Source organism: Streptomyces sp. 184 (assembly GCF_045781775.1).
Classification (GTDB): domain Bacteria; phylum Actinomycetota; class Actinomycetes; order Streptomycetales; family Streptomycetaceae; genus Streptomyces.
This window is the reverse complement of record NZ_CP123230.1, coordinates 481,754-662,500: the sequence shown is the minus strand read 5'-3', so window position 1 is coordinate 662,500 and position 180,747 is coordinate 481,754. Positions and strand designations below refer to the sequence as shown.

Annotated in this window: 146 protein-coding genes, 8 tRNA genes, 2 pseudogenes and 1 riboswitch (1 of these 157 running past the window's edge); of the genes and pseudogenes, 70 read left to right on the top strand and 86 right to left on the bottom strand. The window is 73.2% G+C overall.

Annotated features, from left to right (window positions below; all coding sequences use genetic code 11):
- Positions 1 to 289: 289 nt before the first annotated feature.
- On the bottom strand, positions 290 to 814 hold the full coding sequence (locus QBL21_RS02785; RefSeq protein WP_407566282.1) for a MarR family winged helix-turn-helix transcriptional regulator: 525 nt from the start codon (positions 812 to 814) through the stop codon (positions 290 to 292).
- A gap of 190 nt (positions 815 to 1,004) precedes the next feature.
- Between QBL21_RS02785 and QBL21_RS02780 the strand changes: the two genes are divergently transcribed.
- Positions 1,005 to 2,312: an MFS transporter gene (locus tag QBL21_RS02780; protein ID WP_407560362.1), complete on the top strand. Its 1,308-nt coding sequence runs from the start codon at positions 1,005 to 1,007 to the stop codon at positions 2,310 to 2,312.
- Positions 2,313 to 2,383: 71 nt separating this feature from the next.
- On the opposite strand, the gene QBL21_RS02775 is transcribed toward QBL21_RS02780, so the two are convergent.
- Positions 2,384 to 4,123, bottom strand: coding sequence for a SpoIIE family protein phosphatase (locus tag QBL21_RS02775; RefSeq protein WP_407560361.1), 1,740 nt, complete (start codon positions 4,121 to 4,123; stop codon positions 2,384 to 2,386).
- Positions 4,124 to 4,205: 82 nt separating this feature from the next.
- Positions 4,206 to 5,561 carry an NAD(P)/FAD-dependent oxidoreductase gene (locus tag QBL21_RS02770; RefSeq protein ID WP_407560360.1) on the bottom strand — a complete coding sequence of 452 codons (1,356 nt, stop codon included), beginning with the start codon at positions 5,559 to 5,561 and terminating at the stop codon, positions 4,206 to 4,208.
- Positions 5,562 to 5,879: 318 nt separating this feature from the next.
- Here QBL21_RS02770 and QBL21_RS02765 point away from each other — a divergent pair, with 318 nt between their 5' ends.
- Together QBL21_RS02765 and QBL21_RS02760 are read left to right on the top strand one after the other, a co-directional pair.
- Entirely contained in the window at positions 5,880 to 6,638 is a 759-nt protein-coding gene (locus QBL21_RS02765) for a TetR/AcrR family transcriptional regulator (protein WP_407560359.1), read from the top strand.
- 409 nt (positions 6,639 to 7,047) lie between these two features.
- Positions 7,048 to 8,946 (top strand): sigma-70 family RNA polymerase sigma factor, encoded by a 1,899-nt coding sequence (locus QBL21_RS02760; protein ID WP_407560358.1) that lies wholly within the window; start codon positions 7,048 to 7,050, stop codon positions 8,944 to 8,946.
- A gap of 168 nt (positions 8,947 to 9,114) precedes the next feature.
- On the opposite strand, the gene QBL21_RS02755 is transcribed toward QBL21_RS02760, so the two are convergent.
- Positions 9,115 to 10,563, bottom strand: coding sequence for an MFS transporter (locus tag QBL21_RS02755; RefSeq protein WP_407560357.1), 1,449 nt, complete (start codon positions 10,561 to 10,563; stop codon positions 9,115 to 9,117).
- Between the two features lie 810 nt (positions 10,564 to 11,373).
- Here QBL21_RS02755 and QBL21_RS02750 point away from each other — a divergent pair.
- The 6 genes from QBL21_RS02750 to QBL21_RS02725 all read left to right on the top strand — a co-directional run bounded on the left by QBL21_RS02750 (position 11,374) and on the right by QBL21_RS02725 (position 19,770).
- Positions 11,374 to 13,476: an asparagine synthase-related protein gene (locus QBL21_RS02750; RefSeq protein WP_407560356.1), complete on the top strand. Its 2,103-nt coding sequence runs from the start codon at positions 11,374 to 11,376 to the stop codon at positions 13,474 to 13,476.
- A gap of 84 nt (positions 13,477 to 13,560) precedes the next feature.
- Positions 13,561 to 14,982, top strand: a complete 1,422-nt coding sequence (gene lhgO, locus QBL21_RS02745; RefSeq protein WP_407560355.1) for an L-2-hydroxyglutarate oxidase — start codon at positions 13,561 to 13,563, stop codon at positions 14,980 to 14,982.
- A gap of 55 nt (positions 14,983 to 15,037) precedes the next feature.
- On the top strand, positions 15,038 to 15,802 hold the full coding sequence (gene trmB / locus QBL21_RS02740) for a tRNA (guanosine(46)-N7)-methyltransferase TrmB (protein WP_407560354.1): 765 nt from the start codon (positions 15,038 to 15,040) through the stop codon (positions 15,800 to 15,802).
- A 64-nt stretch (positions 15,803 to 15,866) separates the two neighbouring features.
- Positions 15,867 to 17,228, top strand: a complete 1,362-nt coding sequence (locus tag QBL21_RS02735; protein ID WP_407560353.1) for a PrsW family intramembrane metalloprotease — start codon at positions 15,867 to 15,869, stop codon at positions 17,226 to 17,228.
- A 128-nt stretch (positions 17,229 to 17,356) separates the two neighbouring features.
- The gene (locus QBL21_RS02730; protein WP_407560352.1) at positions 17,357 to 19,048 is read left to right on the top strand and encodes a YDG/SRA domain-containing protein; all 1,692 of its coding nucleotides are present in this window, start codon (positions 17,357 to 17,359) and stop codon (positions 19,046 to 19,048) included.
- 29 nt (positions 19,049 to 19,077) lie between these two features.
- A complete protein-coding gene (locus QBL21_RS02725; protein WP_407560351.1) occupies positions 19,078 to 19,770 on the top strand; it encodes a hypothetical protein in 693 nt (230 codons plus the stop codon).
- Between the two features lie 110 nt (positions 19,771 to 19,880).
- Here the strand turns inward: QBL21_RS02725 and QBL21_RS02720 are convergent, their stop codons facing one another.
- Positions 19,881 to 20,282, bottom strand: a complete 402-nt coding sequence (locus tag QBL21_RS02720; RefSeq protein WP_407560350.1) for a hypothetical protein — start codon at positions 20,280 to 20,282, stop codon at positions 19,881 to 19,883.
- Between the two features lie 17 nt (positions 20,283 to 20,299).
- A complete protein-coding gene (locus QBL21_RS02715; RefSeq protein WP_407560349.1) occupies positions 20,300 to 20,467 on the bottom strand; it encodes a hypothetical protein in 168 nt (55 codons plus the stop codon).
- A 114-nt stretch (positions 20,468 to 20,581) separates the two neighbouring features.
- Here QBL21_RS02715 and QBL21_RS02710 point away from each other — a divergent pair, with 114 nt between their 5' ends.
- The 4 genes from QBL21_RS02710 (at position 20,582) to QBL21_RS02695 (ending at position 23,085) form a co-directional block, all read left to right on the top strand.
- Complete coding sequence (locus QBL21_RS02710) at positions 20,582 to 21,412, top strand: Scr1 family TA system antitoxin-like transcriptional regulator (RefSeq protein ID WP_407560348.1); 831 nt, start codon at positions 20,582 to 20,584, stop codon at positions 21,410 to 21,412.
- Positions 21,409 to 21,615, top strand: coding sequence for a DUF397 domain-containing protein (locus QBL21_RS02705; RefSeq protein WP_407560347.1), 207 nt, complete (start codon positions 21,409 to 21,411; stop codon positions 21,613 to 21,615). Before QBL21_RS02710 ends, QBL21_RS02705 begins: the two co-directional genes overlap by 4 nt.
- 472 nt (positions 21,616 to 22,087) lie before the next feature.
- The gene (locus QBL21_RS02700; protein WP_407560346.1) at positions 22,088 to 22,681 is read left to right on the top strand and encodes a hypothetical protein; all 594 of its coding nucleotides are present in this window, start codon (positions 22,088 to 22,090) and stop codon (positions 22,679 to 22,681) included.
- A 38-nt stretch (positions 22,682 to 22,719) separates the two neighbouring features.
- A complete protein-coding gene (locus QBL21_RS02695; protein ID WP_407560345.1) occupies positions 22,720 to 23,085 on the top strand; it encodes a VOC family protein in 366 nt (121 codons plus the stop codon).
- A 223-nt stretch (positions 23,086 to 23,308) separates the two neighbouring features.
- Here the strand turns inward: QBL21_RS02695 and QBL21_RS02690 are convergent, their stop codons facing one another.
- The 8 genes from QBL21_RS02690 to QBL21_RS02655 all read right to left on the bottom strand — a co-directional run bounded on the left by QBL21_RS02690 (position 23,309) and on the right by QBL21_RS02655 (position 32,595).
- Positions 23,309 to 24,436, bottom strand: a complete 1,128-nt coding sequence (locus QBL21_RS02690) for a M23 family metallopeptidase (RefSeq protein ID WP_407560344.1) — start codon at positions 24,434 to 24,436, stop codon at positions 23,309 to 23,311.
- Between the two features lie 11 nt (positions 24,437 to 24,447).
- A riboswitch (cyclic di-AMP (ydaO/yuaA leader) is annotated at positions 24,448 to 24,622 on the bottom strand.
- A 223-nt stretch (positions 24,623 to 24,845) separates the two neighbouring features.
- Positions 24,846 to 26,189, bottom strand: coding sequence for a PP2C family protein-serine/threonine phosphatase (locus QBL21_RS02685; protein ID WP_407560343.1), 1,344 nt, complete (start codon positions 26,187 to 26,189; stop codon positions 24,846 to 24,848).
- A 238-nt stretch (positions 26,190 to 26,427) separates the two neighbouring features.
- A complete protein-coding gene (locus tag QBL21_RS02680) occupies positions 26,428 to 27,699 on the bottom strand; it encodes a cytochrome P450 (RefSeq protein ID WP_407560342.1) in 1,272 nt (423 codons plus the stop codon).
- The gene (locus QBL21_RS02675) at positions 27,696 to 28,916 is read right to left on the bottom strand and encodes a cytochrome P450 (protein ID WP_407566281.1); all 1,221 of its coding nucleotides are present in this window, start codon (positions 28,914 to 28,916) and stop codon (positions 27,696 to 27,698) included. Before QBL21_RS02675 ends, QBL21_RS02680 begins: the two co-directional genes overlap by 4 nt.
- Positions 28,917 to 29,380: 464 nt before the next feature.
- Positions 29,381 to 30,067 (bottom strand): GTP-binding protein, encoded by a 687-nt coding sequence (locus tag QBL21_RS02670; RefSeq protein ID WP_407560341.1) that lies wholly within the window; start codon positions 30,065 to 30,067, stop codon positions 29,381 to 29,383.
- Positions 30,048 to 30,416 (bottom strand): DUF742 domain-containing protein, encoded by a 369-nt coding sequence (locus tag QBL21_RS02665; RefSeq protein WP_407560340.1) that lies wholly within the window; start codon positions 30,414 to 30,416, stop codon positions 30,048 to 30,050. The genes QBL21_RS02670 and QBL21_RS02665 overlap by 20 nt, the downstream gene beginning before the upstream one ends.
- The gene (locus tag QBL21_RS02660) at positions 30,413 to 30,850 is read right to left on the bottom strand and encodes a roadblock/LC7 domain-containing protein (RefSeq protein ID WP_407560339.1); all 438 of its coding nucleotides are present in this window, start codon (positions 30,848 to 30,850) and stop codon (positions 30,413 to 30,415) included. The genes QBL21_RS02665 and QBL21_RS02660 overlap by 4 nt, the downstream gene beginning before the upstream one ends.
- Complete coding sequence (locus tag QBL21_RS02655) at positions 30,847 to 32,595, bottom strand: ATP-binding protein (RefSeq protein WP_407560338.1); 1,749 nt, start codon at positions 32,593 to 32,595, stop codon at positions 30,847 to 30,849. The genes QBL21_RS02660 and QBL21_RS02655 overlap by 4 nt, the downstream gene beginning before the upstream one ends.
- Positions 32,596 to 33,114: 519 nt before the next feature.
- Here QBL21_RS02655 and QBL21_RS02650 point away from each other — a divergent pair.
- The 3 genes from QBL21_RS02650 to QBL21_RS02640 all read left to right on the top strand — a co-directional run bounded on the left by QBL21_RS02650 (position 33,115) and on the right by QBL21_RS02640 (position 36,471).
- The gene (locus QBL21_RS02650; RefSeq protein WP_407560337.1) at positions 33,115 to 34,605 is read left to right on the top strand and encodes an arylsulfotransferase family protein; all 1,491 of its coding nucleotides are present in this window, start codon (positions 33,115 to 33,117) and stop codon (positions 34,603 to 34,605) included.
- Positions 34,606 to 34,645: 40 nt separating this feature from the next.
- On the top strand, positions 34,646 to 35,704 hold the full coding sequence (locus QBL21_RS02645; RefSeq protein ID WP_407560336.1) for a type III polyketide synthase: 1,059 nt from the start codon (positions 34,646 to 34,648) through the stop codon (positions 35,702 to 35,704).
- A gap of 113 nt (positions 35,705 to 35,817) precedes the next feature.
- Positions 35,818 to 36,471, top strand: a complete 654-nt coding sequence (locus QBL21_RS02640; protein WP_407560335.1) for a sulfotransferase family protein — start codon at positions 35,818 to 35,820, stop codon at positions 36,469 to 36,471.
- A gap of 162 nt (positions 36,472 to 36,633) precedes the next feature.
- Here the strand turns inward: QBL21_RS02640 and QBL21_RS02635 are convergent, their stop codons facing one another.
- A complete protein-coding gene (locus QBL21_RS02635) occupies positions 36,634 to 38,931 on the bottom strand; it encodes a SpoIIE family protein phosphatase (protein WP_407560333.1) in 2,298 nt (765 codons plus the stop codon).
- Between the two features lie 332 nt (positions 38,932 to 39,263).
- On the opposite strand from QBL21_RS02635, the gene QBL21_RS02630 reads away from it, so the two are divergent.
- The gene (locus QBL21_RS02630) at positions 39,264 to 39,473 is read left to right on the top strand and encodes a DUF397 domain-containing protein (RefSeq protein ID WP_407560332.1); all 210 of its coding nucleotides are present in this window, start codon (positions 39,264 to 39,266) and stop codon (positions 39,471 to 39,473) included.
- Positions 39,474 to 39,535: 62 nt separating this feature from the next.
- Here the strand turns inward: QBL21_RS02630 and QBL21_RS02625 are convergent, their stop codons facing one another.
- Positions 39,536 to 40,033: a GNAT family N-acetyltransferase gene (locus tag QBL21_RS02625; RefSeq protein ID WP_407560331.1), complete on the bottom strand. Its 498-nt coding sequence runs from the start codon at positions 40,031 to 40,033 to the stop codon at positions 39,536 to 39,538.
- 10 nt (positions 40,034 to 40,043) lie between these two features.
- Positions 40,044 to 40,802 carry a class I SAM-dependent methyltransferase gene (locus QBL21_RS02620; RefSeq protein ID WP_407566280.1) on the bottom strand — a complete coding sequence of 253 codons (759 nt, stop codon included), beginning with the start codon at positions 40,800 to 40,802 and terminating at the stop codon, positions 40,044 to 40,046.
- Positions 40,803 to 41,030: 228 nt separating this feature from the next.
- On the opposite strand from QBL21_RS02620, the gene QBL21_RS02615 reads away from it, so the two are divergent.
- Both QBL21_RS02615 and QBL21_RS02610 read left to right on the top strand, forming a co-directional pair.
- Positions 41,031 to 41,651, top strand: coding sequence for a TetR/AcrR family transcriptional regulator (locus QBL21_RS02615; protein WP_407560330.1), 621 nt, complete (start codon positions 41,031 to 41,033; stop codon positions 41,649 to 41,651).
- A 201-nt stretch (positions 41,652 to 41,852) separates the two neighbouring features.
- A complete protein-coding gene (locus QBL21_RS02610; protein ID WP_407560329.1) occupies positions 41,853 to 42,398 on the top strand; it encodes a GNAT family N-acetyltransferase in 546 nt (181 codons plus the stop codon).
- Between the two features lie 79 nt (positions 42,399 to 42,477).
- Here the strand turns inward: QBL21_RS02610 and QBL21_RS02605 are convergent, their stop codons facing one another.
- Positions 42,478 to 43,269 carry a class I SAM-dependent methyltransferase gene (locus QBL21_RS02605; RefSeq protein ID WP_407560328.1) on the bottom strand — a complete coding sequence of 264 codons (792 nt, stop codon included), beginning with the start codon at positions 43,267 to 43,269 and terminating at the stop codon, positions 42,478 to 42,480.
- Between the two features lie 465 nt (positions 43,270 to 43,734).
- On the opposite strand from QBL21_RS02605, the gene QBL21_RS02600 reads away from it, so the two are divergent.
- The gene (locus QBL21_RS02600) at positions 43,735 to 44,619 is read left to right on the top strand and encodes a hypothetical protein (RefSeq protein WP_407560327.1); all 885 of its coding nucleotides are present in this window, start codon (positions 43,735 to 43,737) and stop codon (positions 44,617 to 44,619) included.
- Positions 44,620 to 44,625: 6 nt separating this feature from the next.
- Here QBL21_RS02600 and QBL21_RS02595 read toward each other — a convergent pair whose 3' ends face one another.
- Both QBL21_RS02595 and QBL21_RS02590 read right to left on the bottom strand, forming a co-directional pair.
- Positions 44,626 to 44,874, bottom strand: coding sequence for a hypothetical protein (locus QBL21_RS02595; protein WP_407560326.1), 249 nt, complete (start codon positions 44,872 to 44,874; stop codon positions 44,626 to 44,628).
- Positions 44,871 to 46,286, bottom strand: coding sequence for an amidohydrolase (locus tag QBL21_RS02590; RefSeq protein ID WP_407560325.1), 1,416 nt, complete (start codon positions 46,284 to 46,286; stop codon positions 44,871 to 44,873). The genes QBL21_RS02595 and QBL21_RS02590 overlap by 4 nt, the downstream gene beginning before the upstream one ends.
- A 210-nt stretch (positions 46,287 to 46,496) precedes the next feature.
- On the opposite strand from QBL21_RS02590, the gene QBL21_RS02585 reads away from it, so the two are divergent.
- A complete protein-coding gene (locus QBL21_RS02585; RefSeq protein WP_018840305.1) occupies positions 46,497 to 46,670 on the top strand; it encodes a thiazolylpeptide-type bacteriocin in 174 nt (57 codons plus the stop codon).
- Between the two features lie 114 nt (positions 46,671 to 46,784).
- Here QBL21_RS02585 and QBL21_RS02580 read toward each other — a convergent pair whose 3' ends face one another.
- The 10 genes from QBL21_RS02580 to QBL21_RS02535 all read right to left on the bottom strand — a co-directional run bounded on the left by QBL21_RS02580 (position 46,785) and on the right by QBL21_RS02535 (position 63,724).
- Positions 46,785 to 48,905: a TOMM precursor leader peptide-binding protein gene (locus QBL21_RS02580; RefSeq protein WP_407560324.1), complete on the bottom strand. Its 2,121-nt coding sequence runs from the start codon at positions 48,903 to 48,905 to the stop codon at positions 46,785 to 46,787.
- Complete coding sequence (locus QBL21_RS02575) at positions 48,902 to 49,657, bottom strand: ABC transporter permease (protein ID WP_407560322.1); 756 nt, start codon at positions 49,655 to 49,657, stop codon at positions 48,902 to 48,904. The genes QBL21_RS02580 and QBL21_RS02575 overlap by 4 nt, the downstream gene beginning before the upstream one ends.
- Positions 49,658 to 49,731: 74 nt before the next feature.
- A complete protein-coding gene (locus QBL21_RS02570) occupies positions 49,732 to 50,655 on the bottom strand; it encodes an ABC transporter ATP-binding protein (protein WP_407560321.1) in 924 nt (307 codons plus the stop codon).
- A 55-nt stretch (positions 50,656 to 50,710) separates the two neighbouring features.
- Positions 50,711 to 51,820: a metalloprotease gene (locus QBL21_RS02565; protein ID WP_407560319.1), complete on the bottom strand. Its 1,110-nt coding sequence runs from the start codon at positions 51,818 to 51,820 to the stop codon at positions 50,711 to 50,713.
- Positions 51,817 to 52,896, bottom strand: coding sequence for a lantibiotic dehydratase C-terminal domain-containing protein (locus tag QBL21_RS02560; protein WP_407560318.1), 1,080 nt, complete (start codon positions 52,894 to 52,896; stop codon positions 51,817 to 51,819). Before QBL21_RS02560 ends, QBL21_RS02565 begins: the two co-directional genes overlap by 4 nt.
- The gene (locus tag QBL21_RS02555) at positions 52,893 to 55,745 is read right to left on the bottom strand and encodes a lantibiotic dehydratase (RefSeq protein WP_407560317.1); all 2,853 of its coding nucleotides are present in this window, start codon (positions 55,743 to 55,745) and stop codon (positions 52,893 to 52,895) included. Before QBL21_RS02555 ends, QBL21_RS02560 begins: the two co-directional genes overlap by 4 nt.
- A 10-nt stretch (positions 55,746 to 55,755) precedes the next feature.
- Positions 55,756 to 57,477, bottom strand: coding sequence for a nitroreductase family protein (locus tag QBL21_RS02550; RefSeq protein ID WP_407560316.1), 1,722 nt, complete (start codon positions 57,475 to 57,477; stop codon positions 55,756 to 55,758).
- A 52-nt stretch (positions 57,478 to 57,529) separates the two neighbouring features.
- The gene (locus QBL21_RS02545; protein ID WP_407560315.1) at positions 57,530 to 59,584 is read right to left on the bottom strand and encodes a TOMM precursor leader peptide-binding protein; all 2,055 of its coding nucleotides are present in this window, start codon (positions 59,582 to 59,584) and stop codon (positions 57,530 to 57,532) included.
- On the bottom strand, positions 59,571 to 61,742 hold the full coding sequence (locus QBL21_RS02540) for a TOMM precursor leader peptide-binding protein (RefSeq protein ID WP_407560314.1): 2,172 nt from the start codon (positions 61,740 to 61,742) through the stop codon (positions 59,571 to 59,573). The genes QBL21_RS02545 and QBL21_RS02540 overlap by 14 nt, the downstream gene beginning before the upstream one ends.
- A gap of 5 nt (positions 61,743 to 61,747) precedes the next feature.
- Complete coding sequence (locus tag QBL21_RS02535; protein ID WP_407566279.1) at positions 61,748 to 63,724, bottom strand: BTAD domain-containing putative transcriptional regulator; 1,977 nt, start codon at positions 63,722 to 63,724, stop codon at positions 61,748 to 61,750.
- A 496-nt stretch (positions 63,725 to 64,220) separates the two neighbouring features.
- On the opposite strand from QBL21_RS02535, the gene QBL21_RS02530 reads away from it, so the two are divergent.
- The 6 genes and pseudogenes from QBL21_RS02530 to QBL21_RS02505 form a co-directional block, all read left to right on the top strand.
- On the top strand, positions 64,221 to 65,309 hold the full coding sequence (locus tag QBL21_RS02530) for a serine/threonine-protein kinase (protein ID WP_407560313.1): 1,089 nt from the start codon (positions 64,221 to 64,223) through the stop codon (positions 65,307 to 65,309).
- Positions 65,306 to 66,499 carry a hypothetical protein gene (locus tag QBL21_RS02525; RefSeq protein ID WP_407560312.1) on the top strand — a complete coding sequence of 398 codons (1,194 nt, stop codon included), beginning with the start codon at positions 65,306 to 65,308 and terminating at the stop codon, positions 66,497 to 66,499. The genes QBL21_RS02530 and QBL21_RS02525 overlap by 4 nt, the downstream gene beginning before the upstream one ends.
- Before the next feature lie 29 nt (positions 66,500 to 66,528).
- Complete coding sequence (locus tag QBL21_RS02520) at positions 66,529 to 67,131, top strand: hypothetical protein (RefSeq protein ID WP_407560311.1); 603 nt, start codon at positions 66,529 to 66,531, stop codon at positions 67,129 to 67,131.
- The gene (locus QBL21_RS02515; protein ID WP_407560310.1) at positions 67,128 to 69,623 is read left to right on the top strand and encodes an Hsp70 family protein; all 2,496 of its coding nucleotides are present in this window, start codon (positions 67,128 to 67,130) and stop codon (positions 69,621 to 69,623) included. The genes QBL21_RS02520 and QBL21_RS02515 overlap by 4 nt, the downstream gene beginning before the upstream one ends.
- Positions 69,620 to 70,720, top strand: a complete 1,101-nt coding sequence (locus tag QBL21_RS02510) for a tetratricopeptide repeat protein (RefSeq protein ID WP_407560309.1) — start codon at positions 69,620 to 69,622, stop codon at positions 70,718 to 70,720. The genes QBL21_RS02515 and QBL21_RS02510 overlap by 4 nt, the downstream gene beginning before the upstream one ends.
- A 193-nt stretch (positions 70,721 to 70,913) precedes the next feature.
- Positions 70,914 to 71,246 (top strand): annotated as a pseudogene (locus QBL21_RS02505) (SAM-dependent methyltransferase); the annotation flags it as partial.
- A 114-nt stretch (positions 71,247 to 71,360) separates the two neighbouring features.
- Here the strand turns inward: QBL21_RS02505 and QBL21_RS02500 are convergent.
- From QBL21_RS02500 to QBL21_RS02485, 4 genes are all read right to left on the bottom strand, one after another.
- On the bottom strand, positions 71,361 to 71,768 hold the full coding sequence (locus QBL21_RS02500) for a hypothetical protein (RefSeq protein ID WP_407560308.1): 408 nt from the start codon (positions 71,766 to 71,768) through the stop codon (positions 71,361 to 71,363).
- Between the two features lie 324 nt (positions 71,769 to 72,092).
- Positions 72,093 to 72,165: transfer RNA gene (locus QBL21_RS02495), tRNA-Lys, on the bottom strand.
- A 108-nt stretch (positions 72,166 to 72,273) separates the two neighbouring features.
- Positions 72,274 to 73,974 carry a LamG-like jellyroll fold domain-containing protein gene (locus QBL21_RS02490; protein ID WP_407560307.1) on the bottom strand — a complete coding sequence of 567 codons (1,701 nt, stop codon included), beginning with the start codon at positions 73,972 to 73,974 and terminating at the stop codon, positions 72,274 to 72,276.
- 236 nt (positions 73,975 to 74,210) lie between these two features.
- Complete coding sequence (locus tag QBL21_RS02485) at positions 74,211 to 76,283, bottom strand: DEAD/DEAH box helicase (RefSeq protein WP_407560306.1); 2,073 nt, start codon at positions 76,281 to 76,283, stop codon at positions 74,211 to 74,213.
- A 332-nt stretch (positions 76,284 to 76,615) separates the two neighbouring features.
- Between QBL21_RS02485 and QBL21_RS02480 the strand changes: the two genes are divergently transcribed.
- A complete protein-coding gene (locus tag QBL21_RS02480) occupies positions 76,616 to 77,161 on the top strand; it encodes a hypothetical protein (RefSeq protein WP_407560305.1) in 546 nt (181 codons plus the stop codon).
- Between the two features lie 96 nt (positions 77,162 to 77,257).
- Here QBL21_RS02480 and QBL21_RS02475 read toward each other — a convergent pair whose 3' ends face one another.
- The gene (locus QBL21_RS02475) at positions 77,258 to 77,608 is read right to left on the bottom strand and encodes a metallopeptidase family protein (protein ID WP_407560304.1); all 351 of its coding nucleotides are present in this window, start codon (positions 77,606 to 77,608) and stop codon (positions 77,258 to 77,260) included.
- A 60-nt stretch (positions 77,609 to 77,668) separates the two neighbouring features.
- On the opposite strand from QBL21_RS02475, the gene QBL21_RS02470 reads away from it, so the two are divergent.
- Positions 77,669 to 79,297, top strand: coding sequence for a metallophosphoesterase (locus tag QBL21_RS02470; protein WP_407560303.1), 1,629 nt, complete (start codon positions 77,669 to 77,671; stop codon positions 79,295 to 79,297).
- A gap of 103 nt (positions 79,298 to 79,400) precedes the next feature.
- Positions 79,401 to 82,196, top strand: a complete 2,796-nt coding sequence (locus QBL21_RS02465) for a glycoside hydrolase family 97 catalytic domain-containing protein (RefSeq protein ID WP_407560302.1) — start codon at positions 79,401 to 79,403, stop codon at positions 82,194 to 82,196.
- Positions 82,197 to 82,432: 236 nt separating this feature from the next.
- Here QBL21_RS02465 and QBL21_RS02460 read toward each other — a convergent pair whose 3' ends face one another.
- The gene (locus QBL21_RS02460; protein WP_407560301.1) at positions 82,433 to 82,774 is read right to left on the bottom strand and encodes a branched-chain amino acid transporter permease; all 342 of its coding nucleotides are present in this window, start codon (positions 82,772 to 82,774) and stop codon (positions 82,433 to 82,435) included.
- Positions 82,767 to 83,492: an AzlC family ABC transporter permease gene (locus QBL21_RS02455; protein ID WP_407560300.1), complete on the bottom strand. Its 726-nt coding sequence runs from the start codon at positions 83,490 to 83,492 to the stop codon at positions 82,767 to 82,769. The genes QBL21_RS02460 and QBL21_RS02455 overlap by 8 nt, the downstream gene beginning before the upstream one ends.
- A 62-nt stretch (positions 83,493 to 83,554) precedes the next feature.
- On the opposite strand from QBL21_RS02455, the gene QBL21_RS02450 reads away from it, so the two are divergent.
- The 5 genes from QBL21_RS02450 (at position 83,555) to QBL21_RS02430 (ending at position 93,342) form a co-directional block, all read left to right on the top strand.
- Positions 83,555 to 84,013 (top strand): Lrp/AsnC family transcriptional regulator, encoded by a 459-nt coding sequence (locus tag QBL21_RS02450; protein ID WP_407560299.1) that lies wholly within the window; start codon positions 83,555 to 83,557, stop codon positions 84,011 to 84,013.
- 229 nt (positions 84,014 to 84,242) lie between these two features.
- Positions 84,243 to 85,523 (top strand): glycoside hydrolase family 71/99-like protein, encoded by a 1,281-nt coding sequence (locus QBL21_RS02445; RefSeq protein WP_407560298.1) that lies wholly within the window; start codon positions 84,243 to 84,245, stop codon positions 85,521 to 85,523.
- Positions 85,524 to 85,678: 155 nt separating this feature from the next.
- Complete coding sequence (locus QBL21_RS02440) at positions 85,679 to 88,027, top strand: glycosyl hydrolase family 95 catalytic domain-containing protein (protein ID WP_407560297.1); 2,349 nt, start codon at positions 85,679 to 85,681, stop codon at positions 88,025 to 88,027.
- Positions 88,028 to 88,325: 298 nt separating this feature from the next.
- Entirely contained in the window at positions 88,326 to 90,824 is a 2,499-nt protein-coding gene (locus tag QBL21_RS02435; protein WP_407560296.1) for an ROK family protein, read from the top strand.
- A gap of 46 nt (positions 90,825 to 90,870) precedes the next feature.
- Positions 90,871 to 93,342: a PQQ-dependent sugar dehydrogenase gene (locus QBL21_RS02430; protein ID WP_407560295.1), complete on the top strand. Its 2,472-nt coding sequence runs from the start codon at positions 90,871 to 90,873 to the stop codon at positions 93,340 to 93,342.
- A gap of 186 nt (positions 93,343 to 93,528) precedes the next feature.
- On the opposite strand, the gene QBL21_RS02425 is transcribed toward QBL21_RS02430, so the two are convergent.
- From QBL21_RS02425 to QBL21_RS02415, 3 genes are all read right to left on the bottom strand, one after another.
- Positions 93,529 to 94,536 (bottom strand): NAD-dependent epimerase/dehydratase family protein, encoded by a 1,008-nt coding sequence (locus QBL21_RS02425; protein ID WP_407560294.1) that lies wholly within the window; start codon positions 94,534 to 94,536, stop codon positions 93,529 to 93,531.
- Between the two features lie 77 nt (positions 94,537 to 94,613).
- Entirely contained in the window at positions 94,614 to 95,201 is a 588-nt protein-coding gene (locus QBL21_RS02420; RefSeq protein ID WP_407560293.1) for a hypothetical protein, read from the bottom strand.
- Between the two features lie 9 nt (positions 95,202 to 95,210).
- Positions 95,211 to 95,975 carry a TetR/AcrR family transcriptional regulator C-terminal domain-containing protein gene (locus QBL21_RS02415; RefSeq protein WP_407560292.1) on the bottom strand — a complete coding sequence of 255 codons (765 nt, stop codon included), beginning with the start codon at positions 95,973 to 95,975 and terminating at the stop codon, positions 95,211 to 95,213.
- A 79-nt stretch (positions 95,976 to 96,054) separates the two neighbouring features.
- Here QBL21_RS02415 and QBL21_RS02410 point away from each other — a divergent pair, with 79 nt between their 5' ends.
- On the top strand, positions 96,055 to 97,554 hold the full coding sequence (locus tag QBL21_RS02410; RefSeq protein WP_407560291.1) for an MFS transporter: 1,500 nt from the start codon (positions 96,055 to 96,057) through the stop codon (positions 97,552 to 97,554).
- Here QBL21_RS02410 and QBL21_RS02405 read toward each other — a convergent pair.
- Together QBL21_RS02405 and QBL21_RS02400 are read right to left on the bottom strand one after the other, a co-directional pair.
- The gene (locus QBL21_RS02405; protein ID WP_407560290.1) at positions 97,533 to 98,387 is read right to left on the bottom strand and encodes an endo alpha-1,4 polygalactosaminidase; all 855 of its coding nucleotides are present in this window, start codon (positions 98,385 to 98,387) and stop codon (positions 97,533 to 97,535) included. The genes QBL21_RS02410 and QBL21_RS02405 overlap by 22 nt on opposite strands.
- Positions 98,388 to 98,394: 7 nt before the next feature.
- Positions 98,395 to 99,315, bottom strand: coding sequence for a class I SAM-dependent methyltransferase (locus tag QBL21_RS02400; RefSeq protein ID WP_407560289.1), 921 nt, complete (start codon positions 99,313 to 99,315; stop codon positions 98,395 to 98,397).
- Between the two features lie 231 nt (positions 99,316 to 99,546).
- Here QBL21_RS02400 and QBL21_RS02395 point away from each other — a divergent pair, with 231 nt between their 5' ends.
- Positions 99,547 to 100,602 (top strand): LacI family DNA-binding transcriptional regulator, encoded by a 1,056-nt coding sequence (locus tag QBL21_RS02395; RefSeq protein ID WP_407560288.1) that lies wholly within the window; start codon positions 99,547 to 99,549, stop codon positions 100,600 to 100,602.
- A 13-nt stretch (positions 100,603 to 100,615) separates the two neighbouring features.
- On the opposite strand, the gene QBL21_RS02390 is transcribed toward QBL21_RS02395, so the two are convergent.
- From QBL21_RS02390 to QBL21_RS02380, 3 genes are all read right to left on the bottom strand, one after another.
- Entirely contained in the window at positions 100,616 to 101,356 is a 741-nt protein-coding gene (locus QBL21_RS02390) for a hypothetical protein (RefSeq protein WP_407560287.1), read from the bottom strand.
- 65 nt (positions 101,357 to 101,421) lie between these two features.
- On the bottom strand, positions 101,422 to 101,805 hold the full coding sequence (locus QBL21_RS02385; RefSeq protein ID WP_407560286.1) for a peptidase inhibitor family I36 protein: 384 nt from the start codon (positions 101,803 to 101,805) through the stop codon (positions 101,422 to 101,424).
- 104 nt (positions 101,806 to 101,909) lie between these two features.
- Positions 101,910 to 102,824, bottom strand: a complete 915-nt coding sequence (locus QBL21_RS02380; RefSeq protein WP_407560285.1) for an aromatic prenyltransferase — start codon at positions 102,822 to 102,824, stop codon at positions 101,910 to 101,912.
- Positions 102,825 to 103,236: 412 nt separating this feature from the next.
- Here QBL21_RS02380 and QBL21_RS02375 point away from each other — a divergent pair, with 412 nt between their 5' ends.
- Together QBL21_RS02375 and QBL21_RS02370 are read left to right on the top strand one after the other, a co-directional pair.
- On the top strand, positions 103,237 to 105,318 hold the full coding sequence (locus tag QBL21_RS02375) for a 4-hydroxy-3-methylbut-2-enyl diphosphate reductase (protein WP_407560284.1): 2,082 nt from the start codon (positions 103,237 to 103,239) through the stop codon (positions 105,316 to 105,318).
- Between the two features lie 62 nt (positions 105,319 to 105,380).
- Positions 105,381 to 105,689 carry a hypothetical protein gene (locus tag QBL21_RS02370; protein ID WP_407560283.1) on the top strand — a complete coding sequence of 103 codons (309 nt, stop codon included), beginning with the start codon at positions 105,381 to 105,383 and terminating at the stop codon, positions 105,687 to 105,689.
- 184 nt (positions 105,690 to 105,873) lie between these two features.
- Here the strand turns inward: QBL21_RS02370 and QBL21_RS02365 are convergent, their stop codons facing one another.
- The 3 genes from QBL21_RS02365 to QBL21_RS02355 form a co-directional block, all read right to left on the bottom strand.
- Complete coding sequence (locus QBL21_RS02365) at positions 105,874 to 106,551, bottom strand: class I SAM-dependent methyltransferase (RefSeq protein ID WP_407560282.1); 678 nt, start codon at positions 106,549 to 106,551, stop codon at positions 105,874 to 105,876.
- Between the two features lie 69 nt (positions 106,552 to 106,620).
- Positions 106,621 to 107,415 (bottom strand): SAM-dependent methyltransferase, encoded by a 795-nt coding sequence (locus tag QBL21_RS02360; protein ID WP_407560281.1) that lies wholly within the window; start codon positions 107,413 to 107,415, stop codon positions 106,621 to 106,623.
- A gap of 59 nt (positions 107,416 to 107,474) precedes the next feature.
- Positions 107,475 to 108,347, bottom strand: coding sequence for an SAM-dependent methyltransferase (locus tag QBL21_RS02355; RefSeq protein ID WP_407560280.1), 873 nt, complete (start codon positions 108,345 to 108,347; stop codon positions 107,475 to 107,477).
- Positions 108,348 to 108,484: 137 nt separating this feature from the next.
- Between QBL21_RS02355 and QBL21_RS02350 the strand changes: the two genes are divergently transcribed.
- Positions 108,485 to 109,831, top strand: coding sequence for a cytochrome P450 (locus QBL21_RS02350; protein WP_407560279.1), 1,347 nt, complete (start codon positions 108,485 to 108,487; stop codon positions 109,829 to 109,831).
- A gap of 833 nt (positions 109,832 to 110,664) precedes the next feature.
- Here QBL21_RS02350 and QBL21_RS02345 read toward each other — a convergent pair.
- From QBL21_RS02345 to QBL21_RS02330, 4 genes are all read right to left on the bottom strand, one after another.
- Positions 110,665 to 111,198: a HEPN domain-containing protein gene (locus QBL21_RS02345; RefSeq protein WP_407560278.1), complete on the bottom strand. Its 534-nt coding sequence runs from the start codon at positions 111,196 to 111,198 to the stop codon at positions 110,665 to 110,667.
- Positions 111,095 to 112,132, bottom strand: coding sequence for a hypothetical protein (locus tag QBL21_RS02340; protein ID WP_407560277.1), 1,038 nt, complete (start codon positions 112,130 to 112,132; stop codon positions 111,095 to 111,097). Before QBL21_RS02340 ends, QBL21_RS02345 begins: the two co-directional genes overlap by 104 nt.
- 183 nt (positions 112,133 to 112,315) lie before the next feature.
- Entirely contained in the window at positions 112,316 to 113,251 is a 936-nt protein-coding gene (locus QBL21_RS02335) for a BsuBI/PstI family type II restriction endonuclease (protein WP_407560276.1), read from the bottom strand.
- Positions 113,248 to 114,699 carry an Eco57I restriction-modification methylase domain-containing protein gene (locus QBL21_RS02330; RefSeq protein WP_407560275.1) on the bottom strand — a complete coding sequence of 484 codons (1,452 nt, stop codon included), beginning with the start codon at positions 114,697 to 114,699 and terminating at the stop codon, positions 113,248 to 113,250. The genes QBL21_RS02335 and QBL21_RS02330 overlap by 4 nt, the downstream gene beginning before the upstream one ends.
- 415 nt (positions 114,700 to 115,114) lie before the next feature.
- Here QBL21_RS02330 and QBL21_RS02325 point away from each other — a divergent pair.
- A pseudogene (locus QBL21_RS02325) lies at positions 115,115 to 115,342 on the top strand (cytochrome P450); the annotation flags it as partial.
- A 124-nt stretch (positions 115,343 to 115,466) separates the two neighbouring features.
- Here QBL21_RS02325 and QBL21_RS02320 read toward each other — a convergent pair.
- The 3 genes from QBL21_RS02320 to QBL21_RS02310 all read right to left on the bottom strand — a co-directional run bounded on the left by QBL21_RS02320 (position 115,467) and on the right by QBL21_RS02310 (position 117,780).
- Positions 115,467 to 115,539: transfer RNA gene (locus QBL21_RS02320), tRNA-Glu, on the bottom strand.
- 140 nt (positions 115,540 to 115,679) lie between these two features.
- Positions 115,680 to 117,086, bottom strand: coding sequence for a GntP family permease (locus QBL21_RS02315; RefSeq protein ID WP_407560274.1), 1,407 nt, complete (start codon positions 117,084 to 117,086; stop codon positions 115,680 to 115,682).
- A 145-nt stretch (positions 117,087 to 117,231) separates the two neighbouring features.
- On the bottom strand, positions 117,232 to 117,780 hold the full coding sequence (locus QBL21_RS02310) for a gluconokinase (protein ID WP_407560273.1): 549 nt from the start codon (positions 117,778 to 117,780) through the stop codon (positions 117,232 to 117,234).
- Between the two features lie 94 nt (positions 117,781 to 117,874).
- On the opposite strand from QBL21_RS02310, the gene QBL21_RS02305 reads away from it, so the two are divergent.
- Positions 117,875 to 118,606, top strand: a complete 732-nt coding sequence (locus tag QBL21_RS02305; RefSeq protein ID WP_407560272.1) for a FadR/GntR family transcriptional regulator — start codon at positions 117,875 to 117,877, stop codon at positions 118,604 to 118,606.
- Between the two features lie 144 nt (positions 118,607 to 118,750).
- Here the strand turns inward: QBL21_RS02305 and QBL21_RS02300 are convergent, their stop codons facing one another.
- Complete coding sequence (locus QBL21_RS02300) at positions 118,751 to 120,925, bottom strand: MMPL family transporter (protein WP_407560271.1); 2,175 nt, start codon at positions 120,923 to 120,925, stop codon at positions 118,751 to 118,753.
- Positions 120,926 to 121,079: 154 nt separating this feature from the next.
- On the opposite strand from QBL21_RS02300, the gene sigJ reads away from it, so the two are divergent.
- Positions 121,080 to 122,051 (top strand): RNA polymerase sigma factor SigJ, encoded by a 972-nt coding sequence (gene sigJ / locus QBL21_RS02295; RefSeq protein ID WP_407560270.1) that lies wholly within the window; start codon positions 121,080 to 121,082, stop codon positions 122,049 to 122,051.
- 75 nt (positions 122,052 to 122,126) lie between these two features.
- Here sigJ and QBL21_RS02290 read toward each other — a convergent pair whose 3' ends face one another.
- A complete protein-coding gene (locus QBL21_RS02290; protein ID WP_407560269.1) occupies positions 122,127 to 123,593 on the bottom strand; it encodes a M20/M25/M40 family metallo-hydrolase in 1,467 nt (488 codons plus the stop codon).
- A gap of 432 nt (positions 123,594 to 124,025) precedes the next feature.
- On the bottom strand, positions 124,026 to 126,101 hold the full coding sequence (locus QBL21_RS02285; protein WP_407566278.1) for a glycoside hydrolase family 6 protein: 2,076 nt from the start codon (positions 126,099 to 126,101) through the stop codon (positions 124,026 to 124,028).
- Positions 126,102 to 126,590: 489 nt separating this feature from the next.
- Here QBL21_RS02285 and QBL21_RS02280 point away from each other — a divergent pair, with 489 nt between their 5' ends.
- On the top strand, positions 126,591 to 128,087 hold the full coding sequence (locus tag QBL21_RS02280) for a sulfotransferase (RefSeq protein ID WP_407566277.1): 1,497 nt from the start codon (positions 126,591 to 126,593) through the stop codon (positions 128,085 to 128,087).
- Positions 128,084 to 129,280, top strand: a complete 1,197-nt coding sequence (locus QBL21_RS02275; RefSeq protein WP_407560268.1) for a glycosyltransferase family 4 protein — start codon at positions 128,084 to 128,086, stop codon at positions 129,278 to 129,280. The genes QBL21_RS02280 and QBL21_RS02275 overlap by 4 nt, the downstream gene beginning before the upstream one ends.
- A 115-nt stretch (positions 129,281 to 129,395) precedes the next feature.
- On the opposite strand, the gene QBL21_RS02270 is transcribed toward QBL21_RS02275, so the two are convergent.
- Complete coding sequence (locus QBL21_RS02270) at positions 129,396 to 132,743, bottom strand: S8 family peptidase (RefSeq protein WP_407560267.1); 3,348 nt, start codon at positions 132,741 to 132,743, stop codon at positions 129,396 to 129,398.
- A gap of 260 nt (positions 132,744 to 133,003) precedes the next feature.
- The gene (locus tag QBL21_RS02265; RefSeq protein WP_407560266.1) at positions 133,004 to 135,106 is read right to left on the bottom strand and encodes a SpoIIE family protein phosphatase; all 2,103 of its coding nucleotides are present in this window, start codon (positions 135,104 to 135,106) and stop codon (positions 133,004 to 133,006) included.
- A 172-nt stretch (positions 135,107 to 135,278) separates the two neighbouring features.
- Here QBL21_RS02265 and QBL21_RS02260 point away from each other — a divergent pair, with 172 nt between their 5' ends.
- The 5 genes from QBL21_RS02260 to QBL21_RS02240 all read left to right on the top strand — a co-directional run bounded on the left by QBL21_RS02260 (position 135,279) and on the right by QBL21_RS02240 (position 138,720).
- Complete coding sequence (locus tag QBL21_RS02260) at positions 135,279 to 136,163, top strand: amidohydrolase family protein (protein WP_407560265.1); 885 nt, start codon at positions 135,279 to 135,281, stop codon at positions 136,161 to 136,163.
- A gap of 140 nt (positions 136,164 to 136,303) precedes the next feature.
- Positions 136,304 to 136,381: transfer RNA gene (locus tag QBL21_RS02255), tRNA-Asp, on the top strand.
- Positions 136,382 to 136,435: 54 nt separating this feature from the next.
- A tRNA-Phe gene (locus tag QBL21_RS02250) sits at positions 136,436 to 136,509 on the top strand.
- A 154-nt stretch (positions 136,510 to 136,663) separates the two neighbouring features.
- Entirely contained in the window at positions 136,664 to 137,785 is a 1,122-nt protein-coding gene (locus tag QBL21_RS02245) for an IS630 family transposase (RefSeq protein ID WP_407560264.1), read from the top strand.
- A gap of 47 nt (positions 137,786 to 137,832) precedes the next feature.
- A complete protein-coding gene (locus QBL21_RS02240) occupies positions 137,833 to 138,720 on the top strand; it encodes an aminoglycoside phosphotransferase family protein (protein WP_407560263.1) in 888 nt (295 codons plus the stop codon).
- Between the two features lie 57 nt (positions 138,721 to 138,777).
- Here the strand turns inward: QBL21_RS02240 and QBL21_RS02235 are convergent, their stop codons facing one another.
- Positions 138,778 to 140,046, bottom strand: coding sequence for a M20 family metallopeptidase (locus QBL21_RS02235; protein ID WP_407560262.1), 1,269 nt, complete (start codon positions 140,044 to 140,046; stop codon positions 138,778 to 138,780).
- Between the two features lie 236 nt (positions 140,047 to 140,282).
- Positions 140,283 to 141,002 (bottom strand): GNAT family N-acetyltransferase, encoded by a 720-nt coding sequence (locus tag QBL21_RS02230; RefSeq protein WP_407560261.1) that lies wholly within the window; start codon positions 141,000 to 141,002, stop codon positions 140,283 to 140,285.
- Between the two features lie 138 nt (positions 141,003 to 141,140).
- On the opposite strand from QBL21_RS02230, the gene hrpA reads away from it, so the two are divergent.
- The 3 genes from hrpA (at position 141,141) to QBL21_RS02215 (ending at position 145,828) form a co-directional block, all read left to right on the top strand.
- A complete protein-coding gene (gene hrpA / locus QBL21_RS02225; protein WP_407560260.1) occupies positions 141,141 to 145,187 on the top strand; it encodes an ATP-dependent RNA helicase HrpA in 4,047 nt (1,348 codons plus the stop codon).
- Positions 145,188 to 145,257: 70 nt separating this feature from the next.
- Positions 145,258 to 145,332, top strand: a tRNA-Asp gene (locus tag QBL21_RS02220).
- 301 nt (positions 145,333 to 145,633) lie between these two features.
- Entirely contained in the window at positions 145,634 to 145,828 is a 195-nt protein-coding gene (locus QBL21_RS02215) for a DUF6274 family protein (protein ID WP_407560259.1), read from the top strand.
- Between the two features lie 357 nt (positions 145,829 to 146,185).
- Here the strand turns inward: QBL21_RS02215 and bldC are convergent, their stop codons facing one another.
- Positions 146,186 to 146,392 carry a developmental transcriptional regulator BldC gene (gene bldC / locus QBL21_RS02210; protein WP_003949541.1) on the bottom strand — a complete coding sequence of 69 codons (207 nt, stop codon included), beginning with the start codon at positions 146,390 to 146,392 and terminating at the stop codon, positions 146,186 to 146,188.
- Positions 146,393 to 147,081: 689 nt separating this feature from the next.
- Positions 147,082 to 147,915 carry a hypothetical protein gene (locus tag QBL21_RS02205; protein WP_407560258.1) on the bottom strand — a complete coding sequence of 278 codons (834 nt, stop codon included), beginning with the start codon at positions 147,913 to 147,915 and terminating at the stop codon, positions 147,082 to 147,084.
- 194 nt (positions 147,916 to 148,109) lie between these two features.
- Here QBL21_RS02205 and QBL21_RS02200 point away from each other — a divergent pair, with 194 nt between their 5' ends.
- Both QBL21_RS02200 and QBL21_RS02195 read left to right on the top strand, forming a co-directional pair.
- On the top strand, positions 148,110 to 149,192 hold the full coding sequence (locus tag QBL21_RS02200) for a Leu/Phe/Val dehydrogenase (RefSeq protein WP_407560257.1): 1,083 nt from the start codon (positions 148,110 to 148,112) through the stop codon (positions 149,190 to 149,192).
- 418 nt (positions 149,193 to 149,610) lie between these two features.
- Complete coding sequence (locus tag QBL21_RS02195) at positions 149,611 to 149,898, top strand: DUF3073 domain-containing protein (protein ID WP_407560256.1); 288 nt, start codon at positions 149,611 to 149,613, stop codon at positions 149,896 to 149,898.
- A 191-nt stretch (positions 149,899 to 150,089) separates the two neighbouring features.
- On the opposite strand, the gene purM is transcribed toward QBL21_RS02195, so the two are convergent.
- The 3 genes from purM to QBL21_RS02180 form a co-directional block, all read right to left on the bottom strand.
- A complete protein-coding gene (gene purM, locus QBL21_RS02190) occupies positions 150,090 to 151,178 on the bottom strand; it encodes a phosphoribosylformylglycinamidine cyclo-ligase (protein WP_407560255.1) in 1,089 nt (362 codons plus the stop codon).
- A 68-nt stretch (positions 151,179 to 151,246) separates the two neighbouring features.
- Positions 151,247 to 152,767 (bottom strand): amidophosphoribosyltransferase, encoded by a 1,521-nt coding sequence (gene purF, locus QBL21_RS02185; protein ID WP_407560254.1) that lies wholly within the window; start codon positions 152,765 to 152,767, stop codon positions 151,247 to 151,249.
- 212 nt (positions 152,768 to 152,979) lie between these two features.
- Complete coding sequence (locus QBL21_RS02180; protein WP_407560253.1) at positions 152,980 to 154,146, bottom strand: helix-turn-helix domain-containing protein; 1,167 nt, start codon at positions 154,144 to 154,146, stop codon at positions 152,980 to 152,982.
- 225 nt (positions 154,147 to 154,371) lie between these two features.
- Here QBL21_RS02180 and QBL21_RS02175 point away from each other — a divergent pair, with 225 nt between their 5' ends.
- Complete coding sequence (locus tag QBL21_RS02175; protein WP_407566276.1) at positions 154,372 to 154,800, top strand: ATP-binding protein; 429 nt, start codon at positions 154,372 to 154,374, stop codon at positions 154,798 to 154,800.
- A gap of 22 nt (positions 154,801 to 154,822) precedes the next feature.
- Here QBL21_RS02175 and QBL21_RS02170 read toward each other — a convergent pair whose 3' ends face one another.
- Positions 154,823 to 155,182 (bottom strand): MerR family transcriptional regulator, encoded by a 360-nt coding sequence (locus QBL21_RS02170; protein WP_407560252.1) that lies wholly within the window; start codon positions 155,180 to 155,182, stop codon positions 154,823 to 154,825.
- Positions 155,183 to 155,262: 80 nt separating this feature from the next.
- On the opposite strand from QBL21_RS02170, the gene QBL21_RS02165 reads away from it, so the two are divergent.
- The gene (locus QBL21_RS02165; protein WP_347574963.1) at positions 155,263 to 155,583 is read left to right on the top strand and encodes a multidrug efflux SMR transporter; all 321 of its coding nucleotides are present in this window, start codon (positions 155,263 to 155,265) and stop codon (positions 155,581 to 155,583) included.
- 47 nt (positions 155,584 to 155,630) lie between these two features.
- Positions 155,631 to 156,077: a DMT family transporter gene (locus QBL21_RS02160; protein ID WP_407560251.1), complete on the top strand. Its 447-nt coding sequence runs from the start codon at positions 155,631 to 155,633 to the stop codon at positions 156,075 to 156,077.
- Between the two features lie 35 nt (positions 156,078 to 156,112).
- Here the strand turns inward: QBL21_RS02160 and QBL21_RS02155 are convergent, their stop codons facing one another.
- Positions 156,113 to 156,664, bottom strand: coding sequence for a YciI family protein (locus QBL21_RS02155; protein WP_407560250.1), 552 nt, complete (start codon positions 156,662 to 156,664; stop codon positions 156,113 to 156,115).
- Between the two features lie 419 nt (positions 156,665 to 157,083).
- Here QBL21_RS02155 and QBL21_RS02150 point away from each other — a divergent pair, with 419 nt between their 5' ends.
- Positions 157,084 to 157,467, top strand: coding sequence for a hypothetical protein (locus QBL21_RS02150; protein ID WP_407560249.1), 384 nt, complete (start codon positions 157,084 to 157,086; stop codon positions 157,465 to 157,467).
- A gap of 21 nt (positions 157,468 to 157,488) precedes the next feature.
- Here QBL21_RS02150 and QBL21_RS02145 read toward each other — a convergent pair whose 3' ends face one another.
- Positions 157,489 to 158,337 carry a sterol carrier family protein gene (locus tag QBL21_RS02145; protein ID WP_407560248.1) on the bottom strand — a complete coding sequence of 283 codons (849 nt, stop codon included), beginning with the start codon at positions 158,335 to 158,337 and terminating at the stop codon, positions 157,489 to 157,491.
- 54 nt (positions 158,338 to 158,391) lie between these two features.
- Here QBL21_RS02145 and QBL21_RS02140 point away from each other — a divergent pair, with 54 nt between their 5' ends.
- The gene (locus QBL21_RS02140; protein WP_407560247.1) at positions 158,392 to 158,910 is read left to right on the top strand and encodes a PH domain-containing protein; all 519 of its coding nucleotides are present in this window, start codon (positions 158,392 to 158,394) and stop codon (positions 158,908 to 158,910) included.
- Between the two features lie 43 nt (positions 158,911 to 158,953).
- Here QBL21_RS02140 and purL read toward each other — a convergent pair whose 3' ends face one another.
- The 3 genes from purL to purS form a co-directional block, all read right to left on the bottom strand.
- Positions 158,954 to 161,221 (bottom strand): phosphoribosylformylglycinamidine synthase subunit PurL, encoded by a 2,268-nt coding sequence (gene purL / locus QBL21_RS02135; protein WP_407560246.1) that lies wholly within the window; start codon positions 161,219 to 161,221, stop codon positions 158,954 to 158,956.
- Positions 161,222 to 161,315: 94 nt separating this feature from the next.
- Positions 161,316 to 161,996, bottom strand: coding sequence for a phosphoribosylformylglycinamidine synthase subunit PurQ (purQ, locus tag QBL21_RS02130; RefSeq protein WP_407560245.1), 681 nt, complete (start codon positions 161,994 to 161,996; stop codon positions 161,316 to 161,318).
- On the bottom strand, positions 161,993 to 162,262 hold the full coding sequence (gene purS / locus QBL21_RS02125) for a phosphoribosylformylglycinamidine synthase subunit PurS (protein WP_407560244.1): 270 nt from the start codon (positions 162,260 to 162,262) through the stop codon (positions 161,993 to 161,995). Before purS ends, purQ begins: the two co-directional genes overlap by 4 nt.
- Positions 162,263 to 162,585: 323 nt before the next feature.
- Here purS and QBL21_RS02120 point away from each other — a divergent pair, with 323 nt between their 5' ends.
- The 9 genes from QBL21_RS02120 to QBL21_RS02080 all read left to right on the top strand — a co-directional run bounded on the left by QBL21_RS02120 (position 162,586) and on the right by QBL21_RS02080 (position 168,546).
- A complete protein-coding gene (locus QBL21_RS02120) occupies positions 162,586 to 162,903 on the top strand; it encodes an Lsr2 family protein (RefSeq protein ID WP_407560243.1) in 318 nt (105 codons plus the stop codon).
- A 141-nt stretch (positions 162,904 to 163,044) separates the two neighbouring features.
- Positions 163,045 to 163,116, top strand: a tRNA-Gly gene (locus QBL21_RS02115).
- Between the two features lie 73 nt (positions 163,117 to 163,189).
- Positions 163,190 to 163,262, top strand: a tRNA-Gly gene (locus QBL21_RS02110).
- A gap of 177 nt (positions 163,263 to 163,439) precedes the next feature.
- Complete coding sequence (locus tag QBL21_RS02105) at positions 163,440 to 164,468, top strand: ABC transporter ATP-binding protein (RefSeq protein WP_407560242.1); 1,029 nt, start codon at positions 163,440 to 163,442, stop codon at positions 164,466 to 164,468.
- Positions 164,465 to 165,289: an ABC transporter permease gene (locus QBL21_RS02100; protein ID WP_407560241.1), complete on the top strand. Its 825-nt coding sequence runs from the start codon at positions 164,465 to 164,467 to the stop codon at positions 165,287 to 165,289. Before QBL21_RS02105 ends, QBL21_RS02100 begins: the two co-directional genes overlap by 4 nt.
- Positions 165,286 to 166,710, top strand: coding sequence for a sensor histidine kinase (locus QBL21_RS02095; RefSeq protein WP_407560240.1), 1,425 nt, complete (start codon positions 165,286 to 165,288; stop codon positions 166,708 to 166,710). The genes QBL21_RS02100 and QBL21_RS02095 overlap by 4 nt, the downstream gene beginning before the upstream one ends.
- Positions 166,707 to 167,312: a response regulator gene (locus QBL21_RS02090; RefSeq protein WP_407560239.1), complete on the top strand. Its 606-nt coding sequence runs from the start codon at positions 166,707 to 166,709 to the stop codon at positions 167,310 to 167,312. The genes QBL21_RS02095 and QBL21_RS02090 overlap by 4 nt, the downstream gene beginning before the upstream one ends.
- 109 nt (positions 167,313 to 167,421) lie before the next feature.
- Positions 167,422 to 167,497, top strand: a tRNA-Gly gene (locus QBL21_RS02085).
- A 104-nt stretch (positions 167,498 to 167,601) separates the two neighbouring features.
- Positions 167,602 to 168,546 (top strand): A/G-specific adenine glycosylase, encoded by a 945-nt coding sequence (locus tag QBL21_RS02080; protein ID WP_407560238.1) that lies wholly within the window; start codon positions 167,602 to 167,604, stop codon positions 168,544 to 168,546.
- 80 nt (positions 168,547 to 168,626) lie between these two features.
- Here QBL21_RS02080 and QBL21_RS02075 read toward each other — a convergent pair whose 3' ends face one another.
- From QBL21_RS02075 to QBL21_RS02065, 3 genes are all read right to left on the bottom strand, one after another.
- Positions 168,627 to 169,067, bottom strand: a complete 441-nt coding sequence (locus tag QBL21_RS02075) for a VOC family protein (protein ID WP_407560237.1) — start codon at positions 169,065 to 169,067, stop codon at positions 168,627 to 168,629.
- A 58-nt stretch (positions 169,068 to 169,125) separates the two neighbouring features.
- The gene (locus QBL21_RS02070; RefSeq protein WP_407560236.1) at positions 169,126 to 169,557 is read right to left on the bottom strand and encodes a helix-turn-helix transcriptional regulator; all 432 of its coding nucleotides are present in this window, start codon (positions 169,555 to 169,557) and stop codon (positions 169,126 to 169,128) included.
- A gap of 195 nt (positions 169,558 to 169,752) precedes the next feature.
- Positions 169,753 to 171,345, bottom strand: a complete 1,593-nt coding sequence (locus QBL21_RS02065) for an MDR family MFS transporter (protein ID WP_407560235.1) — start codon at positions 171,343 to 171,345, stop codon at positions 169,753 to 169,755.
- Between the two features lie 102 nt (positions 171,346 to 171,447).
- Between QBL21_RS02065 and QBL21_RS02060 the strand changes: the two genes are divergently transcribed.
- A complete protein-coding gene (locus tag QBL21_RS02060) occupies positions 171,448 to 172,008 on the top strand; it encodes a TetR/AcrR family transcriptional regulator (RefSeq protein WP_407560234.1) in 561 nt (186 codons plus the stop codon).
- 150 nt (positions 172,009 to 172,158) lie between these two features.
- On the opposite strand, the gene QBL21_RS02055 is transcribed toward QBL21_RS02060, so the two are convergent.
- From QBL21_RS02055 to QBL21_RS02010, 10 genes are all read right to left on the bottom strand, one after another.
- The gene (locus tag QBL21_RS02055; RefSeq protein ID WP_407560233.1) at positions 172,159 to 174,687 is read right to left on the bottom strand and encodes an ATP-dependent Clp protease ATP-binding subunit; all 2,529 of its coding nucleotides are present in this window, start codon (positions 174,685 to 174,687) and stop codon (positions 172,159 to 172,161) included.
- Between the two features lie 453 nt (positions 174,688 to 175,140).
- The gene (locus QBL21_RS02050; RefSeq protein ID WP_407560232.1) at positions 175,141 to 175,596 is read right to left on the bottom strand and encodes a hypothetical protein; all 456 of its coding nucleotides are present in this window, start codon (positions 175,594 to 175,596) and stop codon (positions 175,141 to 175,143) included.
- A gap of 218 nt (positions 175,597 to 175,814) precedes the next feature.
- On the bottom strand, positions 175,815 to 176,141 hold the full coding sequence (locus QBL21_RS02045; protein ID WP_018839280.1) for an Lsr2 family protein: 327 nt from the start codon (positions 176,139 to 176,141) through the stop codon (positions 175,815 to 175,817).
- A gap of 119 nt (positions 176,142 to 176,260) precedes the next feature.
- The gene (locus QBL21_RS02040; protein ID WP_407560231.1) at positions 176,261 to 176,779 is read right to left on the bottom strand and encodes an amino-acid N-acetyltransferase; all 519 of its coding nucleotides are present in this window, start codon (positions 176,777 to 176,779) and stop codon (positions 176,261 to 176,263) included.
- A 15-nt stretch (positions 176,780 to 176,794) separates the two neighbouring features.
- Positions 176,795 to 177,199 (bottom strand): BlaI/MecI/CopY family transcriptional regulator, encoded by a 405-nt coding sequence (locus tag QBL21_RS02035; protein ID WP_407560230.1) that lies wholly within the window; start codon positions 177,197 to 177,199, stop codon positions 176,795 to 176,797.
- A 130-nt stretch (positions 177,200 to 177,329) separates the two neighbouring features.
- Positions 177,330 to 177,500 (bottom strand): hypothetical protein, encoded by a 171-nt coding sequence (locus QBL21_RS02030; protein WP_407560229.1) that lies wholly within the window; start codon positions 177,498 to 177,500, stop codon positions 177,330 to 177,332.
- Positions 177,501 to 177,612: 112 nt separating this feature from the next.
- Positions 177,613 to 178,401 carry a hypothetical protein gene (locus tag QBL21_RS02025; RefSeq protein ID WP_407560228.1) on the bottom strand — a complete coding sequence of 263 codons (789 nt, stop codon included), beginning with the start codon at positions 178,399 to 178,401 and terminating at the stop codon, positions 177,613 to 177,615.
- An 85-nt stretch (positions 178,402 to 178,486) separates the two neighbouring features.
- Entirely contained in the window at positions 178,487 to 179,284 is a 798-nt protein-coding gene (locus QBL21_RS02020) for a type III pantothenate kinase (RefSeq protein ID WP_407560227.1), read from the bottom strand.
- Complete coding sequence (gene nadC, locus QBL21_RS02015) at positions 179,285 to 180,298, bottom strand: carboxylating nicotinate-nucleotide diphosphorylase (RefSeq protein ID WP_407566275.1); 1,014 nt, start codon at positions 180,296 to 180,298, stop codon at positions 179,285 to 179,287.
- A 32-nt stretch (positions 180,299 to 180,330) separates the two neighbouring features.
- Positions 180,331 to 180,747, bottom strand: partial view of an L-aspartate oxidase gene (locus QBL21_RS02010; RefSeq protein WP_407560226.1) — the final stretch only. 1,395 nt of this gene lie beyond the right edge of the window; the window shows 417 of its 1,812 coding nt (coding positions 1,396–1,812); the start codon falls outside the window, past its right edge — the gene reads right to left on this strand; the stop codon is at positions 180,331 to 180,333.

Below are 180,747 nucleotides of genomic sequence, written 5' to 3'. Positions count from 1 at the left end.
TCTCAAAGAACGGACACTTCCTTCAAAACCCTTCCGGGCCTCTCCGGGCGTTTCCCTTCGGTGTGCCATAACCGTAGCGGATTGTCCCGGCGGCGCAAAATCCGGCCGCCCGCCGAATAGAACCGGGCATGCCGATTCAACCCCGACGAAAGGGAGTCGATCACGATACGAGAGATGGCAGGAGCCGCCCACCAAGGACGGCCACCGTCGCGCTCCAGGACCTGAACGGCCCCGTGGCAACCCGAAGAACCTTACGGAGCGGCCTGCCCCGTGTCAAGCGGGTCAAGGGCTAGTCCAGATCGGACAGTCGGCCGCTCGCGTCGGGCTGGGCGTCCTCCACACGGCGGAGGAGGCGGGTCAGCAGCTCGCCGAGGAGTGTGCGCTCGGTGGGGGTGAGGTCCTGGAGCAGGTCCTCCTCCCAGTCCGTGCCCATGCGCATGACCGCGAGCCACTTCTCGCGGCCGAGCGGGGTGATGCCGACGATGACGCGGACGCGGTTGGTCTCGTCGCGTTCGCGAGTGACCAGGTCTTCGGCGACCATGCGGTCGATGCGGTGGGTCATCGCGGCGGGGGTGAGACCGAGGCGCTTGGCGAGTTCGCCGGGGCCGAGCTGGTACGGGGCGCCGGCGAGGACGAGGGCCTTGAGCACCTCCCACTCGGCGCCGTTGACGCCGATGTCGGAGAGGTGGCGGCCGTAGGCGACGGTCATGCGGCGGTTGAGGCGGCTGAGGGCCGAGACGATCTGCTCGACCTGGGGGTCCAGCTCCTGGAACTCCCGCTGGTAGAGGGCGATCTGCTCGGCGAGCGGGCGCATCTCCTGCGTGGGCGGCCGGTCGGCGTTGGCGGCCGGGGCGTCGCTGTCGGACATGGCGCGCAGTATTCCACCTCTCCCGTTCGCGTCGAAGTTCTCAGTCATGTACTCTTTAGCTCTGAACTTTAGTATCGAAGTCTTCGACCCGGTAGCTCGCGGGCACCGGGTCGCACGTGTGCAGGGGTGGTGAGTAGTGACACGCGAGACCGGCACCGCGGCCCTCCGCCGGGTCCAGGTGGGCAACGCGCTGAGTGCCTTCGGCAACGGCTTCACGGTGCCGTACACGTTCTTGTACGTCTCGCAGGTGCGGGATCTCGGGTCGACCACGGCGGGTGTCGCACTCGCCGGGTTCGCCATGGCCGCGCTGCTGGTGCTGCCCTTCACCGGGCGGGTCATCGACCAGCGCGGGCCGCTGCCGGTGGCGCTGGCCGGTGCGGTCGCCGCGGCGGCCGGGGCCCTGTCGCTGGGGCTGGCCTCGACGGCTCCGATGGTGCTCGCGTCGACGCTGGTCATGGGTGCCGGGATAGCGGTCATCCAACCGGCGCTGGCCACGATGATCGTGTGGTGCTCGACGGCGGCGACACGGTCGCGGGCGTTCGCGACGCAGTTCTTCCTGAACAACCTCGGGCTCGGCGTCGGCGGTCTGCTGGGCGGGCTGCTCGTGGACGAGGAGCACGCGGGCTCGTTCGTGCGGCTCTTCGCCATCGAGGCGGTCATGTTCCTGGTGCTCGGCGCCGTGGTCGCCACGGCGCGGATGCCGCGCGGGCCGCGGACCGCGGACGCCGTGCCGGCGGGCGAGGGTGCCCCGGGGCGGTGGCGGGTGCTGCTCGCGGACCGGGCGATGGTGTCGCTCTGCGTGCTCGGCTTCGTGATGTTCTTCGCCTGCTACGGGCAGTTCGAGTCGGGGCTGTCGGCGTTCGCGGTCGAGGTCTCGGGGATATCCCCGTCGACGCTCGGCGTGGCGCTGGCGGCGAACACCGCGGTGATCGTCGTGGCGCAGTTCGCCGTGCTGCGGCTCGTGGAGCGGCGCCGGCGCAGCCGGGTCATCGCCGCGGTCGGGCTGATCTGGACGCTCGCCTGGCTGGTGGCCGGTGCCTCCGGGTGGGTCGCCGGCGGGCAGGCGATGGCGACGGCGGCGATCATCTCCACGTACGCGCTGTTCGGGCTCGGCGAGGCGATGCTGTCGCCGACCGTGGCGCCGCTGGTGGCCGATCTGGCGCCCAGTTCGCTCATCGGGCAGTACAACTCGGTGTTTGCGCTGGTCAAGCAGTTGGCGCTGGCCATCGGGCCGGCGGTCGGCGGGCTGCTCGCGGGGGCCGGGGCGTACGGGGCCTACATCTCGACGCTCGTCGTGTGCTCGCTGGGCATCACGGTGATGGGGCTGCGGCTGGGCCGGCGGCTGACGCCGGTGCAGGACTGCCCGCGGCTCGCGGGCACCGTGCAGGTGGCGTCCCACAAGCCGGCGGCCGGGGCGGAGACGGCGCCCGTACGGGCGGCCTAGCGGGCGCGCGTGCGCGGGGCGGCTCCCGGCCGCCCCGCGCGGGGGCGCGTCGTCGTCCTCAGTTTCTGCCGCTAGTTACTGCCGCTGCCCGGCAGGGCGAACTCGCACCACACCGCCTTGCCGCCGCCGGGCGTGCGGCGTGAGCCCCAGCCGGAGGCGATCGTGGCGACGATGGAGATGCCGCGGCCGTTCTCGTCGCCCGGCTCCGCCCGGCGGCGGCGCGGCAGCCGGTCGTCGCCGTCGGTGACCTCGACGATCAGCCTCCGGTCCGTACGCCGCAGGCGCAGCCGCATGGGCGGGGAGCCGTGCTGGAGGGAGTTGGCGACCAGTTCGCTGGCCGCCAGCACGCCCAGCTCGCGCAGCTCCGCCGGGAAGCGCCAGCTCGCCAGGACGCCGTCCGCGAAGGCGCGGGCACGCGGGGCCGCCTCGACGCCGCCGAGGAGGTCCAGGGCCGCGCCGCGGAACAGCTCGGCCTCGCCGTCGTCGCGCAGCGGGTGCTCCAGCACCAGCACGGCCACGTCGTCGTCGTGCTCCGCGGTGACGCCGAGGGAGCGGATGAGGCGGTCGCAGACGACGCCGGGTGCGCCGGTGGCGCCGGCGAACGCGCTCGCGAGTGCGTTGACGCCCTCTTCGATGTCCTGTCCGCGGCGTTCGATGAGGCCGTCGGTGTAGAGGACGGCGGTCGAGCCGGGCGGGAAGGGCAGCTCGGCGGAGCTGTGCACCCAGCCGCCGGTGCCGAGCGGCGGGCCGGTGGGCTCGTCGACGCGGCGTACGGTGCCGTCCGCGTCGCGGATGAGGATCGGCAGGTGCCCGGCGGAGGCGTGCACCAGGCGGCCTTCGTGCGGGTCGTGGACGGCGTACGCGCACGTGGCGATCTGGTTGGGGTCGATCTCCGCGGCGAGGCCGTCGAGGAGCTGGAGCACCTCGTGCGGCGGCAGGTCCAGGCGCGCGTACGCCCGGACGGCGGTGCGCAACTGGCCCATGACGGCGGCGGCGCGGACGCCGCGGCCCATGACGTCGCCGATGACCATCGCGGTGCGGCCGGCGCCGAGGGTGATGACGTCGTACCAGTCGCCGCCGACGGCGGCGTCGATGCCGCCGGGCTGGTACTTGGCCGCGACCCGCAGGTCGTCCGGGTGCTCCAGCTTCTCCGGCAGCAGGCTGCGCTGGAGCGCCACCGCGGCCTCGCGCTGCATGCGCTCGCCGGCGCGCAGCCGCTCCGCGGCCTCCACCTGGTCGGTGACGTCGGCGGCGGAGACGAGCACGCCACCGCTCTCGCCGACGTCGATGGGGCTGCACGTGAAGGTGTACGAGCGGGCGTCGGGGGCGCGGCGGGCCTTGACGGTGCGCGGGGTGCCGCTGCGGAGCACCTGGTCCATCAGCGGCAGCAGCCCCAGCTCGGCGAGTTCGGGGAGGGCGTCGCGGGCGGGCCCGCCCGGGGAGCGGGCGCCGAAGACGGCGGCGTAGGCGTCGTTGACGTACGCGATGCGGTGCTCGGGGCCGTGGACGACCGCGACGGGCGCCGGCAGCCGGCCGAGGGTGGCGCTGACAGGCAGCTCGACCCCGGGGTCGACGCCCGGGTCGGCGTCGCGTTCCTTGTCGGGTTCCGGGCCCGTGTCGTCGCCGCCCGCCGGGCCGCTCACCGGTCCGCCCGGGTCGGCGTCCGGCTCGACGCCGGGTGGCGGTTCCGCCGCGGCGCGGCGGCCCTGCCGCCCGGCGCGGGCGGAGGGGACGGCACCGCGGAACCCCCGCGCGGCGGCGGTGCGGCGCGGGGATCCGGGGAGCCGGGGGCTCCAGCGCGTGAAGTTCAAGCGTGCCAGTCCCAGGTCCACTCGTTGGTCGTTCGTTTCGCTCCGTGCCGTTTCGTGCCCGTCCATGGTCACATGCCCCGGCTCAGTCGCCGTCAGGGCCGCGACCCGACCGGGTGGCGAGTTCGAATTCCGCCCGGGGGTGTTCCAGCGAGCCGAGGGCGACGATCTCCCGCTTGAACAGTCCGGCGAGCGTCCACTCGGCGAGCACATGGGCCTTGCGGCCCACGGTGGGGAGCTTGCCAAGGTGGTACGCACGGTGCATGAGCCAGGCAGGGTAGCCCTTCAGCCGGTGGCCGTACACATAGGCAATGCCTTTGTGGAGGCCGAGGGAGGCGACGGAGCCGGCGTAGCGGTGCCGGTAGTCGCGCAGGGGTGCGCCGCGCAGGGCGGCGGCCAGGTTGTCGGCGAGGACGCGGGCCTGGCGCACCGCGTGCTGGGCGTTGGGGGCGCAGACGGCGCCGGGCTCGTCGGAGGTGAGGTCCGGTACGGCGGCGGCGTCGCCGGCGGACCAGACGGCGTCCTCGCCCTCGACGCGCAGGGTGGCGGTGCACAGCAGGCGCCCGCGTTCGTTGCGGGGCAGGCCGGTGTCGGCAAGGACGGGGTTGGGGCGGACGCCGGCGGTCCACACGAGGGTGCGGGTGGGGAAGCGGGCGCCGTCGTCGAGTTCGGCGACACGCTCCGTACAGCTCGACAGGCGGGTCTCCAGCCGGACGTCGATGCCGCGTTCACGCAGGCTGCGTACGGCGTACTCGCCGAGCCGGCCGCCGACCTCCGGCAGGATGCGGTCGGTGGCTTCGACGAGGATCCAGCGCATGTCCGCGGGGCGTACGCCGGTGTAGTAGCGGGTGGCGTAACGCGCCATGTCTTCGAGCTCGGCGAGTGCTTCCACGCCGGCGTAGCCGCCCCCTACGAAGACGAACGTCAGAGCGGCCTCGCGGAGGGCGGCGTCGCGGGTGGAGGACGCGATGTCCAGTTGCTCCAGGACGTGGTTGCGCAGCCCGATGGCCTCCTCGACGGAGGTGAAGCCGATGCCGTACTCGGCGAGCCCGGGCACCGGCAGAACCCGGGTGACGGAGCCGGGCACCAGCACGAGCTGGTCGTACGCCAGCTCCAGCGGCGGTTCGCCGGTCTCCGCGGTGGCGAGCGTCGCGACGCAGGCGGTGCGCGCGGGGTGGTCGACCGAGGTCACGCGGCCTGCGAGCACCCGGCAGCGGGGCAGCATGCGGCGCAGCGGCACCACGACGTGGCGCGGCTGGACGGAGCCGGCGGCGGCCTCGGCGAGGAAGGGCTGGTAGGTCATGTACGGGTCGGGGGCGACCACGGTGATCTGCACCGCACCGCGTCTGAGCTGCTTGTCGAGGTGTTTCTGAAGCCGCAGTGCCACGGCCATCCCGACGTTGCCACCGCCGACGACGAGCACGCGCGTCGGATCCGTCATGGGCAACCTCCTGCCTGGTGTCCCGCACGGGACCCGGCCTCGCCGCACGCCGGCGGCGGTGCGAGCCCGGGGGGAGGCCGCCGTCGGCGACCTCGGAACACCCATGACGCACCGCGTTCGGACTTTTGTCCACAGGCGGGGGAAGGATTTCCGGCGCCCGAGGTGTCGGCCCCGCGGCCGATCCTCATCCACAGCCCCTTCTCTCTTGACTTCTGCTGAACTATGTTCGTACGAGCCGGAGTGGCCCGACCAGATGCACTCCGGTAAGCAGGGTGGGGAGTCTCCGGGGGGAGACTGTCATAACCGGGGGAAATAGAGATGCAGGTTCAGAGCAGTCGTCTGTCAGCAAACGCGACGGGATCGGACAGTTCGGGCGAACTGTCCGCGAATGGCCGGTCGGCACTGCGGGTCGACGCGCAGCGCAATCTTGAGCACGTCCTGCGTGCCGCGCGCGAGGTCTTCGGCGAGCTGGGCTACGGCGCCCCGATGGAGGACGTCGCCCGCCGCGCCAGGGTCGGCGTAGGCACCGTGTACCGCCGCTTCCCGAGTAAAGAGGTGCTGGTCAAGCGCATCGCCGAGGCGGAGACCGCCCGGCTGACCGAGCAGGCGCGCGCCGCGCTCCAGCAGGAGGACGAGCCGTGGGCCGCGCTGGCCCGCTTCCTCCGCGCCTCCGTCGACTCCGGCGCCGGGCGGCTGCTGCCGCCGCAGGTGCTCGGCGTGACGGCGAAGGCGCCGGAGGACGAGCCGCGGGTGCCGCAGCAGCGGCCCTCGCCGGACGGCACTGCGGCGCAGGTCAGCGGGCACGGCGGGCCGGGCACGGGGGCGCCGGAGGGCGCGGGCGCGGAGAGCGCGAGCGTCGGCGGTACGGACGCCGCGGCGCTGCTCGACGTGGTCGGGCAGTTGGTCGCGCGCGCCCGGGACGCGGGGTCGCTGCGCGCGGACGTGTCGGTGTCGGACGTGCTGCTGGTGATAGCCACCGCGGCGCCGTCCCTGCCGGACCCGGAGCAGCAGGCGGTCGCGTCGGCGCGACTGCTGGACATCCTGCTGGACGGGCTGCGGCCGCACGCGGAGAGCTGAGCCGGCCGGTCGCCTTACGGGCCGGACGCCATACGGGCCGGACGCCATACGGGCCGGTCTCACGGGCCGGTCGCCTTACGGGGTGTGCCGCGGCGTGCCGCGGTGCCCCTCCGGGTGCCCTGGCGGGCCCGGCGGTGATTCCCCTTGACGGGTGGCCTCGCCGGCAGTGCTTCGTGTTGACGGGGTCCCTCGTCAGGGTGCGTCCCGGCTCCTTACCGGCACCCGGCCCGGCCGTCGGCGGCGTCGTCAAGCGATGCGGACGCGTACCCCGAAAGCGGGGTCCCTAGTGCGTCGAGCCGGGGAAAACCCCCCAACGGGTGGTTGGCCGTCAACGCGGACGGCAGGCAGGGCCCGCTGTGGCACGCTCACCCGATGACGGGCGGGACGAGCGTCTACGGGAGCTTGCGGCATGGCAGTTGACGATCGGGACGATCGCGGGCGGGCCATGGACAGCGGGGCCTCCGGCGCTTCGCCGTCGCCCTCGGGCGGGTCGCCCGGCGGTGGCGCCGACGAGGCCGTGGGCGCCATCCCGAAGCAGCGCGAGCGGCGGGACGAGGGTGTCACCAGCTCCCTGCCCTCCGACACGGAGCTGGTCGCCCGGATGCGTACGGGCGACGACAGCGCGTACGAGGAGCTGTACCAGCGGCACGCCCCGGCGGTCCGCAGGTACGCGCGTACCTGCTGCCGCGACTCGCACACCGCAGACGACCTCACCGCCGAGGTCTTCGCGCGCACGCTCCAGGCGGTCCGCGGCGGGGCGGGGCCGGAGACCGCGGTCCGGGCGTATCTGCTGACGACCGTGCGGCGGGTCGCCGCCGCCTGGACGAAGACCGCCAAGCGCGAGCAACTCGTCGACGACTTCGCCGTCTTCGCCACCCGGGCCGCGCGGCCGGGCTCCGACGACGACACCCTCGACCTCGGCGCCGACGTACAGGCCATGCACGAGGCCGAGCAGTCGATGGCGGTGCAGGCGTTCCGCAGCCTGCCCGAGCGCTGGCAGACCGTGCTGTGGCACACGACGGTGGAGGAAGAGTCGCCCAGCGAGGTCGCGCCGCTGCTCGGGCTCACCGCAAACGCCACCGCCGTGCTCGCGCACCGCGCCCGCGAGGGGCTCAAGCAGGCGTACCTCCAGGCGCACGTCTCCACCGCGCTCACCGCGGGCGGCGACTGCGCCCGCTACGCGGACCGGCTCGGCGCGTACGCCCGCGGCGGGCTGCGGATGCGCGCCGAGCGGGGGCTGCGCAAGCACCTGGACGACTGCGTGCGGTGCCGCATGGCGGCGCTGGAGGTCGCCGACGTCAACTCCCGGCTCAGCGCGCTGCTTCCGGTCGCGGTGGTCGGCTGGTTCGCCTCGGCCGCGGTGGCGAAGGCCGCGGGGTTCGCGGGCGTCGGCGCGGGTGCGGGGGCGGCGGGTGGCGCCGGTGCGGGGGCCGCGGCGGCGGGCGGGGTCGGCGTCGGGGGCGGTGCGGGCTCGGGGGCTGCCGGTGGTGCGGCCGGCGGGGCGGCGGCGGGCGAGGGGATCGGTGCGCCGGTCAAGGTCGCGGCGGCGGCCGGCATCGTCGTAGCCGCGGCGGCAGCGGCGCTGGCGCTGATGCTGTCCGGCGACGACCCCGAGAAGGAGCCGGTCGCCAACCCGCCCGCCACGTCGGCCCCGGCGCCGCCCCCCGCGCCCCCGCCCGCGACGGAGCCGGAGCCCGCTCCCCCGCCGCCCTCCCCGGAGCCGGCGGAGCCCACGCCGACGCCGACCCCCACCCCGGCGCCGCGGGAGCCCTCCCCCCGCCCCACCCCGACGCCCGAGCCCACGCCGACACCGACCCCGACGCCCACCCCGCCGCCCCGTACGCCGCCCCCGGCGCCACCACCGCCCCCCGCCGAGCCGTACCGCGTGGCCGGCCTGGCGACCGACGCCTTCGGCGACGGCACGGAGCCGGAGATCGTGGCCGACCGCAGCGGCTGGTGGTGGCAGCGCGAGGACCTGGACATCGGCGGCCGGACGTACGCCCATGGCGTGACGGTCCACGCGAAGTCGTCGCTGGAGATCGAGCTGAACCGCGCCTGCACGCGCTACCGGGCGGCGGCCGGGATCGACGACATGATGTACCGCCTGGGCGCGGCCAGGTTCAGCGTCTACGGGGACGGCGCCCGGCTGTGGCGCTCGGACTGGGTCCGGGCGGGCGAGCAGGCGGCCGAGGTCGACGTGGGACTGCCGGAAGGCACGGAGTCGATCCGGCTGGAGGCGGAGCCGCAGCACCCCATCCACACCGCGCTGCTGACGGACTGGGCGGCCTCGGTCATCGACTGCCGCTGAGCGGCTTCGCGTCGGCCGGCTTCGCTGCGAGGGGTTTCACGGTGGCGGGCTTCCCTGTGGCGGCTCTCCGGTGGCCGGTGCGACCCGTGCCACGCCCGGCGCGCAGCCCACGTGCAGCACGCGGCGCCCACGCCCGGCGCGTAGCGGCCTACGCCCCGCGCGTACCGCCTACGCCGGCGCGACCAGCAGCGGGCGCGCCCGCTCCCGCAACTCCGCGACCATCGGCTCGTCTCCGTACGGCTCCAGCCGCGCCAGCAGGTCCTTCACGTACTCCGTCGTCCGCGCCGACGAGATCCGCCCCGCGACCTCCACCGCCCGCGTCCCCTGCGCGCACGCCGCGTCCAGGTTCCCCGACTCCAGCTCCGCGACCGCCGCCACGATCAGCCGCAGCCCGTGCGAGCGTACGAACGCCTCCGTCGGCCGCGCCAGCGCCTGTTCCGTGAACCGCCGCACCTGGCGCGGCACCCGCAGGTCGCGGTAGCACTCGGCGGCGTCGGCGGCCAGCCGGTCGTAGGCGTAGAAGTCGAGCCAGGCCGGGTCAGGGTCGCCCTCGCGGGCCCGCTCCAGCCAGCTCTCCGCCGCCGCCAGGGCCGTCCCGCACGACGGCTCGTCCTGTGCGCGGGCGTGCGCCCGCGCCTCGACGAGGTGGAAGAAGCTCATGGCACGCGCGGTCGCCAACCCCCTGTTGCGCTCGATCGCGGCCTGGGCGAGGTCCACGCCCTCGTCGGCGAAGCCGCGGTACGTCGCCTGAAGCGACATCGACGCCAGGACGTACCCCCCGAGCGGCACATCCGCCGCCGCCCGCGCGAGCCGCAGCGCCTGGATGTAGTACCGCTGCGCCGCCTCCTGCTGCCCCGTGTCGAAGGCCATCCACCCGGCGAGCCGCGTCAGTTCCGCGGTCGCGCCGAAGAGCGAGCGCCCGACCTCGTCGGTGTACGCGCCGAGCAGCAGCGGCGTCGCGTCCACCCGCAGGCACTCCGGCACCATCGACGCCCGCCAGTCGCCGCCCCCGTACTTGGAGTCCCAGCGCCGCGCCTCGTCCGCCGCGTCGCGCAGCTTGGCGACGTCGCTGTGCCCCACGCGCCGCGGCCCGGAGCCTTCGCCGGCGGCGGGCGCGTGCTGCGCGTCGACGCCGTCGAGGCCGCGGGCGACCGAGCCGTCGGCCGGCGTGATCAGCCAGCGGGAGGCGGGCGTCGCGTACGCGCTGACGGCGAAGGAGCCGGCGAGGCTCTGCCATATGCCGCCGCTGCCGGCGCGCCGCCCGGCGAGGTCGAGCCGGTACAGCTCGGTGGCCGAGCGCACCGCCTCGCCGACGTCGCGCGGGAAGGCGAGGCCGACTTCGGGGGCGGGGTCGGTGTCGGCCAGCCCTATCTCGTGCAGCGGCACGGGGCGGCCGAGCTTGCCGGCGATCGCCGTGGCGATCAGGTGGGGCGCGGCGCCCTGCGGCACCATCCCCTTCGTCACCCACCGGGCGACTGACGTCTTGTCGTACCGCAGCGTCATGCCGCGCTGCGCGCCGAGGTCATTGACCCGGCGGGCGAGTCCGGCGTTGCTGATCCCGGCGAGCGCGAGCATGTGGCCCAGCTTCTCGTTCGGCCCGCGTGGCGTCCTGGACATGCACACCCCTCGACCACCGACGGCTCCCGTCCGGCAGGTGGGGATCCGGCCGGGTCGCATATGCACCCAGCGTAGTTCGCCGGATCCCGACCGTTAAGAGGAATGTTTCCGGATGGCGGGATTGCAGCGCGCGTGCTCCGGGGTCATGTGGCGGTGCGCCGTACGTGCGCTCTGGCTGCAAAGGGCCGCGCACGCTTGGCTGGTTGCCCGTGGGTCGGCTCGCCGCGCCTGGGAAAGCGGCGGGCCTGGGGAACTCCGCCGTCATTCATCCCCGCGGGCGGCGGCTCACGGTCCGGGGAGCGCGGGACGCTTCCCGGACCGCACAAGCATGCGTGCGGGCCCGTGGTTGGATGGAATTGCGCCGCGTGCAGAATGGCTGAATGACGCCCCTCGCGGCGGGTGTAGATCGGGCGTACGGGACGGCCGTACCGGAGTCCGGGCGCCGTCCGGGCACCCGTACCGCGTTCCGGACGCGCCCCGGCGGCCCCTTCTTCAGGGCCCGTTGATCCTTTTCCCGGTGGATTGCCGGTGGATTGCCGACGGGTGCCCGGCGCGTTCCCGGCGGACTGATCCTTTTCCCGGCGGGACCGCGGGTTCGGCCCGTAGCGCGCCCCCCGAGGGCGCTTCCGGCCGGGACCGGCAGACTCCCGCGCGACGGCATCCACTCACATGCGCCCCTCTCGTGGCAGCATTGGTCCTGACGAAGCGGCAGTACGCCCTGAGGGCGGCGGAGTTGATGCCGATCGCCCGGCTCGCCTGGCTTGCTTGGCATATGCCGATACGTCCCCGGTTGCCCACGAGGAGGCGCGCATGCGGTGGTTGGTGGGGTGGAGCAGTTCCGCCGCCGCGCCCTCGTTCCTCGACGGCGCGCAGACCGCCGAGGACTACGACCTCCACCCCGTCGGCGCCCAACTCGTCTGGGGCGGCCCCGATCCGCTCTGGGCGGTCGGCGACTGGCGGCCCGACGAGATCCGGGTCGTCGACGTCGCGCCGCTGATCCGGCTCGCGATCTTCGGCACCTGCGGGGCGACCGACGACCAGTTGCGGGTGGGCCTGCTGTCCGCCCGCGGCGGCGCCGTACGGCACCTGACCGCCTGGCCCGGCGGGTACACCGCCGTCGCGCAGGTCGGCCGCCGCACCACCGTGCTCGGCGACCTCGCCGGCGCCCGCCCCGTCTTCCACACCGCCTGGGACGGCGGCACCGCGTACGCGACCGCGGCCCTGCCGCTCGCCGACCTCATCGAAGCCGAGCTGGACGTCTCCCACCTCGCCGCCCAACTCGCCTGCCCCGACGTGCCGGAGGCCCTCGGCGACGGCACCCCGTACTCCGGCGTGCACCGCGTGCCGCCCGGCCACGCGCTCATCCTCCGCGAGGGCGCCAAGGAGATCACCGGCTACGAGCCGCGCGCCTCCCTCGCCGTCGCCGCGCCGTCGCTGGACACCGAACCGGCGGTCGCGGGCGTACGCGACGCGCTGGTGGAGTCCGTACGCGCCCGCCTGGCCGCCCCGCGCCACGCGCCCGAACCCGGCTACGGCGGCCTCGACCCCGGCCCCGTACCCGGCATGGGCCCCGCCGACCGCCGCGCCGCCCGCGGCCCCGCGCCGGGCATCGGCGCCGACCTCTCCGGAGGCATCGCCTCCGGCACTCTCGCGCTGCTGGCCGCCGGGCTGCCGGGAGCACCCGGCACACCGCCCGGGCTGGGCCCCGGACAGGGCGAGCGGCTGGTGGCCGTGACGTTCAACGACCTGACGGCGCGCGCCGACGAAGCCGAGCTGGAGCGGGCCCGCACCATCGCCGCCAACCCGCGGCTGCACCACGTCGTGGTGGCCGCCGGCGAGGCGGCGCTGCCGTACGCGGACCTGGAGAGCATGCCGCTGACGGACGAGCCCGGCCCCTCGCTCGTCGCCGCCGCCCGGCACCGCCGCCGGCTGACCGCGGGCAGCGCCGACCACCTCGTGGGCGTCGGCGCCCGCGAAGTCCTCGACGCCCACCCGGCGCGGCTCGCGGACCTGCTGCTGGACCGCCGGCGGCGCTCCCTCTTCCGGCCCGTCACGGCGCTGGCGCGCGCGGAGGGGTCGGTGCTGGCGCCGCTGACCGTCTACCGCGCGGCCCGCAGGCTGGCCCGTACGCCGTACTGGCAGGGCATCTCCGAAGGCGCAGAAGCGCTCCTCGACGACCCCGCTGGCGTGCTCGGCGCGGCGCCCGGGCGCGACCGGGGCGCGGTCGACGCGTCGCTCGCCGCGCTGAGCTGGTGCCGGCCGGGACCGGCGGCGCGGTGGCTGACCGGAGAGGCCCTGGCCGAGGTGTCGGTGCGGCTCCGGGGCTCCGCGGGCACGGCGAACGGCGACGGCACCGGCCGCCCCGGCGAGCGCCGCGCCGCCGCCGCGCTGACGCAGGCCGGCGCCGACTACCGCGTCTTCGAGCAGGCCGCGGAGGTCCGCTTCCAGCGGCTGCACGCCCCCTTCCTCGACAACCAGGTCGTACGGGCCTGCCGCGCCCTGCCCGAGGCGCTGCGCGTCCAGCCCGGGGCCCGGGCGGCGGTGCTCGGCGCCGTGCTCGACGGCGCGGGCATCCGCGGCCTGCCGCCGGGCTGGGGCGAGACCACCGGCCCCGCGGCGGCAGCCGCCTCGGCGGAGCGCATCGGCCTGCGCCGCGCCGCGACGGAGCTGGCCGACCTCTTCCACCGGCCGCTGCTGGCGGACGCGGGTCTGGTGGAGGGCCGGGTCGTACGCAAGGCGCTGCGCGCGGCGGCGGACGGCGAGGCGCTGCCGCTGGGCGGGCTGGCGGAGCTGGTCTCCACCGAGCTGTGGCTCCAGCGGCTGCTGTTGCGGCGTGGGTCGTGCTGGACGGGAGATGCGGCGCCGCGGCAGCGCGCGGTGGCGGGCGGGGTGCCGCCGAGGCTGCCGCTGTAGGAGGCTGGGGGTCTGCACGGCCCCGGGTTTGGCGGCGACCCGCCCGGCCGGGGGATGATGGGGCCGACCCCTGCCGGAGGTGCCATGGCCGACGACTGCGACGTACTCGTGATCGGAGCCGGCATCGTCGGCCTCTCCACGGCGTACGCGCTCACACGTGCCGCCCCCGGCATCCGCGTCCTCGTCCTGGAGAAGGAGCCGGGCCCGGCCCAGCACCAGACCGGGCGCAACAGCGGTGTGCTGCACAGCGGGCTGTACTACCGGCCGGGCTCGCTCAAGGCGCGGTACGCGGTGCAGGGCGCCGCCGAGTTGGTCGAGTTCTGCGCCGAGCACGGGCTGCCGCACGCGGTGACCGGCAAGATCGTCGTCGCCACGGAGCGGGACGAGCTGCCGCGCCTGCACGCGCTCGCGCAGCGCGGGCGCGAGAACGGCATCCCGGTGCGCGAGCTGGGTCCTGCGCAGATCACGGAGTACGAGCCGCATGTGCGGGGGCTGGCGGCGCTGCACGTGGCGACGACGGGGGTGTGCGACTTCCGGGCGGTGGCGCGGACGCTGGCGGAGCTGGCGCGGGAGGCGGGGGCGGAGGTGCGGTACGGGGCGGAGGTACGGACGATCGCGCGACGGCCGGAGGGGGGCAGGTCCCGTACGGCGGACGCCGCGAAGGCCGCGGACGCCACGGGCCCGGTGGGCGCCGCGGGCCTCGTGGGCGCCGCAGACCCGGGAGACGCGGTAACCGCCGCGGACACCGCAGGCACCACCCGCACGGACAACCCCACCGAGACCCCCACCGAGACCCCCATCGAGACCCCCACCGACGCCCCCGCCCGCCTCGGTGTCGCCGCGCGCGCCGGTGTCGCCGTCCGCACCGCCGCCGGGCAGGTCGTCCGCGCCCGCGCCCTGGTCAACTGCGCCGGCCTGCACTCCGACCGCGTCGCCCGCCTCGCCGGCGACCGCCCCGGGCTGCGCATCGTCCCGTTCCGCGGCGAGTACTACGAGCTGGCCCCGCACGCCGCCGACCTCGTCCGCGGCCTCGTCTACCCCGTGCCCGACCCCGCGTTCCCGTTCCTCGGCGTCCACCTCACCCGCGGCATCGACGGCGCCGTCCACCTCGGCCCCAACGCCGTCCCCGCGCTGGCCCGGGAGGGCTACTCCCGTACGAGCCTCAGCCCCCGCGACGCCGCGGCCACGCTCGCGTACCCCGGAAGCTGGCGCATAGCCCGCCGCCACTGGCGCTACGGCGCCGGCGAGCTGCACCGCTCCGTCTCCCGCCGGGCCTTCACGGCGGCGGTACGGCGGCTGCTGCCGGCGGTCGACGAGGGGGACCTGCGCCCGGCGCAGGCGGGCGTGCGGGCGCAGGCGGTGCTGCCGGACGGGGAACTGGTGGACGACTTCCGGTTCGCGGAGGGCCCGCGGACGATCCACGTACTGAACGCCCCGTCCCCCGCGGCGACGGCGTCCCTGCCGATCGGCAGGGAGATCGCCCGCAGAGTGCTCGCCTTACTGTGACCAGCGGGGACCACCGCGCAGCCGCCCCGGGTCCCCTCCGTAAAATGTGGGCACTGTGTCCGAGAATTCCGATCAGCACGATCGTCCCCAGCCCAGGTTCCCCGACGGCCCCGCGCCCGCGCCGGCCGGGCCGCAGTACAACGAGCGCCGCATCCGCTCCTTCGTCCCGCGCCGCAGCCGCGTGACCCTCGCGCAGGGCGAGGCCCTGACGCGGCTCTGGCCGAAGTGGGGCTTCGACATCGACGGCGCGTACGTCCTCGACCTGGACGACCTCTTCGACGGCCGCCCGGTCGTCCTGGAGATCGGCTTCGGCATGGGCGAGGCGACCGCCGAGATGGCCGCCGCCGACCCCGCCACCGGCATCCTCGCCGTCGACGTCCACACCCCCGGCCAGGGCAACCTGCTGCGGCTCATCGAGCAGCGGAGCCTGACGAACGTACGCATCGGCAACGGCGACGCCGTCATCCTGCTCCGCGAGATGCTGCCCCCGGCCGCGCTCGCGGGGATGCGGATCTACTTCCCGGACCCGTGGCCCAAGAAGCGGCACAACAAGCGCCGGCTCATCCAGCCGGAGTTCCTGGCGCTGGCGGCTTCGCGGCTGGCGCCGGGCGCGGTGCTGCACTGCGCGACGGACTGGGAGCCGTACGCGGAGTGGATGCTGGAGACGCTGGAGGCGTCGCGGTACTTCGAGAACGCCCACCCCGGCGGCGGCTACGCGCCCCGCCCGGACTTCCGCCCGCGGACCCGCTTCGAGGGACACGGGCTCGGAAAGGGGCACATCGTGAACGATCTGCTCTTCCGCCGCATCGACGATGAATAGCCCGTCGCGCGCGACGGCAGGGACTGGCTAGGGTCGAGGGGTGCGGTACGGAGGCGCTCAGCTCATGGCCCGGCCGCGGGAGCCCGAGGAATTCGGCCCGCGCCCGGAGTACGGGGACGCGTGCCCGAAATCCGCGGAGCCCGCCGGACCCGCCGGACCCGCGGAACCCGCGGAGCCCGCCGCGCCCCCACCCGCCCGCCGACGGTTCTGGCGCAGGCGCGGCGTACGAATAGCCGCGGTCTCGACCGTGCTGACGCTGGCGGGCCTGGCCATCCTGGTGCTGGTGTGGCTGGAGACCGGCACGCGCGGAATGCTGGTGGGCAGCGGGCTGGCACTGCTGCCGGTGCCGCTGCTGATCGCGGGCTTCCTGTGGCTGGACCGGGTGGCGCCCGGCGCCTGGCGCTACCGCATCTTCGCGTTCGCCTGGGGCGCCTTCGCGGCGACCCTCGTCGCGATGCTGGCGAACACCTTCGCCGCCCGCTGGATCGCCACCGGCCTGCCCACGGCGTCCTCGCGGGAGGAGGACCTGTGGGGGATGGCGGTCGTGGCGCCGGTGGTGGAGGAGACGGCGAAGGCGGCGGCGATCCTGCTGCTGTTCCTGTGGCGCCGGTACTACTTCTCCAGCCTGGTCGACGGCCTGGTGCTGGCGGGGATCATCGGCACGGGCTTCGCTTTCACCGAGAACATCCTGTACCTGGGCAGGGCGTACGACGAGGACCAGACCTTCGGCGACTCCGGCCCCCTGGCCACGGTCACCGTGACGTTCATCGCCCGCATCGTCTTCTCCCCGTTCGCGCACCCGCTGTTCACGGCGATGGCGGGCATAGGCTTCGGCCTGGCGGCACTGACGCACACCCGCCGGCGACTACGCCGCATCCTGCTCCCGGTGGCCGGCCTGCTCCTGGCGATCGCGATGCACGCGCTGTGGAACGGCTCGGCGGTGATGAACGGCTACGCCTTCCTCGGCGCGTACGCCTTCGTGATGGCACCGGTGTTCGGCCTGCTGGTGTGGCTGGCGATCTGGTCCCGCGGCGGCAAGCTCCGCACGATACGGGACCAACTCCCCGCCTACGCCCACGCCGGCTGGCTGGTCCCCGCGGAACCGGTGGCCCTCTCGTCCCTACGCGCCCGCAAGATAGCCCGCTCCCTCGCCCGCCACGCCCACGGCGACGAGGCCCGCCGCGCGGTGACCGACTACGAACGCGCGGCCACCACCCTGGCCATCCTCCGCGCCCAGGCCACCCAAGGCCGCCCGCCCCCGAACTACGCGGACCGCGAACGAGCGCTGCTGGCCACGATGTGGACCAACAAGTCGATAGCCCAACCCGCCCTGACCAGAGCCGCCTACACCACCAACCCCCCACCCCGACCCCTCTGGCCCCCACCCCCAGGCCCGCCCCACCCAGACAACACCCCCCGCGGCTGACCGCCTCCGCAACCACCCACGGCGCCGCCGGGGTCGAAGTCTCCGGCATGTCTGTGCCTGCCATTAGCATCAGCGTCAGCACTTCGCGTACCGCTAGTGCATCGAACGATGCCTTGGCAGGAGAAAGCATGTCTCGACCCTCGAAGCGACCGCAGTTCGGCCACCCCCAAGGAGTTCGAGAGAATGATCATTTCGATGGTCATCGCGAGCTCTACGACCACAACGTGCATCGAAGCTACGGTCAGGGGATCTCGGGCACCGAGGCATCAGGTGCGGACTCCATAGTCCTGTCCGGCGGTTACGAGGACGACACCTTTGATGGTCGGGAGATCATCTATACGGGCAAGGGTGGGCGCAACGAGGCAACTGGCAAGGAGGTTGCCGATCAGTCCATGAGCACCTCTGCGAATGCCGCGCTCGTCACCTCACAGGAGACCGGTCTCCCGGTGCGTGTGATCGAAGGGCTGGACATCAGAGGCGGGAAGGCGCGCGGGGGCTACGCCTATCGAGGGCTCTGGCGTGTGGTGGAAAGCTGGACAGAACCCGGCAAGGAGAATTACCTTATATGCCGGTTCAAGCTGGTCAAATTCACCGAAGAGGAGAGTGCCACCGCCGGGGTCGTTGACGCGGCCAGCGACGAGGAGCAGCCGATGCAGCCTTTGCAGTGGGAAGAGGAGCCACAGGAGGACGAGCTTCGGGAGTCGACGAAGAAGTACCTTCCTGACACGGTCGTATGGACCACCGACTGGACCACGGGCGCCCTCAAGGAGCAGTTGGAGCGCGGCGTCTTCGACGTCGAGCCTCCCTTTCAACGCAGGGCCGTCTGGGACAACCGGAAGGCGTCGCTGTACATCGAGTCCCTCCTGCTTGGCTGCCCCGTCCCTCCTATCACCTTGGCCGAGGTTCCGCGCAACCAGAAGAACAACTTCCAGTACATCGTGATCGATGGGAAGCAGCGCCTCAGCACACTCAAGCGCTTCGCCGTTGACCACGACTTGAAGCTGACCGGCTTGCAGATCTTGCAGGAACTCAACGGGAAATCCTACCCGGAAGTGGCCGACTCCCCGGAGTTCGAGCGCTTCGAGAACCTCCCGATCCGCACGGTCGTCATGCGCAACTGGAAGAGGGATGAGGTACTACAGTTCGTCTTCCATCGCCTCAACAGCCAGGTGACCCCCCTCTCCACCCATGAACTCCGTCGGTCGCTCATGGCGGGCCACTTCACCCGGTACCTGGACGAGCGCTCCGCTAACTCCCGGCAGATCCGCCTGATTCTCGGGATCAACAAACCAGACTATCGGCTTCGTGACGCCGAGCTGCTGCTGCGCAGTATCTCTTTCTGCGCCTACCTCCCGCGCTACAAGGGAAACCTCAAGAAGTTCCTGGACTCCACGACACGCACACTGAACACGTCATGGAATCCCCATCTGGCGCAGGAGTTGGACAAGATCGTGGACGGTATCGAGTCTGCGATAACGACCACGTACGCCGTATTCGGCAATGACTCGTTTCAGAGGTTTGACGAAGGCTTCGCCACCCGCCGATTCAACCGCGCGGTCTACGACGTGATGGTCACTACCCTTCGCTTCCCTGACGTCAGCGAACGGGTGTTGGAGCTTCGTGAAGATGCCCGCGAGGCGTTCGTCCAACTCTTCAAACACGATCGAGAGTTCGACAGGTGGACCGAAGCGACGACCAAGGGCCGCGAGGCGGTGCTGGGCCGCATTCACCGGTGGGGTAGCACACTCCAGGAGGTCACCGGGATCACCGACCTCACATCCCGAGTGGAAGCCGGGGCACTCCAACGCATCACTGACTGACGCGGGCGGGGGCTAACGTGAAGTCTCGTGTGCTGATCCGTCGCGGAGATTCGCTTCTCTTTCGCGAGAGTTGCTTGAAGGACAGATTTCTCACCCCGGTGCTCGGGGCAACCGGATGGGATCCCCATACCCTCGACGCGGTATGCGCGTACGTGGGCTTGCTCCACGCTGAATCAGAAGCAGCCTTGGAGTTCGTCGTCAAGAACACCCTGGACCACTCTGTTGATGTGTCCAAGAGGTACGAGACGCACAGAGTTTTGACGAACGCTCTTATCTACTACAAGCGCCATCTCCAGTCGCGAATACCCGAGTTGGATCTGATACCTAGGCGTAGATTCCTTCAGGAAAATCCTGAGGTGGCAGTGACACTCTGGAAAGATCACGCGGGTGGTCACTACGATCGGCTCATCAAGAACAACCACGGCGCGGGAATCAAGTACGTGGAGAAGCTTCTGCACCCTCTCGGCGTAGTCGTTGATCGAGAACGCTTCACGACGCTTGAACGCAACTGTGGACTAGTCGAGATAGCCGATGTCGCGACCATCGGGTCCACTACCCTCCAGGAGTTCGTGGGGCTCCGCGGCGTGGCCATGCACGCGGACCTAGCCGCTGTCGCGACGCGGCTCGCAGCGTCAAACCCTGTAGAGATCGGCAGACGCGGCAGAGCGGCGGCGGAATTCACCGCAAGGCTAGCTGCGACGATCGCAAGATCGGCCTGGTGAGGTGAACCGCGGCAGCGGCAGTAGCGCTAGCGGCGTGGTCCTGCGTGATTCGGATCCCGAGGCCACCTCCCCACACGTTCCGATACCGCCTCTGGCGGCGGGAATGCCAATCAGGAGCTCGGCCCGGGCCCGCAGCCGCGAGGGTCCAGCCAGCGGAGGATGTCGGTGATCCGTGGCTTTCCAGGGTCGTCGAGCGTGGCGACGCTGAGGGAAGCGTCGGCACGGAGGGTGCGGTCAGGGTGTTGGCGGTACATGACCACGAGGGCTTCGGCGGCGCCACCGGCGTAGGCGATTGGAGAGTCGAGGCCCGTGGGCAGATCCACCCAGGCATCGTGGAGATCCACGCCCCAGTCTGCCGCCGTGGCGGCGACGACGAGACCGCGACCGGTTTCGTTGTCGGGGGTGGGCTTGGCCGGGTTCGGGACCGAGTCCGTGCCGGGGTCGTGGAGTTCGAGGCGAAGGTGGGTGTCTCGCATCGAGGTCGTGAGCGCGGCTGGGACGCTGATGCCCACGTGGCAGATGATGTTGGTCACGAGCTAGGTCGCGCAGAGGTGGGCAGCGTGAGCCGCAGGTGGCGTTGGAGAACGCGGCGTAGTCCGGCGACCTCCTCGGGGTTGGCGGGGAAGTCCAGTTCCCAGCGCTTGCGCACCAGGCACTTGCCCCACACCGTTTGATCGAGGTGGTCGGTGTTGTACATCTCCGGTCACGGTCCTTCGTTTGTCGCTCTCCGTGTCTCCACTGTCGCCCAACGTGCGTACGATCTGAAGGGGACGGGTGTCCCAGGACCACCGTTGAGAGATGAGAACCTCCCATGCCGCAGCGACCACGCGAGTTGACCCCCGACCGTTCGGCGCGGCACCTCTTCGGTGCCGAGGTCCGCCGCTACCGAGAACAGGCCGGCATGAGCCTCGAAGGACTCGCCGACGTGGTGAAGTACAGCCGAAGCCACTTAGCGCGGATCGAACTTGCGGAGTGTGTGCCGCCCCCCGACCTTGCTGCGGCGCTTGACGCGGCCTTCGGGACGGATGGGATCTTCCAACGGCTTTACGCGCTGGCCAGGCACGAGGTGCACCCGGACAAGTACCGGCGAAGGATGGAGCTTGAAGCTCAGGCACGCGCCATCGGGGAGTATGCGGGAGTCCTCGTGCCCGGGATCGTGCAGACCGAGGAGTATGCGCGCGCTGTTTTCCGGGCACAGAGGCCCCGGGCCACCAAGGACCAGGTCGAAGAGATGGTCACCGCCCGCATGGGACGGCAGGCGTTGTTGGCATCCGATCGGCCTCCCGAGTTCTCGGCCGTCCTGGACGAAGCGGTGCTGTGTCGTCCCGTTGGTGGCCCCGGAGTGATGGGCGCACAACTGGACCGGCTGCGCGAGTTGACGCACACGGAGAACACGGTGATTCAGGTGCTTCCCTCGGCGCACGGCGAACACGCCTTGTTGGGTGGGTCGTTGGCACTCTTCACGTTGGAACGTGGGACCTACGTCGCGTATGAGGAGAGCATCGGGACGGGGCAACTGCTGGAGGATCCGGAACTGGTCGACACGCGACGGCGCGCCTACGATCTGCTCAGGGCGTACGCGCTGTCACCCAAGGACTCCGCGGCGCTCATCCAGTCGATAAGGGAGGCGCTCCCCACATGAGCACGATCCACTGGGTCAAATCCAGCTACAGCAATGGTGATGGCGGCGGCTGCGTCGAGTGGGCGCCTGCCGTTGCCGCCTCCGGCGTGGTTCCCGTGCGGGACAGCAAGGATCCCGGTGGTCCTGCGCTCGCGTTTTCTGCCGCGGGGTGGCGGGCCTTTGTTGCGGGTGTTCGGGCCGGGGAGTTCTCCGACCGCTTCTGAGCTGCGGGAAGTCCGCGGGGGCGGGAGTTATCCACAGGGGGAAGCGGAGGGTGGGGATCCGGGGGAGGGTAGGGGCATGACGGGGGAACGACGGGCGCTGGGGGAACTGGCGGCGGCTCATGGTGGCGTGTTGGTTTGTGCTGAGGCTTTGGCGGCCGGGTGGTCGGCCGGGGTGTTGGTGCGGAGGTTGCGGCGGGAGGGGTGGCGGAGGGTTCGGGCCGGGGTGTGGGTGGAGCCCGGGCGGGGGGAGGATCTGCGGCTGCGGTTGCGGGTGGCGCAGGCCGGGCGGGCGGACTTGGTCGTCAGTCACAGTGCGGCTGCCCATCTGCTCGGGATCGAAGTGCTGGCCGTGCGGGCCGAGTTCACTCACGTGCGGGGGCGGGGGCGGGCGCCTGCGGGGTGTCTTCTGCATCGGTCCGTGGTGAGGGCGGAGGAGATCAGCGCCGTTGCCGGGTTGCGGGTGACCGGGGCCGTGCGGACTCTGGTCGACCTGCTACGTACGGCGGAGCGGGACGCGGCGCTGGTGGCCGTGGAGTCGGCGTTGACCCGGCGGCCCATGGGGCCCGGCGGGGCGTGGCCGCGGCGGTGGCGGGAGCGGGTGACGGATCTGCATGCGGTTTCCGAGGCCGTCGCCGGGGCCGGGCGGCGGCGGGGGGTGGTCGCCGCGCGGGAGCGGCTGGCGCTGGTCGATCCGCGGTCCGGGTCGCCCGCGGAGACGGTGGCGCGGCTGCGGATGCACGACGCCGGGTTGCGGCCGCTCAGCCAGGTGCCGTTCACCGCGCCCAACGGCCGGCGGATACGTGTCGACTTCTTCTTCCCCGCGGCGGGGCTCGTCGTGGAGATCGAGGGGTACGGCTACCACGGCGGCCGGGCGGCTCATCTCGCCGACGTCGAGCGCTTCAACGACCTGGGGCGCTGTCGCGAGGTCCGGCGCATGCTGCGGTTCACCGCCAACGACGTCTTCGAGCGGCCCCAGCGGATGCTCCACACGATCCGCGCCGCCCTGGGGGAGATCGCCGTCGAGGACTGCCCTGCCGCCGCTGGTGCTGCCGGCGCGGTTGCCTGAGCGGCGTCTCGCCGCTCGCTGCGTGGCAGGGTGGTCCGATGGACGCCTATGTCAGGAACATCGTGCTCGACTGTGCCGACGCCCGCGAGCTTGCCGACTTCTATACGCGGTTGCTCGGCATGCGGGTCATCCGTGAGGACTGGATGGTGATCGCCAAGGACGAAGACAGCTTTCCGCGGCTGGCCTTCGAGGTAGTGGCCGGCTACCGGCCGCCGCTCTGGCCCGACTTCGATCGCACCTACCCCCAGCAGATGCACATCTGCTTCGGCGTAGACGATTCCGTCGCCGCGGGCGAGCTGGCCCTGCGGCTGGGGGCCACGCGGCTTTCCGATGCGGGCGGGACCTGTCCGGTGTTCGCGGATCCGGCCGGGCATCCGTTCTGTCTCTGCGGGCCCGGGGAGTAGGTCCCGGGAAAAGGCCGACGGCCCTGGTGTCGGGGGGTCGGCCACCAGGGCCGCCGGCGGTCTCGGTGCGCGCCCGGACGCCACGGGGGAAGGTGCGTACGGGCACGCCGGAGACGTGGGAGAAGGGTTTATGGGGGCGTGTGCGGTCGTCGGGCGGGCGGGGGCGGTGTGTCTTCGAGGTCCCGGCCCGGGCAGAGCCGGGGCCCGGGCCCCGCCGCGTCGGTCAGACCGGTGCGCCCATGTTGCGCAGCCAGGCGAGGGGGTCCACTGCGTCCCCGCCGCCGGGTCGTACTTCCAGGTGCAGGTGCGGGCCGGTGACGTTGCCCGTGGCGCCTACGCGCCCGATGACGTCGGCGGTGGTGACCTCACCGGAGGACTGGATGATGGAGGACAGGTGGCAGTACCAGATCTCGGTGCCGTCATCGAGCGTGAGGACGATGCGGTAGCCGTACGAGCCGGCCCAGCCGGCCTCGGTGATCGTGCCGCCGTGTACGGCCTTGACCGGGGTGCCGGTGGAGGCGGCGAAGTCCTGGCCGGTGTGGCCGGCGGCCCACATGTCGCCGGACTCGCCGAACGTCGAGGTGAGCGTGTAGTTGGCGACCGGGGCGACGTAGCTGGCGGCGAGCTTGGCGAGGCGCTCGGCCTCCGCCTTCCGGCGGGCCTCCTCCTCGGCCTTGCGCTTGCGCTCCTCCTCCAGGCGGCGCTGGCGCTCCTCTTCCTCCGCCTTCGCGTCGGCGGCCTCCTCGGCCGCCTGCTTGGCGGCTTCGGCCTCGGCCTCGGCGCGCGCGGAGGCGTCGGCCTCCGCCTGCTGCTGCTCGGCCTGCTCAAGGATGCGCGCCCGCAGGGCCTCGCCGGAGTCGGCGGTCGGGGTCGCGGTGCCGGAGCCGGCGTCGCTCGCGTAGCTGACCTGGGTGAGCGGGGCCGTGGTGACGACGGTGTCGGAGGCGGGCTCCTCGTCCGTCGGTATCAGCTCGCCGACGCCCGGAAGGCTCTCCGCGTCCGGGAGTTGGGCGCTGATCTGGCTGGTGACGGAGTCGACCTGGTCGGGCATGGATATCGCGACCGGGGGCTTTTCCTGCGCCGTGGCCATGCTGCCGGCGCCGACGGCGGCGAAGACGCCGACGCCGAGTACGGCGCCGCTGCGGGCCATGCTGCCACCGCGCTGCTTCGGGAGGCGCCGGCGGCCGCGGGAGGGAAAGTCGTCCTCGGGGAGGACTTCGTCGACCGGCTCTTCGACGGCGTAACCGGTCTGCGCATACCCCTCGGGGGCGGTGCCGCCGGACGCATAGCCGTCGCAGCCGTAATCGTCATAGCCATGGCCGTAGCCAGGCCCAGGCCTGTAGGACGCCACGAAGGCGTACTCCTTTCCTTCCTTCTCGCCTACCGGGTTAGCTGACGGGTTCGGAGCAGGAAGGTCTCCTACGGGCCGCCTCCTGGCGGAGGTTGGCCCGATTCACCCCAAGGTGGTGGTTCCCCGGTTCCCTAGGTGGTGCGTTACTGAAGTTGTGATGCGTGCGGGATTCGGCGACGGCGCACGGTGCCGCCTCTTGCGGCGGCGGTGACGACCGCGCTGCGTTACCGCACGCTAGCGGACGACGGCGTTCGATTCCAAGTCGTTCCCGTTATTCAGTTGTGCTTTACCGCGGACGATCCGGGCATGTACCAGCGGAAACGGACAAGTTGGCGCGTCGGCTACCCGGGGTGAGGTCCGGTCGTTAGCTGATCGTGCATCAGTTGTTATGCGGAGGGGCGCTATTCCACTACGGAGCGTGTGCACGCGAGGGCTCGGCCGGCGGCTGTCCGGAGGGCTTACGGGAGCGGGAGAGCGCGAACAGCGCCATGTCGTCCGCGACCCGTCCGCCCGTGTAGCGGGTGACATCGTCCAGGAGGGTGTCCAGCAGCTCGTGCGGACCGTCGAAGACGCGGCCGTCCAGGTGCTCCAGCGGGTCGTAGAAGACGCCCTCCTGGTTCCGCGCCTCCGTCACGCCGTCGGTGAACAGGACGAGCGACGCCCCCGGCGGGAACGCCACCTCGGTCAGCTCGTCCGGCCACGTGCCCAGGTCGCCCATGCCCAGCGGCAGCGCGTGCTCGTACGGCTGGAGCATCCGCGCCGCGCCGTCCGACCCCAGCAGCACGGGCGCCGGATGGCCGCGGTTGAGCAGCCGCAGCGCGCCGCCGTCGCGGTCGACCTCCGCCAGCACCGCCGTGGTGAACCCCTCCACCCGGTCGAGGCCGCTGCGCCCCGTCTCCTCGCGCTGGAGCGCGCGTTCCAGTCGCCGCGCCACCCCGTCGAGCCCCGGCTCCTCCTCGGCCGCCTCCCGGAAGGCGCCGATGACGACGGCCACGGACTCCACCGCCTCCAGCCCTTTGCCGCGTACGTCGCCGACGATGCAGCGCACGCCATACGGGCCCTCCTGCACGGCGTAGAGGTCGCCGCCGATCCGGGCGTCGGCGTCGGCGGCCTGGTAGCGCGCGGCGACCCGCAGGGCGCCGAAGCCGGCCGGCGGGTTCGGCAGCACCGCGCGCTGCGCGGCGACGGCGACGTGGCGGACGGAGGCCAGCCTGCGGTAGTTGCGCCGGATGAGGACGTTCATGCCGATCGCCAGCGCGCCGATCACGCACTGCGAGATCATCTCGATGATGGATTCGCTGTAGTCGGCGGTGCCGTTGAAGACCTCCAGCAGTACGTCGACGACGACCGCGGCGACCGCGGTGACGACCGTCGCGCGCAGCGACAGCAGCCCGGCCGCGACCAGCGGCGCGGACTCGAAGAACGGGGACGAGGTGACGCCCTGCGGCGTGGCCCAGTAGAACACCGCCCCGACGAGGATCAGCGTCGCCGGCAGCCACCGCAGCGCCCACCCGACGCGCCGCTCGCCGGCGCTGGCCACGTCGGAGCGCCGGGAGCGGGTCGCCGGGTCCAGCGCGCCGCTGCCCGCGCGGTAGGCGCGGCCGTTGCCGTACGGGCCGCGCCGGTACCGATAGGGGCCGGGGCCGTCCCCGTTCCCGTATGGGCCGCCGCCGTCCTGTCCCGCGCCCTGTCCCGCGTGCCGCCCTGCGCCCTGCCCTTCGCCCTGCTCGCCGTCCTCCCGCACCGGCTGCACCTGCCCTCTCCTGCGCTGCCCTCCGTGCGCTGCCCTTCCTGTGCGGCCGACATGCGGGCCCCTGCCGTCGTCCCCCAGGTTTCCCCGTCCCGGGCAGGACGGCGAGCGGGCCGGGCCAGGCGGGTTACCCAGGCACTTCACCCAGGCGGGCGCCCGGGCCGGAAGGTCGCCGGCGGGCGGACCGCGGGCAGGGGGTCGCCCAAGGACAGGGCGCGCGAGAGGCAGGCGGGCTCCGGCGTCAGGTGAGGCGTACCGGGAAGGACTCCAGGTCGTTCTGCGTCAGCACCGGCAGGTTGCGGATCTCCGCCACCGGCACCGCCGCCCGCAGGTCCGGGAACCGGGCGAAGAGCGCCGGCAGCGCCACCGCCGCCTCCAGCCGCGACAGCGCCGCGCCGGGGCAGATGTGCGGCCCGTGCCCGAAGGTCATGTGCCGGATCGGCGTCGGCCGCGCCACGTCGAAGGCGTCCACGTCCGCCCCGTGGTGCCCGGCGTCGCGCCCGATCGCGCGGTACGAGATGACGACGCCCTCGCCCTTCTCGATCACCGTGCCGGCGATCTCGATGTCCTCCGTCGCGAACCGCATCAGCAGGTGGGTGACGGGCGGGTCGTAGCGCAGCGCCTCCTCGATCGCCGTCTCCCACGGCACCTTGCCCTCGCGGACCATGCCGAGCTGCTCGGGGTGGGCCAGCAGTCCGCGCACGGTGGTGAGCAGGAGCGTGATCGTGGTCTCGTGCCCGGCCGCGATCATCGACTTCAGGTTGCCGACGACCTCTTCCTCGGTCAGCGGCTCACCGCCCTCGTCGGCGAGGATCAGCGCGCTGGTGAGGTCGTCGCCCGGCTCCGCGGTCTTCTGCCGCACCATGTCCGTAAACACCCGGTCCAGCTCCGCCATCACGGCAAGCCGCTCGTCCTGCGGGGTGAGCATGGAGAAGAAGGCTTTCCACAGCCGCATCTGCCGGGGGATCTCCGACTCCGCGACGCCCATCAGCGCACACACCACCCGCATCGGCAGCGGCTGCGCGAAGACCTCCTTGAGGTCGACGACCCCGTCGCCGCCGGCCGCCGCGGACTCCAGCGCGTCCAGCAGCTCGGCCGTCACCCGCTCGACCACCGGCCGCAGCGCGTCGAGCCGCCGCGGCGTGATGGCCTGCGCGGTCTTGGTACGCAGCCGCCGGTGCTCGGCGCCGTCGACGGTGAACATCGACCGGCCCGGGTTGACCATCCCGATCAGCGGCCACTCCGCCGTGACCTCGCCCGTCTGCCACAGCCGCCAGGCGCCGATGTCCTTGACCAGCCGCGCGTCGGTGAGCAGTTGCCGCGCCTCCGCGTGCCGTGTGACGGTCCACGCGGGCGCGCCCAGCAGCTCGATCCGGGTGAGCGGGTCGGCGGCGCACAGGTGCGCGGTCTCGCCCGCGAGGTCGCGTACGAGGGGGTCGATGGCCAGCGGCTCGGGGAGGGCTCCGGAGCCGGTCGGGGCGGCGGCGGGGCCGGCGGCGTGCGGGCAGTTCACGGATGACCTCCGGCAGCGCGTACGGGGGTGAAGGTGACCGGCAGCGCGGTCATCCCGCGCAGGAACGCGGACGGCCGCCGCACCAGCGTCCGGGCCGGCACGGACAGGTCGAGGTCGGGCAGCCGGTCGAGGAGCACCTCGATGCCCGTCCGGGCGATGATCTCAGCGATCTCCTGGGCCGGGAAGGGGCAGCGGAAGTCGCCGTAACTGAAGGCGAAGTGGGCGCTGTTGCCCGCCTGCGCGGGTACGCCCCCGTACCCCCCGCCCCCGTACCCGCCGCCGTACCCGCTGCCGTACCCGCCGCCCGTGCCGCCCAGCGCCTGCTGGATCTGCGGGTCGTCGTTGGCGGCGGCGAGGCCGAGGAGCAGCATGTCGCCCGCGCCGACGGGGCGTCCGCCGAGCTGGGTGTCGCGGGCGGCCCAGCGGCCGACGAGGATCTGCGTCGGGGTGTCCTCCCACAGCACCTCGTTCATCGCCTGGCCGACGCTGTGCCGCCCGCCGCCGAGGGCGGCGGCGAAGCGGTCGTCGGTGAGCATGAGCCGGATGGAGTTGCCGATCCAGTCGGCGGTGGGCAGGAAGCCGGCGGCGGTGGTGTCCTTGAGGTCGAGCATGACCTCTTCGTCGGTGAAGTGCATGGGGTCGGCCAGCATCCGGGAGGCGACGTCCTGGCCGGGCGCGAGCCGCTTGTCGGCGACCAGCCGCGTCATGTGCTCGATGAACGTCTCGTACGCCTTGAGCGCCCCGGGCCCGCCGTCCGCCAGCTCGTTGAGCACCTGCGCGAGCTGCCGCCCCTGGGCGTCGGGGAAGCCGATGAGCCGGGCGAGTACGAGCACGGGCAGCGGCACGGCGTAGTCGCCGACGAGTTCGGCGTTGCCGCGGGAGCAGAAGGAGTCGATGAGCCGGTCGGCGAGCTGCTCGCAGTGCCGCCGCAGGTCGAACGGGTCGACGCTCTCCAGCGCGGCGCCGACCATGACGGCGTGCCGGCGGTGGTCGGCGGCGGTGGCGGTGAAGTGGATGGACGGCATGACCTGGCCGACCATCGGCAGCAGCGGCCAGTCGGGCGGGATCTTCTCCCACTGGTTCCACAGCCCGCGATCCCGTGGGAACAGGTCGGGGTCGGAGGTGACCTGGTGCAGCTCGCGGTAGCCGATGACGAGCCAGGCGGGGATGTCGCCGGGCAGCTCGACGGGGACGACGGGGCCGTGGTCGCGGCGCATCTCGCGGTAGAGGTCGCGCGGGTCGGTGTGGAAGCGGGAGCCGCCGAGGGGTACGGCGCCGGCGGCGCCGGAGTGCGCGGGGCAGCCGGCGGGAGGGTCCGAGCCGGGCCCGGGGGCGTCGGCGTACCCGGCGGGCTCGACGCGCCCAGCGGGCTCGACGCGCCCAGCGGGCTCGGCCCGCCCGGCGGAATCGACCCGCCCGGCGGGCGCGTCCCCGTCGGTGGGATCCGCCGGATCGGCGGGCTCGGGCGCGCCCGGCAGTGCGGGCGCGCCCGGCAGGTCCGGCGGGCCCGGCAGGTCTGGCGGAGCGGGCACGTCCGGCGGAGCAGGTACGTCCGGCGGAGCGGGCACGTCCGGCGGGGCCGGCACGTCCGGTGCGTCGGGCGCGTCCGGCGTCTTCGGCGCGTGCGGTATCGCCGCCGCGCCGCTCCCCTCATGTACGGCCTGGTCCTCGGGAGTCGGGCTCATGTCGCGGTCTCCGGTGCGGTGGGGACGGTGGCTGCGGCGAGGCGCTGGAGGTGCTCGACCAGGGCGATCAGCACGCCCTTGCTGGACTCGCGGGAACGCGCGTCGCAGTCGACCAGGGGGACGTGCGGGTCGAGGTCGAGCGCGTCGCGCACCTCGGCGCCGGTGTACGGCGGGCCGCCGAAGTCGTTGCGGGCGACGATGAACGGCGTGCCGTGGTGCTCCAGCCGGTCGATGGCGTACCAGGAGTCGGCGAGCCTGCGGTGGTCGACCAGGACGATGGCGCCGAGCGTCCCGGAGAACAGCCGGTCCCACAGGAACCAGAAGCGCTCCTGGCCCGGCGCCCCGAAGAGGTACAGCACGGTGCGCTCGTCCAGGCTGATGCGCCCGAAGTCGAAGGCGACGGTCGTGGCGGTCTTGCCGGGCACGGCGCTGCGGTCGTCGATGCCGCGGCCGGCCAGGGTCATCGTCTCCTCGGTGTTCAGCGGCCTGATGTCGCTGACGGAGCGGACCATGGTGGTCTTGCCGACGCCGAAGCCGCCGACGACGACGATCTTCAGCCCGTTGTCCGTCGTACGGGCCAGCGGGACGCGCTCGGTCGCGCCGCCCGGCGCGGACGGTCCGGCCGACCCGGCCGTCCCGCCCGTGGCGGACGTCGCGCGGGTGTCAGAGGTGGCGGAGTCCAACGAGCACCTTCTCCAGGGTTTCGGGATCGGCGAACCGGACGCCGCCCGGTGTGCGCGGCGGCGCGTACCGCGGGTGGCGCGCGGTGATCCGGCCGGCGGCCAGCAGGTCGGACAGCAGGATCTTGGTGATGCCGACGGGCAGTCCGAGGTCGGCGGACAGCTCCACCACGGCGGTCGGGGTGCGGCAGATACGCAGGATGGCCGCGTGCTCCGACTGCATGCCCGGCGTCGGCTCGTACTCGGCGACCACCAGGGTGACGAGGTCGAACTCGTCGCTGGCGGGCCGGCTGCGCCCCCCTGTCAGGGTGTACAGCCGGTCCGGATCGTCGTCCCGGCCGGCGCGGGTCATTCCGCCGCGACCCCCTCGGCCGCGGGCACGGGCCCGCGGGGCGGCGCGCTCAGGTGCTCGCCGAGCTGCTCGACCAGCTCCAGCATGTTGTGCCCGACGAGCCCGGGGTCGGCGGCCTCCGCGGCGACGACCGCGACGTGGCTGCCGGAGCCGGCCTCGGCGATGAAGAGGATGCCGCCGTAGAACTCGGTCATCGACTGCCGTACGCCGCCGCTGCCGTCGCCGAACTCGACGGAGGCGCCGTGCGACAGGCTCTGGATGCCGGCCGAGATGGCGGCGAGCTGGTCGGCGCGGTCCTCGGACAGCTCGGGCGTGTGGCAGAGCTTCAGCCCGTCGCGGGAGAGGACCAGGGCGTGCCTGGTGCCGGGCGTGCGCTCCAGCAACCCCTCCAGCAGCCAGGTCAGCCCGGTGGCCTCGGCGGGAGATTGGGTCATCGGTCGTCCTCCGAAGGTGAAGCGGCGTTGCGTGCGGGGGGTGCGGCGGAGGAGTCGGGGCCGTCGTCGGGCGGTGCGGATTCCTCGCGTTCCTCGGGTTCCTCTTCTGGTACGGATGCACCGGGCGCTACGGATACGCCGGGCTCCTCGCGTACGCCGTCTGCGTCGCGTACGTCGCCTGCCCGGCCGGCGTCGCGCTTGCGGCCGTTGACGGCGGCCACCGTGGCGCCCGCCGCACCAGCCGCACCCGCGCCGTCCGCACCGCGCTCCTGCCCGGTCACCGCGCGCCGGAAGGCGCCGAACCGGGCGGCGGAGCCGGCGGGTTCGCGCCGGCGGTGCGCCCCGGTGTCGCCGGCCGCGCCCTCGCCTTCGCCCGGGTCCGTACCGGAAGCCGCGCCGGTAGCGCCGTCGCCGGCGCCCTCCGGCACCCCGCCCGGGTGGGCGCCCGCCAGGGTGCGCCCGCGGCGCCGGCGCGGCAGTGCGGCGAGCCCGAACGGGTCGTGCCCGCCGTCCCCGGCCCCTGCGCCCCCGGCTTTCGCGTCCGCGGTCTCGCCGTCCGCCACGTCCCGCTGCCGCGGCAGCGGGAGCGGCGTGCTGCCGGTGTCCTCCTCGGGCATGGGCAGGGCCGGCGTACGCACCGGCTGGCCGGGCCGGGCCCGGGAGATCAGCTCCTGCGGGATCATCAGCACCACGCCCGTACCGCCGATGGCGGAGGGCCGGAACGAGACCGTCAGCCCGTGCTTCTGCGCCAGGTGCCCGACGACGGGCAGGCCGAGCCGGGTGCCGGTGAGCGTGGACAGGTCGGTGGCGGTGCCCGAGACGGCGCGCTCCGCGCGCCGCTGCGCGGCCTCGCTCATCATCAGCCCGCTGTCCTCGATGGTGACGACGGCGCCGGCCGGCACCTCCGAGACGTAGACGTGCACCTCGGTGGTGGGCGGCGAGAAGTTGCAGGCGTTGTCGAGGAGTTCGGCGAGGGCGTGCATGACGCCCTCGGCGGCGTGTCCGGCGACGGCCACCTCGGAGACGGCCCGCAGCCGCACCCGCTGGTAGCCGGCGATGCGGCCCATGGCGCCGCGCAGGATGGACTCCATCGCGATCGGCTTCGCCCAGCGGCGGCCGGAACGGGCGCCGCTCAGCACCGCGATGCTGTCGGCGACGCGGCCGGCCTGCGCGGTGCGGTGGTCGAGGTGGAGGAGGTCGCCGAGGACGTCGGCGTCGCCGTGCCGGTGCTCCATCTCGCGCAGGTCGGCGAGCATGCTCGTGGTGATCGCCTGCATCCGGCCCGCGGCGTTGGCGCAGGAGGCCATGGCGGCGGCCCGGCGGTTCTCGCTGCGCCGCGCCTCCTCGGCGACCTGCTGCATGGCCCGCCGGTACGCCTGGTTGTCGAGCCGGGGGGCGGCGCTGAGCGCTTCGTCCACGGGCGCCCCGGCGGCGATCTTCCGCAGCACCTCGGGTACGACGCGGTCGGCGAAGACGGCGGCGGCGCCGGCCGCGGCGGCGGCGCGCTCGTCGGCGCGGGCGGCCTTGGCCCGGTAGCCGGCCGCGGCGGCGACGGCTATGCAGAGCAGGAGGGCGGCGGCGCCACCGGCGTAGACGATCTGCTTGGTGTGGTCGTCGGGTCCCGCGACCGCCGCCGCCAGCACCGCGACGGCGGTCGCGGGCGCGGTGACGAAGAGGGCCGACAGGGGGGCGGGCAGTCGGGAACGCGAGGCCCGGGGTGGGGCTGCATCCTGGTGCGCGGTCATCGACGGGCTCCTCCGGGCAGGTGGCCTGTCCCAGGTCGGGTATGTGCGCCGGGTTGAGCGACGTGCTCCCGGGTTGAGCAACATGCTCTCGGGTGCTCAAGTCGCCGACACTATAGGGAGTTTCCTCACCACACCAGCACACCCAGAAGACCGTTTGCAGCACACCTGTGACAAGAGTCGGCCGCCCGGATCAGGGCGATTCCGAAGGCCAGCCGCGTCGATCGTGACGGCCCTGTCACCGCCCGTCGGATAGAACGAAGGACGCGCCCAAGATCGTCCGTACGCCCTCGCGGCAACGGCGTCCAACTGCTCAACGGCCCTGGTCAGCAAGCCCTTCCGGCGTCACCACGCTGTAACCGCGCGCTTGTTACAACGTTTGAGCAAGATCGCTGATCAAGCAGCCCCACGGCCCACGACGTTGCCGTACGACGGCCGCCCAGCGCTCAGGACCCTCCACCGACGGGAGACCTCCGGATGACCCGTTTACCGCTACCGCAACCGCGTACGTACGCCGCCCTCGTGCTCTGCGGAGTCACGGCGGCCACGCTCACGGCGGCACCCCCGGCCACCGCCGGCCAGACCGCCGCCATTCCAGGCACCACGGCCGACCGGGCCGCCGCCGTCGACGGCGAGGCACCGCCCGGGCTCGACGTGCTCAAGCGCAGCCGCGGCATGGCCCCCGGCCTGCTCTTCCTCACCCCCCAGGGCCGCCACGAGACGCCCCGCGGCCCGCAGATCGTCGACGACCACGGCCGCCCGGTCTGGTACCACCGGATCCCCCGGGGTTTCGTCGCCGCCGACTTCCAGGTCCAGGAGTACCGCGGCGAGAAGGTGCTCACCTGGTGGGAGGGCGAAAGCTCCCCCACGGGCACCGGCTCCGGCACGGGCTACATCGCCGACGAGAACTACAACGTCATCGCCACCGTCAGAACGCCCGACGCCGGCGAGCGCACCGACTTCCACGAGTTCCGCCTCACCGACGACGGCACGGCCCTGATCCTCAGCTACCGCGACGAGCCGTACGACCTCACCCCCGTCGGCGGCCCCAAGGACGGCCAGGTCCTCGACTACGTCGTGCAGGAGATCGACATCGCCACCGGCGAGAAGGTCATGGACTGGCACAGCCTCGACCACATCCCGATCACCGACTCCGACCGCCGGTCCGAGCCCGGCGCCACCACCCCGTTCCCCTACATGCACCTCAACGCCGTCAGCGTCGACCACGACGGCGACCTCCTCTTCTCCGGCCGCGAGACCAGCACCATCTACAAGGTCGACCGCGAGACCGGCGAGGTGATCTGGCGGCTCGGCGGCAAGCGCAGCGACTTCCGGCTCGGCGCCGGGGCCCGCACCATCGGGCAGCACAGCATCGAGCCGGCCGGCGAGAACACGTACCGCGTCTTCGACAACCAGAACATGGGCAGCCCCGGTTACGAGTCCCGGGTCGCGTGGCTGCGTATCGACGAGAAGCGGAAGACCGCCGAGCTGGTGCGCCAGCAGGTCCACCCGGACCGCCTCACCACCGGCCTGGAGGGCAACAGCCAGGCCCTGCCCAACGGCAACACCTTCGTGAGCTGGGGCTCGCCCTCCGGCCGCATCTCGGAGTTCGCCCCCTCCGGCCGGCTCGTCTTCGACGCCACGCTGCCGCAGGGCATCAGCAGTTACCGCGGCTACCGCTCCCCCTGGAAGAGCACGCCGGACACCGCGCCCGACGTGGAGGTGAACGACGCCGTCACCGCGGTGGAGGCCGTCTGGAACGGCGCCACCGAGGTCGAGGACTGGCGCGTGCTCGGCGGCGAGACGCGGTCGGGTCTGCGGCCCGTCGCGCGCGCCGGGTGGAACGGGCTCGACACCGAGGTGCAACTGCCGCCCGAGGCCCGGGACATCGACTACGTCAGGGTCCAGGCGCTCGACGCCCGCGGCCGGGTCATCGGCTCCTCCCCGGTCGAAGCCGTCCGGGCCGAGGGGGCCGACGAGGCCGGCGGCACCGAAGAGCCCGCCCGGCGCTGACGCCGCAGGTCTGCCGACACCGCAGAGTCAGGAGAACACCATGTCCGATGCGCGGATCGTGGCCGTCACGTTCCGGTCCCCACCGCTCGTCAAGATGGAAGAGTTCGCCAACCTCGTCGCCGCCGACCCCGGAGGCGACACCGTCGCCCAGGTCATCCGGAACTCGGCGATCACCACCAAGGGCATGGCCGTCAACGCCCTGCTGGAAGACCCCCGCCGCTGGACCACGCGCCGGCGGATGGACCGCAGCCTCGCCGAGGCCCGCCGCCTCGGCCGCGACGCCGTCACCGCGGCGCTCGCCGAGGCCGGCCTGCGCCCCGCGGACGTGGGGCTCTTCGCCACCGTCACCACCACCACCCACTCCGCCCCCGGCCTCGACGCCCTCGCCCCCGGGCTGGGGCTGCGCCCCGACGTCGAGATGCTGTCGCTCGGCCCGATGGGCTGCTACGCCGCCGTGCCGGCGGTCTCCGCCTGCGCGAACTGGGTCGCGGTCAAGCGGCGCCCGGCGGTGCTGCTCGCCGTCGACCTCTTCTCGCCGCACGTGCAGCCGCCGCCGTACGACATGGAACAGGCCGTCGTGCTCACGCTCTTCGGCGACGGCGCCGCGGCGGTGGTGCTGCTGCCGGGCGAGGCGGACGTACCGGGCGTCCCGGGCGTCCCGGGCGTCGAGGTGGTCGACGCCGAACAGCTCACGGCGCCGGCGCACGTGGACGACCTCCAGGTCCACATGGGCGACAGCGGGCTGCGCATCCGGCTCAAGCCGTCCATGCCGGACGTCGTCGCCTCGTCCATCGCGATCCCCGCGCGGGCGCTGCTCGCCCGGCACCGGGTGCGCTGGGCGGATGTCGCCTGGTGGGCCGTTCACCCGGGCGGGCGGCGCATTCTCGACCGGGTGGACGAGGCGCTGGGGCTGCCGGAGCAGTCCATGGCCGCGGCGCGGGAAGTGATGCGGGAGTACGGCAACACCGCGGCCCCGGCGGTGCTGGGCGTGCTGCGGCGGCTGTGGGCGGAGCGTCCGCTGGCGGCCGGGGAGCACGGGGTGGTGCTGGCGTGCGGCCCGGGCGCGACGGTCTGGGCGCTGCTGTTGCGCGGTACGTAGCGGGAGGGAGAGGGACACGGAGAAGAAGGACGAGGAAGCAGATGAATCAGAGGAAGGGGAGGAACGGAAAGAAGAGGGGCAAGGCAGAAGAAGCGGAGCGGAAGGAGAAGGCAATGCTGGAGGTCATCGGCGCGGGAGTCGGCCGCACCGGAACGCTGTCGCTCAAGACGGCGCTGGAACGGCTCGGCTTCGGCCCGTGCCACCACATGCTGGGCCTTTTCGAGGACCCCGGGCAGATCCCGGTGTGGCAGGCGGCGTCCCGCGGCGAGCCCGTGGACTGGACGCAGGTGTACGCGAAGTACCGCTCGACGGTGGACTGGCCGGGCGCCCGCTTCTGGCGGGAGATCGCCGGGGCGTTCCCCGAGGCGAAGGTGGTGCTGACGGTACGGGACCCGGAGAGCTGGTACGCGAGCGCGGCGAGCAGCATCCACGCCGCCGCGGTGGCCCCGCCCCCGCCGGACGCCGACGAGGGGTTCCTGCGGCTGCGCGACATGTCGCTGGAGGTCGTCTGGGACGGCGTCTTCGACGGCCGGTTCACCGAGAAGGAGCACGCGCTGAAGGTCGTCGCCGAGCACGACGCGGCGGTGCGGGAGGGGATCGACCCGGACCGGCTGCTGGTGTTCCGGGTGAGCGAGGGCTGGGAGCCGCTGTGCGGGTTCCTGGGCGTCCCGGTCCCGGACGAGCCGTTCCCGCGGAGCAACGAGCGGGGCAGGTTCATGGACGAGGTCAAGGAGCGCAGCGCCGCGGCGGGAGACGCCGCGGGGTGAGGACGGAGCTGCGGGCGCGGCGGGGGTGATACTCCTCCGGTCATCGGCGCCGGCCCGCAGCCGTACGGGGTCCGGGGGCTCATCGGCCTCCGGGCCCCGAACGCGTCGCCGGCGCCGGGCCCGTACCACTCGTCGCCGGCGCGGGGCTCGTCTCACCCGTCGCTAGCGCAGGGCCCGTATCAGCAGCAGCGCGATGTCGTCGTGCCGCGTGCTCATCTTCTCCGCCCGCCCCACCAGCGTGTCCGCCAGGTCGTTCATCGACACCTCCCCCGCCTGCGCGAGCTTCTCCGCGAGCCGCACGGTCGCGGCGCCGATGTCCTCGCCCGGCGTCTCGACGAGCCCGTCGGTGTACAGCACCAGGACGGCGCCGGGCCGGAAGGGCACCTCGGTGGTGGGGTAGTCGCCGTCCGGGTCGATGCCCAGGAGCAGGCCGGGGGGCAGCGGAAGCGCTTCGGCGCGGCCGTCGGGGTGGCGCAGCAGCGGCGGCGGGTGGCCGGCGGTGGCGAGGCGGGCGCAGTGCCGGCGCAGGTCGAGGTGGGCGTAGAGGCAGCTCGTGAAGAGGCCGGGGTCGAGGTCGGCGAGGAGCCGGTTGGTGCGGGTGAGCACGTCGCCGGGCGGGGTACCGACCGCGGCGTGGGCGTGGACGGCGGTACGGACCTGGCCCATGAGCGCGGCGGCGCTCACGTTGTGGCCCTGTACGTCGCCGATCGCCGCGGCGGCCGTCGTCTCGTCGTAGCGGATGAGGTCGTAGAAGTCGCCGCCGACGTCCATGCCGCGGCCCGCGGGCAGGTAGCGGGCGGCGACCTCCAGTCCGTCGATGGGCGGCAGGCTGCGCGGCAGCAGCCCGGCCTGGAGGCTGCGGACCATCTCCAGCTTCGTGTCGTACAGCCGCGCCCGGTCCAGCGCCTGCGCGATGAGCCCGGACAGCGAGGTCAGCACGGCGCGCTCGGTGGGCGGGAAGGCGCGCGGGCGGCGGTACGACAGGGCGAGGGTGCCGACCATCCGGCCGGAGGCGATCAGCGGCAGAAAGGCGCAGGCGTCCATGTCCCCCTGGCAGGGAACGGCGGGGTAGGCGTGGTGCAGTTCGTCCACAGTGCCGAAGAAGCGGGGCAGGCCGGTGGCCAGGGCGTGCGCCGCGGGGTCGTCGGCACCCAGGTCGAGGGTGTCGGCTCCGGTGAGGAACCCGGGGCTGTGGCCGCGGTGGCCGATGGTCCGCAGCCTGCCCTCCTCCGCGGCCATCAGCAGCATCGCCTGCGGCCCGAACGCGGGCACGACGAGGTCGGTGACCAGGTCCACCACCTCCCGCATGCCGAGCGCCTCGGTCAGCGCCGCCGCCACGTCCATCAGGTGGTAGAGCGCGGACGCGCCGACGGGCTCGGGGTCGGCGGCCCCCGGCCGCCCGGGGGCGGCGGAGGTGGTCGGGCCGGTGGGGACGGGGGTGATGTGGACGCTGATGCCGCCGGCGTCGGGGTACAGCTCGAAGTACAGGCGGCGGTCCGGTGGTCGCACGACGGTGAAGGACGTGGGCCGCCGGGAGATCACCGCCGCCCGGTAGCGCTCCTCGCAGACCGGGTCGCGCAGCCACAGGGCCGTCTCCCAGGGGCGGGCGCCGAGCAGGTCCGCGGTCTCGACGCCGAGCAGTTCGGAGCCGGCCGCGTTGCAGAACGTGATCCGCCCTTCCAGGTCCAGCCCGCAGCACCCGATCGGCAGCCGCTCCACGAACTCCACCACCGCCAGCGCCTCGGCGCGCTGCGGCGACCGCGGCCGTACGGGCGGCATGATCCGCGGCTCGTCCGCGGGCCGCACGGGTGTGCCGCGCTCGGCGGCGCGCTGGAGCCACAGCCCGCAGCGGCGGCTGAAGGTGGCGAGGGCGGCGCGCTCGGGCGTGCTCAGGCGGTCGGGGTGCCAGATGGGCCAGAGCATGACAAGGCCGCCCCAGACGGCGGGGGCGATGTCGGGGTCGGCGGTGTCGGGGTGGGGGGCGTCGGGGCGCGGGGCGTCGGGGTGCCCGTTGGTGCCCGGGGCGTCGGAGGCGGGCATGGCGCGGAGGGAGTTCGTGGTGCCCGGGGCGTTGGTGACGATGGGGCGGGCGGCGAGGGTGAAGTCGTACGGCAGGACGTACCCGACGCGCGGAAAGCGGCGGGCCATCTCCTCCTGCCCGACGAGCCACACGAGCCGCCGCTCGCGCACGGCGTGCGCGACGGGGATGGGGGCGTCGAGGGGGATCCGCGTCCAGGGCGCGACGAGCGTCCGCGACGCCCCGGAGACCAGCGCAAGCCGCAGCACCCGCTCACCCTGCGGCAGCACGTACACCAACCCGAGCGACGCGCCGGTGGACCGCATGAGCCGCCCGAAGGCGGCCTCCAGCCATCCGAGACCGCCCACGTCGTCGGGGTTGCCGGGGTCGTCAGGGTCCTCGGAGGACCGCGGACCGTCGGCAGGACGCGGGGGGTGGCCCATACAGGGACGATACGCCCGTACGGGGCAGGCGGCAGCCGGGGCGGATTCCGGTTTGATCACTTGGAGACCCTGTTGGACACCCCCGGACGCTCACTACTCTCCGTGTCGTATCGACTACAGAAGCGACAAGGGGCATGCATGCCACCACGACGAGCCGTCTCCGGACGCAGTCAGCAAGCACGGGAGCGATTCGCGGAGGAACTGCGGTTACTACTTCAGGACACGGAGGTGGACCAGCGGGTGGAAACCCGCATGAACCGTCGCGCACCGCTGGAAGGCGTAGGTGCGCCCCGCTTCCGCAGCATCGCCTCCGAAACGTTGGAGGACGTACCTTGCGACGCATCGACCTGAGTACGGCGAACTGGCGCAAGTCCAGCTACAGCAACGGCGACGGCGGCATGTGCATCGAGGTCTCCGACGACCACCCCGCCCTCGTGCCCGTACGCGACAGCAAGGACCCCGACGGCCCGGCCCTCGTCTTCGAGGCCGCCGCCTGGACCGCCTTCGTCGCCGCCGTCAAGACGGGCGAACTCTCCGCCTGACCGCACCGGACGCATGGCCGCACCCCGCTTCCGCTCTGTACGCGGGAGCGGGGTCGCCCGCCTCAGGCCGGTTGCGGCCGGTTGCGGGCGTACACCGTGACCGGGTTCCCCGCGAACGTGTCCTCGCGCAGCGGCGCGAAGCCCAGCCGTTCCGCCACCCGCACCGAGGCGGTGTTCCCGTGGCGGATGAGGGCGATGAAGTACTCCTCGGCCAGGGTCGCGAAGCCCCAGTCCAGACAGGCGCGGGCGGCTTCGGTCGCGTAGCCGTGGCCCCAGGCTTCGGCCTTCAGGGTCCAGCCGAGTTCCACCTCGTCCAGGTCGGACCAGTAGTTCAGCCCGACCCGGCCGACGAACTCGCCCGTGGACTTCAACTCGACTGCGCACAGCCCGTGGCCGCGTTCCGCCCACTGCCGCTCGATGGCGGCCAGCCGCTCCCGCGCCTGTTCGTGCGAGTACGTGCCGACGAACCGGTTCACCCGCTCGTCGGCGTGGAGCGCGACGAACGCGTCCGCGTCCGTGACCCGCAGGGGGCGCAGCAACAGCCGTTCGGTTTCGATCACTCGGCCCAGCCTAGCCGCGCCGCCTCAGCGCCGCGGTGACCGCCAGCGCCGTGTACCCCATCCTGAGCTGCCCGCCCAGCCCGTCGACCGCCGCCGCGGTGGCGTCGATCAGGGCCGTCCGCTGGGCGGGGGTGAGGACCGCCATGCCGCCGCCGGTGGGGAGTTGGTCCAGCCACTCGTCCCGCGTGTACGTGCACTCCCAGCCGTACCGCCACTCCTCCGGCTCGCCGAAGGCCCCCGCGCCGCGGATGCCGTCCGCCGTCTTGTCGACGATCGCCGAGTAGCCGTCGAGGGCCGTGCGGCTCCAGGGGTTGAGGGGTGCGCCGGGCAGGGCGTCGCGGTAGGCGGCGGCGAGGGCTTCGGCGACGTCGGGGGCGGGTTGCGAGACGTTCCAGAACACGGCGAGCCGGCCGCCGGGGCGTAGCACCTCGGCCGCCTTGGCGGGGCCCGCGACCGGGTCGATCCAGTGCCACGTCTGGCCCGCGACCACGATGTGGAAGCGGCGGCCGGCCGCGTCCCACTCCTCGAACGGGGCCACTTCGACGTCGAGGCCGCCCTCGCGCGCGTACGCGGCCATGCGGGCATCGACGTCCAGGCCGAGCACGCGGCAGCCGGCGGCGCGGAGTTGGCGGGCGACGATGCCGGTGCCGGTGCCGACGTCGAGGACCGTACGGCCCCCGTCCCCCGCGATGCGGACGATCAGCTCGTCCGGGTAGCGGGGGCGGGTGCGGTCGTAGCGGGCGGGGTCGGCGCCGAAGGACTCCGCCATGGTGCGGGCCCGGTGCGGCTCCGGCCCGGGGTCGGGGCCGGGGCCGGGGTCCGGCGCGGCGTTCGGCTCCTGCTCCTGCTGCGGCGTCGCGGGCTGCGGTACGGGCCGCTGGCCCCGCGCGCCTTCGCCGTCGCGGGTCCGGTCGTCGTCCGACGGTAGAGTGGGCATGCGCCCACCTTAGTGGGCACCCGCCCACTCCACCACCCCCGCCCACCGAAGGAACGCCCCATGCCCACAGGCGTCGCCCTCCGCGACCCCCGCCGGCAGCTCTTCGCCGCCGCCGAGCGCGTCCTCCTGCGCGCCGGGCCCAACGCGCTGACCAGCCGCGCCGTCACCGACGAGGCCGGCTGCGCCAAGGGCGTCCTGCACCGGCACTTCGCCGACTTCGACGACTTCCTCGCCGCGCTCGTCCTCGACCGCGTAGCCCGCCTCGACGGCCAGGCCACCGCCCTGCGCGCCGCCGCCGACACGGGCCGCGGCACCGTCGTCGGCAACCTCGCCGACGCGCTGACCGACCTCTTCGAGTCCGTCGCCGTCGCCGTCGTCGGCCTCGTCGTCTCCCGCGACGGCCTGCGCGCCCGCCTGCGCCGCACCCGCCCGACCGGGGTGCCGCTGCTCACCGACGCCGCCGACATGCTCGCCGCGTACCTCACCGCGGAACGCGACCGCGGCCGGCTCGGCCCGGACGCCGACATCCCCACCCTGGCCCCCACCCTCGTCGGCGCCGCCCATCTCCTCTTCGCCGACCGCGAGTCGGCCCCGCCGGCGCCCGCGGAGGTACGGAAGGTCATCGCGGCGGTCGTCGCGCCCGTCCTGACCCCCGTCGCCAGGGACGACTTCCCCGTGTAAGGTGGCGCTCGCCGTGTTCGAACGGGAGAGATGAGAGAGGGAGGTGAGGTTGATGACCGCGCTCAAGGCCACCGTGCGCAGCGTCCGGGTCTCCCTCACGCCCCGGGCCGTGGCCTGACCTCTCCCCGTCTCCGCCCACGCCGGGAGCGTGACCCGCGGGGCATCCACGAACACGACCATCGAAACGGATCCATATCCATCATGGGCAACACCTGGATCACGCGCGCCGAGACGCGCGCCGACATCCCCGTCATCCGCGACATCACCCTCGCCGCCTTCGGCAGGGACCGGGAAGCCGACATCGTCGACGAGCTGCGCGCCGACGCGACCGCGTGGATCGAGGGCCTGTCCCTCGTCGTCGCGGACGCCGACGCCGCGGACGCCGAAGACGGCACGGCCGGCGGCGGTCGGGTCCTCGGGCACATCCTGCTGACCCGCGGCCACATCGGCGACACCCCGGCCCTCTGCCTGGGCCCCGTCTCCGTACGGCCGGAGCGGCAGCGCGACGGGGTGGGTTCCGCGGCGGTACGGGCCGCGCTCGCGGTCGCCGCAGAGCAGGGCGAGCGGTACGTCGTCCTGGTCGGGCACCCGGAGTACTACCCGCGGTTCGGCTTCACCCGGGCGTCCGCGTACGGCATCAGCCTCAGCGTCGAGGCGCCGGACGACGCGGTGATGGCCCTCGCGCTGGACGAGGACCACCCGCTGCCCGGCGGCATGATCCGCTGGCCGGCGGCGTTCGGGATCTGATCCCCGCCGGAATTCGGGTCAAGGGGTACGGGGTACGGGGCACGCGGTGCCCCGTACCCCCACCGGAACTCCCCCGTGCTCAGGCCGGCTTGCGCGCCTCGACGAGCGTGCGCGAGCTGTGCGCGACGAACGGGCCCTTCGCCGCGATCAGTTCGTGCAGCTCGCGCAGCCGCGGCCGGTACGCCGCCACCGTGAAGCCCGGCACCATCCAGATCACCTTCCGCAGGAAGTACGCGACCGCGCCCACGTCGTGGAACTCCATCCGCAGCCGCTCCGTCCGCAGCTCCACGACCTCCAGCCCGGCCGCCTCCGCCGCGGCCCGCTCCCGCTCGGGGTGGCGGTTGTCGCGGGTCTCCTCGGGCTGCGGCCCGAGGAAGTACTCGACCAGCTCGAAGACGCTCGCCGGGCCGACGTGCTGCGCGAAGTACGTCCCGCCGGGCGTCAGGACGCGGGCGATCTCCGCGAAGTGCGGCGTCACCGGGTGCCGGCTGACCACCAGGTCGAACGCCCCGTCCGCGAACGGCAGCGGCGGGTCCTCCGGAGCGGCGACCACGACGGTGCCGAGGGGGTGCAGCAGGGCCGTCGCCTTGGCGACGTTCGGCGGCCACGCCTCGGTGGCGACGGACAGCGCCGGCCGCACCGGCACCCCGGCGAGGACTTCGCCGCCGCCGGTCTGGATGTCCAGCGACGCGACGGCGTCGGCCATCCGCGCACCCATGGCCCGCTGGTAGCCCCAGGAGGGCCGCGCCTCGGTGGCGCGGCCGTCGAACCAGGAGAAGTCCCAGCCGTCGGTGGGGGTGGCGGCGGCTTCGTCGAGAAGGCGGTCGAAGGCGGCGGCGGAGGAGGCGTCGGAGTGGGCGTCGGAGGTCATGCGGGTGATCGTCGCAAAGGGGCGGGGCGGAGGGCGACCGGTTAAGGGCGGCGGCGGGCCGGGGTCTCTGCATGCGCATCGGGCGTCCGCCCGTGAAACCACCGCGCAACCAACTGCCAACTTTCCCGCTACCGAAGGCGGTTCGGGAGCGGGCGGAACCCCCTGGCTTTCCACGGTTTGCCTGGGGTATGCATCCCGGAGCGCACTCCGGCGTGACAAATTGTCGTTACGCCGAAGTTCACCCTGCCGTGGCGACGGCGCGGAACCATGGGGCCAGCGACCGAGGCCCCTCGTGGCACATCCGCTCAAAGCAGGAGGCTCGCCGTGCACACCAATGAGATGGGCGTTTTCGGGGTCTCCCCTGCGGAAGAGCAGCTTTACCGGCATTTCCTCCGGCACCCCGATTCCTCTTCCGAAGGCGTCCACGTAACGCTCGGCATCGCCCGGCACGAAATGGAACAGGCCATGACCCGACTGGTCCGGCTGCGGCTGCTCAGACCCGGGGATCGGCCGGGGTGGTTTCTTCCCGTCGATCCGGAGCAAGTGGTGGCGCGGCTGACCGAGTTGCGGCTCCGCGAGATGTACCAGGAGATCCAGCGGCTCACCCAGAGCCGGCACGTACTGACGACGCTGCGCGCGGAGGGTACGGCGGCCTCGGCGGACGGCGCCCCGGCGGGCGGCGCCTACGTCGGGGAGCACGGGGTGGAGGAGATAGACGACCGCAAGGACCTGAGCAACCGGATGGAGGAGCTGGTCTTCTTCGCACGGGAGGAGATCGCCTCGGTCGAGCCGGGCTTCCACCTGATGAGCGAAGCCGTGCTGAAGCGGCGCACGGTGGAGTGGCGGGCGCTGAAGCGCGGGGTGCGGCGGCGGCTCGTGCTGCCCGCGGACACGCTGCGGCATCCGCGGGTCGCCGGGCACGTACGGGAGTTGCTCGCCCGCGGCGGCGAGGTGCGCGTGGTGGACGAGATATCGGACCAGCTCGCCGTCTACGACGGGCGGGTGGCCCTGATGCCGAAGGACCCGAAGAACCTCGACGAGGGCGCGCTGCTGGTACGGGGCCGGGGGCTGGTCAGCACGCTGTCCGGGCTCTTCGAGAAGGTCTGGGAGCAGGCCGAGGACGTCTCGGTCGAGCTGCGCGAGCCCGAGGAGCCGGAGCCGGAGCTGTCCGAGGCGGAGCTGCGGGTGCTGCGGATGATGTGCGAGGTGGGCAAGGACGAGACCGGCGCCCGGGACCTGGGTGTCTCCGTACGTACGTACCGCCGGCACATCGCCGACGTGCTGCGCCTCCTCGGCGCCTCCACCCGGGCGCAGGCCGCGCTGCTCGCCCGGGAGCGCGGGTGGGTCTGACGCGCCTCACGCCGGCGGGCCGCCGTCCACCGACCAGCCCGCGCACGCCCCGTGGGCCAGCGCATCCCCCGCCACGGTCGTCGCCCCGACCTCCGGCACCGCCAGCCGCAGCCTGATCCGCTCCGACTCCACCCGCAGCCCGTGCGGCAGATGGGCCCGCAGCAGCCACAGCAGGCGCACGGCGGTCGTCTCGGCCGGCGGGGCGTCGAAGTCCTGACGTACGAACGCCACCTCGACCGACCCGCCCGCGCTCATCGGCCCGCCCCGCCGCCGGCGACCCCGTCGGCACCGACCCGCTCGGCTCCGGCCCGGTCCGCATCGGGCCTGTCCGCATCGGGCCTCCGAGCACCGGCCCGGTCCGCATCGGGCCCGTCCGCACCGGCCCGTTCGCCGCCGGCTCCCCCGGGCCTGCCCGCCCCGCCGGCCCCGTCGTCGTCCGGTTCTCGCGCCCCCAGCGCCCGCCTCGCCGCCGCCGTCAGCGCCTCGATGCCCGTCACCACCGCCGCCCGCAGGTCCGGCGCGAACCGCGGCGAGTGGTTGCCCGGCACCGGCCGCCCCGTGCGCGCCGCTTCGCGGCGGGCCGCCGCCGAGACGGTGCCCAGCATCCAGTAGCCGAGGCGGACGCCGGGGGCCCCGTGCACCTCCGCGCCGGCGGGGCCGTACCAGGCGAAGTCCTCCGCCGCGGTGGCCGGCTGCCAGCGCAGCACCCGGCCCGGGGACAGCGCGGCGACGTGGGCCGCCCGCAGCTCCGCCGTCAGCGCGGCGTCGGGCAGCAGGGTCCGCGACCGGGCCCGTACCGCCACCTCCGGCGCCCGCGGCGCCCCCGCCGCCTCCGCCTCGCCGGCCAGCACCCGGCGTACGCCCGCGAGCAGCCGGTCGAGGGTGCCCTCGTCGAACGCCCGCAGGCTGATGCCCAGTTCCGCACGGTCCGGGATGACGTTCGCCTCGGTGCCCGCCGCGAGCCGGCCCACGGTCAGCACGGCCTGCTCCGCGGGGGCCCGTTCGCGGGCGACGAGCGCCTGGAGCCGCAGCACCGCCGCCGCCGCGGAGACCACCGGGTCCACCGTCAGGTGCGGCGCCCCGGCGTGGCCGCCGGTGCCGTGCAGCACCGCGTCGACGGCGACCGTGCCGGCCAGCAGCGGGGCGCCGTCGGAGTGCGCGACGGTGCCGGCGGGCAGCGGCGCGGTGTGCTGGGCGAGGACCGCGTCGGGCGGTCCGGTGAGGTCGTAGAGCCCGGCGCGCAGCATCGCCAGCGCGCCGTCGAGCGTCTCCTCGGCCGGCTGTCCGACGACGGCCACGGTGCCGCGCCAGCCGCCGGTGTCGCGCGCGAGGAGCCGGGCGGTGCCGGCGAGCGCGGCGAGGTGGACGTCGTGGCCGCAGGCGTGGGAGACGCCGGGGACGGTGCTGGCGTAGCGCAGTCCGGTGTCCTCCGGCACGGGCAGCGCGTCGAGTTCGGCGCGCAGCAGCACGGTCGGGCCCGCCCCGCGGCGCAGCACGCCGACGACGCCGTGGCCGCCGACGCCCCGGGTGACGGCGTAGCCGTCGGCGTCGAGCAGGCCGGCCAGCACGCCGGCGGTGCGCTCCTCGGCGCCGGACGGCTCGGGGTTGAGATGGACGTCGAGACAGCATTCGACGGCGGAACGCAGGACGTCCGCGGGTACGGGCATGCGCGCCACGCTCCTCTCCCGGGCGGCTCCAGCCTGCCCGATGCGGTGATCAGTACGGACTCAGCCCCCTGTCGCCCGGTGACAGCGAAGTGACAGCGAAACGCGGGCGGGGGTGGCAGCGGGCGTCGTTTCAATGGCCGGGACAAGCATCGGACCCACCGGCCGTTCGGACGGCGGGCCCGCCCTCCGGATACGGAAGAAGGAGTTCCCATGGCTGACAAGGCGCTCTCCACCCTCGCTGACGAGATCCTGGAGCTGGAGTCGGAGACCTTCGAGATCTCGGACTACTCGGACCAGGCCGAGGTCGTCCTCGCCGGTTCGACCTCCTGCTCCTCCACGTCGACCTGTTCCAGCACCACCAGCACCACCTCGTGCAGCGCCTGACGTTCCGTCGGTAACGCCGCGCCCAAGGCAGCCCTCACGGGACGGAGTCGGTCCTCCCGTGAGGGCTGCGGTGTGCGCCGCGCGGACTGGGGTGCGCGGGCCGCCCGGCATCCGCTACGGGAACGGGTGCGGCACCGTGCGCAGCCCGCCCCCGTCCCCGCGCCCTGTCCCACGTCCGTCCCCGCGGCCGCCCGCCGCGAGCAGCCGCGGCATCCGCAGCGCCCGCTGCCGGTGCCAGCCGAAGTCCAGCGGCAGCAGCCCCGGCGCCAGCGTCGCGACGGTCCGCAGCCCCAGCACCCGCTGCTCGGGCGTCGTCTGGTCGACGGCCACGGCGTCGTACCCGTGCACCGCGAGCGCGTCGACGAGCAGCCGCAGGTCGTCCCGCAGGTCCAGCGTCGCCGGCCGCACCAGGGTCCAGTCGGCGAAGGCGTCGGCCAGCGGCAGCGCCGGGTCGTCCGCCAGGAAGTCCTGAGCGTGCGCGGCCATCCGCGGCAGCCCGTAGAGCTGCGCGTGGTCCTTCAGTTGGCGTACGCGCCCGAAGTCCTCGGCCATCGCCTCCAGTTCGGTGCGGCGCTCGGCCACCTGGTACGGCAGGTGCGGGATGTACGTGAGCACCTCGCTCAGCGCGCCGGTCAGCGCGCCCGCCGGGTCCAGCGCCGCCGCGGCGCCGAAGGACAGCAGCCCGGGGCCGCCGTCCTCGCGCACGGCCACCGCGGTGATCACCGGGATGCCCAGGTCGCTGCGGGTGTCGAAGGCCCGTACCTCGTAGCCGAGGAGCGCTGCGCGGTCCAGCATGCCGCGCACCCGCGGGTCCCCGGTCGAGCGGGGGTCGACGCGGGTGAGGGGGCCGCGCCCGTACCAGGTGAGGAGGAAGGCGTCGCGCTCGATCAGCTCCAGCAGCCCGTACAGCGCGGCCTCGGCCAGCGAACCGCCGGTGGCGCAGCCGTTGGAGCACTCGAAGACGAAGTTGTCGGACGGCAGCCCGGCGCTGTAGTGCACCAGCCGCGCCGGTACGAGCACGGGGTGGTCGTCGCGCAGGCAGTGGCCCCAGATCCAGGGGATCGGGCGGGCCGGGTCGAAGGGGGCGACCATCGGGTCGTCGCGGTACGTCTCCGGGGCGTACAGCCCGGTGCGCCGCGGGTCGACGACGGTGTTCTCGCCCCACTCGGCGGCCAGTTCGTCCAGGGAGGCGGTCACCGGGCGCAGACCGCGGCGGGCGTGGGTGCCGGCGTAGCGCTCCAGGCCCTCCAGGTAGGCGAGGGTGCGGCTGGTGGCGTACGCGTCCGCCTGGCCGGAGAACGTGACGTCGTTGAGGCCGGCGTAGCCGCGGACGAAGGCGCTGCCGGAGATCGGCGCGGTGGTGGTGGAGGCGGGGTTGAGGTGGGTGGTGGAGCCGAGGGCGCCGCAGACGGGGTTGGCGAGCGCCGCCTCGGGCAGGTCGAGCGCGGCGAGCGGCATGACGCGGTACACGTCGGTCGCCGGCTTCGGGGTGGGCGCGAGATACATCCGGCCGTGCTCGGGCGCGTCGTCGGCGGGCGTCACGCAGGCGGGGCACAGCGGCTCGGGGAGCAGCGGGAACGTGGCCAGCGCCAGCGTGCCGAGGTCGACGCGCGTGACGCGGGCGAGGCCGTCGGGCGAGCGGCGGCCGGCGACCGCGCGGCACACGGCCCACACGGCGTCGGCGACGTGGTCCGTCAGCACCGGCCACGCCGCGCCCCCGGCGGGCGCGAACCCGCCCTCCAGCGCCTCCCGTTCGGAGCGCGTACGCAGCCGCTGCCAGCGCATCGCCAGGCACCGGCCGCAGGCGGGCCGCGGTGCGGGCGGTCCGCCTGCGGCCGGATTCCCTCCGGCGCCCCAGGGTCCGACGAGCACCGCGCGCGAGCTGAGGTGCACGGTGGCGCCGGGGCGCTCGTCCGGCCACGGGTCGCGGCCGGGGTGCAGGGTGTCGGCGGCGCCAAGGGGCACGACGACGGGGAGTGGGGGGTTTGGATCACGGGTGGCACAGAAGCCGCCCGCGCCCGCGGCGGCGCGCACGCCGCCTGAGCCGCCCGCGCCGCCGAAGCCGCCTGAGCCGCCGTCGTCGTCGTCGTGGCCGCCGCCGTCGTCGTCGTGGCCGCCGCCGGTCGTCCAGCGGCTCCGCAGCGCCTCCGCCAGCCAGGCGCGGGCCGCCTCCAGCGGCGCCGGCGCCCCGTCCCGTACCGCCCGGGTCTGCTCTTCCTCCGTCGTCGCCGTCATGTGCGGTCGCTCCAGCGGAAGACGCGGAAGGCCACGGCCCCGAACACCACCGCGAACGCGGCCAGACCACCGCACGCCACCGCGATGTCCGAGCCCCCGCCCGCGTCGGTGAGAGCCGCCGACACCCCGTCGTTGAGGTGCCGCAGCGGCAGTACCCAGCTCATCGCCTGCATCCACGACGGCATGGCGTCCAGCGGGTAGAACGAGCCGGACAGGAACGCCATCGGCACCATCATGAAGTTGGCGACGGCGGCCACCGCCTCGGGCGTCCGGGCGAAGGAGCCGACGATCGCGCCCAGCGCCAGGAACGCCGTGATCCCCAGCACCAGCACCGGTATCGCCAGCGGCCAGCCCGCCGCGAGTTCGAGTCCCATCACCGGCAGCAGCGCCACCGCCACGAACAGCACCGCCTGCACCAGCCCGATGCCCACGGCCAGCACGTACCGCGAGCCCAGCACGGAGGCCAGCGGCGTCGGCGTCATCCGGATCACCCGCAGGATGTCGTCCCGGCGCCACTGCATCAGCACGAAGCCGACGCCGAAGACGGCCGCGTTGCCCACGCCCCAGGACAGCACCCCGGGGGCGATGTACGCGATGTAGGGCCGGCCGCTCTCCTCCACCTCCTGGCCGTGGAAGATCAGCCCGAAGACGACGAGGAAGAGCAGCGGGAAGGCGAAGGTGAAGAAGAGCGTGGTCTTGTCCCGGGTGTACGCCCGGTAGCCGGCCTCCGCCAGCGCGGAATAGGCACTCATGGCATGTCTCTCCGATGGCTGCGAGGGCTCCGAGGGCTGCGAGAACGGCAGGGGAGGGCGGCGGCGGTCATCTGTCAGTCCTGGCCGGTGAGCTGGAGGTAGACGTCCTCCAGGCTGGCGGTGCGGGTACGTACCCCGTGGAGCCCGGCGGCCTTCTCCACGGCGGCCAGCACCGGCCCGGCGTCCTCGGTGCGCAGCACCAGGGCGTCGGACTCGCGGGTGACCTCGGTGACGCCGGGCAGCACCCGGGCGTCCTCCTCGCTCAGCCGCTCCGCGGGCACCAGCAGCCACACCGACGTACCGCCGCGGGCGACCAGCTTGCCGGGGGTGTCCAGGGCGGTGACCCGGCCGCGGTTGACGATCGCGACGCGGTCGCACAACGCCTCGGCCTCGTCCAGGTGGTGGGTGGTGTAGACGATGGTGCGGCCCGCCCGCTTGAGGTCGCGGAGCAGCTCCCACAGCGCGCGCCGGGCCTGCGGGTCGAGCGCGGCGGTCGGCTCGTCGAGGAAGATCAGCTCGGGCGCGTGCACGAGCGCGGAGGCGATCGCGAGGCGCTGGCGCTGCCCGCCGGACAGGTTCTCCACCCGCACGTCCGCCTGCTCGGTGAGGCCGACGAGGGCCAGCGTGCGGTCGGCGGCGGCGCGTTCGGTCCCGTAGAGCGCGGCCATCGTCTTCAGGTGCTCGTACGCGGTGAGCCGGACGAAGAACGCCGACGCCTGCGTCTGCACGCCCAGCCGCGGCAGCAGCGCGGTGTCCCGGGGCCAGGGCCGCCGGCCCAGCACCTCGACCGTGCCGCCGTCGGCCTCCCGCAGGCCCTCCATGATCTCGATCAGCGTGGTCTTGCCGGCGCCGTTGGGGCCGAGGAGGCCGAAGAACTCGCCGCGGCGGACCGTGAACGACACCTCGTCCACCGCCCGCACGTCGCCGTAGCTCTTGCGCACCGCCTCCAGGCGGACGGCCGGGGGCTGCCCGGCGGGGTCGTCGGTGTCGGTCGTCACAGGGTTCTCCTTCGGAGGTTCTGCGCGGGCTGCGGGGGGTTTCGGGGTCATCGGCCTACGCCGCCAGCACCACGGCGCGCACCAGCAGCACCAGCACCGCCGCCAGCGCCGCGACCGTCGCCGCCGTGCCGGCGGCGTAGCCGGTGTAGACGGCGCGGGCGCGGCGCGGGTAGGCGGCGGCGTCCGGGGAGCGGCGCAGCGCCAGGGAGAGGTACGTACGGCTGGACTCGGCGAGCCGCAGCCCGCCCAGGAGCTGGCCGGCGATGGTGTAGCCGTCGAGCGGCGGGAGCGGCACGAGCATCGCCGCGGCCTGGAGCACGCCGAGGAAGAGCAGCCCCGCCAGGCCGTCGCGGGTCGCGCCGTCGGGGGCGAGCACCCACCAGCAGAAGAACGGCAGCAGGAACAGCAGGTTGGCCACGGCCCCGGCGCCCGCGACGACGATGCGGGCCCGGCGGCCGGCGAGGTACAGGTAGTCGTCGACCGTGCAGTACATGATCACCACGGGCAGCCGCCAGCGCAGCCCGATCTCCCCGACCCGGCCGCCGTAGTGGCGCGCGGCGACGCCGTGCGCCAGCTCGTGCAGCGCGGTGGACAGCCACAGCGCGGTGGCGACGGCCACGAGCAGCACGGGTTCGGTGAACACGGCGGCGGCGCCGTCGACCAGCTCGCCCGGGTGCAGGGCGAGCACCAGCAGCATCGCGCCGAGCGCCGCCAGCAGCACGGTGCCCCAGACGCGGCCGAGGAGGAAGCCGGTGGCGCGGTGCAGCCGTCCCGCGGTGGTGTGGGCGTCGGCGACGAGCCGTACGCTGCCGGCCAGCAGGCCGCGGGCGGACGGCTGTTCGGGCTCGGCCGCGCGCTCGGGGCGCGGGGCGCCGTCGAGCAGGCCGCGCCCGCCGAGGAGCTGGAAGAGCCGGCTCCAGTGGGCGTCGCCGAGCCGCTTGCCGAAGGCCGCCGCGTACGCGCCGCCCAGCTCCGCGACCGTACGGGAGCCGTCCATCCGTACCATCAGGAACCGTTCGCGCGGCCCGACCTCGAAGGACTGCCCGGTGGCGGTGTCCTTGACCAGGTGCACGGTACGGGGCCCGTGCAGCAGCGCGTCGCTGACCAGCACCTCCGGGCGCAGCCGGGGCTGGTGGGCGGCGAGCGACTCCCGGGTGCTGCTCACCGCGCGCTCCCGGTGACCGGCCGCCGCTCCGCCGCCCGCGCGTGCAGCGCGCGGGCCAGGACGTGGGAGAGGTACGCCTCGTCCTGGATGGTCACGTGCAGCCGGTTGTTGGTCATGTGCATGTACGGGGACAGCAGTCGCTCCAGCGCCTCGTCCGGGTCGTCGACCGGCTCGTCCTTCGTGCCGTCCCAGGACCGGAAGACCAGCTCGCCCCGCTCGGCCAGCGCCACCACCCGGGCCCGCAGCTCGCGGCAGTGCTCCGCCCAGCGGCCCAGCAGCGCGGGCAGCGTGCCCTCGCCCGCGGCGGCGGCGCGGATCCGGCCGTGCCAGGTGAGCAGCCCGGGGGCGACCTCGTCCGCCTTGCGCTCGTACTCGGCGCTGCCGATGAAGCCGGTGTCGGGGAACGCGCGGTGCCAGAAGGTGTAGTAGCGGTCGAGGAAGTCCGCGAGCCGGTCGTCCGCGGGCAGGAACGCGGTGGACATGATCAGCATGAGCTGCGCGGACGTGCCGAGCAGCACGGTGCGCAGGTGCAGGTTCTTGCCGCGCAGCGCGTCGCACACCAGCTCGCTGGAGCGGGCGAAGTGCCACTCGGCGAGCGCCACCCCGGCCGGGCCGCCGTACTTGCCGTACTCGGGCTCGTACGGCAGCCAGGCGCGGGAGTTGTTGGGCCGCAGGTTCATGCGGCCCTCGGCGTCGGTGTAGCCGGCGCGGTCCTCGGGGCGGAACTCGATGTCGAAGAGCTGGTTGTAGAACTCGTTGAGGAAGCCGGAGTCGACCTGGTAGAGCGCGGGGCGCTCGGTGAGGAAGGCGTCCACGGCGCGCTCGGCGCGGGCCCGTACCTCCGCCTCGCGCCCCGGGGAGGAGGGGCGCAGGCGGAGGCGGACATGGGGGCCTTCGAGCCAGTAGTTGATGAAGAACCAGCCGTCGAGGAGGCCGTCGTCGTGCAGCTCGCGGACGAGCGGGCGGACGCACTGGAGCAGCAGCGGGACGGGGTTGGCGGCGTAGTAGACGTGCAGGGCCTGCCAGTCGCCGGGGGGTGTCCCGGGCGCGGCGGCGGGCGCGGTCTTGTCGGTCACGGGGTCTCCCCTTCCGAAGCGGCCGGCGCGGGGGCCGTCTCCACGGCCAGCTCCACGACGTGGCCGCCGTGCTCTGTCGTCAGGTACGGGCCGTCCTCGTCGGGCAGCGCCTCGCGGAACGTCACACGCGCGGCGTCGCTGCGCAGCAGGCCCTCGAAGGCCAGCAGCGACAGCGGGCTCTCGAAGTCGACGTACTGCGGCTTGGCGCCGGTCGCGCCGCGCGCCGCGTCGTCACGGACCATCGCGTACGCCCGCGGGGGCAGCCCGTGCCGGCGGCGCCAGCGGTGCCAGGCCAGCAGCCACCCGCCGTCCCCGGTGCCGGCGGCGCGCGGCGGGAGCGCGGTCGCGGGGGCGCGCCAGGAGCGGCGGGCGAGGACGAGGCGGCCGTGGCGTACGCGGGGGCGGTGGGTGACGCCGTCGTCCGGCTCGCCCTCGGGGACGCCGGCCCAGACGTCGACCGGGGACATGGAGGTCGGGGAGAGCAGGAGCAGGGTGCGCGGGATCTCGGGGAGCGCCAGCGGTACGAGGTAGCCGAGGTAGACCGGCACCACCTCGCGGCCCAGCCGCGCCGAGCGCAGCACCAGCCGGTCCGTCGCGGGGTCGTGCTCCAGGCTCAGGTCGTCCAGGGCGATGCGCTGCTCCGGCGGCACGGAGCTGGTCTCGCCGGGGCAGACGATCTCGTAGTCGGTGAGGCGGCCGTGCAGGTTGAGGTTGCTGGTCACGGGGCCGCCGGTGACCTCGGCGAAGACGGCGCCGGGCGGCTGGAGTTCGCGGGCCCGGGTGCGCAGCTCCGCGGAGAGGTCGCCGGGCGTGCCGGGGGCGCCGTCGAAGCAGTGGGTGAAGCGGCTGAACGGGAAGTGCAGCCCGCCGTAGCTGCGGTTGAGCACCACCAGCGGCTCGGGCCCGGCGAGCTGGACGTGGTGGCTGTGCAGCGCCGGCTCCGCGGGCAGCGCGGCCAGCTCGGCGGCGACGGCGTCGAACAGGTCGTCGCCGAGGACGAGTTCGGCGCCGGCGTCCGCGCCCGCGTGGGCCGCCCAGCGGTCCCGTACCCCGGTGTGGAACGCGCGGCGGGCGGCGTCCAGCGCCCGGAGCTGCGGCAGCCCGAGCCAGTTCTCCTCGGGTACGTACTCACCCTTCGCGTCGAACGGCGTGCGGCGCGAGGTGAACGACAGGTACTGGTCGAAGAAGTCCTCGTGGAAGTCGTGGATCAGCTTCAGCAGGTCCGTGCAGCGCCCGCCGGTGCCGTAGCGGGCGAGGAAGAACCCGCGCAGCGTCAGCCGCTGCGGCAGCGTCAGGTCGAACGCGGGCAGCACCCGCTCCACCGCCGCCAGCGGCCCGGCGAGCGCGTCCGCGAGCCCGGGGGCGGCGTCCGGCCCGCCGTCGGCGCCCGGCGCGGTGCGGCGGGCCGTCACCTCCGGCGCCGTCGTGTCCTCGTACAGCACGGTGCGCGGCACGCGGGGCTGCGCCACGCCCAGCTCCCGCTGCACGTCGGCCAGCCGCCGCCGCAGCTCGCCCAGCAGCTCGCGCCGCTCGGCGGGCGGGGCGGCGGGGTAGCGGGCCAGCAGGTCCGCGGGGCCCTCCAGCGCGGCGGCGACGTCGTCGGCCCAGGGCCGCGCGAGGGCGCGAAGCGCCCGCTGGAAGGCGCCCAGCGGGTCGGTGTCGTGGGCGCGCAGGTCGAGGCAGGGCACGCGGATCATGCCGACGTCGAGGAGCGCGGCCAGGTACTTCTCGACCGCCTCGCGGTCGGCGTCCAAGTCGGCGCCGAGCCAGTCGGCCAACTCCCCGTAGCGGACGGTCTCCCGCTTCTCCAGCAGCCCGAGCATGCGCTCCAGCACGCCGCTGCGGCGCAGGAAGAAGAGCTGGTCCTTGACGGTGTCGAAGGTGACGGCAGTGTCGTCGTCGCCGGCGGTCACCCAGCGGCGCACGTAGCGCACGCGGTCCTCGTCGCGGCCCCAGCCGGGCGCGGGCGCGACGGGGAGGTCGGCGCGGCGGCGGGGGTCGGCGAGGACGGCGGCGGCGAGGCGGCCGACGGCGAGGACGTTGAGGCGGGGGTGGCTGCGGGGGGTGTACGGGCCGGAGAGGCGCAGGGCGGCGGGGGTGCCGGCGTCATCGGTGGCGGTGCCGTCGGTGGCGGTGCCGGTGAGCCGGCCCAGGGCGACGGACGTGAAGGCCGCGAACGGGCTCGTCTTGCACGCCGTGCGGTAGAGGTAGGCGAGCAGCGAACGCTCCACCTTCCGTGTCCGCTTGTCCGCGCGCGCCGGGTCGGAGGCGGCGAAGGCGTCGAGCTGCGCGTCGAGTACGGGCGAGGCCAGCAGCACGCCGCCGCGCAGCCGGTCCTCGCCCAGGGTGGCGCGCAACGCGCCGCGGGCGCGCAGGAGTTCGCCGGCCAGCAGCTCCTCGCCGGCCGCCAGGTCGGCGTCCAGCCCGGCCCGCAGCTCCAGCCAGCCGCGCAGCGGCTCGGCGACCTGCGGCGCGAGTTCCGCGACGAGCGCGAGCGCCGCGGCGGGGTCGGCGGGGCGGCGCCCGTTGAACACCTCGCGGCGCAGCCGCAGCAGGTCGCGCCGCACCCGCTCGTCGTCGCGGCCGGCGACGAGGTCGTGCAGCCGGTCGCCCAGCGGCCCGGCGTTCTTCGCGAGCCGGGCCTCGGCGGCGAGCACGCCGTCGGCCCAGTCGCGGACGGCGGGCGAGCGCAGGGCCCGTACGGCGTCGGCGGGCAGGCCGGCGATCCGGGCGAGGAAGCGCGGCCCGAGGCCGGGCGCCGCCGCGGGCGCGTCGTCCTGCCCGGCCTCGCGGGGCCGGGCGCCGTCCGCGCGTACGCCTGCGTCGGCAGGAGCGGTTTCCGTGGTCATCCCCGCCCCCTCAGGCGATCTCGAAGCGGAAGTCGGAGGCGCCGCGCCGCTCGTGGCCCAGCATCATGATCAGCAGCGGCATCTCGTCGGTCTCCAGCAGTTCGAACCGCTCGCGGTAGGCGATGTTGTCGAAGCCCAGCGCCACCCCGCAGCCGACGCCGAGCGCCGCCGCGGCGGTGTACGTGGCCTGGGCGACGCCGCCGATCAGCGCGTTGACCAGGCGGTAGCCGCGGTCGCCGACCGCGTCGAGCACGCTGTGCGTGCGGACGGTGGGCACGAGGACGGCGCCGGCCTGCTCCAGGTTGTAGTTGGCGAGGAAGTAGTTCTCCTGGAGGAACGCGCCCGGCGGCTCGTCCGAGACGCACCGCAGCGCGCCCGGCTCGTCCCCCGGCACGTACTCGTACGTGCCGGGCGCCACCCCGGACACGTGGTTGACCAGCGCGTACAGCTTCACCAGCCCGTCCGCGCCGGCCGCCGCCGCGTCCCCGCCGAGCCGCGAGCCGCCCGCGGCGGCGGCCAGACAGGCCGTCAGATGGCCGCCGTCCAGCGGCCGTTCGGCCGCGAACCGGCCGAAGCTGCTCCGCCGCGCGCGCAGCGCCGCGCGTACGTCCCGGGCCAGCGGCGCCCGCCCGGGCAGCGGCGTCTCGGGCCGCCGCGGGGCGGGGGCGGCGGCCTCGGCGGCGGCGAGCGCGCCGGGGGCAGGGCGGGCGGCGGCGTCGGCTGCGGTGGCCCGGTGCATGGAGGTGAGGGAGTCGAAGGTGAGGACGGTGCGGGAGCGTTCGACGTCGCGGTGGCGGACGGAGACCTCGGGCGGCACGACGGGCACGGGGACCGCGGGTGCCGCGGGTGCCGCGGGTGCCGCGGGTGCCGCGGCGGGGGCGCCGGCCGCGACCCCGTTCCCGGTACCGGTCTGCCCGGACCCCGTCCCACCCCCGTCCCCGGGCCCCGCTGCGGCCCCGTACCCCGCCCAGGGCAGCGGGACGACGGCGAAGATGCCCTCCGCCCCGCCCGCGACCCCCAGCAGCCGCGCCAGCCGCTCCTCGTCGAACCACAGCGCCGGCTCCAGCGCGGTCCCCCGCGCCCCGGCCCACGTCCGCCACGTGCCGAGCAGCGCGCCCACGTCCATGCTCACCGCGTGGAAGGAGAAGCTGTTGTACTTGAAGGAGTTCTGCCAGTACTTCACGCCCAGCACCAGGTACTGGTCCGTCTCCGCCCCCGGCGCCCCCTCCCCCAGCGCCTCCCGTACGACACCCGTGACATCGCCGGTGAGCAGCCGGCGCAGGGCGTGGTGGCGGGCGGAGTAGTAGTGCACGCCGGGCGGTACGGGCGCGGAGGCGCCGCTGACCCAGTAGACGGAGACGGGGTAGAGGCCGCCGCCGGAGGCGGTGCCGCGCGACCAGTTGGCCAGCGGGTAGAACGGCAGGGCGTTCAGGTCCGTGTTGGCCTGCACGCCGAGGCGCCGGCCCACCAGCCCGTACGAGTCCCGCAGCAGCCCGCCGAGCAGCCCGAGGTCGAACGCGGGCCCGCCGCCGCCCGCCGGGGACAGCAGCCCCCGCTCGACGGTGGCCGACGCCGGGTAAGCGGGGCCGTCGGTCAGCGGCAGCCGGTCCGTGCCCGGGTAGTGCTTGGTCTTGCGGGGACCGTCCGCCCAGTCGGGCACGAAGTCCACCGGCTCCATGGGCACCCGGCCGCGATGCATGATCGCGGTCGCGTATCCGTGGGCGTATCCCATCGTCTGCTCCTTCTGCGGGTGGTGGCCTCGTCAGCGGACTCGTGTGTCGTCGTCAGGGAAAGGGGTGCGGCGCGGGGTTCAGCTCGGCGTCGGTGAGGTCGTGGTCGCGCAGCCCGGCCTCGCGCAGTCCGGTGCGCAGCCGGGGCATCCCCAGCGCCCGCTGCCGGGTCCAGCCGAAGTCGATGGGCAGCAGCCCCGGTACGAGCACGCTGACCGTCCACAGCCCCAGCTCCCGCTGCTCGGGCAGGGTCTGGTCGACGACGACGACCTCGAACCCGGCCTCGGCGACCGCCGCCACGCACGTCGCGGCGTCCTCGGCGAGGTCGTCGGAGACGGGCAGGGTGCGCCCGGCGCCGTACCGCTCCCGCAGGGGCACCGGGCGCCGACGCGGCTTGAGCAGGAAGTCGGCGTACCGCGCCATCTCCGGCAGGCCGTAGACGAGCGGGTGGTCGTGGAGGGCGGCGACCTTGTCGAAGTCGGCGGCCATCGCCCGCAGCCGGGTCTCCTCGCGCTCCGTACGGCCGGCGAGGTTGACGGCGTCGGTGGCGATCTCGTCCAGCGCGGAGGCGAGCGCCGCCTCGGGGTCGAGCCCGGCGCCGGCGCCGAAGCACATCCGGCCGGGCCCGCCGTCGTGGCGCTCGGCGACGCCGGTGACGACGGGGATGGGGAAGGTCAGCGCGGCGTCGAAGAACCGGGCGCGGTAGCCGTACATCTCCAGCCGCGCGACCATCTGCCGGGTGGCGGGGCGGGTCGCGGAGGCCGGGTCCAGCTCGGTGAGCGGCTGCTGCCCGTACCAGGCGAGGAGGAAGGCGTCGCGCTCGACGACCTCCATGAGGCCGTAGTAGACGGCCTCGGCGGCGGAGCCGCCGGAGGCGCAGCCGTTGCTGCTCTCCTGGACGAACCGGTCGGCGAGGCCGGGGGTGTGGTAGTACGTCAGCACCTCGGGCACGAGCAGCGGGCGGCTCTCGGTGAGGGAGTGGCCCCAGACCCAGGAGATCTCGCGCTCGGGCGTGAACGGGGCGATGCCCGTGGCCCGGTGGAACCCGGGGGCGTAGAGCCCGCAGCGGCGCGGGTCGAGGGCGGGGCGGCCGTCGGCGGTGAGCTGGTCGAGGCTGGCGCGCACGGTGGTCGCGCGGGCGCGGGGGCGCATGCCGGCGTAGCGCTCCAGGCCCTCCAGGACGCCGATGCGCAGGCTGTCGCGGAAGGTGTCGGCGTGGCCGCCCCAGAAGGTCTCGCGGAGGTAGTCGCCGGAGCGGAGCGAGAAGCAGCCGATGGTGGCGGAGGTGGAGGTGGAGGAGACGTCGAGGACGACGGTGGGGCCGAGGGCACCGCAGACGGGGTTGGCGAACGCCTCGGTCGGCAGGTCGTAGTCCGCGAGCGACCGGGTGCGGAACGCGCCGGGGCGGTACTTGGGCGACGGGTCGAGGGCGAGGACGGCGGCGTCGGCGGAGTCGCGCTCGCGGGGGCCGCAGTCGGGGCACTCGGGGTCGGGGACGAGGGGGTAGCGGCGGACGGTGAGGTCGGCGAGGTCGAGCTGGTGGACGTCGCGGAAGCCGCCGGCCCGCCGGGCACCGACCGCACCGGTGCCGGTGCCGGTGCCGGAGTCCGCACCGGCGACCGCGGCGGCGACGACACCGGCGAGCGCCGCGACCGCGAACGGCGTCCACTGCGGCGGCACCCCCGCGGCGGCGGTCCCCGACCCCAGCTCGACCGCCTCCCGCAACTGCCGCGACCGCGCGGCCTGCCACCGCCGCTCCAGGCACCGCGCGCAACCGCGCGCACCGGTCCCGCGCCCGGTCCCGGGGAGCGGTCCGACGACGGCGTGGCGTCCGTAGATCCGTACGGGCACGGCTGAGCGGTCCGTACGACCCGGCTGACCCGGCTGACCCGGCTGACCTGGCTGACCTGACTGCCCGGCGAAGGCGTTCGACAGGCCCAGCGGCGCCACGTCCACCGGCGGCGGCGCCGCGAGCAGCGTCGCCAGGTGGGCCCGCAGCTCCGCCGCCAGCGCGGCGCTCGCCGTGTGCCACGGGCTTGTGGCCGGTGGCGCCTCGGGGGCTGCGGTCGCTGCGGGCGCCTCGGGGGCCTCGGGGTCAGCGGTCGGCACCGGGGCCCTCCGTGGTGAGCAGGACCCGGGCGGTGTGCAGGCCGGCCGACCGGAGGTCGACCGGCGTGGTGTCGCGCCACAGCACGTCGCGGCCCGCCGCGCGCAGCCGCTCCAGCACCACCGGGAACGTCACCGCCGCGCCGCCCGCGGCGTCCGGCGACTCCGAGAGCCGTATCGCGCCCGGCGCCAGGTCCGGCAGCAACTCGCCGCCCGTGTCCGGCGCCTCCCCCGTCTCCGCGCACGACTGCACCTGCCCCAGCAGGTCCCGCAGCGCCGCCACCGCGGCCCCCGTCGGCGTCAGCGCCGCCCCCGCCGCCCACCGGGCGGCCACGCCCGGCTCCCGGGCCAGCGCCACCGACACCCCGCTGCGTTCGGACTCCCCCAGGTCCAGCAGCTCCACCGCCACGCCCAGCGTCTCCGCCGAGCGCTCCAGGAAGACCCACTCCGGGTCATCGGCCGTTGTCTGCGCGCGGACCGGGGTAGCCCCGTGACCATCCCGAACCGCGCGCAGCAACGCCTCGTGCGCCAGCGCCGACAGCAGGGCGTGCCCCGCCGCCTCGCCCGCGCACTCCCCCGCCCCCGTACCCCAGGCCCCCCGCAACACAAGCCCGTCGCGGTTGGCCGCCCCCGTGGGGCACAACGCCGCCGCAGGCACGGCGACCTCGTCCTTCGTCAGCAGCGACGTCACCCGGGCCCAGGACGTCACCCCGTCCGCCGTGACCCCCGTACCGCCGTCGGCGACCAGCGCCTCGGGGCCCAGCCGCCGCATCCGCGCCGGGAGTCCGGGCAGCGGCCGTACGGGCGCGGCGTGCTCCGCGTACAGCGTGGCCGCCGTGCGCAGCCCGCGCAGCCGGGCGCCCGCCAGGTGGTGCACGTCGTACGCCGCCACCAGCCGCGGGCCCGCGGCGAGCGGCACCTCGACGCGGGAGACCTTCAGCGGGGTCTGGGTCAGCTCCTCGTCGCGGTAGCGGGTGAAGACGCCGACGTGCGGGCGGATCAGCGCGTCGCCGAGCCGGTTGAGGCCGGCGACCAGTTCCTCCGCGTCGCGGGCCGTCTCCACCGTCACCGTCGGCGCGACCGTCAGCTCCTCCGGCCGCAGCCCCGAGGCGCCAGCCCCGGCCCCCGCGGCCGGGCCGGCGCAGCGCGGGCAGCGCGGGTGCGGTCGCAGCGGCTCGGCGACGACGTCGAGGGAGTCCAGGTCCTGGATGAGCACCTGGCCCTCGGTCTCGGCGGGCAGCGCGCCGGTGGCGGTGCGGAAGACCTCGTACGCGAGCAGGTTGCCGATCATCGCCGCGACCGGCCCGGCCAGCGCCCCGCCCGCGGGCGCGGCGGCCGGCTCCGCCACCCCGGCCAGCTCCGCGAGCAGCGCGGCGGCGCCCGCCGGGTCGGTGGTGTCGCCGAGCCGCAGCAGGGCGCAGCCGAGGCAGCCGGCGGTCAGCCCGCCGGAGCGGGGGCCGACGACGACGCGGTCCCCGAACGTCCAGGCGGGGATGAGGAGCTGGCCTTCGGCGAGGCCGTCGCGCAGCAGGGCGTGGGTGCGGGCGGCGGCGTCGGCGCCGGTCACGACGAGCACCTGGTACGAGGAGAGCGCCCCGGCGTCCACCGGGCTGAGCGCGGCCGGGGAACCGGCGGCGGTCAGCTCGTCGGCCTCGGCGAGCGCCGCCTTCGTCCGCTCCTCCGCGGCGACTTCGGCGAGCCCGTTGCGGAGCAGGCCCAGCACGCACCAGCGGGCCGCCTCGCCCGTACCCAGCACCGCCACCCGCGTCTGCCGGAAGCGCACGAAGCGGGCCGCGGCCTCGTCCACGTAGTGGTCGACGTAAGCGATCTGCGCGGCGAACCGCTCCGCGACCGCGGCCGGCGGGCCCGGCTCCACGGCGGGCGCGGCGTCGCGGGCGAAGTCCCGCTCGACCAGCGAGCCGACCAGCTCCGCGACCATCGCCCGCTGCGGGGCGCCGAGTCCGGCGCAGATGTCGGTGAGCGGGCGGCTGCCGTCGAGGTGCGGCACGATCAGGGACGCGAAGCGGTACGCCGTGCGGCCGGCCAGGTGGAAGCCGCCGTCCGCGTTGTGGAAGAGCACGCCTCCGGGGGTCTGGGTGAACAGCACGTCCCGGCGCAGCCTGGGCCGCATCCCGGCGAGGTCGTCGAACGCTCGTGGCATCCCTCTCACACCTTCTGTCTCGGCTGACTGGTCCGGTTCGACTGGGTCGACCGACTGGGCTGAGCGGCGGGGCCGGTCTGGCCGGCGGGGCCGGCAAGGCTGGTCGTGGCGGCCGGGCCCGCCATGGCGGCGGGGCCGGCCCGGGCGGACCGGTCCGGCCGAGCGGCCCGCCCCGGCCCGGCGCCGCCGCCCGGCCCGGCGCCCTCGTCCGGCCCGCCGCCGCGGCCCGCCACCAGCCGCGTGTGCAGCCGCAGCAGCGGATGCGGGTGGTACGGGCCCGGCGGTCCGTCCTCCAGCAGGCCCGCGTCCGCGAGCCGTTCGAGGACCGCCTCGCACTCCGCGGCCGGCCGCCCGAGCACGGCGGCGCAGTCCGCCGCGTCCCAGCCGGGCTCCTCGATCGCGCCGAGCGCGACGTACGCCCCGGCGAGTTCGGGGCCGAGCCGGTCCAGAGCGGCGTCGAACAGGTCGACCACCGACATCCGCGGGTGGCCGCTGAGCGACAGCCGGCCCAGCGGGTCGTCGGCCAGCCAGCGGGCGCAGTCGCCGAGCCGCAGCGCCGGCCGGGTGCCGAGCCGGGCGGCGGCGATCACCAGGGCCAGCGGGTGGTGGCCGCACACCTCGGCCAGCTCCTCCGCGCCGCCCGGCTCCTCGGCCACCCGCTCCGCGCCCAGCACCTCCGTCAGCAACTCCCGCGCCTCCGCGGCGGGGAGCGCGCCGAGGCGGTGGACCCGTACGCCGTGGGTGGCGACCAGCCCGGCGAGGCCCAGCCGGCTGGTGATCAGCACCCCGTGCCCGGGCACGGCGGCCAGTACGTCGCGCGCCTGCGCGGCGTCGACCACGTCGTCCAGGACCAGCAGCGCCCGTTCCCCCGCGCCGGCGTCCGCCGTCCCCAGCCGCCCGGCGAGTTCGCCGACGACCTCCGCGGCGCCGCGCGGCGAGCCGTCCGGCGCCGCCATGGGGACCAGGGTCTGCCCGCCGGGGAAGTGGTCGCGTACGAGGTGCGCCATCTGCTGGGCGAGGGCGGTCTTGCCGATCCCGGGCCCGCCGCAGACCAGTTCCGCCGCCGGCGCGCCCGAGCCGTCGGGCTCCGCGGTCAGCCGCCGCCGCAGCGTCGCCACCGCCTCGGCCCGCCCGGTGAACCACGGCACCGGCGGCAGCGCGGGCGGGGCGGGAGCCGGTGCGGGCGCGGCCGGTGCGGCGGCCGGGAGGGCCGTACGGGCGGGCGGCTCGGCCGCCGGGCCCAGGTCCTCGCCGCGCAGGATCGACAGCTCCAGCCGCTGGAGCGCGGCCGAGGGCCCGACGCCGAGGCCGTCCGCGAGGTACGCCTTGAACCTGCGGTACTCCGCCAGCGCCTCCGTCTGCCGCCCCGTGCGGTACAGCGCCTCGATCAACTGCTCCCGGAACCGGCCGTGGTCGGGGTGCGCGCGGGTGACGCTCCACAGGTCCACCAGCGCCTGCCCGCACTGCCCCAGCTCCAGCCGCAGGTCGCACAGCCGCTCCACGACCCGCAGCCGCTCCTCCAGCAGCCGCGGCACCTCGTCGCGGTGGATGACCTCCGACCGCACGTTGGCCAGCACCCCGGTCTGCCACAGCGCCAGCGCCCCCTGCAACGCCCCGAGCGCCGCCTCCGCGGACAGCCCCGGCTCCTGCGTGCCCCGTACCCGCTCGCGGAACTCGACGAGGTCGAGGGAGCGCGCGTCCGCGGTGATCCGGTAGCCGCCGGGCACCGCCTCGATGGGGGTGTCCACCACCTCGTGCTTGGCGAAGAGCCGCCGCAGCCGCAGCACGCACGTCTGGAGCGCGGCCCGCGCGGTGGCCGGCTGCTCGTCGCCCCAGACCATGCGCTGGAGGTAGTCGACGGAGACGATGGCGCCCGCGTTGAGCAGCAGGGCGGCGAGCAGGTTGGCGGGCTTGGAGGGGTGCAGGACGACGGTCTCGCCGCCGTCGGTGATGCTCAGCGGCCCGAGCAACTGGAAGCGCACGGCGCTCACCGGCGCCCCCGGAGGGGCCGGCGGGCGGGGCGGTGGCCGCGGCCGTCGGCAGGGCGGTGAGCGGGGCCGTGAACGCGGAGTGCCGGAGCGGGTGGGGGCGTGGTCCGGGTCGTCATGCGAGCCACCTGTGTCCTGTCGGGGGGTCGGACGGACGCGGGCGACGCTACCCGCGTAAACCGACCCCGGGCAGGCCCGAAGCTGTCATGAACCTGCACCGCCGGGCGCAGCAAGCGGCCAGATCCCCCCGAAGCGGGACCGCCGCCAACCACCCGCCAACTGACGGCCCAGCGCACGCCTACCGGACGCCCGCCGGGACGCCCGCTGCCCATCGGATCCCGGCCCGCCGCCGGGCCCGCCGCCGCGTGCGGGAGGGGTCCCGGGGCCCTCGCGATACAACGATTCCGATGGGCCGCCGGGCATCGGCCGTACGTCCACCCGGGGGCTCCGCTACCGAAGGCCGGAAGCGGGCAGGGGGGCGAGCGCACCGATGGCGGCATACCGGATGACCGGCGGCCCGACCGGCGCGCGCGAACCCCTGCTGGCCCGCGGGCAGCGGGTCCACGACGGCCTGGTGGTCGACCGCCGCCTGGGCGAGGGCGCGTTCGCCGAGGTGTACCGCGTACGCCACCACGTCCTCGGCTGGCAGGCGCTCAAGCTCTTCAAGCACGGCGCGTCCCTCGGCGCCAACTTCAGCAGGCTCGACGAGGCGCGCATCCTGTCCACCCTCGGACACCCCAGCATCATCCGGGTGTTCGACGCGGGCACGGTGGACACGACCGAGGGCCTGCGCGGCTACTTCACCATGGAGTACGTCGCCGGGGGCAGCCTGGAGCGGCTGGTCGAGAGCCACGCCGGCATCGTCCCCGTGCCCCGCGTCACCGCCGTGCTGCGGCAGGCCGCCGACGGCCTCTCCGTCGCCCACGAGCGCCGGCAGCCGGTGGTGCACCGCGACCTGACGCTGGCCAACGTGCTCGTCACGTACGACGAGTCGGGGCTGCGGGTGAAGGTGAGCGACTTCGGCCTGGCGCGCGAGACCGACCCGGTGACGCGGGCGGCCAGCGCCCAGGGCACGGTCGCGTACATGCCGCCCGAGGTGCTCATCCGCGGTCGCGGCTACTCCGCCGCCGGGGACGTGTGGGCGCTGGGCACGATCGTGTACTACCTGCTCACCAACTGCTTCCCGTACGACGCCGGCGACCCGGTGCGGGCGTTCTCGCCGGAGCGGTTCGAGCACCCGCTGCGGCCGCCGGGCGACTTCAACGACGACGCCGGGCGGGAGCTGGACGGCCTGGTCGCGGACATGCTGCGCGTCGACCCGGCCGGCCGGCCGCCGATGCGCGAGGTCGCCGAACGCGCCCTGGCGCCGGAGCAGCCGGCGGAGCCGCGGACCACGGCGCCCCGGGCCGCGGAGCCGTCCGCGGACGAACTCGTACGCGCCGCCCTCGCGCTCTCCCGCGTCCCCGGCCGCCTCGCCGACGCGGCCGACCAACTCGAAGAAGCCGTCGACCGCCACCCCCGCCTGCGGGAGCGGCATCTGAACCGGCTCACCACCTGGCGTAGAGGAGTGGTCCTGTGAAGGAGTCCCCGGCCCGCTTCGCGGACCTGGCGGGTCTGCGGCTGTACCGCAGGAACATCTTCGCCGTCACCGGACTACCCGTGGACGCGCAGGGCCGTGCGGTACGGCGGCAGCGGCAGCGCGTGGACGCCCGGCTGGCGATCGAGGAGACCTGGCCGGGCGACGCCGACTCGCCCGTGCGGGGCGGCTACCGCAAGGACGAGGTGCGGCTCGCCTTCGAGGAGTTCCAGGACCCGCGGCGCCGGCTCGTGGACGAGCTGACGTGGTACTGGCGGGACGCCGACCTGGGCTGCGGCTGCGCCCCCGAGACGCACGAGTGGCACGACCAGGCCGTACGCGTGCACAGCAGGGCGATCGAGGGCGAGACCGGCGGCCTCGACCTGCCGGCGGCAGAACGGGCCCTGTTCTGGTGCGACGCGGCAGCCTGCTGGGCGCGGCTGCTGGCCTCCGCCGACCTCCGCGGCCACATCGCCGACCGGATGGCCGCCCTGGCCGACCCGCGGCTCGACGACCACTCCCCGGACGACTTCCTGGACGGGGTTCCCCTGCTGCTGGTCTCCCCGCTGGCCGAACTCGCCGGCGACCGCGCACGCCGGCAGCGGCTGACGCCGATCAGCACCGACTGGGCGAAGCACGCGGTCTTCGCGAGCCGGCTCCCCGACGTCTTCGAGGCGGCCGTCGAGGAGGCGGTCGACCGGCTGAACGACGCGCTGCGGACCGCCGGTGAGCGGCACGAGGCGGGGCAGCACGCGGACGCCCTGGCGGCCCTGGAGGAGCGGGTGCTGCCCGCGTACGCGGAGTTGGAGCCGCTGGAGCGGTACGTCTCGCAGTCGCGGTACGAGGAGCTGGCGCACACCGTCGCCGTGGCCCTCAACAACGTCACTCTCGGGACCTGCGAGGCGGGCCTGCAAAAGCCGTACCGAAGCAGGCTGATCGAGGTGATGGAGGCCGCGAGCAAGATCGCCCCGCAGCGCGACCGGGCCCAGATCGACCAGAACCTGACGGCCGTCCGGTACGGCCTCGCGCGCCCGGGGGCGACCTCGAAGCTCAAGCCCAGCGAGTGCTTCTCGTGCGTCTGGCTGCTGCTGACGATCGGCGGCGGGGTCGTCGGAGGGCTCACGGCGGGACCGGCCTGGGCGATCGGCATCATCGTCGGCGGGTTCGTCCTCGCCGGCATGTTCGCGTCATGAACTCGTACGCCGACGGAGGAAGGGCTCCGATGACACAGCACGCCGGCCACCGGGCGAGGAGGCGGCTGCGCGCCGCGCTCGGACAGTGGCGCCAGCCGCCGGAGTTCCGCGTCCCGCCGCCGCAGCTCGACCCGGCCGGGCGGGCGTGGGTCGCGGACGTCCTGGCGGAGGTCGAGGCAGCGGAAGCCGCGGCGAGAGCCGCCGCCGGGGCCGGCGAGGCGGGGGCCGAAGCCGCCGACGACCCCGCCGGCACCGGCGCCGGTGCCAACGCCCTGGTGGGCGCGGCCACCGGCATCTGGCGGGCGCTGCGCAAGCTCGACCGGGACGCCGGCTCGCTGTCGGCGGCCGACCTGCGGCAGGTCCGTATCCAGGTCCGCGCCAGCCGCAGCGCGCTCGCCGACGACGGGCTGGAGATCCAGGAACACGACGGCGAGCCGTTCGACTCCGGCCTCTCCCTGGAGGCGCTGGTCTTCCAGGACGACCCGGACCTGACCCGCGAGGTCGTGCTGGAGACCGTACGGCCAACCGTCTACTTCCGCGGCCGGCGCATCCAGATGGGCCAGGTCATCGTCGGCCGGCCCGTACCCCCGCAGACACCCGGTGCCCAGACGACCAAGGAGAACCCGGCGTGAGCGAGACCATCGACTACGGCATCGACCTCGGCACCACCAACAGCGCGATCGCGGTGGCGGTGGACGGCGGCGTGCGCGTCGTCAAGAACAACGAAGGCTGGGACTACTCCCCCTCCGCCGTCTGGATCCCCAAGGCGGACGTCGTCCACGTCGGCCGGCGCGCCAAGGAGCGCATCGAGGCCGACCCGGTCAACGCCCACGCGGAGTTCAAGCTCGAAATGGGGGTGGCGGGGACGTCGCGCCGGTTCGAGCGCGCCGGGCTGTCGCTCACCCCGGAGCAGTTGTCCGCCGAGGTGCTGAAGTCGCTGCGGCAGGACGCCGCGGCCGAGACCGGGCACGCGCCGGACGCCGCGGTGATCACCGTGCCCGCGTCCTTCGCCCTCAACCAGAACACCGCCACCTCCGAGGCCGCCGCCCTGGCCGGGCTCAGCGAGCACTGCCCGCTGGTGCAGGAGCCGACCGCCGCCGCCATCGCGTACGGCGTGCAGGACACCTCGGACTCGGCCCACTGGATGGTCTTCGACCTCGGCGGCGGCACGTTCGACGCCGCGGTGATGAGCAAGCGCGACGGCGAGCTGCAACTGATCCAGCACGCCGGCGACCCGTACCTCGGCGGGAAGCTCATCGACTGGGCGGTCGTGGTCGACCTGATGGTGCCCGCGGTCCGGCGGGACCTCGGGCTGCCGGACTTCACCCGGGGCAACCCCCGGTGGCAGCAGAACTTCGCCAAGCTCAAGGCGGAGGCGGAGAACGCGAAGATCGCGCTGTCCCGCATGGAGAAGGTCCTCATGGCCTTCGATCTGGCGGACGGCAGCGGCGGGGAGGAGAACTTCGAGTTCACCCTGACCCGGGGAGCGCTCGACGATGTCGCGCTGCCCTTCTACACCCGTGCGATCAAGCTCTGCCGGGACGCGCTGGCCGACAGCGCGCTGCGTCCCGACCACATCGACCGGCTGCTGCTGGCCGGCGGCTCCACGCTGAGCCCCGGGCTGCGCGCCCTGCTCGCCGACCCGGACACCGGACCCGGCATCGCCGTCGACCACAGCCAGGACCCCACCACGGTGGTGGCCCGCGGCGCCGCGGCGTTCGCCCGTACCGTACGGCGGCCGAGGAAGGCGCGGGCCGCGGCCCCGGGCGAGTTCGCGGTCGAGCTGACCTACCCCACGCAGACCGTCGACACCATCGACATCCCGGTGTCCGGCACGGTGACCAGCGGCAGCACGGTGGACTGGACCCGCTACGCCGTCGTGCTCGACAACCCGGAAGGCCAGCCGCCGTTCCGCGGGCCGCGTACCGCGCTCAGCAAGGACGGCACCTTCTACACCGAGGTCGCCGTCACGGCCGGCGCCACGTCCCGCTTCACCGTAGAACTGACCGACGCCTCCGGCGTCCGGCAGAAGCTCACCGGCGACACGCTGGCGATCACGCACGCGAAGGTCGTCCCCGGCGAGGCGGTGCTGACGGGCACCCTCGGGATCGGCCGGGCCGACGGCTCGTTCGACCCGCTGCTCCGCAAGGGCACGACGCTGCCGGCCATGGTGACGAAGATCTACCGGACCACGATCCCGCTGCACCGCTCGGAGCCGGACGCGGTGATCCGTATCCCGCTGCTGGAGGGCGAACGGGCGCGCGCCGAGCGCAACACCCGGGTGGGGCTGATGGAAATCCGGCCGCGCGACGTCCGAATCGACCTGCCGGCCCAGAGCGAGGTCGAGGTGACGTTCGAGATGGCGGCGAGCAGCCGGGAGGCCCTGGTCACCGCCCATATCCCGCTGCTCCAGCAGCAGTTCGAGGCGAGGATCAACCGCACGGAACTGCTCGCACCCGGGCAGCGCGAGCTGGCCGACCGGCTGCGGCGCCTGGAGCAGCGCGTACGCAGCCTCAAGGACGACGCGGAGGCCGAGCACGCGGAGCAGGCCAGGGCCCGGCTGGAGAAGCTGGAGGAACACCGGCCCCTCGCACAGCTCGGCAGGGAGGTGGACGCCGCGGGCGTCGACACGGGGGCGGCGGTGACCAGCGAACGCCGGATGCGCGACCTGGACGCCGAACTGGACGACATCGAGGCGGCCATCGAGATCCCCGCCCTCGAACGGCGGCTGTGGGACGTGCTCGGGTCGTGCGAGGAGATCATCACGCAGGTCGGCGGCACCCCGTCCGACCGGCAGGAGCTGGAGAGCCTGCGCGCCCGCGCGAGCGCCCTCGGCGAGAACGCCACGCCGGCCGACCTGCGGCGGCTGCTGAAGCGGGCCGAGGAGTTCCAGGTGGAGCTGCTGCGGCGCACGGACGAGTGGGACTTCGTGGTCTTCAACGCGCTGACCGAGATGCGCGACCAGATGCATCCGCGCAGCCAGGCGGACGCCGCGATCCGCGACGGCAAGCAGGCCATGGCCGCGGGGGACCGCGCGGCGCTCCCGGGGGTCAACCAGCGGCTGCGGCGGCTGCTGCCGCCGGAGGCCATGGGCGAGATCGGCAAGGAGGGCGGGGTCAGGTGAGCACGGACACGACGGGGGCACGGGGTGGTACGGGAGCGGATTCGGGGCCGGGTTCGGGGCCGGGGGACGGTACGGCGGCGGCGGGTTCGGGACTGCCGGTGGCCGCGGCGGGGACGGCGTCGGGACCGGGGGGCGGGGCGGGGACGACTTCGGCGCCTGACCCCGGGAACGGGCCCGGGCACGGGGCGGCGGGGACGCTGCGGGCGGCGCTGCTGGTGGCGCGCGTGCGCACCGCGGCGCGGGCCGGCGACCTGGACGACGCACTGCGGCTGCTGCGCGCCGCGGAGACCCGCGACGCCCGCTCGGTGGCCGAACGCCCGGACGTGCTGGACCTGTTCGCCCGCGTCCACGCCCAGCGCGGCGAACTCGACGCGGCGGCCACCTACTGGCGCCGCGTCCGGACCCGCCACCCCGACGACCCGTCCGCCGCGGCCGGCCTCGCCCGCATCGCCCGCCTCGACGGCACCGGCCCACGGGCGTCCCTGGCCCGCCACCGGACCCGTACGGCGGTGGTGGCGGCGGTGTGCGCGGTGGCGGTGGTGGCGACGGGCGCGGTGGCGCTGGTCGACGACGAGCCGTCGGGGCCGTCGCGTACACAGCCGGTGGCGGCCTCGGAGCAGCAGATCGAGCAGCGCGTACGGGAAGAACTGGCGGCGGCGGAGCAGTCGGCCCGCGCCCGGGAGGACTCCCGCCGCGAAGCCGCGGCCCGGGACCTGGCCCGGACGCTCGGCTCCCCGGGCCTGCGACCCCAAGTGCGCGGCGGGTCCGTGGAGGTGGCCTTCACCGAGGGCGTCTTCTCCGAAGGCGCCGAACTGACCCCGGAAGGCGCCGCCAGCCTCACCGCCCTCGGCGAGCGCCTGACCGCGCTGGACGCCCGCGTCGCCATCCACGGCCACGCCGCCACGGTCCCCGACGCCCCCCGCAGCGGCGGCTCGGTGCTCGCCCTCTGGCGCGCCCTGATCGCGGCCCGCGAACTCAGCGCGTCGAGCGGCAGACCGCTGACGGACTTCACGACGTCGAGCGCGGACCAGCGGGAGGCCCCGTACGCACAGGACGCGAAGAACCGCACGGTGACGGTGGTGGTCACCCCGCGGTGACGCCGGGCGGGCGCCGGGGCACGGCGCCGCGGCGACGGCCCGCCCGATGGACGTGCCCACGGGGTGCGAACTACCGGGGGACGAGAGCTACGTGCAGATCGAGATGTCGCCCAGTTTCGAATCGGAGACGGCGATCTTCGCTGGGGAGGTCGGGTAGTCGGAAGGGTGCGGCTCGACCCGTGCTTCCATCACGCAGTTCTGGGACGCGGTGTACTCCATCTTCGGCGCCGCGTGGTTCACCGACCCGGTCAAGCTGCTCCCGCTCGTCGCCAGCCGCCTCAACCCCGGCGGCGTCTTCGCCTTCTCCCAGCCGCCGCCCATCCCCGGCGCCTACGGCCCGCAGGGTACGTACAAGGGCGGCTTCGCCGGGAAGGCCGTGTTCACCTACCGCTACAGCTACACCCCGCGGAAGTGGCGGGTCCTCCTGGAGCGCGCCGGCTTCACCGACGTCAGCGTCGACACCCTCGGCGCCCCGAAGCGGGACCACATCGGCACCCTCATCGCCCGCGCCACCCTGACACCCTGATCGGCCCCGGTCGCGCTGCCCCTGCGCGCGGCCGGGGCGCCCAAGTAGCCCCGGCCACCCGGTCGGATAGCGGCACGCGAGCGGAGCCCGGCGACCGCGTCGCGCCCGCCGCGGCTACGCGGCGGGCGTCGGCGGTTCCGGGGTGTCCGGGTCCGGGCGCGGGGGCCAGGGGCGGCAGACTTCGGGTTCGGGGGGTCGCCACGGGCGGCGGCGCCAGGCGGCGCGCACGGGGAAGGCGAGCGGTAGGCAGCACAGGGCCGCCTGAACGGTCACGGTGATCCAGAAGCCGTGCGTGATCCCGAACCAGATGACCAGCGGGGGCGTCGCAAGCAGCGCCGCGGCGCCGACAGCCAGCCCCGCCCGCCAGGCGAGGAGCTTCCGCCAGCTCGGAGGAGTGCGCTGCTTGTACCGCCAGCCGATGCTGAGCAGGCAGTAGAAGGAGACCATCGCGCAGAGCTGTGTCCACAGCAGCAGCGCCTTGCCCAGTGCGATGTCAAGGAGCCAGTGCAGCAGCAGTCCCATGCGGGGAGTGTCCTCCCCGCAGCTTCCGCCGGCATGAGTACCCGTACTCACGAAACGGCACGTCGCCCGCTCCCCGACACCGCCGCCCCGCGCCCCGGGTCAGGTTGGGTATCGGCTCCTCCGCGCGCCCTCGAAGCGCGGGCGAGGACGGCCCCCTGGAGCGTGCGCATCCGCTCCCGGGGCCGTTCCGTGCGCGTTGGGTGACGTCGGGGCGGGGCTAGATCAGCTTTCCTTCGGGCCAGCAGCGGGCCAGCTATCGATCTCCACGGGCCCCAGGGAGGCGTCAAGGCCAGGTCCGATGCCGCCTGACCTGGCCTTGAGAAGTAGGCCGCGTGGGACTCGAACCCACAACCAACGGATTAAAAGTCCGGTGCTCTGCCAATTGAGCTAGCGGCCCGCCCGGCCAGCATAGCCCGGACCTCCGGGTGCCCCCGAGCGGATATCGGCTGGCGGGCGGGGCGCGGCCCCCTCCCCAGGTGGGAGGGGGCCGCTCGGGCGAGTGGGGTCAGAGGTCCGGGTTCGTCCAGGGGCTGCTGATCAGGGCCAGGTGCTCCTCGGAGAGCGCTCCGGTGTAGGTGCGGACTTCGTCGATCGCGGCGGTCATGGGGTCGGTCCAGCCGGTGGCTGTGCGGGCGCGGCCGAGTTGGAGGCCGGTGGTGGCGGGCCAGGTGGCGGAGTCGGGGAGGGGGAGGTCGGCGGCGAAGGCGCCGTCGGTGTAGAGGCGGATGCGGTCGGCGGGGTCGTCGTGGACGACGGCGACGTGCTGGCCCCAGGGGTTCGCGTACATCTCCGTCACGGTGTGCGTCGCGGTCGGGGTGTCGGCGTCGGCGACGACGAGTTCCCACGCTCCGGTGTCCGCCTCGTAGCGGACCTCGACGGCGTTGGTGTGGTCGCCGGGGAGGGAGAACAGGGTCATGTCCCGGGTGGGCGGGTCGTCGCCGAAGCGCACGTACGCGGCGAGCGAGTAGCCGGCGGTGGTGTCGACGGGCGGGGTGGCCGTGGCGGCGTAGCCGCCGTTGCCGGTGAGTTCGAGGTGGCCGGCGCCGGAGATCGGGTCGGCGTCGGTGACGGCCGCGCCGTCGGACAGGGTGAGCGGCAAGCCGCCGGTGTATTCGGGGCTGGTGCCGCCGGAGGCTTCGTCGAGCATCCAGTAGCCGGTGCGCTGCGCCTTGCGGGTCGCCAGCGTCGCGGCCTCGTCCGCGACCACGACGCGGTCCCAGACGCGGACGTCCGCCAGCCGGCCGTGCCAGTTGCCCGTGTGGCCTGCGGCGGTACGCATCCGGCCCAGTTGGAGGTCGCCGGCGTCGGGGGCGGCAGTGGCGCCTTCCGCCGTCGCCGCGAGGCGGCCGTCGACGTAGAGGCGGGCGGTCCTGGCGGGGGCGTCGTACACGGCCGTGAGGTGGGCCCACTTGCCGGGCGCCGCCGGGCCGCCCGTCGCCCGGGCCGGGTCGGCGGTCCCGTCCGCGACCGCCAGGGACCAGCGGCCGTCGTGTACGCCGAGCGCGAACGACGCCGGGAGGGCGCCGCCGTCCTGGCTCACCACGGTCATGTCGTCCCCGGCCGCCGGCTCCGGCCGCGCCCACGCGGCGACGGCGAAGGACTCCGAGGTGTCCGCGACCGGGGTCTGCGGGGTGAGGTAGGCGTCGGGGGTGCCGTCGAGGGCGGCGGCCGTCCCGTACGCGGTGCCTTCCGGGCCCGCGGCGCCGAAGGTGACGCCCGCGCCCGCGGTGGCCGGTGTGGCGCCGGCGGCGGGGGCCGCCTCACCCGCGCCCGCGGCGTCGCCGAGCGCCCAACTCGCCACCGGGGTACGGCCCGAGCTGACCCGGATGGTGTATCGCGCGGGCTCCGACGTGCTGCCCGCCCTGCTCACGGACTGGGTCTCCACGACGTGCACACCCGAACGCTCCGGCGTCCACGTGATGGTCACGGGCTCGCCCGGGGCGGGGGCGTCGACCAGGCGGGTCTGCGAGCCGTAGATGGTGTAGAGGTACTTGACCGCCTCCTCGGTCGGCGCGTCGAAGGTGAAGCGGCCGGGGACGCCGACGCCGTCGGTCCAGCCCTCGGGGTCCGCCGGGTAGTCGGGCGAGGAGATCACGGGCGGCGCGGGCACGGTGGTGTCGTAGACGAACTCGCAGTAGCCGGCGCCCCCTTCCGAGCTCCACGGCCCCCACGCCTTGCCGTCCGAGGCCCGTATCCGCCACTGCACGGGCGTGTCCTCGGGGATGTCCTGCTGCTCCAGAGAGCATGACGGGCCAAGGTTTCCCTCCTGGGTGAGAACCGACGGGATTTCTCCTGGCGGAGGGTGTGGGGCCCCTCAAGGCGTTGCGCCCGCGCAGCCTAACAACCCGCTGTGACATCGCGCCTACCCTTTGTTCCCAGGCGAGAGGGCGCGGACGCGTGTGGGCCCCCTCCCTGGGGAGGGGGCCCGTGCGGTGGTGGGTGTCAGCCCTTGCGGTTGTTGCGGTCCTGGCGCTTCCAGCGGGGCTTGTCCGTGCGGCGGTCGTCCGGGGTGCGGCGCTCGTGGCCGTACGGGCGGCTGTCGTGGCGGTCGCGGCCGGCCGGGCGGTCGCCGCCGAAGCGGGTGCGGTCGGCGGTGTCGCGGCGCTCGTACGGGCGGCGGTTGTCGCGGTCGTACGGGCGGGCGGCGCCGCGGTCGTCGCGGCGGGGGTAGGAGCGGGTGCCGCGGTCGTAGGGGCGGGTGCCCGTACCCCGGTCGTCGCGGCGGGTGTCGCGGCGGTCGTACGAGCGGGGCTCCCGGGTGCCGTACGACCGGTCGTCGCGGGTGCCGTACGAGCGGTCGTCGCGGCGGTCGGTTCGGTAGTCGCGGCGTTCCCGGTTGTCGCGGCTGTCCCGGCTGTCGCGGCGCTGGTAGTCGCCGTTCTCGCGGCGGGTGTCGCCCGACCTGTCGAAGGAGCGGAAGCGCTGCTCCCTGCGGTCCTGGCGGTCCGCGCGGTCCGTGCGTGCGACGTACGGGCGGTCCTCGGAGCGGGTCTCCTGCGGGGCCGGCTCCTGGTTCTCCGGCTCCGCCTGCTCGGTCGCCGGCGCCGGCGCCGGCGTCACGCCGGCGCGCGTCGCCAGTCGGGTGGCCTCCGCGCGCAGCTCCACCGCGTGCTTGCGGGCCCGTTCGAGCTGGGCCTCCAACTGCGTCACGTCCCGCTCCGCCGCCGTCGCCGCCTGGGCGGCCGAGTCGGCCTGCACCTCGTCGATCGACCGCGCGCCCGTGATCCGGGCCACGTCCGGGTCGAACGCGCCACGGCCGCTGATGATGTGCCGCGAGGCGTCCACCGCCGCGTCCTCCAGCAGGCGGAAGACCGTGCGGCGCTGGTGCGGCAGGGCGAGGGAGACGACGGTGCCGGACTCGCCGGCGCGCGCCGTGCGGCCCGCGCGGTGCAGGTAGTCCTTGTGGTCGCCGGCCGGGTCGACGTTGAGCACCAGGTCGATGCCGTCGACGTGGATGCCGCGCGCGGCGACGTCCGTCGCCACCAGCGCGTGCACCCGGCCGTCCTTGAAGTCCGCCAGCGTGTGCGTCCGCGCGCCCTGCGTCATGCCGCCGTGCAGCGCGGCGGCGCGCACGCCGGTGTCGCGGAGCTGGTCGGCGACGCGGTCGGCGCCGAGCTGGGTGCGTACGAAGACGATGGTGCGGCCCTTGCGCGCCGCGATGGCGGCGGTGACCGGCGCCTTGTCGCGCGGCTTCACGACGAGCACGTGGTGGCTCATCGTCGTCACCGCGCCCGCCGACGGGTCCACCTCGTGGCTGACCGGGTCGACGAGGTAGCGCTCGACGAGCGTGCCGACGCCCCTGTCCAGCGTCGCGGAGAACAGCATCCGCTGCCCGCCCGGCGGCACCTGGTCGAGCAGCTCGGTGACCTCGGGCAGGAAGCCCAGGTCGGCCATCTGGTCGGCCTCGTCGAGCACGGTGATCTGCACCCGGTCCAGGGAGCAGGCCCCGCGGTCGATGACGTCGCGCAGCCGGCCGGGGGTGGCGACGAGCACGTCGACGCCGCGCTCCAGCGCGCCGATCTGGCGGCCCATGGACGTACCGCCGCAGACGACCTTCATCGACAGCCGCAGCAGGTCGCCGTACGGCTGGAGCGCGTCGGCGACCTGCATGGCCAGCTCGCGCGTCGGGGTGAGGATCAGACCGCGGGGGCGCTTGGCGTCGGTGTGGCCGCCGGCGAGGGTCGCGAGCAGCGGCAGGCCGAAGGAGAGGGTCTTGCCGGAGCCGGTACGGCCGCGGCCGAGGACGTCGCGGCCGGCGAGGGCGTCCGGGATGGTGGCGGCCTGGATCGGGAACGGGGTGGTGACGCCGTAGTCCGCGAGCTTGGCCACGACCCCGCGGGGCAGGCCGAGGTCGCCGAACGTCGGCACGGCGGGGGTGGCGTCGGCGTCGGTGCCGGGGGTCGTCTCGGCGGTGTTCTCGGCGGTGTTCTCGGCCGTCGTCTCGGCGGTGACCTCGGCGTTTTCGGGCGTCTCCGCCTCGTTGAGGGCAGGGTCGAGCACAGGAATTTCAGACATGAACGAGCTAAAGCCTTCCGCAGTCGTCGGCACGCGCCACGACTCCGCGGCTTCACACGGACCGCCTCTTGCGGTCTGCCACGGCAGGGAAGGGAACGCGCCACACACGGCGCGCTTCGGTGGGGCGCCGGGCAAATGGGATCAAACGATCTACCAGAGTACGCACCCGGTGGGCCGGCTGGCAAATCAGTTCCGCGGGCACGGCTCCGGGAGCGGTGTCCGAGGGCGCGCGCACCGGGTACGCGCCCGTCGGTGCGCCCCGCGACGCGCCCCGTGTCCTCCGCGGGCGCTGGGGAGTTGAGCCGTACGACGCGTCCTGAAAGGGGCTCCCCATGCCTGAGCCGACAGCCCGTGCCGCCCTGCGGATCTCAGCCGCCACGATGGCGGTGCTGGCGCTCGGCGGGTGCATGACCGTCTCCGGCACCGGCCGGCCCGGCGCCCCCGACCCCGGCTCCGGCCGCAGCGGCACCGAGCCCGACGGCGGCGTACGGGTCAACGACGCACCGTCCACCGCGGGCGGCGGCACCGGCACCGGCGAGGCGGGCGGCGCGTCGGGCGCCGCCGGCGAGCGGGACGGCGACGGAAAGGACTCCTCGGCTACGGGCCGGAAGAGCGGCGGCGCGGGCGACCCGGCGTCGGCGTCCCCCGGCACCGGCGAACCCTCCGACGCGGCCGGCACCGGCGGCACCCCGGACGCCCCGGCGCCGACCACCCCGCGCCCCCACCCGCGCCCGACGACCCCGACGCCGACCCCCTCCGTGCCCTCCCCCACCCCGACGCCCACGCCGAGCCCGACGCCGACGCCCACCGACGACGGCGGCACCGGCGGCGGCACGGCCGGCGCCGGCGGCTCCTCCCCCCAACTCCCCTCCGCCTGACCCCGGTCACCCGCCCGAGCGACCCGCGCCGCACGACCCGCGCCGCACCTCCACGCCGCACGGCCCCGTCCGCACGGCCCCCGCCCCCGCGGTCCCTCAGCCGTAGCCCAGGGCGTGCAGTCTTTCGTCGTCGATCCCGAAGTGGTGGGCGATCTCGTGCACCACCGTGATCTCCGTCTCCGCCACCACGTCCTCCCGCGACTCGCACATCCGCAGCGTCGGCCCGCGGTAGATCGTGATCCGGTCCGGCAGCACCCCCGCGTACCACTCGCCGCGCTCGGTCAGCGGCGTGCCCTCGTAGAGGCCGAGCAGCCCGGGGTCGTCCGGCGGGGGTTCGGGTTCGACGAAGACCGCGACGTTGTCCATCAGCCGGGTCAGCTCCGCCGGGATCCGGTCGAGCGCCTGCGCGACCAGTCCCTCGAACTCTTCGTTCGACATGTCCAGCACATGGCCCATTCTGCGTCAGGCCACTGAATACCGGCGGGTCACACCGGGCATACGATGCGAATGGCCCGCGAAGTGCCTTTTGCGGTCTCCCCCGTCCGCGCCCTGTTCGAGCGGCTACGCCGCGCCCCCGCCCGTGTCCGCCGGCTTCCCGCCGCCCTCCGCCGGCTGTCGGAAGCAGCACGGCGGGCACGCGGGCGACGGGCGCGCCGGCCGCGGGTCGAGTCGTCGCTCGTCCACCGCCCCCACCCCTACGCCCGCGCGCTCGGGCTCGTCGCCGTCACCGTCGTCGGGGCCGGGCTGGGGCTGCTGGTCGTCGGCGGGGTGGAGACGTCGGTCGGGCCGATGGACACGCGGATGGCGCTCACGCCGTCCGCGACCGGGGACACCCGGATCAGCGTCTCGCCGCTCGGTGCCGTCGAGATGGACAGCCATGACGCGCCGCTGCGCCTCGACGTCGAGGTCGAGCGGCTGGATCCCGACCGCTCCCGGGCGCTCGTCGCGCATCCCGAGGAGTTCTCCGGGCTGGAGGAGGAGGTGGCCGCCGACATCCGGCGCGGCACCTTCGACCTGGGCGTACGCTCCGGCGGTGCCGCTCTCGTCGGCGCCGCCGCGCTCGGGCTCGCCGTGTACCGCACGCCGCGCCGGGCGCTGGCCGCCGGCGGGCTGGCGCTCGCGCTGCTGGCCGCCTCCGGCGCCACCGCGTTCGCGACGTGGAACCCCAAGTCGGTGCTGGAGCCGAAGTACGACGGGCTGCTGACCAGCGCGCCCAGCGTGATCGGCGACGCGCGCAGCATCGTCGCGGAGTTCGACGTGTACCAGCAGGAGCTGGCCCGCCTGGTCACCAACGTCAGCAAGCTGTACGACGCGGCCTCCACCCTTCCCGCGTACCGGCCCGACCCCTCCACCGTCCGCTTCCTGCACGTCTCCGACATGCACCTCAACCCGGCCGCCTGGGGCATCATCCGCTCGCTGGTCGACCAGTACGAGCTGGACGCGGTCATCGACACCGGCGACACGATGGACCACGGCTCGGCCGCCGAGAACGTCTACCTCGACCCGATCGCCACCCTCGGCGTCCCGTACGTGTGGGTGCGCGGCAACCACGACTCACTGACGACCCAGGCCGCCGTCGCCGCCCAGAAGAACGCGCGGGTCGTGGACGACGGCGAGTCGGTGGTGGTGGCGGGCGTACGGATCGCGGGCATCGGCGATCCGCAGTTCACCCCGGACCGTTCCGTCGCCGCGGCCGGCGACCCGGCGGAGATCGCGGCGGGTGAGCGGCTGGCCGCGGCGCTCACCGGGCTGCGGGACCGGGGCCGGCCGGCGGATCTGGCCGTCGCGCACAACCCCGTGGCGCTGGAGCAGGTCGACGGCCTCGTGCCGCTGGCGCTGGCCGGCCACCGCCACCACCGCAAGCAGCACGACCTGCCGGACGGTACGCGGCTGATGGTCGAGGGCTCGGCGGGCGGCGGCGGGCTGCGGGCGGTGGAGGAGGACGTGCCGGAGAAGGTGTCGGCGTCTGTGCTCTATCTCGACCGGAGCACGCGCAGGCTCCAGGCGTGGGACGAGATCACGCTGGGCGGGCTGGGGCTGACGTCGGCGGAGGTCAGCCGCCATCTCGTGGAGGAGAACCGGCCCGGTGGCGCCGAAGGGACGGACCCGTCGGGCGCGCCCGGCGAGGACTCTTGACAGCCCTTCCTCACAAGAATTAACTCAACCAGACGCGAACCAACAGAGTGCAACAAGTCAGTTCATCGGTTCCTCCTGCTCATCCGATGTGTAAGGAGCACCTGTGCCCATTCTCGGCCCGCTGGGACGGCGGCCGGCCGGCACCATGCTGACCGCGTTCACTGTCCTGGCCACCGCCTGGCTGTCGCCCGCCGCGGCGACGCCCCTCCCCGACTCCCCGACCCCTGCGGCCGCGACCTCCGACGTCTGGACCGTGGCCGGTCCACAAGCCGACAAGGACCAACTCGCCGCCGACGTCGTACGCGACGACTCCACCGGCGCCCTGGCCCTGACCGTCCGCCGCGGCGCGGACCCCGTGCTGCCCGACTCCCCGCTCGGGCTGCGCACCGAGGGCGCCGACCTGACCCGCGGGCTCGAACTCCTCGGCCGCGACGACCGCCGCGTCCACGAGCGCTACGCGATGACCACCGGCAAGCAGCGCCGCGTGGACTCCCCCATGACGGAGTCCCGCTTCGCGCTGCGCGGCGACGGCGGCGTCCGCATGGACCTCGTCGTCCGCGTCGCGCGCGACGGCGTCGCGTTCCGCTACGAACTGCCCGACTCCGCGGGCACCGTCGTCACCGGCGAGGCCAGCGGCTACCGCCTGCCCGCCGACGCGCCCGCCTGGCTGCTTCCACACACTTCCTGGTACGAGGAGGTACGGAGCGAGACCACCGCCGGCGGCGCCCCGGCCGGCGACTACGGCTACCCCGCGCTCTTCGAGCTCGCCGCCGCCTCCGCCGACTCCAACGACGCCGCCGCCTCCACCGACGCCGACGCCGACGCCGAATACGTGCTGCTCACCGAGTCCGGCATGGACTCCACGTACCCCGGCAGCAAGCTCGCGCACGCGGCGGGCGGCGGCGCGTACGACGTCGCGCTCGCCGAGGCCGAGGTCGTCTCGCCCGGCGAGCTGGCGACCCCGTGGCGTACCGCGATCGTCGGCGACCTGGCGACGGTCACGGAGTCGACGCTCGTCAGCGACCTCGCGCCGGACGCGGAGTTCTCCGACACCTCCTGGATCCGCCCCGGCACCGTCTCCTGGTCCTGGCTGGTCGAGCACGACAGCCCGCGGGACTTCGAGCGGCAGAAGGACTACGTCGACTACGCCGCCGCGCACGGCTGGGAGTACACGCTGGTCGACGAGGGCTGGAGCCGCGAGTGGGTGCCGGAGCTGGTGCGGTACGCGCGCGGCAAGGGCGTCGACATCCTGCTGTGGTTCCGCTGGTGGGAGGTCGACACCCCGGAGGAGATGGACACCGTCTTCGGCGAGCTGAACGACTGGGGCGTCAAGGGCGTCAAGGTCGACTTCATGAACTCCGGCGAGGGCGAGCCCGAGGGCGTCGGCAGGCACGCCTGGTACGAGGACGTGCTCGCCGCCACCGCCGAGCACCGGCTGCTCGTCAACTTCCACGGCGCGACGCTGCCCAAGGGCCTCCAGCGCACCTGGCCGCACCTGATGACGTACGAGGCGGTGCGCGGGCACGAGTACTACTCCTTCGACCAGCCGCTCACGCCCACGTACAACACCATGCTGCCGTTCACCCGGAACGTCGTCGGCTCCGCCGACGTCACGCCGGGCACGTTCTCCATGACCAACAGGACGCACAGCGACGCGCACGAGCTGGCGCTGCCCGTCGTGTACGAGTCCGGGCTCCAGCACCCCGCGGACAGCCCGGAGACGTACGCCACGCTGCCCGTCGCGGAGCGCGTGCTCGACCAACTGCCCACGGTGTGGGACGAGACCCGCTACCTCGGCGGGCGGCCCGGCGACGACGCGGTGCTGGCGCGGCGCGCCGGCGACCGGTGGTTCGTCGGCGGCATCCACGCGGGCGCGGCCGGGGACGCCGAGGTGGACCTCGGCCGGCTCGGCGCGGACGACGACGACCGGCTGCTGGTGGAGCTGGTGACGGACGGCGCGGACGGGCTGGCCCGCGAGACCCGCAGGGTCGACGGCGACGCGCGGCTGACGGTGCCGGTGGCGGAGAACGGCGGGTTCGTGGCGCTGGTCTGCGCCGCCGAGCGCGGGCGGACGACGTGCGATCAGCCGGTACGTACGACGCCGGCGACCGCGCTCGCGCTCACCCCGAGGACGGCCACCGCGCAGCCCGGCGACGAGATCGAGGTCACCGGCCGCTTCGCCGCCGCCGGCGGGGAGTCCGCGACGCTGCGGCAGGTCTCCCTCGGCGCCCGGCCGCGGGCCGGCTGGACGGCGGCGGGCGACGACGTGGCGCGGCCGGCGCTGCGGCCGGGGCAGGCGCTGTCGGGCAGGTGGACGGTGCGGGTGCCGGAGTCGGCGGAGCCGGGGTACGTGGACGTGCCCGTCGTCGCGGAGTACCGCGCGCCGGGGGCCCGTGCGTCGGCGCCGCCGGTGCACGTCGAGCAGGCCGTGCGGGTGCTGGTCGCCCCGCCGGTGCCGAGCGGCGAGGCGCACGTCGGCGACCTGCACCTGCTCACCGCGACGAACGGCTGGGGCCCGGTCGAGGTCGACACCAGCGTCGGTGACGACGGCGCCGGCGACGGCGCGCCGCTGACCATCGGCGGCACGACGTACGCCAAGGGCCTCGGCGCGCACGCGCCGTCCCGCGTGACGGTCTACCTCGGCGGCGCGTGCACGTCCTTCGCCGCGCAGGCCGGCGTGGACGACGAGGTCGGCGACCGCGGCTCGGTGAGCTTCCGGGTCCTGGGCGACGACACGGAGCTGGCGGCCACCGGCACCCTGCGCGGCACGGACGGCGCGCAACCGGTGACGGCGGACGTGACCGGGGTCGACGTCCTCACCCTGGAGGTGGCGGACGGCGGCGACGGCATCAGCTACGACCACGGTGACTGGGCGGACGCGAAGGTCACCTGCGACTGACCCGCGCGGCACGGGTCGCCCCTGGGTGACCCGCGCCGCACGGCTCGCCCGCGGCTGACCCGCGCGCACCCTCGCGGCCCGGCGGATGCGTCCGCCGGGCCGCGCCGTGCGCGGGGCCCCTCTCACAAAGCCCTTTCCTTTCCCGGGAGTCGGGAGCTCTCCACTTCTTACGGAAGAATTCCTCACTCACCCGTACAACACGGGCGCAGAGGTCGGAGGGTTTCGGCCGGAGGGCTTCAGGAGGCGAAGACCGCGCTGGCGAGCACGACATGCACGGCCGTGCCGCCGAGTATCGACAGCAGGACATTGCGCCGCCACAGGTGTACGGCCACGGTGGCGGCCAGCGCGAGCAGCGTCGGCCACGCCGCCCCGGGGTCGCGCGGCGTGAGGTGGCGCAGGGTGTAGGCGGCGAGGATCACCATCACGCCCACCGGCATCGCCGCGCCGAGGTACGCCACGAGCGGGCTGGAGCGCAGCGGCGCCAGCGCGGCGAACGGCAGGGCGCGCAGCGCCCAGGTGACGGCGACGGCGACCGCGACGGCGGCGAGCAGGTAGCCGGCGGCGGGGGTGTCAGGCACGCGCGCCCGCCTCCCGGCGCCGTACGAGGGCGTGGCGGGCCAGCAGAGCCGCGGCGAACAGCAGGAACGCGGCGAAGAGCTGCCCGCCCGGCACCGCGAGGCGGCCGGCGAGCGCGCAGCCGAGCGCCAGCGCGGGCACGGCGGGCCCGGGCCGGTCGCGCAGCGCGTCGAGGGCCAGCACGGTGAACAGCGCGGTGACGGCGAAGTCCAGGCCCCGCACCCCGGCGGGGACGGCGGCGCCGAGGAGCGCGCCGGCGGTGGCGCCGCCGGCCCAGTACAGGTGGATGAAGACCTGGAGCCAGAGCACGCGGCGTGACGGGTAGGACTGCGCGGCACCGTTCGCGGTCACGGCGTACGCCTCGTCGGAGAGCGCGAAGGTGCTGTACGCCTTGGCCGCGCGGCCCCGGACGCGGTGCAGCGGGAAGGACAGGGCGTAGAAGACGTGCCGGAAGTTGACGGTGAACGCGGTCAGCGCGATCTGTCCCAGGGGCGCCGCGGCCAGCACCAGGCCGAGGAAGAGGAACTCCAGCGAACCGGCGTAGATCAGGGCCGAGAAGACGCTCGCCCACCACCAGTCCAGGCCCGAGTGGACGACGAGGACGCCGAACGCCACGCCCATGGGGAAGGCGCCGAGTCCGACCGAACCGGAGTCGGCGAGCGCCCGGGAGAGGTCGGAGCGCAGCCCGTGCCCGGCGCGCCCCGTGTGCTCCGTCACCATGGGTCAATTCTAGAAAGATCCGCGGCTCATATGGTTACGGATTGTGGCGCTAAGGTGGCCAGATGCGCAATGAAGTGAAAGTAGACGAGCTTGATCGTGAAATTTTGCGTCAGCTCCAGCGGGACGGCCGGCTGACGAACGTCGAGCTGGCCCGCCGCGTCGGTCTGACGCCGCCGCCGTGCCTGCGGCGGGTGAAGCGGCTGGAGGAGGCCGGGATCATCACCGGCTACCGGGCGCGGGTGGACGAGGAGGCGGCCGGGCGGGGGCTTGAGGTGATCGTCTCGATCGAGGTGTCGGTGAGCGACCTCGAAACCCTCGCCGGACTGGAGGCGACGATCGGCGCGTACGACGAGGTGGTGGAGTTCCGGCGGGTCTTCGGCACGCCGGACTACTTCCTGCGGGTGCTGGTCGCGGACTACGCGGCGTACGAGAAGTTCCAGACCGGAAAGATCATCGGCATCCCGGGGGTCGCGCGGGTGATCTCGCAGCCGACCATGAAGAAGATCAAGGTCGTGGACTGAGCCGGCCCGGGCGCCGGCGGCACCCAATTCCGGCGCATTCCGGAAGGCCCGCTTTCGTAAAATAAACTGCCTGACACGTAAAGGAGTTGAGAAATCGAATTCAATTGGTCGGACCTATTGCTACGGCGCCGGAGGCCCGACTACGTTACGGCTCGCGTCCCTTGGCGCGGCACCTTTCGCCGCCGCCGGGAATTCCCCCACCGCAGGCCCGACCGTGAGGAAAGCCCTCGTGACGATCTCCAGACGAAAACTCATCATCTCCGGCGCCGCCGCCTCCGCCGCGGCCGGCGGCGTGTTCTCCACCCGGTTCGCCGGCGCCGCCGAGGAGCCCGCGCTCGGAGCGCAGCCCGGCGCGAAGCCGGCCGCGAGCCCCGTCGGCGACGTGGTCGGCAAGGTCACCGTCGGCTACCAGGGCTGGTTCGCCTGCCCCGGCGACGGCGCGCCCATCAACGGGTGGTGGCACTGGAGCCGCGACATGAGCCGGCCGCCGTCCCCGGACAACACGACCATCGCGTCGTGGCCGGACATGCGGGAGTACGACGCCACGTACCCCACCGCCTACCAGGATCTCAACGGCGGCGGCCAGGCCACCCTGTTCTCCTCCTGGGACGACCAGACGGTCGACACGCACTTCCGCTGGATGGCCGAGAACAACTGCGACACCGCCGCCCTCCAGCGCTTCAACCCCTTCGGCGGCGAGGGCGCGACCCGCGACGGCATGGCCGAGAAGGTGCGCGCGGCGGCCGAGAAGCACGGCCGCAAGTTCTACATCATGTACGACGTCACCTCCTGGACGCAGATGCAGTCCCAGATCAAGGAGGACTGGACGACGAAGATGAGCGCGTACACGTCGTCCGGCGCGTACGCCGTGCAGAACGGCAAGCCCGTCGTGTGCATCTGGGGCTTCGGCTTCAACGACGACGGCCGCCCCTTCGAGCCCGCGCCCTGCCTCGACGTCGTCAACTGGTTCAAGGACCAGGGCTGCTACGTCATCGGCGGCGTGCCCACGCACTGGCGCACCGGGCAGTCCGACTCCCGCCCGGGGTTCCTCGACGTCTACCACGCCTTCCACATGATCTCGCCGTGGATGGTCGGCCGGATCTCCGACGTCGGCGGCGCCGACCACTTCTACGCCAACGTCAACGGCCCCGACAAGGCCGACTGCGACGCGCACGGCATCGACTACCAGCCCTGCGTCATCCCCGGCGACCTCCAGAGCGGGCACCGCGCGCACGGCGACCTGATGTGGCGGCAGTTCTACAACCTGACCCGGCTGGACGTCGCGGGCTTCTACATCTCCATGTTCGACGAGTACAACGAGGCCAACCAGATCGCCAAGACCGCGGAGACCGCGGCCCAGGTGCCGGCCGGCTCGGGCATCCGCGCGCTGGACGAGGACGGCACGTCGTGCTCCTCGGACTACTACCTGCGGCTGACCGCCGACGGTGGCCGGATGCTCAAGGGCGAACTCGCCCTCACCCCGGACCGTCCCACGTCGCCGCAGCCCTGAGAGCGCCCCGCCGGACCCGCCCGTTCCGCCGCTCCGCGGGCGGGCCCGGCGGGCGCCCCTGCCCGCGCGCCCGTGCCCCGACGCCGCGGCCCGGCGCCCGCACCACCCGAGTCCTTCCGTCGTACGGACGACGACGACCTCCGAGGTGAGGGAACATGACCGGAGACATCACCCGCAGAGCCACCGTGAAGACCGCGCTCGCCGCCGCGGGCGCGCTGACGCTGGGCACCCCCGCCCTGGCGTACGCCGCCCGCCGCGCGGCGGCCGACCCGGGCGACGCCTGGCGCCTGTGGTACGACAAGCCCGCCGCCGACTGGGAGCGCGAGTCGCTGCCGCTGGGCAACGGGGCCCTGGGCGTCGGCGTGTTCGGCACGCTCGGCTCCGAGAAGCTGACGCTCAACGAGAAGACGCTGTGGACCGGCGGCCCCGGCGCCGGCGGCTACGACTTCGGCAACTGGCGCGAGCCGCGGCCGGGCGCGCTGGAGGCCGTGCAGGACCGGCTCGACGCCGAGGGGCAGCTCAGCCCCGAGACCGTCGCGCAGCAGCTCGGCCAGGGCAAGCAGGGCTTCGGCGCGTACCAGATCCTCGGCGAGCTGCTGCTCGACCACCCGTCGGCGCCCGGCGGCCCCGACGGTTCGTACTGGCGCGACCTCGACATCGCCGAGGGCGTGGCCGCCGTGGCGTACGCGCACGAGGGGGCTGACCACCGCCGCGAGTACTTCGTCTCGTACCCGGACTCGGTGGTCGTCGGCCGGCTGACGGCGAGCCAGCCGGGGCGGGTCTCGTTCACCCTGCGCTACACCTCGCCGCGCAACGACTTCCAGGCGAGCGCGAGCGGCGACCGGCTGACGATCCGCGGCACGCTCCAGGACAACGGCCTGGTCTTCGAGGCGCAGATACGGCTGCTGTCCGACGGCGGCAGCGTGTCCGCCGGGAACGGCAGCCTGACGGTGAACGGCGCGAACAGCGCCTGGTTCGTGCTCTCGGCGGGCACCGACTACGCCGACACGTACCCCGACTACCGCGGCGCCGACCCGCACGACCGCGTCACCGGCGCCGTCGACCAGGCCGTGCAGGCGGGCCACGGCACGCTGCGGGAGCGGCATGTCGCGGACCACCGCGGGCTGTTCGACCGCGTCGCGCTCGACATCGGCCAGCAACAGCCGGCGCAGACCACGGACCGGCAGCTCGCCGGCTACGGGTCCGGCTCGGGGGCCGACCGGGCGCTGGAGGCGCTGTTCTTCCAGTACGGGCGTTACCTGCTGATCGCCTCCTCCCGCGCCGGGTCGACGCCGGCGAACCTCCAGGGCGTGTGGAACAACGTCACCAACCCGCCGTGGAGCGCCGACTACCACGTCAACATCAACCTCCAGATGAACTACTGGCCGGCCGAGGTCACCAACCTCGCCGAGACCACCGGCCCGTACGACGACTTCGTGGACGCCCTGCGCGCCCCCGGCCGGGTCTCGGCGCAGGAGATCTACGAGTCCGGCGGCTGGGTCGTCCACAACGAGACCAACCCGTACGGCTTCACGGGCGTGCACAACTGGGCGTCGTCCTTCTGGTTCCCGGAGGCCGCCGCCTGGCTGACGCAGCAGATGTACGAGCACTACCTCTTCGACGGCTCGACGGACTACCTGCGCAACACCGCGTACCCGGTGATGAAGGAGGCCAGCGAGTTCTGGCTCGCCAACCTGCGCACCGACCCGCGCGACGGCAAGCTCGTCGTCACCCCCAGCTACTCGCCCGAGCAGGGCAACTTCACGGCGGGCTGCTCCATGTCCCAGCAGATCGTGTACGACCTGCTGACCAACACGCTGGAGGCCGCGCAGACCCTCGGCGACAGCCCCGACTTCCGTACGCGCCTTCAGGACACCCTCGCCGACCTGGACCCCGGTCTGCGGATCGGCTCGTGGGGGCAGTTGCAGGAGTGGAAGGCGGACCTGGACGACCAGAACAACGACCACCGGCACGTCTCCCACCTCTTCGGCCTCCACCCCGGTCGGCAGATCGAGGTCGGCAGCCAGTGGGCGGAGGCGGCGAAGGTGTCGCTGACGGCGCGCGGTGACGGCGGGACGGGCTGGAGCAAAGCCTGGAAGATCAACTTCTGGGCGCGGCTGACCGACGGCAACCACGCGCACAAGATGCTCAGCGAACAGCTCAAGTCCTCCACGCTGCCCAACCTGTGGGACACCCACCCGCCGTTCCAGATCGACGGCAACTTCGGCGCCACCTCCGGCATCGCGGAAATGCTCCTCCAGAGCCAGCACGGGCCCATCGAGGTCCTGCCCGCCCTGCCGGGCGCCTGGCCCGCCGGCTCGGTGACCGGGCTGCGCGCCCGCGGCGGCGCGACCCTCGACGTCACCTGGTCCGGCGGCCGTGCCACCCGCATCGCCCTGCACGCGAGCCGCACCCGCCAACTCACCCTGCGCAGCAGCCTCCTCCCCGGCGGCGAGCAGGTCATCGACGCGGTGGCGGGCCAGACGTACACCTTCGGCGACTGACCGGCCGTACGCCGCCCGGGCCCGCGATGTGCGCCGCGGGCCCGGGTCCCCGAGGGCCGGGCGGCTGCCCGGGTAGCCGGCCCGCGGCCTTGCGCGCCGCCCGTTCGGGCATTCCCGGACGGGCGGCATCCATTGTCAGGCAGTTATTTTCCAGCATTGCGCTCGGCGTCTTTTATTTCGCCTGACAATTCACCAGCACCCTTTTCGGACCAGCAACTAAAAGGAGATACCGGGGCGTTGACTTAATAACACACGTGGTTTTACATGTGCGACACGAGCTGGACAGGAAGGCCACGCCATGCACCCCCACCAGCAGGCGACCGCCACCGCTGCCGCATTGCCCGCCGCACTGCCCGTCTCCCGGCCCTCCGCCGAGGACACCGGGCTGCTGCGCCAGTGGGCGGCGGAGGGCGGGGCGCTCGAACTGCGGGCCCGGATCGTGCTGTTGGCGGGGCAGGGCATGCGGGACACCGACATCGCCCGGCGGCTGGGCGTCTCGCGGCAGACCGTCGGCACCTGGCGGCACAAGTGGGCGGACGAGGGGATCGCCGGGCTGCGGCACCGCGGCCGGCCCGGCCGGCCGGCCACCGTCGACGAGGCGGAGGTCATCGCCCGTACGCTCCTCGCCAGCGACGGCGCCGCCGCCTCCCGGACCGTGGGCCGCGAACTGGGCCTGTCCCACGCCACCGTGGCCGCCATCCGGCGCCGCTGGTCCGACCACCCGCCCGCCGACCCGCCGCTGCCCGGCTCCGACATCTGGGTCGTCGGGCTCTACGCCGACGCCCACGGTGCCGTGCTCCTCACCGGCGCCCGTACCGGCTCCGCCGCGCAGCCGCGGCCCGCCGGCAGCGCCGTCGGCGCCGACGTGCTCGCCGGGCTCGACCGGGCCTGCGACGCCCTGCCCGGCGCCGTCGTCGGCAGCCGCCCGCCGGCGCCGCACCGCGCGCTCGCCGCGTTCCTCACCAAGGCCCGCAGGCGGCATCCGCGTATCGAGCTGTACGCGCTGACGCTCTGGACGGCGGACGACACCCGGGACCACCCGCACGCGGCCCCCGCACCCACGGCACCGACCAGCCGCCCCACCGCGCCGGCCGGCCGCCCCGCCGACCGCCCGACCGCCCGGCCGGCCTCCCCCGCCGGCGGTCCCCAGCCCCTCCCACCGGCCTCCCGCCCGACCCGGCAGCCGACCCCGCAGCCGGCCCTGCGGCCGGCCTCCCGGCCCACCGCCCGGCCGTCCGGCCGGCCCGCCTCCCCCGCGGCCCGGCCCCAGCCGCAGCCCCCCGCCATCCGCCCCGAAGCCTCTCCCCCCGCCACCCTCCACCGCATCCCCGCCACCTGCACCTGGCGCAGCTACCTCCGCGCCCTCGTCGCCCTCGACAGCTCCCGCCACCCCGAGTCCTCCCGCCGCGTCTACCTCGACCTCGCCGGCGCCGTCGAGGCGTACGCCCAGCGCCCGTCGGGCGAACCGCTCCAGTGGCTCCGCGAGTCGATAGCCAGCCACGCCGCCCCGCCCCGCCCCCGCGTCCGCCGCGACGGCGCGGGCGGGGGCGCGGCGGGGCGGCGGGAGTCCGCCGGCGGCGCGAACCACATCGACCTCGGCTCGTTCAACGAGTGCGTCGTCATCGAGGCCGTACGCCTCGCCGGCACCGTCACCCGCGGCGAGATCGCCCACCGCACCGGCCTGACCCAGCAGTCCGTGTCCCGGATCGCCCGCTCGCTGCTGGCCCGCGGCATCCTCGTCGAGGAGAACCGCCGCCAGGCGACCTCCGGCAAGCCGCGCACGCCCGTGCGGCTGCGCGGCGAGGCGGCGCACGCCGTCGGCATCCACGTCGACCCGGAGGTCTTCACCGCCGTCGTCATCGACCTGGACGGCACGATCGTCGCCGAGCGCACCCGGCCCGCCCACCCCACCGCCGACCCCGACGTGCTGGTCAAGCAGGTGGCCCAGCTCGGCCGCGGCGTGCTGGCCGACGCCCGCGGCGCGGTACGCCCCGGGGGGTTCCTCGGCATCGGCGTGGCCGTCCCCGGGCCCGTGGACACCGACTCCGGCACGGTGCTCGACCCGCCGCTGATGTCGGGGTGGACGGACCTGCCGCTGCTGTACCTCCTCAAGGACCACTTCCAGTGCCCGCTGATCATGGAGAAGGACGCGACCGCGGCGGCGGCGGGCGAACGGTGGATCGGCCGCGACCGGCGCGCCCGCGACTTCGCGTACGTCTACCTCGGTACGGGCGTGGGCTCCGGCCTCTACCTCAACGGCGACCTGCACCGCGGCACCAGCGCCAACGCCGGCGAGTTCGGGCAGTTGTGCGCCGTCGCGCTCGGCCGCACCGAGCCCGGCGGGCGGCCCGAGGTGCTGCCCGAGTGCAACCCGCCGCTGGGGCTGGCCCGGCTCGCCGCCCGGCACGGCTTCCCGCTGGACGCCGCCCTGGCCGGCAGCACCGCCGGCTACCGCGCCGTCACCGAGGCCGCCGCGGCCGGCGACCCGGCCGCCACCGCCGCCGTACGGCACCTGGCGCGGGCCGTCGGGCAGGGCACCACGAGCCTGGTGGACCTGCTCGACATCGACCTCGTCGTCCTCGGCGGTCCGTTCTTCACCGACCCGGCGGCCCCGCTGTACCTGTCCCACATCGGCGAGATGGTCAACGACTTCCCCACCGCGCGCCGCCTGCGGCACGTCGACGTCGAGCGGTCGGTGCTCGGCCCCGAGGCCGCCGCGGTGGGCGCCGCCTCCACGATCTTCCATGCCGCGTTCACCCCGAGGCTGCGCGGCGGGACGGCCCTTCGGGCCCTGTAACCCGTACGAACCGTCACCCCTCACGACGTACCAGGAAGGAACCCCCATGAGACGCACCCCCCACCGCCGGTCACGGCCGAGAACGGTGCACAGACCCGGCCGCTCCCTGCGGCTGCTGGCCGTCCTCGCGCTCGTGCTCGGCGGCGGCGCGGTCGCCACCGGCAGCCCCGCCGCGGGCGACGCGGCCGACATACCCCCCGGCGACTACCAGCACGTCCAACTGGCCTCCGGCGGGGCCGAGATGGGCGAGGCCATGTCGCTCGCCGTGCTCCCGGACCGCTCGGTCGTGCACACGGCGCGCGACGGCACGGTCCGGTACACCGACGCCGCCGGCAACACCAAGACCGCCGGGAAGCTCAACGTCTACAGCCACGACGAAGAGGGCCTCCAGGGCGTCGCCGCAGACCCCGGTTTCGCCACCAACCGGCAGATCTACCTGTACTACTCGCCCACCCTCAACACCCCGCCCGGCGACGCGCCCGCCACCGGCAGCCCCGCCGACTTCGAGCCCTGGAAGGGCCACCTGAACCTCTCCCGGTTCACGCTCAAGGCGGACAACACGCTGGACATGGGCAGCGAGCAGGTCATCCTCGAAGTGCCCAACGACCGCGGCCAGTGCTGCCACGTCGGCGGCGACATCGACTTCGACGCCCAGGGCAACCTGTACCTGACGACGGGCGACGACACCAACCCCTTCGCCTCCAGCGGCTACTCCCCGATCGACGAGCGGGCCGACACCAACCCGCAGTTCGACGCCCAGCGCTCCTCCGGCAACACCAACGACCTGCGCGGCAAGGTGCTGCGGATCAAGCCCACCGCCGACGGCTACACCGTCCCCTCCGGGAACCTCTTCGCCCCCGGCACCCCGCAGACCCGCCCCGAGATCTACGCGATGGGCTTCCGCAACCCGTTCCGGATGTCCGTCGACCGCGAGACCGGCGCCGTCTACCTCGGCGACTACGGCCCGGACGCCGGCGGCAGCGACCCGAACCGCGGGCCCAGCGGCCAGGTCGAGTTCAACCGCATCACCAGCCCCGGCAACTACGGCTGGCCGTACTGCACGGGCACGAACACCTCGGCGGAGACGTACAACGAGTACACGTTCCCCAACGGCCCCTCGGGCGCGAAGTACGACTGCGCCGGCGGCCCCGTGAACAACTCCCCGCACAACACCGGCCAGGACAAGCTCCCCGCGGCCAAGCCCGCCTGGATCCGCTACGGCGGCGACGCCGGCAGCCCGCCGGAGTTCGGCGGCGGCTCGGAGTCCCCGATGGGCGGCGAGGTCTACCGCTACGACCCGAACCTGGACTCGGACGTGAAGTTCCCCGAGTCCCTGGACGGCCGCTACTTCGCGGCCGAGCTGGGCCGGCAGTGGATCAAGGCCATCGAGGTCGGCCAGGACGGCTCCCCCGGGCTGATCGAGGACTTCCCCTGGGACGGCACGCAGATCATCGACACCGACTTCGGCCCGGACGGCGCGCTGTACGTCCTCGACTACGGCTCCGGCGGCGGCAACCAGGCGCTGTACCGCATCGAGTACCTCGCCGGCTCCAACCGCAACCCGGTCGCCCAGGCGTCCGCGGACGTCACGTCCGGCGGCACGCCGCTGACGGTGGAGTTCAGCTCGGCGGGCAGCACCGACCCGGAGGGCGGGGCGCTCACCTACCACTGGGACTTCGGCGACGGCGGCACCTCGGACCAGGCGAACCCCTCGCACACGTACACCGGCGCGGGCACCTTCACCCCGACGCTGACCGTCACCGACCCCGAGGGCCTGACGGGCACCGCCAGCCTGGTCGTGACGGCCGGCAACACCGCGCCGAACGTGACGCTCCAGACGCCGGGCGACGGGCGGCTGTTCTCCTTCGGCGACAACGTGCCGTTCACCGTGACCGCCAGCGACCCGGAGGACGGTGACATCGACTGCTCGAAGGTCGAGGTCACGTACTCGCTGGGCCACGACAGCCACACGCACGAGATCACCTCGGCGACCGGGTGCAGCGGCACGCTCAACGTGCCGGAGGACGGCGAGCACGACGCCGGCGCCAACCTGTACGGGGTCTTCACCGCCGAGTACACCGACTCCGGCGGCCTGACCGGCACCAGCACCCGCACCCTCCAGCCGCGGCACCGGCAGGCCGAGCACTTCGACGAGATGTCCGGCATCCAGATCGCCGGGCACGGCGGTGCGGAGGGCGGCTCCACGGTCGGGTTCACGGACAACGGCGACTGGGTGTCGTTCGAGCCGTACGCGCTGGACAACGTGACCGGCATCAGCGCGCGGGTCGCCTCCGGCGGTCCCGGCGGCACGATCGAGGTCCGTACGGGCTCGCCGACCGGCAGCGTCCTGGGCACCCTGACCGTCCCGCCGACCGGCGGCTGGGAGAACTACCAGAACGTCACCGCCTCGCTGAACGCGGCGCCGGCGGGCTCGACGACGCTCTACCTGCGGTTCGCGGGTCCGACGGGGCAGGGGAACCTGCTCGACATCGACGCCTTCACGTTCACGACGTCGTAGGACCGCGTGAGCGTACGGCAGAGATGACCCGAACCGGCTGAAGGGACCGGTCCGTCGAGAAGGGACCGGCCGAAGGACGGCCGGCACGGTGCGCCCGGCTGGGCGGAGCGCACCGTGCCGGTCTTTCGCTGTCCCCAGCTCTTCGCGCGCCACGCCACTTCGCGCTGCGTCACTTCTTGGGCCGCGTCACTCCGCCGCCGCCAGCGCCGCCAGCAGCTCGCGCTCCCGCTCCGGGCTCAGCCCCGCGCGCCGCGGCCGGTCGAGGCCCTGCTCCCGCTCCCACGCCAGGGTGTCCGCCAGCAGCTCGGTCCGCGGCCGGTGCGTCAGCCCCGCCGCCACCGCGGCGGCGCCGCTGCGGGACGTGAAGCCCTCCCAGCCCGGCTCGTCCAGCCACATCGCCAGCGACTCGGCCCCCATGAACTGCTCCACGCCCTGCCCGCGCAGCCACGCGGACCCGGCTTCCGCCACCGGCCCGGTGTGCCCGCCGACCTCGCGGGAGAGCCGGATCCACTCCGCCAGCGGGAGGGTGGGGCCCACCGTGTCGTACGTGCCGGTGGCGCCGGACTCGGCGTTGTCGAGCATCCAGGCGGTGAGGTCCCGTACGTCCACGACCTGCGTCGACAACCGCGGTCCCGTGGGGACGAGCATGGTGCCCTCGGGGTCGCGGGCGGCGCGGGCGACCCAGTAGCCGGTACGGCCCGTGTGGTCGCCGGGGCCGCCGATGAGGCCGGCGCGGGCGATGACGAGCCGGTCGCCGACCGCCTCCCGGGTGGCCTGCTCGCAGGCGGACTTGGCCTCGCCGTACAGGTCGCGGTCGACCTCGTCGCGCTCGGTGGGCTCCATCAGCGGCGCGGACTCGTCGGCGCCGGGCTCGTGGTGGTCGGCGTAGACGTTGCCGGAGGAGACGTAGGTCCAGTGCCGTGCGCGGTCGGCGAGCGCGGCGAGCCCGCCGCGGACGAAGCCGGGCTGCCACGACACCTCGACCACGGCGTCCCAGGGGCGGTCGGGGGTACGGGCGGGCAGCGCGTCGTACGCATCCGGATCCCGGCGGTCGGCCACCACCAGCTCCGCGCCCTCCGCCGCCCCGCCGCTCTCACCGCGCGCGAGGCACGTCACCCGGTGCCCCCGCGCGAGCGCCAGCCGCGCCACTTCCCGGCCCACCCAGGCCGTACCGCCCAGCACGAGAATGTCCATCCCCGCAGCCAAGCACCGATTCCGCGGTGGCACAGCATCGCTACGCCGACAGCAGACCCCGCAGCCCCGGTCGTCGCTCAGCGGTGGGACGTGACGTACGCGAGCACCTGGCGGCCGCGTGGGGAGAGGCGGTAGCCGGTCTCCAGACTCTCGGTGAGGCCGAGGTCCTTCAGCCGGCGTACGTCGGCCTTGAAGCGGGCCGTTTCGCGGCCGGCGCTCGCGGCGAGGTCGGCGGCGCGGACGCCGGGGCGCTCGGCGAGCAGCGCGAGCGCGTCGGCGGTCCAGGGGCCGCGGCGGCTGCGGGCGTCGATGCGGGCGAGCCGGTCGGCGGCCTCGGCCAGCTCCCCGTCCGGCAGGTCACCGGCGGCGCGCAGGCCGGCCCGGGGGTCGGCGCCGGCGTAGCGCAGGGTGAGGCGGTAGGTGCGCCGGCCGGCGCCGGGGCGCAGGCTCGCCAGCAGCTCCGGGCGGCCGGCGAAGCCGGCGCGGCGGGCGTCGGCGTCGGTGATGTCCTCGGGGGCGACGGGCTCGACCGCGTCGAACGCCACCACGCCCGCGTCCGTACGCAGCGAGCCGCCGGAAGCGGCCTGCGGGCGCAGCCAGTTGCGGAACGCGAGGTCCACCTCCCCGGCGACCACGCGGTCCAGCACCTCCCGCTTGAACAGCACCGCGAACCCCTACGCGCGGCTCTCGGCCGCGGCCCGCGCGAGCCGGGCCGCCAGGCCGTCGAGGATGAAGCCGAGTCCCGCCGCGAAGGTGCCGTTCCAGTCGTCGTCGCGGAGGTAGTCGCTGGCGGCGAGCGTCGGGTAGCGGTCGCCGTCCGCGCGCACCCGCTCCTGCGCGAGGTCGCGCTCCGCGGCGGTGACGTCCAGCGCCACCTGGGTCGAGGCGGAGCCGAGGACGTGGTTGTGCAGCGCCCAGGTGGCGGCGAGGAGGTCGCGGCCGGTGAAGCCGGCCCGTACGAGCGTGGCCTGGAGCATCTCCATGCGGGCGAGGAAGTGGGGGCCGATGCTCGGCCGGCGGCGGGCCGGGACGGCGGCGGCCCAGGGGTGGCGCAGCAGCACGGCGCGCCAGGTGCCGAGCACCGCGGCGACGTCGTCGCGCCAGTCCCCCGCCCCGGCCGGCGTCCCGCCGGGCGGGACACCCGCCGCCGGCTCGGCCTCGCCGAAGATCGCGTCGACCGCGAGGTCGATGACGTCGTCCTTGGTGTCGACGTGCCAGTACAGGGAGGGCGCGACGACCGCGAGCCGGTCGGCGAGGCGGCGCATGGTGAGCCGGTCGATGCCGTCCTCGTCCAGCAGCGCGACGGCGGCCGTCCCGATCCGCGCACGCGTCAGCGGCGGCTCGCCGCGCGACGAGGTCCGCCTGGGCCGCACCCAGATGCTCCGCACCTCGCCCTGCCGGTCTTTTCGCTGGTCACGCGGCTTTCTCTCGCTGCCCACGCGGCTCAGTGTAGTACGGTACCCGACGTTCCCTAACACTGTTAGGGATCCCCATACGTCGTTAGAGAAGGATGATCCCGTGCCGGATGAGACGCACGCACGCGCCGGGGGCCGGCGCCGCTGGTGGACCCTGCTGGCCGTCAGCACGGCCCAGTTGCTCGTCGTGCTGGACAGCACGATCGTGAACATCGCCCTGCCGTCCGCGCAGCAGGCGCTCGGCATGACCGACGCGAACCGCCAGTGGGCGATCACCGCGTACGCGCTCGCCTTCGGCGGGCTGCTGCTCATCGGCGGCCGGGCCAGCGGGCTCCTCGGCCACCGCCGCGCCTTCGCCGTCGGCCTCGTCGGCTTCGCCGCCGCCTCCGCCCTCGGCGGGGCCGCGACCGGGCCGGAGATGCTCTTCGGCGCCCGCGCGCTCCAGGGCGTGTTCGCCGCGCTCCTCGCGCCCGCCGGGCTGTCGCTGCTGACGACGACGTACACCGAGACGCGCGAACGCGGGCGCGCCTTCGGGGTGTTCGCCGCGGTCGGCGCGGCGGGCGCGGCGGTCGGGCTGATCGCGGGCGGGCTGCTGACGCAGTACGCGGGCTGGCGCTGGTGCCTGTACGTCAACGTGCCCGTCGCGCTCCTCGCCGCCCTCGGCACCGCGTTCGTGCCGCACGCCCCGCCGCTGCGCACCGCGGGCCGGCTCGACGTGCCCGGCGCGCTGCTCAGCACCGCCGGCTTCGCCGCCGTCGTCTACGCCTTCAGCGAGGCCGAGCCGCACGGCTGGGGCGACCCGAAGGTGCTCGCGCTGCTCGGCGGCGGCGCGGTGCTGCTGGCGGCGTTCGTCGCCGTGGAGCTGCGGGCGCCGCACCCGCTGCTGCCGATGCGGGTGCTGCTGCACCGGGCGCGGGGCGGGGCGTTCGCGGCGATCACGCTGATGTTCGTCGCGATGTTCGGCTTCTACCTGTTCATGAGCTACTACACGCAGACGGTCCTCGGCTACTCACCCGTGGAGTCCGGGCTGGCGCTCGTCGTCAACGCCGCCGCCGCGCTCGTCGGCTCCATGCTCATCGCCGGGCGGCTGCACGGGCGGGTCGCGCCGGCGGCGCTGATCGTGCCGGGGCTGGTCGCCGCGGCGGCCGGGATGCTGATCCTGACCCGGCTGACGGCGGACAGCTCGGCCGTGCTGGGGGCGTACCTCGTACCGGCGCTGGTGCTCACCGGGCTGGGCCTGGGCTGCGTCATGCCGCCGACGGCGGCGCTGGCCACCGCGCAGATGCGCCCGCACGAGATCGGCGCGGCCTCGGCGGCGTACAACGCCTCGCAGCAGTTGGGCGCCGCGCTGGGCACGGCGCTGCTCAACACCCTCGCCGCGAGCGCCGCCGCCGCCCACCTCGCCTCCGCGCGCGGCACCACGGCGACGGCGGCCACGGTGCACGGGTACACCGCGGCGCTGACGGTGGGGGCGGCGGTGCTGCTGGCCGCTGCGTGCGTGACGTCGCTGCTCAGCACGCCCCGGCCGGAGCCGGAGCCGGCGGGCGGGCGCGCGGAGAAGGCGCCGGAGCCGGCCGTCGCTCAGCAGGTCTCGCGGACGTAGTCCGCCGCGCCCTCGGGGGCGACCATGCGGTCGCGGCGCACGACGCTGAGGCGGTCGGCCCACTCGCCGCAGGCCGCCGCGAGGCCGCCGGGCGTGTACTCGACGACCAGCACCCGGTCGTCGAACGCCGCGGCGTAGGCGCCGCACTCGTCGTACTCGCCGCACTCCTCCGCGACCGCGAAGTCCAGCCCGGTACGGGCCCGGTCGGGGGCCAGCTCCACGGTGTTCTTCTGCGCGACGGCCAGCCCCCGGCCGTGCGCGCGGTCGGCGAGGAGTGCGGCGTAGGACCGGGCGTGGGCGGCGGTGAGCAGGCGGGGGAAGCGGGTGTACGTGTCCAGGTTGTCGGGCTCGACGGCCTGGTAGCCCTTCGCGGCGCAGCCGTCGATCCAGCGGCCGACCTTCGCCGCGATGCGCTCGCGCTTGCCGGCGGTGCGCAGGTCGAGCACGGCCTCGCCCCAGTCCTCGTCGTAGACGACCTCGCCGGCCGCGTCGCGCAGCAGCAGGTCGGGGTCCCACTCGTCCTCGGCGCCGGGCTGGACCTGGAAGGCGTTGACGTAGCAGACGTTGTACGCGCCGGGGGCGGGGTCGTCGCCGCGGTCGCGGACGACGACGCCGACGCCGGGGGGCGGGTCGTACGCGCCGCCGATCTGGTAGTCGAGCCCGGCGCCCACCGGGGGCGGTTCCGGAGCCCGCGCCCCGCTTCTGCCCCCGCCTCCGCCTCCTCCGTCCCCGCCCCCGCCCCCGTCCCGCCACGGGGCGAGGAACAGGACCGCGGCCACGGCGGCGGCACCGGCGAGGAGCGCGAGGGCCCGGCGTGCTCGTACGCGATTCACCCCCTCACTATCGCCTCCGCAGGAAGGCGCTCGTCGAGGCCACCCCCACCAGCTCGAACGCGGTGTCCCCGGCGAGGTACGCGTCCGCCGCCTCCTTGACCCCCGGCCACGTGCGGTCCCCGTAGTCGTCCACGACCACCAGACCGCCCGGCGCGACGATCTCCTCGACCCACTCCAGGTCCGCGCGCACCCCCTCCGCGGAGTGGTCGCCGTCCACGATCACCGTCCCGTACGGGCGGTCGGACACGGCGCGGCGGATGCCGGGGTCGCCGGAGAACCCGCGGTGCAGCCGGATCCGTTCGGCCGGCACGCCGGCCAGCTCCAGGTTCGCCCGCACCACGGCCTCGCTGACGGGCGTGCCCGAGGGGTCCGCGGTATTGGCCGTGCCCGGCTGGAGCTGCACGTCGGCCAGCGGGTCCACGATCGTCAGCGAACACCGCCGCCCGGCGCGCGCGAACTGCCGGGTGAGCGCGGAGGAGAACATGCCGAAGAGCGTGCCGATCTCCAGCACGTCGTCGTTCGGCGGGCCGAGCAGCAGCGGGACGGTGAGCTTGCCGAGGATGTTCGGCGTGCCGCCCGCGATCCGGCCGACGCCGCGCAGCTCCACCTCGACCAGCGTGCGGAACGCGGCCACGACGTGCGCGCGGGCGTCCCGCTCCCCCGTCGCGGCCTCGACCTGCTCGACCAGGGTGTCGATCGACCCCTTCGTCGGCATCCGCAGCTTGCGCCCGTCCTGCTCGCCGAAGAGCAGCTCCAGTGTGTAGCGGGCGACGCGGGCCTCCCGGAGTTCCTTCTCCATCGCGTCGACGCGCGCGCCGAGCGCGTCGATGCCGCCGGCGTGGCGGTTCTTGCCGTTGGCGGTACCGGACTTGCGGACTGCGCGCTCGAAGCGGCGTCCCAGGCGTTCGATGGGGCGGATATTCGACATGCACTGCACCCCATCAGAGGCGGGGTGTGCGGGACGAGGGAAAAACAGCATCAAAGGGACCCGACATGAAGTGTTCACCTCCCGCTCACCCGATCGGACGGCGTGTCCCGGCCGACCGTGCGGTGTCCGTACCCGCCGGGACCGAACCTAGAATTGGCCGCATTCGCGGCTCCCAGGGCCCGCGCACCCGGACGCCGGGGTGGAGGAGCGGGGCGGAGGGAGCGAGGGGGCATGTCCCAGCAGCGACCGGGCGACGCCGGGGCGCCGACGATGCGCGATGTCGCCAACCGTGCCGGGGTGAGCACCATGACCGTCTCGCGCGTGCTGAAGGACGACACCCGCGTCAGCGACACCACCCGTCGGCGCGTCCTGGACGCCGTCGACGCCCTCGGCTACCGGCTCAACGCGACCGCGCGCAGCCTGCGCCTCGGCGGCAGCGGCATGATCGGGCTGATCGTCACCAACCTCGCCAACCCCTTCTACTCGCGGCTCGCGCTCGGCGTCCAGGAAGTCGCCTCGCAGCACGGGCTGAGCATGCTGCTCAGCAACACCGGCGAGCAACTGGACCGCGAGCGCGGGCTGGTGGAGGACCTGGCGTCGCGGCAGGTCGCGGGCATGATCGTGGTACCGGCGGGCGGCAGCCACAGCCACCTCACACCGGCGGCGCTGCGCGACATGCCGGTGGTGCTGGCCTCCCGGCCGCCGTCGGGTATGGAGGCGGACTGCGTCCTCGTCGACGACTTCGGCGGCGCCCGCGACGCCACCGCGCGGCTCCTCGCCGCCGGCCACCGCCGGATCGGCTTCCTCGGCAACCCGCCGTCCATCCACACCGGCGCCGAGCGCTACCGCGGCTACCGCGCCGCCCACGAGGCGGCCGGTCTGGAGCCCGACGACCGGCTCGTGCGGCGCGGGCTGACGGACGTGGCGACGGCGGAGCGGGCGGCACGGGGCCTGCTGGCGCCGGGCGGCTCCGGCGGGCCGGGCCCCGACACCGCCCGTGCCCCGGCCGCCCCCACGGCGCTGTTCTGCACCAACAACCGCCTCACCCAGGGCGCCATCCGCGCCGTCCGCGCCCTCGACCTGTCCGTCGCGCTCGCCGGGTTCGACGACTTCGACCTCGCCGACGTCCTCGGCATGCCGCTGACCATCGTGTCGTACGACGCCGACGAGATGGGCCGGCAGGCCGCGCGGCTCCTCATCGAGCGGATCAACGGCGGCCCCGCCGCCACCTGGCCCCCGCGGCGCACCGTCCTGCCCACGCACGTCATCCGCTACGGGCCGAAGTGAGCCGGCGGCGCGGTCAGACCTCCACGTTGTGCGCCATGGCGAGGTCGGCGTTCCCCGTGACCCGCAGCGGCACGCGCACCGCCGGGTTCAGGCTGCCGTTGACCGCCAGCAGGCTCGCCCGCAGGTCGGCCGGGGCCGGCTGCGTGTAGAGGTCGAAGCCCTCGTCGAGCACCGCGCGGAGCCCGGGGGCCGCGCAGGTGTAGTTCAGCAGCCGGTCGTGGGTGGTGTGCTGGATGTGCAGCTCGACGGTCTCGGTCGCGTACGCGGAGGCCAGGAACTCCTGGACGTTGCCCTCCCGGAGCAGCAGCCCGACGTCCAGCTCGACCGCCATCTCCGGCAGCACGAGCGAGATGCGCAGGAACCCCTCGTGCGCGTCGACGTACAGCACCGCGCCGTCGACGGCGATCGCCTCGCCCAGGTCGTACAGGTCGGCGCGGAGTTGGGGCGTCATCCGTACGACGATCCCGGGCCGGCCGGCGAAGCCCATGAAGACCACGCCGTCCTCCTCGGCGAACGTGCGGTGCTGCATGATCACGCTCACCGGGCCGGTGCCGGGCGGATGGAGCGTACGGGCGTGGGCGGTCAGCCGGTCGGTGAAGCTGGAGACCGTGATCCGCGGCAGCCGCCGCTCACCGAGCAGCAGCCCGGGCCGGTCCACCGGCCCCGGCGTGCGGGGGTCGAACACGTTGACCGAGATGCTCCCGGTGCCGCCGCTCGGTGTCTTCCGCTTACGGTCACGCCGCCAGAACGCCATGCGGTGACGCTAGCGCGACCGCGCCGGGACGGGTCCCCGGCGCGGCGGATCCGCGCGTACGGACGTCAGCAGGACATCCCGTTGGGCTTGTTGATCTCCACGGAGCTGAAGAAGTCCCGGAAGGAGGAGAAGAAGTTGCCCTTGCCGCCGGGGCTGGTGACGGCCATGCAGCCGGCGTAGTCGGCGTCCGACCACAGGTTGATGCGGTAACCCGTGCGGTTCCAGTCCGACTTGGCGCGGTCGTCCATGCCGATGGCGGCCAGGTTCGGGGTGTCGCTCTGGATCGCGGCCATCTCCCCGGTGCCGTCCAGGCCGGAGAAGAGGCAGTAGTGGTCGGCCGGACAGCGGTCGTAGCCGTCCGCCTGCGCCTGGGCGGACGCGCCCGGGGCGGCCAGCAGGGCGGCGGCCGCGGCGGCGGTGACGAGGGCGGCGTGGAACTTCTTGGTCATCTCTCTCCTCGGTGGGTGGCAGAACCCGAACACCCCGCCGCCCACGGTCTTCCCGGGGCGGCGGGGGATGGCGAGAGCAGAGGTTACCGGTCGGTCCTTATGTCTCAGTCCAGGGCTTCGAACGCCTTGACCAGCTTCCGCTGGTAGTCCGTGATCTGGTAGTACGACCCGAGCTTGTAGTACTCCTCCTTGGGCGTCAGCGTGACGCCGTAGACGAGGGTGCGGCTCTCACCGGCGTACGCGTACGGGGCGGAGGTGGCGTACCGGGAGAGCTGCGAGACCTCCGGCTCCGACTTCGTCGGGGCCAGCGTCGGGTCGGCGCTGATGACGGCGTAGGTGATGCGGTCGATGACGTCGGAGTCGTAGCCCAGCGTCGGGTAGACCGCGAACGAGCCGGCGGCGAAGTCCAGCCCCATCTCGGTCGGCTCCAGCAGCCCCATCTCGCGGGCCATCGACTTGACCCGCTCCGGCTGGAGGTGGTCGGCGTCCAGCTCGCTGAAGTACAGGTTCACCTGCCGCTTCGGGTAGTCCACCGAGACCATCTGGACCTTGTCCAGGCCGTAGGAGGCGAAGAGTTCGGCGTTCGCCCGCGCGCTCGCCGGCATCGAGGGGACGTCGAGCAGGGAGGTCAGCGGCTGCGGCTCGTTGGTCGGGAAGGACGCGTACGTCTTCTTGAACCCCGTGGTGACCATGCCGTCGATGGCGTACATACCGAGCGGGAATCCGTCGCGCAGCTCGGCGAGGAGATTGTCGACGGGGTGACCCGTCTTCTCGGTGAGGCCGCGCTCCAGCGCCGTCGTGAACGGGTCGCCGTGGTCCGTGGGCACCGAGATGCTGAAGTCGAGTTCCGTCGCACGGCGGCCGCCCGCCATGGAGAAGACGACGACGGCGTCCGCGAGCGCGTCCTGGTACGCGCTCAGCACCGGCCAGATCTTGTCGCGTGCGACGGGCACGTCCAGCAACCCGGCCGCTTCCTCCATGGCGGAATAGACACGTTCGACGTCGTTAGCCCCGGACATGGAATCCTCCGCTTGTCGATCACGAGCGACTATGTGGGGGCCAGGTCAGAATCATCGGTGGTCATCGAGGAGTGTCACCGACCGTGGCCACTGCCTGTTGCTCCACTCATCCGAGTATTGGCGAGCCGACTTGCGCGGGACTGTACAGTCGCTTGGCGCCGACTTGGCGGCAGGCGTAAGCGGCGGGGCCCACCTGCGAATTCCGCGGCGACCTGCCGGTTCGATGGCTGGCATTATGTACCCGCCGCGCGCCCGGACGGGAGACCCAAGTCGGCGCCAATTCAATCCTCAGTGCCGCACAAGTCGTCTGACAGATGCTGTCCGCTTAGCCGGAACACGGGAAATTCCCGGCGGCGGACGGGACCGATCCGCGTCGACCTCGAAGATGCACGAAGGATATTGAGAGGCGAACATGCCAACTCCCCGAGGCAGGGTCCTCCTGGCCGAACCGCGTGGCTTCTGCGCCGGTGTGGACAGGGCTATCGAGATCGTGGAGCGTGCGCTGGAGATTCACGGCGCGCCGGTGTACGTGCGCAAACAGATCGTGCACAACGAGCACGTGGTGCGTGAGCTGGAGGAGCGTGGTGCGGTCTTCGTGGACTCCGAGTCGGAGGTCCCGGAGGGCGCGGTGTGCATCTTCTCGGCGCACGGGGTGTCACCGCAGGTGCGCACCAACGCGGCGAGCCGGCAGTTGAACGTGATCGACGCGACGTGCCCGCTGGTGTCGAAGGTGCACCAGGAGGCGCGGCGGTTCGCGCGGGACGAGCGGACGCTGCTGCTGATCGGGCACGCGGACCACGAGGAGATCGAGGGCACGTACGGCGAGGCGCCGGACCGTACCCTGATCGTCGAGGACGCCGACGAGGCCCGCCGGATCGAACTCCCGGAAGGCACCAACGCCGCGTTCCTCACCCAGACGACGCTGTCGGTCGACGACACGTCGGAGATCGTGGACATCCTGCGCGAACGCTTCCCCGGCATCGTCGGCGCGGGCAGCGAGGACATCTGCTACGCCAGCCAGAACCGCCAGAACGCCATCAAGGCCATCGCGGTGGAGAGCGACTTCGTCCTGGTCATCGGCTCGGCCAACTCCAGCAATTCGGTGCGGATGGTGGAAGTGGCCGAAGCCCTCGGTACGCCCGGCAAGCTGCTGCCGTCGGTCGAACTGCTCGACCCGGCCTGGCTGGAGGGCGTGCAGACGGTGGGGGTCAGCTCCGGCGCCAGCGCGCCGGAGGTGCTGGTGGAGCAGGTCGTGGCACGTCTGGCGGAACTCGGGTACGGGGAGGTCGATTCGGTCGTGACCGCGAAGGAAAACGTGGTGTTCCGCCCGCCGGCGGGTCTGGAGCGCTCGAAGACCGACGAGGACGGAACCCCCGGGGACACGGTCGCCGGCGACGCGCACGTCGCCGACGCGGCCGCGGGGGAAGAAGCCGCCGGAGACGCCGCGCCGGCGGCCGGCCTGGGTGAGGCGACGAGCAGACTCCTCACCCGGGCCACGGCCCGAATAGAGGACCTGCTCGCGGCCGAGCGCAAGAAGTGGGGCGACGTCGACGACCGGATGACGCAGCCGATCGACGCGATCGCGCATCTGGTCGCGGCGGGCGGCAAGCGGCTGCGCCCCACGTTCTGCATCAGCGGCTACCTCGCCGCCGGCGGCGAACTCGACGGCTCGGACGCGGAGGAGGCGGTCGCCTCGGCGGGCGCCGCGCTGGAACTGCTGCACGCCTTCGCCCTCATCCACGACGACGTGATGGACAACTCCCCCACCCGCCGCGGCCGGCCGACCGCCCACATGAAGCACGCCGGCATCCACACCGAGCAGGGCTGGGCCGGCGAGCCCCGCCGCTACGGCGAGGGCGTGGCGATCATCGCCGGCGACCTGGCGTTCGGCTACGCCCACACCGTCACGGAGACCCTGTCGGGTCCGGCGCGGAAGGTGTGGAACCACCTCGGCACCGAAATGATCGTCGGCCAGCAGCTCGACATGGCCCTGGCCGCGGAACTCGCCCCGGACCCGGCCCTCGCCCGCTACGTCGCCGTCTGCAAGTCGGGCCAGTACACGATCCACCGCCCCCTGGCCCTGGGCGCGACGATCGCGGGCCGCGACGACCTGCACGCGGCGTTCGAGACGTACGGCGTGGCGGCGGGCGAGGCGTTCCAGCTCCGCGACGACCTCCTCGACGCCTTCGGCGACCCCGAGGTCACGGGCAAGCCGGCGGGCCTCGACATCAGCGAGCACAAGATGAACCTGCTGCTGGCCCTCGCCGCGACGAAGGACGCGGAGGTGGCGCGCCTGGTCGCGGACGGCCAGAACTGGAACGCGGCCGCCCTCCACGAGGCGCTGCTGGCGTCGGGGATGCGCGAGGAGGTCGAGAAGCGGATCGACGAGCTGGTGGAGACCGCGCACAAGTCCCTGGAGAAGGCCCCGCTGGCACCGGGCTGGCGGGAGCGGCTGGGCGAGATGGCCGTCCAGGTCGCCTACCGCGACCGCTGACACGGACCGCCCCGCTCCCGGGTGCGGTCGGGGGCGGGGCAGCGCGGCGCTAGGTTGGCGGGATGCTGACGCGTCCATGGATGAAGCTGCTGGCGGGCGGGCTGCTCATCGTCGGCCTGGTCCTGGTGGTCAACAACGCCGCGGCGATGACGAACGGCGACGTGGTCGACTGCGGCGGCCAGACGATGAGACCGGGCCAGGAGTGCACGCGGATCATCGGCGGCGATTCCAGCGAAGCGCTGGACTACGAGGAGATGAGGTCCCGCGAGAACCGGGACCGGATCATCGCGTACACGGGAATCGGCGTGGGCGCAGTGGGCATCGCGCTGTTCGGCGCGCATCTGGCCGCGAGGCGCCGCAGGTACGGGTAACACCGCGGACCTGACCGGGCCTGCGTGGTCGGAAGGTGGCCCGTGAAAGCCGTCCGGAATAACGCCTTCTGCCCTTGCGGAACTCCTCCGCGGGCCACCGAATGCGGCACCCCGAAATCCGCGCCGCGGGGGGCCTGAGTAATAGCCTTTCGTGCCGTCGACCAGTTCGCGTACCGCCCCCGCCTCAGGCGGTCGGTTTGCGCGCCATGACCACCACGCCCGGTGCCGTCTGGCCGTCGGCAGGCAGGCGCAGTTCGGCGACCGGGCAAAGGCCCGCTCCTTCGATCAGGGTCACGAGCTGCTCCGGGCGCCACTTGTGCGTCGTCCAGCGCACGCCCGTGCGTCCGTACGCCTCCGTCCGTACCACGTCCTCGTCCCCCACGTGCGTCCCGAGGAGGAAGTGTCCGCCCGGCTTCAGCGCGCGGGCGAACAGGGCCAGCACCTGGGGCAGGACGTCGCGCGGGAGGTTGAACAGCGACCACCAGCCGAGCACGCCGGCCAGGGAGGCGTCGTCGAGTTCGAGGTCGGTCGCCGAGGAGACGCGGTAGCGGCACTGCGGGTGCAGGCGGCGGGCGTTGTCGATCATGGCGGGTGAGAGGTCCACGCCGGAGACGTCGAGGCCGCGTTCTGCGAGGTACGCCGTCACCTGGCCCGGTCCGCAGCCGACGTCGAGGACGGGGCCGGAGTCGCCCACGGTGTCGGCGAAGGCGTCCATCGACGCCTTGAGCCAGGGGTAGCGGCGGATGTCGCCCATGCCTGTGGTCTGGAGCAGGTGGACGTAGTTGTCGGCCACTTGGTCGTAGGACTCCCGGACGGCGTCGAGATCCGCCGGCCGGTCGATACGGGGTGCGGGTGCGTGCATCCGGCCACCGTAGGGCAGGGCTCTGACATTGCCGCGGGACCGGCCGGCGGTCGGCCGGGCGCGTGCTCCTCAGGGCTTGCGGCCCACGCCCGCGTAGATGCCGATCTCGCCGTACCGCGCCGGCGGCGGCGTGTCCGGGCGCCAGAACGGGACCTGCACCAGCCCGGGTTCGGCCAGGTCGAAGCCGTCGAAGAACGGCTCGATCTCCGCGTACGGGCGCAGGTTCAGGCCCGCGGTGGCCTTGCGGTAGACGGCCTGGGCGTCCGTACGGTCGGCGAAGTCGCCGGTGGCGTGCGAGAGCACCAGGTAGCTGCCGGACGGGAACGCGTCGCGCAGGGTGGCGACGACCCGTCCGGGCTCGTCCGCGTCGGTGAGGAAGTGCAGTACGGCCACGAGGAACACGGCGACCGGCTCGTCGAAGTCGAGGACCCGGCGGACGTCGGGGTGGTCCAGGATCGTCTGCACGTCGCGCACGTCGGCGAGCACGATGCTGGTCGAGCCGGAGCCGCTGAGCAGCGCGTCGGCGTGGGCGCGGACGATCGGGTCGTTGTCGACGTAGACGACGCGCGTGTCGGGTGCGGTCTCGTGGGCCGTCTCGTGCACGTTCGGGGAGGTGGGCAGGCCCGTACCGATGTCGAGAAGCTGGCGGACGCCGGCGCCGACGACGTGGCGGACGGCGCGCTGGAGGAAGGCGCGGTTCGCGCGCAGGCCGATCCGCGCTTCGGGGGCGGCGGCGACGAGTTGCTCGCCGGCCACGCGGTCGACCTCGTAGTTGTCCTTGCCGCCCAGCAGGTAGTCGTAGATCCGCGCGGGATGCGGTCTGGTGACGTCTATCTCCTCGAAGCGGAACCCGTCCGGTGTCACGCTGCGCTCCTCTCGACCTTCGCCACAGTAGTCGGCCGCGCGGGCGGCCCCCAGTCCCGTCAGTCCGTCTTGCGGCCGACGCCCGCGTAGATCCACTGCCGTTCGGCGCCGGGCGGGGCGGCCGTACCCGGCCCGGAGCGCCACACCGAGCCGGTGGTCGGCTCCGGGCGCCACAGCGACAGGGTGGTCAGGCCCGGGTCGAGCAGGTCGAAGCCGTCGAAGAGCGACAGGATCCCCGCGCGGTCGCGCAGGGTGAGGGGGGAGCTGGCCTTGCGGTAGACGTCGGCGGCCTTCTGGACCCGGCCGTCGGTGTCGAACTCGGAGGTCGAGTGCGAGATGACCACGTGGCTGCCGGGCGCCATGGCGGCGCGTAACCGGGCCACGATCCCCTGCGGGTCGTCCTCGTCGCCGATGAAGTGCAGCATGGCCAGCATGATCACGGCGACCGGCTCGTCCAGGTCGATGACGCCGCGCAGTTCGGGGTCGGCCAGGATGTCCTCGGGGTACCGGGCGTCGCCCTGGATGACGGCCACCCCGGGCGACTTGCCGAGCAGCGCCCGCCCGTGGCTGGCCACGACCGGGTCGATGTCCACGTACGCCACGCGCGCGTCGGGGGCGGTGTGCTGGGCGATCTCGTGCACGTTCTGGTGGGCGCCGGCCTCGACCGGCATGCCGGCGCCGATGTCCACGAACTGCCGGATGCCGGATGCGGCCAGGTCCCGTACGGCGCGCCGCAGGAACGCGCGGTTCTCCCGCGCCATCAGGGGCGCGTCCGGGACGTGCCGCCGGACCTCCTCCATGACCTCCCGGTCGTGGGCGAAGTTGTCCTTGCCGCCGAGGAAGTAGTCGTAGATCCGCGGGACTTTCGGTTTCCAGAGGTCGAGTGAATCCACCGTCGCGTGTTCTCTCCCCTGCCCTGACGGCTTCGTCATCGAAGCCTCCTGCCGTGTTACCGAATACGTGGAAGCATGCGAGCCTACCGACCGGCCGACCGAGCCGCCCGGCCCTGGCCGGGATCAGTGGCGGGCGCTGCCGGAACGTGACTCGACGGACGCACGGAAGGAGTGCCATGCCGGACGACGGCATCGACCGGATTCCCGGCCCGCCCGCGGAGGGCGACGGCGTCAAGGCGATCGTGGCGGCGGGAGGGCTGCACAACTACCAACTGAAGCTGCACACCGAGTACGGCCCGCTGGTGCGGTTCCCGCTGCCGGGCGCGGACGTGGCCGTGTCGGTCGCCGACCCGGTGCTGCTGGAGGCCACCGCGGAGATCAACAAGCGGCCGGAGAAGCTGTTCGCGTTCCTGGAGCCCCTCCAGGAGTCGGGCAACGTGCAGACGCTCCCGGTCGGCGAACACGTGCCGTGGCGCCGCGTGATGCTGTCGGTGCTGGCCGGACGGCCCGCGCACGAGGCGCACTTCGCGGAGTTCACGGCGCTGACGGCCGCGATGGCGGACAGGTGGGCGGAGCACGCGGGGGACGGCCCCGTCCAGCTCCAGAAGGACCTGAGCAAGCTGTCGCTCCAGATGATCTGCGAGTTCGCGTTGGGCAGCGGGCTGGAGTCCGAGGAGTCCGCCGAGCGGGTCGTGTCGGCGTTCGAGGACCTGCTCACGGACTATCTGGCGCAGCTCTACCAGGTCGACGTCGGGGTGCCGGAGGCGGAGCGCCGCGCCCGCTCCGAGGAGGCCCTGACCTACCTGCGCGGCACCGTCGACCGGGTGCTCGCCGAGCACCGGGAGCGCGGCACCGCCGAGCGGGCCGACCAGAGCGACATGATCGCCGCCCTGGTCACGGCGGGCGAGGAGCCGGCGCGGATACGCGACACGGTGCTGATGACCATGATGGCCGGCCACCACACCACCGGAGTCGCCATCTCCTGGGCGCTCTACCTGCTGTCCCGGCACCCGGAGGCGGCCGACCGCGCCGCCGCGGAGCTGGACCGGGTGCTCGGCGACCGCGCCGCGCCCGACTACGGCGACCTCAGGCAGCTCACGTACCTGGACATGGTGCTGCGGGAGGCGATGCGGCTGTACCCGCCGGGCCCGTACGGCGCCCGCGAGGCCACCGAGGAACTGCGACTCGGCGACGTCACCGTGCCCGCGGGCACGGTGATCTTCTATCCGTTCTGGGCCGTGCACATGAACCCGGAGCACTGGCCGGACCCGGAGACGTTCGACCCGGAGCGGTTCACGCCGGAGGCCGCCGCCGGGCGGCACCGGCTCGCCTACATCCCGTTCGGCATCGGCCCACGGAGCTGCGAGGGCGCCACGCTCGCGATGGTCGAGGCGAAGCTCGTCCTGGCGGTGCTGCTCAAGCGGTTCCGCTTCGGGCTGGCGCCCGGTCAGACGGTCACGCCCATCGAACGCTTCGTCCTCTGGGCCGCCGAGGACATCCGCATGGACCTCACGCCGCGGTGACCCGCCGGCCGCGCCCGGGTCCTCCCGGGCGCGGCGGCACGCGGCCGGAACCCGGCGGACCACAGGCAGCACGCAGCAAAAGACCCTCCCGACTGCGTTACGCAGGTCAAGAGGGTCGTGCGCGTGCCCCCAACGGGACTCGAACCCGAAATAGTTACCTCGCTGAGCTGCGGATATGTGCGGGAGCCCGGACATTGCACCCTTCTGCATCCCCCTGAGCCCAGCTCGATCCTGCTCGACCTTGCCCCTTTGCTGACATGTCAGCAAAGGGCGGCGTGACGTTATGACTGCAAATCGCAGGTCGCCGCGGTGCCCTCCGGCGCCTCTGATTCTCGCCCCTGTCGACCGTGATCCTCTTGCCGGAGCCATGCGCTACGACCGGGCGGCAGCCGACGCTGCCCGCGATGAGCGGCTCGGCCGGGCTATTGAGCGACCTGACAGTCGAGATCGTCTGAGCCCGAGGGCTCTCGGTACGCGTCGTGGAGGAGGCGCAGGACGATCAAGAAGGCCACGGCGAGTCGTGAGAACTACTCATCCTTCTGGGCAGAGACACTTCCCGCCATGGCACGGAGTTCCTGGAAGGGATCGGACAGTTCTCCTGGGTGGCACGGATCGACGTCGACAGCCGTTGGCGCTGGTGGCACCGGCCCCAGGGCTGATCCCGCTGCTCCAGAGGGGACAACTGGAGCGCTGAGCTACGGTCCGCATACCTGCTGTCCACTTCCCACCCCGAGGACTGGGGCGAGGCGCAGGCGGAGTCCAGGCGGGGCGACTGCTTCAAGGGTGCAGAGACCTGAGCGGTACCGGACGCACGTCCCCAGAAGGGAGGCCACTCAGGAGTCGGCCTGCGGGGCTGCCAGCCACTCGCGCGCAGCCCGTGACGTCGCCCTCAGCTCTGGGTGTTCCTGCACGATCTGTCGCTGCCGCTCGGCCGGCAGCCTGAGCTCGTGCAGCACATTGAGGATCACGACCGCCGTGGTCACCCTGACGACGGCGATCAGTTCCGCGAACGAGTGGTTCGGCGTCCTGCCCTCGTGCGCGAGGTCGTTGCGCGCCCGCGTCGTTCTCGTAGCCCAATGGCCAATGTCCGGCATGAGGAGCGCCATCGCTTCGTGATCAGGGCGCTCGGCGAGCGCGTGGAGCCGGTCCCGGAGCGTCGGATCGTTACGGATCGCACCCCGGAACCGGTCGCGATGCTCTTCTGGCACCTGCGCTAGCATCGCCTCGCGCATTTCCTTGAATTCCGCTTTAAGAAACGGCTTCTCATCGATGCGCAGGCCGCGGTGCAGCACCTCGGCAGCGCCCACCGCCGTCAGGAGTTTGTTCTCGACGAAGCTGGCCGGCGCGTAGCGCAGGCCCAGGATCATGTTGGTCGCCGCCTTCAGCCGGCCGTGCGCCTCGCACCAGCGGGGCACGACCTCCTCGAACGGGAGCGACGCACAGGTGAAGAACGCGGTTGGGGTCGGCGGCCTTGTCATCATGTTGGCCGAGTGCGGCGGGTGAGTAGAGCACGTCCGCGTGGTGACGCGGCGCGAGGCGACCGTTCGTCCCGGTCACTTGCAGCCGCAGCCAGATCACGCCGGCTGCACGGTTCGTCGCGAGGGCGATCAAGTCCTGTACGAGGCTCGCCGTCGCCCACGCTGCACGCACGGAGAACGGAGCTGCCGAGACAGCTCGCACGAACGTCGCGTCTCGCGTACGCCCCACGGTCCCGCCCTTGCGCTCGTCGAAGAACGGCAGAGTATGGCGGTGCTCAAGGCGGAACTCGGTCTCATCAACGACGACCGACTGCGCCTCGACCGGCTCCACGGAGATGCTCCCGGTCCCGTCGATCTTGCCGTCTGGAGCGCCGAGGAAGCCTCTGAAAACGAACGACGACGCCCAGAGCCCGAGGTCCTCGACCGAGACCTCGGCCGCGGAGAATGCAGCGTCCTCCTCGCCGCTGACATGCGCGCCGATGATCGCGGTCATCGCCGCCACGATCTGCTTGTCCGGGCTCTTCACTCGCGCGAACAGGGTCCGCTTCCCGCCCTTGGGGACGCAGCCAATGAGGGTGATCTCGCGCTGCTCGGCAGCGCCATGGATGACATCCCACATCCTGGTGCCCTCGTGGTACGCGGTCACCCCAAGAGCAGGGTTCGAGGTGATGCGATCTGCGAAAGCGCCGATCAACGAGAGCGAGAGGCCCCCCTCGGGGGCGTACCGGAGCACTCCCGGGACCTGCTCGTCAGGGGCATCGGGCAGCCACCACCGGTCGGCCCACTCACCGGCCTCGTCGAGGTTCAGAGGATCGTTTGTCATCGTTCTCTCCCGCGGGGACGACTTTTTACCCGAGCTAGTCGCCCCTCCATGCCGGAATTCCACCATGTCGCCGTTACTTGTGCCGTGGGTCGCTCGCGTAGTCCATAAGCACTGTGGCCCTGTGATCGACGGGACAACGGGGGCTCAGTGTCGTTAGAAGATGCCTGAAGACGCGACCTCCGCCTAGGCGTACGGTCCGAGGAAGCGCTCGCCGTTGAGGTGGATCATGTGCGTTGGGTCCGACGCGCACCACGCTTCGGTCTCCCACGCAAGATCGGCGAGGAACTTGCGCATCGTCGGCCGATCAGGGAAACAGGACACGTAGACCAGGCCGGCCGTCGATCCGGCGAACAGCGCCTGGAGTTCACCACGACGCTTGGCATCGACAGGTCCATGCGTCGAGGCGGCCTCCATCAGGAAAAGCCAGTTCTCATCCTCCTGGTAGACAACGAGGTCAGGCAACTTGCCATGCGTGTCGACCGAGACTCCAAGCGAAGCGAGCTTCTGCTCGTCGAAGTGCATGAGCTTCTCGTCGGCGTCACCGATGTAGAGCACTTCGCCGCCGGGCACGAAATACCCGCAGAAGTCGTCGATCATCTGCTTGATCAGAACGTTCTGCCCACCGCCTCCGAGCGAGAGTTCCATTCCGCCGGGGAGCGTCACGGGGATGCGGGTCAGGGTCCGTGCGGCCTGATACTTCGACAGCAGACCGGGAGCCGCGGCGAGATACTCCTGGAGCGCGTCGGCGAACGCAGGCGTGCCGTGGAGCCTGATGACCTCGAGCGCCTTGGGGTTGAGGCGGTAGTTGTTGGCGCTTGAGTTCGTCGGCCGGCCGGGGGCGTCATCGTTGTAGATGACAAACCCGGCGTCACGGAACTGGTGCAGCGTCTGTCGCCGGTAGGCCTCCCGCGTGTTCTCGGCGATCTCGTGCCCGAGCTGGTCACGAATCCAGTCGAGAATCGCGCGGACACCGAGCATCTCGTTCGTTGCATCGGCCCACGAGGAGTCTTCCTTCAGCTGAGCAAGGGCCAGCAGTGTGCGTCCGCTGCGGTCGTTTGAGCGTCCCATGTCAAAGCCGAAGGCCTTGAGGATCTTCTTGGCCTCGTCGAGCCGTGTCATGCCTTTACCTCCGTCGGCGCGAGGACAGCTTCCACCGCAGCGTCGATCTCCAGCTGGTCGCGCGAGGTTACCGCCGACAGCTGCCGCAGCTGGTCGAGCGAGGGGAAACGCATCTGCCGCAGATCGGTCGCATTCACCTGCGTGTGGCCGGAGAAAACGCGGAAGTAGCTGTCGAGTTGAGTCGAGTTCAGGAAGACCGACAGACCATCGGCGACTTCAGCTTCCAGGCCGTGGCCGTCTTGGTGGACGTAGTTGAGCTTGTTGTCGAAGGCGACCTCGCCCTCCGACCGCCAGACGGCGCTAACGACGCGCCGGCGCTCTTCCTTGGCAGAGAAGCGCTTGATCAGCACATAGTCGCCGCCAGGCACTAGCAGCTTGGCCGCGTCTGCTGGCTCGGCGTGGAACCACTCCGGCTTCTTCGCACCGACGGGGTGCTGCGTGACCCCACCACGGATGTGCGTGGCATTGACCATGGGCACTGCACCGCGGATGTGCTCGTGGCGCAGCATCTCGCGGGAGCGGAAGTCGACGACCCGGCCGGTCGAGACCGTCAGCCCGAGATCGGCCAACGTGTGGCGGGCGTGGGTGTTCATCCACGCGACGGCCTGCGCGTCGCCCTCGGTCGCAGGAACATGAATGAAGTCGGGGGTCACGACGTCCCCGTAGGCGACCATACGAGAGGACGGCGTGCTGTTGTGATCGTGCGAGGTATGGACGACGACGTTGTCCGGGGTGCGGCCGCGTGTCGCCGAGACCACGATGGACTCCTGGAGCACGCCGGTATCCCCGAAGACCTTTGAACGGCTCTCGAAGCTATGGATCGCGTCGATGCCTGCCGCGCCCACGAAGCTCCGGCGGAACGCCGCGTAGTAGGGGCCGTTCATCCAGGAGCGCGGGGTGATGGCGACTTGCTGGCCACCATCGACGAGCAGCCGCAAGCCGAGGCCAAGGAATGCCGCGTAGATGTTCGGCACGATGATCTTCGCGCTGCGCAGAAGGTTCTGGGACTCGCTCCCGGTGCGGAGCTTCGCGTAGGGCGGGTTCTGGATGACCAGGTCGAAGCGCTGGTTGGTCGTTAGCGCCCAGGCCAGGAAGTCTGCATCGACGAGCTCCGTGGTGACGCCTTGGACCGTCTCGAGGTCGCCCAGAGTCTCCACCAGTGCAGCGTGGAGGACGGCGTCGTTCTCTACAGCGACGATGTGGGCGGACAGGCCAGGGCGCTCAACGCGGAGCCGGTCGACAAGAGCTGCTGACAAGATCCCGCTGCCGGCCCCGGGGTCGAGCACTCTGATGCTCTCGAGCTCGACGACACGCGGCAGCCCGGCAATGATCTGAGCCGCGAAGTGCGGCGTGAAGTACTGGCCGCGCTGCGCCTGTTCCTCAACATCGAGTCCAACCAAGGCAGCCCTGCGGCGCGCTTCGGCCCGCTCGAGGAGCTCCACGCTCATACGACGACGTCCTGTCTCTCGGATGTGTCAATCATGCCGGAACGACGTGTTTCGTTGCGGATCCCAGTGGTCATCCAGCGGCCCCCCTGTGCCTTCCCGAGGCTTCCGGGGCTCCTGCTGCACGGAAGCTTCTGTGCGGGCTTGGCGGACCTCCGAAATGTAATCGCAGCCCGGGGCGAAGGTGACCAGCGAGGTGCCGACCTTCCCTGGCCAGGTCGGCCCTCCCCGCCTGAGTGCCGGCTGCTCGGCGTGAGTGAGCCCGCTCCCTGCGGCGCGCCGCTGGTAGGACAGGTAGATGCCGACCGTGTCGGTCTCCGCGATCTGTCTGTCCAGGCATGCGAGGCTCGCGCGGAGGTGCTTTGCGCGCTGACAAGACCTTGCCCAGCAGGCCACAGCCATCCTCGTCTTCGGCACCAGTCCGGAGGCCGCCGCCGGGCGGCACCGGCTCGCCTACATCCCGTTCGGCATCGGCCCACGGAGCTGCGAGGGCGCCACGCTCGCGATGGTCGAGGCGAAGCTCGTCCTGGCGGTGCTGCTCAAGCGGTTCCGCTTCGGGCTGGCGCCCGGTCAGACGGTCACGCCCATCGAACGCTTCGTCCTCTGGGCCGCCGAGGACATCCGCATGGACCTCACGCCGCGGTGACCCGCCGGCCGCGCCCGGGTCCTCCCGGGCGCGGCGGCACGCGGCCGGAACCCGGCGGACCACAGGCAGCACGCAGCAAAAGACCCTCCCGACTGCGTTACGCAGGTCAAGAGGGTCGTGCGCGTGCCCCCAACGGGATTCGAACCCGTGCTACCGCCTTGAAAGGGCGGCGTCCTGGGCCACTAGACGATGAGGGCCGACGGCCCGCCGGGGCGCTGGCTGAGCTGCGCTCGGGGGCTCCAGCAGGATATGGGATGGCGGGGGAGATCGCCAAAACGATTCCGTCCGGAGCCCTGCGCGCACCCGGCGGGCCGTGAAGCCCGCAGGTGGGACGGGGTCAGGCGATGACGAAGAGGAGTGAGGCGAGGCCGAAGGCCGAGAGGCCGATCGTCGTTTCCATCACGGTCCACGTCTTCAGCGTCGTCTTCACGTCCATGTTGAAGAACCGGCCCACGAGCCAGAACCCGGAGTCGTTCACATGGCTGGCCGTGACCGACCCCGCCGCCGTGGCCAGGACGATCGCGGCGAGCTGCACCGCGTTGTAGTCCGCGTCGAGGACGACCGGCTGGATCAGCCCCGCGGCCGTCGTCAGCGCGACGGTGGCGGAGCCCTGGGCGATGCGCAGGGCGGTGGCGACGACGTACGCGACGACGATGACCGGCAGGCCGAGGTCGCTCATCGCGTCGGCGAGGGCGTCGCCGATGCCGCTGGCGCGCAGCACGCCGCCGAACATGCCGCCGGCGCCGGTGATGAGGATGATCGCGCAGACCGGGCCGAGCGCGGAGTCGACGAGCTTCTCGATCGTCTCCAGGCCCTTCCCGCGGCGGGTGCCCAGGACGTACGAGGCGACGAAGACGGTCAGCAGCAGCGCCACGGGCGTGGAGCCGAGGGCGCGGGCGACGTTGTACCAGGACTCCGTGCCCTCCACCCAGCCCGCCGCGCGGGCGGTGTCGAGGCCGGTGTTGGCGAAGATCAGCACCAGCGGGAGCAGGAGCAGCGCGATGACGGTGCCCGCGCTCGGCGGGGCCTCCTGCTTCTCCTCCTCCGGACCGCCGGTGAGGATGTCCGGGACTTCGAGGACGATCTTCTCGCCGATCCACAGGCCGTAGAGGTAGCTGGTGACGTACCAGATCGGGACGGCCATGACCACGCCGATCAGCACGACGAGGCCGACGTCCGCGCCCAGCAGTTCGGTTGCGGCGACGGGGCCGGGGTGCGGCGGCACGAAGACGTGCATGACGGAGAACGCGCCGGCGGCCGGCAGCCCGTAGCGCAGCACGCCGCCGCCGAGGCGGCGGGCGACGGTGAAGACGATCGGCAGCATCACGACGAGGCCGGCGTCGAAGAAGATCGGGAAGCCGAAGATCAGCGACGCGACGCCGAGCGCGAAGGGGGCGCGGTCCTCGCCGAACTTCTGGATCATCGTGTCCGCGAGGCTCTGCGCGCCGCCGCTGACCTCCACCAGCCGGCCCAGCATCGCGCCGAGACCGACGAGCAGCGCGACGCTGCCGAGCGTCGTGCCGAAGCCCTCCGTCGCCACGGGGATCACCTGGGCGGCCGGGATGCCGGCGGCGAAGGCGGTGAGGATGCTGATGGTGACCAGCGCGAGGAAGGCGTGGACGCGCAGGTAGATCACCATGAACAGGAGCACGGCCACCGCCGCGCCGGCTATCGCGAGCAGCGGGCCCGCGTCCATCGTCTGGGTCCAGTCTTCGACCTCTTGGGCCAGATGCACCGTCGTCATCGGAAAAGCTCCATCGCTTCTCGGGTACGGGGACGGGGTCGGGGTCGGGGGTCCTCGGGGGTTCGGGGGGCCACGGTCCGTACGGGGGGCCACGGTCCGTACGGGGGCATGGGGGTGCCGTCGTCGTACGTCCCGTGCCGCCGCTCTACGCGCCGGACCGCCCCAGCCGGCGCAGCGCCTCCTCCGCCACCTCCTCCGGCGTCGCCCCGATGTCCACCACCACTCCGTCCTCCTCCGGCCCCAGCGGCTCCAGGTCCGCCAACTGCGAGTCGAGCAGCGCCGGCGGCATGAAGTGGCCGGACCTGCCGCCGATTCGGCGGGCCAGGGTGTCGTGGTCGCCGTGGAGGTGGACGAAGCGGACGCGGGGGCCGGCGTCGCGGAGGACGTCGCGGTAGGCGCGTTTGAGTGCGGAGCAGGTGACGATCGCGTTCTCGCCGGCGTCCGCGCGTGCGGCCAGCCATGCGGCGATGGCCCGCAGCCAGGGGCCGCGGTCGGCGTCGGTGAGGGGGGTGCCGGCGCGCATCTTCTCGATGTTCGTACGGGGGTGGAAGTCGTCGGCCTCCGCGAAGGCCCAGCCGAGGCGGTCGGAGAGGAGCCGGGCGACGGTCGTCTTGCCGGCTCCCGACACACCCATGACCACGAGTCCGGTGGGGACGCCCGGTGGGGTCGGCGGGCGCTGGGGGGTCGGGGACATCAGAGCCTCACTAGAATGGTGTTACCAATCGCCGGGAAAGGTAGCACCAATGCCCGACAGAGGGGAAGAGTCCCGCCCGGGATACTCTTCAGCGGTGGAACTACGGGGCGTTGACCGTGGCGTGAGCGTCCTGCACAGCTCCGTCCTCGACACCATCGGCGAGGAGATCACCGGCGGCGCCCTGCCCGAGGGGCACGTGCTCACGCTGGAGCGGATCCGCGAGCGCTTCGGCGTCTCCCGCACCGTCGCCCGCGAGACCATGCGGATCCTGGAGTCGATGGGCCTGGTCCGCTCCCGCCGCCGCGTCGGCATCACCGTCCAGCCCCGCGCCTCCTGGAACGTCTACGACCCCCGCGTCATCTGGTGGCGCCTCTCCGGCCCCGGCCGCAACGCCCAGCTCCGCTCGCTGACCGAGCTGCGCATCGCCGTCGAGCCGCTCGCCGCCGCGGCCGCCGCCCGCAGCGCCTCCGCCGCCGAACGCGAGCGGGCCACCGAGCTGGCCGCCACCCTCCGCGCCCTCGGCGAGGCCGGCGACCTCGACCGCTTCCTGGAGGCGGACATCGCCTTCCACACCCTGCTGCTCCAGGCCGGCGGCAACGAGATGTTCGGCGCGCTCGCGGACGTCGTCGCCGTCGTGCTCCAGGGCCGTACCCAGCTCGGCCTGATGCCGCACCACCCCGAGCCGCAGGCCCTGGACCTGCACGAGGCCGTTGCCGACGCGGTCGCGGACGGGCGCCCGCGGGACGCGGAGACCGCGATGCGCGAGCTGCTGGCCGAGGTACGGCACGCGATGCTGCCGCTCTGGGAGCCGCGTACGCGCGGGTGACGGGCGCACGGTTCGGGCGTACGTGCCCTGCCCCCGTCCAGCGGCCCGCCGAGACGCCCCGTAAAAGCAAAGAGCCCCGCCGGTCGTCCTTCGACGACCGAACGGGGCCCCTCGGCTATCCGGCTCCCACGAGCCGTGGACCGCTCAGTGCTTCTCCAGCTCCACCTTCGGCAGGATCTTCGCCAGCGGCGCGGGCATCCACCACGCGCGCCGCCCCATCAGCTCCATCGCCGCTGGTACGACCACGCATCGGATGATGACCGCATCGACGAAGATCGCCACCGCGAACGCGAATCCCGTCTGCTGCAACAGCCGCTGCGGGCTGAGGACGAAGGCCGCGAAGATCACGATCATGATCGAGCCGGCCGCCGTGATCACCGAGCCGGTGTGGGCCAGGCCCTCCCGGACGGCGCGCGAGGGATCGCCGTCCTTGGAGGTGACCCATTCCTCGTGCATCCGGGAGATCAGGAAGATCTCGTAGTCCATCGAGAGGCCGAAGACGATGGCGAAGATCATCACCGGCACGTACGCCTCGATGGGACCGCCCTCGAAGCCGAGCATCCCGTCCTGGAAGACCAGCTTCATCGCGCCGAGCGCGGCACCGATGCTGAGCAGGTTCAGGATCGCGGCCTTCAGTGGGATGAGGACCGATCGGAACACCGCCATCAGCAGGACGATCGAGAGTCCCACCACGATGATCATGAAGAGTGGCATCCGGTCGCCGAGTTTGCCGGCGTAGTCCTCGGACGCGGCCGTGGACCCGCCGACGAGGTACTCCGCGCCGTTGTCGGCCGTCACCCCCGGCAGCACGTCGTCGCGCAGCGTCCCGACCAGCTTCTGGGTCTCCTCGTCCTGCGGCGAGGACTCGGGGAAGACGAGGACCGTGGCGGCCTCGCCGTCAGGGGTGGGCATCGGGGGCGCGGTGGCGGCGACGCCCTCGGTCTGGCCCAGCGTGGTCGCCGCCGCGGCGGCGGCCTCCTCGGCGCCGCCGTCGCCGCCCTCGGTCACGACCAGCAGCGGGCCGTTGAACCCGGGGCCGAAGCCGTCGGAGAGCAGGTCGTACGCCTGCCGGCTGGTGGAGTCGCTGGGGTCGTTGCCCGCGTCGTTGAAGCCGAGGCGGATACCCAGCGCCGGGAAGGCGAGGGCGCCGAAGAGCACCGCCGCACCCAGCAGGGCGGCCAGCGGGCGCTTCTGCACCGCGGTCGCGAGCTTCCGCCAGCCCTCGCCGTCCGCGCTCTTGCCCGCGGCCTTGCGCTTCTCGGCCCGCTTGGTGAACTGGCGGGCGAAGCGGTTGCCGAAGATGCCGAGCAGCGCGGGCAGCAGGGTCAGCGAGGCGAGCATCGTCATCAGCACGGTCAGCGCCACGGACAGCGACATGCCCTGGATCGAGCCGAGGCCGAGGGCGGTGAGGCCGAGCAGCGCCAGGATGACCGTGCAGCCGGCGAAGAACACCGAGCGGCCCGCGGCGTCCATCGCCGTGATCGTGGCCCGTTCTGGATTCTCGCCGCGCACCAGCTCGGCCCGGAAGCGGGCGAAGATCAGCAGCGCGTAGTCGATGCCGACGCCGAGGCCGACGAGGAACATGATCGGTGGCGTCCAGGACGCGATGGTGAAGATGTGCGACGCCAGGACGATGATGCCGACCGTCGAACCGACCGCGAACAGGGCGATCATGATGGGCAGGCCGGCGGCGATGAAGGTGCCGAACATCAGCACCAGGATCACCATGGCGGCCACCAGGCCCACCATCTCGCCGACGCCGGTGCCGCCCTCGGCCAGCAGCCGGACGGCTTCACCGCCCAGCTCGACCTGGAGCCCGTCGCCCTCGATCTTCTGGGCGGCGTCCTGGATACGTTCCGTGTCCTCCAGCGGCATGTCGTCCGACGCCACTTCAAGCTGCACGGTGGCGTAGCCGATCGTGCCGTCCTCGGCGATGGCCGTCGGGTTGTCGTAGAGGCTCTGGACGTCGCCGACCTTGGGCAGGCCCGCGACCTCCTTGAGCATCGGGTCGACGCGTTCCCGTACGCCGTCCAGCCCGCCCTTGTCGTGCAGGACGATGTCGATGGTGTCCCCGGCGCGCTCGGCACCGTGTTCCTTCAGCACATCGGCTGCCGCCTGCGCCTCGGTGCCGGGGAGGGAGGTGTCGTTCTTGTAGGCGTCGCCCGCGGCGGTGGCAATGCCCCACACGCCGATGAGGACCGCCACCCACAGCACCAGGGCGAGCCATTTACGGCGGTGGGCGAAGCCCCCGACCCGGACGAACACCCCTTTCTGAAGGGGCGGTTCCCCGGTGTGTTCTCGGTTATCGGTAATCGTCATGATCTCTTCCCCGGAGGGTCGTCAAGCGTCCCCGGGGTGGGCCCCGGGCTTCCGTAGCCTGTTGACGACGTAGCCCTTCGAGGTGTGACATGGACACTCGTCGGAACCGGGCGGTGCCACCACGTGACCGGCCCGTCGACTGAACGGGACAGGGATGACGAAGCGGGACGCACGGGACGACGGACCGAACACCGGACCGAACACCGGGCGGGACACCAGACGGGAGACCGGGCGGGGCGCCACGCGGGACCGGGAAGAGCGGCTCGCGCGTTCCTTCGAGGCCAACCGGCCCCGGCTGCTGCGCGTGGCGTACACGATGACCGGCTCCCTGGTGGAGGCCGAGGACTGCGTGCAGGAGGCGTGGCTGCGGCTGCGCCGGCTCGACAACCCCGGCACCGTACGCGACCTGAGCGCCTGGCTGACGACGACGGTGAGCCGGCTGGCCCTGGACGCCCTGAGCAGCGCGCGGGCGCGGCGCGAGCAGTACGTGGGCACGTGGCTGCCGGAGCCGCTGGTCGCGGACAGCTCGCACGACCCGGTCGACCGGGTGACACTGGACGAGTCGGTGAGCATGGCGCTGCTGGTGGTGCTGGAGCGGCTGTCGCCGGCCGAGCGCACCGCGTTCGTGCTGCACGACGTCTTCAGCGTCCCGTTCCCCGAGATCGCCGAGGTCGTCGGCCGCTCGGCGGCGGCCGTACGGCAGCTCGCGTCGCGGGCGCGGCGGCAGGTGGAGGACGGCCGGCCGCGGACCCCCGCGACGGAGGCGGAGCAGCGGGAGCTGGTGGACGCGTTCACCGCCGCGTGCCAGGACGGCGACCTGCCGGGCCTGATCGCGCTGCTCGACCCGGACGTGGTGCTGCGCGGCGACGGCGGCGGCAAGGTCGCGACGCTCCAGCGCATGGAGCGCGAGGCGGCGCGGGTGGCGCAGATGATCGTCGCGTACGCGGGCACGGTGGGGCCGCTGGCCATCCGCCCGATCGAGGTCAACGGCGCGGCGGGGCTGGCGATCCGGGGTGTGGACGGGCAGCTCTCGGTGCTGTCGTTCACGGTGGACGCGGGGCGGATCTCAGCGATCGACATCGTGCGCAACCCGGACAAGCTCGCGATGGTCCCGGACCTGGACTGAGCCGGGGCCGGGCCGCCGCCGGGATCGGGCCGCCCCCGGGGGCGGGCCGCCCCCGGGTTCCGGCCGCCGCGGCGCTCAGCTTCGCGGGACCGGGAAGGCCACCGGGCTGCGGTGCCCCGCCCGGTTCACCGCGCGGATGCCGAAGAACAGGTTGTCCTTCGACTCCCGCACGGTGTGCCGGGTCACGTCGCCCACCGGCTCCACGTGCGTCCACTCCGGCGCCGTCGTCTCCCGCCACACCACCTCGTAGCCGGCGAGGTCCGGCTCGGTGCCGCGGTCCCACACCAGCTCGGTGTCGTTGGTCAGCGCCGAGGTGACGATCCCCACTCCCGTCGGCGTGCCCGGGGCCTGGGCGAGGGTCCAGACGGCGGCGAGGTTGACCCGCGCGACGCGCGCGATGTAGCCGAAGTCGCAGAACTCGGGCAGGTCGCCGTACTGCTTGCCGTCCTCCACCCGGACGTCCTGGTGCTGGTGGGCGTAGTCCTCGGCGGGCTCGGTGAAGCGGGCGGCGGGGAAGCGGCGTTCGAGGAAGGGGATGTGGTCGCCGCCGCGCAGGTAGCGGTCGCGGCGGTAGATCACGCGGACGTCCATGCCGGTGGCGTCGTTGTCCGCGACGTCGCGTACGAAACGGGCGAGCTGGCGCGCCGGGGAGTCGTTCTCGCCGCCTACGGAGCGGCGGGTGGCGGCCTCGTCGGGGGTCTCGGCGGTGGGGACGCCCTCGGCGAAGAGCCGTACGGTACGCGGGTCGCGGGTGCCGTCGTCGGCCGTCGAGCTGCCCACGATGTCGTTGGTGAACATGCCCTGGACGCGGGTGCCCCTGACCCGGAACTGCTCCGCCATGTGCGCGGCCCCGTACAGCCCCTGCTCCTCCCCCGCGACCGCGGCCAGCACGATCGTCGCGGCGGTGCGGCGGGTGGCCAGGACGCGGGCCAGCTCCATGGCGACGGCCACGCCGGAGGCGTCGTCGTCGGCGCCGGGGGCGTCGGAGGTGGCGTCCATGACGTCACTGGCGCGGGAGTCGTAGTGGCCGGAGACGACGTAGACGCGGTCGGGGTCGGTGTCGCCGCGGAGGGTGGCGAGGACGTTGGTGATGCGGGTCGGGACGGGGATGCGGTTGGCGGGCTGCTGGACGTACGACTGGAGTTCGACGGTCATCCGGCCGCCGGAGGCGGCGGCGTGGTGGCGCAGGCGGCGGTGGATCCAGTCGCGGGCGGCGCCGATGCCGCGGTCGGGGTCGTCCTGGGTGGAGAGGGTGTGCCGGGTGCCGAAGGCGGCGAGGCGGCGGACGTCGGCCTCGATGCGGTCGGGGTCGACCTCGGCGAGCAGGGCGCGCAGCTCGCGGCCGGGGCGCTGGGCGGTGGCGGGCGGCCGGCCGGCGGCGCCGGGGGCGCGGTCCGCGGAGGGCCCGGCGCCGGGTGCGGCCGGGGCGGCGGCGGGGGCGGCTGCGGTGGCCGGGGCGGCCGTCACTCCGGCGGCTGCGGTGGCGGCGGCGCCGGCCGCCAGGACGGTTCGCCGGTTCGTACCTCGCGGTTGCGGTGACACGGGGGTCTCCCCTCCACGGCGCTGGCAGTGGTCATGTCAACTACGGCGCTGCCATGCTCGTCGACTCCGAAGGACCTGACAACCCCGCCTCCCGGCACCGCGCCGCACCCCGGGGGACGCGTACGGTACCGCGGCGCGGCAGCGCGGAGCCGGGGCGCGGCAGCGCGGAGCCGGGGCGGAGGCCGGGCGCGGGGCGCCGGTACCTCCGCAGGAGACCGCACGCCACCGCGGGCTACCCCGTGGACGAGGACGCCACCCCGCCCCTCCGGACTCCGCTCGCCCTCCACCCCGTACGGCCGCGGCCCGCAACCGCGGCCCCGCCGGCCGGGCCGCCCGCGCAAGACGCCCCCACGCCGGTGGTGGGCCGGGTGGGGGCGTCGGGCCCGGACGCGGGGTCCGGGGTCGGCGGGCGGGGGAGGGTCCGCCCGCCCGTCAGGGGGCGGTGCCCCAGGTGAGCGTGCCGGAGGTGTAGACGCCGACACGCGGGTTGTCCGCGTAGGCGGTGTTCGTCGCGCGGCTGTAGTCGTCCGACTCGTCGAAGCTCGACCAGTCGCTCTTCGCCAGCCGCACCTGGATCTCGCCCGTGGCGGCGCCCGGCGCCAGCGTGCCGGAGGCGAAGCCGACCTCCAGGTACCGGTCCGCGCCCGGCGAGCCGGAGCCGGACGCGCTCACGCCGTGCGTGACGGTGCCGCAGCCGACGACGGCCCAGTCGCACCAGGTGGCGAAGGACGTCGCGCCGGAGTCACCGCTGAACCAGTAGCGGACCTTGACCGTCGACAGGTTCACCGGCGTGCTGCCGGTGTTGACGATCTGGAGGCCCATCCGGATCTGGTTGTCCGTCGCGGCCGAGTCGGTGTTCTTGTACTGCACCTTCACCGCCCCGCCCCCGCCGCCGTCGCTGCCGGTGGTGGCGGTCACCGCTGCCGTACGCGCCGAGGCGTTGCCCGCCGCGTCGCGGGCGCGGACGGTGTAGGCGTACGACGTGGCCGCCGTGAGCCCGCTGTTCGTGAAGGTGGTGCCGGTCGTGGAGCCGACCTGCGTGCCGTCGCGGAAGACGTCGTACGCCGTGACGCCGACGTTGTCGCTCGACGCGGTCCACGACAGCGAGACGCTGGCGCCCGTCGTCCCGGTCACCCGGAGCCCGGTGGGCACGGTCGGGGCCTGGGTGTCGTCACCGGGGCCGGGGCCGCCGCCGTCGACCGGCGGGTAGGCGTTGGCGACCAGCTCGCGGAACTGCGCGGAGAACCAGTGGCCGGCCAGCGGCGAGTCGGCCAGGGCGCCGGGCGGGTTGTTGCCGTTGCGATCGTTGCCCTCGTAGGTGGGATCGCACATCCGGTCGAAGCCCTTGCCCTCGTCGTTGTCGATCTCCTCGCTGGCGCCGTCCGACTCGCCGGGCGGCTTGGCCCACACGTAGGCGTCGATGCCCGACTCGGGTGCGGCGACGGGCCGTTCGCCGAGGCCGGCGCCGGACTGGTTGCACCAGTTGCCGGGGTGGATACGCCGGTCGACGCGGCCGCCGTTGACGAAGTCGTCGACGGAGGTGGTGGGCCCGGGGCCGGTGGGCCGGTCGGCGCCGCCCCAGCCGTTGCGGGAGGTGTCGACCAGCATGCCGAGGCCGGAGTCGAAGCCGCCGCGGGAGACGAGGAGGCCGCGCAGCGCCTGCGCGTAGGACAGCTCGTCCACGTACTGGTTCCAGTCGACCCACTTCGCCTGCCGCACGGGCGTGCCGCCCACGCTGCCGCCGACCTCGAAGTACGGCTCCTTCAGGGCGGAGTAGTTGGCGGTGTTGACGATGAAGCCGTGGACGTCGCCGACGGTGGCGCCCTCGGAGGTGGCGGCCTTCTTGAACTCGTCGACGGAGGGGTTGAGGTTGGAGTCCCAGCCGAGCCAGCCGTGGTGGGCGGCATCGACGTAGTTGTAGACGTTGGGGATGTCGGCCAGCGTGTTCAGCGCGTAGCCGACGCCCTTCTCGTAGTTGCCGAGCTGCTTCATCTCTACGCAGGCGTCGGTGGAGCCGGCGGTGCCGCCCGCGTTGGTGACCATGTTGGGCAGCGAGTCGGGCTCGATGAGCGTGACGATGCGCAGGCTCGCGTACTTGGGGTCGGCGAGGATGTCGGCGATCGGGTCGATGTACTGGGACTTGTAGACGTCGAGTTCCTCGGGCTCCAGCTCGCCGTTGGAGGCGAGCGCGGCGCAGTCGCGGCCCGGGAGGTTGTAGACGACGACCTGGAAGAGGTCGGCGCCCTGGTCCAGCGCCTCGTCGAGGTGCCGCTCCAGGCCCCAGGCGTCGCCGACGCCGTCGATGGCGGCGCGGCGGTCCATCCAGACGAAGGTGGGCTGGTCGGCGATGGCGGCGCCGCCGTCGGCGGTCGCCTTGGCGGACCACTGCGGGTTCACGTACGGGGTGGCGCCGGCGTACGGGTTGTCCACGCGGGCTGCCGCACCGGCGGTGGGCGCCGCGGTGCCGGTGAGCGCCAGGGCGGCGCCGACGGCGAGCGCGGCGAGCATCGCCGCGGGGCGCCAGGGTCCGCGTCGCCTGCGGGCCCGGGTGCGGGTGCTTGTGCTGCTGCCGCCGTCACTGCTGCTGTGTCCCCCGGTGCTGCTGCGACCGGTGCTTCTTCGAGCTGTCATCGCGGCCTACGGCTCCTCTCGGGATAGCGGGACCGGTGGCGGGATGCAGCGGGAAGGCGTCCCGCCACCGGGGCTTTGCGTGCTGCGCGGCACGTGGGGGAGTGCCCTCGGATCGACGTGCGAATTGACGTGCGTCGGTGTGCAACGTGCGTGCTGCGTGCAAGGCTTGAAGCTATGGGAGCGCTCCCACAGTCGGGCAAGCCCGCGGGACTGTCAACCCCCCGCGCGTGAACCCGTGCCCGCTCCCCCCGCCCCACCGGCGCCGTTCCCCTCGTACGGAGATCTGAAGAATCCGCCGGAGCGCAACCCATTGCCCGCCGCCTCGTTTTCCGGGCCGGAAAGACCTCTCGCATGGACGGGTGGACAATGCTGCGGCAACTGAACAAAGCACTCGGCCGGCTGACCGGCCTCCAGATCCGGCGCGCGCCCCGGCCGCACCGGAAGAAGACCAAGGCCGCAGCTCCCGCCGTACGCCCCGGCCGCCGGCCCGACTACCGCCCGCCCCCGAACCCGCTGGTCGACCGGCTGCTGCGGCAGCCCGTCTTCCTCATCACGCCGGTACGCTCCGGCGCCACCCTGCTGCGCATGCTGCTCGGCGGCCACTCCCGCGTACACGCGCCGCACGAGTTGCACGTACGCCGGCTGGAGGTCACCGCAGGCACGGACCTGGCCGTCGAGGCGATGAGCGAACTCGACCTGCACCGCACCGACCTGGAGCACCTGCTCTGGGACCGCGTCCTCCACCGCGAACTCGTCCGGTCCGGCAAGGACGTCCTGGTCGAGAAGACGCCGAACAACGCCTTCGCGTACCAGCGCATCGCCGCCTGCTGGCCCGACGCCCGGTTCGTCTTCCTGCTGCGCCACCCCGCCTCCATCGCGCAGTCCTGGTACGAGGCCGACCCCTCCAAGCGCACCCCGGAGGAGGCCGCGCTCCAGGCCCTGCACTACACCCGCGCCACCGAGCGCGCCCGCCGGGAGCTGCCCGGCCACCTCGTGCGCTACGAGGACCTGACCACCGACCCCGAGAGCGTGCTGCGGAGTATCTGCGACTTCCTCGACCTGGCGTACGAGCCGGGGATGCTCGACTACGGCGCCCGCGAGGAGGGCGAGCTGCCCAAGGGCCTGGGCGACTGGAAGGAGAAGATCCGCAGCGGGCGCGTGCAGGAGGCGCGCGCGCTGCCCGAGCCCGAGGAGGTGCCCGAGGCGCTGCGCGAGATCAGCGCCGCGTGGGGCTACCTGGAGTCGCCCGCCGCCCCGGCCGCGGACGCGACCGGCGGGGAGACCCGCGCCGAGGTCACCGAGGTCTGGCCGCGCGACGGCCTCATCCGCATCGTCGGCCGCCTCCACGGCGTCCCCGCGGCCCCGGACCCAGCACCCCAGCACCCAGCGACCACGGACCCAGCGACCACGGATTCAGCGGCACCGGACCCAGCGACCACGGACCCAGCGACCACGGACCCAGCGGCACCGGCCCTCGCGGCACCGGCCCGCGCGCCGCTCTGGCGGCTGGCCGTCACGCTGACCGGCTCGCCCGAGCACCGCCTCGACTACCCCGCGACCCTGCACGGCGAGACGTTCGAGGTCAGCGTGCCCGTCGCCGACCTGGCGCCGTCCGGCGTCGCGCTGCCCGCGAAGTGGGACCTCCACCTGACCGCGGGCACAAACGCGGACACCCGGCACGTACGGCTCCAGGCCACCCGGATCCTCGACGACATCGAGCAGAAGAAGAACATCGTGGTCTACCCCGCGCAGTCCGTGCCGTCCGACGCCGACACGATCCAGGTGAAGCCCTACTACACCGTCCGGAACAACCTCTCCATCGCGTGCCAGCTCCGCGACGACCTGTCCCGGACGATCTCGTGAAGATCCGCTATCTGCTCCTCAACGCCTACGGCAAGGGCGGCACCATCCGCACCGTGTTCAACCAGGCCGGCTCCATGGCCGCGGCCGGACACGACGTCGAGGTGGTCAGCGTCCTGCGCCGCCGCGAGTCGCCGTGGTTCCCGCTGGACCGGCGGGTGCGCGTGACCGCGATCGTCGACTCCTACGGCGCCCCGCCCGCCCCCGAACCGCCCGCGTGGAGCACCCGGTTCGGCAACCGCGGCCGGCCCTCCCGGTTCGTACCGAACGGCGAGGTCTCGCGTGAGCACTTCACCCGGGACGTGGAGACCCGCGTCCTCCGCTGGATGGCGCGGCTGCGCGGCGGGGCGCTCGTCACCACCCGCCCCTCGCTCAACATCCTGGCGGCGCAGCACGCCGGCACCGACGTGCTCAGGGTCGCCCAGGAGCACATGAACCTCACCACCCACCACCCCGACGTGCGCGCCGCCATCCTCCGCGTCTACGCCCGCTTCGACGCGGTCGCCGTGCTCACCGAACGCGACCGCGAGGAGTACGCGCGGCTGCTGCCCGGCACCCGGGTGGTGTGCATCCCCAACGCCGTCCACACGGGCAGGAAGCGGCAGTCGTCGTACGCGAACCGCATCGTGGTCGCGGCCGGCAGGTTGAAGGGCCAGAAGGGCTTCGACCTGCTCATCCCGGCATTCGCGCAGGCCGTCGCCACCCGCCAGGACTGGCAGTTGCGGATCTTCGGCACCGGCGACAAGGAAGCGCAGTTGCGCGCGCTCATCGACGAGCACCACGTGTACAACCACGCCTTCCTCATGGGCTTCACGCCGCGGCTCGACGACGAGCTGGCCAAGGCGTCGATGTTCGTGCTCAGTTCGCGCTTCGAGGGCCTGCCGATGGTGATGATCGAGTCGATGACGCACGGGCTGCCGGTGGTCAGCTACGACTGCCCGACGGGACCCGCGGACGTCCTCACCGACGGCCGCGAGGGGCTGCTCGTGCCGCCGAAGGACGTCGGCGCGCTCGCCGTGGCCATGGGCCAGATGATGGACGACGAGGGCATGCGCGCGGACATGGGCACGGCGGCGCTCGCCAAGTCGCGGAAGTACGCGCCGGAGGCGGTGCATCCGCGGTGGGAGGAGCTGTTCGCGTCGCTGGCGGCGGAGCGGGCGGCGCCGCGGCGCAAGCTCGTACGGACGGCGGCCTGAGGGCTCGTACGGGAAACGGCCCCTGGTCCGTCTCCGGACCAGGGGCCGTCCCCGTCTTTCCCTACGGGCGGGTCAGCGCCCGTTCACGTACGGTGCGAACCGTCCGCCCGCGCGCTCACCGCGCCCGGTAGGCGTCGAAGATCCGCATCTGGACGCTGTTGCCCTGCTTGTCCACGGCCTTCGCCTTGAACGACACGGTCTTGCCCGCGGCCGGGTTGACCACGGTCACCTTGCCGTCCCGCACCGGCAGTTCCTTCCAGGTCGCGCCCTGGTCGGTGGAGGCCCACACGGTCAGCGACTTCAGGTTGCTGCCCGCCGCCGAGCCCAGCACCTTGACCGGCACCTTCTTCGACGCCCCCGCGTTGGAGCTGCTCGCGGCCGACAGGGTCGGCGAGAAGCGCACCACCGAGATCGGCAGCTTCTTCAGGCTGTCGGTCCTGGCGGAGGTGAAGGCCCAGGTGGCGGTCACCCTCGTGGACGTCCGCGCGACCGTCGCCGGGCGCGTGGAGGTGGTGGTGAGCTTGTAGTCGGCGCTGCCCGCCGGCACCGTGAACTGGGCGCCGATCGGGATGTCGTCGACCGACGCCAGCTCTGTCCCGTTGCGGTACAGGGTGGTGTTGGCGTTCTCGTACAGCGAGTAGCCGAAGTGCGCCGGGTCGTCGAGGTAGATCGGCACCAGGGCGTCGATCGTGTTCCCGTCGCGGGTGACGCCGAGGTCGCTGGTGAGGATCGGGCCGACCACGGCGGCGTTGAACGACTCCTTGTACGTGGTGCCGCCGGCGTACGTGCGCGCCTGCGTGCTGTACGCGATGTCCTCCCACTCGTCGCCGAGCTGCCAGTACTCCAGCTCCCAGTTGATGCGGCTGCCGCCGCGCACGAAGAGGTCGCCCTCGTACGGCAGGTCCCGCGTGCTCGCCGTGGCGCCCGTGCTGCCGCCGATGAACGGCACCGCCCACACGAAGCCCTGCCGGTCGGCGGCCGAGGAGCCCAGCGTGAGGTCGAGCTTGGCCAGCTCGCTCAGCGGGGTGCTCCGCGTGATGCCGGTCCATGCGGTGGTGCGGTTGGCGTCGCTGTAGACGGTCTGGTACTCGGTGTCCGCGTCGGCCGTGAGGTTCGCCTGCACCTGCTGGTACAGCCCGCCGGCCTCGGTCGCCGGGCCGAGGTGCGCGCTGCGCACGTCGGCGTCGCCTTCGACGGAGGTGCCCATTCCGGCACCCATGTCGCCCACGGTGACGTCCAGGGAGATGTCGAGGTTCGTCCGTACGGCGGCCTCGTCCTGCACCGTGATGTCGACCGGCTTCGCGGTCCTGGCGTCCAGGGTGACGGTCGTGTTCCCGGTGACCTCCAGGCGCGGCTGGTTGATCCAGTCGTACTCGGTCAGCTCCTCGCCGGCGTACTTCGCGACGTCACCGCTGACCAGGTAGCGGCCCTTCGGCACGCGCAAGGTGGCGGAGGTCTGGCCCTCCGTCCCCTCCCAGATCTCCCAGTTGCTCTCCTCCATGCCGGTCAGCAGGGCGGAGCCCTCCGTGGTCGGCTGCCCGTCGCGGCCGAGGAACTCCAGGGTGACGTCGTACGCCTCGCCCTCGCGCTCCACACCGCCCGGGGTGACGACCCGCTGGCCGTCGCCGGCCGCCGTGACGAACACCGAGTACACGCCGTCGACGTCCCCGCCGCGGCGGGTGTCGACCGTCACCGGCACCTGGGCGGTGCCGCCGGCCGGGACCGTGACCACGTCGGTGCCCATGCTGAACATCCCCGAGGGCGCGGCGTCGCCGCCGGGCTGCACGGTGGTCGCGGTCAGCGACAGCGTGACGTCCTCTGTGCCCAGGTTCCGGTACGTGATGGTCTTCGAGACCGGCTCGTCGTCCTGGTGCGGCCACTCCTGCTTGCCGAAGCTCAGCGACGCCGGCTCGCTCACCACCGACTGCCCCACCGCCTGGTCCGAGGCGATGAGCCCGGCGCCCTGGCCGAACGCGCCGCGCTTGGCGGCGGGCTTGGCGGACGCCGACAGCGCGGCCTTGAGCTGCTGGCCGGTCCAGTCGGGGTGCTGCTGCGCGAGCAGCGCGGCGGCGCCCGCGACGTGCGGCGTCGCCATGGACGTACCGTCGATCGTCAGATACCCCTCGGGGTTCTGGCCGACCTCCTGGTCGATGACGCTGCCGGGCGCGGCGGCCGCCGTGATCGCCACGCCGGGGGCGGTGACGTCCGGCTTGACCGCGCTGTCGCCGATCCGCGGGCCGCGGGACGAGAAGCCCGCCAGCCCGCCGTTCGCGCCGACCGCGCCCACGGTCAGGGCGGCGTCGGCGGAGCCGGGCGAGGAGATGGTGTGGCTGCCCGAGCCCTCGTTGCCGGCGGCCACCGCGAAGAGCACGCCCTCGTCGGCGGAGATCCGGTTGACTGCCTCCTCCAGCGGGTCGACCTCCGGGGTGTCGCCGCCGCCGAGGCTGAGGTTGACGATGTCGGCGTCCTGGCTGACGGCCCACTCGAAGCCGGCGAGGATGCCGGAGTCGTCGCCGTAGCCGTCGTCGTCGAGCACCTTGCCCGCGAGCAGCTCCGCGTTCGGCGCGACGCCGCTGAACTTGCCGCCCGACTTCGCGCCCGTACCCGCCGCGATGGAGGCGACGTGGGTGCCGTGGCCGTAGCGGTCCTCGGCGTCGGCGGCCGGGGTGAAGTTCTCGCTGGCGACGACCTGGCCTTCGAGGTCCGGGTGCGTCTCGTCGACTCCGGTGTCGAGCACGGCGATCTTCACGCCGTCGCCCTTGTAGCCGGCGTCCCAGGCGGCCGGGGCACCGATCTGCGGCACGCTGACGTCCAGGCTGGCGCGGCGCACGCCGTCCAGCCAGACGCGCTTGACGCCGGACTCGGCGACCAGCGGCTCGGCGGCGCTGTCGTTGCGCTCGGCGCGGGTCAGCGCCTTCCAGGCCGCCGCGGCTTCGCCCTTGGCGGTGGTGACGGCCTCGGCGTTGAGCCGCGGGAAGCGGTGCTCGACGTCGGTGCCGTCGGCCGCGTGCAGCCGGTCCTGCGCCGCGGGGCTCTCGCCGCGGTAGTCGACGATGAGCTTCAGGCCCTCGCGCTGCTGGCGTACGTACTCGGGGCGGGCCTGGAGCGTCACGTCGAACAGGCGGCGGTCCAGCGTGCCGTCGGCGACGAGCGCGGTGGCGTCGCGCGGTACGACGTACGTGTGGCCCTTCGACTCGAAGGTCTGCACGGGTATCTCCGAGCGGCCCGGCCCGCGGTCGATCGCCACGGCCCGGCCGTCGGCGTCGACCCGTACCCGGTCACCGGTGATCAGCGTCACCCAGGTGCCGCCCTGCTTCGCGTACTTCGCCTGGCCGTTCCCCCCGGCCGACCCGGCTGCCGGCGAGGCGGACGCCGCCGGCGCGGCCGTCAGGCCCGCCGTCAGCGCCGTCGCCGCGGCGGCCGCTAAGGCGGCGGAACCCGCCTTCTTGAAATGTCTGCGCACTGAACCCCTCCCTGTTCCTCAAGGGGTCAGGAGTCACTGGCGCCCCCACCCCTCCTACGCCAATGATCCGTCAAACGGCGCGGAGTGGTTCCCTCCGTTTGACGGCTTTGCGCAGCGGTTGACTGACGGAGCAGGTCAGGGCGATGGCAGGGAAGTTGTTCAGACCACCGTTTTGTTCAGCGACAGCAGTACTTCTGTTCACGATGCCGTACGACCCGGCGCAACGCGGTGTTCCGTACCCGGCGTTCACCGCTCGGCGTTCACCGCTCGGCGTTCACCTGCTCCTCGTGCTCGCGGAACTCGGCCCAGATCGCCTTGCCGTCCCCGCGGGGCTCCACGCCCCAGCCGTCGCACAGCTCCTGGAGCAGCAGCACCCCGCGGCCCGACGACGCCATCTCGCCCGGGTGCCGGCGGTGCGGAAGGTTGCCGTCCGCGTCGGCGATCGTCATGCGCAGGACGCGCCGGCCGGGCGGACCCGTCAGGTCCGCCATGACGTTGGCGGTGCTGTCCGTGTGCATCATGACGTTCGCGATCATCTCGGAGAGCGCCAGCTCCGCCGCGTCGATCTGGTCCGCCGTCGCCCAGTCGTAGAGCAGGCCGCGCAGTTGGTGCCGGGCGTCGGAGATGCGCTGCTGCTCCGACTGCGGCACGGCCAGGTACATGTGCCGCTCCGACTCCGGGTGCGCCAGCCGCGTCGCGCCCGCGGTGCGGAGCAGGACGAAGGCGATGTCGTCCTGGCTGCGCCCGGAGTGCGGCCCGCGGGTCGCGTACGAACCGGGGCCGGTGACCGCGTCCACGATCGCGTCCGCCACCGCCTCCAGCCCCGCGCCGAGCGTCGCCGAGAACGCGGCGCCGAGCCGGGCCTGCCCGCTGTACAGGTCGTGGCCGCCGGTCTCGACCAGCCCGTCGGTGCACAGGAGCATGGTCTCGTCCGGGTCGATCTTGTGCTCGGAGACCGGGTAGGCGGGGTCGGCCTCGATGCCGAGCGGCAGACCGCCCTCGCTCGGGTGGATGATCATCGTGCCGTCGGGCAGCGCCACCGCCGGGTCGAGGTGGCCGGCGCGGGCCACGGTCAGCGTGCCGGTCGCCGGGTCCGCCTGGAGGTACAGGCAGGTGGCGAAGCGGGCGTCGGCGGGGTCGCCGGCCTGCCGCTCGTTGAGCCGGGTGAGGAAGCCGGAGGCGCGGGCCAGCACGGCGTCCGGACGGTGGCCCTCGGAGGCGTACGCGCGGATCGCGATGCGCAACTGGCTCATCAGCCCCGCGGCCCGTACGTCGTGCCCCTGCACGTCCCCGATGACCAGGGCCGTCTGCCCGGAGGGCAGCGCGAACACGTCGTACCAGTCGCCGCCGATCTGGAGCCCGCCGCCGGAGGGGACGTACCGCGCGGCGACGTCGAAGCCGGGGACGCGCGCGACCGCCGGCATCATGCTGCGCTGGAGCCCGTCCGCCAGCTCCCGCTCCGACTCGTGCACGTGCGCGTCCGACAGCGCCTGCGCCAGCATCCGCGCCACCGTCGTCAGCACCGACCGCTCGTCCGGCGTGAACGGCACGGCGTCCTCGAACGCCGCCATCCACGCCCCGACCGTCCGCCCGTCCGCCACCAGCGGCAGGAACGCCCACGACCCGCGCGGCACGGTACGGGCGTGCCGCCACGCCTCGGGGAAGCGGCGCGCGTACTCCTCGCGCCCGGCGATGTACACGGCGCGGCCGGTGCGCGCCGCCTCCGAGGCGGGGAACGCGGCGTCCAGCGAGACGGCACGGAACGGCTCGGCTTCCTCGGCGCGCTGCCTCTGGTGCCCGATGAGCAGCAGGTCGTCGCCCTCGACCGCGAACACCGCCATGCCGTCCGGCGAGAACCCGGGCATCGACAGCGACGCCGCCACCCGCAGCACCTGGTCGGTGGAGCGCGCCTCGGCCAGCGCGCGGCCGGCGGAGAGCAGGAACGCCTCCCGGGACAGCCGCCAGTCACTGGTCCCCAGCGGACCGTCGCCGCTCCCGGCCCGCTCGGGCGTGTCGATGACCTCCTGGACGGTGCCGACGATCTCCGTCTGCTCCACCGGCACCGACTCCAGCGCCCGCATCCGGCAGCGCACCACCCGTACGACGTCGCCCTGCGCGTCGACCACGCGCAGCCGGCCCTCGGCGAGGGTGCCCTCGGCGAGGGCGAGGTCGAGGATGCCGTTCAGCTCGATGAAGTCGACGCCGTGCAGCCGGGCGCGTACCGCGGAGGCATGGATGCTGACCTGCACGGGCGGCAGCCCGAGCAGCCGGGCGGTCTGCGCATCCAGCGCCACCCGGTCGGTGTGCGCCGCCCAGCGCCAGACGCCCGTACCCAGCCCGGATAGGACCTCTTCGGTACGCATTGTCTACATTTTATGCGTCAGGACGACGAGTGTGACGCCAGACGGCCGCGCGCACACCCAGGTGGGGGCCGGGGGAACGGGCCGGCCCCTTCTGAAGCGCCTCCCGCCTATTGCAGGATCAACGCAGACACATTCTTGACACCACCCTGCCCGAAACCGGAAGAGGAACCCTGTGACCAGCACTGACGCCGAGCAGTACCGGGTGGCGGCGTTCCGCCGCGCGCTGGGGCTGGAGCACCTGATCGACGTGCACACCCACTTCATGCCGCGGCAGGTGCTGGCGAAGGTGTGGGCGTACTTCGACGCGGCCGGGCCGCTGGTCGGCCGCCCGTGGCCGATCACGTACCGGCTGGAGGAGGCCGAGCGGGTGGAACTGCTGCGCGGCTTCGGGGTGCGCGCGTTCACGTCGATGCTCTACCCGCACAAGCCGGGCATGGCGCGGTGGCTCAACGACTGGTCCGCCGACTTCGCCGCCCGCACGCCGGACTGCCTGCACACGGCGACGTTCTTCGCGGAGCCGGGCGCGGCGGACGACGTACGGCGGGCGGTGGAGCAGGGGGCGCGGGTCTTCAAGTGCCACGTCCAGGTCGGCGCGTACGACCCGAACGACCCCGCGCTCGACGAGGTGTGGACCCTGCTCGCCGACGCCGCCCTCCCGGTCGTCACCCACTGCGGCTCCGGCCCGGTCCCGGGCCCGTACACCGGACCGGGCCCGATAGCGGCGCTGCTGAAGCGCCACCCGCGGCTGCGGCTGGTCGTGGCGCACCTGGGGATGCCGGAGTACGAGGACTTCCTGACGCTGGCGGAACGCCACGAGCACGTCATGCTGGACACCACGATGGCGTTCACCGCCTTCGCCGAGGCCGCGGCCCCGTTCCCGCCCCACGCCCGCCCCCGCCTGTCGGCCCTCCGCGACCGCATCCTCCTGGGCACGGACTTCCCGAACACCCCGTACACGTACGCGGACGCCCTGGACGCCCTGACGACGCAGAACCTCGGCGACGACTGGCTCCGCGCGGTCTGCCACGACAACGCGGCCCGCCTCTTCGCCCTCTAGGCACCCCCTCCGCGCCGTTTAGGGGACCCGGCGGGGGTTCTGCTACGCTGATCCAGCGACGTCACGGCCCGTAGCCGACGACGGAGAATCCCAGTAGGGAACACGCATCACCTGTGCGAGACTAGGGCTCGCGCAAGCCTGGTCCTGTGGAGCAGTTTGGAGTGCTCGCCACCCTGTCAAGGTGGAGGCCGCGGGTTCAAATCCCGTCAGGACCGCCACCCTCAGGCACGCCTGAGGGCCACCCGACTGGGGACTCCGGTCCCCAGCCATCGGGCTGGGTAGCTCAGTTGGTACGAGCGTCCGCCTGAAAAGCGGAAGGTCGCCGGTTCGACCCCGGCCCCAGCCACACAGCGTGAGCAGCAAAAGCGCCCCCTCCGAGATCACGGAGGGGGCATTCTCGTGCCCGCAGCCGCTAGTGCTCTGACCACATTGGTTCGCCGGGTTGGTGGTCGGGGCGGTTGGATGTTGTGTGATCGTCCGATCCGAGTGCTGGGGGTGTGGTGGCTGAGCCTGTCCGCGTGCGCAGGTTGACCGACCAGGAGGGGCAGAAGCTGCAGCAGATCGTGCGTCGGGGCAGCACCAGTTCGGTCCGCTTCCGACGCGCGATGATCCTGTTGGCGTCGGCCGGCGGGAACCGGGTCCCGGTGATCGCCCGGCTGGTGCAGGCCGACGAGGACACCGTCCGGGATGTGATCCACCGGTTCAACGAGATCGGCCTGGCCTGTCTGGACCCTCGGTGGGCGGGAGGCCGTCCCCGCCTGCTCAGTCCTGACGACGAGGACTTCGTCATCCAGACGGCCACCACCCGCCCGACCAAGCTCGGCCAGCCCTTCACTCGCTGGTCCATCCGCAAACTGCTGGCCCACCTGCGGAAAGTCCATGGGCGGGTCATCCACATCGGCCGCGAGGCGTTACGCCGTCTGCTCGCCCGCCGCGGCGTCACCTTCCAGCGCACCAAGACCTGGAAGGAGTCCCCGGACCCGGAGCGGGAGGCGAAGCTGGACCGGATCGAGGAGGTCCTGGACTGCTTCCCGGACCGGGTCTTCGCGTTCGACGAGTTCGGCCCGCTCGGCATCCGCCCCACCGGCGGTGCGGGCTGGGCCCCGGCCAGTCACCCCGAGCGGCACCCGGCGACCTACCACCGCACGCATGGCGTCAGGTACTTCCACGGCTGCTATTCGGTCGGTGACGACACGCTCTGGGGCGTCAACCGCCGGAAGAAGGGCGCCGCGAACACGCTGGCCGCGCTCAGATCGGTCCGAGCCGCCCGACCGGACGGCGCCCCCATCTACGTCATCCTGGACAATTTGTCCGCCCACAAGGGCGAGACGATCCGCCGCTGGGCGAAGAAGAACCGCGTCGAGCTGTGCTTCACCCCGACCTACGCCTCCTGGGCGAACCCGATCGAGGCGCACTTCGGGCCGTTGCGGCAGTTCACCATCGCCAACTCCCACCATCCCAACCACACGGTGCAGACCCGGGCCCTGCACGCCTACCTGCGCTGGCGCAACGCCAACGCCCGCCACCGCGACGTCCTGGCCGCCGAACGCAAGGAACGCGCCCGCATCCGCAGCGAGAAAGGCATTCGCTGGGGTGGGCGCCCCCTCAAGACAGCAGCCTGAACCAATCAGGCGAACCAATGCGGCGGTCACGGCCCTAGGTTGGCGGTATGAGCCTCGACATTCCTGACCAGGTCCGCAAGACGGTCATAGCCGACGGGAACGAATCCTGGCTGGACGAGTTGCCAGGCGTGCTCGACTCGCTGGCCCAGGAGTGGTCTCTGATGATCGGGTCCAGCTTCGCGGGCGGTCACGCCGCCCTGGTCGTCGAGGTGACGCTTGTTGACGGGACTCCGGCGGTCCTCAAGATCGGTGTGCCAGGTCGGGACGTCGGGCAGGAGGCCATGGTGTTGCGTCTGGCGAACGGAGGGGGATGCGCCAAGCTGTTGGGCGAAGACGTGGGTCGACAAGCCCTTCTGCTGGAGCGCCTTGGGGCTCCGATGTACGACATCGTCGCCGACCCTGCAAGCCGCCACAACTTGCTGTGCGAAGTGGCGGTTCGCCTGTGGCGTCCGATCGGTCCCGACATTGACCTTCCAACCGGCGCGAAGTTGGCTGAGCAGTACGCCGATCGGCTGCCGAAACTATGGGAGCAGGCGGGGCGACCGTGTTCGCCAGCCACTGTGGCGGACGCGCTGAATTGCATGAATCGTCGTCGCCTTGCCCACGACGATCGGTCCGCGGTTCTGGTCCACGGTGATATCCACGAGATGAACGCCCTGCAGGCGAGCGACGGCAGCTACAAGCTCATCGATCCAGCCGGGCTGCGGGCCGAACCGGCGTGCGATCTCGGCACCATCGTGCGTTGCAACCCGGACCTCGGCGACGACCTCTGGGCACGGACTGAGCAACTGGCTTCTCGCACGGGCGTGGATGCCACCGCCATCTGGGAATGGGGAACTATCCACCGAGTCTTCAGCGGCGTCTACGCCTGCAGCATTGACTTTCAGCCCTTTGGCGATCTGCTGCTGGCCGAAGCAGACCGCCTCACGGCGTAGTCACCACACATCCATCCGTCACGACGACCAACCCGGCGAACCTATGCAGTCACAGCACTAGGCGCCGCGTCGCGGGCTTGCGGCGCGTTCGGCCAGCCAGCCCGCCATTGCCCGTACGCCGGTGCCGATGGCGCGTTCGTCCGGGGTGAAGTCGGGGTAGTGCGGGTAGCCCGCGGTGATGGGGGTGCCCGGGGTGTGGACGCCGAGGAAGGTGTACGTGCCCGGGACCCGGTCCAGGAAGAGGGCGAAGTCCTCGCCGTTGAAGGGGAAGACGGCGTGCAGCCGGGTGACCGCGTTTCGGCCGAGGGTGCGGTGGAGGTGGCGGGCCAGCCGGTGGGCGTCGGGCTCCGGGCAGACCATGGCGGGGAACGGGCCGGGCTCGAAGCTCACCTCGGCCCCCGGGTACGACGCGGCCAGCCGGCGGATGTCCGCCCGTACCTCCACGTACCGCTCCTCCGGCCAGCAGCGCGACGCGAAGCCCACCGCGGCTCCCTCGACCCGGGCCCGGGCGGCGACGAACCGGGCCAGCGGACCGTTCGGCGTCTGGACGTCGACGACCTGCCGCGCCACGTCCGCCGTCGTCTGCGGCGGCGTCACGGTGGCGAGCGCGCCGATCTCCGCGGCCAGCCGCTGCGCGGCGCCGGCGGCGTCCGGCCCCGACAGCGTCACCCGGCCGCGGTCCTGCCCCGGCAGCCCGTACCCCGGTGTCACCGCCAACGTGCCCACCGGGAACGGGCCGCAGTGCAGGGCGTGGATCTCCTCGACCCGGGGGCTGTCCAGCACGCCCGCCTCGATCATCGCGCTCGCCCCCGCCAGCCTCTCTTCGGCGGGCTGGAAGACGAAGACCACCGTGCCGCGCAGGTGCCGCCGCAGCCGGGCCAGTACCTGTGCGGCACCGATGCCCACCGTGGTGTGCAGGTCGTGCCCGCACAGGTGGGCCGTCGCCGTGCCGCCGCCGACGATGTCGCCGGGCGGCACCGCGTCCATGTCCGCGCGGTACGCCACGGTCCGCCCCGGGCGCGAGCCGCGCAGCACCCCGACCACGCCGTGGCCGCCGACCCCGGTCGCCACCGCAAGCCCGGCCGACCGCAGCTCCCGCGCCACCACGCCGGCGGTGCGCTCCTCCTCGCCCGGGCCCTCGGGATGCCGGTGGATGTCCCGCCGCAGTGCGATCAGCTCCCGCTCCAGCCGCCCCACCTCGGCGTCCACCGCCCGCCGCGACACCGGCCGCGCCCTCCCGTCCGCGGCGGCGCTCCCCGCGGCCCCCCACGCCAGCCCCGCACCGGCCGCCGTCGCACCGGCCAGCACCGTACGGCGCGTCAGCACGCGCCTCTCCTCAGGTCGACACACAATTCTTCCCTCCGCGATTCCGTCACGGAATGGTCGCCGCTCCGGTAGGTGGCGGCCCATCCGGCGAACCACCGGTTGCGGGGTGTCGCTGACTACACCCCCTCGCCGGCGCCGCACGGCTGGATGCGCTTCCCGCGCCCATTTCCGCGACAACCCCTGTCCGGCCGGGACTAGCGGGGGCTTCACGTCGGCGGCGAGGATCTACGAGTGAGTCACCCCTCGTGGAGGGTCCATAGCCAGCCCAGGGGGGTGAGGTTCAGGGTGCGGGCTACGGCTTGGGAGGGGTGGTTGTCCGATGTGGTGCTGTAGAAGAGCGCCTCGTTGCGGGGGCGTTGGAGGGCTGCCCAGGCCGTGACCGTGTGGGGGGCCAGGCGGCGGCCGCGGTGGGTGGGGTGGGTCCAGGCGCCGGCTTCCGCGGAGGTCTCGGTCGACGCCGGGGTGTGGCAGATCGAGACCGGGGTGTCGTCCTCGATCGCCATCGCCCACGGGCCCAGCGTGCCCGCCGTCAGGTCGGCCCACTCCCCCGGCGCCCAGTTCGCCGGCCGGCGCAGGCCGGCCGCGCGGCGGCGGCCCGGGGCGTCGGAGACCAGGAGCGGGAGCGGTGCCGGGGGCAGCGGCGGGAGGGTCGGGGGGATGACGTAGCTGGGGCCGCCCGTGAGGGTTCCGCCCAGGGTTCGGGCCAGGGCCCTCATCGGCGGCGGGGCCGTCTCCGCCCCGTAGTCGACGGCACGCAGGTCCGTCGCCAGGCGGCGCGCGTGCTCCGTACCCGCCAGGTCCTCCGCCACCGCCGCCAGCCGTGCCCCCGGCGACCACGCCCACACCGCCCGTACGCCCGGGGCAGTGACCGTCGGCAGCCCTCCGTCCCCGCCCCCCGCCAGGCCGTAGGTGCCCTCCACCTCCAGCGCCAGCAGACGCGCCTCGTCCCACTCCATCCCGCGTACGTTACGGCTCCCGGCCTCCGGCGCGCCGCGGCGCGGGTACGGCTGCGGCCGGCGTGAGCGGAAGGGCTCCCGCGGCCCCGCCGAAATAGTTCGCCGACGCCCCCGCCCGGGTGAGATCCTTGACTCCGTATGTCCACTTCCGCCACCCCCAGCTTCGCCGACCTCGGCGCCCGCCTGTCCGCCCTCACGCTCCGCGACGAGCAGCGGCTCGGCCGTCGCCTCGACGGCGCCCGCCGCGTCCGCAAGCCGGAGGCGCGGGCCGCCGTGCTCGCCGAGATCGCCACCGCGGTCGACGCCGCGGAGCTGACCGCCGAGCGCCGCCGCGCCGCGGTGCCCCCCGTGTCGTATCCGCAAGAGCTGCCGGTCAGCCAGAAGAAGGACGACATCCTCGCGGCCATACGCGACCACCAGGTCGTGATCGTCGCGGGCGAGACCGGGTCCGGCAAGACGACCCAGATCCCCAAGATCTGCCTGGAGCTGGGCCGCGGTGTACGGGGCCTCATCGGCCACACGCAGCCCCGCCGCATCGCCGCCCGCACGGTGGCCGAGCGCGTGGCCGAGGAGCTGCGCACCCCGCTCGGCGAGGCGGTCGGGTGGAAGGTCCGGTTCACCGACCAGGTCGGCGGTGACACGCTCGTCAAGCTGATGACGGACGGCATCCTGCTCGCCGAGATCCAGACGGACCGCGAGCTGCGCCAGTACGACACGATCATCATCGACGAGGCGCACGAGCGCAGCCTGAACATCGACTTCCTGCTCGGCTACCTCGCCAGGCTCCTCCCCCGCCGCCCCGACCTCAAGGTCGTCATCACCTCCGCGACCATCGACCCGGAGCGCTTCTCCCGGCACTTCGGCGACGCCCCGATCGTCGAGGTCAGCGGGCGTACGTACCCGGTCGAGGTGCGGTACCGCCCGCTGCTCGAAGAGGGTGCGGAGGACAGCGACCGGGACCAGATCTCCGCCATCTGCGACGCCGTCGACGAGCTTCAGGCCGAGGGCGACGGCTCCGGCGACATCCTCGTCTTCCTCTCCGGCGAGCGCGAGATCCGCGACACCGCGGACGCGCTCGCCAAGCAGCGGCTCCGCGACACCGAGGTCCTCCCCCTCTACGCCCGCCTGTCGCACGCCGAGCAGCACCGCGTCTTCCAGCGCCACGGCGGCCGGCGCGTCGTGCTGGCCACGAACGTCGCGGAGACGTCGCTGACCGTCCCCGGCATCCGGTACGTCATCGACACCGGCTTCGCCCGCATCTCCCGCTACAGCCACCGCACCAAGGTCCAGCGCCTGCCCATCGAGCCCATCTCGCAGGCCAGCGCCAACCAGCGCAAGGGCCGCTGCGGCCGGCTCGCCGACGGCATCTGCGTCCGGCTGTACGCGGAGGAGGACTTCCTCGCCCGCCCCGAGTTCACCGACGCCGAGATCCTGCGGACGAACCTGGCGTCCGTCATCCTCCAGATGACCGCCGCCGGCCTCGGCGACATCGAGAAGTTCCCCTTCATCGACCCGCCGGACAGCCGCAACATCAAGGCCGGCGTCCAGCTCCTCGAAGAGCTGCACGCGCTGGACACGGCGCAGAAAGACCCGAAAAAGCGCCTCACCGACACCGGCCGCAAGCTCGCCCAGTTGCCCGTCGACCCGCGGCTGGCCCGCATGGTGCTGGAGGCCGAGCGCAACGGCTGCGTACGCGAGGTCATGGTCATCGCCTCCGCCCTGTCCATCCAGGACCCGCGCGAGCGCCCCGCCGACAAGCAGCAGCAGGCCGACCAGCACCACGCCCGCTTCCGCGACGAGTCCAGCGACTTCGCGACGTTCCTCAACCTGTGGACGTACGTACGCGAGCAGCAGAAGGCGCTGTCCTCGTCCGCGTTCCGCCGCATGTGCAAGCGCGAGTTCCTCAACTACCTGCGCATACGCGAGTGGCAGGACATCTACTCGCAACTGCGCACGATCGCCCGCGGCATGGACATCCACCCCGCGGACCAGGACGCGGCGCCCGACCTCGTCCACCAGTCGCTGCTCGCGGGGCTCCTCAGCCACATCGGGCTCAAGGACACCGACGCCAAGAACGAGTACCTGGGCGCGCGCGGCGCGAAGTTCGCCGTGTTCCCCGGCTCCGCGCTCTTCAAGAAGCCGCCGCGCTGGATCATGTCCGCCGAGCTGGTCGAGACCTCCCGCCTGTGGGCGCGGGTCAACGCGAAGGTCGAGCCCGACTGGGTCGAGCCGCTGGCGCAGCACCTGGTCAAGCGCACGTACAGCGAGCCGCACTGGGAGAAGGACCAGGCCGCGGTCATGGCGTACGAGCGCGTCACGCTCTACGGCGTGCCGCTGGTGGCCCGGCGCTCGGTCAACTACGGCCGGATCGACCCCGAGACCTGCCGCGACCTGTTCATCCGGCACGCGCTGGTCGAGGGCGACTGGCGTACGCACCACAAGTTCTTCGCCGCCAACCGCCGCCTGCTCACCGAGGTCGAGGAGCTGGAGCACCGGGCCCGCCGCCGCGACATCCTCGTGGACGACGAGACCCTCTTCGACTTCTACGACCAGCGCGTCCCCGAAGACGTCGTGTCCGGCGCGCACTTCGACTCCTGGTGGAAGAAGAAGCAGCGCGACGAGCCGGAGCTGCTGAACTTCGAGAAGTCGATGCTCATCAACGAGCGGGCGGAGGGCGTCACCAAGGACGACTACCCCGACTCCTGGTGGCAGGGGAAGCTGAAGCTGCGGGTGACGTACCAGTTCGAGCCGGGCACGGACGCGGACGGCGTCACCGTGCACGTACCGCTCCAGATCCTCAACCAGGTGGTCCCGGACGGCTTCGACTGGCAGATCCCGGGGCTGCGCGAGGACGTGGTCACCGAGCTGATCCGCTCGCTGCCCAAGCCGATCCGGCGCAACTACGTGCCGGCGCCGAACTACGCCAAGGCGTTCCTGGAGCGGGCGTCGTCCCCGGAGGGGCGCGATCGGACGCAGCCCGTGCAGGAGCCGCTGACGACGGTGCTGGCGCGCGAGCTCCAGCGGATGGTGGGGGTGCCGGTCACGGCCGAGGACTTCGACTGGGGCAAGGTGCCGGAGCACCTGAAGGTCACGTTCCGCGTCACCGACGAACGGCGGCGGCGGCTGGCGGAGTCGAAGGACCTGGAGGAGCTGCGGCTGCGGCTCAAGCCCAAGACGCAGGCGGCGATCACGCGGGCGTTCGACGAGGTGTCGGCCGGCGGCCGGGGCGCCGGCAAGGGGGGCCGCGGAACGCCCGGGACTCCCGGAACTCCCGCGGACGGCGACGACGGCGGGTCCGCGCTCGGCCGGCGCACCGGGCTCACCTCCTGGACCGTCGGCGCCCTCCCCCGCACCTTCGAGACCCGCCGCGGCGGCCACACCGTCAAGGCGTACCCGGCGCTGGTGGACGAGGGCGAGACCGTCGCCGTGCGGCTGTACGACACGGAGGCGGAGCAGACGGCCGCCATGTGGGCCGGCACCCGCCGCCTGATCCTGCTCCAACTGCCCTCCAACCCCGCCAAGTTCGCCAACAGCACGCTGCCCAACCAGGCGAAGCTGGCGCTCTCCCGCACGCCCCACGGCGGCGTACAGGCCCTCTTCGAGGACTGCGTCACCGCCTCCGCGGACCGGCTCATCGCGGCCCGCGGCGGGCCCGCGTGGGACGAGGAGGGCTTCCGCAAGCTCTTCGACGCCGTACGGGCCGACATCGTGGACGCCACGATGCGGACCATCCGGCAGGTGCAGGAGGTCCTGGCGGCCTGGCACGCCTGCGAGGGTCGGCTACGCGCCGTCAAGAGCCCTGTGCTGGCCGAGTCGGCGGCGGACGTACGCGAGCAGTTGGCGTGGCTGGTGAAGCCGGGCTTCGTCACCGAGCACGGCGTGGGCCGGCTGCCGGACCTGCTGCGCTACCTCGTCGCGGCGGACCGCCGGCTCCAGCAACTCCCGACGAACGCGGAGCGGGACCGGGCGCGGATGGCGAAGGTCAAGGAGATGCAGGACGAGTACGCGTGGCTGCTGGAGCAGCAGCCGCGCGGGCGGCCGGTGCCGCGGGCGGTGCGGGACGTGCGGTGGATGATCGAGGAGCTGCGGGTCAGCTACTTCGCGCACGCGCTGGGGACGGCGTATCCGATCTCCGACAAGCGGATCGTGAAGGCGGTCGACGCGCTGGTGCCGCCGGCGCGGTGAGCCCGCCGGAACCGGTTCGACCGGGGGCCTGAGCTGCTGTAGAGTCGGGCACGCGCGTTCGCGCACGCAAGGTCCTGTGGAGCAGTTTGGAGTGCTCGCCACCCTGTCAAGGTGGAGGCCGCGGGTTCAAATCCCGTCAGGACCGCACCATCTTCTACTGCCGCATCGTCTGGCGCCGCCCTGTCTGAGGCCGCGCCCGCGGCGAAGCCGCAGACAAACGCAGCAAATCCCGTCAGGACCGCACCATCTTCCGCCGCCCTGTCCAGGGCCGCGCGCATCGCCCCCCGATCGCCTCGACCGGCCCCGGCCCTTTTCGGCCGGGGCCGGTCGCGTGTGCGCCCCTCTCGTCACACCAATCTCCTTCCGCCCCACCCGTCCTCGTACGCGGTCTAGACCGCCTGCTCGTTTCCTTGACGGGCGCCCGGGCACTGGGTACATCAAGGGCTATGACGACGACCGTGCGGCACGAGACGAAGGCTCTTCTGCGCGCCCATCTGTCCGCCGCGTCGTCGTACGGGCACCTCACCCCCCACTGCGCCGTCTGTAGCCGACTGCTGCGGCTGGCGATGGAGTCGGCACCGCCGGAGATCGCGGACGCGAACGAGGCGACGGAGCGGGACGAGGCAAAGCTGCCTGGGTAGGGCAGGAGTTGACGGGGGGTCAATATCGCAGCGGCGACAAGGGCCGCAAGCCGACGAGGCTGTGACGGGGATCACTGATTCAATTTCGAAAGAAGGGGATTTACGCCCCCCTTAGGTCAGGTCAATTTTGTATATGCCATTGCACCCGTGCCCGGACGGGCATCCGGCCCACCCGTCGTCACGTACGCGAACGGCCCCCGGTGGCCGCCCTGGGGAGGGCGGCCACCGAGGGCCGTGCGGCAAATCGCGCTGGACCCGGCGGAGTCCAGCGCGATCGACGTTGCTGCGTCGCGTGTGGTGCGTGGGGCGTGAGCCGGGCTTCAGGGGGTCCCGGCCGGCCCCGGCGACGCGGGTAGGTCAAGCCTCGCTGCGCTGCTGCGGAATGCCCGCCAGCAGTGCGCGGACCTCCGCCTCGCGGTAGCGGCGATGCCCGCCGAGCGTGCGGATCGACGTGAGCTTGCCGGCCTTCGCCCAGCGCGTGACCGTCTTCGGGTCAACGCGGAACATCGTGGCTACCTCGGCGGGGGTCAGCAGCGGCTCGGCGTCAGGGGTGCGAGCGGTCATGAGCGGCCTCCTCGGGAGAACCGAACCTTCTCGGTTCTTTCCTCTAAATTCTGCACCTTGACCCTCGTTGACCGATATGGCCAACGGGGGTCGAGTCGGTAATAGGACGAACGGCTTGTCCTCGGCACTACAACTACACCATCTGTCCAGCGGCGTCGGCCAAACCGATGGAATTGCCCTCTGAGGTGTTCAACCTCGACGGATCCCGCTGGACCGTGCCATAGCGGACAGTCACACCTTCGTGACGATCAGTCACAGCACCACCAGGGGCCACAAGGTCTCCCACGAGAGGATCAATGCTCGGCATTCCACCCTAAGTTGGACGGAACATACCCCATCTGGACTCCTTGCCCTATATCGTCACCCAGGCTATGCGGTGACGGCAAGACCCAGGTACGTGCTTTCCATCACGCTTGACCAAATAGCCTGGTTCGGGACCTTCGTCCGGGACCAAGGTCCCCGGGGGTGGGGGCCGAACGGCCCCTTCCGTACCGGGGCATGGCGGGACACTAGTCCGGATTTGGTCGTCGCACTAGTGAGCGCTTGTCCAGCCCCTTGCCCCGGCCGCGCCACGGCCCGCCCGAGGCCGACCCGAGGCCCCGGCGGGGGCCCACGAGGGCCCACGGTGTCCTCACGGGGCCCGAAGGGCTTCGACCGCCCGACGACGCCCGCCGCCCCGCCCGGACGCGCTAGCTGGCGAACTGCCGCTCGCGCACCGCACCCCAGCGGTCCGTCAGCCGCTGGTACGCCCGCCCGGCCCGCTCCTCGTCCCCCGCCGCCAGCGCCGCGATGCCCTCGGCGACCTCCGCCGCCGACCGGTCCTCCGCCAGGTGCTCCTTCGGCAGTACGTGCACGAGACCGCCGTAGTCCAGCTCCACCAGCGACCGCGGATGGAACTCTTCCAGCCACTTTCCGACGTCCACCAGTCCCTCGACCAGCGGCGCCTGCCCCACCGCGTCGCGCAGCGCCTTCAGCCCGCGCGCCACCCGGCGCCTGGCCTGCACCATCGGCGTGCGGTAGCGCATCAGGGTGCGCGCGCCCGTCTCGTACTCCCTCTCCTCGTCGGAGAAGAGCACGAACCAGCGCATCGGCACCGTCCACACCGCGGACCTGATCCACGGCCGGGCGTCCGGGTTGTCCACCCGCCAGCGTGCGTGGTCGGCGAGCGCCTGCTCCCGTACGACCTCGGGCAGCGCCGCCTCCAGCACCGGCCGGGGCAGCTCGTCGACCAGCTCGTCCAGCGCCAGCCAGCTCCGCAGCCGGGTGCGCCAGGGGCAGACGCACGTCACGCCGTCGACCTCGGTGACGAAGGCGTCGCCGCTCTCGTGCGCCGGCGCCGCCGTCGGCGGGGTGCCGGCCAGCCCGGCCAGCGCCCGCAGCAGCTCGTCCTGGCTGGTCGGGGCGGCCTTGCGGGCGGCGTAGCGATACCAGTGGGTGCGTTCGGGTTCGGGGAAGGCGGCCAGTGGTTCGTACACGCGCAGGTACGTCGCGTACGGGATCACCAGTGACGACACCACGGCCACGCCCTCTCCCCTCTCCCACGTACGTATCCGAGTCTCCCGCAGACTATGGTGCTGAGTCCTCCCGGGGGACGCCTCCGGGACCCAAGACCCCGCCGGGGGGTCCCGGGAAGCGGGTGCCGCTCTACGCTTGAGCCACTACCTGCCCTCCCCACCCCTGGAGGGCAGCAGCCCGCGACCAAACCGGAGTCACCACCGTGACCGACGTTCTCTCCACACTCTTCCGCTCAGACCAGGGCGGACATGAACAGGTAGTCCTGTGCCAGGACCGCGAGACCGGCCTGAAGGCGGTCGTCGCCATCCACTCCACCGCCCTGGGTCCGGCCCTCGGCGGCACCCGCTTCCACTCCTACGCCTCCTCGGACGACCCCGAGCAGGCCGCGGTGCTGGACGCGCTGAACCTCTCCCGCGGCATGTCGTACAAGAACGCGATGGCGGGCCTCGACCACGGCGGCGGCAAGGCCGTGATCATCGGGGACCCCGACAAGGCGAAGACCGAGGACCTGCTGCTGGCCTACGGCCGCGCCGTCGCCTCGCTCGGCGGGCGCTACGTCACGGCGTGTGACGTCGGCACGTACGTCCACGACATGGACGTGGTCTCCCGTACGAACCGGTGGACCACCGGCCGCTCGCCCGAGAACGGCGGCTGCGGCGACTCCTCGGTGCTCACGTCGTTCGGCGTCTTCCAGGGCATGCGCGCGGTGGCCGAGCACCTGTGGGGCACGCCGTCGCTGCGCGGGCGGCGGGTCGGCATCGCCGGGGTCGGCAAGGTGGGGCACATCCTCGTGGACCACCTGGTCGAGGACGGCGCGGAGGTGGTGATCACCGACGTCCGGGAGGCGTCGGTGGCGCGGGTGCGGGCGACGCACCCCGGGGTGACGGTCGTGGCGGACACGGATGCGCTGATCCGCGAGCCGCTGGACGTGTACGCGCCCTGCGCGCTGGGCGGTGCGCTCAGCGACGACTCGGTGCCGGTGCTGGCCGCGAAGGCCGTCTGCGGTGCGGCGAACAACCAGCTCGCCCACCCGGGCGTGGAGAAGGACCTGGCCGACCGGGGGATCCTCTACGCCCCGGACTACGTGGTGAACGCGGGCGGGGTCATCCAGGTCGCCGACGAGCTGCACGGCTTCGACATGGACCGGGCGCGGGCGAAGGCCGCGCGGATCTTCGACACGACGGTGGAGATATTCCACCGGGCGGAGTCCGACGGCGTGCCTCCGGCGGTGGCGGCGGACCGGATCGCGGAGCAGCGCATGGCGGAGGCCAGGCGCCGCGGCTGAGCGCCGTACGCCCCCTGCCGGGCCCCGCGCCGGGCCCCGCGCCGGGCCTCGCACGCACTCGCACGCAACTCGCACGCGCTCGCCCGCCTCGGGGCACACCGGGGCGGGCACCGGGCGGGCGCGAGGGCCGCACGGGAGCCTTCACCAAGGCAAAGAGGCGACGTCACGTAACGCATGTCACCACCATGCGGCGGGTCGCTCCTCGTCAGACGATAGAATCGGGTCTTGACCAGCGGGGACGCGGGCTCCACCGGGATCGGCGGCGGGGCCCGTGCTGCCAGCGACGTACCGTCAGGGTGCAGAAACAGGTACCGTTGAACCCCGATGGACGGTCTCTCTTAACGAGAGTCCGCTTCCGATCATGAACGCGTGTCAGACTCTGGGGCCATCGAGCCCCGTCGTTTGAGGGGGTCGACCCATGGGGCGCGGCCGGGCCAAGGCCAAGCAGACGAAGGTCGCCCGCCAGCTGAAGTACAGCAGCGGTGGGACTGACCTCTCACGCCTTGCCGAAGAGCTGGGCGCTTCGACGGCGAATCCGCCGTCGAACGGTCAACAGCAACAGCAGCAGCAACAACAACCGCAGCAAGTCGAGGAAGAGTCGCCCGACGACGACCTGTACGCACGCTACGCGGAGCTGTACGAGGACGAGGACGACGAAGACGGCGAGGACTCGGCCGGCTCGTCGGAGCAGCGTCGCGGGGCCTGACCGGCAGGCAGCAAATAGGAGCTCGGCTCGGGGACATCCCCGGACGGGCCCTTTTTGCTGCCGAAAACCGGCGGCGGGCGGCGGGCCGGCGGCGTACGGGCCCGTAGGCGCGCCCGCACGTCACGCGGGCGCCGCACGCGCTGCACACGCTGCACACGCTGCACGCGCCGCGCACGCCTTGGACGACGGCCTCAGCGGGCATAGCCCCCCGTAAGCTCCACACCGCCGCTCCCCGTCTCCTCCTGCGCGCGCACCTCGCCGGCGACCCAGGCGTCGACCCCGCGGTCCGCGAGCAGCGAGAGCGTGACGTCGACGGACTCCTGCGGCACGACGGCGACCATGCCGACGCCCATGTTCAGCGTCCGCTCCAGCTCCGCCCGCTCGACCCCGCCCACCTCGCCGACCACGTCGAAGACCGCGCCCGGCGCCCACGTCCCGCGGTCGATGACGACCCGCAGCCCGTCGGGCACGACGCGGGCCAGGTTGCTGGCGAGGCCGCCGCCCGTGACGTGCGAGAAGGCGTGCACCTCGGTGGCGCGCAGCAGCGAGAGGCAGTCCAGCGAGTAGATCTTCGTCGGCTCCAGCAGCTCCTCGCCGAGCGTGCGGCCGAACTCCGGCACCGCCCGGTCCAGCGCCCAGCCGGCGCGGTCCAGCAGGACGTGCCGTACGAGCGAGTACCCGTTGGAGTGAAGGCCCGAGGAGGCCATCGCGACGACCGCGTCCCCCGTACGGATGCGATCGGCGCCCAGCACCTCCGCCGCCTCGACCACGCCGGTGCCGGCGCCGGCCACGTCGTACTCGTCGGGGCCGAGCAGCCCGGGGTGCTCCGCCGTCTCGCCGCCGACCAGCGCACAGCCGGCCAGCACGCAGCCCTCGGCGATGCCCTTGACGATCGCCGCGACCCGCTCCGGGACCACCTTGCCGACGCAGATGTAGTCCGTCATGAACAGCGGCTCCGCGCCCGTGACCACCAGGTCGTCCACGACCATGGCGACCAGGTCGTGCCCGATCGTGTCGTGCACGTCCATCCGCTGCGCGACCGCGACCTTCGTACCCACGCCGTCGGTCGCGGAGGCGAGCAGGGGGCGCTCGAAGCGCTTGAGGACGGAGGCGTCGAAGAGGCCGGCGAAGCCGCCGAGCGCGCCGACCGACTCCGGCCGGCGGGTCTTCTTCACCCACTCCTTCATCAGCTCGACGGCGCGGTCACCGGCCTCGATGTCGACGCCCGCCGCCGCGTAGGAGGCCGCGGCGGGAGCGGGGGGCTGGCTGGCACCAGACATGGCGTTGGGATCCTCCGGGTCGTTCACCTGGGGTTTGTGTGGCCGCTTACGGGTCCATGGCGGCGGTGCTACGGACGGCGCAGGGCGTCGGCGGCGTCGCGCCCGCCGGCGACCTCGGTCTCCAGCAGGTGCTTGCCCAGCAGCTCCGGGTCGGGCAGGTCCATCGGGTACTCGCCGTCGAAGCAGGCGCGGCAGAGGTTGTCCTTGGGGATGCCGGTGGCCTCGATCATGCGGTCGGTGGAGATGTACGCGAGCGAGTCCGCGCCCAGCGACTGGCCGATCTCCTCGACCGACAGGCCGTTGGCGATCAGCTCGGCGCGGGTGGCGAAGTCGATGCCGAAGAAGCACGGCCACTTGATCGGCGGCGACGAGATGCGCACGTGCACCTCGGCGGCGCCGGCCTCGCGGAGCATGCGGACCAGGGCGCGCTGCGTGTTGCCGCGGACGATGGAGTCGTCCACGACCACGAGGCGCTTGCCGCCGATGACCTCCTTGAGAGGGTTCAGCTTCAACCGGATGCCGAGCTGCCGGATGGTCTGGGAGGGCTGGATGAAGGTCCGGCCCACATAGCTGTTCTTGACCAGCCCGGCACCGTACGGAATGCCGCTGGCCTCGGCGTATCCGATGGCCGCGGGGGTGCCGGACTCGGGCGTGGGTATCACGAGATCGGCGTCGGCGGGGGCTTCCGCGGCGAGCCGGCGGCCCATCTCGACGCGGGAGAGGTAGACGTTCCGGCCGGCGATCTCGGTGTCGGGCCGGGCGAGGTACACGTACTCGAAGACACACCCCTTGGGCTTTGCCTCCGCAAATCTGCTGGCGCGCAGCCCGTTCTCGTCGATCGCGATCAGCTCGCCGGGCTCCACCTCGCGGATGAAGCTCGCCCCGACGATGTCGAGACCGGCGCTCTCGGACGCCACCACCCAGCCGCGGTCCAGCCGGCCGAGCACGAGCGGCCGGATGCCCTGGGGGTCGCGGGCGGCGTAGAGCGTCTGCTCGTCCATGAAGACGAGGCTGAACGCGCCCTTGGCCCGCGGCAGCACCAGCGGCGCGGCCTCCTCCACGGTCAGCGGCTTGCCGTCCGCGTCGACCTGCCCGGCGAGCAGCGCGGTCACCAGGTCGGTGTCGTTGGTCGCCGCCGCCCGCCCGCTGCGCGAGGCACCGTCCGGGGGCAGCGCGGCGACCATCTCGGACAGCTCGGCGGTGTTGACGAGATTGCCGTTGTGGCCGAGCGCGAGCGACCCGTGCGGGGTGGCCCGGAAGGTGGGCTGCGCGTTCTCCCACACGGAGGCACCGGTGGTCGAGTAGCGGGCGTGGCCCACGGCGATATGGCCCTGGAGGGAGCCGAGAGAGGTTTCGTCGAAGACCTGGGAGACCAGGCCCATGTCCTTGAAAACGAGGATCTGCGAGCCGTTGCTCACCGCGATACCCGCGGACTCCTGTCCCCGGTGCTGTAGCGCGTACAGTCCGAAGTAGGTGAGCTTGGCGACCTCCTCGCCGGGGGCCCAGACGCCGAAGACGCCGCAGGCGTCCTGGGGGCCCTTCTCTCCGGGAAGCAGATCGTGACTGAGTCGTCCGTCACCACGTGGCACGTATTCGAGTCTAAGGCAGATCCGCCCAACCCCCCGAACGGTGCAGACGTGGCGGGAATCACGTCCCCGCCTCCGGCCGGGGGCGGCGGGCGGCACGGCGGGCGGGAAAACCCGCTGCGGCTGCGCGCACCGGCCACTGCGGCCGGCCGTTGCCGGGGCTGTCGAGTGCGGACCGCGCCCGACCTGAGCCCGCGGCCGGACCACGCCGCCGGCTACGCCGTCATCCCTTCGTACGCCTCGCGCAAGTCGGACGCTCCCGGCAGCTTTCGCGATTCCGCCGCGTTCACGACCTCCCGTGCCCGCCAGTGGTTCGAGGGCACGATCCGCCCGCTGAACATGGCCAGGCGGGCCGCGTCGCACGCTTCGTCGAGCCGGCCGCCGGCGAGCAGCACCAACGCGAGATCGATGTTGGCGGAGGCCACCCGGCGCGGCCACTTCTGCACGTCGTCCGACGGGCTCAGGCGAGCGATCACCTCGCGCGCATACGGCTCCGCACCGCGGTCGCCCAGCCAGGCCAGCGTCGTCGCCGTGTAGGCGAGTGCCTTCGCCGGGTCGTACTGATAGTGGTGTTCCTTCGGGCGTTCGGAAAGGCCCATCGCCGCAGCCATCTGCTGGACACGGTCGACAGCCGCGTACGTTTCCCGGGCCTCGCCCAGCCTCGCCAGCGCGCGCCCCTCCTGTGCCGCCGCCTGGACCAGCGCGGAAGACCCTGCCGGGGCGAGGGACTGTGCCGCGCGGGAGAGATCGAGGGCGCCGGTGTAGTCGCCCGCGGTGAGTACGCGCCAGGCGTCCGTCTCGTAGCACCACGCCTCTATCTCGCGGTGCCCGGCTTCGCGGGCCAGGGTCGCGGCCGTACGCAGACGCGCGGTCGCGGCGTCCTGCTGGTCGAGGTCGACGTGCACCGTCGCGCCCAGGAGCGAAAGCCACCCGCCCACGGTGACGAGCCGGCGACGCTCCGCAAGGGTCGCCCGCTTGTCGAGGAGTTGCGCGACGTACGCGGTGTGCTTCCGGACTCTCCGTAACAGGACCTGGGGAGGTGTGACCGGGTAGGCGGTGGCCAGTTCGTCGAACGCCCGCTCAAGGTGCGTAAGCGTCTCGCCGCCGACGTCGCTGGCGTTGACGCGCCGCGCCAGTTCCCACGCCGCGGTCTCGTCGTCCACGGTTTCCGTGCCGGACTCGGTCCAGCACGCCGGAGAAGGGCCCAGGAGCGCCGAGAGCTGCGTGGCGGTGACGTCCAGCGCGCGGGCGAGCTTCGGGCGTTGCCACGGCTGGGGGTTGCTCTCACCGCTTTCCCAGCGCTGCACGGTCGACAGTGCGACCCCGACCCGCTCAGCCAGGTGTTCCTGCGAATACCCCAGGGATCGCCTGCGCTCGGACATACGTACACGCCTGGTAGCCATCGCCTCACCGCTTCGTGTCGCACATCTCTCCTGGTCAGCCTACCCGTTGGGGTGGGCGTGGGGCCGAGATGCGGTGCAGTTGCTCTGGTTCTGCAACGCGCCGGTGAGTTGTCTGGTTACCGGCAGGTGCACGCCCATTCCATCGCCAGGGAGGCGAACATGGCGAACGGTTCGCAGCAGACCGCCACGCCCACGCCCCGGGGGATCCGGGGCGCCGGCCTCGGCCCGTACAAGCGGCAGTTCGCGCGGCGGGCGCAGGCCGTGGCCCGCGCGCGGGACTTCGTCGTGGACCTGCTCGCTCCCGGGACGGACGCCGGGCTCGCCGACGACATCCGCGTCTGCGTCTCCGAACTCGCCACCAACGCCCTGCGCCACACACCGCCCGGCCGCGACTTCCTCGTACGGGTCCTCCCCCGCGACGGCGCCCTCCGTATCGAGGTCCACGACGCCGGCTCCGGCACCCCGCACCTCTGCACCCCCGCGAAGACCGACGACCGCGGGCGCGGGCTGCGGCTGGTCGACGCGCTCGCCGACGACTGGGGGGTCAGCGGCCGTTCCGGTCCCGGGAAGGCCGTCTGGGCCGAGTTCAAGGTCGTACACCCGGCGGCTGCTGACGAGGATGAGCCGCTTTGATCGACCCTCCGGCCGGACGATGTCAGCGCGGCGGCCCGGGCAGGGCCGTTTCGGTGCGGAGGGCCTGCAAGGTGTCGAGTTCGCGGTCGATGTCGCGGCGCTTGGCCCGCAGACGCTCGACTTCCTGGGCCAGAAGCTGCTCCATGACGCCCGTACGCTCCTCGGGCGGGGCCTCCAGGCACGGCAGCAGTTCGTTGATGGTGGCGCTGGTGAGGCCGGCCGCGAAGAGGTGCTGGATGAGGACGACCCGCTCGACCATGGAGCTGTCGAAGTCGCGCCACCCGCCGGGGGTGCGGCGGGAGCGGATGAGTCCCTGCTCCTCGTAGTACCGCAGGGACCGGGTGCTGACGCCGCTCTCGTTTCCCAGCTCACCAATGCGCATGGGGTCCAGTCTTGCACTTGACACCGGTGTGAGGGTTCACGATCCAGGCGCCCGCACTTCCTGGACGAAGGACACCCGCCATGCACTGGCTCTTCCTCGGACTCGCCGTCGTCTTCGAGATCTCCGTGGCCCTGTCCGCCGGCAAGGCCCGGGGCTTCACCCACCCCGGCTGGACGACCGCCACGCTCGTCAGCGGCGGCATCGCCACCTACCTCCTCAGCCTGGCGCTGCGCACCTTCGACGTCGGCGTCGGCTACGCGATCTGGACCTCCGTCGCCGGCGTCGGGATCGTCGTCCTCGGCGTCTCCCTCTTCGGGCAGCGCCTCGACTGGCGCAAGCTCCTCGGCATCGCCGCGGTCATCGTCGGCGTCGTCGGCCTCCAGCTCAGCGGTGCGGCGTGACCTCCCCACCCGCCGGACCCCGTACCACCCACCGGAAAGGAACCGACGTGTCCAACCACACCGCCCCCCGGAGCGACCGCGCGCGAGCCTGGTTCGTCCTCCTTCTCGCCGGGGTCTTCGAGATCGGCTACGCCCTCGCGGTCGGAGGCAGCGACGGGTTCACCGTGCTCTCCTGGTCGCTCGTCGCGGTCGTCTTCTTCCTGCTGACGCTCTACGCCCTGAGCGTCGCCCTGCGCGCCATCGACGTGGGCATCGGCTACGCCGTGTGGGCGGGCATCGGCGCCGTGGGAGCCGCGCTGCTCAGCCCGGTGTTCTTCGACGAGGCCCTCACCCCCGCGAAGGCCCTCTGGCTCACGGTGATCATCGCGGGCGTCGTCTGGCTCAAGCTCTCCGACCGCCCGGGCCGGACCGAGCAGGCCGAGCACGCCGAGCGCGGCGAGCAGGCCGAGCAGGCCGAGCAGGCCGGTCGGACCCAGCGGGCCGTCCACCCGTGACGGGGGTGCAGTCGGCGGCCGGTCACCGCCCCGGGTCACGTCGACCGGCCGCCGAAATGCCAGTTGTGCACTTCGACGTCCGCGTACGCGCCCGCCGTGAGCACCGCCCGCGCCGCGTCCGCGTCCGGGGCCCGTACCAGCGCCGCCGTGCCCAGCCAGGTGGCCGCGTCGTCGGAGAGCAGTGGGCCGTACGCGATCAGCTCGTCCTTCTGCGGCGGCAGGGCCAGGTCGACGGCCCGGCCTTCGCCGAGGCCCAGGACGAGGTAGCGGTTGCCGTCGTCGGGGCCGCCGGGGAAGTCCCACATCGTGCGGCCCAGCGTGTTGCGCCAGCGGCGCAGCAGCACGTCGCGGTACGCGCCCGCCTGGTAGCCGGGTTCGTCGAAGGCGAACGCGCGGGCGGTGGCGGCGTCCGGCAGGTCGAGGACGTGCACGCTGCCGGTGGGTACTTCGCCGTCGTCGGCCATGGTCGGGCCGCGGGCGATCATCTCCGCGGCGTACCCGTCCATGTAGGACCAGTGCTCTTCCAGCAGTTCGTAGCGCAGGGTGAGAGATCCGGGCCGGTCGCGGTGGTAACAGAAGAACTCCATGCCCTCAGTCTGCTCGCTTCCGAACCCGTGGCCTCGGGCAGGTCGTGGTCCAGGCGCTCTTGCCGTCCGGGTACCGCGGTGCACAAAATGTGAGCCGGACGATACGCAACGTACGCACCGGCACCGGGATCCGGAGATGCTCCGAGGGGGGCGTGCCCGGCGGGCCGCCCGTGCTGGACCTGGACTTCCTGTACCGGGAGCTCCACGCCGCGCTCCGGGCGAGTTCCCGTCCGTTGCCGCACAAGCGGGACCGGAACACCGCCGGGCAGCTCGCCCTCGCCCGTAACCGCGCCGTCCATCCGGTCCCTGCGACCCGTCGGAAACGTCGTTCCGGCAGACTGCGCCGGGCTCTGCCGGTCAGGGGAAGGCCGAGAAGGAGACGCACGACGCCACGGGCGGTGGCCCTGGGGCTGGCAGCGATGACGTTCGTGGCGACCGCCGTGGTCTTCGCCCTCGCCCTCGCACAGGACGAGGCCCCGGACGACGACTCCGCGCAACCGCAGTGCTCGGACTGGTCCCCTCGCAACGTGGACACGGCACGGGGGGACATCACCGGGGCCGGTCGCATGAAAGGCGGTCCGTACACCGCCTGCGAAAGCGTCGTGTGGGTGTCGGAGGGCATGGAGTTCGACTACTCCTGCCACGTCATCAACGGCTACGGCACCAGGTGGACCTACGGCCGTGTCGCGGAATCGGACCACTGGGGGTGGATCTCGGCGGCCCACCTCCACGACCAGGGCTCACGCATCCCGTGCGCCGACGCCACCGCCACGGCTCCGGGCACCGGGCAGCGGGCCCCGTGAGCGCCCGCGCGGAGTGCCGGGTCAGGCCAGCACCGGGAGCACCCCGCTCAGGTCCGCCCGCTCGCCGCTCGCCGTGACCGTGCCCTCGTCCCGCGCCGCCTCCCAGGTCGTACGGCCCGTGGCCAGCCGGATCCACGTCAGCGGGTCCGTCTCCACCACGTTCGGCGGCGTCCCGCGGGTGTGGCGGGGGCCTTCTATGCACTGGATCGCCGCGTACGGAGGGATGCGTACCTCCACCGCCGCGCCCGGGGCCTTCGCGGCCAGCGCGTCCGCCAGGACGCGGACCGCGGCGGCCACCGCGCCCCGGTCCAGGGGGACGGCGGCGCCGGTGGCGCGGGTCAGGTCGTCGCTGTGCACGACGAGTTCGACAAGGCGGGTGACGGTCATGTCGAGTGCGGTCATCGGGCCGAAGCGGTGCGGCAGCAGGCGGTCGGTCCGTACGGCCTCGGGCCCGGCCGCCGCCAGCCGCTCCGCCGCCGCGTCCACCGCCGAGGCGAGCGCCGCGGGCCCGTCCCCGTACGCTGCGGCGATGCGGTCGGCCTCGCGGCGGGTGCGCTCGTCCAGCCGGTCGGCGACGCCCGCCGTCGACACGGCCCACGCCGACAGGCCCACGGCGCCTCGGCCGGCGGCGACCGCCGCCGGCGGGCTCTCGGCGAGCAGCCGCGGCGTCGCCTCGATCTGGTCCACGACATGCGCCAGCAGCAGCCGTACGTCCCAGCCCGGCAGCCCCGACGGCAGCGCGAGGCCGCGCTCGTCGAGCGCGTGCGCCGCGGCGCTCACCGCGCGCACCTGCGCCGTGAGCGCCGCCCACGTCTTCTCCGGGTCGTACGTCCGCGCCCTGCGGGCGCCGCTGCGCTTGGCGGTCGGCATGACAGGAGCGTACGGCCGATGTCTGACAACGCGGACCTGTGCCACCATGCGCGCATGCCTATCGCCGACCGCTACCTCGCAGAAGACGAGTCGCTGGTGTACGTGACCCGCCAGCACTGGACCACGCTGGTCAACGAGTTCCTCGCGCTCTGCGTCATCGCGGTGGCCGCCGGCGCGCTCGTGTGGTGGCTGCCGCGGGACGAGGACTGGGGGACGTACACCACCTTCGGGGTGCTGGCGGTGGCGGCGATCTTCGCCTGCTACTTCTGGCTGATCCCGCTGCTCCAGTGGCGCAGCACGCTGTACATCCTCACCACCAAGCGGCTGCACAAGCGCAGCGGCTTCCTGTCCAAGTCGGGCCGCAGCATCCCCCTGACGCGCGTCAACGACGTGTCGTTCCGCGCCAACCTGTGGGAGCGGGTCATGCGCTACGGGACCCTCAACGTGCAGTCCGCGTCCGAGCAGGGCGTGATGACGCTGCGGCACGTACCCGACCCGGAGGGGCTGAAGGCCGAGATCTACCGCGCCGTGGACTCGCTGGGAGGGGGAGCGGCCCAGGCGCCCGGCCGCTGACCCCGTCCCCCGTACGCGAAGTACCCCCTACGCGAAGCGACGCTCAGGCGAACAGCTCCGGGATCGTCCGCTCCCACGTCTCGCGCAGCTCCGTCAGCGGCAGCGTGAACTGCCCCTGAAGCTCCACCGTGTCCCCGTCGACCACGCCGATCCGGGTCGCCGGCAGGCCCCGCGCACCGCACATGTCGGTGAACCGCATCTCCTCGCTGCGCGGCACCGCCACCACCGCGCGGCCCTGCGACTCCGAGAACAGGAACACCGCGGCCTCCAGCCCTTCGGGCACCACCAGCCGGGCGCCGTGGCCGCCCTTCAGGCAGGACTCGACCACCGCCTGGACCAGCCCGCCGTCCGACAGGTCGTGCGCCGCGTCGATCATGCCGTCGCGCGAGGCGGAGATCAGGATCTCGGCGAGCAGCCGCTCCCGCTCCAGGTCGACCGCCGGCGGCAGCCCGCCCAGGTGCTCGTGCACCACCTGCGACCAGGCGGAACCGCCCAGCTCCTCCTTCGTGTCACCGAGGAGGTAGAGCAGTTGGCCCTCCTTCGCGAACGCCATCGGGGTGCGCCGCGCCACGTCGTCGATCACGCCGAGCACGCCGACCACCGGCGTCGGGTGGATCGGCTGGTCGCCGGTCTGGTTGTAGAGGGAGACGTTGCCGCCGGTGACGGGGGTGCCAAGGGTGCGGCAGGCGTCGGCCAGGCCGCGGCACGCCTCGGCGAACTGCCACATGCCCGCCGGATCCTCCGGCGAGGGGAAGTTGAGGCAGTCGGTGACCGCGAGCGGGCGGGCGCCGGTGGCCGCGACGTTGCGGTACGACTCCGCCAGCGCGAGCTGCGCGCCCGCGTACGGGTCGAGCTTGGCGTAGCGGCCGTTGCCGTCGGTGGCCAGCGCGACGCCGAGGCCGGTCTCCTCGTCGATGCGGATCATGCCGGAGTCCTCGGGCTGCGCCAGCACGGTGTTGCCGAGGACGAAGCGGTCGTACTGCGAGGTGATCCACGACTTGTCCGCCTGGTTCGGCGAGCCGACGAGTTGCAGCACCTGCGCGCGCAGCGCGTCGCCGTCCGCCGCACCGGGCCGCGGGAGCTTCGCGGCGTCGTCGGCCCGGAGGGCGTCGAGCCAGCCGGGGCGGGCCATCGGCCGCTCGTAGACCGGGCCGTCGTGCGCGACGGTGCGCGGCGGCACGTCCACGATCTGCTCGCCGTGCCAGAAGATCTCCAGCCGGTCGCCGTCGGTGACCTCGCCGATGACGGTGGCGGTGACGTCCCACTTCTCGCAGATGGCCAGGAAGCGGTCGACCTTCGCGGGCTCGACCACCGCGCACATCCGCTCCTGCGACTCGCTCATGAGGATCTCCTCGGGCGAGAGCGTCGCGTCGCGCAGCGGTACGACGTCGAGTTCGACGCGCATGCCGCCGGTGCCGTTGGAGGCCAGCTCGGACGTGGCGCAGGACAGCCCGGCCGCGCCGAGGTCCTGGATGCCGACGACGAGGTCCGCGCGGAACGCCTCCAGGGTGCACTCGATGAGCAGCTTCTCCTGGAACGGGTCGCCGACCTGGACGCTGGGGCGCTTGCTGGGCCCCTTGGTGCCGTGGGCATCGTCGAAGGTCTCGGAGGCGAGGATGGAGGCGCCCCCGATGCCGTCGCCGCCGGTGCGGGCGCCGTAGAGGATCACCTTGTTGCCGACGCCGGCGGCCTTGGCGAGGTGGATGTCCTCGTGCCGCATGACGCCGACGCAGAGGGCGTTGACCAGCGGGTTGCCCTGGTAGCAGGAGTCGAAGACGACCTCGCCGCCGATGTTGGGCAGGCCCAGGCAGTTGCCGTAGCCGCCGATGCCGGCGACGACGCCGGGCAGCACGCGCTTGGTGTCGGGGTGGTCGGCGGCGCCGAAGCGCAGCGGGTCCATCACGGCGACGGGGCGGGCGCCCATGGCGATGATGTCGCGGACGATGCCGCCGATGCCGGTCGCCGCGCCCTGGTAGGGCTCCACGTACGAGGGGTGGTTGTGCGACTCGACCTTGAACGTGACGGCGTAGCCCTGGCCGACGTCCACGACGCCCGCCTGCTCGCCGATGCCGACGAGCAGGGCGTCGGAGGGCGGTGCCTTGTCGCCGAACTGCTTCAGGTGCACCTTGCTCGATTTGTATGAGCAGTGTTCGGACCACATGACGGAGTACATGGCCAGTTCGGCGCCGGTCGGGCGGCGGCCGAGGATCTCGCGGACCTGCTCGTACTCGTTCTGCTTCAGGCCGAGTTCGGCCCAGGGCTGTTCGGCGTCGGGGGTGCCGGAGGCGTGCTTGACGGTGTCGAGGGTCACGCTCGCTCGCTCCTTCGCGCGTGGGGGTCCAGACGGTCGTGGCTCCGGGCGCGAACTCGCTCCCTCGCCGTTCCGGTGTCCAGCGGGGTGCGCGTCATGCGTGGACCAGCCTCTTGAGGATCGAGGTGAAGAAGCCGAGGCCGTCGGTGCGGCCGGTGCCGACGAGGGCCTCGACGGCGTGCTCGGGGTGGGGCATGAGGCCGACGACGTTGCCCGCCTCGTTGGCGATGCCGGCGATGTCGCGCAGCGAGCCGTTGGGGTTGCCGTCCAGGTAGCGGAAGACGACGCGGCCGGTGGCCTCCAGCTCGTCGAGGGTCCGCTCGTCGGCGGTGTAGCGGCCGTCGATGTTCTTGAGCGGGATGTGGATGTCCTGGCCCGCGGCGTAGTCGGCGGTCCAGGCCGTGCCGGCGTTCTCCACCCGCAGCTTCTGGTCACGGCAGATGAAGTGGAGGTGGTTGTTGCGCAACATCGCGCCGGGCAGCAGATGAGTTTCCGTGAGCACCTGGAAGCCGTTGCAGATGCCGAGGACCGGCATACCGGACCGGGCCTGCTCGATGACCGTATCCATCACGGGTGCAAAGCGCGAAATGGCTCCGGCCCGCAGATAGTCGCCGTAACTGAAACCGCCGGGGAGCACGACCGCGTCGACCTGCTGGAGGTTCTTGTCCCGGTGCCAGAGCGAGACCGGCTCGGCGCCCGCCAGCCGAACGGCCCGCAGCGCGTCGCGGTCGTCAAGAGATCCCGGAAAGGTGACGACGCCGATACGAGCGGTCACTTCGCCTCTCCCCGGTGCGCGACTTCCTCGACACGTACGGTGAAGTCCTCGATCACGGTGTTGGCAAGGAACGTCTCGGCCATCGTGTTGATCTGCGCGAGGGCGGCGTCGTCGACCGGGCCCTCCACCTCCAGCTCGAAGCGCTTGCCCTGGCGGACGTCGGCGATCCCGGCGAAGCCGAGGCGCGGCAGCGCGCGCTGGACCGCCTGTCCCTGCGGGTCGAGGATCTCCGGCTTGAGCATGACGTCGACTACGACGCGGGCCACTGGCTACTCCCGGTAAGGGTTGTGAAGAAGCGGTGACGACAGCGTACCTTGCGGGCAAATCTACCCGGGTAGATATGCGTCGGGCCGGTTACGGTTCCGCATCGCCCGTGATATCCACTTGGGTAAAGGGCCCAATAAAAGTAGGGTCCGCATTGCGACGTGACACGCGGGCCCAATTGCCCGGCTTCCGCATCAAAAGCCGTCGCGATACAAAGGTTAAAGCACTGATCAAATGAGCCGGCGCTCCCGCGGCCCCGGTCTTCCGCGCAGGTCGCGCGGCGGACGGGAAAGCGGCAGGCGCGACCGACGGAAGGACCGGTTTCGTGGCGCAGCGCGTAGTGGTCAGCCTCTTCGACGACATCGACGGCGGAGAAGCGACCGAGACGGTCAACTTCGGACTCGACGGGAAGTCGTACGAGATCGATCTCAATGCCTCGAACGCCAAGAAACTGCGCAGCACGCTGGCGCCCTTCCTGCGGGCCGGGCGGAAGCAGGCCGCGACGGGGCGGGCGTTCACCCGCACCGACATCGCGCCCAACCCCGCCACCGTGCGCGCCTGGGCCGGGTCGCAGGGCATGGAGGTGCCGGCCAGGGGGCGTATCCCGAAGAAGGTCTACGAGGCGTTCGAAGCCGCACACTGACGCCGGTCCGGCCTGCCCGACTGCCCCCATCCGGCCGTCCTCCGGGCCGCCTTGGGGGCGTTCACCGGCCCGGCTTGCCATCTGCCCCCCGGGATCCGATAGAGTCGGGGCACGCGCCAAGGGGTGACCCCCCGAGGCCACGCGGGTGTAGCTCAGTAGTAGAGCGCCCTCTTTCCAAGAGGGAGGCGCAGTGTGCGATTCCTGTCACCCGCTCCGCCACAGAAGCCCCATTAGTAGTGGGGTAGAGTGGAGCACGCGCCGGACGGTGAGAGCCGTTCGGATGCATGCGGACGTGGCTCAGTTGGTAGAGCATCACCTTGCCAAGGTGAGGGTCGCGAGTTCGAATCTCGTCGTCCGCTCGGTGAGAGCCCCGGCTTCGGCCGGGGCTCTTTTCGTGTGTCCGGAAGTCTTCCGCGACGGCGCGCGCGATGCCGCCCGCGATGCCCGCCCGCGACGGCACCCGCCATGACATCTGTCATCGCGTCCGATGACAGCGTGCACTGCACCGGCGCCCGCGGCGGCGGAAGTCTGAAGACATGGTCAGTACAGAGGAGAACGTCATCAGCGCCGCGGGGCTGCGGCGCGCGTACGGAGATTTCGAGGCGGTGCGCGGCGTCGACTTCGCCGTCAACCGGGGCGAGTTGTTCGCCCTGCTGGGTACCAACGGCGCCGGCAAGACCTCCACCGTCGAGCTGCTGGAGGGCCTGGCGCCGCCCAGCGGCGGCGAGGTGCGGGTGCTCGGGTACGACCCGTACCGCGAGCGCGGGCGGGTGCGCCCGTACACCGGGGTGATGCTCCAGGAGGGCGGGATGCCCTCGCAGCTCACCGTCGCCGAGACGGTACGGATGTGGGCCGGCTGCACGGCACGGCCGCGGCCGGCGGCCGAGGCGCTGGAGCTGGTCGGGCTCGCCGACCGCCGGGACGTGCGGGTGGCGCAGCTCTCCGGCGGCGAGCGGCGGCGGCTCGACCTGGCACTCGCGCTGCTCGGCCGGCCCGAGGTGCTCTTCCTCGACGAGCCGACCACCGGCCTCGACGCCGAGGGGCGGCACGCGACGTGGGAGCTGGTGCGCGAACTGCGCGCCGACGGGACGACGGTGCTGCTCACCACGCACTACCTGGAGGAGGCCGAGGAGCTGGCGGACCGGCTCGCGATCATGGCCGGCGGCCGGATCGCCGCCGCCGGCACCGTCGAGGAGATCGTCGGCGACCACCCGGCGACCATCTCGTTCCGGCTGCCCGTCGGCTGGCTGCCGGGCGACCTGCCGCCGCTGCCGGCGCTGGGCGTGACCGGGCACGAGCTGGCGGGGACGAGCGTGCGGCTGCGTACGGGCACGCTCCAGCGGACGCTGACGGGCCTGCTGCTGTGGGCCCAGGACAACGGCGTGGAGCTGGCCGGTCTCGACGCCAGGTCGGCGTCGCTGGAGGAGGCGTTCCTGAAGATCGCGGGCGCCGCGGGGGACGACCGCACGGCGGCGCCGGGGGCGGGCAAGCGGCGCGGCAAGGGCGCCGGGTCCGGCCCGCGCACCGCCGGCGTGGTCCGTATCGACGAGAGGAACGGCCGATGAGCACCACCACCGCCACCGCCACCGCGCGTCCGCGCGCCGACGACCGCGCCGCCGACATCCCCGGCCCGCTCGCCCGGCTGGCCGCGATCGGCCGCGCCGAACTGACGCTGATGTGGCGCAGCAAGCTCGTGCTCTTCGGCGCGCTGGTCACGCCGGCGGGCTTCGCGCTGGCCACCCGGTCCGCCGTCGAGGAGCTGGACCTGTCCGACACCGGCCTCACCGCGGCCACCGTGGTGCTGCCGAGCGCCGTCGTCTTCGCCCTGATCTTCGTCGTCTACGCGAACCTCGTCATCGTCTACGTCGCCCGCCGCGAGGAACTCGTCCTCAAGCGGCTGCGCACCGGCCTGCTCGCCGACCGCGAACTGCTCGTCGGCGCCGCCCTGCCCGCCCTGTGCGTGGCGCTGGCGCAGTGCCTCGTGCTGGCCGTCACCGTCAGCCTGGCGATGGACTCCCCCGCGCCCGAGGCGCCGCATCTGGCGGTGATCGGGGTGCTGTTGGGGATGGCGATGCTGACGGTGCTGGCCGCGGCGACCGCGGCGGTGACGAAGTCCGCGGAGAGCGCGCAGTTGACGAGCATGCCGCTGCTGCTCGTGTCGATGTTCGGCTCGGGGCTGTTCGTGCCGTTCGAGGTGCTGCCTGACTCGGTCGCCGAGGTGGCGCAGCGGCTGCCGCTGTCGCCGGTGGTGGAGCTGGTGCGCGGCGGCTGGACCGGGGAGCTGACCGGCGGCGGGACCGTCGAGGCGCTCGCGGTGGCCGTGGCGTGGACGGCCGCCGGGGCGTGGGCCGTGCGGCGGTGGTTCCGGTGGGAGCCGCGCGCGTGAGCGGACTGCGGCCGGCCGTGCGGCCACCGGGAGGTGGTGGGCGTACGGTACGGCCGTACGGGGCGACGGGGACGACCGGGACGGAGGGCACGTACGAGATGGCCGAGCCGGACGGGCCGGACGGGCCGGACGCCGACGGGGCAACCGGCCCCGGCCCGGGACCGCAGAGACCGGGCGGCGCGATCCGCTGGCTCCGGCGCGCCCGGAACATGAGCGGGCCCGAGCGGTGGCGCAGCTACACGATCGCCACCATGTACTTCCTCGCGGTCCTGGAGACCCTGCTGGTCGGCGGGCTGCTCGTCTGGAATCGTGCGGACCTCGGCGCCGCTCCGTCCGCCCTCCTGGCCGTCCTGCTCGTCGTCCACCTCGCGCTCCAGGTGCGCCTCTCCCTCACCGCGCCCTTCCTGGGGGCCTCCGGCCCCACCGCCGGACTGGTCGCGCTGCACACCGCCGTCGCTGCGGCGCTGGTGGCGACCGGCCTCGCGCTGCATGCCGCGGACCGGCTGGACCTGACGGCGCTCGGGGCGTACCTGATCTGGATCCTCGTGTTCTCCGCGGGTCCCCTCTACCTCGCCCTGCCGCCCCGCCGCGGCGGGGCGATCGCCCTCGGCCTCTGGGCAGCCACCCTCCTCGCGGCCCTCGTGATCGGGCCGCGCGGCACCTGGCTCACGACCACCGCGGTCACGACGCTGCTCGGCGTCCCCTTCATGGGGATCACCTACCGCGCCTCCGCGTGGGGCGTGAAGCTCGTCGACGAACTGGACGCCGCCCGCGCCGTGCAGGCGCGGCTGGCCGTCGCCGAGGAGCGGCTGCGCTTCGGGCGCGACCTGCACGACGTACTCGGGCGCAACCTCGCCGTCATGGCGCTCAAGAGCGAGCTGGCGGTCCAACTGGCCCAGCGGGGGCGGCCCGAGGCCGCGGACCAGATGGCCGAGGTGCAGCGCGTGGCGCAGGAGTCGCAGCGCGAGATCCGCGCCGTCGTACGGGGCTACCGCGCCGCCGACCTGCACGCCGAGCTGGCCGGCGCCCGCGCGGTGCTGCTCGCGGCCGGCGTCGACTGCGCGGTGGACGAGGGGGACGTGACGGCCCCGCGGGCACGGGTGGAGGTGCCCGAGCCGGTGCAGTCGGCGCTCGCGTGGGTGGTCCGCGAGGGGACGACGAACGTGCTGCGGCACGCGGACGCCCGCATGTGCACGGTGTCGCTGCGGGCCGCCGGCGGCGTGGTCGAACTCGTCATGGACAACGACGGCGCCCCCGAGGCCGAACCCGGCACCCCCGACGACGGCGCCGGGCTCACCGGGCTGCGGGAGCGGCTGGCGGCCGTCGGGGGCACGCTGAGCGCGCAGCGCAGGACCGGCGGGCGGTTCCGGCTGGCGGCGCGTATCGACCTGGAGGCACGGATCGACCTGGAGGCGTCGTGATCCGAGTACTGCTCGCCGACGACGAGCACCTGATCCGCGGCGCGCTGGCCGCGCTGCTGGCGCTGGAGGACGACCTCACGGTCGTCGCCGAGGCGGCGGGCGGCGACGAGGCGCTGGCCATGGCCCGCGCCCACCGGCCGGACGTCGCCGTGCTGGACCTCCAGATGCCGGGGCTCGACGGCGTCGCCGTCGCGGCCTCGCTGCGTACCGCGGCACCCGGCTGCGCGGCGATGATCGTCACCAGCCACGGGCGCCCGGGCGCGCTCAAGCAGGCGCTGTCCGCGGGGGTACGGGGCTTCGTGCCCAAGACGGTCTCGGCGCAACGGCTGGCGGAGGTGATCCGCACGGTGCACGGGGGCGGCCGGTACGTCGACCCGGAGCTGGCGGCGGACGCCATCGCGGCGGGCGACTCGCCGCTGACGCCGCGGGAGGCGGAGGTGCTGGAGCTGGCGGCGGACGGGGCGCCGGTGTCGGACATCGCCCGGCGGGCGTCACTGACGCCCGGGACGGTGCGGAACTACCTGTCGTCGGCGATGACGAAGCTGAACGCCGAGAACCGCCACGCGGCGGCCCGCGTGGCGCGGGAGCGCGGCTGGCTGTGAGGGGGCGCGCGGGGGGCGCCGCCCGCGCCGGGACCTGCGCCCCGTTCCCGTACGCGACGGGCTCGGGGCCGCGGTACCGCGGTATAGTGGGCAGCCGCCTCATGGCCCCGCGGACGTAGCTCAGTTGGTAGAGCACCACCTTGCCAAGGTGGGGGTCGCGAGTTCGAATCTCGTCGTCCGCTCCACGCTCCCGTACGCCGCCCGCTCTGCGCCTTCCGGCGTCACAACACGCAAGGCCCCCGGCGCTGCCCGGGGCCCCGCCCCTTTCTGTGCCAGGATCAGGGGTGCCATGACTGCGACCACAGCTAGTACCGCATCCGCGCCCGCCCCCGCCGGCGGCGCGCCCGCGTCCGCGCCCGAGCCCGCGGCGCTGCACGGGCCAGTCCTCCAGTGGTTCCACGAGCACGCCCGCGACCTGCCGTGGCGCCGGCCAGAAGCCGGCCCCTGGGGCGTCATGGTCAGCGAGTTCATGCTCCAGCAGACGCCGGTGAGCCGCGTGCTCCCCGTCTACACCCAGTGGCTGAAGCGCTGGCCCCGCCCCGCCGACCTGGCCGCCGAGGCGCCCGGCGAGGCCGTGCGCGCCTGGGGCCGGCTCGGCTACCCGCGCCGCGCCCTGCGGCTGCACGCCGCCGCCACCGCGATAAAGGAACGGCACAACGGCGACGTGCCCAAGCGGCACGCACAGCTCCTCGCGCTGCCCGGCATCGGCGAGTACACCGCCGCCGCCGTGGCCTCCTTCGCGTACGGGCAGCGGCACGCCGTGCTCGACACCAACGTCCGCCGGGTCTACGCCCGGCTGGTCGGCGGCACCGAGTTCCCGCCCGGCGCGACGACCGCCGTGGAGCGCCGCGTCGCGCGCGAGCTGCTGCCGGACGAGGACGCCGAGGCGGCCCGCTGGGGCGCCGCGACGATGGAGCTGGGCGCGCTGGTCTGTACGGCCCGCAAGCCCGACTGCGGCGACTGCCCGGTGGCGACGCTGTGCGCCTGGCGGCTCGCCGGGCACCCGGCGCACGCGGGCCCGCCGCGCCGCACGCAGACGTACGCCGGCACGGACCGCCAGGTGCGCGGCCGGCTGCTGGCCGTACTGCGGGACGCGGACGGGCCGGTGCCGCAGCAGCGGCTGGACGCGGTGTGGCACGAGCCGGTGCAGCGGGCGCGGGCGCTGGACAGCCTGGTGTCGGACGGGCTGGTGGAGCCGCTGGCGGACGGCCTCTACCGGCTGCCGCAGGGCTGACCCCCGCCGCCTGCCGCCCACGGGCAGCGGGGCAGCGACCCGGCGCCCGGCGCCGCACGACCGACCGGTCCCCCGCGGCGTCAGGCCCAGGGCTTGCTGTGGTCCAGCCCGCCCTCCCGCCGCTGCGTCAGCGAATACCAGTTGCCGCTGTCGTCGCGGAAGATCGCCTCGGTCCCGTACGGGCGCTCCTGCGGCTCCTGGACGAAGTCCACGCCCCGCTTCCGCAGCGTCTCGTACGTCGCCCGGCAGTCGTCGGTCTGGAACGCGCCGGCGCCCAGCACGCCCTTGCTGACGAGCGTGGTCAGCGCCTCGGCCGACTCCGGGTCGAGGCCGGGCCCCGTGGTCCGCATGAGCGCCAGCATGACGTCCGGCTGGCCGGGGACCCCGACCGTGATCCAGCGCATGCCCTCGCCCATCTCGATGTCGTCGCGGATCTCGAAGCCGAGCTTGTCTCTGAAGAAGTCCCGGCTGCGCTCCTGGTCCGTGGTCCAGACGGTGGTGATGGCCAGGTTGGTGATCATGGCGTTCTCCCTGGTGGGTGGGGCTTCGGTACGGCGGCCACGGTAGGCGGGCGCGGCTTCAGCCCGCTTCCTCGGAGTTGCGCTCCTTGATGCGCGGGTCGAACCCGCCGGCCCACAGCAGCGCGAAGCAGCCGGGTATGAGCGCGGTCCCGCGGCCCACGTGCGCGTCGCGGTACGCGCTCGGGGACAGCCCGGTGCGCCGCTTGAAGCTGGCGGAGAACGTGCCGAGGGCGGAGAAGCCGACCAGGTGGCAGACCTCGGTGACGGAGAGGTTGCACGTACGCAGCAGGTGCTCGGCGCGCTCCAGGCGGCGGCGCGTCAGGTACTGGCCGGGGGTCTCGCCGTAGGCGGCCTTGAAGGCGCGGATGAAGTGGTACCGCGAGTAGCCGGCGTGCGTCGCCACCACGGCCAGGTCGACGGTCGGGTCGGCCCAGTCGCGGTCCATGGCGTCCTTGGCGCTGCGAAGTGCGCGCAGATCGGGGCGAAGCACTCTCCGAGGATGGCACGCACCACTGACACCGGCCCTGTGCAGCCGGCCCGGCGGCACGAGGCCGCGGCCCCCGCGCCCGTACGACCCGCGGCCCCGCGCCCGTACGGCCCGCGCCCGTACGCGCAGACGGGCCGCGCACCCCACGCCCGCTACTGCGGGAGGTGCGCGGCCCGCCATCGGAGGCCCGGCCCGCTCTCAGACCTTCGCCGGGGCCTCCGCCTCCGCTTGCGCGGAGTCCGGACCGGCGTCCCCGGCCGGTCCGGAGTCCTTCTTCGCCGGGGCGGCCCCGCGCAGCGGGACCTCCTTGACGAACCACGAGGCGGCGAACGCCAGTGCCGCGATCACCGCGCCCCAGAGAAACACCTGGTGGGTGCCGTTCGAGACGGCGTTCAGGTACGCGTCCTTGATCTGCGTCGGCAGTTGCTCGATCCGATCCGGGGTGAGCTGCCCGCCGCCGCCGGCCGCCTTCTCGCCGGCGGGCCCGGCCTCCTCGGCCATGGTGTCGGCGACCCGGCTGCTGAAGATGGCGCCCATCAGGGCGACGCCGAAGGAGCCGCCGATGGTGCGGGTCAGGGTGATCGTCGAGCTGCCGGCGCCCATGTCGCGCATCTCCAGGCTGTTCTGTCCGACGAGCATCGACATCTGGATCATGAAGCCCAGGCCGGCCCCCATCACCGCCATGTAGAGCCCGGAGGTCAGACGGGAGGTGCCGGTGTCCATCGTGGACAGCAGGTACATCCCGACGATCAGGGCGGCGCCGCCGACGATCGGGTAGATCTTGTAGCGCCCGGTCTTGGTCGTGGCCCGGCCGACGAAGAGCGAGACGACCATGACGGGCAGCATCATCGGCAGGAGCAGCAGCCCGGAGTTGGTGGCCGAGGCGCCCTGGACGCTCTGCTGGAAGAGCGGCAGGAAGGTCACCCCGCCGAACATCACGAAGCCGACGATGAAGCCGATCACGTTCATCAGCGTGAAGTTGCTGTTGCGGAAGATACGCAGCGGGATGATCGGTTCCGCAGCGCGGGTCTCGGCCCAGCCGAAGGCGGCCAGCGAGGCGACGCCGAGCACGGACAGGCCGATGATCTGCACCGACGCCCAGTCGTACTCCGTACCGCCCCAGGAGGTCACCAGCACCAGTGCCGTCAGCCCGACGGAGAGGAGGGCGGCGCCCGTGTAGTCCACGCGCGCCTTGACGCGCTTCTTCGGCAGGTGCAGCACGGCGGAGATGACGAAGAGCGAGACGGCGCCGAGCGGCAGGTTGATGTAGAAGGCCCAGCGCCAGCCGAGGTGGTCGGTGATCGTCCCGCCGACCAGCGGGCCGCCGATGGTGGCGATGCCCATGACGGCGGCCATCATGCCCTGGTACCGGCCGCGCTCGCGGGGCGGCACGAGGTCGCCGATGATCGCCATGACGCCGACGATGAGACCGCCGCCGCCCAGGCCCTGGACCGCGCGGAAGGCGATGAGCTGGCCCATGTCCTGGGCCATGCCGGAGAGTGCGGAGCCGATCAGGAAGAGGACTATGGAGGACATGAATATGCCCTTGCGGCCATAGAGGTCGCCGAACTTGCCCCACAGGGGCGTGGAGACGGCGATGGCCAGGGTGTACGCGGTGACCACCCAGGCGAGGTGGTTCAGGCCGCCCAGCTCGCCCACGATCGTGGGCATCGCGGTGCCGACGATCAGGTTGTCGAGCATCGCCAGCATCATCGTGATCATCAGGCCGAGCATGATCACCCTGATGTTGCGCGGCGGCGCTGGTACCGCCTCCTGATCCTTGTCCGCCATGGACCCTCTCCCTACTTACTTGCCGCCCGGCTAGTGGGTACCATGAGAACGTACGCCGCTACTTGCCGGGCGTCAAGTAAGTATCTGACGGAAGCAGGGATCATGGGGACGACCAGGGGCGACACCCGCCAGCGCATTCAGGACGTGGCGCTGGAGCTCTTCGCCGACAAGGGCTACGACAAGACGTCCCTGCGCGAGATCGCCGAACGCCTCGACGTCACGAAGGCCGCGCTGTACTACCACTTCAAGACAAAGGAAGACATCCTCGTCAGCCTGGTCGAGGACCACTTCGCGCGGGTCGACGAGCTGATCGCCTGGGGCCGCGCCCAGCCCGTCACGCTGGAGACCCGGCTGGAGCTGCTGACGCGGTACAGCGCGCTGCTCGCCGGCGGCAGCACCCTCTTCCGGTTCATGCAGGAGAACCAGGCGAGCATCCGCGACCTGAGCCTCGGCGAGACCTTCAAGGCCCGCATGGGCGACATCATCGGGATGCTGCGCGACAAGGACGCCGACCTGAGGGACCAGGCGCGCTGCATCTCCGCGATCTTCGCCATGCACGCCGGCATGTTCGCCCTGGCCGACGCCAAAGGCGACGCCGAGGAGAAGCGGCTCGCCTGCCTGGAGGTCGCGCAGGAGCTGGTCACCGCGGCGTACAAGGGCTGACCCGCCCGCGGCCCTTCCCGTACGGCGCCTTCCCGTACGCGCCTTCCGCTACGCGCCCGGGTGCACCCGGTACGTACACGCAGAGCCGCCCCGGACCGTGTGGTCCGGGGCGGCTCTGTGTCGTGCGTCGGGAGCCGAGCAGCTACCGGCTCACGCCTCCTTGCTCAGGTTCGGGCCCGCGCCGCCGGCGGCGGCGTCGACCGGCGGGGCGTCGGGCAGCGCCGACTTCTCCTCGCCGCGGAAGGTGAACGTAGCCTCGTCACCCTCGCCCTCGGTGTCGACCACCACGATGTGGCCCGGGCGCAGCTCGCCGAAGAGGATCTTCTCCGAGAGCACGTCCTCGATCTCCCGCTGGATCGCGCGGCGCAGCGGCCGGGCGCCCAGCACCGGGTCGAAGCCCCGCCTGGACAGCAGGTCCTTGGCCTCGGTGGACAGCTCGATCGCCATGTCGCGGTCCTTGAGCCGGTTGTCCAGCTCGGCCAGCCGCAGGTCGACGATCTCGATGATGTCGTCGCGGGTGAGCTGGTGGAAGACCACGATGTCGTCCACACGGTTGAGGAACTCGGGCCGGAAGTGCTGCTTCAGCTCCTCGCTGACCTTCGACTTCATCCGCTCGTAGCCGGTCTTGACGTCGCCCCCGGCGGCGAACCCCAGGCCGAAGCCCTTGGAGATGTCCTTGGTGCCGAGGTTGGTCGTCATGATGATGATCGTGTTCTTGAAGTCCACGACCCGGCCCTGGGAGTCGGTCAGGCGACCGTCCTCCAGGATCTGGAGCAGCGAGTTGAAGATGTCCGGGTGGGCCTTCTCGACCTCGTCGAAGAGGACGACCGAGAACGGCTTCCGGCGCACCTTCTCCGTGAGCTGACCGCCCTCCTCGTACCCGACGTAGCCGGGCGGGGAGCCGAACAGCCGCGAGACGGTGTGCTTCTCGCTGAACTCCGACATGTCGAGCTGGATGAGCGCGTCCTCGTCGCCGAAGAGGAACTCCGCCAGCGTCTTCGACAGCTCCGTCTTACCGACGCCGGACGGGCCGGCGAAGATGAACGAGCCACCGGGGCGCTTCGGGTCCTTCAGACCGGCCCGCGTACGGCGGATGGCCTGGGAGAGCGCCTTGATGGCGTCCTCCTGCCCGATGACGCGCTTGTGCAGCTCGTCCTCCATGCGCAGCAGCCGCGAGGACTCCTCCTCGGTCAGCTTGAAGACCGGGATGCCGGTGGCGGTGGCCAGGACCTCGGCGATCAGCTCCTCGTCCACCTCGGCCACGACGTCCATGTCGCCGGCCTTCCACTCCTTCTCCCGCTGCGCCTTCTGCGCCAGGAGCTGCTTCTCCTTGTCGCGCAGGCCGGCGGCCAGCTCGAAGTCCTGCGAGTCGATCGCGGACTCCTTCTCGCGCCGCACGTCGGCGATCTTCTCGTCGAACTCCCGCAGGTCCGGCGGCGCGGTCATCCGGCGGATGCGCATCCGCGAGCCCGCCTCGTCGATCAGGTCGATCGCCTTGTCGGGCAGGAAGCGGTCCGAGATGTACCGGTCGGCGAGCTGGGCCGCGGCGACCAGCGCGGCGTCCGTGATGGACACCCGGTGGTGCGCCTCGTACCGGTCGCGCAGACCCTTGAGGATCTCGATGGTGTGCTGGAGCGACGGCTCCGCGACCTGGATCGGCTGGAAGCGGCGCTCCAGGGCCGCGTCCTTCTCCAGGTGCTTGCGGTACTCGTCGAGCGTGGTGGCACCGATGGTCTGGAGCTCGCCGCGGGCCAGCATCGGCTTGAGGATGCTCGCCGCGTCGATCGCGCCCTCGGCGGCCCCCGCGCCCACCAGGGTGTGCAGCTCGTCGATGAACAGGATGATGTCGCCGCGGGTGCGGATCTCCTTGAGCACCTTCTTCAGGCGCTCCTCGAAGTCACCGCGGTAGCGGGAGCCCGCGACCAGCGCGCCGAGGTCCAGGGTGTAGAGGTGCTTGTCCTTCAGGGTCTCGGGCACCTCGCCCTTGACGATGGCCTGGGCCAGGCCCTCGACCACGGCGGTCTTGCCGACGCCGGGCTCGCCGATGAGCACCGGGTTGTTCTTCGTCCGGCGGGACAGCACCTGCATGACCCGCTCGATCTCCTTCTCGCGCCCGATGACCGGGTCGAGCTTGGACTCGCGGGCCGCCTGCGTGAGGTTCCGGCCGAACTGGTCGAGCACCAGGGACGTGGACGGCGTGCCCTCGGCGGGGCCGCCGGCGGTGGCGGTCTCCTTGCCCCCCTGGTAGCCGGAGAGCAACTGGATCACCTGCTGCCGCACCCGGTTCAGATCGGCGCCCAGCTTCACGAGGACCTGGGCGGCGACGCCCTCGCCCTCGCGGATGAGGCCGAGCAGAATGTGCTCCGTACCGATGTAGTTGTGCCCGAGCTGAAGGGCCTCGCGGAGCGACAGCTCCAGGACCTTCTTCGCCCGGGGGGTGAAGGGGATGTGGCCGGACGGGGCCTGCTGGCCCTGGCCGATGATCTCCTCCACCTGCTGGCGGACCGCCTCGAGCGAGATCCCGAGGCTCTCCAGGGCCTTTGCGGCGACACCCTCACCCTCGTGGATCAGGCCCAGGAGGATGTGCTCGGTGCCGATGTAGTTGTGGTTGAGCATCCGGGCTTCTTCCTGAGCCAGGACGACAACCCGCCGCGCGCGGTCGGTGAACCTCTCGAACATCGTTAATCGCTCCTCAGAGCGGTCAGGCAGATCGGGGACGTTCCCCTCCCTGTCCTTCCGCAGCTTAGTCCCGCAAGCGGGGACCGCTCATTCCAACTGCCGACACCCGGACGCTGACTCCATCAGTCTCCTGCACCGAACAACCGGCTACTGCTCCAACCCGATGGTGCGAGACGATGTTCCCGCAGGCCAGGCGAATACTCTCAATGCCGCTACGCCCATGGCGAACGCCGCCGCCACACACCGCCGAAGCCCGCCGAAGCCACCGCTCTCACCAGCGCCACTAGCCAAGTCTTACCCGCGCCGTGGGCAGTGCCATCAGATTTTCCGGCCTCTTCACTGCGCTGACGGCGAACACGGTGGAACGCCTGTGAGTGCTGATGCGGGGAAGAAGAAGCGCGCTATGCGACCGGGGTGACACATGTCGTAACCAACGCGGGCGCGACCCGTTGCTCAGGGTGTGACCGGCACCGTGATCCCGCGCCAGACCGGCCCGCAGGGCAGGCCCGCCCCGGCGGGCGGAAGCGCCGTGTACGGCCGGAACGGATCGGCGGCTGGGGCGGCCGCGGCGCCTGCCGCGGGGGCGCCGCCCTCAGGGGGCGTGCCGTTGCCCGGGGCGCTGCGCTGCGACGTGCTGGAGATGCCCGCGGAGGCCGGCTGGGCGGTGCTGCGCAGGCGGCCGGCGACGGGGCCCGTGGCGCTGACCGGCGGCCGGATGCGCTTCCTGATCGCCGAGGGCGGCGCGGCGGAGCTGCCGGGGCTGCTGGACTGGCTGGAGTGGAGCGGCATCCCGCTGGACCTGACCGCGGCGCCGGCGGCGGTACGGAGCTGGCCGCCGACGCTGTGGCTGCGGCCGCCCGGCAGGGCGGCGCTGGCGCGCCTCCCCGCGGTGCGGCTGCCCGTGGGCACGGGCGCCGGCCGCGGGGGCGGAGTCGTGGACGGGGATGTCGTAGGAGAGGACGCGGATGGCGTCGAAGACGTCGTCCGGGATGCTGTCGAAATGGATGGGGACAGGAGTTACGCGGACGGTGCTGCCGTTCCGGCGCGGAACCGGGTTGCGGACCGGCCGGATCTCGTACGGTTGGTGAGCGCGGCGGCGACTGCCTGCCACCGCCTCGCCCTGAACGTCAGCCGTTCGCCTTTTCGTATGCCTCGCGGATGTTCGCCGGAACACGGCCACGCTCGCTGACCTCGTAACCCTGCTCCTTCGCCCACGCGCGGATCTTCGCCGTGTCCTGGCTGCCGGACGCCCCGCCGCGAGAACGCTTCGTGGCGCGGCCACCGGTCCTGCGGCCGCTCTTCACGTACTGCTCCAGAGCGGTGCGCAGCTTTTCCGCGTTGGCAGTCGTGAGGTCGATCTCGTAGGACTTGCCGTCGAGAGCGAACGTCACGGTCTCGTCTGCCTCACCGCCATCGAGATCATCGACGAGAAGGACCTGTACCTTCTGAGCCACCGGCTTCCCTTTCATCAGAACAATGTGTGCTGGCGAAAGCAAACCGCTTTTCAGCGAAAAACTCAAACCCTGCCGGAGAACTCGCTCAACAATATCTGCGCGATTCGGACATAGCGACGTCAGAGATGCAGCAGCATCCTGCTGTTGCCGAGGGTGTTGGGCTTCACCCGCTCCAGGTCCAGGAACTCGGCAACGCCCTCGTCAAACGAGCGCAGCAGCTCGCTGTAGACGTCCTGGTCCACCGGAGTCTCACCGATCTCGACGAAGCCGTGCTTGGCGAAGAAGTCCACTTCGAACGTGAGGCAGAAAATTCGGCCGACACCGAGCCAGCGCGCGGTGTGGAGCAACTTGTCGAGGAGTTGGTGGCCGATGCCGGTGCCCTTGCGGGCCGGATCCACGGCGAGCGTACGCACCTCCGCGAGGTCCTCCCACATGACGTGCAGCGCCCCGCAGCCGACCACGGCGGCGTCCCCGTCGTGCTCGGCGACCCAGAACTCCTGGATGTCCTCGTAAAGCGTCACGGTGGCTTTGTCGAGAAGGATGTCACGGTGCACGTAGGGGTCGAGCAGCCGCCGGATGGCGGGGACATCCGTGGTACGGGCGCGCCGGATGGTGACCCCGTAAGAATCGCTGGGCATGACATGACGCTATCGTCACGCGCTCGCTTCGCCGTCACCGGCTTCGGTGTCACCGGGTGAGTCCAGGGACACAACGCGTAGCGCGTCGCGCAGGGCGTCGACCTGGGCCGGCGACATCATGCCGAAGAACGCGACAAGGGCGGCCGCGGGATTGTCGCTGGCGGCCCACGCCTCGTTCATGAGTGCGGCCGAGTACGCGGCCCGGGTGGAGACCGCTTCATATCGATAGGCGCGGCCTTCGGGCGCACGCCGCAGCCAGCCCTTCTGGTGGAGGTTGTCCATTACGGTCATGACGGTGGTGTACGCGAGAGAGCGTTCCTGCTGGAGGTCTTCCAGCACTTCCCGGACGGTGACCGGCCGGTTCCACTCCCACACCCGGGTCATGACCGTGTCTTCGAGCTCTCCCAATGGCCGGACCACGCCAGCACAATACCCGTAGGAGCGTGAACAATGGGGCGATTGGGACGGGGAACGGTGCGGCGGGCGTGGCGATTCGGGCGACGGGGCCGCGCCCGTTTGGGGTTACAGGGTTACCCGACGTTACCCGACGTTACTCGGCGGACTTCTGCTTCGGCGCTTCGGCCTGCGCGAATGCGGCGTCGACGGCGGCGTCTTCCTTGGTCTTGTTGGGGCCGCCCTGGTTCTTGACGATCGTCACGATCATCACGGTGAAGGCGACGGCCATGACGGTCGACGGCAGCAGCGCGGAGAGGTAATCCATGAGAGCCATCCATCGTTGCGGGCTACTGGGCGCGGGCGCCGCGGAGGTGCCGCGGCCTCCAGCGTAGCCCGCCCCCTTTGGCGCGATGTCGGTGGGTTGGCGGGAGGGGCGCTCAGGCCGTACGGGCCGCGTGGGGGCGTAGCAGGTGCTCCGGGGGCGGGGCCGGGCGGCGGCGGGGCGGGAAGACCTCGGCGGGGGTGGGCACCGGCCGGTTCGGGGACGCGGGCTGCCGGTCCGGGGGGTTCTCGCGGGGCGGGCGCTGCTGCGGCTGCTCGCCGGGCTTGCGCGGCTGCCGCCCCGGTGCGGGCTGGGACTCCTCGGACCCCTGCGCCCCCCACGCCTCCCTGCCGCCGGGCAGGGCCCGCAGCGCGGGCCGCGGGAGCAGCGCCTGCGGCAGCGGCGGCATCGCCGGCCAGGACGGCGCCGGACGGCGGCGCGGCGGTACCTGGGCGGCCGCCAGCGCCTCGCAGCGCCGCAGCAGCAGCCGGCGGCGCTCGGCCACGTCCGAGTCCGCCGGCTCGGCGCACAGGGCGCGCAGCGCGGCGACGTCGGCCTGCCGGGGCACGTCGCCGGCGGCCAGCGCGTCGTGCAGCAGCTCCGCGTACCCGGCCGCGCTGCCGGGGAGCGCGGCGCGGTAGCGGGCGAGGTCGGCGTTACGGAACAGGCGCATCCGGTCCGCCTCGGCCGCCGCCTCGTCCAGCCCCGCGGCCAGCTCCGTGCAGTCCCGTACGACCGCACCGCGCCGGACCGCCGACGCGGCCGCCGGCTCCGTTCCGTCACCCCTGGCGGGCCTGGGCAGGCCCCAACTCGACTCGATGGCGATGGCCAGCGCGTCACGCACGACGCGGAGCTCGTCGGCGCTGAGCGCCACACCACCTCGGGAACCGTATGGCGTAGGCATAATCCGACTTTAGGCCCTGAACGGGGCTCATGCCGCGAAGGCGCGCGGAACGGGCACTCGCCGCGGGGGCGCCGCCGCGCAGGCGTCAGGTGGTCGAGACGTTCCGCTCGTAGACCAGGCGGAGGCCGACCAGCGTCAGCCACGGCTCGTGCTCGTCGATCACCGAGGAGTCGGCCAGCATCATCGGCGCCAGCCCGCCCGTCGCGATGACGGTGACCTCGTCCGGGTCGTCGGCCAGCTCCGCAGCCATGCGGTTGACGACGCCGTCGACCTGCCCCGCGAACCCGTACAGAATGCCGGACTGCATCGCCTCGACGGTGTTCTTGCCGATCACCGCGCGCGGCCGGGCCAGCTCGATCTTGCGCAACTGCGCGCCGCGTACGCCCAGCGCCTCCGTGGAGATCTCGATGCCCGGCGCGATGACCCCGCCGACGTACTCGCCGCGCTCGCTGACCGCGTCGAACGTCGTCGCCGTGCCGAAGTCGACGACGATGGCCGGTCCGCCGTACAGCTCGGCCGCCGCCAGGGCGTTGATGATCCGGTCGGCGCCGACCTCCTTGGGGTTGTCCATCAGTACGGGCACGCCGGTCTTCACGCCGGGCTCGACGAGCACGGAGGGGACGTCGCCGTAGTAGCGGCGGGTGACCTCGCGCAGTTCGTGCAGCACCGAGGGGACGGTGGAGCAGATGGCGATGCCGTGGATGCCGTCGCCCAGCTCCTCGCCGAGCAGCGGGTGCATGCCCATGAGGCCCTGGAGCAGCACCGCGAGCTCGTCGGCGGTGCGGCGCGCGTCGGTGGAGATGCGCCAGTGCTCGACGATCTCCTCGCCGTCGAAGAGGCCGAGGACGGTGTGGGTGTTCCCGACGTCGATGGTGAGGAGCATCTAGCCGTCGCCCTCCTCGCGCAGGTCGAGGCCGATGTCGAGGATCGGGGTGGAGTGGGTGAGCGCCCCTACGGCGAGGTAGTCGACACCCGTCTCCGCGTACGCGCGCGCGTTGTCGAGCGTCAGCCGCCCGGAGGACTCCAGCCGGGCGCGGCCGGCGACCAGCGCCACGGCCTCCGCGGTCTCCACGGGCGTGAAGTTGTCCAGCAGGATGAGGTCCGCCCCCGCGTCGACCGCCTCGCGCACCTGGTGCAGGGTGTCCGCCTCCACCTCCACGTCCAGGTCCGGGAACTCGGCCCGTACGAGCCGGAACGCCTCCGCCAGGCCGCCCGCCGCGACCACGTGGTTGTCCTTGACCAGGGCCGCGTCCGACAGCGACATGCGGTGGTTGACGCCGCCGCCGCAGCGCACCGCGTACTTCTCCAGCGCGCGCAGCCCCGGGGTCGTCTTGCGGGTGTCGCGGACCCTGGCGGCGGTGCCGTCGAGGGTGTCGGCCCAGGCGCGGGTGGCGGTGGCGATACCCGACATGCGGCAAAGGAGGTTGAGCGCGCTGCGTTCGGCGGTGAGGAGGTCGCGGGTGCGGGTACGGACCGTCAGCAGCGGCTGTCCCGCCGCCACCACGTCGCCGTCCTCGGCGTGCCGCTCGACCTCCATGTCGTCGGTGCAGACGACGGACAGCACCGCCTCGGTGACGCGCAGGCCGGCGACGACGCCGGCTTCGCGGGCGGTGAAGTCGCCGGTGGCGACGGCGTCTTCGGGGACGGTGGCGACGGTCGTCACGTCCACGCCGTGGTCGAGGTCCTCCTCGACGGCGAGGTGGGCGACGTCCTCGACGTAGACGGGGTCGAGGCCGGCGTCGGCGAGGAGCTGCGCGAGGCCGGGGTCGAGGCCGCACTCCAGGGGGTCGTACGCGCCGTCGCCACCGTCGCCCGCGCCGCAGCCGCAGGCGTCGCCGCAGCCGCCGGCACCGGCGTCGGTGCCCGGTGCGCCGAGGGGCAGGAGCGTCAGCTCCACGGGCTGGGGTCGGTGGGGCTCTGGGGTGCTGCTCACGGGGTCTCCCGGTGGAAGGCGGTGCCGGCCGTGGTCCGGACGGCGGGTGCGGGGTCTGCGGGGCGGGCGGGGGCTGAAGCGTCTCCGGGGTCCGCGCGGTCCTCGGGGTCCGCGGGGTCTGCGCGGTCCGCGGGGTCTGCTGCGGGGCGGGCGGCCTCGGGGCGTACCGGGTCGGGGCGTACCGGGTCGGGGGTGAGGGTGACGAGGAAGTGGCGGGCCCAGCGGGCGTCGTCGCGGTCGGCGTGGTCCTCGCGCCAGTGCGAGCCGCGGGTCTCGACGCGGCGGCGGGCGCACTCGACGAGGACCTCGGCGACGAGCAGGAGGTTGGTGGCCTCCCAGGTCTCCACGCAGGGCGCCGCGGCGGCGGGCCGCGCGGTGTCGCGTATCGCGCGCAGTTCGGCGGCGGCCCCGGC

What these genes read in the sequence shown, in the direction of transcription:
- QBL21_RS02215 (WP_407560259.1), top strand. Translation starts at nt 145,634, where the DNA reads ATGACGACGACCGTGCGGCACGAGACGAAGGCTCTTCTGCGCGCCCAT.
- QBL21_RS02080 (WP_407560238.1), top strand. Translation starts at nt 167,602, where the DNA reads ATGACTGCGACCACAGCTAGTACCGCATCCGCGCCCGCCCCCGCCGGC.
- QBL21_RS02265 (WP_407560266.1), bottom strand. Translation starts at nt 135,106, where the DNA reads ATGCGTACCGAAGAGGTCCTATCCGGGCTGGGTACGGGCGTCTGGCGC.
- QBL21_RS02025 (WP_407560228.1), bottom strand. Translation starts at nt 178,401, where the DNA reads ATGCCTACGCCATACGGTTCCCGAGGTGGTGTGGCGCTCAGCGCCGAC.
- bldC (WP_003949541.1), bottom strand. Translation starts at nt 146,392, where the DNA reads ATGACCGCTCGCACCCCTGACGCCGAGCCGCTGCTGACCCCCGCCGAG.
- QBL21_RS02440 (WP_407560297.1), top strand. Translation starts at nt 85,679, where the DNA reads ATGACCGGAGACATCACCCGCAGAGCCACCGTGAAGACCGCGCTCGCC.
- QBL21_RS02575 (WP_407560322.1), bottom strand. Translation starts at nt 49,657, where the DNA reads ATGAGTGCCTATTCCGCGCTGGCGGAGGCCGGCTACCGGGCGTACACC.
- QBL21_RS02555 (WP_407560317.1), bottom strand. Translation starts at nt 55,745, where the DNA reads ATGACCACGGAAACCGCTCCTGCCGACGCAGGCGTACGCGCGGACGGC.
- QBL21_RS02715 (WP_407560349.1), bottom strand. Translation starts at nt 20,467, where the DNA reads ATGTACAACACCGACCACCTCGATCAAACGGTGTGGGGCAAGTGCCTG.
- QBL21_RS02280 (WP_407566277.1), top strand. Translation starts at nt 126,591, where the DNA reads ATGCTGCGGCAACTGAACAAAGCACTCGGCCGGCTGACCGGCCTCCAG.
- QBL21_RS02675 (WP_407566281.1), bottom strand. Translation starts at nt 28,916, where the DNA reads ATGCGCCGCGACCACGGCCCCGTCGTCCCCGTCGAGCTGCCCGGCGAC.
- QBL21_RS02230 (WP_407560261.1), bottom strand. Translation starts at nt 141,002, where the DNA reads ATGGAGTGGGACGAGGCGCGTCTGCTGGCGCTGGAGGTGGAGGGCACC.
- QBL21_RS02455 (WP_407560300.1), bottom strand. Translation starts at nt 83,492, where the DNA reads ATGGTGACGGAGCACACGGGGCGCGCCGGGCACGGGCTGCGCTCCGAC.
- QBL21_RS02285 (WP_407566278.1), bottom strand. Translation starts at nt 126,101, where the DNA reads ATGCTCGCCGCGCTCGCCGTCGGCGCCGCCCTGGCGCTCACCGGCACC.
- QBL21_RS02665 (WP_407560340.1), bottom strand. Translation starts at nt 30,416, where the DNA reads ATGACCCGCGCCGGCCGGGACGACGATCCGGACCGGCTGTACACCCTG.
- QBL21_RS02605 (WP_407560328.1), bottom strand. Translation starts at nt 43,269, where the DNA reads ATGACCTCCGACGCCCACTCCGACGCCTCCTCCGCCGCCGCCTTCGAC.
- QBL21_RS02300 (WP_407560271.1), bottom strand. Translation starts at nt 120,925, where the DNA reads ATGACGATTACCGATAACCGAGAACACACCGGGGAACCGCCCCTTCAG.
- QBL21_RS02585 (WP_018840305.1), top strand. Translation starts at nt 46,497, where the DNA reads ATGGCTGACAAGGCGCTCTCCACCCTCGCTGACGAGATCCTGGAGCTG.
- QBL21_RS02055 (WP_407560233.1), bottom strand. Translation starts at nt 174,687, where the DNA reads ATGTTCGAGAGGTTCACCGACCGCGCGCGGCGGGTTGTCGTCCTGGCT.
- QBL21_RS02075 (WP_407560237.1), bottom strand. Translation starts at nt 169,067, where the DNA reads ATGATCACCAACCTGGCCATCACCACCGTCTGGACCACGGACCAGGAG.
- QBL21_RS02155 (WP_407560250.1), bottom strand. Translation starts at nt 156,664, where the DNA reads ATGGAGTTCTTCTGTTACCACCGCGACCGGCCCGGATCTCTCACCCTG.
- QBL21_RS02335 (WP_407560276.1), bottom strand. Translation starts at nt 113,251, where the DNA reads ATGACACGGCTCGACGAGGCCAAGAAGATCCTCAAGGCCTTCGGCTTT.
- QBL21_RS02105 (WP_407560242.1), top strand. Translation starts at nt 163,440, where the DNA reads ATGGTCAGTACAGAGGAGAACGTCATCAGCGCCGCGGGGCTGCGGCGC.
- QBL21_RS02195 (WP_407560256.1), top strand. Translation starts at nt 149,611, where the DNA reads ATGGGGCGCGGCCGGGCCAAGGCCAAGCAGACGAAGGTCGCCCGCCAG.
- QBL21_RS02620 (WP_407566280.1), bottom strand. Translation starts at nt 40,802, where the DNA reads ATGGCGGAGTCCTTCGGCGCCGACCCCGCCCGCTACGACCGCACCCGC.
- QBL21_RS02370 (WP_407560283.1), top strand. Translation starts at nt 105,381, where the DNA reads ATGCTGACGCGTCCATGGATGAAGCTGCTGGCGGGCGGGCTGCTCATC.
- QBL21_RS02750 (WP_407560356.1), top strand. Translation starts at nt 11,374, where the DNA reads ATGCGGTGGTTGGTGGGGTGGAGCAGTTCCGCCGCCGCGCCCTCGTTC.
- QBL21_RS02180 (WP_407560253.1), bottom strand. Translation starts at nt 154,146, where the DNA reads ATGTCCGAGCGCAGGCGATCCCTGGGGTATTCGCAGGAACACCTGGCT.
- QBL21_RS02380 (WP_407560285.1), bottom strand. Translation starts at nt 102,824, where the DNA reads ATGTCCGGGGCTAACGACGTCGAACGTGTCTATTCCGCCATGGAGGAA.
- QBL21_RS02540 (WP_407560314.1), bottom strand. Translation starts at nt 61,742, where the DNA reads ATGCCACGAGCGTTCGACGACCTCGCCGGGATGCGGCCCAGGCTGCGC.
- QBL21_RS02030 (WP_407560229.1), bottom strand. Translation starts at nt 177,500, where the DNA reads ATGGATTACCTCTCCGCGCTGCTGCCGTCGACCGTCATGGCCGTCGCC.
- QBL21_RS02430 (WP_407560295.1), top strand. Translation starts at nt 90,871, where the DNA reads ATGAGACGCACCCCCCACCGCCGGTCACGGCCGAGAACGGTGCACAGA.
- QBL21_RS02530 (WP_407560313.1), top strand. Translation starts at nt 64,221, where the DNA reads ATGGCGGCATACCGGATGACCGGCGGCCCGACCGGCGCGCGCGAACCC.
- QBL21_RS02385 (WP_407560286.1), bottom strand. Translation starts at nt 101,805, where the DNA reads ATGACCAAGAAGTTCCACGCCGCCCTCGTCACCGCCGCCGCGGCCGCC.
- QBL21_RS02760 (WP_407560358.1), top strand. Translation starts at nt 7,048, where the DNA reads ATGGCAGTTGACGATCGGGACGATCGCGGGCGGGCCATGGACAGCGGG.
- QBL21_RS02145 (WP_407560248.1), bottom strand. Translation starts at nt 158,337, where the DNA reads ATGCCGACCGCCAAGCGCAGCGGCGCCCGCAGGGCGCGGACGTACGAC.
- QBL21_RS02310 (WP_407560273.1), bottom strand. Translation starts at nt 117,780, where the DNA reads ATGTCCCCGACCCCCCAGCGCCCGCCGACCCCACCGGGCGTCCCCACC.
- QBL21_RS02150 (WP_407560249.1), top strand. Translation starts at nt 157,084, where the DNA reads ATGACGTTCGTGGCGACCGCCGTGGTCTTCGCCCTCGCCCTCGCACAG.
- hrpA (WP_407560260.1), top strand. Translation starts at nt 141,141, where the DNA reads ATGTCCACTTCCGCCACCCCCAGCTTCGCCGACCTCGGCGCCCGCCTG.
- QBL21_RS02390 (WP_407560287.1), bottom strand. Translation starts at nt 101,356, where the DNA reads ATGGCGTTCTGGCGGCGTGACCGTAAGCGGAAGACACCGAGCGGCGGC.
- QBL21_RS02315 (WP_407560274.1), bottom strand. Translation starts at nt 117,086, where the DNA reads ATGACGACGGTGCATCTGGCCCAAGAGGTCGAAGACTGGACCCAGACG.
- QBL21_RS02695 (WP_407560345.1), top strand. Translation starts at nt 22,720, where the DNA reads ATGGACGCCTATGTCAGGAACATCGTGCTCGACTGTGCCGACGCCCGC.
- QBL21_RS02710 (WP_407560348.1), top strand. Translation starts at nt 20,582, where the DNA reads ATGCCGCAGCGACCACGCGAGTTGACCCCCGACCGTTCGGCGCGGCAC.
- QBL21_RS02595 (WP_407560326.1), bottom strand. Translation starts at nt 44,874, where the DNA reads ATGAGCGCGGGCGGGTCGGTCGAGGTGGCGTTCGTACGTCAGGACTTC.
- QBL21_RS02770 (WP_407560360.1), bottom strand. Translation starts at nt 5,561, where the DNA reads ATGACGGATCCGACGCGCGTGCTCGTCGTCGGCGGTGGCAACGTCGGG.
- QBL21_RS02580 (WP_407560324.1), bottom strand. Translation starts at nt 48,905, where the DNA reads ATGACGGCGACGACGGAGGAAGAGCAGACCCGGGCGGTACGGGACGGG.
- QBL21_RS02500 (WP_407560308.1), bottom strand. Translation starts at nt 71,768, where the DNA reads ATGGGACTGCTGCTGCACTGGCTCCTTGACATCGCACTGGGCAAGGCG.
- QBL21_RS02705 (WP_407560347.1), top strand. Translation starts at nt 21,409, where the DNA reads ATGAGCACGATCCACTGGGTCAAATCCAGCTACAGCAATGGTGATGGC.
- QBL21_RS02365 (WP_407560282.1), bottom strand. Translation starts at nt 106,551, where the DNA reads ATGCACGCACCCGCACCCCGTATCGACCGGCCGGCGGATCTCGACGCC.
- QBL21_RS02060 (WP_407560234.1), top strand. Translation starts at nt 171,448, where the DNA reads ATGGGGACGACCAGGGGCGACACCCGCCAGCGCATTCAGGACGTGGCG.
- QBL21_RS02140 (WP_407560247.1), top strand. Translation starts at nt 158,392, where the DNA reads ATGCCTATCGCCGACCGCTACCTCGCAGAAGACGAGTCGCTGGTGTAC.
- QBL21_RS02170 (WP_407560252.1), bottom strand. Translation starts at nt 155,182, where the DNA reads ATGCGCATTGGTGAGCTGGGAAACGAGAGCGGCGTCAGCACCCGGTCC.
- QBL21_RS02645 (WP_407560336.1), top strand. Translation starts at nt 34,646, where the DNA reads ATGTCCGATGCGCGGATCGTGGCCGTCACGTTCCGGTCCCCACCGCTC.
- QBL21_RS02635 (WP_407560333.1), bottom strand. Translation starts at nt 38,931, where the DNA reads ATGGGCCACCCCCCGCGTCCTGCCGACGGTCCGCGGTCCTCCGAGGAC.
- QBL21_RS02640 (WP_407560335.1), top strand. Translation starts at nt 35,818, where the DNA reads ATGCTGGAGGTCATCGGCGCGGGAGTCGGCCGCACCGGAACGCTGTCG.
- QBL21_RS02065 (WP_407560235.1), bottom strand. Translation starts at nt 171,345, where the DNA reads ATGGCGGACAAGGATCAGGAGGCGGTACCAGCGCCGCCGCGCAACATC.
- QBL21_RS02040 (WP_407560231.1), bottom strand. Translation starts at nt 176,779, where the DNA reads ATGCCCAGCGATTCTTACGGGGTCACCATCCGGCGCGCCCGTACCACG.
- sigJ (WP_407560270.1), top strand. Translation starts at nt 121,080, where the DNA reads ATGACGAAGCGGGACGCACGGGACGACGGACCGAACACCGGACCGAAC.
- QBL21_RS02755 (WP_407560357.1), bottom strand. Translation starts at nt 10,563, where the DNA reads ATGTCCAGGACGCCACGCGGGCCGAACGAGAAGCTGGGCCACATGCTC.
- lhgO (WP_407560355.1), top strand. Translation starts at nt 13,561, where the DNA reads ATGGCCGACGACTGCGACGTACTCGTGATCGGAGCCGGCATCGTCGGC.
- QBL21_RS02735 (WP_407560353.1), top strand. Translation starts at nt 15,867, where the DNA reads ATGGCCCGGCCGCGGGAGCCCGAGGAATTCGGCCCGCGCCCGGAGTAC.
- QBL21_RS02450 (WP_407560299.1), top strand. Translation starts at nt 83,555, where the DNA reads ATGCGCAATGAAGTGAAAGTAGACGAGCTTGATCGTGAAATTTTGCGT.
- QBL21_RS02520 (WP_407560311.1), top strand. Translation starts at nt 66,529, where the DNA reads ATGACACAGCACGCCGGCCACCGGGCGAGGAGGCGGCTGCGCGCCGCG.
- QBL21_RS02340 (WP_407560277.1), bottom strand. Translation starts at nt 112,132, where the DNA reads ATGACAAACGATCCTCTGAACCTCGACGAGGCCGGTGAGTGGGCCGAC.
- QBL21_RS02785 (WP_407566282.1), bottom strand. Translation starts at nt 814, where the DNA reads ATGCGCCCGCTCGCCGAGCAGATCGCCCTCTACCAGCGGGAGTTCCAG.
- QBL21_RS02615 (WP_407560330.1), top strand. Translation starts at nt 41,031, where the DNA reads ATGCCCACAGGCGTCGCCCTCCGCGACCCCCGCCGGCAGCTCTTCGCC.
- QBL21_RS02330 (WP_407560275.1), bottom strand. Translation starts at nt 114,699, where the DNA reads ATGAGCGTGGAGCTCCTCGAGCGGGCCGAAGCGCGCCGCAGGGCTGCC.
- QBL21_RS02480 (WP_407560305.1), top strand. Translation starts at nt 76,616, where the DNA reads ATGCCTGAGCCGACAGCCCGTGCCGCCCTGCGGATCTCAGCCGCCACG.
- QBL21_RS02345 (WP_407560278.1), bottom strand. Translation starts at nt 111,198, where the DNA reads ATGATCCTGGGCCTGCGCTACGCGCCGGCCAGCTTCGTCGAGAACAAA.
- QBL21_RS02395 (WP_407560288.1), top strand. Translation starts at nt 99,547, where the DNA reads ATGTCCCAGCAGCGACCGGGCGACGCCGGGGCGCCGACGATGCGCGAT.
- QBL21_RS02600 (WP_407560327.1), top strand. Translation starts at nt 43,735, where the DNA reads ATGACCCGACTGGTCCGGCTGCGGCTGCTCAGACCCGGGGATCGGCCG.
- QBL21_RS02485 (WP_407560306.1), bottom strand. Translation starts at nt 76,283, where the DNA reads ATGTCTGAAATTCCTGTGCTCGACCCTGCCCTCAACGAGGCGGAGACG.
- QBL21_RS02020 (WP_407560227.1), bottom strand. Translation starts at nt 179,284, where the DNA reads ATGCTCCTCACCATCGACGTCGGGAACACCCACACCGTCCTCGGCCTC.
- QBL21_RS02765 (WP_407560359.1), top strand. Translation starts at nt 5,880, where the DNA reads ATGCAGGTTCAGAGCAGTCGTCTGTCAGCAAACGCGACGGGATCGGAC.
- QBL21_RS02730 (WP_407560352.1), top strand. Translation starts at nt 17,357, where the DNA reads ATGTCTCGACCCTCGAAGCGACCGCAGTTCGGCCACCCCCAAGGAGTT.
- QBL21_RS02375 (WP_407560284.1), top strand. Translation starts at nt 103,237, where the DNA reads ATGCCAACTCCCCGAGGCAGGGTCCTCCTGGCCGAACCGCGTGGCTTC.
- QBL21_RS02655 (WP_407560338.1), bottom strand. Translation starts at nt 32,595, where the DNA reads ATGACCGCGCACCAGGATGCAGCCCCACCCCGGGCCTCGCGTTCCCGA.
- QBL21_RS02435 (WP_407560296.1), top strand. Translation starts at nt 88,326, where the DNA reads ATGCACCCCCACCAGCAGGCGACCGCCACCGCTGCCGCATTGCCCGCC.
- purM (WP_407560255.1), bottom strand. Translation starts at nt 151,178, where the DNA reads ATGTCTGGTGCCAGCCAGCCCCCCGCTCCCGCCGCGGCCTCCTACGCG.
- QBL21_RS02550 (WP_407560316.1), bottom strand. Translation starts at nt 57,477, where the DNA reads ATGGGATACGCCCACGGATACGCGACCGCGATCATGCATCGCGGCCGG.
- QBL21_RS02165 (WP_347574963.1), top strand. Translation starts at nt 155,263, where the DNA reads ATGCACTGGCTCTTCCTCGGACTCGCCGTCGTCTTCGAGATCTCCGTG.
- QBL21_RS02660 (WP_407560339.1), bottom strand. Translation starts at nt 30,850, where the DNA reads ATGACCCAATCTCCCGCCGAGGCCACCGGGCTGACCTGGCTGCTGGAG.
- QBL21_RS02590 (WP_407560325.1), bottom strand. Translation starts at nt 46,286, where the DNA reads ATGCCCGTACCCGCGGACGTCCTGCGTTCCGCCGTCGAATGCTGTCTC.
- QBL21_RS02355 (WP_407560280.1), bottom strand. Translation starts at nt 108,347, where the DNA reads ATGACGAAGCCGTCAGGGCAGGGGAGAGAACACGCGACGGTGGATTCA.
- QBL21_RS02610 (WP_407560329.1), top strand. Translation starts at nt 41,853, where the DNA reads ATGGGCAACACCTGGATCACGCGCGCCGAGACGCGCGCCGACATCCCC.
- QBL21_RS02100 (WP_407560241.1), top strand. Translation starts at nt 164,465, where the DNA reads ATGAGCACCACCACCGCCACCGCCACCGCGCGTCCGCGCGCCGACGAC.
- QBL21_RS02425 (WP_407560294.1), bottom strand. Translation starts at nt 94,536, where the DNA reads ATGGACATTCTCGTGCTGGGCGGTACGGCCTGGGTGGGCCGGGAAGTG.
- QBL21_RS02350 (WP_407560279.1), top strand. Translation starts at nt 108,485, where the DNA reads ATGCCGGACGACGGCATCGACCGGATTCCCGGCCCGCCCGCGGAGGGC.
- QBL21_RS02240 (WP_407560263.1), top strand. Translation starts at nt 137,833, where the DNA reads ATGAGCCTCGACATTCCTGACCAGGTCCGCAAGACGGTCATAGCCGAC.
- QBL21_RS02400 (WP_407560289.1), bottom strand. Translation starts at nt 99,315, where the DNA reads ATGTCGAATATCCGCCCCATCGAACGCCTGGGACGCCGCTTCGAGCGC.
- QBL21_RS02470 (WP_407560303.1), top strand. Translation starts at nt 77,669, where the DNA reads ATGGCCCGCGAAGTGCCTTTTGCGGTCTCCCCCGTCCGCGCCCTGTTC.